Source organism: Phytobacter diazotrophicus (genome assembly GCF_052061655.1).
Classification (GTDB): domain Bacteria; phylum Pseudomonadota; class Gammaproteobacteria; order Enterobacterales; family Enterobacteriaceae; genus Phytobacter; species Phytobacter diazotrophicus.
This window is the reverse complement of record NZ_CM125428.1, coordinates 1,427,182-1,657,867: the sequence shown is the minus strand read 5'-3', so window position 1 is coordinate 1,657,867 and position 230,686 is coordinate 1,427,182. Positions and strand designations below refer to the sequence as shown.

The window sequence follows — 230,686 nt, the reverse complement described above, 5'->3', positions numbered from 1 at the left end:
AGCGCCTGTGTGAAAGCCGCTGGAAAATAACCCAGAGGCTGGTCGATCTCACCCTCGCCAGCGCGAATCCACCGGAAGTATTTATCTCCGGCTCTGCTGTCGGTTATTACGGCGATACGGGAGATGCGGTGATCACGGAAGACGAGACGCCGCATAACGAATTTACCCACGAACTGTGCGCCCGCTGGGAGCAAATCGCCAGCGGTGCGGAAAGTGAACGCACCCGCGTCTGTTTACTGCGCACCGGCGTTGTGATTGCGCGCAAAGGCGGGGCAATTGCCAAATTACTGCCACTCTTTCGCGTCGGGCTTGGCGGCCCGGTCGGTACCGGTCACCAGTACATGTCCTGGATTCATATCGACGATATGGCTAACGGCATCATCTGGCTGCTCAATAACGACCTGCGCGGCCCGTTCAATATGGTTTCGCCCTACCCCGCACGTAACGAACAATTCGCTCACGCGCTGGGACATGCGCTTAATCGCCCGGCGGTTATGCACGCCCCGGCCGCCACCGTGCGCCTGATGATGGGAGAGTCCGCCGTGCTGGTCCTTGGTGGCCAGCGCGCGCTGCCAAAACGACTTGAAGCCTCCGGGTTCGCGTTTCGCTGGTTCGATTTAGAAGAAGCGCTCAAGGATGTGGTGACACCCCCACCATTATAAGGCGTTTACCTGCGCCATTCCGGTGCTAAGCTAAGACGCTTTGCTACCGGAATGGCGAAACCATGATATTGACCACCGAGCGCCTGACGCTCTCTGCGTTTACCGAGGCCGACTGGTCTTTTTTCCTCACTCTACGCCAAAGCCCGGATGTCATGCGCTTTATGGGCGCCATTGCCTGTGAAGACGATATTCGCACCCTGTTTATCTCCCGCCTGAACGATAATCACGCCCGGGTGATTCGCGACAAAAATGGCGAACCACTGGGTGATATTGGGCTGCATGTCAGTACGCGCTATCCGCAGGAAGCCGACATCGGCTATGCCATTGCCCCTTTCGCACAGGGGAAAGGTGTTGCCAGTGAAGCGCTGAAAGCCATGCGGGATTATGCCTTTACCCAGACCCACGTCACCGCGCTGAATGCCTGGGTGCTGGCGGCGAATCAGGGGTCGGTGCGGCTACTGGAGAAACTGGGATTTACGCGTACGCAGGTGCTGGAAAAGGGCTATACGATTAACGGCGTGGATTATGATGACTGGGCTTACCGCCTGGAAAAAACGCGATAAGGCGCAGGGACACTGCGCCTTATGCCTGTTTACACGCTCTGTTCCACCTCTTCCGCTGAACGTCCCTGGCGCACGCGTTTGGGCTGCGGCACTTTGATGATAAAGGTCAGCACACCGGCGAAGATATAGAGCCCGGTGTAGGCCCATACCACGCCTACGATATCGAAAAACGGTAGCAGTGCGGAGGCAATCGCCGGGGCGACAAAGTTGCTCATCCCGGCAGAGAGGTTGTAGATGGAGACCGCCGCGCCTTTGTGATGCGGTTCCAGCGTCGGGAAGACCGCCGTCATCGGCACGAAAGCCGCAACAAAAATCCCCAGCATGATTGCCGGAATCAGCGCCACCGCGAAGTTATGCCCGGCATAGACCGGCAGGTAGTAAAACGTCAGGCTGGAGATGGCCATGCCCAGGCAGCCGAACCAGCGCACCTGGCGGATCCAGCCAATGTATTCCCCGGTGATCCCCCAGAAAATATTGGTGAAAATGGTGACGAAGAAGAACACCGCCCAGATTTGCAGCCATTCAGAGATGCTAAAGCCCAGCCGATCAACAAACAGCAGCGGCATCACAATCGCAAAACCAAACAGCGACAGCGTATTGATGATACGGATCAGGCAGGCATAGAAGATATCGCGGTTAGTAAACAGAATGGTCGCCGCGCGGGAAAGCTCGGTCATTTTGTCGCGCAGCGGCAAATTCACCCGCGAACGGTCCACTGGCACATTGCGCAGGCTAAAGAACGCCACCAGGCCACCACAGCCGACCCAGACGATGGCAAACCACAGCGTCCCCGTTTCGCCAAACATCGGAATGGTCAGGCTTGGCAGGTAACTGCCCACCACGCCAATGCCGATGGAATACATGGCCCAGAACCAGCCTGTCGCCGCCGCCAGATTCGGGCGCGGCAGCACCTGAACCAGCATCAACATAAAAGAGTAGATAAACATCGGATAGGCCAGGCCGCGAATACCATAGAACAGCAGCATCAGCGGGTAGTTACGCATCCCCAGTCCCATCGACATAAACAGGGCATGCATAATGACCCACAGGACACAGCCAATGGTCATAGCGCGTTGCGGGGTGATGAGTTCTGCCACCACGCCGGATGCCCAGGCCGCCAGCGCTGCCGCCAGGCCGTAAATCGTAAAGACGACAGCCGACTGCGCAGGCGAGAAGCCCATATCGGTTATATGTTTTGATAAGAAAGCCATTTCAAAGCCATCGCCAGCCATAAAAATCGCGATAGCCACAAATCCCCAGAGCAGTTTTTTCGGTAAGCCAAACCAGTATTCATTAGATTGCATAACAATCTTCCTTTATAAGCCGGGAGATATGCCCCGGCGAGGGTACAGAGGCCGGGGCTAGAGGTTTAAGGCAGTAACGTGCGGGCGACCTGTTGCTGCTGATAGAGCAGCCGGAACAGCGCCAGCCGTTTCGCCAGCCATTGACCGCGTTCAGGCTGCGGCGTAAAACGGGTGACCACCGGGGGTTTCAGACAGACTTTCGCCTCATCGCCGCCATCTGCCAGCCAGGCCAGACGCGCAGCACCCAGCGCACCGGAAGAACTTGCCGGATGCGTGACCATCGGAATGTTCAGCACATCGGCAATCAGTTGCGCCCACAGCGGGCTTCTCGCCCCACCGCCCGTCAGGCTGCACTGGCAAATCGAGGTGTTACCCAGCACATTCAGTCCATCGGCCAGCCCGAAGGTGACGCCTTCAATCACCGCGTAACCCAACAGCGCGCGGCTGGTTTCATGGCGCAGATTGAAAAAACTCCCTGCCGCCAGCGGATCGTTATGCGGTGTGCGCTCCCCCGACAGATAAGGCAGGAATACCGGCGCGCGTTTCAGTTCCTCTTCCGTCAGTTGGGCAATCTCGTCCATCAACTGGCTTTCGGTGACCGAAAGCAGATTACAGATCCATCGCAGACAACTGGCGGCGCTCAGCATCACGCTCATCTGGTGCCAGCGTCCGGGGAGCGCATGGCAGAAGGCATGTACGCCAGAGTCCGGGTCTGCCTGCAGCGCATCGTTGACCACGAAAATCACCCCGGACGTCCCCAGAGAGATAAACGCGTCGCCCGGCGCCACCGCGCCGACGCCCACGGCAGAGGTGGCGTTATCCCCCCCGCCCCCGGCGACCACCACCGAGGAGCTTAAGCCCCACTCGGTAGCTAGCGCGGCACGCAACGTCCCGCTGGGCGCGCTGCCTTCCACCAGCGACGGCATCTGGCTGCGGTTGAGGTCAGTCATGGCAAGCAGTTCGTCTGACCAGTCGCGTTTTTCCACATCCAGCCACAGGGTGCCTGCAGCGTCGGACGGGTCGCTGACAAACTCACCGGTTAAACGCCAGCGCAGGTAATCTTTTGGCAGCAGTACTTTTGCCACCCGGCTGAACACGTCCGGCTCGTGACGGGCCACCCACACCAGCTTCGGCGCGGTAAACCCCGGCATAATCATGTTGCCGCTGATAGTCATCATTTCCGGATGATGCTCACTCAGCCATGCGCACTCGTCGGCGCTGCGGGTGTCATTCCATAAAATGCAAGGACGCAGCACGTTGCCGTCGTTATCAAGCAGTACCGCACCGTGCATCTGCCCCGACAGACCGATGGCGCGAATAGCCGCCCACTGCTGCGGATGCTGCTGGCGCAGTTCGGTGACCACCCGACCACAGGCCTGCCACCAGGCCTGTGGATCCTGTTCCGCCCAGTGCGGATGCGGACGTTGCACCGTCAGCGCGGCATGCGCCGAGGCGACAATCTCACCGTCGCCGTCAATGAGCAGCGCTTTTAATTCTGAGGTGCCAATATCAATGCCCAGGTACATAGCGCCCCCTTACACTGCCGCCAGTTGTGATTCAGGTTGTTTTATCCACTGCTCCAGCTCCGCGACGGTACGACGCAGCAGGGTTAAGAACTCTGCGGATGTCGCAAGGCCAGCAAACAGCGCGTCGTCCGCCGCCCACACCGCCAGCGGATCAGGCGCGTTGAAAACGGCGCGTACGGCATCGGGTTGCATCACGCCATCCTGATAGGTATAGGGCAAAGAACCGTCGGCCCAGCGTTTCAGGAACAGGAAGAACAGTGCAGGCAGCACAGCGGTCGCAGAGGGGACATCGCCGCGTTTGTAGCATTCGATAAGCGTCGGCGTGACCATTCCAGGAATTTTGGACAGACCGTCGGCGGCGACGCGCTGGTTAGTGTCTTTGATGTAGGGGTTGCTAAAGCGCGCCAGTACCACATCGCGATACTTCGCCAGATCGAGCGGACTTGGCGTCAGTGAGGGAATGACATCGCGTGAGACATACTCCCAGGCCATCTGACGAATGGCGCTCTGGCGGGTGCTGTCATCAATAAAGCTCAGACCAATCAACGTTCCCGCCCACGCGATGCAGCTATGGGTAGCGTTCAGAATGCGGATTTTCGCCTCTTCCCAGGGCAGTACGGATTCCACCAGTTCCACCCCTACCTTTTCGAGCGCCGGGCGGCCATTAATAAAATCATCTTCAATTACCCACTGAATAAAAGATTCGCCCATTACCGGCACCGCGTCTTTAATGCCGGTTGCCGCCAGTACCCGCTCGGCCACATCCGGTGTCGGGCGAGGAGTGATGCGGTCGACCATGGTATTGGGTGACGTGGTGTTGTTCTCTACCCACTGACGTAGTTCGGTTTCGCCCTTCGCCTGCAAGAAGGAGAGAAAGCCGTGGCGAAAGCGCTCGCCGTTATGGCGCAGGTTGTCGCAGTTCAGCAAGGTAACGGGGTTGCCATGTTGCGCAATACGCTGTTTCAGGATACGGGTCAGCGCGCCGTAAAGTGTGCGGATCCCGCCGTTCAGGTCGGCCTGAATGTCGGCCTGCTGCTGATCCAGCTCATGCTCGGGCGTCAGGTAGTAACCGCTTTCGGTAACCGTAAAGGCGATGACGCGCGTTTCGGCATCGGCGCCCTGTTTCACCAGTGCGCTAATTTCGCTATCCCAGGGCAACACTTTGCGAATTGAGGTGATGGTTTCATACTGCCGTTCGCCCTCCGGCGACACGGTTTCCAGCACATATTCACCGTTTTGCGCGGCGAGATGGCCCAGCAGCACACGGGCGTCATCGCGAATATTTCCCAACGCGATACTCCAGCGGTCATCCCCCTGCTCCATCAGTTTGTGCAGATACCACGCCTGATGAGCACGATGAAACGACCCGGCACCAATATGCATCCACACCGCTTTTTTCTCGGACATAATCATCACCTCAATTTTGAGCATTTGACAGTTTTACGGGCTTATGCCCGTTTGTTGTATGTATGTTAGTAGTGAGATGCGAAGGTTTTCTGCGAGGAAACTCACGAAAATAGCTTTTGCTCTTTAAAATAACATTTGCCCATTTTTGTTAAGCTGACCATTGCGCGTACAATGGCGGCAGGAAATTAGGGGAATGTGTGATGAACAAAGAAGAGAAAAAACAGGAACTCGCCGCCCGTGCCGCATGGATGTATTACGTGGCGGGATTAACACAACAGGATATTGCCTCGGCGCTGGGGCTGTCGCGCCAGGTAGCACAACGGCTCATTTCCGGCGCCCGCGAAACCGGGATGGTTACCGTCAATATCAGCCATCCGGTAACCCGTTGTCTGAAACTGGCGCATGACCTGCAAGAAAAATATGCCCTCAACCTGTGTCGCGTAGTGCCATCTGCCGGGCTGGAAGATGATGCCATTCAGCAGATGCTGGCCGTTGAAGGGGCACAGGTGATGGCACAATTTATCTGTGAAGAGAAACCGCAGGTCTTTGGTGTCGGCTCCGGTAAAACGCTGCGCGCCGTGATTGACGCCCTGCCGTCGCTGGAGCGACCGCAGCATCAGTGCGTGTCGATGATCGGTGCCATCGCACGGGATGACTCCGGTACCCGTTACGATGTGCCGCTGAAAATGGCGGAAAAAATGCAGGGTAAGTATTTTTTCATTCCGGCGCCGCTCTATGCCGATAGCCCGGAAGATAAAAACAGTTGGTGCCAGCATCAGATCTACCAGCGCGTGGCGGCAAGAGCGCTTAACGCGGATGTCACTTTCCTTGGCATTGGCGAGGTGAAATTGGGTTGCCCGCTGAACACCGAGGGGTTTATTACCGACGCCCAGGTCAAAGATCTGGAGACGCAGCATGTCGCAGGCGAGATGCTTGGCCATTTCTTTAACCATCAGGGTGTACGCCTTGATTCCGAACTGGATGCAATGCTGACCAGTGTGCCGCTCACCAGCCACACGCAACGAAAAGTGGTCGGGTTTGCCGGAGGGGAACGTAAACTTGCCGCCATTCGCGCAGCCCTGGTCGGTGGCTGGGTCAATGGGCTGGTGACGGACGAAGATACCGCGCTGCAACTGTTGGTGGACTAAGCGGCTACCGGCGAGCGCCGGTAGCCCGATGATTACTTGAGTGAACCTTTGAGGAACTGCTGCAGACGTGGGCTTTTCGGATTGCCAAACAGTTCATCCGGCGCGCCCTCTTCTTCAATTTTGCCCTGATGCAGGAAAATCACATGGGTGGACACATGGCGGGCAAAGCCCATTTCATGCGTCACCACCACCATGGTTTTTCCCTCTTCCGCCAGTTGCTGCATGATGCGCAGCACTTCGCCCACCAGCTCCGGGTCCAGCGCGGAAGTAGGTTCGTCAAACAGCAAGACTTCCGGTTCCATTGCCAGCGCACGGGCAATAGAGACGCGCTGCTGCTGACCGCCAGAGAGATGCACCGGGTATTTCGCCTGCTGAACACCATCAATACCCACTTTTGCCAGGTATTTCACCGCACGCTCGCGGGCCTCCTGTTTGCTCAGCCCCAGCACCTGGATTGGCGCTTCCATGACGTTTTCCAGAACCGTCATGTGGCTCCACAGGTTGAAATGCTGAAACACCATTGTCAGGCGGGTACGCAACAAACGCAGTTGCTGTTTATCCGCCACCCGCAATTGACCGTCTTTATCGCGCACCAGGTTGATGTTCTCGCCATTGACGATGATCGTTCCTTCACTTGGCTTCTCAAGAAAGTTTATGCAGCGCAGAAAGGTACTTTTACCGGAGCCGGACGAACCAATAATGCTGATCACATCCCCGGCGTTAGCCTGCAGCGACACCCCTTTCAACACCTCATGCTCGCCGTAGCGTTTATGTAAATCGATAACGTTTAATTTATTGTCAGACATGATGTTCTCAGTGCGTCGAAGAAGGTTTTATATGCTGCAGCCAGCGTTTTTCCGCCTTGCGGAACAGGCTAATCAGCACATAAGAGATGATCAAATACAGTACTGCCGCCATACCAAACGCGGTGAACGGCTGGTAGGTCGCGGAGTTAATATCACGGGCGATTTTGAGCAGATCCGGCACCGTCGCGGTAAAAGCCAGCGCGGTAGAGTGGAGCATCAAAATCACTTCGTTGCTGTAGGCAGGCAGCGCAATGCGCAGCGCCGACGGCAGGATAATGCAGCGATACATTTTCACCGACGAGAAACCATAGGCGCGGGCGGCTTCAATTTCCCCGGCCGGTACCGAACGGATCGCCCCGGCGAAAATCTCGGTGGTGTAAGCACAGGTATTGAGCGTTAACGCCAGCACCGTACAATTGAGGCCGCTGCGGAAAAACGCGTTGAGCAGTTCCGTTCCCTTCACGATTTCCAGCGTATACATGCCCGAGTAAAACACCAGCAACTGTACATAGAGCGGCGTGCCGCGAAAAATATACGTGAACAGCCAGATGGGAAATTGAATGTATTTGTTGCTGGAGACGCGACCAATGGCCAGAAACACCGCCATGACGCCGCCCATCACCACCGAAGAGATCAACAGCCACAGGGTAATAGCCACCCCGGTGAAGCGGTAACCATCGGTCCACAACAGCGATTTCCAGTACTCCTGAATAATCTCGATCACAGGTCAGCCCTCTTCACACCTACGGAGTAGCGACGTTCGAGAAGAAGCAGTACGCCATTAGAAACGGTGGTAAACACCAGATAAATCAGGCCGCATACGACGGCAAAGTAGAACGGCTCCCAGGTACTTTTCCCGGCGAGCTGCGTGGCTTTCACCACATCTTCCAGCCCCAACAACGACACTAACGCCGTCGCTTTGAGAATAACCTGCCAGTTGTTGCCAATTCCCGGCAATGCGAAGCGCATCATGGCCGGAAACAAAATACGGCGGAAGGTCTGTGAGTTGGTGAAACCAAACGCGGTGGCAGCCTCGATATGCCCTTTCGGCACAGCCATATAAGCGCCACGGAAGGTTTCGGTGAAATAGGCACCATAAATAAACCCCAGGGTGATAATACCCGCCACCATAGGATCAATATCGAGTTGCTCCATACCCATCGCATCGGTCAGCGTGTTGAGGGCTATTTGCAATCCGTAAAAAATCAGCAGCATCAGCACCAGATCGGGCACGCCGCGAATCAATGTGGTGTAGCCTTCAAAAACCAGCGCTAACGGACGGTTTTTAGAGAGTTTTGCGCCCGCACCGGCCAGGCCAATCAGTACCGCCAGCACCACGGAACTGATAGCCAGTTCCAGCGTGACAAGGGCACCATGAAAGATAACTTGAGAAAAACCATACAGCATGCAGCCTGTCCTGTCGTATTCGTGTCTGCCGCGTCTCTTCCCCTTCCGGGCGGAAGGGGTCGCACGTTAAACACGCGTGGAATTAACCACCATAAACATCAAAATCAAAGTACTTTTTCGCCAGTTTTTCGTAAGTTCCGTCTGCACGCATTTCCGCGAAGGCTTTATTCAGCGCTTCACGCAGTTCGTTATCGTCTTTACGAATCCCCATACCGGTGCCGACGCCAAACAGCTTCTCGTCTTTAATAGACGGACCGCCAAATTTGTAGTCTTTACCCATCGCCGTTTTCAGGAAACCTTCGCTGGCGGCCACTTCATCCTGAAACGCAGCATCAATACGGCCTGCGGTCAGGTCAGAGTAGATATTGTCCTGTCCCTGGTAGGAGACGATTTCAATACCCTGCGGCGCCCAGTGAACATTACCGTACGTTTCCTGCGTGGTGCCCTGCAATACGCCAATGCGTTTGCCTTTCAGCTTCGCGAGATCGGGAACGATGTCGGAGTCTTTCGCCACAACCAGACGAGAATCCGCTGCATACAGCTTGTCGGTGAACGAAATTTCCTGTTGGCGTTTTTCAGTAATTGAGAGAGATGACATGATGGCGTCGATTTTTTTCGCTTTAAGCGAAGGAATCAGCGCGTCCAGTGGGTTTTCAATAAAGACACACTGGGTTTTGATACGCGTACACAGCTCTTTCGCCAGATCGATGTCAAAACCAACCAATTCGCCCTGCGAATTCTTTGATTCGAAAGGAGCATAAGTTGGGTCAGTACCGATGCGGAGTTTTTGCGGAATGGCTGCGAATGCGCTTGAAACGCTGGAGATAGCGAGCACCAGAGAAAGTGATAACACCAATTTTTTCATAATTATCCTCAACAGACTGTCTTTCCTAAGGGATTTATTAGAAGAATACGGTGTCGCTATCGTGCCATTATATGGCACGGCAAGGCAAAGCATTCTGCCCGCCTGCCGGCTTTTTTTGCATGGTTTTTGCTTAACTATGCAGCGTTGCGCCATTTCGGTGCATCAGACGCACCAACTTTAAACATCACACGTATTTATGCACCATTCTGGAAAACCAAAATGGCGCATCGTTTATCCCAAAAACAGCTGCTTTACTCGCCGTAGACGTTAAAGTCGAAATATTTCTTCGCGAGCTTATCGTAGGTACCGTCTTTACGAATTTCAGCAAAGGCTTTGTCGAAGGCCGCTTTCAGCTCGGTATCGTCTTTACGCAGACCGATCCCGGTGCCGTCGCCAAAGTATTTTTTATCTTTAACGGACGGACCGGCGAACGCAAAATCTTTACCGGCAGGCTGTTTCAGGAAGCCTTCGCTGGCAGCCACTTCGTCCTGGAATGCAGCATCCAGACGGCCTGCGGCGAGATCAGAGTAGATCAGATCCTGGTTCTGGTAGGCCACCACATCGATACCCTTAGTGCGCCAGTTGTCATTCGCATAACCTTCTTGCGTAGACCCCTGCAGAACCCCTACGTGTTTGCCTTTCAGAGAGTCCAGCGTCGGTACGATCGGCGAGCCTTTTTTGGCGATCAGACGGGAATCAGCAGCATAGAGTTTGTCGGAGAAAGCAATCTCCTGCTGACGTTTTTCGGTAATGGAGAGAGAGGAGATAATCGCATCGATTTTCTTCGCTTTCAGAGACGGGATGAGCGCGTCAAAATCGCTGCCAACCCAGGTACATTTGACCTTGATGCGGGTACACATCTCATTACCGAGATCGATGTCAAAACCGACAAAATTCCCTTTCGCATCTTTGGAAGAGAAAGGTGCGTATGTCGCATCAGTACCGATGCGTACAGTCTGGGGAAGCGCTGCGTAAACACTGGATGCTGCGGACAGGCCCAGCAGTAAAGACAGAGCAATAACCGTCTTCTTCATACATTACCCTCAAGTATTCTGATTTTATTTTGTGCTGCGTTGTGTTGTGTGTTGCTGCGAGTTTACTTGCACGTCTTATGCCAGATTTTTAGCGCTGAAAAACAACAGCGTTAAATTTGTTAATGAAACGTTGCAAATTGACCTTAATGGTGAAAGATAGCAGGTCCGCCGAACGAACCGGAGTGTTAACAGGGGAAAAAAGGAATTAAATGTTGAGGATATGATCGCGATTGCAAAAATGCCCTAAAAAAGGGCATCGGGCAATGATGCGCACTATCTGGAGGCATTTCCCCCCTGCCAGCGGATGAACAGATCTTCCGGCAGAGCGATATCAAATTGATCCAGAACGCGGTTCACGGTCTGGTTAATAATGTCATCCAGCGTTTTCGGCGCATGGTAAAACGCGGGGACCGGCGGCATGATAACAGCCCCCAGTTCTGCGGCCTGCGTCATCAAACGCAGATGGCCTAAATGCAACGGTGTTTCACGCACGCACAGCACCAGCGGGCGACGCTCTTTTAACACCACATCCGCCGCACGCGTCAGCAGGCCGTCTGTATAGCTGTGCACAATGCCAGAGAGCGTTTTTATCGAACAGGGCAATACGACCATGCCTGCGATCTTAAATGAGCCGGAAGAGATGTTAGCAGCGATATCGCGGGCGTCATGCACTACATCCGCCATAGCCTGAACATCACGCAGAGAAAAATCGGTTTCGAGAGAGAGGGTCTGGCGCGCAGCCGGGCTCATCACCAGATGGGTTTCAATGTCCGCCATGTCGCGTAATACCTGCAACAAGCGCACGCCGTAAATCGCGCCGCTGGCCCCTGAGATCCCCACAATGAGTCGTTTCATATCCGTCGCCTTTATCTACACTGAGGCAGACTTTGCCGGATTATGCCAACAGTTGCAACTGATGAGCGCCCCCTCCGGGCGGAGAGGGCGAAAACGGGTCGATTACCCTTCGTTGTGCATCTCTAAGCTTTCGAGATCGTTCTGCATCTGCACGGCTTTCGCATCGTCGTTACGCAGCGAGTCGAGGTAGTCGAGATACCCCTGATCCACGTCTTTGGTGACATAGATGCCATTGAAGACTGAGCACTCGAACTGCTGGATATCCGGGTTTTCCGCGCGTACAGCGTCGATCAGATCGGTCAGATCCTGGAAAATCAGGCCATCAGCGCCGATGATCTGGCGAATCTCATCCACTTCACGACCATGTGCAATCAGTTCGTTCGCGGTCGGCATATCGATACCGTAGACGTTCGGGAAACGAATTTCCGGCGCCGCAGAGGCGAGGTACACTTTCTTCGCCCCGGCTTCACGGGCCATCTCAATAATCTGCTCAGAAGTGGTACCACGTACGATGGAGTCATCTACCAGTAGCACGTTTTTATCGCGGAACTCAGCGCGGTTCGCGTTCAGCTTACGGCGGACGGATTTACGACGCAGTTGCTGACCCGGCATGATAAAGGTACGGCCAACGTAACGGTTTTTCACAAAACCCTGACGGTACGGCTTGCCAAGAATGCGGGCGATTTCCAGCGCGATATCGCAGGAGGTTTCCGGGATGGGAATAACCACGTCGATATCCAGATCTTCCCATTCACGCGCAATCTTCTCGCCAAGCTTGGTGCCCATATTGACACGCGCGCTGTAGACGGAGATTTTGTCGATGAAGGAGTCCGGACGCGCAAAATAGACGTATTCGAACAGGCACGGGTTGCTGACCGGATTATCCGCACACTGGCGGGTAAACAACTGACCTTTTTCGGTGATGTAGACGGCTTCGCCCGGCGCGATATCGCGCAGGAATTCAAAGCCCAGCGTATCGAGCGCCACGCTTTCTGACGCCACCATGTACTCAGTGCGACCGTCACCAATATCGCGTTTACCCAGTACCAGAGGACGAATACCGTTCGGGTCGCGGAAAGCAACCATACCGTGGCCGATGATCATCGCAACACATGCATACGCGCCACGGATCTGGCGGTTGGTCGCGGCGACAGCGGCGAAAATGTTGTCTGCTTCCAGCGGATAATGGCGGAAATTATCCAGCTCGCTGGCGAAAATATTCAGCAGGATTTCTGAATCAGACGTGGTGTTGATGTGGCGGCGTTTTTCTTCAAACAGCTTTTTACGCAGCTCATGGGCATTGGTCAGGTTGCCGTTATGGGCAAGCGTGATGCCGTAAGGGGAGTTAACGTAAAAAGGCTGAGCCTCGGAGGCGCTGGAGCTGCCAGCGGTTGGGTAACGCACATGGCCGATACCCATGTTGCCCTGAAGACGCTGCATATGGCGGGCTTCGAAAACATCGTTGACCAGACCATTTGCTTTGCGCAGACGGAAACAATTATTTGCATCGATCGTGATGATGCCAGCGGCATCCTGACCACGGTGCTGAAGCACCGTTAACGCGTCATAAATCGACTGGTTGACCGGCATAACACCGGCGATACCGACAATACCGCACATACGTCTTTTCCTCGTTAAGCCACATCTCAGAGCGATTACGCTCTGGGCAAGAAACTTGACGAACTTTGCAGATAGTCAAAGAACCATCTGATGATGAAACTGAATTGCGGGATAAGCTGCGACTTCTGCCAGTCTTCGCTTTTTGACAGGCCCGTAAAGGTATCGAGAAAGAACAGAATGGCGGCGACAATTAGCACCCCGCGTAGCGCGCCAAAACAAATCCCCAACACCCTGTCTGTACCCGACAGGCCGGTTTTCTCCACAAGTTGACCTATCACGTAATTGACGATAGCGCCAACAATCAGCGTCGCGATGAACAGGATGGCGATGGATATCCCATTGCGCACCAGTTCGTCTTCAAAGCCCGTAAACCAGACTGACAGGTAAGTGTAGTAATGACTGGCAACAAAGAAAGCACAACCCCATGTCACCAGTGATAACGCTTCACGAACAAAGCCGCGGATGAGGCTAACCAGACAGGAAAAACCAATCACCGCGATGATGGCGTAATCAATCCAGACCATATGTGTCCCACGATTTACGCCCTGTCATCCAGTTCGGGGCGCATTCTAACAGAAAAAGAAAACGTTTGCGTAGGGATTTCCTTCCCGCGCGTAAATAAAAATGGCGCTGAAAAAATATTCAACGCCATCGGATCTTTAGCCTCTTCGGGCGTGTTTTTGAATTCGTATTTACACCCTCACCCCGGCCCTCTCCCTCAAGGGAGAGGGCGCAAACCATCCCCTCGCCCCCTTTGGGGAGAGGGTTAGGGTGAGGGGGAACAAACCGCACGCTAGTTCGCGCTATACCCCATTACCACACCACTCAAGCCTGACAGTTGCTTAAGCTCCTCAAGCGACCCCTTGAGTTTATCTTTTGATGCGTCCGGACCGACCAGGATGCGGGTGATTTTACCTTGTACTGGCGTGGTGGGCGCAGTATAAACGCGATAACCTGCACCGCGCAGTTTACCGACAATTTCATTAACTTTGTCAGCGTTCTTAAGCGCACCCAGTTGTACCACCCAGGCTTTACCCACTGGCGCAGACTTATCCGCCGCGGGCGGCTGATCCGCAGGCGGGGTTGCCGCCACCTGTTCTGCGGGTTTCTGTGGCTGTGGCTTGGGCTTCTCAACCGGTTTTGGCTGTTCGACCTGCTTCGGCGCGACGGGTTGCATCGTGACATCCGGCGTCGTCGCCCCACTGACAGCCCGCCGGGAGGCATCCAGCGACGGCGCTGCCGCCTCGCCAGCCTGCACCTCTTCTGCTGCCCCTTCCGGCGGCTGAGCCGGGAGCGCCTGCGTCGCCGCAGGCATCATATCCGGCTCATCGCGATCGCCGGGTTTGGGTACCAGAGGAATGGCGGCGAACTCATCCTGATAATGCTTTTTTTGCCCGTCCAGCAGCCCGGGCAGAATAATCACCCCGAGCGCAACCAGCACAATGGTTCCCATCAAACGGTTCTGAAACTTACTTGCCACCGGTTCTCCCCGCTTCCATCGCTTCCATGACATGTGCCACCGTATGGAATGAACCACACACCAGCACGGTATCTTCTGCTGTGGCCTCCGCCATCGCTGCCTGCCAGGCCTGCGCAACGTGTTGATACGCCTTCCCTTGCGGTAAATGCGCCATCAACTGTTCTGCCGTCGCACCGCGTGGCCCCTCCAGAGGGGCACAATACCAGCTATCGACCACAGGCTCCAGACAGGCGAGCGTTCCGGCGATGTCTTTATCATGCAACATGCCGATGACCGCCAGCACGCGGCCGCGCTTAGGCTCTGCCGCCAGCCGCCCGGCAAGGTAAGCCGCCGCATGAGGATTATGCGCCACATCCAGAATAAGGCGTGGGTTTTCAGCCACAATCTGAAAACGACCAGGCAAAATTGCGCTAGCGATACCGTCACGAATAGCCTGCTCGCTCACCGCCAGCCTACTGGCCCGCAGTGCTGCAAGCGCCGTTGCGGCATTTGGCTGCGGCACCTGCGGCAGCGGTAAACCGGTCAACTCGCCCTGGCCGTCGCGAAAACGCCACTGGCCCTGCTCAACGTCATACTGCCAGTCTACGCCTCTGCGCATCAGCAGAGCGCCTTTTTCCGCAGCCACCTCGCCGATGGTGTACGGCATATCGCTTTCGCCGACTACCGCCGGTTTACCGCCCCGGAAGACGCCCGCTTTTTCGCGGCCGATACTTTCTCTGTCTGGCCCCAGCCAGTCGGTATGATCAAGCGCAATGCTGGTTACCACGGCGACATCCGCATCGACCATATTGGTGGCGTCAAGACGCCCGCCCAGCCCCACTTCGAGGATAACAACGTCCAGCTTCGCCTGTTTAAACAGCCACAGCGCCGACAACGTACCGTATTCAAAATAGGTTAATGAGGTTTCACCGCGCACCGCTTCAATTTCGGCAAAAGAGCGCGTGTGGTCGAGTTCCGTCAACTCTTCGCCCTGCACGCGAACGCGCTCGGTATAACGGATAAGATGTGGCGAACTGTAGACGCCCACACGATATCCAGCCGCCAGAAGAATGGATTCGAGGGTACGGCAAGTCGTGCCTTTACCATTGGTTCCCGCAACGGTAAAGACAAACGGTGCCGGTCGCAAAACATCAAGACGCGCTGCAACCTGGCTTACGCGCTCAAGTCCCAGGTCAATGGTTTTGCTGTGCAGGTTTTCCAGATAAGAAAGCCACGCGGCCAGGGGCGACGTGGCTTGCAAAATGCGTTTATTTTCCATGATGCCCGTAGGATGTTTGACGATGTAAAAAGCAAAAGGGCAGCGCCGTGATGGCCCTGCCCTTCGGTATTATCAGGCCTCGGCTTCCTGATCGGGCACCGGGGGCACCACCACGCTTTCACGCGGCGCATCCGGGCTCGGTGCTGGCTGATTGGTCAGCTTCGCCAGGATGCTGGCCAGTTTCAGGCGCATTTCCGGACGGCGAACGATCATGTCGATCGCCCCTTTTTCAATCAGGAATTCACTGCGCTGGAATCCCGGCGGCAGTTTTTCACGTACGGTCTGCTCAATAACGCGCGGGCCGGCAAAACCAATGAGCGCTTTCGGCTCGGCAATATTCAGGTCGCCCAGCATCGCGAAACTCGCGGAAACGCCGCCCATGGTTGGGTCAGTCAGTACAGAGATATACGGCAGGCCGCGCTCTTGCATCTTCGCCAGCGCTGCGGAAGTTTTCGCCATCTGCATCAGCGACATCAGCGCTTCCTGCATACGTGCGCCACCCGAGGCGGAGAAACAGATCAACGGACAGTTATCTTCCAGCGCCTGCTCAACGGCGCGAACAAAACGCGCACCCACGACAGAGCCCATTGAGCCGCCCATAAAGGCGAATTCAAACGCTGCCGCGACAACCGGCATACCATGCAGCGTGCCTTTCATTACCACCAGCGCATCTTTTTCGCCGGTCTCTTTCTGTGCCGTCGCCAGACGGTCTTTGTATTTTTTGGAGTCACGGAACTTGAGCACATCTTTCGGCTCGAGTTCGCTACCCAGTTCCACCAGTGAACCTTCATCCAGCAAGGTATGCAGGCGGTTACGCGCAGTCATGCGCATATGGTGGTCACACTTCGGGCAGACCTCAAGGTTACGCTCCAGCTCGGCACGATACAGTACCTGGCCGCAGCTATCGCATTTCGTCCACACGCCCTCAGGGATGCTCGCCTTACGGGTGGGGGTAATATTGCTTTTGATTCGTTCAATCCAGCTCATTGATAACCTTTATACATGAACCTGGTAGCCCATAAATGGGGCACATTAAAACATAACAGTTCGCAACTTGGGATAAAAAAGTGGTCGAACCGCCATAGACATCTTATTTTGCCTGTCGCGCTGCCGCACGACGGTGGCGAATGATCTCAATCACCCCAGGAAGTATAGACACCACGATGATCGCGACAATCAGTAACTTAAGATTTTCCTGCACCATCGGTAGCGTACCGAAGAAGTAGCCAGCATAAGTAAACAGTAGCACCCATAACAGCGCCCCGATCACGTTGAACGCCGCGAAATGACGGTAGGACATATGCCCCATCCCGGCAACGAAAGGCGCGAATGTCCGCACAATAGGGATAAAGCGGGCAAGAATAATGGTTTTGCCACCGTGTTTCTCATAAAACTGATGGGTTTTATCGAGATAGCTGCGACGGAACACTTTCGAGTTCGGGTTGCTAAATAGCTTATCGCCGAACAGGCGCCCTATCGTGTAATTCACCGCATCGCCGAGAATGGCCGCAACAAGCATCAGCATCACCATAACGTGAACGTTGATATCGTTCGTGGGCAGTGAGGCCAGCGCGCCCGCAACGAACAGCAGCGAATCCCCCGGTAAAAACGGCGTGACCACCAGCCCGGTTTCGCAGAACAAAATCAGAAACAGGATGGCGTATACCCAGATACCGTATTGCGCGACCAGCTCCGCCAGATGAACATCAATGTGCAGAATGAAATCAATAAGAAAGCGAATTACGTCCATATTGTCTATGCCTTGGTTGATTGCGACTAGTCCGCGAGAAACAGCGGACCCATTGGCGGGCGGGGCAAGTTGAAACGGTCCGGATAATCCACCGACACCAGATACAACCCTTCTGCTCTCGCCGTTGCTGCCGCCAGCGTTCTGTCCTTAGCCGCCAGTAGCTCTGCTATCCAGCTCTCCGGCTGGTTGTTGGCACCCACTTCCATCAGGCTACCGACAATGTTTCTCACCATATGGTGTACAAAGGCATTCGCTTTGATATCCACCACCACATACGCACCATAACGCTGAACGTTAATGTGCATCATGTTGCGCCACGGCGTGCGCGACTGGCACTGTACCGCGCGAAACGAGGTAAAATCATTTTCACCCAGCAGACATTGCGCCGCACGCTGCATGCGCTCCGCATCAAGGGGCAGGTGATAATGCGTCACTCCCTGGTTCAGTACCGCCGGGCGTAAACGATGATTGTAGATAACGTAGCGATAACGACGCGCTGTCGCGCTAAACCGCGCGTGGAAATCATCGGGCACATCTTTCACCCAACGTACCGCGATGTCTCCAGGTAAATTCGCATTTACGCCCAGGGTCCAGGCCGCGTCTTTACGTACCGCGCGAGTCTCAAAATGGACCACCTGCCCTGTGGCATGCACACCGGCGTCGGTACGCCCGGCACAAAAAACCGTCACCGGCTCATTGGCGACCTGCGACAACGCTTTTTCCAGTTTTTCCTGCACGCTGCGTACTTCTTGCTGACGCTGCCAGCCGTAATACTTACTGCCGTCGTACTCGATACCGAGCGCAATTTTCAACAGCGGTTGATCAACAACGTCTGACATTAGTACAGGTACTCCTGTACCAGTTTCTCAGCGATTTTCACCGCCATCAGCGCCCCACCAAACCGTACGTTATCTGCCACCGACCAGAACTGAATTTGTTCAGGCAGGCCATAATCGTTACGTACGCAACTGACTGAGAGATGTGCGCTACCGGAAGCATCGCCAACCTGGGTCGGGAATTCATTCTCTTCGGACAGCACAATATCTTCACCGCGGGCAAACGCATCACGGGCCTCTTCTGCAGCCAGTGGGCGCAGCGCTTCGAAGCTGACCATCTGCGCGTGGCCATAAAAGACCGGCGCGCGGACACAGTTCGCGGATATCATCAGCCCGTCGTCCTGCAGAATTTTACGCACCTGGTCCACCAGACGACGCTCTTCCAGAACCGCACCTTCACGGTCTGGCAGAATAGGCAGCATGTTGAACGCCAGTTGACGGCCAAAAAAGTCGTCCTCATCGATCGGAATGCCGTTGAGCAATTTCGCACTTTGCCCGGCAAGGGCATCCACCGCCGGTTTGCCCTGCGCCGACACGGAGAGCAGACTGGTCACGCCAATACGTGACAGGCCACCTTCGTCGATCAGCGGTTTCAGCGCGATCAGCAACTGGCTGGTCAGGCTATCCGGCACGGCAATGAGATTACGATTGCGGTAATCGGCCAGTACAAACGGGTTCACCTCTGGCACAACCAGCGGCACATCCGGCTCCAGCGCGAACAGACCGCTGGTGTCAATCACCAGACAACCGGCGTTGGTGGCTTCTTCAATATTCTCAGCCGTCGCCTGGGCACCGGCGACAAAGAACGCCAGTTGCGCCTGCGTCCAGTCAAATTCCGCAACATCCTGAACGCGTACGGTTTTTCCGCCAAAACGCAGCGTCTCACCGGCGCTTTCATTACGCGCCAGCGCATACAAATCGCCCACCGGGAACTCACGCTCCGCAAGCGTTTCGAGTAAGGCTTCTCCGACAGCGCCTGTCGCGCCCAGTACGGCAATATTCCAGCCTTCAGACATGGTGATTTACTCCAGAAAAAAGCGTACCCGCCGGAGTATCCGGCAGGTAGCATTAAGATGACATTAACGAATTGGGTGATGGACAGCGTTGAAACCCAGCTTTTGCAGCAGTGTAGCCGCCAGGTCGTCATCACACTGCACATACAGCGATGACCATTCCCGACGCTCAAGATAATTTTTACGCAGCTTGTCGAACTCACCCGGGATGCCCGCCACTTTTCGCAGCAGTGCATCGTCGCGGCGCACATCATACACCAAATGAATGAGTCTTTTTAGGATCGACTGATCGAGCGGGCCGTGCAGCGTAATGCGACCGAACTCCGGCGCAGGCAGCAGCGTATCCAGCGCAACCTGCTGACGTTTGCCGATAAAATCGCTAAACGCTTCGAACACCTGTGTTGTGCCACGTGCTTTCCCTTCCAGCGTGTAGCCAGCGATATGCGCAGTACCGATATCCACTTTTGCCAGCAGCGCCACGTCGAGATCCGGCTCCGGTTCCCAGACGTCAAGGATAACGCTCAGCGGCTGACCTGCCTCCAGACGACGCAACAGGGCGGCGTTATCCACCACCGGGCCCCGGCAGGCATTAATCAGAATAGCGCCAGGTTTCAGGCGGCTAATTACCTCTTCATCCGCCAGATGCCAGCTTTTGTACGGCCCGTCTTTAAACAGCGGCGTGTGGAAGGTCAGCACATCAGCTTCGCGCACCAGGGCGTCGAGCGGCAGAAAATCACCCTCATCGCCACGGTCGGCACGCGGCGGATCGCACAGTAACGTACGTACCCCCCAGGCTTCCAGGCGCGCCTGCAGACGACCGCCGACATTACCCACTCCGACAATCCCGACGGTGCGGTCGCGCAGATCGAAACCGTCACGTTCGGCCAACAGCATCAGGGATGAAAAAACATATTCCACAACCGCAATGGCATTACACCCCGGAGCGGCAGAAAAACCAATCCCCGCCTGCTGCAACCATTGCTCGTCAACGTGATCGGTACCCGCCGTTGCCGTACCCACGAATTTAATCGGCGTACCACTGAGCAGCGCTTCATTCACCTTCGTCACGGAACGCACCATCAGCGCATCCGCATCCGCCAATTCCGCAGCCGGAATGGGACGACCAGGCACAGCTTTTACCTCACCCAGACGACGGAACAAATCGCCGGCATAGGGCATATTTTCATCAACAAGGATTTTCACGTTACAGTACCGGTTAGAGAACGGGAGTTAAGCTTTTAAGTGTGCCATAATCTCGCTGCCAGGCATACCTGCAATGCCGCTACACGACGTGCGAGACCCAGAGGATTTCCATGATGCAACCCATTCAGGGCACCCCCGCGCGCCCTCCGGGGCAAGACCCTACGCCCCCTACTTTGGCCGCCGGAGAGCAGCCGTTATCGACAATCCAGCGCACTGTGCTGGAGCGGTTGATTATTCGCCTGGTGGCGCTCACGCAACAGCAGAGCGCCGAAGTCTGGGCCGGGGTTAAACATGATTTGGGTTTGAAGAATGACGCGCCGCTGCTGTCACGCCACTTCCCGGCGGCAGAGCAGAATCTCAACCAGCGTCTGGATACCGCCACGCAGAATCACACCACCCGCCAGGTTATCTCGCAACTGACGGAATTGCTCGGTCAGGGTAACAACCGCCAGGCGGTTAGCGATTTCATTCGCCAGCAGTTTGGTCAGACGGCGCTGAGCCAGCTTACGCCAGAGCAGCTTAAAACGGTGCTGACGCTGCTGCAAAACAACCAGATTTCGGTACCTCAGCCCTTGCAACGCCCGGCGACAGACCGCCCGCTGTTGCCCGCTGAGCACAATTCGCTCAACCAGGCGGTGACCAAACTGGCCGCTGCGACGGGTGAATCCGGTAAATTGATTTGGCAATCAATGATGGAATTATCCGGCGTGAAAACCGGAGAGCTCATCCCGGCAAAACATTTTACCCACTTAATGACCTGGCTGCAGGCGCGTCAGACATTAAGCACCCAGACTTCCCCGACACTGCAAAGCGTGCAAACCGCGCTTAAGCAGCCGCTGGATAATGTTGAGTGGCAAACTATCACCGATTATGCCCGCCAGAACTGGCAGGTCACGCCGCAAACAGTACTGACAACGGCGCAAGTGCAGGACATTCTCAATCAGGTTTTTTTACATCGCGCAGAACGAACTTCGGGTGTGCTGGAAGCACGAAATATTCAGCCGATTTACAGCCCGCTTTTCGCGCCGATCATCGAAAGCGTCAAAAACCTCTCAACCCGACCTGGTCTGTTCCTGGTCGCGTTGCTTATTGCCTTCGCCCTTATCTGGCTGGTTATCTAAAAAAATCCCCTCCGCTGGAGGGGATAGTCGTTAAAGGTTTTCGCCGTTACTTTTAATTGTCTGCTGGTACCACCAGAACGATTTCTTACGGCTGCGTTCAAGTGTCCCGTTGCCTTCGTTATCTTTATCGACATAGATAAAGCCGTAGCGTTTTTTCATTTCGCCCGTACCCGCAGAAACCAGGTCAATACAGCCCCACGGGGTGTAACCCATCAGATCCACACCATCTTCCACCACCGCCTTTTTCATTTCGCGCAGGTGGCTTTGCAGGTATTCGATGCGGTACTGATCGTTTACCGAGCCGTCACTTTCTTTCTGATCGATAGCGCCGAAGCCGTTCTCCACGATAAACAGCGGCAGTTGATAAAGATCGTAGAAATAGTTCAGTGAATAACGCAGCCCCACCGGATCGATCTGCCATCCCCAGTCCGATGCTTTCACATACGGGTTTTTCACCAGACTCTTCGTTTCGTCATAGTCCAGTTGCGGGTTATCCGCAGTGGCTTTGGTGGCAAACGACATGTAATAGCTAAAGCCGATATAATCCACACAGCCCCGTTTCAGGATGTGCAAATCTTCGTCAGTAATATCAAGCTTAAAGCCTTTACGGGCGAAGTAATTTAGCAGGTGGCGCGGGTAATAACCGCGAACGTGCACATCGGTAAACCAGTAACGGCGGTGCATCGCCGAGACGGACATCATCATGTCGTCCGGGTTACAGGTGAGCGGATAGACCGGGCACATGGCAATCATGCAGCCAATCTGGAAATCAGGGTTAATCGCATGCCCGGCTTCCACCGCCATCGCACTGGCGACAAGCTCATAGTGTGCCGCCTGGTACATTACCGGCTCACGATCCTCACCTTCTTTGTATTTAAGGCCCGAGTTGGTAAACGGCGCGAAATCTTCGTGGTAATTGGCCTGGTTGTTGATTTCGTTAAACGTCATCCAGTATTTCACTTTGCCTTTGTAGCGGGTAAATACCGTTTTGGCGAAGCGCACAAAGAAATCAATAAGCTTACGGTTACGCCAGCCACCGTATTCAGTGACCAGGTAATAAGGCATTTCGAAATGCGAGAGGGTAATGACCGGTTCAATATTGTATTTCAGACATTCATCGAAGAGATCGTCATAAAACTGCAGGCCGGCTTCATTTGGTTCTAATTCATCACCTTTCGGGAAAATACGCGTCCAGGCAATTGACGTACGGAAACATTTAAACCCCATTTCCGCAAAGAGTTTGATGTCATCTTTATAGCGGTGATAAAAGTCGATGGCATCATGGTTTGGGTAGTTTTTTCCCGGCAAGACGCCATCGGTAATTTCGCGCGGAACGCCGTGCGCCCCGGCGGTCATCACATCAGCGACACTGACGCCTTTACCGCCTTCCTGCCAGCCGCCTTCAAGCTGATGCGCCGCCACCGCGCCACCCCACAGAAAATCTGTTTTAAACCCAGGCATACGTCTCTCCTTTCTCTAAAAAGTAGTAAAAGAATAACTTACGTACGAAGATAGCCCGACTATAGCAGCAATATAACTGCCTGAGAATATTGCATAAAATTATATGAGTGGAACATGTTACACCAATAAAACAATATGTTTTTTCTGTGGTCTGGCGCGTATTTTTAATTATTTTCTGACAATAAAAATAGTATTCACAATTATGAGAGGTCGCGCTTTTATTATTTCCGGCCCTCATCATGAAGGCCGGAAAAGACGATTATTTTCGAAATGAAATCAGCGTCACCACAATGCCAGTTACCGCCGCAATTGCTGCGGCCAGGAATACCGACGGGTAACCCAGCGAGGTCGCCAGCAGGCCGGTAAGTGGCCCGCTGATACCGTTAGCGATGTCCTGAAATGCCGCATACCCGCCCAGTGCAGTACCGCGAACCTGCGGGGCAACGCGTTTCACCACTTCAACACCCAACGCCGGGAAAATCAACGAACAGCCACAGCCGGTCAATGCCGCACCGGCCATCGCCACCCAGGCGTTCGGCGCCTGCCAGAGCAATAACAGGCCCACCGTTTCCACCATCAACGAAACAGTTGCCACCCGCACGCCGCCAAAGCGATCCGGCATCCAGCCAAACAGCAGACGCATCAGAACAAAGGCACCGCCAAATGCCGTCAGCGTAAACCCGGCCATTGCCCAGCCGTTACTGGCAAAGTAGAGCGAAACGAAGGTACCAATAACCGCGAAACCAACACCCTGTAGCGCAAGGCCAAGGCCCGGCTGCCAGATTTGACCGACAACGCCCCACAGGGAGGGACGTTCCCCCGAATGAGCAGGCGTTTTCTGTACGCCGCCATTAAATGCCCACGCCAGCAGCGGTAAAACCATCGTGATCGCCGCCAGGGTGGCAAAACCAAAACGACTGTGAATGAGCAGACCGAGCGGCGCACCAACGGCCAGCGCACCGTAAATTGCCATACCGTTCCAGGACATCACTTTGCCCGAGCGTTTAGGCCCCACCAGCCCCATTCCCCAGGCGAGTGTTCCTGTGAGCAACTGGCTTTCACCAAAGCCCAGAATTAAACGCCCGGCAATCAGCAAGCCGAATTTTGCCAGTGCGCTTACCGGTAGCCAGGCCGCCAGCAACCAGGCGACGCCAGCCAGCCCGCAGGCCAACATCCCCTGCAGCGCCGAGCGCTTTGCGCCAAACTGATCGGCCAGACGCCCGGCATAGCCTCGCGTCAGGACGGTCGCCAGAAACTGGATGCCGACGGCGATGCCCACCATGGTATTGCCGTAACCGAGTTCGTTGTGCACAAAGAGCGGGATGACGGGCAACGGTAACCCGATGGTCATATAGGTCAAAAAAACGGCAATCACCAGCCGCAGCAACGCATTCGTGCCCGTGCCGGATGAGGAAGAAAGTGTTTGAGTCTCTACAGACATGCATTACTCCGTACCGCAGAGTAAGGCGAGGAAAAAAGCCACGCCCCCTCCACCTGATGTTCAGGATTAAGGTGCGTTGGATAACGTTAAACGCTTACGCATTATCAGGGGGATAATGTTGCGGGTGAAGTTTGCCTGCCCATCCAGCGGCTTGTCAATGCATAAAAAACCGCGTAAAAAAGGGAGCTCGTTGGCTCCCTTTTGTAAATTCAGAGACTTACTTGAGCTTACGCATCACCAGCGTGGCGTTAGTACCGCCGAAACCGAAGCTGTTAGACATGACGGTATTCAACGTCGCGTCAGTCGGTTTGGTGACGATGTTCAGGCCAGCAGCCTGCTCATCCATCTCGTCGATATTGATGCTCGGGGCGATAAAGCCGTGCTCCAGCATCAGCAGTGAGTAGATTGCTTCCTGCACGCCAGCCGCACCCAGAGAGTGACCGGTCATGGCTTTGGTCGCAGAGATAGCCGGGCTGTTGTCGCCGAACACTTCGCGAATCGCACCCAGTTCTTTCACATCACCGACCGGTGTAGACGTACCGTGGGAGTTCAGGTAGTCGATCGGGGTATCAACACCGTGCATTGCCATCTTCATGCAGCGCACCGCACCTTCACCTGACGGCGCAACCATGTCAGCGCCATCAGACGTTGCGCCATAGCCCACGATTTCAGCATAGATGTGCGCACCACGTGCCAGCGCATGTTCCAGCTCTTCAACCACAACCATACCGCCGCCGCCTGCGATGATGAAACCATCACGGTGGGCGTCATAGGTACGGGACGCTTTTTCCGGGGTTTCGTTGTATTTGGTCGACAGCGCGCCCATGGCGTCGAACTCACAGGCCATTTCCCAGCCCAGCTCTTCGCCGCCGCCAGCAAAAACGATGTCCTGTTTGCCCAGTTGGATCTGCTCAACCGCGTTACCGATGCAGTGTGCGGAAGTGGCACAGGCGGAGCTGATGGAGTAGTTCACACCGTGAATTTTAAACGGCGTTGCGAGGCACGCGGAAACCGCAGAGCCCATTGCTTTGGTCACGACATACGGTCCCACTGCTTTCAGACCGCGCGGGCTACGCATTGCATCCGCACCGAAGACCTGCGCTTTTGAAGAGCCGCCGGAACCGGCAATCAGGCCAACACGCGGGTTGTTCTGATACACCTCTGCGCTCAGGCCAGCATCCGCAATAGCTTCTTGCATGGAGAGAAAAGCATAGATAGAGGCATCGTTCATGAAACGAACCACTTTACGGTCAATCAAACCGGTTGTATCCAGTTTGACGTTACCCCATACGTGGCTGCGCATTCCGGAATCTTTGAATTCCTGAGAGAAAGTGATCCCTGAGCGTCCTTCACGCAGAGAGGCCAGGACTTCCTGCTGGTTATTACCGATGCTGGAAACGATGCCCAGGCCAGTAATCACTGCACGTTTCATTCAATACCCCTGTAAGTCGCACTAATTTAAGTTTTCGTGTCGCAAGATAGCGTACAGTTGTACGCCGAACAAGTCCGATCAGACAATTAATGGGTAAATTTGCGCCCTGGGGCGCACATCGTTAAGATCATGGCACTGCCTGTCCGACGAGTAACTTACGTGAAACAAACCGCTATACAATCTGCCAACCTCGAATTCAACGCTGAGGGTACACCTGTTTCCCGAGATTTTGATGACGTCTATTTCTCTAACGATAACGGACTCGAAGAGACCCGTTATGTTTTCCTTGGCGGCAACGGTATACCAGAGCGCTTCGTCGGACATCCCCGCCCGCTGTTTGTTGTCGCGGAAAGCGGTTTTGGTACCGGGCTCAACTTCCTGACCCTTTGGCAGGCGTTCGATGCCTTTCGCCGCGCCAGTCCCCAGGCTACCCTGGAAAGATTACATTTCATCAGTTTCGAAAAATTCCCCTTAACGAAAGACGATCTGCGTCTGGCGCATCAGCACTGGCCGGAACTGACTCCCTGGGCAGAGCAGTTACAGCAGCAGTGGCCGCTGCCCTTTGCCGGTTGCCATCGCCTGTTACTGGACGGCGGGCGCGTGACGCTGGATGTCTGGTTTGGCGATATCAATGAACTGACCGAAACCTTAGATGATTCACTACAACAGCAGGTTGATGCCTGGTTTCTCGACGGCTTTGCACCGGCGAAAAACCCGGACATGTGGACACAGGGCCTGTTTAACGCGATGGCGAGACTGGCGCGTCCCGGCGCGACGCTGGCCACGTTCACCTCCGCTGGTTTCGTTCGTCGTGGGTTGCAGGACGCAGGCTTCACTATGCGCAAAAGCAAAGGGTTTGGCCGCAAGCGGGAAATGCTCACCGGGGTAATGGAAAGCGCCACCCTGCCGGTGCTGCGTGCGCCGTGGTTTGCCCGCACTGGCACGGAAAAACGGGCCGTTGCGATTGTCGGCGGCGGTATCGCCAGTGCGCTGCTATCGCTGGCCTTGTTGCGTCGCGGCTGGCAGGTGACGCTCTACTGCGCCGATGGCGAACCGGCACAGGGGGCATCCGGCAATCGGCAAGGCGCGCTGTATCCGCTGCTCAGTGCACATGACCCGGCGCTGGCCCACTTTTTCCCTGCCGCGTTTACCTTCGCCCGTCGACTGTATGACGCCCTGCCCGTCAATTTCGATCATGACTGGTGCGGGGTCACCCAACTGGGGTACGACGAGAAAAGTCAGCAAAAAATTAGCCAGATGCTGACGCTGGACCTGCCGGATGCCATTGCCCATGCGGTCAGCGCCGAAGCGGTCGCGCAAATGGCGGGCGTAGAGACCGGATGCGGCGGTATTCATTATCCGGCTGGCGGCTGGCTGTGTCCGGCACAATTGACGGCGACGGCATTGGCATTAGCACAGCGTCAGGGATTATGCGTGCACTTCGACCACCCGGTGACAAGCCTGATTCAGCAGGATGGCGAATGGCGGCTGGAGTTTGCCGATGGCAGCCAGCGTGCTCACGCCTGTGTCGTGCTGGCGAACGGGCATCACATTAGCCATTTCGCCCAGACCGAAAAACTGCCGGTTTACCCGGTTGGCGGGCAGGTCAGCCATATCCCCACGACGGCGAAACTGGGCAAACTGCGTCAGGTACTCTGCTATGACGGTTATCTGACACCGCAAAACCCGCACAATCAGCATCACTGTATTGGCGCAAGCTACCACCGTGGGCAGGAGGAGACCGCTTATAGCGAGGAGGATCAGCAGCAAAACCGCCAGCGTTTGTTGAACTGCTTCCCACAGGCACAGTGGGCGAAAGACGTTGATGTCGGCGGCGGTGAAGCGCGCTGCGGTGTGCGCTGTGCAACCCGGGATCATTTGCCGTTAGTGGGTAATGTGGCGGATTACGCCGCGACACTGAATGCGTATGCTCATCTTGCAGAAGAGAGAACGGATGCGGTGAGCGCACCGGTTTATGACGGGTTGTTTATGCTTGGCGCGCTCGGTTCACGCGGATTATGCAGTGCGCCGCTGGCGGCGGAGATTCTGGCCTCGCAGATGAGTCAGGAGCCATTGCCGCTGGATGGTGAAACGCTGGCCGCGCTGAATCCTAATCGCCTGTGGGTGAGAAAATTGTTGAAGGGGAAGCAGGTTAAGTGAGTGCAGGCTGATGCACTCACCCCGGTCCTCTCCCTCGGGGAGAGGGAGAAAAACCTGCTAAATCTGTCTGCTCTACCTTGAGGGTTAGGGTAATGGGAAACTCACGCACCCATGCTGCATCGGGAATATTCCCCGCTGGCGCTACGCTTAGCGGGGCTACGAGCGAGTTTGCTTACTGTGCCTGTGCCTTCTGGAACAGCGTGTCCCACATCCCCATCACCAGCGCCTGATCCGGTGGAGACAACTCACCCGCCTGAATGGCTTTTTCCAGGCTCGCCGACACCCGAGCGTGCAGCGCTGCGGATGAATGATCCTCCCCCGCTTCCAGTTCCGCTACCGCCAGCGTCAGATGCCCACGCAGATAACCGCCAGCAAACAGCTCATCGTCACTGGCGTGCTCTACCATGTCATCAATTAACGCCAGAATGCGCGATTCAAATTCTGCGATCATCTTCTTTCCTCAGTTATAAATCTTCCGGCCAGGGGAAGTGTTCCGCCTTTAGCTCAGGCGTGTGGTAGTAATCTTGCAGCGCTTTAATAAAACGCGCCGGACGTTCCGGGATCCCTTTGTCGAGATACTCCATTACCTGCGCATGCACGCGGCGCTGGAATACAACGCGATCCGGTTCAAAATCCCCTTCCAGGTTGTCACAACTGACGTTAAACGGATAACCCGCCGCCACGCAGAACAACCAGTCAAAAGCCTGCGGTTTAACCTCTACGTCTTCAAATTGACACTGGGTCACCGCATCACGCCCATCCGGGCAGTACCAGTAACCAAAATCCACCAGCTCGCGACGGGCTTTCCCGGCGATACACCAGTGGGAGATCTCATGCAACGCGCTGGCATAGAACCCGTGAGCGAAGACGATCCGGTTATAAGGCACTTCTTCATCAGCAGGAAGATAGATCGGTTCGTCGTCGCCTTTAATCAGACGGGTATTAAAATCGTCGGCAAAGCAGCCGTCAAAAAGGGTAATTAATTGTTCGTAGTGATGTGTTGTGGTGTTCATGCACTCACCCCCAGAAACTGGAGGATCTCCTGCCCATGGCTGTCATAAAGTAATTTTGCGCTCATTACTGCCGAGACGATAACAATCATCGGACGAATGAGTTTTTGCCCTTTGCTGAGCACCAGACGTGAGCCCAGACGCGCCCCCAGGAACTGGCCTGCCAGCATCACGAAGCCCGTTGCCCAGATCACCTTGCCGCCAATGATAAACAGCAACAGCCCGCCGATATTAGAGGTGGCATTAAGCACCTTGGCGTGCGCGGTGGATTTGGCGAGGTTAAAACCGGCCAGCGTGACAAACGCCAGCGCATAAAATGACCCGGCACCCGGGCCAAAAAAGCCGTCATAGAAACCCACGCAACCGCCCGCAACCAGCGCGAAAGGCAGGCCATGCAGCCGACGTTGACGGTCCTCTTCACCCAGTTTTGGCATCAACAAAAAGTAGAGACCAATACAGATGATAAGAACCGGCAAAATCTGGCGCAAAATATCAGACTGAACATGCTGAACCAGCAGCGCACCCGACGTTGAACCAATAAAGGTCATCAGAATATTGAGTTTCTGATCGGCCAGACTCACCACTTTACGGCGCAAAAAATAGAGCGTGGAAGAGATGGAGCCACCGCAGGCCTGCAGTTTATTGGTGGCCAGCGCCTGCGCCGGGGTCATCCCGGCGGCCAGTAATGCAGGTACGGTCAGTAAACCGCCGCCGCCAGCTAACGCATCAATGAATCCCGCCAGCGTGGCGACCACAAAAAGCACCACCAGAAGCAGTGGCGACACCATAAATATCTCTTGAAATGCATCCATTACAATACGTGCTCATCCAGTAATGCCTGACAGGAAGCAGGCAGCGGCGGTGGTGTCGTCTTCTCAGGAGTCGTAGAAGGTTTGGCCGGTTTGAACCAGCTTTGCAATTCCGCGCCACAGCCGTCGCCATCCGGCGGCAAAGGCTGATCCTGGCACTCAAGGCTATCTGCCGGGCAGCGCAAACGGACATGCATATGCGCGCGATGCTGGAACCAGGGACGCACTTTCCGCAGCCAGTCGCGGTCTATACCAGCATCCAGACATAACTGCTGCTTAATGGCCGGGTTGACGAAAATGCGCGTGACGTCGTTATCCTTCGCCGCCAGCTTAATCAGGCTGGTAATTTCGGGTTTCCATAATGACGACACCACCTGCTTGCCATCGCTGGAAACCAAATCCAGCGCCTGCGGTTTTAACAATTGCGCGGAGCTCCAGCGTGCTTTCGGCAGTTGCAGGAAAATGTCCACATCCAGCCCCGTCTGGTGGCTGGCGTGACCGCCGTTAAAGCGCCCGCCGGCTGGCATGCCCATATCCCCCACCAGCACCGTTCCCAGCCCCAGGTTATGTACCTGATTACCCAGACGCTGAATAAACAGAATCAGGTCCGGATGACCAAAGTAGCGTCGCTGATCGGTACGCATGACCTGGTAGCTATCGGATTGCAGCGGCAGTTCATGCGCGCCAACAATACAGCCATTCGAGAAAGCACCGATCGATTGCGGTGTGCCCGCAACCGGATGGGTAATTTTCTGCCAGGGCGTTGCCGCCTGGCAGGTCAGCGTTGCGAAAAACGCCAGTAGCGCAATTGCAATTCGTTTCATTGTTTACCAGCGAGGAATAGTGGTCGTCACATCGCCATTCTGCGCGCGCTGACGCATAAAATGGTCCATCAGCACAATGGCCAGCATCGCTTCGGCGATCGGCACCGCACGAATACCGACACACGGGTCGTGACGCCCTTTGGTAATCATCTCTACTTCTTCGCCAAAGCGATTAATCGTACGTCCCGAAACGGTAATGCTTGAGGTCGGTTTCAGCGCGATATGGGTAACGATTTGCTGCCCACTGCTGATACCGCCCAGAATGCCGCCCGCGTGGTTGCTCTGAAAACCGTCTTTCGTAATTTCATCGCGATTCTGGCTGCCGCGCAGGTTGACCACGCCAAAACCGTCGCCAATCTCCACGCCTTTAACCGCGTTGATGCTCATCATCGCATGGGCGATATCGGCATCCAGACGATCAAAGACCGGCTCACCGAGGCCTGCCGGAACGCCGTCCGCCACAACGGTGACTTTCGCCCCGATGGAGTCGCCCTCTTTTTTGAGCCCACGCATCAGTTCGTCCAGCGCGTCGATTTTGTCCGGGTCCGGGCAGAAGAACGGATTTTGTTCAACCTGATCCCAGTCTTTCATCGCCAGCGGAATGTCGCCCATCTGGGTCAGACAGCCACGGATCACGATGCCGAATTTATGGGCGAGGAATTTCTTGGCTATCGCCCCTGCCGCCACACGCATTGCGGTTTCACGCGCCGAGGAACGGCCACCGCCACGATAGTCGCGCAGGCCATATTTCTGCTCGTACGTGTAATCAGCGTGGCCCGGACGGAAGACGTCTTTGATTGCGCTGTAATCCTGAGAGCGCTGATCGGTATTTTCAATCAGCAGGCCGATGCTGGTGCCGGTGGTCACGCCCTCAAACACGCCGGAGAGAATTTTTACCTGATCCGGTTCGCGGCGTTGGGTGGTATAGCGCGAGGTGCCGGGGCGGCGTCGGTCCAGGTCATGCTGGAGGTCGGCTTCGGTCAGTGGAATGCCCGGCGGTACGCCATCGACGATGCAGCCCAGCGCAATGCCGTGCGATTCGCCGAAGGTCGTTACGCGAAAGAGTTGTCCAATAGTGTTTCCTGCCATTACGGCTCCGTTGTCGTCGTTATGTTGTTAGCGTTTTAATCTTTATAGATGCTGAAATGTTCCTGCGCGGCCAGCAACTGCGCTTTGGTCAGCATGAAGACACCGTCACCGCCATTATCAAATTCAAGCCAGGTGAACGGAACATCCGGATATTGTTCCATCAGATGTACCATGCTGTTGCCCACTTCACAAATCAGCACACCATTGTCGGTGAGGTAATCAGGGGCGCAAGCCAGAATGCGACGCGTCAGTTTCAGGCCATCGCTACCAGACGCCAGCCCGAGTTCCGGCTCATGGCGATATTCTGACGGCAGATCAGACATATCCTCTTCATCAACGTACGGCGGGTTGGTCACAATCAGGTCGTACTGCACTTTCGGCAGGTCGCGGAACAGGTCGGAACGAATCGGCGTGACGTGATGAATCAGGCCGTGGTCTTCAATGTTGTGTTCTGTTACCGCCAGCGCATCCGGGGAGATGTCTACCGCGTCCACTTCCGCTTCCGGGAAGGCGTAAGCGCAGGCAATGGCGATACAGCCGCTGCCGGTACACATATCCAGAATGTGCTGCGGCTGTGCGTCGATAAGCCCGGCAAAGTGGTTATTGATCAGCTCACCAATCGGTGAACGCGGCACCAGCACGCGTTCATCAACGTAAAACTCGTGGCCGCAGAACCAGGCTTTATTGGTGAGGTAGGCAACCGGGATACGTTCATTGACGCGACGAATGACTCGCTCAACGATACGGTGACGCTCGCTGGAGGTCAGCCGCGCATTGCGCATCTCTTCCGGGATATCCAGCGGCAGGTAAAGGGTAGGCAACACCAGTTGTACGGCTTCATCCCACGGGTTATCGGTGCCGTGGCCGTACCAGATGTTTGCCGCGCTAAATCGGCTTACCGACCAGCGCAACATGTCCTGAATGGTATGCAGTTCACTTACTGCCTCATCAACGAAAATTTTATCCATCTTATCCTCCAGGACACGCTCGCAAGAAATTCGGCGGCTAGTTTGCCATGAAGACGGCGATAAATCAGCATTGTCGCTTCGCGTCGCGGCCTAAAAATGCATTTTGCTGAACAGCAGGGAGCGAGTCGGGTACACTAAAAGAAATAAAAGATGAGATGCGCAGATGAAAAAGAAACCATCGCTTAGCGAGGAGGAGCAGACGCTGTTCCGACAATTAATGACCGGCACGCGTCAAATAAAGCAGGATACGGTAGTCCACCGCCCGACACGGAAAAAAATCAGTGAAGTCCCGGTGAAGCGCCTGTTGTCGGAGCAGGCTGATAACAGCCACTATTTCTCTGATGAATTTCAGCCATTGCTGAACACCGAAGGGCCGGTGAAGTATGTGCGCGACGATGTCAGCCATTTTGAACTAAAGAAGATCCGCCGCGGTGACTATTCCCCGGATCTGTTTCTCGACCTGCACGGCTTAACGCAGCTACAGGCCAAACAGGAGCTGGGGGCGCTGATCGCCGCCTGCCGACGCGAACACGTTTTTTGTGCCTGCGTCATGCACGGGCACGGTAAACATATTCTCAAGCAGCAGACACCGCTCTGGCTGGCACAACATCCGCATGTTATGGCGTTTCACCAGGCCCCCAAAGAGTACGGTGGAGATGCGGCAATACTGGTGTTGATTGAAGTCGAAGAGTGGCAGCCGCCTGAGCTTCCCTGAACGCAACGGACGCGCAGAAACGTAAAAAGCCGCACAAGTGCGGCTTTTTTTCACGGTCCGGCGAATCAGATTGCTTTTGGCATTCTCAGGTTGCAGGGACTCATTTGCCAGTTGTAAACACCTTTACCGCTCTCATCCAGCGTCACGCTGGCAATCGCGGAAGTAGTGAACATTGGCGGTGTTTCACCCGGGCAAAGCTCGGACACCAGATACCCCACCAACGGCAGGTGAGAAATCACCAGCACAGAGGAAGTACCTTCATTTGCCAGCGCCTGGAGATAGGCGCTGACCAGGCCAACATCACCACAAGGGGTCAGTTCGGGCAGGACATCCACGTTGTCTGGCAGGTTCATGCATCCACCTACCTCGTTTAGCGTCTGTTCAGCACGAAGAAACGGGCTGACCAGAACACGTTCGACATCCACTTTTTGACCTTTCAGCCAGGTTGCCATCTGACGAGATTCATCACAACCACAAGGGGTTAAGGGACGAACTGAGTCGCTGGCTGCATCGAGGGCTGCATCGCCGTGACGCATGATAAAAACTTGCATATTGCACCGCTTTTGTTAACCAGAAGCATTAACACTCCCCGCGTGAACAGTTCCATTACGACAGGAAATATCAATGGCCGGGCATTGTGCCTGATCCATTCGATGAATGAAACGCTGTTTTTTACCTCAATGGCGTAAGTATAGTCAATGACTGTTTACAAAATAACCATTTCCGCTTCATTCAACGCCGGATTTACCCTTTTTTGACCTTAACTTACAAAATCAGTTTCCTGCTTGTCCCAAAACTTTTCGCCCTGCTCAGCCATTTGTAACAAAAGCTGACAAGGTGCAAAACGTTCCCCATAAAGCGAAGCCAGGCGCTGCAGAGTTGCGACAATATCACCCGCGCCAAGGGTATCCATATAGCGGAACGGGCCGCCCAGGAAAGGCGGAAAACCGATGCCAAACACCGCGCCAATATCACCATCGCGCGGGCTGCGAATCACCTTCTCGGCGAAACAGCGTGCGGCCTCGTTAAGCATCATCATGACGCATCGTTCGGCAATCTGTTCTGCCGATAATTTGCCTGTGCCAGATGCCCCCACAAGCGGGTAAATTGCCGGGTCAGGCTGTTTGTTGCTTTTACGCCCTTTCTTACCGTAAAGATAGAAACCGCGCTCATTTTTTCTGCCTTTGCGATCGTCATTCAATATTGCAGAAACGACGCTTGCAGGGGCACTAAAACGATCACCGTAAGCGGCCTCCAGTACAGGGATAATTTTAGTCCCGGTGTCGATGCCCACTTCATCCAAAAGTTGGATTGGGCCGACAGGAAAGCCAAATTTTACCAGCGCCTTATCGATATTCTCGATACGTTCCCCTTCGCTCAGGAGCCGCATCGCTTCGCTCATATAAGGCGCCAGAATGCGGTTCACGTAAAAACCCGCTTTGTCCGCCACGACGATCGGCGTTTTGCCCTGCTTCTTAGCCAGTTTCACCACTGTTGAAATAGTTTGTTCGTCGGTACCGGCATGGGGAATGACTTCCACCAATGGCATCTTCTCAACCGGGCTAAAAAAATGTAATCCGATAATATTCCCAGGACGTGCAGCCCTGGCCGCAATATCACCGATCGGCAATGACGACGTATTGGAGGCAAAAATGGTCTGCGGCGCACACTGCGCTTCAATCTCCGCCACCATCTGTTGCTTAAGAGTCAAATCTTCGAATACGGCCTCTATCACCACATCCCGATGGGAAAAACCGCTGTAGTCCGTCGTACCGGAAATGCGCGCCATTTGCGCATCACGCTCAGCAGATTTGAGATGGCGGCGACGCACCTTTTTATCAAGCTGTTCCCAGCTATATTTCAGCGCGTGGTTAATGCCTTTCGGATTAATATCTTTTATGCGAACCGGGAGATTACCCTTCACTGCCGTCACGTAGGCGATTCCACCGCCCATTAACCCACCGCCGAGAACACCAACGGAGCGCAGCGGACCGGCGGCAACCGGGCTGCCGGGGTCTTTTTTCACCTCAGTGCTGGCAAAGAAAATATGCCGCAGCGCCTGCGATTGCGGGGTCATTGCCAGTTGACCAAACGCGCGTGCCTCAGCGTCATAACCACTGCTACTGCCCTGGCTTAAGCCCGTTTCGATAACATTCAGAATACGGGTCGTCGCGGGGTAGTTACCCTGGGTTTTTTGCTCGGTTTTTTTCGCGACCATGCGGAATAACAGCGCGCGAACCAGCGGCCCGGCCAACAGACGTTCACGTACCGGCAGGCTGCGGCTGGCAGGACGGCCCTGCGCGGCAAGCTCTGTGGCAGCATCCAGCAAAATGGACACCGGCACGACATCATCAACCAGCCCGGCTTTTAACGCCTGGCGCGCGCGCAGTTGCTTACCGGTCAGGATCATATCCAGTGCAGTGCTTACTCCGACCAGACGCGGCAGTCGCTGGGTGCCACCGGAACCAGGCAGCAGACCAAGCTGCACTTCGGGCAGCCCCAGAACCGTCTTCACATCATCTGTACAAATTCGGCGATGGCAGGCTAATGCCAGTTCCAGACCGCCGCCAAGGCATGGGCCATGAATGGCGGCGATCACCGGGATCGACAGTGCGTGGATCTCGGCCATGATCTGCTGCCCCTGGCGCGCCAGATCTTCGGCCTCTTTGGCCGTTTTGCAGCGATCGATCATGTTGATATCCGCCCCGGCGATAAAATTATCCGGTTTTGCGGAAATGAACACCACGCCGCGAATCTGTTTGTTTTCGCGAATTTGTTTAAGGATGGCGCGTACCTGACTGCCAAACTCCGCCTTTAGCGTGTTCATCTTTTCGCCGGGAACATCAATACTGACAACGGCAACATTGTCCGGGCGTACAACGAGGGTAAATGCTGAGGTCATGTCCATTATTCGGCCTCCAGAACCATAGCTGCGCCAAGCCCGCCTGCGGCACAGGCGGTGACCAGACCAAATCCGCCGCCGCGTCTGCGCAGTTCATGCAAGGTTTGGGTGATCATTCGCGCGCCGGTTGCCGCAAACGGATGCCCGTAAGCAATTGAGCCCCCCAGCACGTTGAATTTGCTGTCATCCACCTCACCCGTTGCCTGCGACCGGCCCAACACATCGCGGGCAAAACGCTCGCTGGCCATCAGTTTCAGGTTGGTCAGGGTTTGCGAGGCAAAAGCTTCGTGCATATCCAGTAAGGTTAAATCCGCCATCGTCAGCCCTGCTCTGTCGAGTGCCAGCGGCGTCGCCCAGGCGGGTCCCAGCAGCATGTCCTGCTGCACGTCAATGGCGGTGAATGCATAGCTTCGCAGGTATCCCAGAGGCTGCAAACCCAGCTCTTTCGCCCGCGATTCGGTCATCAGGATCACCGCTGCCGCGCCGTCGGTAAGGGGAGTACTGTTCGCCGCGGTCACAGTGCCGTGTCGACGATCAAAGGCCGGACGCAGTTTGGCGTAATCCGCGAGGCTGGAATTTTGCCGTACATTATTGTCCTGGGTTATCGGATCGCGAAAAGGTGGCGCATAGGCGGTCATCACTTCATCTGCCAGCTTTCCTTCAGCCCAGGCCTGCGCCGCAAACTGGTGAGAACGGTGGGCCAGCGCATCCTGCTCTTGACGCGTGATGCCATAGGTTTTCGCCATCTGCTCTGCGGTATCGCCCATGCGTAAACCGGTAGAATATTCAGCTACCGCAGGCGGCACCGGCAGTAAATCACGCAGCCGTAAACGGGAGAAGAGTTTTAATTTTTGCCCTGTGCTGCGCGCTTTGTTGGCATCAACCAGCACGCGAGCCAGTTTTTTGCTCACGCCGATTGGCAACACTGATGAGGAGTCAGCACCACCCGCGATACCTGCACGAATCGTCCCCGCCATCAGGCTTTCGGCAACGTTTGCCACCGCCTGAAAACTGGTGGCACAGGCGCGGCTGACGCTGTAGGCATCGGTATGCACACTCATGCCCGTTCCCAGCACGATTTCTCGCGCGATATTCGGCGCTTCCGGCATTTGCACCACCTGGCCAAAGACCAGTTGCTCAATGATTTCCGGCGGGATTTCGCTACGGGCAAGGAGTTCGCCCACCACCATTTTGCCGAGATCGATAGCCGGGACACCGTGGAAAACCGTTGCCTGACGGGCAAATGGCGTACGTAATCCACTGACAATGGCGATGCGGTCGCCCTGACGGGTGACAAGCGGTAATGCCTGACTCATAACACTCCCCTGTTAACAGCATGATGCACTAGTGGTCGGACCTGATAACAGTCTTAACTAATTATTTACATTTAGCCAATGGGGGAAAGAAAAAAGTGGGAGGTAAAACACAGAGATGATTGAAAAAACGCTCCCGCAGGTGCAGGAGCGCAGGCAGGAAGATTAACGCAGACCCAACTGGAAAATCAGGGTTTCCGCTTCGCAAGCAAAAACAAAATCGATATCCAGACGCACGCCGCCATCAACCTCAGTGAACGTTGAGGTGATCTGGCAAGGATCTGACTCTACGCCACGTGCGCGCGCCGTCAGCGCAGCCAGCGTCTCTTCTGCATCGGTGCGGTTTGTGAACACACGGCTATACGAGGCGGTGCAATCGGAGTTGTCCATGATGGTACCAACATCCATACAGCAGCAAACCGGGGTTTCATCAGCACTGCATTTACTCATTGTGATTTCCTCTGAATTCGCACCCAAGGTGCCAAATAAACGTTGTGCACATTTTACCCCCCTCAATAACGTGTCTCCAGTTGATAATTTGAGGAAGCGCCCTAAGTGACCGAAATCACACTTAAAAATGATCCAGAACAAAAACCACCCATTATCATTAGCAACGCTGGCCGTAATTTTGCCACGCAGATCCCGTTTCGAAGATCACAATTGAAAAATTTTATATACAAGCTTGCAACATTTACTCTGGTCCGACCTATACTCTCGCCACTGGTCTGATTTCTCTGAAGTACCGCAGACCCTACACTTCGCGCTCCTGTTACACCACGTAACATAGTTTAAATAAAAATAACCGGATGAGGTTTTGGTCATGAGCCATAAAAACCTGTTTACCAAATCTGCACTCGCAGTTGCAGTGGCAATCGTCTCCACCCAGGCCTGGTCCGCAGGCTTCCAGCTCAACGAGTTTTCTTCTTCTGGTCTTGGCCGCGCCTATTCCGGCGAAGGCGCTATTGCAGATGATGCAGGCAACGTCAGCCGCAACCCGGCGCTGATCATGATGTTTGACCGTCCGACGTTCTCCGCTGGTGCTATTTTCGTTGACCCAGGTGTTGATATTTCAGGCACGTCACCGACAGGTGCCAGCCTCGATTCGAAAAATATTGCGCCAACAGCATGGGTTCCTAACATGCACTTCGTCGCGCCAATTAATGATCAGTTTGGCTGGGGCGCGTCGGTTACCTCTAATTACGGTCTGGCAACCGAGTTTAATAACAGTTATGCCGCAGGCGCATACGCGGGCAAAACAGATCTGGAAACCCTGAACCTGAACCTGAGCGGTGCTTATCGTCTGAATAATCACTGGAGTTTCGGTCTGGGCTTTGATGCGGTGTATGCCAAAGCGAAGATCGAGCGCTACGCAGGTGACCTGGGCAAAGTCGTTGCTGGTTCAGGCGCGTTACCACCGATCCCAGGCCTTGCACAGCAGGTTGCAGGTATCCCGGCAAATACTCAGATAGCTTATCTGAAAGGTGATGAGTGGGGCTTCGGCTGGAACGCCGGTATCCTTTATGAACTCGATAAAAACAACCGTTACGGCTTAACCTACCGTTCTGAGGTGAAAGTCGACTTTGATGGCGATTACAAGAGCAGTCTGCCTTCGGCCTATAACCAGATCCTCGGCAACTTCGGCCTGCCAATGGGCACCAATGGCAGCACCACTGGCGGTTCTCTGACCCTCAACCTGCCGGAAATGTGGGAAATCTCAGGCTATAACCGCGTTGCGCCGCAATGGGCTATTCACTACAGCATGGCCTATACCAGTTGGAGCCAGTTCCAGGAGCTGAAAGCGACAAACAGCAACGGTCAGACTCTGTTCTATAAAGACGAAAGCTTTAAAGACTCTTACCGTATCGCGCTGGGTACTACCTACTATATGGACGATAACTGGACCTTCCGTACCGGTATCGCCTTTGATGACAGCCCGGTTCCGGCCGACAAACGTTCTATCTCCATTCCGGACCAGGACCGTTTCTGGCTGAGCGCAGGTACCACTTATGCGTTTAACAAAGATGCGTCTGTGGACGTCGGCGTGTCTTATATGCACGGTCAGAAAGTGAGCTTCCAGGAAGGACCGTACAAATTCACATCAGAAGGTCGTGCGTGGCTGTACGGCGCGAACTTTAACTACGCGTTCTGATTTATTGCAGGCATAAAAAAGGTGAGCTTCGCGCTCACCTTTTTTCGTTTATTCGGAGTCGATATCTTTGAGGTCACCCTGAATCGCCTGGGCGTTCGGGTTTTCCTGCGGTTTGAGCTTACCGCCGTTGGCGATAAAGTCATGACGCTGGAAGTAGGCTTCACGCACCATGATGTAAGGGTCGGAAGACTGACGCAGCAGACCGTCGGAATCGAGCAACTGCGCGCGGGTTTCAATACCTTCCACCGTCCATTTACCAACCGACAGCGGCCAGGTCAGCCAGGACAGCACCGGATAGAGCGTATCCGCCATGTCGCCGCCATCTTCACGAAGCGTAAAGCTGCCGTAGAATGGCAACTGCATGTACGGCCCGTAGCCAACGCCATAATGCCCCAGCGTGCTGCCAAAACGGTGCGGTTCAACGCGCTGCAGTTTCGGGTTCGACATCCCTGCAACATCCATCAGGCCACCCATACCCAGCAAGGTGTTGAGGAAGAAGCGTGTAAAGTGAACCATACCCTGATAGGGATCGCCCTGCAGGAAGTAGTTCACCATGATGGCCGGTTCTTCAAGGTTGCTGGTGAAATTGCTCAGGCCGTTACGCGCGGGCTGCGGCACATAATCACGCCATGCCACCGCAACAGGACGCACAACATACGGGTCCAGGACATTAAAGTTGAAGTTGTACATGGTGCGGTTAAATCCTTCCAGTGGATCTGAACGCCCCTGCGTGTCTCCTGAACTGGCGCAGCCCGCCAACAGTGTGGTTGCCAGCGCAATCGCCGACACACGAAATTTCATAGGTGTCTCCCTGAAGAAAATGGCTTTCGCTCAGTGCCATCCAGAAGGGCACAAACGCAATCTGCCTCGGTTCGCGTCATAAACATGCAAGGCATTGTATCAGCACACCTTGTGTTGTCTACGCAACGCGCGAATCTCATATTGAGCATAGTCGCAGTTTGCCCCCTCGTTTCGTGACAATTTTATCTCATCTTCGCCAAAGTCATATCACCATAGCTGCCATCGCCACCAAATTAGGAGGAAGCCCTCCAGACCTTCTAAAAAAAGCCGCTACGCTTAGACCATGGGCCACAAGTAGACAGAGGCAATATGGACGGCATCAAAGACGAGAAAATCGACAAACACAGCGACGGAATAGACGTGGAAAGCGAAGATAAAATAGGTGGCGAGCAAATTGAAGTAGATGAAGAGCGCCTCCCCTCCCGCGCGATGGCTATCCATGAGCATATCCGTCAGGACGGCGAAAAAGAGCTGGAACGCGATGCCATGGCGCTGTTTTGGTCCGCCATCGCCGCCGGGCTGTCGATGGGTGCCTCGTTGCTGGCAAAGGGGATCTTTCACGTTCAACTGGCAGGTGTACCGGCCGCCTTTATTCTGGAAAACCTCGGCTATACCTTCGGCTTTATTATTGTGATCATGGCCCGCCAGCAGCTTTTTACTGAAAACACCGTTACCGCTGTACTTCCGGTGATGCAAAAGCCTTCATGGGTCAATTTTGGCCTGATGATGCGCCTGTGGAGCGTTGTGCTGCTGGGGAATCTCATTGGTACGGGTATCGCGGCGTGGGCTTTTGAATATATGCCGATTTTTGATGAACCGACGCGCGATGCGTTCGTTAAAATTGGTATGGATGTAATGAAGAATTCGCCGATGGAGATGTTTTCCAACGCCATTATTTCCGGCTGGATTATCGCCACTATGGTCTGGATGTTCCCGTCTGCGGGTGCTGCGAAAATCGTGGTTATTATTCTGATGACCTGGCTTATCGCCCTGGCCGACACTACCCATATCGTGGTGGGCGCGGTAGAGATTTTTTATCTCATCTTTAATGGCAATATCCACTGGAGCGAATTTTTCTGGCCGTTTGCGCTTCCGACGCTTGCCGGAAATATCTGCGGCGGTACGTTTATCTTCGCGCTACTGAGTCACGCGCAAATTCGCAATGACATGATTAACAAGCGCAAAGCCGAGGCAAAAGCCAAAGCAAAACAAGAAACAGCCGAAAACAGGGGCTGACTGGCGACACTTTAACCACTCGGGCGCAGGACACTTAACGCAAAGGCGAAATGACGTTATACTCCTGCCGCCTCGTCCCCTTAGTTAAATGGATATAACGAGCCCCTCCTAAGGGCTAGTTGCAGGTTCGATTCCTGCAGGGGACACCACATACACCACTCCTGACCTCTGGCGAAACCGCTCTTCCCGGCGTATGCCCGTATGCCATGCCACCATTAGTGGGTCAGTTGATCTTCATTTCCAGGTTTACCTTTTAACTACCTAAAGACAAATTTATCTGATATCGGCTAAATCAGTGCTGATAAGCGCTTATTGTCATGATAGCTACGCCGATCTGATTATCATTGCCGGATATCGCCGGGGCAAAGCATTACGATTCAGACCCGCTATGACCTGAGCGGCTAATATGCGTAAGGCGGCAGACATTCTCAGGCATACATCTATGTAACGCCACTCGGATGAGATCAACGTCAATAATTTCTATTTATAGGGACAAGCATCCGCTAAAAACATGCTTTCCCCGAATCATTATTTTTAATCTGACACTCTTACTTAATACAACAACTCCCGGAATAGCCCAAATTGTATGTAAATAACCACCCCCACTTTTTTAATGTAGCAACAGTACAATATTCATAAAGCAATGCTTTAGCGTAAATTATTCGACAAATGGCAATAACAAGCCACACTTTTAATGTTGTTTTCTCGCATCTTTCCAGCTCTGCACATTTCAACATCAATAAGGAGTTAGTTATGGACTGTTATATGGGAACAATTCTTCCTTTTGCTTTTAACTACGCACCAAGCTATTTTGATTTCTGCAATGGACAACAATATAGAGTTTCGCAATATCAGGCGCTTTTCGCTTTGTTGGGCAAATTTTACGGTGGTGATGGCGCAACAACGTTTAACCTGCCGAATCTCCAGGGGCGAATGCCTATTGGTTTCGGTCAGCTACAAACGGTTATTCATAACATGGGCGATACTGGTGGCACTGCCAATGTTCAGTTGTCGACCGCAAATATGCCGGCACACACGCATACCCCCGCTTTACAGGTAAAATTACAGGCCAGCGGCACTGCCAACCCTACAACACCGGCCAGTATTCCCTCAGCACAGGCGCCGTTCATTGGTGCTTCCGGCGGCGGCACGGGGCTGGCAACCATCTGGTCAACCACACTAAAAGATCCTGTAGACGTCGGCGGTACCAGTATTACGGGTCAACTGAACCCTACAGGCGGGAATGTCCCTGTATCTGTCATGAACCCATTTCTGGCGATTAACTTCTGTATCGCAATCACCGGAATATTTCCCATGCGCAATGATTAACATATCCAGAGGATCTTATGCTGGAAGAAATTAACAGCCACTTATTTACATCTTTTATTGGGAAAACATGTACGATGGATGCTGATAATGGTATGGCGTTAACTTTATCAGTGCAGTCCGTCACATTGCTACCAAGAGCACAAATGCCTACGAAGCGGAATATATCCCGTACTCCGTTTATTGTAGAACTGCAGGCCACGGCAAATACACCGTTGGTGAATGTCTATGGCATCTTACGATTATCTGAAACCACTGAGCATCAGGAGTTAAAAATAGAAGGCGTCAATATCAACCGTACTCTGGAAATGGGAAGAGATCCTGCTTACAGTTATTTCCAGCTCATTTTTAATTAACGCCCTGGCGCAGAAAAAATTTCTGCGCCAATATAATTAGCTGTCTGAGGGATACCACACCCATTTATCCGCAACTGCACCTTGTTCCTCACACTGAAATCCCAGCGCCAGATATAACCGTTGGGCATCGTGATTCATTCGCCAGACGGTAGCACTGAGCGGGCAGCCGACTTTACGGGCAGCAACCTGTAGTTGCTGTAATATCAGGCGTCCGTAACCTTGTCCACGCGCTTGCGGCAACATAGCAATGAATATCACCCTTGCCTCATTATGACCAAAATCGACCATCACGGTGCCGACAGTCGAACCTGCGCGCTCCACCATAAAATGCATGGCATTGGGGTGCTGTTCACCGCTGGATTGCTGCATCATAGACCACTGTTGCTGGCGTACGGTCTCTATAAGCGCCTGTTCCCCATCAATCCATTGCAAATCAGGTCGAGCACTCTGATAAATTTGCTCAATCAACGGCATATCCGATGTGCGTGCAGGTCGCAAAGATAATACATCTATAGACTTCGAAACCTCGGGCTTAGACACCATCATGACTCCTTTATGAAAGGTAAATCCTGCCTCCAGACGGATTACAACCCCGCCTCCCGACCCAGACTGACCACCAGCCACTGCCAGGCACGTTGGAAAAAACTACGATGCTCACTCTGTAATACTACTTTTCCGGCCATCTCACGCTCTGGCGAAAGGCGTGTTTCGCAGGCGTCCAGACGAACGCGGAAAATGGTGTTAATGGGTACAAGACGCTCATTGATAATCTGCACCGGAATGCCACCGCCATACACCGATGCCAGCAACGGTTGGTCAAGCGTCGTTTGGTTAAGCCTGTCAACCTGGCCGACTTTACAGCGAATCGCCCTTGTTTCACCGCTGTCCGGCACAAAGAACGCATCATCGCCAGGGCGCAGGGTCGTGACCGTATCTTCATCCACCCAACCTTCACCACGCATACCCTCTCTACCCAGAACTTGCATCAACCGTTCGCCCTGAACCACTACGGTGCCAGGCTTTAACGTATCGCTGGCATCCGCTATGCGTCCGGCGAAAGGGGCGGTTAATGTCAGTCGCGCTTGCTGACGTAATAAACTTTCGATTTGCTGCTGAGCGGCCTGCGCCAACTTTTCCAGTGCCGCACCTTGTTCATCAAGCCCCTTTGAAAAAGGCTGCTGAGCAACCTGCCAGGCCAGATTCGCGGCGATAACCTTAGCCTGCGCTATCTGGTAATCAAGGCTGTCCGACGTCAATACCGCCAGTACCTGCCCTTGTTGCACCCAGTCGCCATCATGCACATTCACCTGCCCGACTAACGCATCCTCCGGCACATAAATAGCCTGAGATTGTGCCGCGTCCATCACGGCGGGTACCGAAACGCCGCGCTGCCATGGTACGGCTAAAAAAAGCACTATCACAGTCAGGAAAAACAACGTGCGCCAGGTTCTGAATCCCCAGCGTAAATCATGGCGCCGCCGCCACCAAACCTGTAATTCATTAACAAAGGGTCGCACCACAAACCACCCCAGTTCCACCATCAGTAATATTATCCCCAGCGTTTTAAAAAAAAGGTGATAAACCAAAAACGCGATGGAGGTGAAGATGACCAGGCGGTACAACCAGGTCAGCCAGGCAAAAATGAGTAAACCACGTCGCCGTGAAGCAGAGAAATGCTCTGGTTCGGGATCATCAAGCCCCAACACTACTCGTCTCAAGTGCCAGCGTGCCAATGCAAAGGACCTGGCGTGTAGATTTGGCATTTGCAGCAGATCCGATAACAGAAAATAGCCGTCGAACCGCATAAAGGGGCTGGCATTAATGGCCAGCGTCGCCAGCCAGGTAGTGCTGGCTAAGAGAAAAATACCGGCGCGAAACGGGCTGTCGGGTAAGAAACACCAGAGTAACGTCGCGCAGGAGGCCAGCGTCAGTTCAGCCATCATTCCGGCGCCGCCAATCAATAATCGTTGCCGACGCGACGGTAATTTCCACGCATCATTGGTATCGGTATAAAGCACCGGGACCATCACCAAAAAAGCGATCCCCATGGCGGGCACCCGGCACCCAAAATGGCGGGCGGTAAATGCATGTCCCAGTTCGTGAACCACTTTAGCGACGCTCAGGGCCACCGCAATCCCTACCGCCGCCATCCAGCCGCCATAACTTGAAAACGTATGCGTGAAGGCATCCCACTGCTGAGACACCATAAACAAGCCGCTCAGGGTTATCAGCGCCATTAGCCACCAGAATCCCGGGCGAAAAACCCAACTGATCCAGGGTAACAAGCGAGCCAGAAGCGCATCCGGGCGAACCAGAGGAATACGGAAAAACAGATAATGGCTGAGCAGCCAGGATAAATAACCGCGATGACGATGCTGATGTAAACGCCACAACTCTTCACTCGACTCTGTTTGCAGTAACTGATTTTCGCGCAGAAATTGCACCAGGTGGTGGATATCGTGCATATCCAGCGTCAATGTGGTTTGCGTATTGACGGCCTTCATCAGGCGCCCGGCATCCCGTGCTCCCCAGCGTGACAGCATCTCAAAACTGGCCCATCCCAGCAGGAAAAAACGGTTTGCCGCCGGGTCGTGCAGCACCCAACCTGGCGAGCCATCCTGCTGATCCGGCCCGGCATGCAGGGTCAGTTCCTGACGCAGTGGAGGAAGCAGGAAATTGTCCATGCTACCACCCAAGCCACTGTCGCGCGGCGGTCAAAGGACGCCGCAGAGCATAGTAGCCCAAAGGAACCCAGTCGCCATAAATACGCGCGGTGCCCATTTGTCCAATCATGGGTGTCTGTTTTGGCGCAAGGAATTTGGCCTGCAGGCGATAGCTCAGCACGTTGCCATCACTGACCTCAGCTTTATACGCTATTCTTACCAGTGTCGCGTCAAAGGCGCTAAAGGGCGATGCGTTTGGGTAAAGAGTGACTTTCGCCCCCGGTTGCAGATGAATTGCATCCGCCGCGGGTAACCAGGCCGCCAGCTCCACATGTTCCGGATCGGCCAGGGTCATCACTTTCTCACCGACGTTAACTGCTTTTCCCTGCCATTCCTCAGCATCGGAAAACACCACCACGCCGCTGCCCGGCGCCGTCACGTTAAGTTTATCCAGCGCCTTTCCGGCATAGTCGGCCGAGATGTCTTTTGCCGCCAGACGAGATTTATCCTCAGCCAGTTCCAGCTTATTCTTGTCGCTGGTCACCGCCATCTGCGCACTGATCCGAAAGCGCTCTTTTGCCGCCAGCGCCTCCTGTTTTGCCAGAGCGAACTGCCCGGCCAGTACCGTTGCGTCCAGGGCGAAAAGCGCCGTTCCCTTCTGCACCACCTGATTCGGCTGTACCAGCACTTTATCGATAACCCCAACTACGGGGGCACGAATCAGTTCGGGATCCGATGGCACCACCTCTGCCCGCGCAAGCACACTCATCCGCACGGGTATACATAACAGGAGCAGCGGCGCAAGAAGCCACCATTTCCGACGCGGCGACGCTTTCAACCAGGTCTGAAATTTCTGACGGCTATTCAGGTGAGGCAGATGCTGAACCAGCGCAAAACGGTAGCCGTGGATCAGTTCCTGGGCCAGATGGAGGGTTTCGTCATCCCAAGGCTCATCGCTGGCAAACAGTAATGCCCCCGCAGACCCCAACGGGAACCAGACGGCATGGGCGGGTAGCCACTGAGACCAGTCCGCAGCCAGAGACTCAGGTAAAGCCGCAGCCGTTAACGCCAAATACGGCGGCAATTCAGGGTGGTGTTGATAAAGAAATCGAAAAACACCGCTCAACCACTGTAAATAGGGTGACGTGGCGTCAGCTTCCGCAAGCCCGGAGACAGAAACAACCTGACGGCGCAGCCCCTCCTGCCAGAACGCCGCCTGGCGATAAACCAACAACTGGCGGGACTCATTCACCATAATGAATCCCAGACGTAGCGGACTTTGCGCTTCTCGCGCCAGATGAAGAAGATGCAGCAGTACCGCCAGCCCGTTATGTTGCGCTTGTTCCATATCAACCTTAATTAAAGTTTGCCCACCCACTCATACCGGGTAACAAATTCTCCGCATTCCCGGTGATAACGCCAATCACCGGAATGGTCTGGCTGACAGGGTCGATTTGCGCACCTGTTCGCTTGATTTTTGCCGGGAAGGTCTGCCCCAACTCATCAATCGTCACATGGAATGTGGCACCGGCGTTTAAGCGCGGTAGCCATTTTGACGGCACCAGCATACGTAACTCCAAATCCTGGGTTGCCACAATATCGAGAACCGGTGCGCCTGGGGTCATATACTGCCAGGCGGCGGCATGTCGCTTTGAAACACGCCCATCAAAAGGTGCTGTGATCGTGCATTTTGAGACCAGCGTTTGCATATAGCTGACATCCGCCGCCGCCTCATCAAGCTTTCCTTTTGCCTGAGTCAACTCCAGGGTGCCGACAGAATTGTATTTCGCCAGTTGATTGTTCACTTTCAGCAACTGACTGGCGGCCTCCTGCACGGCCTGCGCCTTACGCAGTTGCGCACGATAGGTCGCACAATCGAACTCAATCAGCGTCTGCCCCTGCCGAAAACTATCCCCTTCGGAGACTTTCAGCGCGGCGATACGCGCCGCGACTTCGCCGGAGAGCGTTACCGCATGGGGAGAGAGCAGTTCGACACGAATCCCGCCATCACTACTGCCTGACGGCGTGCTCTCCGGCGTCGGCGATGAGCCGGTCGTTGCGCCAGCCGCGCTGGCGCTCAGGACGCCAGCCATCAACCACAGCGCGTATTTTTTCATTGTTTATCGCCTGCCATTTGCTTAGTTACGCGGGCTGTAACGCCTTTAAAGGCTTGATCCAATGAGGCAATATCATATCCCCGCGTATCTTCCGGCAAAGGATCAAGCCCAAGGCTGGCCCCCATTTGTCCGTAGGCGTTTTGTAATGCGCCATAGGACTGATAGAGACGTAATGATGAATAGACCGCGTTAGCATCAGCCAGAATACCCTGCAAACGTGCCGATGCGCCGCTCTCTACCGCATGGCGTGTCTGCTCGTAAATCGTTTGATCAACCGTATTCAACTGGCGTTCCAGTTCAAACTGTTTGGTTTTACCTTCATAATCCAGCCAGGCGATATTCACCTGTGTCAGCACCGCCATGCTCAACGCCAGGCGCTGGGCATCGTTGACTTGTTTTTCCGCCTCGGCCGCTTTGGTAATCGGCCCGGCATTAAACAGGTTGAGCAGATTCCAGCTCACACGTAACCCGGCATATCCCCAGGCATTGTTTGTCAGGAATTTATTGCTGTCATAGCTTTGCCCAACGCTTAACTCAATACCCGGTAATAGTTTGGCGATCGCTTTACGGGTTTCCAGGGCACTGATGCGCTGGCTGTAATTCGCTTCCACCATTTCAGGACGGTTAAGAAGAGCGATATCTTCCATCTTGTCGACGGGGATACCCAACTTAGGTACTGGCATATCATCAGATACCGCGACACTGAAATCGACCCCAGGGGAAATGTTCATTAATGCTGCCAGCCGCGGTTTTGCCTGAGCCAGCGCGCTGCGCACCGCCGTTAGCTGGCGAATAACATCCAATAACTGACGCTGATAATTCAGGGCTTCCAGCGGGGAACGCAGTTTTAAGCTTTCGACCTCCCTGGCATCTTCCAGCGCGGACTGGGCCTGAGCAAGAAGGGTATCGATTCGCCCTTGTAACTGCTGCGCACCTGCTGCCTGCCACCATGCTTCGCGCACTTGCTGAACCAACTGTTGCCCTACCCGGCGTTTACGTTGTTCCAGAATCAAAACGCGATCAGCCTGTTGCTGCGCGGTGTAATAACTCACGCCAAAATCCAGCACGTTCCAGCTCAGGCTTAAATCCGCCATGCGGTCCTGTTTTTCGGTTGAGATAGACGGAGCAAGGGACTGTTCGCCAGTGGCGATATTTTGCGATGAAGAGGCGTTGTCTTTATCCCTGGCGGTATAACCGGCAGAGGCGGCAAGTTTGGGTAACATATCCAGATTCGCCACATCCAACTGACGTTGTCCCATGGCCTCTTCCATGAGTTTGACGCGGTAATCCATATTGTATTTCAGCGCCCGGGCCATGGCATTTTCCAGAGTGACCGGCGCTGTTATTTTTTCCTGGCTGCCAAACAGCGTTTGTTTATCGGCGGCGGCGGTGGCCTGCCGCTCTTGCAGGCTCACAGGATGTGGTTTGACCATACACCCTGACAGCAGCAGAGCGACCGCGACAGGGAGAAGGACAAACCGGCCTGGATGACGTTGTGCGGATAACGTACCTTGCATGCTACCATCCTTAATATATCAATTGATTTTAGTTATAAAAAACAGTGCATTAGATATTTGGTAAACATTACACCTGCTTTTCAGGCGTCATCAGTCGCCCTGCAAAAACGGTCTTTTGAGCAGCGATTTGTTGATCCAGACCGGGCTTGCCCGGTGATGCCTGAATACCCGCCGAGGGGGTGGCTTCCCGCGGCCCGGCGACTTTCAGCTCCAGATGGCTGGTGCCTGAATGCCCTTGTTTATCCACCACCCGGATTTCAATAGAGACGGGTTGCTTCCATCCGGCGGGTGGCTGTCCGGAAAAACGCCCGGTTGCTGGATCGAATTTAATCCATGAAGGCAGCGGCATACCGTTACTTTGGCGCACGGTCACCGATAAGTTCGCCATAGATTCACGGGTTAAAATCGTGCCTGCCGGGAGTGAAACGCTAAAGCTTTGGCCGGATACGACCCCTACACTGCCCACATCCGCCCGCACTTCAAGGGCTGCCGTCGGGCTACTGGTAATAGAGCCAATATAAGAAGGCGATGCCGAACCGCCCGGAACCGCAAACTCACCAAAGACTGGGGTAACGGAGAGGGTTAACGGTAAGGTTGCGTTTCCTGTAGCCAGCAAACCGTCCCCGGTCAAACTTAACGCTGGCGTACTGATGCCGTTGAGCGCTGTTAAAACAATATTGGGCGCGATGGGAGAAGGAGCAGCCTCCTGAAACAGGCCTTTCATTGAACCGCTGAGCGGCGACTGCAGTGCTATCGCCGGCGCCGAATTTCCCGGCACCACTGGCGATACGGTAGACGGTGTTGTCGGCGTCACAGGTGTAACAGCAGGCACGACCTGATACACCGGAACGCTGGCCTGCGAGCCTGACAACGTGTTCCCCGCGATGTCTTTAATAGTGCTATCCACAAAACCCAGGGTGACGGTGCCAGTGCCCTGGACACTTAATACAGCCTGCCATGTCGTGGCGTTGACCTGAGTAACCGAAACGATATTCGCCTGGACATTGCCCGTGACCAGCGCCTGCAACTCACTCGCGGATAAAGTCTGAACAGGTTTCGTGAAGGAGATGTTATACCCGACCTGCCCCTGAGCCCCTGTAAGCGTATTCTGCGCGGTAACTGCCTGCACCTGAGGTGCGGTGGTGTCCACCGTAAAGGTTGCAAACGCCGTCGCGGCACTGACGTTACCGGCGGTATCCGTCGCGGTGGCACTGACCGTATGCGCGCCGTCGGCCAGAGGGGCCGCAACGTTGTACTGCCAGACCCCGCTGCCGTCTGCGGTGGTGGTGCCGACAGCAGAACCATCGATATAGACCGTCACCATGCTGCCCGCGGTGGCTGCCCCCGTGAGGGTCGGCTGATTATTAGCGGTCACCCCGTCACTGGCGCTCGCCCCGGTATCGGTGGCTGCGGTCAGCGCAATGCCTGTCGGTACTGCCGGGGCGGTGGTGTCCACCGTAAAGATCCGGGGCGTTGCCGTGGCACTGACGTTACCCGCGGTATCTGTGGCGGTGGCACTGACCGTATGCGCGCCGTCAGCCAGGGGAGTCGCGACGTTATACTGCCAGACCCCGCTGCCGTCTGCGGTAGTGGTACCGACCGCCGTCCCGTCGATATAGACCGTCACCAGGCTGCCCGCGGTGGCTGCCCCCGTGAGGGTCGGCTGGTTATTAGCGGTCACCCCGTCACTGGCGCTGGCCCCGGTATCGGTGGCTGCGGTCAGCGCAATGCCTGTCGGGACTGCCGGGGCGGCGGTGTCCACCGTAATGCTCCGGGGCGTTGCCGCAGCACTGACGTTACCCGCGGTATCCGTCGCGGTGGCGCTCACCGTATGCGCGCCGTCGGCCAGGGGGGCCGCAACGTTGTACTGCCAGACTCCGCTGGCGTCTGCGGTGGTGGTGCCGACCGCCGTTCCGTCGATATAGACCGTCACCAGGCTGCCCGCGGTGGCTGCCCCCGTGAGGGTCGGCTGATTATTAGCGGTCACTCCGTCACTGGCGCTCACGCCGGTATCGGTGGCTGTGGTCAGCGCAATCCCTGTCGGTACTGCCGGGGCGGCGGTGTCCACCGTAAAGCTCCGGGGCGTTGCCGCGGCACTGACGTTACCGGCGGTATCCGTTGCGGTGGCGCTCACCGTATGCGCGCCATCGGCCAGAGGTGCCGCAACGTTGTACTGCCAGACCCCGCTGCCGTCCGCGGTGGTGGTGCCGACCGCCGTTCCGTCGATATAGACCGTCACCAGGCTGCCCGCGGTGGCTGCCCCCGTGAGGGTCGGCTGGTTATTAGCGGTCACCCCGTCACTGGCGCTCTCGCCGGTATCGGTGGCTGCGCTCAGCGCAATCCCTGTCGGGATCGCCGGGGCGGCGGTGTCCACCGTAAAAGTCCGCGGGGTTGCCGCGGCACTGACGTTACCCGCGGTATCTGTCGCGGTGGCACTGACCGTATGCGCACCGTCGATCAGGGGAGTCGCGACGTTGTACTGCCAGACCCCGCTGCCGTCCGCGGTGGTGGTGCCGACAGCCGTCCCGTCGATATAAACCGTCACCAGGCTGCCCGCGGTGGCTGCCCCCGTGAGGGTCGGCTGGGGATTATTGGTCACCCCGTCACTGGCGCTCACGCCGGTATCGGTGGCTGCGGTCAGCGCAATGCCTGTCGGGATCGCCGGGGCGGCGGTGTCCACCGTAAAGATCCGGGGCGTTGCCGCGGCACTGACGTTACCGGCAGTATCTGTCGCGGTGGCGCTCACCGTATGCGCGCCATCGGCCAGAGGTGCCGCAACGTTGTACTGCCAGACCCCGCTGCCGTCCGCGGTGGTGGTGCCGACCGCCGTTCCGTCGATATAGACCGTCACCAGGCTGCCCGCGGTGGCTGCCCCCGTGAGGGTCGGCTGGGGATTATTGGTCACCCCGTCACTGGCGCTCACGCCGGTATCGGTGGCTGCGGTGAGCGCAATCCCTGTCGGGATCGCCGGGGCGGCGGTGTCCACCGTAAAGCTCCGGGGGGTTGCCGCGGCACTGACGTTACCGGCGGTATCTGTGGCGGTGGCACTGACCGTATGCGCACCGTCGATCAGGGGAGTCGCGACGTTATACTGCCAGACCCCGCTGCCGTCCGCGGTGGTGGTGCCGACAGCCGTCCCGTCGATATAAACCGTCACCAGGCTGCCCGCGGTGGCTGCCCCCGTGAGGGTCGGCTGGGGATTATTGGTCACCCCGTCACTGGCGCTCACGCCGGTATCGGTGGCTGCGGTGAGCGCAATCCCTGTCGGGATCGCCGGGGCGGTGGTGTCAATCACTACCGATGCATTAGCGGAAACCACACTGTTCACGCTACCGAGCGTAGCCATCGCGCTAACCGCATGGCTGCCCTCACTCAACGCACTGGAAGGGGTAAATGACCAGGCGCCACTGCCATCCGCCGTTGTGGTGCCCACTGAAACAGTATCGACATACACAGTCACGGTACTTCCAGCCTGGGCCGTGCCGATAAACGTTGGCTGTGCATTGCGGGTTATGCCATCGGAAGCGCTGCTCCCCGTATCGCTGGCGGCCGTGATCCCAGTGACAGACGGTACGGGAATTGACATAGCGATAGAGCGCGTTACGGTCGCACTGTTTTTGATTCCGTCGTTCACCGTGATACTGATAACCCGGGTTGCTGTATTGGGAGTTGTGGCCCCATCAGCCCAGGTCACCGCCCGTAATGCCGACTGCCACTGGCTAAGGGTCGCGGTAGCGCCAGCAGACGTCAGCGTTAATACTCCGGTGCCGCCATTATAACTGGCAACGATATTGCCAAATGTCGCGCCGCTGGTATTGGTAAAGGCCAATACATCCTCTGCGGAGTGGAAGTTGCCGGTAATGGCGACGGTAGCGCTGGAAAACGTGGCGTTATCCAGGTCTGATAATGTCAGACCGCTGTCCACCGCAATGGGCGTACCAGGCGCTCCCAACGGATACGTGGTACCAGGGCCAGATGTTGTTGCAATAGGGCTTTGATCCGTACTGGCAACCGTCACGTTTCGTGTCGCAGCGGTACTGGTTTTCGTGCCATCGTTGACACTAAAGCTGATGGTTCTTGTCGCGGTATTAGGGGTGATTGCCGTATCTGTCCAGGTCACGGACCGTAACGCAGCCTGCCACTGGCTAAGGGTCGCGGTAGCGCCAGCGGACGTCAGCGTTAATACCCCCGTGCCGCTATTATAACTGGCGACGATATTGCCAAATGTCGTGCCGCTGGTATTGGTAAAGGCCAATACATCCTCTGTGGAGTGGAAGTTGCCGGTAATGGCGACGGTAGCGCTGGCAAGTGTGGTGTTATCGATATCGGAGATCGTGAGAGCGCTGTCGATGACAACGGGCGTCGAGGGGGTGTTATCCCCGGCAGTAAAGGCAACACTGCCGCCACTGGTCGTCAGTATCGGCGTCTGATCTGTCGCAGTAACGGTTATCTGCCGTGTCGCTACAGCGCTGTTTTTCGTCCCGTCATTAACGGTAAAGCCCACCGTCCGGGTCGCCGTGTTCGGTGTCACCGCTAAATCTGTCCAGGTAACCGCCCGTAATGCCGCCTGCCACTGGGCAACTGTTGCCGTCGCCCCGCTTGACGATAAAGTCAATATACCGGTCGCGCTATTATAACTGCCGACAATATTGCCATATATCCCGGCATTATTATTGGTGAATGCGAGTGCATCCTCACCGCTATGGAAATTGCCGGTAATAGCCACGGTTGCCGAAGCGAATGTCGTATTGTCCAGGTCTGCTAAGGTCAGGCCGTTATCAACAACCACTGGCGTCGGCGCGGTATTATCACCAGCGGTAAAGGCTGCGCTGCCGCCGCTGGTGCTCACTATCGGTGTCTGATCGACAGCCGTTACCGTGACCGTCCGGGTGGCGACCGGGCTACTGTTGCTGCTGCCATCAGTGACCTGGAAACTGATAGTACGGGTGGCTGTATTGGGCGTCACGGCGGTATCCGTCCAGGTGACCGCCCGCATCGCCGCCTGCCACTGCGCAATCGTCGCCGTCGCGCCACTGGAGGTCAGTGTTAAAACACCGGTTGCCGCATTATAGGAAGCGACAATATTGCCATAGGTTGTCGTGTTGGTATTGGTGAATGACAGAACGTCTTCGCCACTATGAAAATTCGAGGTAATGGATACCGTGCCGGACGCCAGCGTACTGCTGGCATGATCAACAATACTCAGCCCACTATCGATAACCACTGGTGTTGAAACGCTATTATCCCCGGAGGTAAAAGCGGCACTGCCGCCGCTGGTGGTAACCAGGGCATTATTGTTCATAGCAATGGTGACACTGGATGCACTGCTGGTCTGCCCACGTCCATCATTCACCACCACTTGTATTGTACGGTTTCCCGTTGTCGGCGTGGTGGCGCTATTGTAATAGGTCAGGGCATCAACCAGTGTCGTGACACGGCTGGCTGTCGCATTCGCGTTAAAGGTAATACTCAGATTATCGCCGTTTATCCCATCACCGTTGGTGGCAATACTCCCGATAGCGACGCCGCCAACAGAGATAACACTGCCTGCGGTCGTGCCATTACTGGCGGTCACCGTACCACTGGTATCGATACCCAGAACATCTTCTGCGCTATGGCCGTTAGCGGTGATTTGTACTGTCAGGTTTCCGCCATTGAAACTGGTCGTATCGCTATCGGTGACCGTTGCAGCGGTTCCGCTGTCCAGATGCACTGCCGTCCCGCCTGCATAAAATGTCCCGCTATCGCCATTAAGATTGCTGATAGCAGGCGCGACATCTGCAGCAACGGTGACAATACGCGTTACGGTGCTACTGGTATTACTGGAAGCATCGGTAATGGTGAAAGAGAGTGTTCGGGAACTGGTATTTGGCGACAGAGAGCTGTCCTGATAAGTCACCGCTTTCAGCGCTGCCTGCCACTGCGCTGTCGTAGCCGTGCTGCCAGAAGAGGTTAATGTCAGCAGGCCCGTTGCACTGTTATAAGAACCGATAATATTGCCGTACGTCGTGGTATTAGTATTACTAAAGGCCAGCACATCTTCGCCACTGTGAAAGTTTCCGGTGATGGCAATTGTCGCGCTGGTCAGCGTAGAGGCGGCGGTATCGGTTAGCGTGATACCGCTATCGATGGCGACAGCGTTTCCAGTACCGCTGCTGTATGCTGTGCTACCACCACTTGTCGTTAATACCGGGCCTGGGAAATGGAAGTTAGTGGCGTTAATCGCGCCAATACCAATTAAGCCTGTAATAGTATGGCCATTTGCCGCCGTAACGCGAAAGGAATCAATGTCCTGAAAAGCAGAATTAGATGAGACATTAAATGTGACAAGATTGCCACTGTTGTTTATGTCACTAACATTCAATGTTAACGTTGCACTGCTGACCGCAGAACCATTCAGATAACCGGTTAACGTAACGGTTCCCCCGCTAAAACCGGAATCATAGCCATTAACCACCACGCCAATAGAATTCAGCGTAAACAAAGAACCATCGTTGGGTTTAACCGAAAAGTAGGTGATTTGCTTAGAACCATCGCTCAAAGCATCGACGGTTTCCACTGAACTGGAACCATCTTTTTCCACAAGGATCATTTCGTTCTGACCATCAGATGGTGAATTCATCTGCATGGTAAAGTCCCACCCCATGTAATTAGGCGCCGTTATCGATGACTGGCCATTGGGGATGACCGTTAAAGAGCCATCGAGGGAGTCAAAGAGCGTTGTTCCTGACGTAGGATGGGTAAGGAGGCCATCGTAGCCCACTAAATCCAGGGCCGCGACATGTAACTTATCGGTGCTGTATTCGAGTGTCCAGTTACCGCCCAGTGCTGCGGCACCGGTGGGATCCGTAGAACCCGCGACGGCATGTTGTGTGTCCTTAGCCAAAGCGCCAATCAATGCGGCACCGTCACTGCCCTGCGCAATACTACAGCCATACAATAAAATATCGCCATCGGCGCTCAGCGCCTGGCCGATGGTCGCCAGTTCACTTTCGTAATTCGCTATATTGGCGCTGTTCAGCGCCACCGTTCCCAGCATCAGGTCATTCTTTTCACCATGTGAAAGAATATGCATCGCACTGTAGCCACTATGGGTACTGGCCCAGGCGGCGATTTGCGCCAGACCATCTTTTGAACTGTCCAGCACGACCACTTCATAACCGGACGGTAATTGATTGATCAGAGATTGATAATCCTTCACATCCGACTCCACAAATACGACCTGTGGCCCGCTGGCACTGCTCGTGCCGGATACAACGCTGGCAGCAGAGGTTTTACTGGTGTCCTGTGTTGTTGTGTTGGATGCAGAAGACGTTGAACTGGATGTGACGGCAGTGGTGCCAGATGTGGTTTTGCTGGTTTCGGCTGTTGTGGTCGCCGCCGCTGTGGTGGTGTCCGTATGCGCCACACTCACGGATGCCGTGGTATGCGATGCCGTATCGGTGTGAGTGGCATCAGCGGTCGCGGTAGTTGCGCTGACGGCAACACCATCAAACATCATTCTGGGCTCCAGCGCCTGCAGCAACAAGCGCCGGGGTTCAGGGGCTGCCGTTGAATTTATGATCGTTTTTTTTCCAGAAAAGACTTTCCACCACGACATAATCACTCCCCTTAGGCCCGAAGGTATTTGCCTTAAAAACCCGCAACACGATCCTATCGGCAGCTAAAAAATTTACTTTACTCTTACATTTTTTTACCAATCGGCAGAAAAGCACATAAAAATAGTGGGAATCAGATGGTTAGCTTTCTTAAAAAAAATTAAAAAGAGAGAAATCCGTCACATATTTTTTTCAATGTAATGACGGTGTTGCGAGGGGAATGTCTACAACACGCTAAACGCTGGCCCCGCACCGGGGCCAGCTTCCATCATACTTTTTTAATAAAAGCCGGTAGTCCCTGACGCACGGACGACCCGGTTACCCAGTCAAGCCAGGGGCCGGGCACCTTGCGGGTGGGATCGGCAAAACCCAAATCGTTGAGATTGACGCCGGATGCTATCTGGCTTTTATGCGCCAGCGGTTCACCGTCAAGCCAGTGCTGACGCGCCCCCATCTCCGTATGTCCATACCCATGTTCCATAGCAATCACACCCGGCATCACGCCTGAGAGCAAACTCACCCGCGCCTCCACACTGCCTCCCGGCGTCGTTATCTTTGCCTTGTCGCCATGCTGTAACCCAAAACGTTTGCCATCGTCGGGATGAATAGCCACCAGCCCCATCGGCTTAACGTGATGCAGCCGCTCCACAACTGTCGTGGAGCTACTCATCAGGTTTGATTTAAAAGACATCAGTTTCATCGGCCATGTTGTCTGCGGGAAGACCTCATCCAGCGCCCGCCCATCGGACAACCGCGCGGGATACCAGGTCGGGCAGCCGCTGAATCGCTCGCCGGTCATGGCATATCTGAAGGCCGCCACCTGGGCGTTCCAGATCTGCAGCGGCCTGGCCCATTCACCGCCGACCATCCCCTCTTTACGCCCTGAGGCATCGGGCGCAAAACGCCCTCCCCGGCTGTAGAGAAAGGCAACGAGCAATGCCTCTTCTGATTTCAACGTACGCTTTATTGCCGGAAATATGCGCTCAACGCCGGACAGCGCCACATCCTGCTCGCCAGCCGGCGGCAGCGGTTTCTGCCCGGCAAAAGCAATATTGGCCGCCACGCGCAGGTAGTAATCCTCCGCGCGATTCAGGTCATGCATCACCCCTTGCGCATCCGGTATCGCTTTCTCGCCAAATCCCGGCAACTGCATTCGTTTAGCCACCGCAATACAGAAGGATTCCATGGATACCGGGTCACCCTGTAGCGTTTTGGCGGTCGCGGGAGCGACAACAGGCCAGCGCGCCGTTGCGGTTTTACTCGCCACGCCCCCCCAGGGAGCGCTGAATCCCCAGCTTTCAAAGTTATGGGTATCCGGCACGATATAATCCGCCAGCGCAGTGGTCTCATTCATAAAAGCATCGATGGCGATAAACAGCGGCAGACGTTGCGGATCTTTTAGCCGCTCTTCAATGACCGTGCGCAGACCGGGCACGCCGTACAGCGGATTGGTCATATTTGAAATCCACGCTTTTAATGGATAGGGATAGCCCTCCAGCGCGGAGGGTAAAAGTTCTGTCAGTTGCCCGGCAACAAACGGGTACCACGGCGCATTGGCGGGCCACGGTGACTGACCGACGGCAACTTTTGCCTGATACTCATCGGATTTGGCGTAGTCGGCTTTACTGCGAGCGATATTGAGCCCTTTAGGCGCGATCTTGCCGGGAAATTGTTCGATGTTGTAGCACGGCCCGTTAATCTCGCCGTTGAATTTACCCCCACCAACAAATACGCCGCCACTCAGACTCATATTGCCCAGCAGCACATTGAGCATCATCACCGCCCAGGCATTATAAAAACCGTTGCCGGACATCATCCCGCCATGGGTCACCACCGCTGCCTTACGCCCGTGATCGGTAAACGCTTTCGCCAGCGCATGAATCTGTTTAACCGGCACGCCGCATTCCATGCTGTATTGCTCCAGCGTGAAACGGTGGGCCGATTCAGTCAGGCATTGAAAGCTACTTTTCACCGTAACCGTAGCGCCATCGTGCAGCGTGACCGTCTGCGATACCCGCAACGTCCCGCGATCGCACTGGCTGACGGGTACCAGCTCTCCCGCCTCGTTCACCACCAGCGGTTCATCTGCCTGCCCGTCGCCGCCATTGAGATGGGTTACGCTCAGGTGCTGTCCGCTCAGCGGATGGTGTTCATCGGTAATAACCAGCCAGGTGGCATTGCTCCAGCTTTTTTCTCCGGCGCGCGTCATCGCTTCCCGGCTGGTCAGCATCAGGTACGCGGCCACATAGCGTTCGTTATCAATAATCCAGCGGATCATAGCCATCGCCAGCGCAGAATCGGTCCCCGGTTTTATCGGCAACCAGTGGCCATGGTCATCAGCCAGTACCGTGGTCAGGGGCAGCGCGGGAGACACCACAACGTAGTTAAAGCTTTTACGTAAGCGGGCGCTGGCAAGCTGTCTCGCCTGGCGTTTGAAGGGGTTCCCGGATTGTGCGGGAGATGTCCCCATAAAAAGGGCAAACTCGACGTTTTCCCAATCGGGTTTAACGTGGGGATTTTTATCCAGATCGCCCATCAGCGCACCAGAACCGGCGCGATAAGAGAGTCCACAGTAGGCACCGTGCGCGCCAAAGTTCTTTGAGCCAAAACTGTTCAGCGCAAAACGGCGCAGGAAGCCATCCCTACCTTCATCGCTGGTGTTGGTAACCAGCAACTGGTTGGCCTTCGGGCCATAGTCGGGATGTTTCGCATCAACGGGCGTGTTGAGATCACGAATGGTACGCAGCCCGTCGACGTGGCCTTCGCCAAACAGATTACCGCCCTCCACCACCTCTTTAACCAATTGCTCAAAGCTGATGCGCTGCCACTTGCCTTCCCCGCGCTTTCCGGCGCGTTTCATCGGCGTAAGGATACGCAGCGGGCTGTTCAGGCTCTCCAGCAGAGTGGCGCCGCGCGCGCAGGCGGTAGATCGCGATTCAAGCCCGCTTTCCCCCGCCATCTTTTGCAGCGCTTCGGAAAACGGCATCATGCTGTCAAAAGGCGTCTCGTGTGACAGCGGGTGCCATGGGTTTCCGGCGATGCGTAGGACTTTATTCTCTGCTCTGTTCACACGCACGCGAATGCCGCACAGCGTCCAGCATCCAAAACACTGGGTCATGGAGACCGCCTGATCGGGGTTACTCTGCCAGCCGCTATGTGCGCTACCTTCCGGAACAAGAGCGTTGCCGTGGATCCTGTCCCGCGTCACCTTCCCGGATGTGCCATTGACCAGCCCGTCCACGGCCCGTTTTGCAACCTCACGATAGCTCAAACCGAACGCGGCAAAGCCCCCTACAGCTACCCCAATTTTTAGCCATTGACGGCGTGATAATTCAGACATGACGAAACCTCCTTGAAAGCCAGTTGACGCATTCCCTGATGGTTATCATGAGCGCGAACCACAGCCCGAAGGTGCCAATAATGGCCAGCAGACCGTCGGTCCCAGGGGGAAGGTGGTAGTCGTTAATCAGGGCGTTGTATTTCGGGACCGTTTGCCCGCCAATCAGCAGCGCCCAGCGCAACGTCCAGCACAGTGCCGCCACCAGCAGCGTGCTCGCCAGTGTCAGTGATAACGGAAAGTCGTAGCGGTTCGCAGCGAGCGCCAGTACCACTACGACACCCCACAACGTCATCATCACCAGCATGTAAAAACGGATATCCGTAGCAAGCCGCCACTGCTGGCGGAGGGCCTCGCCCGACAACGTATCCCCCAGCAGCCATACCAGCGCCACGGCCCCGAGCAGCAGTAGCGTTACCACCTGCCCTTTCGCCAGCAATTTGCCGCAATAGCGATGCTTATGCAGGGCCAGGCTGAGGAGTGCCAGCAGCGCACTTATCGCACTTATAAACATCACCAGCGGATACCCATAGCTGAACCATATCGGTCTGGCCTGCACGACCGAAACTTCGCGTCCGGTATAGAGCAGCAAGCCGACCGCCGTCAGCGCCGCGGCGAGAGCAATCCAGCGCATCAACGGTGTAAAGCGTTCCGTGACCACGCGCAGATGGAAAAGCAAAAACCACAGCCCAACAAACACGGTAAACAGCGGCAAAAACAGCGCGCCCCAGGGCATCCATGACCAGGGCGTCGGCCAGGCATAAAAGTGCCAGAAACGGGCGGTCTGATGCAGATCGGCAGTTAACGCCAGCGGCGCGACAATTCCGCAGGTTAAAGCGAGGAACAGGCAAATTCGCTCGAACGCTTCGCGATACCGATGCTGAGACCAGCGTGCCGCGCAGGCCAGCAGCACCGCGCACGAGGCGATACCGATAAAGAAAAAATACTGTACGGCCCAGGGAAGCCAGGTAATGTCCTGCGGCTGAGCCAGTACCTCGTCAATGATCATGGGTGACATATTTCCACCTCCTGCCAGAGTGCGGGCTGCGCACGCCCCTGCAACGGGGAGACAAAGGCGTCATCGAGCCCCAGATAAAAGACATGCGGGTGGGTGTTATTCTCCGGTTTGAGGACTTTTATCTCGTCCCGGTGCGCCGCCAGCAGCGTGCTGATCGTACTGTTGGGATCGTGTAAATCGCCAATAATCCGCGCGCCACCCACGCAGGATTCCACACAGGCAGGGAGCAGCCCAACCTCCAGTCGGTGTGCGCAAAAGGTGCATTTATCCGCCGTCTGGGTCGTGTGATTAATAAAGCGGGCATCATACGGGCAGGCCTGCACACAGTAGGCACATCCCACGCAGCGGGTGTTGTCGATAACCACAATCCCGTCCTTGCGTTGAAAGGTGGCCTGCACCGGGCAAACCGGCACACAGGGCGGATCGTCACAATGGTTACACAGACGCGGCAGCAACACGTTGGTCACCTCGTCGCTGTCGGCGAGCTTCACCTGATACTGGTTCACCGTGGTGCGGAAAGCACCCTGCGGGGTCTGGTTTTCTATGGTACAGCTCACCGTGCAGGACTGGCAGCCAATGCAACGGCGCAAATCAATAAGCATGGCGTAACGCTGCTTGTCGGAGCCTTCGTGCCGTTCAGGCTTTAATGAGAGACTCGCCTGCGCCAGCGGTATCAGTGATGCCCCGGCGGTGACAACACCCAATTGCTGCAAAAAATGTCGCTTACTGATGTCCATAGTGATCTCCAGTCAGTGCGCGGCTAAGGAAAAGATTAGGGATGGAATTACCTAACCAAATGTGATTAGTTACAGTCTAAAAATCCCGCCGGGTCGCCCTCTATTGTGGTTAACCACATAAACGAAGCGGGCTTGATCTACCGCAAACGAAAAGGGGCATTTGTCGCATGGATCGCATCGCAAAAATCCTGTTATGCCTGTTTATCGTCGGGTTTAGCGCCCCTCTTCTCGCCGCTGACTGGACCATCGGCATCCTGGCATTGCGCGGTGAAGCGGCAACTCAACGTCACTGGCAGCCGCTTATTGACTCGCTTAACGACACCGTAGCGGATGCCCATTTTCGGCTGCTCCCCCTTGATCTCAACGCGATGCGCGAGGCGGTAAACGCAGGAAGCGTCCAGTTTGTCATCACCAATCAGGCGCAGTTTGTGCAGCTAAATAGCCACTATCATTTGCGCTGGCTGGCATCGCTACGATCCGGGAAAGGGGCCGCCGGGGAGAGCATGGCCACCGGCAGCGCCATTCTGGTTCGCCGTGATAGCCCCATCACCCACGCGCGGGATCTGGCCGGACAAACCCTGGGCGCAGTCGATTCGCAGGCCTTTGGCGGCTATCTGCTGGGTTACCGTGAACTGCTGGATGCGGGGTTACGCGTGGACGATCAGGTGAAGGTGAGATTTTTGGGCTTTCCGGCCGATGCGCTGCTCTATTTGCTGCGCGAAGATGCCATTCAGGCTGCCATCGTTCCCGTGTGCCTGTTGGAAGACATGGACGCGGAAGGTCTTATTGCGAAAAACACCTTTCGGGTTCTGCTTCAAAAACCGTCCGCATTTCCCTGTCTGACCAGTACCGCACTCTATCCTGACTGGTCGTTCGCTGCCCTGCCCGGCGTGGGTGACCGGGTTGCCGATGCCGTCGCAAAGGCGTTGCTGACGGCACCCCAGAGCGGTACCTGGCGCTGGGGCGCACCCGCCTCAACCAGCGATACCGAAGCCCTGCTTCGCGAACTTAACCGCCACCCGGAGCAGCAGCGGATCGGGCAAACCCTGATCGCCTGGCTGAGCCAGCACAGGCTAATGATTGGGCTGATCCTTGTGCTGGGAGTGCTGTTCGTTGCCAATTATGGTTGGGTGATGGTGCTGGTAAACCGGCGCGGTAAAGCGCTGGAGCAGGCAAACGCCCGGCTGCGCGCCCAACAGCAGACGCTGGAGCAGGCCCGACAGATGAGCGTACTGGGTGAGATGGCCTCCGGTTTTGCACACGAGCTTAACCAGCCGCTATCGGCAATCCGCATGTATGCGCAGGGAGGGCTTAATTATCTCCCGCAGCCGGAAAAGAGAGAGGCCGTAGAAGAGGCGCTACACCACATCGATGCTCAGGCCGAACGTTGTGGACTTATCATCAAACATTTACGGGAATGGGCGAGTCCGCAGCAGCAAAGTGAAAATGCGCCCTGTGATGTCGCAGATACGCTCCGACACGTACTCAGACTTTTGCAGCTTGATAAAGCGTCACCCGACCTGCTCGTTGAGATAAACATCAAGCGCCCTATGCCGCTTTCTCTGCCACCGGTCCTGCTGGAGCAGGTACTGGCAAATATCATTTTGAATGCGGTCCAGGCAGGCGCCACACGCCTTTGGGTAACGGAGGAACGTGTTGGTCAACAGCAGCAGATTACGCTACTGGACAACGCGGGCGGCCTGTCAGTGGAACAGCTCTCGGCGCTGTTTCGCCCTTTTCACTCCACCAAAAAAGGGGGGATGGGGCTGGGACTCGTCATTTGCCAGCGTCTTCTGCGCAGCGTCAATGGTGAGATTAGTGTGAATAATCACAGCGCCCCGGATGGGCGTTATGGTTTACTCGTGGCCCTGACCTTTCCGACAGACCAATAACACAGAAGATTTAAATGATTCATTTAGTGGATGATGACGAAGCGGTGACCCGCTCATGCTCTTTTTTACTGGAAAGCCTGGGATACACCGTTCAGTGCTGGAACCAAAGTGAGCGCTTTCTGCACGAAGCCGCGCTTAAAGATACGGGCGTCGCGCTGTTGGATATGCGGATGCCTGGCATGGACGGGCATCGCCTGTTTCAGGCTATGCGTCACGATAACAGCACCCTTGCCGTTATTTTCCTGACAGGCCATGGCGATATCCCAATGGCGGTAAAAGAGATCCAGTCGGGTGCCGTCGATTTTTTACAAAAACCTGTCGCGCTTGATGCCCTAAAAGAGGCCATCAGTAAAGGCTACGAACACTCTGAGCGTCTGGCGAAAATACAGGAGCTTAAACAGCGTTACGGCCAACTGACACCCAAAGAAAAAGCCGTGGCGCATTACGTAGCCGCAGGCATGATGAATAAGGATATCGCCTCGCAGATGAATATTGCATTGCGCACGGTGGAAGTTCACCGCTCACGAGTTATGGAAAAAATGGACGCCAGAACGATGGCAGAACTGATCATGCAAATGAATAGCATTGATCTGTCAGGTGAGAATTTAGGTAATCAGTAAACTTTTCACACGCTCTCAGGCGGAACGAGTGTTGTATTCATTATCAGATTCACCGGATGCGCCCTGTGACGTTCTCGTCAATACGCTAACCCCGTATTTTTGCTGGCAGACAAATCGCAAACAACCAGCAAATTCTGGGGCTTAGAATCGGAGATGAGGCAGCACGTGAACAGCCGGTTTAGATAAATTTCTGGGCCGCGGTCATAATGTCATCCGATGAAAGCTGTCGGTCAGTAGCGACACGAATCTCCAGATGATCACCAGTGAGTGAGTGAACGCCTGCGTGCATAATATTTAGGGTCGCTTTCTCGCCGTTAGGGTATTCACAATCAACGGTCTTATCGCTGGCATTTCTGTCAACAGCTTTGACTGGCTGAGAGTTGAAAAAAACCAAAACTTTTGATGTCATAAGTCGGTCCTTAATTGATTACGTGAGGCAGGCGAAATATCTATGCGATATGCGATGCTGTGATATTTCTGACAAATGGCACAGGATGCATTGTCGCTAAATTGTAACGTTCATTGGTTACCATTACGGTTTTGCAAAAAATACATTTTGCGCCATATGGATTAGTTTCTGTTACATCAAAATGCGAAACACGATATTGCGAGCCGTGACATTTTGGACAACGAAGATGAATATTAGAAATAGTGAAAGTGTCCTTAAAGTACTACTACATTAACAGCGGAAGGGCCTTTCGGACCGTTTTCGACTGAGAATTCAACTTCTTGATTTTCTTCAAGAGTTTTAAATTCATTGCTTTGAATAGCAGAGAAATGCACGAATACATCTTTGCTACCATCTTTGGGAGTGATAAAACCAAAACCTTTTTCAGGGTTGAACCACTTTACGTTACCTGTCGTTTTTGAAGACATAATTTTTTACCTATATAAATGTAAGCCTTTCGGCATGCAGGGTCCGATTACAGAATAATCGCATAACTTTCAATGAAGACTCAAAAAAGAGATATCTAAGGATACTTAAAATGAGGGCAAAAAACGGAATGCTTTGGACTGGTCTGTGTATCAAACCGACAACTCATTAAGGCATGTCATATCCTATTATGCAAGTTTTATTTTCCTGGTCCATTCTCCCCGTTACGTTCATATGTATTCATTTAATGTTGTCATCCCGGCGGCTCGTTTCTGATGCTGGTGCGCAATCATGTCCTCTAACGTGAAGACATGCGACGCCTTGAGATGAAGGCTTTAACCTTTAACAAAGTGTCGCTGACCAGCGTAGCGAATATCCCCTCTTAGGGGGATCGAAAATGATTATGGGCAATGCGCGCCCGGATAGTGTATGGTTACAGCCCATTTATCAGGAAAGACCCTATGCCACAACGCAAAGATTCAAAAAATAATCGCAACTATCTCGTCAAGTGTACCTGCCCTCACTGCACCAAACAGTCAGAACATAGTTTTACGCGAGTCCAGAAAGGCTTGTCATTGATGTGCCCTCATTGCAGTAAACTTTACAATCAAGACAAAACGGCCTTTGCTTAAGCCCGGTGTATGTCCCGGAAATAAAGCGGGTTCAGAAAAGTTTATAACACTTAAGTATTAACTTCATACGAATCTCTCCCGTCTGGATTTTTTTCACAGACGGGTTCCACCGATGTAATTCCCCCTTCACTCTCAAACTATATTGCTTGCCCAAACACTTTCCAGAGGAATTATCTTAATTTCTTTCGCGTACAAACTGTAACAAAATAAGCTCAACAGTTAACTGGCAAATGCTATAAATATTACCGGGATGGCAAATATAGAGCACAGAAATAAGGAGTAAAGATGAAAGTTAAACTAACAGCCCGATTTATGGCCAGAGTACATTTATTTTTGGCGTTAATTTGGGCAGTGCTGACAATCCCAACATTGTTATGGTGGAAAAACAGTATACTCTGGGTTTCGCTGATGAGTATTTACGCCATCGTCATTTCACACCTTGCAGCCTATAGTGCCGCACACGCCGAAAAAGCCGCCAGTCAGGCACTGAATGAAAGTGGCGAAGCGAATAAAAAAATACATGCGAAAAATACAGAGGCTGCAGAACAATAATCACCCGGAATTCACCTCGCCTGCTTTGCAGGTGAGGACAGATTAACCGGGCGCAGTAATGTAGGCTAAGGTTTAGATTCAATCTGACATAGCATCAAAAAAACGCATCGCAGGAAAGAACGTATATTATATTTCGTCACCCTGTCGGGGTAACGTCATTCTTCTGATAATACCCCACCCGGTCGGCTTCCCAACCAGAATCAGGCGACACACAGTTTTTAGAGATGCATTTACTCAGAAAATCAATGCATTACTCATCCTTTTTTTTGAGCAGAGGTACTCTATTCATACTGATAATGCTGTGAAGGCGGGATGCCATTTTATTTTTCTCTTCTTGCGAAACTTCGGTGCAACACTCCGCCAGTTCCTGCCAGAGGAACAGCGCCCCCTCTGCCATCGTGTACCATGTAGCAGCCACCCGACCATACTCGGGGTCACATTCCCGGATGGCCTTGTCCATCATAAGATTCAACACAATTTCGGTATGATCAGTTATCACATCAAGCCGCATAATTTATCTCTCCACGATACATTATGTATGGGATAGCGTAACGGTATAAGATTGTTAAAATTGTTTATATACTACTGAATAATATATTTTCGGAATAAGCTTAAATTCTGATTTTTGAGACGAAGTGCAAAAGAATACTATACCGCATTTGCTGCCAAATTAACTCAAGCAAAACATAGTGGTGGTGAAGATACTAGGCAAAAGGAGTGTGAGCCTCACTGTGTCGCCAAAAAAAATAAGCCCTTTCATAATTGAAGCAGCGCTGCACAACAGTTAATAAATACTTAAACCGCATCTTTTCGCCAGCACGAAAGCATGAGAGAAAAAAGCTGTTCTAATAACGTCAAAAACACACATGCAGCGAAGAGCAGGAAGAATACATACCTGAAACCTGTGACGCCTCTTATGCATTCACTCTTTACCATCGCCCTCTTATATGAATAACGATTCAGTTTTTCATAATAATAAAGTTGTAAAGATTAGCCAGAAATGTGCCGATAGCACTTATAAGACAACACAGCAAATAAGGAAAATAACGATATGTCATGGATTTATCGTATTTCTATGAGAATGAAGTTATTTATCGCGTTATTCCCTCTGCTACTTGCTCTGGTATGGTTTGCCGGTTCAGGCATGCTCAGCCGTATTGGTACCGAACGACAGATGGACACTATCGGTCAGTTAACAACGCTTGCCCGCAGCACAGGAGACGTTGTTCATCAACTGCAACGTGAACGTGGAATGAGCGCCGGTTTTATCGGTGCGCGTGGGCAGCAGTTCCGCGATGAAATCCTCGTGCAGCGGAAATTAACTGACGACGCATTGGTAAAGTTGAACCAGGCGCTAGCCAGTACGGATACGAATTTAACGAAGGGCAATATTGCCGCCCCGCTAAAGATGTTTAAGGAGAGTATTCAGTCCCTCGACGCCACCCGTAATGCGATAAGCGCGCTGAATATAGAGGCGTCAAAGTCGACGCAGTTCTATACGCAGACCATCTCCGGGCTGCTGAGTTTCGTTGGTGGCATAGGTCAGTTAAGCGCCTCCGGTCCAATGGTGAATGAGCTGGCAGCCTTCTATAGCCTGCTGAATTTAAAGGAGCAGGCCGGCATCGAGCGCGCCCTGCTTACCAATGTCTTCTCTGTTGATCGTTTTAGCGACGGTCAATTTCGTATGCTCAGCGATGTGGTAGGTAAACAAGAAGCCTGGCTGACCGCCACCCGCCGCTTTAGTAGCGAAGCTCAGGCTGCGGAGCTGGATAAAGCCCTTGCGTCGGCCGAAGTCACCCGCGCTCTTGAGCTGAGAGCGATTGCCTTTAATAAGGCGCAGGAAGGCGGGTTTGGCGTTAAACCGACGGACTGGTTTACTGCCCAGACCAAACGCATTGAGATACTTCGCCAGGTAGAAACCCAGGCGGCGGATACCCTGCTCGCGCATTCGGCTGCGCTGGCCCATAACGCACGTGTTGACTGGCAATCCTTTCTGGCGATCAGTCTGGTAGCCCTGCTTATTGCAATCGCCTTTGCCATGATGGTGGTGCGCAGTATTCAACAACAACTAACCAACACACTGAAAACCATCAATGAGATGGACGGCGATTTGACCCGCCGCCTCGATGTGCCGGGTAGCGACGAGCTCTCTGCTCTTAATCGCGCCTACAATCAGGCAATCGAAAACATTCAGCATATCGTGCAGGAAATTAAATCGGGCGCGCTGATACTCAGTAACGCCAGCAGTGATATTACCGACGGTAACCAGGATCTGGCTCAGCGTACCGATGAGCAGGCAGCATCCATCGTTGAAACCGCCGCCAGTATGGAACAGATATCGACGGCCATCTCCCAGACGGCCCATAACGCCAGCGAAGCGGAGCGACTGACCCAGTCGATGGCAAATGATGTCATGGATGCGACCCGCGTTTCCAATGAGGCCAGCCAGAGCATGGCGGCTATCCGTTCGTCCAGCGACAATATTTTCCAGATTGTGGCGTCAATCGATGAGATCTCGTTTCAAACCAACTTACTGGCGCTAAACGCCGCCGTTGAAGCCGCCCGCGCGGGGGAACTGGGCAAAGGTTTCGCCGTTGTGGCGGCAGAGGTGCGTCATCTCTCCCAACGCTGTGCCAGAGAGGCCAGCCTGATTCGGGAGTTGGTTAATCAGAATATGAATAACATTGGCGAAGGGGTGCAACGAGTTTCGACATCCGAGGCGGCACTGAAAGCGGCGGCGGATACGACCGGGCGGATGAAGCAATATGTCAGTGATATCGCCCGCGCAGCCAATGAACAATCGCTTGGCGTAACACAAGTGCATCAGGCACTGAATCAACTGGAGCAGGTCACTCAGCAAAACGCGGCGCTGGTTTCCCAGATGGCAACCGCCAGTCAAATGCTTGACGCACAGTCAAAATCGATGTCCACGCTTGTTGACCGCTTTGTATCCTGAGATAACGGAAAGTAGACATCTGGTCTATCCGGGTGTCTGCCGCCCTCTCAGTACTATCGGTAAAGTCCGCGCAATATCAATACCCTGCCCCGTTTACGCCGTCAGCGCGCGACATTCCGCCATAAGATATTCGCGCTACTGCCGCGGCTCACTAAAACGGCCGCGTCGCGGACGTGCGAATGGAGAAATCCAGAGAAACAGCGTCATCCTGGTCAACGTCTATTACGCTCATCACACGGTCATCCGTGCTGACGTGGCGCGACCTTAACGCCTGTGCTTTTTCCGGTTGCCCTGCCAGTTCGTAGGCCTGTGCCAGATCGCGTCGCCAGTTGGCATTCCATGGGCAGGCCTGGAGTCCCTTTTCCATGTGCCCGATGCCATCGGCCAGGTGCCCCTTACGAACATAAATCAGGCCTACCATGAAATGCGCGGTAGCGTGTTCGGGCAGATGGTGCAGCAGGCGTCTGAAAAGCATCTCGGCTTCATCAAGTTTTCCCTGACGATAGTAGACGATACCCTCGGTCTGCATTCCCGGCACTGGCAGGCTTACCATCTCAACAGGTTCATGCACGATCTTCGCATTGGTTCCCGCGGTAAGCGGCGCCAGAAAGTCCGCATAACGCCGCCAGCGTTCGCGCGCGGTCTGATAGATAGGCTGACGCACCTGCCACACACTGGCAGTCTTGACCGGCCTGTCCAGTTCAGATGTGTCGAGCACCTGCGGCTCCCACTGCACGCCCAAATAAGCGAGCATGCGGCGCGCCTCACGCTCCGGGTCAGAGACGACATCCTCGTAGCGCACCTCAAGAATTTCGCCGGGGAATAGCTGGTTCCAGTGGTGCATCAACAGATTGTGGTCGGCCAGTTGTTCACCAATCCATTGCAAATCATAGGCGAAGCCCATACCGCCATGTTTGGCTGCGTAGTCGGTGAAGTAGTTGGAGATAGCGATATCACGCGGGTCGCGTCGCACTGAGATTATCCGCGCGTTCGGGAACAGCAGCTTGATAAGACCAATGTTCTCGAAATTGTGCGGCAGCTTGTCCACCACATGCCGAACCTCAGAAGCGTTTTCGGGCACGGTTTCCCGCAGTTCCTTGAGCAGGCTGGCGGTGATACCCGCCACGACATCGGCCGACAGATCGTCCACACAGTCCGGATAATGGTGTCCTGACCCCGTATGACGCTCCCAGCGCTCCAGCCTGGCGATCGTGCCGGGAATCACCCCCAGTTCGCCCGCGCCGTGGATTTGGCTGTGCCCCGCCAGAATCTGTTCAATCAGCGTCGTACCGGAACGCGGCATACCCAGTACGAATACCGGTAACGTTGAATCGTTGCCGATATGTCGCCGGTGTTCGTAGAGCGAACGGCTAAATGCGTGGCGAATACGCGCGCAGCTTTGTCAGTGTGCAACCGGATCGTAACGTAGAAGTGCGCGGTGGGCGGCATTGGCTTCGTTGGCCAGGGTGAAGGCTCTGGCGTACTCCTTGCGTTTTTCCCAGGCGGCAGCCAGTTGCAGCAGCAATCCAGGCTGCACCGGGCCGGACAAGCCAGGCCGACGCGCCAGATTTTCCAGGCGAATCAATGTCTCTTCATCTTGCGGAAAACGACGGGCATTGATCAGCGCCGCATGACCGCGTGCCGGATCGATCGCCAAAATTTGTTCGAACAGCGCAACAGCCTCGTCGATGCGCCCCAGTTGCATATATAACTGTCCCAGCCCTTGCAGTGCGGGGAGCAGGTGCGGATGTGCCTGCAGCACGTCGATGTATCGCGCCTCCGCCCCGGCGTACTGCTGTTCCTGCGCGTCTGCACCGGCCAGTGCAACTTGCGCCTGCGCCAGCCAGTGACCGATTTGCGCGGCGTCCATATCGGGTGAAGGCGTCAGCGCCCCGGCCTCCTCAAGAGCCTGTTCAGCCATTGTACGCGCCATCGCCGGATGCCCCTGGGTAGCGACGCTGGCAAGCTTCAGGCGCAGAGGAAGCGTCGTTTTTTGCTGCTGCCCGGCCAGAGTAATGGCGCGGTGCAGCAAGGCAATGGCATGCGGTATGCGCCCCTGCAACTCCGCCAGTTCAGCGTGCTGTAGATACAGGTCCGGATGTTCCGGGTAATGACGCAGGCCATGGCGCAGCGCATCCTCGGCCTGGGCATGGCGTCCTCGCTCGGCCAGACGCTGAACATAACCGGCCAGCAGGCCGCAGTAATCCTCCTCAGCCAGTTCAGCATGGCGTGCGTCCAGCCAGGCATCAGCGCGGGCGAAGTCGCCACGGGCCAGCCACAGCTCCAGACGCAGGCCGCGCAGTTGCTGATCGTGCAGCGCCACCTGCTGTGCGGGCCAGTGCTCCCGCTCGCCTGCCCAGAAGCGGTCTGCGGCGGCCAGCGTCTCTTCAGCCTGATGCAACGCCTCACTTTGCAGGTAGAGACGCAGCAGTTGCTGATAGACGTCGATACGTGGTTGCAGGCGCAGACTGCACTCATACAGGGGGATAGCCTCCTCCTCCCGCTGATGCTGCACATAACAGGCAGCCAGACGCGCCAGCAGGAGCGAGTGGTCTGGTGCCTCGGTGCGGGTGGCTTCCAGCAGCGCCTGCGCCGCGCCGGATTCCCCAAGAAGCAGGTGCACGGCAGCCAGGTCGACACGGGCATCGACCTCCAGTTCAGCCGGGATCAGCACCCCCAGCGTCTGGCGGGCCGCCTCTGGCTGGCCCAAATGGGCCTGAGCCAGGGCCAAAAGCACCTGTTCTGCTGATGAGAGCGCCGGCAGGCTAAAGACAGCCTCCTGCAGCGCCTCGAATTGCCGCATTTCGACCAGACGGCGTAGCAGAATCAGTGAACCTGTCATGGTATCGCCAGCCCTTGCGAGGTGAGGACGCCGGCAGGCATCGCCTGCAGATACGCCTGAGCAAATGAATTATCCGCATTCGGGTTCGCGGCCCAGGTGCCGTTCCAAAGATCCGCGTTATTTCCACCACGAGCGAATTGGCCATTTGCGGCAACGCCGGCGACATTAGAAAGCGTAGAAGAGAACCCCGCCACCCAGTTAACGGAATTGCCGCCGTGATTCATCGCTACTACTGCCTCGCCATGGCTTCCCTTAACATCACTCCCCGTGCCCACCAGCACAATCTTGTCGTCCGTGCCCAGATTCTGCGCGCCCGACCACATTTCGTTGCTATCCAGACCAACCAGCGGGCTGTAAGTGCTGTTGACCTTGATATAGATGGTGTATGCGGTATTGGCGTCAAAGACACGCCCGTTATGCTCGGAACTTTGTCCCGTCGTCAGGTCGAACACCACGATGGAAGGATCCCCGACCGAGGCGGAAGCGGTCGTGAAATTCAACCCCGTTGACGTGCTGATACCTGCATAGTTATTCCCCGCCGCGTCGTGCAGCGCGGTACTGTCGATTTGGACATGGTAGTTTGCGCCAGCCGCCAGATCCGTTGTCGGGTTGACCGTCACCGTGTGACCGCTGATAGAGACCTGCGAACTGTCGGTGATGTCGATGACCTTGTTCAGACTGCTGTTGCCGTCGTTAACGAGGGTGATATGGCCACTGCCGGCCTGCACGTTCTCGCTGAAGGTCAGTGTCAGGTTAGAGCCAGTGGCAACGCTGCCGCCGTTATCTTGCGGCGTGCTGCTGGAGAGCACAGGCGCGGTGCTGTCTACCGTAAGACCGGTGCTGTCCGCCGCAGTGGCCGAGGTGTGGCTCGCCGTGGTGGCCGTAACAGAGACGTTGAGACCATGAACGTTGTTAATGGAACCGGCGGCGATAGTGTATTGGGCCGTATACTTACCATCACCAGCGGTAACATCGCCGTGGGTGCCATCGTCCCAGGCCGTCACCGGCGTGCTGGCGCCAAACTGGCTGAAATCCATGGTGGCGCCGGTCACCGTGCTGGTATTGGCGTCGCCGCTGGCAGAGTTATCCCATACGGCGGTGACGGTGTCGCCGATCTTGTAGGTACTGCCGTCTGCGCCACCTGGCGTGGAGGTGATGGCGATATGGGCATCGGTCACTATCGGTAACGCTGGAGCAGGACCTGCGTTCAGGCCAATCTGATAGATATCGCCGACAGCATAGCCAGCCTTACCGCCATCACTTGTGTCGGTATCAAACAGCACTGAGTAGGTGATGTCATGGCCGCCCGCGCCATCGGAGACGATCCGCACGTTGTACAACTGCCCGCCCTGGGGCACCGTGATACCGGTGTCCGTCACCGCACTGGTCAGCTCGCCGGTGGTTTTGGAGATACTGACCTGGCTCAGGCCACCGTTACCGTCAGGGAACACGAACACCAGATCCGTGCCGTTGTCGTACACCGTGGCTGATGCCGCCAGGTAGCCGGTGGTGCTGTACTGCAGCTCATCATGGGTCGCCCTGTCCATCGGACCAACGTCCACGGCGTGGTAGCTCTGGGTTCCCATGTTATAAACGGTGTTGCTCTGGACATTGGTAGTGATGAGCGTGCCGTTGTTGTTATAGAGCGTGACCTGCCAGGTCGCAGTGCGATATTCCTGACTAAAGACAGCAAAACCTCCATCGAAAGCAATGGCGTTAGTCGGCGAACCCTGCTCGTCATTCCAGTTAACGCGCTGCCAGGTCTTGCCGCTGTCGAAGTTGGCCTGCGAGCCGGTGGCGTCGAGCTTGAAGATGAAGGCGCCGATAGGCGTGCTTGTCGCCGACTGACCAGGCGTGCCTATCCAGTCGTAGACCTCGGACGCCAGCACATAGCTGCCATCGCTCAGTGCCGTCAGCACACCCGGCGTCAACTGGAATTTCATCAACTGGACTGCCGGGCTGGCGACGCCGCCGAAATTGGCGCTCGAGCTGTTGCCGCCAATCAGGGTCTGCGCGCCCTGGGTGAAGTTCAGTCCGCTGCCGTTATAGTGGAAGACAGAAATAGCTTCCTGCTGATCGGTCCCGGGGCCCATCGTCTGGTAGGCGATCGCGAAATCACCGCCATTCGCACTGCTCTGCGCCGCAATGGTGACCCCGGTACCTGGTGCTGCCAGGGTGTTGCTGGATTGCAGATTGCCGCTGTTGTCATAGATCGCATAGTGGACACTGTAATCTGAGTAATTAGCGGTATCCACCTGCGACCAGGCCACGACGAAACCGCCGTTGGCCAGCGCCTTGATCTGTGTATCCATCATGGTGTAGCCATTGGGGATACTGATGTCGACGGTCTTGATGACGTTATTGCCCGCGTCCAGCACCTTAATGACGCCAGCGTAAAGCGGGCCGGTCGGATCCCAGGAAATATTGTCACCGCCGGTCTGTTTCATGTACTCCAGAACCGTGTAGCCGTTACTCAGTTTCTCCAGACCGACGTTGATGGTCATCTCGGTGGATGTGTCGGTGGTACTGCCCGAGACCAACGCGCTGCCATTAAGGCCAGCACTGACGTTAAGGGTGACAGTCTGGCTGCTGTGGTTGCCAGCGGCATCGGTCGCGGTAACGATGAAGTTATAGCTGCCCTCGATAGCGGCGTTGTTCAATGTGACGACGCCGGTGGTGGGGTTGATGGCGAAATTGGCGAGACTGTCCGCGTCCAGGCTATAGGTGATGGCATGGGCGTCCGTGGCGTTGGCGTCGTACACCTGGGTGCCAGCCGCCGTGCCGCCAACAATGGTGGTGCCGGTAGCGGTGGCGCCGCCTGCGATAACGGGCGCGGTGTTGTCCACAATCACGCTGCTGCCGGAAATGATGGAAAGATTGCCTGCAGCATCAACGGCATAAGCGTGGTAAGTGCCTTCGGCCAGGCCGGTCAGCGCCAGCGTGGTGCTGGCGTTCGCGGCGACGGCGACGCTGTTCACCAGGTTGTCCGCAGCGGCGGTGAGGCTGCTCAGATTCGTCACTGTCACACTGTCGCTGATCAGATATACCGTACCGGCCTCGGTGCTCTGCACGGTGACCGTCTGGCTGCTGTTCTCCACGCCATCCGCGTCGCGGGTGAGCGTGACGGCAGGCGGCGTGGTGTCAACGACGTTGTAGGTGACGGTATGCGTGGTCTGGTTGCCAGCGGCATCGGTGGCGGTGACGGTGAATTGCGCACCGGTGGCCTTAGCCGGGCTGGAGAGCAGCGTCACGACGCCAGTGCTGGCGTTGATATGGAAGTGCCCGGTGTCGCTCAGGCTGTAGGTGACGCCGTGCGCATCGGTGGCGGCAGCAGTGTAGACAGTATCGCCAACGGCAGTGCTATCGGTAATATCGGCGGCGGTGGCAGCGCTGGTGAAGACAGGCGCGGTGTTGTCCACAATCACGCTGCTGCCTGAGATAGCGGAGACATTGCCGGACGCGTCCACAGCATAAGCGTGGTAGGTGCCTTCGGCAAGGCCAGTCAGCGCCAGCGTGGTGCCAGCGTTCGCCGCAACGGCGACGCTGTTCACCAGGTTGTCGGCGGCGGCGGTGAGGCTGCTCAGATTCGTCACCGTCACGCTGTCGCTGACCAGGTATACCGTACCAGCCTCGGTGCTCTGAACGGTGACTGTCTGGCTGCTGTTCTCCACACCATCTACGTCGCGGGTGAGCGTGACGGCAGGCGGCGTGGTGTCGACGACGTTGTAGGTGACGGTATGCGTGGTCTGGTTGCCAGCGGCGTCGGTGGCGGTGACGGTGAATTGCGCGCCAGTGGCGCTGGCCGGGCTGGAGAGCAGCGTTACGACGCCGGTACTGGTATTGATGCGGAAGTGCTGGGTGTCGCTCAGGCTGTAGGTGACGCCGTGCGCATCGGTGGCGGCAGCGGTGTAGACAGTATCGCCGACGGCAGTGCTATCGGTAATATCGGCGGCGGTGGCAGCGCTGGTAAAGACGGGTACGGTGTTGTCCACCAACACACTGCGGCCGGAAATAACAGAAAGATTGCCTGCCGCATCGACGGCGTAAGCATGGTAGGTGCCTTCTGCGAGATTTGCGGCAGAGATAGTTGCGCTGGTATTGGCTGTGACAGTCGTGCTGGCCCACTGGTTGCTGGCGGCGCCCGTAATGTCGCTGAGCTGACTGACCACGACATTGTCGTTGACGAGATAGATGGTGCCGCTTTCGGTACTTTGCACGGTGGCATGGCCATCGTGGTTGAGCACGACGAGGTTTTCGTGGATGCTGCCGTCGGCGTTAAATTTCTGCACAAAGAGGTGATAGCCTGAAATGCCGCTGGCATAACCGTACCAGGTCACCATGTATTCGCCGTTTGTACCAACGGCGGTGACTTGTGGATAGAGGTCGGTCGCGCCGCTGGAGGCTTGCAGTTGTACGATACCGCCCACCAGGCCACCACTGGCATCGAATTTCTGCACATTGACGTCCCAGTTCGAACTGCCCAAACTCATCCAGGTAACGACATAGCCGCCATCGCCCAGCGCCGTGATGCGCGGTAATTCGTCGTAGTTATTGCTCGTATTGTTGTGTGATGCGTCCAGTTGCACGGTAGCGCCCACTTTGCTGCCGCCAGCAGAGAACTGTTGAACAAAGACAGTGTAATCGTCGGAGTCGTTTGTGTTGGTATATTCCATCCATGTGATGGCGTAGCCACCGCCGGTCAGCGCTGCAACGTACGGGTAGGTATAGTCGCTACCGAAATTACTGTTACTCGCCCCGTCCAGTGCGACGATGCTGCCAACCCTGGCGCCGTTGGCATCGAACTGCTGCACATAGGTGCTGCTGTTGTAGTTCGAGTTGCTGTAGTTGTAGCCGGACCAGGTAACGACATAGCCGCCGTTAGCCAGCGCCGTGATCTGCGGCACGGTTTCGTAGTTAGTACTGTTTCCCGTCGAGGCGTCCAGCACCACTTGGGTGGATGGGGTGCCGGTAGCGTCGAACTGCTGCACGTAGATGTGGTAGTCGCCGGAGGTTTGGCCCTGCCAGGTCACCACGTAGCTACCGCTGTCCAGCACGGTCACCTGCGGGCTGGCGTTGTTAGAGGAGCCTTGCGCAATCAGTGGCACGGTGTTGCCAACTGCGACACCCGCGTCATCAAAGCGCTGCACGTAGACACCGCCGCCGTTGATGTACCAGGTCACGATATAGCTGCCATCGGTAAGCGTCGCGATCTGCGGGGCGATATCCTGCGCAGAAGCGGCCCCATCAAGTTTCACGGCTGCGGATATTGGGCTACCGTCAGCGTTGAACAACTGCGTATAGATGCTGCTGTCAGTGCTGGCGCTATTCTTGCCGGTCCAGGCAACGGCATACGCCCCTGCGTCGTTAATGGCCGTCACACTGATAACACTGTCCAACGCGTTGGAGTAAGTGTTGGTCGCGCCTGATGCAAGCTGTACGGGATCACCCATCGCCACACCCTGAGCGCTCAGGCGCTGCGCATAGATCCCGTAGCTGCCATTGTTGTTGCCAGCCCATGTCACCAGGAAGCTACCGTCGCCCAGCGCGGTTGTGTCAAAACCGTTGGGGTAAATGTAGCCGGTCGCCGGGCTCAGCATCACGGGCCCCGTAGAACTGCCGTCGAGTGTGACAGTCGGTGCGATTTCGTCCACATCGGTGACATTAACGGTGACGGTCTGCGTGGTCACATGGCCTGCCGCGTCAGTGGCGGCGACGATAAAGGTGTATGCAGGCGCGTGGGTGCCTTCATAGTCAGGGCTGGCTTTGAAAGTGACCGCACCCGTTGCCGCATCGATAGTGAAATACTGGGCGTCTGCGCCATTATCCGCATCGATCAGGCTGTAGGTGACGTGCTCGCCACCATCGGCGGCGTCATTGTCAAAGGCCTGCGCGGTATAGATGGCGGTGCTGGTGGCGGTATTCTCGGCAACGCTCACCGTGGCGGTGGCGAAGCTGTCGCTGCTGTTGCCCGTGGTGAAGCTGGGGGCGACCTCATCGAGGTTATTGATGCCCAGCGTGACCGTGCGGTCGCTGGCGTTACCCGCGGCATCGGTGGCAACAACGGTGAAGCTGTAGCTGGATTTGCTTTCAAAATCCGGGTTGCCGGTCAGTGTGACCGCACCGGTGGTCGGGTTGATGGTCAGACCCGCGTCGCTGCCCGCTTTGAGCGAGAAGGTCACCCCACCGCTGATATCGCCGCTGTCGGTGGCCGTGGCGGTGTAAATCACCTGACCCGCGCCGCTGTTTTCGTTGATCGCCGTGGCCGTCGTGCCGCTGGTGATCGTCGGCGCCACTTCGTCGAGGTTGTTGACCGCCAGGGTGACCGTCCGGTCGCTGGCATTGCCTGCCGCATCGGTGGCAACAACGGTGAAGCTGTAGCTGGATTTGCTTTCAAAATCCGGGTTGCCGGTCAGCGTGACCGCACCGGTGGTCGGGTTGATGGTCAGACCCGCGTCGCTGCCCGCTTTGAGCGAGAAGGTCACCCCACCGCTGATATCGCCGCTGTCGGTGGCCGTGGCGGTGTAAATCACCTGACCCGCGCCGCTGTTTTCGTTGATCGCCGTGGCCGTCGTGCCGCTGGTGATGGTCGGTGCCACTTCGTCGAGATTGTTAACCGCCAGGGTGACCGTGCGGTCGCTGGCATTGCCTGCCGCATCGGTGGCAACAACGGTGAAGCTGTAGCTGGATTTGCTTTCAAAATCCGGGTTGCCGGTCAGTGTGACCGCACCGGTGGTCGGGTTGATGGTCAGACCCGCGTCGCTGCCCGCTTTGAGCGAGAAGGTCACCCCACCGCTGATATCGCCGCTGTCGGTGGCCGTGGCGGTGTAAATCACCTGACCCGCGCCGCTGTTTTCGTTGATCGCCGTGGCCGTCGTGCCACTGGTGATCGTCGGCGCCACTTCGTCGAGGTTGTTAACCGCCAGGGTGACCGTCTGACTGCTGGCATTGCCTGCCGCATCGGTGGCGACGACGGTGAAACTGTAGCTGGCTTTGCTTTCATAATCCGGATTGCCGGTCAGTGTGACCGCGCCGGTAGAGGCATTGATGCTGAACAGCGCGCTGTCACCGGTGGTGCCCAGGCTATAGCTGAATTGACTGGGGTCGGTAGCAATGGCAGTCCAGACCACCTTACCTGCCCCGATGTTCTCATCCACACTGGCCGTCGTGGCGCTGCTAAAGACAGGCGCATGGGTATCAATAATGAGGCTGACGCCGCCGGATGCATCACTGGCGGTCGCCGCGCCTTTAATCAGTAACGACTGCGCGCCATCGGACAGATTGTTAGTGCTGCCGAGTGTAATTCCGGCAGCGACGGTGTCCAGGATGGTCTGGGTGGTCGCACCCGCATTGGCTTCAGCACCGGAGAAGGCTGCCAGCAGGAGGCCATATTTTTCACCGGCACTCAGGCCATCGGCAGCATCAAAACTGCCGCCGTTGGTAGCGGTAACCGTCGTGTTCAGAATATTATCCACGCCAAACAGGTTACTGATGGCCGTTGCCGTGTCGGTCACCTGGGTTGCGCTCAGGGTGGCGGGATTGTCAGGCGTGCCACCGATGGCCTCCTGGGCCTTGGTATAGGCGAGCGTGGTCAACACGTTAACATTGAGCACAAGGGTACTGTTGTTTCCAGAGATAACTCCCATACTCCAAAGCTGAGCCGAGAGGTCTTTACCCGCGCCAGTGGCTTCGTCCAGGTAGTCAGCGGCACTGCCGCTGTTGATGAGTTTCACAATAACGACGCCGGTGTAACTGCCCGCAGACACGGTGACCGAGCCATCGGCCCCCAAAGTCCCCGTGCCAATCAGCGTTTTGCCATCGGCCTGATAAATCTCTACTTTCAAATCGTTACTGCTAAGCGCCGGGCCGCCGACAAAATTAAGCTGAACAGCGTTCTGGACCGGGGTTTCTCCCCCACCGTTATTGTTGTTATCGCCACCCTTATCATGCCCGCCATGGCCACCGCTTGCCGCTGCAACCCCGACCACGCCCCCCAGCCCGAGGGCACCGGCGATATAGCCCGCATAAGAGTGCGATTGAGGAAGGTACGTGACAGGATGGCCAGTCACTACCGAGCCATCATGCAGGCCAGCTAAGATACCTTCCAGCCCGGGGTGGCCTGAGGTCATGCTGGCCAGCGCGTCAGGAGAACCGTGCGCATAAAGAACATGGCTGCCGTCAGACAGGGCTGCCCCTTCGGTGCTCCCCGGCGTAATCACCTGGGTAGAGGTGCCATCGGCAGGCAGGGTTACACTGGTATCGCTTTCGGTATACCAGCCCTGTAGGGTCAGCGTGGTGCCATCGGCATAGTCCAGTTGCAGATCCTGTCCGTGACGTGAAGCCACTACGTCATCAGCCAGCTTTTCCTGGTCATTTTCCCCCTGGCGTTTAAGCACCCGGTAAGATTCACCCGGCGCAGCCTTGTGAATATTGGTCTGCCCGGCCTGCAGGGAGATGCGGGTTTTACCGGTACTGAGCGTATATTGGCGTGGCTTCATCTGGGTCTCGGGTTTCATAATGTGTTATCTCTCTCTGGGGCGGACAGGAAAATCGGGTTGCAACGGTCACCGGCGGTGTCATCGCTCCTGGAATGATTCACTGAGTGTTTTACGCAAAGGTTTAAGTAAGAAATCCATCAGCGTGCGATCACCTGTACGGATGTCGAGCTGGGATGTCATGCCCGGCAGGATGTCAAGCTGACGACCTGTCGTACTGCGCACAAGCTGCCCATCTTCCTGATGGTCTGACAGACCTTCTGCATGGCTTTTCAAACGAACATGGACGCGGTAGTAGATCTCCTCGCCACGCGAGGTGTTTTCTTTAAGGGTATCGGCCGATACGTAAATCACTTCACCCTGCAATGCCCCATAAATGGTGTAATCGAAGGGATCAAGGCGCACAGTGGCTGGTAATCCAACCTGAACGCGGGCAATATCAGCAGGCAGAACCTTGGCCTCTATGATGAGGGCATCATCTGACGGGACAATCTGCATAATCTCATCACCGGCACGTAATACCCCACCCAGCGTGGTGACGCGGACATTTTTAACAATCCCAGGCCCCATGGCCGTAAACACCGTATCGTGTACCTGCTGGCGACGACCGGCCATCTGTTGCAAGGTCTGGCCCAGATCATCTTCTGCCTTGGTGAGATCGGCCCGCGCATCATCCAAAAACTTATTGCGCCGACCAAGCAGGCGGGCACGAGCCTCATTAAGCTCGCGCTGTGCATTAAGCCGCTCACTGGCGCTAACATCGCCAGAGCGTTCCAGCCCGTTCACCAGGCTGAGCTTCTGGTTGGCTAAATTCACGGCGGTTTGCAGCGCTGTTATATCTTCCTGCAGGCTCTGACGGCGTTGCAGAAACAGTGCGCGTTCAATATCGGCCTGCTCGCGTAACGCCGGACCAGGATCGGCGGGGAACTGGGGAGCGGATTGTCCCGTTGATTCTGCGCGAAGTCGGGCAATGCGCGCCCTGAGACCGGCGATGCGCGCGTCCACTTCACCTGCCGCCGCCTCCACGCGAGTTGGATCGAGGCGAGCCAGAATCTGCCCCGCCTTAACATGATCACCCTCTTTGACACGCAGTTCGGAAAGCACGCCACCGTCCACGGTCTGGATGATCTGCACCCGGCTGCTGGCGATAACTTCACCGTGTGCCCGCGCCACTTCATCAATGCGAAAATACATAGCCCATATGACAAAACCCAGCACCAGTACGACGATGCTCCAGATAAGCCCTGCCGGGACTCGGCTACGGTAGTAATTTTCCAGACGATTCACGCGAGCGGCGTCAGCGACCTCGTCGTCAAACAGTTCAACGGCCATGAAGGACTCCTGCTGAATGTGATGCTGCGGGCATGTGTGTTTTCACGTTCATTACCTCAGCGGCGGGACGCGAGCCAGTGGCGCGGGCCATCAGTCCTGGTAACACCTTGTCGGGAGGGCCATCGCGAACGACAGTGCCTTCCTGTACGACAAGCACGCGGGTAGCAAAATTAACGGCCGCCATCGGACGGTGAGTGGCGACGATCAGGATATCTTCCGGCTGCAGCCTGGCTTGTAATGCTTTCCAGACACGCGTCTCCGCTTCGCCATCCAGCGAGGCCGTCGGTTCATCCAGAAGCCAGATACGAGGACGGGACATCAACACACGCGCCAGGCCAACAAGCTGGCGCTGACCGCCAGAGAGACCTGAGCCCCCCTCACTGATAGGCATATCCATACCCAGTGGATTACTGGCCGCCACCTGATCCAGCGCCAGATCGCGGGTGATGTCTGTCAGCGTGGTGTCGCTGACTGCGCCTGCGAGCATCAGATTGCTTCGCAGCGTCCCTTTGAAGAGCTGTACCGCTTGTGGCAAATAGCCAACCTGAGCGCTGACCACCTGGGGATCGATCTCCCACAGATCCACATCGCCCAGGCGGACACGGCCCTCACCGGGGCGATAGAGTCCGGCCAGGATCTTGAGCAACGTTGATTTACCGCCGCCAACAGGGCCCAACAGCAGAACGCGTTCACCAGCGTGAAAGTGGAGTGCGGGAATATTGAGTTGTTGTACCGGAGACTGCGGAAAGGCAAAGCGCAGCTTTTCGACACTAATATGTTCTGGCAGGCGATCGGGCAGCAGCAGGGTCTGTCCGGCGCGGCGCTCTGTAGGTTTGCGCAGCAGGTTGTTCACCATATCCAGCGCCTCCCGGACCTGCTGCCACTGCATCAGATACTGAACGCCCTGGCTCACCGGCCCGATAACACGGCCGCCCAGAATACTGCACGCGACCATCCCCCCGGTGGTCAAATAGCCAGCTTCAACGCCCCATACCCCAACAACAATCCCCATGATATAGGCCAGCGTCGACAGGCTGGCGGTGGTGTTCGTACAGAACTGGCTGAGGGATTTTTGTTGGATACTGTAGCCTGCGATGGAATGACTGAGCGTCTGCCAGTCTTGCGCAAAACGCCAGCCAGCATGGCTGGCGCGCAGGGTTTCGGCACCGCGAATACTGTCGACTAACAGCCCCAGACGCTCATTGCTGCGCAGCATCTGTTGGCGCGTGAGACGGCGTAAGCGCAGACGGGTATACAGACCCAGCGCCAGCGCGATGGGGAGCATGCCCAGGTAAACCCAGCCGACAGGCCCCCCGATCAGGCCAATAATCCCGATAAACAGTAATGCGAACGGCAGATCCACGATTCCGAAGACAAGACCGGCAGAGAAAACTTGTCGAACCGAATCCAGCGCTCCTACCTGCGCGGCCAGCGTGCCCAGGCTACCGGGTTGTTGGTCGAGTTGCAGGTGCAACAGATGTTCATAAACATGCTGGGAAAGGCGTTTATCCACACTACTGGCAACGCTGTCCATGATGTGGGCACGCAATGTTTTGAGCAGCCAGTCCAGTCCTACAACCAGCCCCATCCCCGCCACAAGCGTAGTCAGTGTCGCCCAGGCCAGGGTGGGCACGACACGATCGTAGACCTGCATGGCGAAGAGGGATGTGGGAATAGCCAGAATGTTCACCAGCAGCGTGGCGGCAGCCACCCGGAACACCCAGCGGCGATCGCGCAACAGTTCTCGCCAGACCAGACGCATGGCCGGATTTTCGCTATCAGAGAGGTTCTCTGACTGTACGTGTGAAGCCAGACTGAACCAGAGTACAGCCGTTTCGTCACCCGCCGTCGTCCCCGGCGCGCCGGTCACAATGTCGTCTATCGCCAGCGTTCGGGGTTCGACACCTTCACGGGTCAGCGTAAGGGTATCGGCTCTCCCCTCCTCGTTGTGTCGTTCGGCCAGCCACCATGTCTGTTCGTGCCACATCAGTGCCGGAAGGTGGCGGGGATCAAAACGCCGCCAGGGGAACAGCGCCAGCCGGATATCTTTCATTCCCGCGTCTGACAGTAAACCGCGCACATAATCCTGTGGACGATCGGTTAACGGAGGAACGGCCTGCGCGCGGGCATACGCCTGCGTTAATGCCGCTTTATTCACCGGGGCATGTAGCTTGTCCAGCAAGGCCAGTAATTCAGGAAGAGGAACAGGTATCATCAGGGATGGCTCGCAGACGTGTTAGCAAATTGAGTGCCCGTGGTCAGGGCGCCAGTGGTATCGTCCATACGGCCCGTGCGTGCGGCCAGGCGCAGACAATCGACCCGCCATGCCGATCGCACCGATACCAGCGCTTGTTGTTGTTCGGTTAATTCGCGTACGGCATTGAGGACATCCAGCCAGCTCTTGTAACCCGATTCGTACTGGCGACGGAACGAGGCCAGCGTGCCGCTAAGTTCGACGACAGATTGTTCATAACCGGCAATCAGCGTCTGGTTAGCATCACGCTGATCAAGCAACTGGCGCGTTTGAATGTCTTCGCTGTGGCGTTGTTCGGCCAGATCCTGTCGTGCGGATTCCACGCGTTCCAGCGCCGCGTTCTGGAGGCCACGGGAGACCAGCCCCAGCCCTTCCATCGTGCCGGTCACAACCACATTGACCGTATTATTATTTCTCTGGTTGGGCATACCTGAATATTCGTTGCGCGCGGCTTGCAGGGAGACGGTTGGTCGCGATGAGGTGCGCTGACGTTCCACATCAGCTTCGGCAAGCGTTACCGCCGCTTCACGTGCTCGCACCGTCGCACTCTGCGCAAGGATTTGTTCCTGTATAGAAGTATCAGCAGGCAACTTGAGGATGCTGCCAGGGATCGGCAGTTCGCTTGCGATCGGCACCTGAGTCAAGGATAACAGCGTGGATTCGGCGGTACGCAGGTCCGATTTAGCCTGTTCGAGCGATGAGCGTGCCTGTAACAACCGGGCCTTTGCCAGGCTGACATCGGCTGGAGAAGCCAGCCCTCCCTGCGCGCGGCGCTGGATCTGTTCCTGCAACGCCTGGTGATTGTTTACGTTTGATTCCGCAACGGCAAGGCGCTCGCGAATACCCTGTATATTCGCGTAAGCCACCGCGGTATCTTCCAGCAATTCACGACGGGTAGCCCAGGCCGTGGCTTGCTGAGCAACGGTGTCATTGTCGGCGTAGTCAATAGCACTGTCGATACGCCCAAAAGCCCATAACGGTTGCGAAACACTCAGCGTGGTCGTACGGGAATCACTGTAACCCGAAATTTGCCCCGTCCCGGCACTGGCACCCAGCGTTGGCAAACGTGCCGCGCGGGCGCTGTCGGCGCTGGCCTCTTTGGAACGCACAAGCGCCTGCTGACTGGCCAGACTGGGGTGATGGAGCATCGTGCTACGCAACGCGGCAAACAGACCACCCGGCGAGGTGTCCTCAGAAATACGGTGTGATGACGACGAAAGGGTTGCGGCCTCAGCCTGGGTAACTGAAATGACAAAGGGTAAAAAAAGACTGATTACAGTAAGTATGTAATAACAGTGACGATCTGAACGAATCCCCATTGTCTGATGAGCCCTTTATTAAAGAAAGATAAAAGACTCGTCGATCCTGATGTTGCTCATGTTATCCCGACGTCACCGTTAGTGGATAAATGGCGTGGCCGGTATAACGAGTCATAAATAAGAAAAAGACTATTGCTTCACGTCATAATTACCTATTGATAACATCTGTGTCAAGGTATGTAATCGTGTAATAAAACCTGTAAAACATAGTCAATTATTAAGTTAAGTTTACCTAACGCAAATATTCGCATCGGCAGAAAAATTATTATCGGTGGACTATCTGATAAAGCTGTAAGGAACTGACGGGCTGCAGGATGTGGGGAGCGTAGAATGTCCAGAGCGAGCCTGAGTCCAGCGCGGCGAAACCTTATACAGGGTTTTCACGCCGGTCAGGTTTCTGTACTGGTTAAAAGTGAAGATAACGACGGGAAGAGTATTCGTTGTTAAAAACATATCGCGGCTTCTTGCAGCCGCAGGCCAGTTCGCGGGGAAGGCTGTCGCTGACTTCTCTCACCCGGTCAGTGCAGGTATGGCACCAGCATGGGTAAACGTCGGGTAATACTTGCTTGTTATTTACCTCATATTTACGGCAAATAACAACACATCGTCTTACCCGCCTTATTATGCCGAAGATATACCTGGCGACTAATACTGAATATTTGCCATCGCTTTATACCGTTCAGGCAAAGCGCTATTCAGGGCCAGAATCTTTTCAAGAATATGGAATGAAGAGGTGCCTTTAGCGCGTTCTGCATCGGTAATGGCAGAACGTATCGTCGCCGCCGCGGTTGAGATACGCTGAAAATAGGCTTCGGATTCAGGTGTCTGCGCCTCACCTGAGCCAGCATAACGCACCGCAGGCCAGTGTGTGAAATCCATTACCGGCCAGGCCTCTTCTTCCGTCGGGGTATTAGCAGATAATAATTGTTCTGCTTTTTTCGAGTCTTGTTGTGCAGCAGAGAGCAGTGCTAAGCGATATTTCATTTTTGACAGCGTATCACCACTCTCTTTTTGTTGTGAAAGCGATGCAATAAAAGCTGACAATTCATCATCTGCTGGCTGTTGATGACCATCTGCGTTTTTTTTCATATCAGGTGAGCTCGAAGTATTGTTTAATGCTAATTCAATTAAATAATTCAACATCTCTAATGTCATCTTATGCACCTTTTAAAACTGACAGTCTTCATTTAATACGTAGTGAGGATATTTTATATATTGCTTTTATCTTGTGACTCACCAAAATAAATACTCGCATTCTAAAGATGCTGAAATAACGTATCGCAACATGAAAAAGAGTTTATTTTGAGAGCGTTAAAAATGCCGATAAATGCAAACAACTCTCCACCAGTTAAATAGTGTGTTCGTCAATGCAAAAACCTCTCGGTCTGGTTTACTGTCTCAGTATTGTTGAAAGATTCTCGTTTGCAAAACGATAAAAACTGCAGCTCATTGTGAGTTAAACTCAAGGTAGAAGTGAAAATCAGCGTACAAGAAACAGGAGCAGGAGATGGCATTCGCTTACACAGTTTGCGAATTTAACACCATTAAAAACATGGGGTTATTGAGGCAGGTTTAAGGATATCTGGCAGGTGCAGACCTGGGCTCTTTAACAATTAAAAAGCCTGCTTGTCGCAGGCTTTTTGACTTCAACGCTTAACGCTCGCGGAACGCTTCTGCTTTGGCGCGCAGAATAGGCTTGAGCAAATACGCCAGAATGGTTTTCTTGCCGGTAATGATATCCACCGAGGCCACCATGCCAGGAATAATCAACAGCGGTTTTTCATCCGTGCCGAGGTGGTTTTTATCGGTACGCAGGCGAATAATATAAAAACTCTTCCCATCTTTGTCGGTTACCGTGTCGGGGCTTATTTGTTCTAGTTTGCCCTTAAGGCCACCGTAAATGGTGTAGTCATAGGCGGTGAATTTTACCGTCGCTTCCTGCCCCGGTCGCAAAAAGGCGATATCCTGCGGACGAATTTTGGCCTCGACCAGCAGCGTGTCATCAAGCGGAACAATTTCCACAATGTCATTGCCCGGCTGGATCACCCCACCAATGGTGTTCACCAGCAGTTGCTGGACGATGCCGCGAACCGGTGAAGTCACCAGCGTGCGGTTCACCCGGTCGGTAATTGCTTTACCTGATGCTTCAATTTTACTCAGATCGGTACGGGCCTGGTTCAGTTGTTCCAGCGCTTCGCTGCGATAGCGCCCTCGCGTTTCACTGACCTTGTTTTCAATCTCCTTGATTGCCGCCTGCGCGCGCGGAATAGCAAGAATGACGGAATCCAGTTGCCCCTGCGTCTCAACCCCGGCGCGACGCAGACGCAGCATTTCCACTTTTGAGATAGCGCCTTTTGCCACCAGCGGTTCAGACATGGTGATCTCTTGCTGCTGCAACTCAAGGCTACGGCGGTACTGCGTCAGTTTGCCCTGGAAATCGAGCAGCTCCTGCTTCTTCTGAATCAACTGCTCGTTCAGCCCGGCAAGTTCACTCTGAATACGTTTATTGACGCTGGTGAACAGCGCCATTTCCCCACTGGCGATTTCCGGCGCCTGACTGACTATTTCCGGCGACAGCGTCAGTTCGCTGGCATCATCAAGCTGAGCGGTCAGGCGCTGGATCCGTGCTTCGAGCGCCAGCTTATCGGCCTCGCTTTCTCCGGCGTTAGAGCGAAAACGGGTGTCATCCAGACGCAGCAGCGGCGCACCGGCTTGCACCACTTCGCCTTCATGGGCAAAAACTTCGGCAACGATCCCCCCTTCAAGGTTCTGGACTTTCTGCAGACGGGATGAGGGAATGGCCCGCCCTTCCCCGCGCGTCACTTCATCAATCTCGGCCAGCGAAGCCCAGACGATCATCGCAATAAAGAAGGCGAAAATGGCCCATAAGGTTACCCGCACCACGCGGGGCGCATCATCAAGTAGCGCCTTGTTAACCTCATAGGTGGTAAAGGTTGCTGACGGTTTCTCTCCTGAGAGCCAGTTCATCAGGCGGCTAAGCGCATCAACGATTCGCATGAATTTGTCCCTTTTTCAGTGCGCTCATGACGCTCTCTTTCGGGCCGTCGGCGATGATCTTACCGTTGTCGACGATAATCAGCCGATCAACCAGTGACAGCAGCGACGCACGGTGCGTCACCAGCAATAGCGTCTTGTTGCTGATAACCGGTGCCAGCGCTTTTTTAATCAGATCTTCACTGGTGTTGTCCATTGAACTGGTGGGCTCGTCCATCAGCAGGACCGGCGGGTCGAGCAACAACGCCCGCGCCAGCGTAACCGCCTGACGCTGCCCGCCGGAAAGGCTCATGCCACGTTCGCCAACCTGCATGTTGTAGCCAGAGGGATGACGGCGGGCAAACTCATGCACGCCGGTCAGGTTCGCGACCCGCAGCATGGTCTCGTCGTCAACATAGCTTGCGCCGTAGAGCAGGTTTTCCCGCAGCGTGCCGTTGAACAGGTGGATGTCCTGCGGCGCGTAGCCAATGTTATGCCGCAAATCGTGCACATCAATCTGGCGAAGATCGATACCGTCGATCAACACACTGCCGCTGTCCGGCTGGTAAAAACCGACAAGTAATTTCGCCAGCGAGCTTTTTCCTGAACCGCTACGACCGATTATGCCCACCTTTTCACCGGGCTTAATGACCAGTGAAACGTTACTTAGCGAGGCATACTGGTTGCCCGGATAGCAAAAGGTCACATCACGCAGTTCAATTGCCCCCGAAAGGGTTTCACGCTTAAGCGGTACCTCACCCTCCTGCACTTCCTGCTCCAGCCCCATCATTCTGTCGATGGTCGATTTCGTCATTCGCGCACGCTGGTAACGGGTAATCAGACTGCAAAGCTGGCCGATGGGCATCATCGCACGGCGATGCAACAGGTAGCAGGCAATCAGCCCGCCCATGCTGAGATTGCCGCCGATGATGACATATACCCCGGCGACAATAATTGCCACGCCGCTGGCCTGTTGCAGCCAGGAGGTAAAATTCACCGCCACGTAGGAGAGTGATTTCACCCGCAGCTCCAGTTTGCTCAACTGTCCGGTGAGATGCTCCCATTGGTACTGGCGCTCACTCTGCGCGTTATTGATTTTGATAGCGTCAAGGCCCGTCAGTGTCTCTACCAGCATTGCCTGACGCTCATTGGCCAGTTGATAGGTTTTTTGTACCCGTGACATCAGCGGGCGCTGAATAAGCCAGCTCACCAGCAACGCCAGCGGATAGGAAAGCAGCGGGATCAGCACCAGTGGGCCACCAATAACTCCAATCACCAATAAAATTAACAAGGTGAAGGGGAAATCAATAAAGGCCGTCAGCGTCAGCGACGACAGGAAATCACGAATCGACTGGAACTCCTGGAAGTTCTGCGCAAAGCTGCCCACCCGCTTTGGACGCAGCTTCATCTTCATCCCTAAAAGCCGCTCGAACAGCGCCGAGGAGACCACCAGGTCGGTCTTTTTACCCGCCAGATCGAGGCAAATCCCCCGCAAGATTTTCAGTACAAAATCGAAAACAAACGCAATGCTCACCCCAATGGCCAGTACCCATAGGGTGGCCGTTGCCTGATTAGGCACAACCCGGTCATAAACGTTCATCACAAACAATGGGGCGCACAGCGCCACAAGATTGACCAGAAAGCTGGCGATCACCGCATCGAAGTAGAGGAATTTAGAGAGCTTAAGGGTGTCCTGAAACCAGGCGGTCGTTCGCGGTAACGTGGCCGTCGGCTGGGCGTCAAACTCATGTTCCGGGGAGATAAAAATCGCCCTGCCGCTGTAATTTTCCGCCAACGTTTCCCGTGATAGCGTAATTTCACCGCCTTCCGTTTCGCTGGGAAGCAGACGGGCCTGCTGGTTGTCATCCCAGCCGATTAATACGGCCGCCTGATCGTTTTTCAGCAACAGAATGGCAGGCAGCGACAGCGCGGTAATGTTATCAAGGGGGCGTTGTACCACACGCGCTTTCAGTCCCGCACGCCCCGCAGCACGTGGAAACGCCTCCAGCGTGAGCGAATGGGACTCCAGCGGCAGCCCGGTCGTCAGAACAGTACGACTGGTCGCGATGTTATGCATCTTGCAGATGATCATCAGCGCGTCCAGCAACGGATCATCATGGGTTTGCCGGGGATCGTGCCTGACCGGGGCTTCGGGGGAAATGTCGACGTTCTCAGGCGTGTCAGTAGCAGGCGTCATTCTTTGCCTCAGTGTTCTGCAGACTCAGGCCGCAGGTCATAAATAGCGAGGTGATCGCCGGTTTTATGCCGCCAGTCACCCCACAACTCTTTAGAGCCGTATTAATTCAGTTCCGGCAGTTCCGCCTGCGTACGCTGCGCCTGATCAAGCGGCTGTGAGGCCGATGGCGGCTGAATGTTCAGACTCTTAAGCAGTTCCCCCGTACGGGCACTGATGCGATAGGTCGTAAACATGTCGACAAATTGCAGTTCAACGTAACGGCGTTGTGCCGTGAAGACTTCATTTTCACTGTCGAGCATATCGAGCAGCGTACGGTCGCCCAGGCTGAACTGTTCCTGATAGGCGCTGCGCACCGTCACGCTACGCTCAGCATATTCTTTGGCGATCGGCACCTGTTGTTCAGCGTTGTTCTTCGCATTCCAGGCAAGACGCAACTCCTCGTTTAACTGGCGCAGGGCATTATTTTTCACATCCTGAGCCTCTTTCATTTTGTAGGCGTAAGAGGTGAGTGTCGCCTGGTCGCTGCCACCGTTGTACAGGTTGTAGCGCATACGCACCATTGCCTGCCATTCCTGGTTATGTCCGCGCGTACCGTCAAGGTTGTTGTCCATCGTGCGACCGACTTCGACGTTAACATTCGGGTAAAAACGTGATTTCTGCGCTTCATACTGCTGGCGGGTCGCTTCCACATCGGCATCAGCCTGTTTGAGCAGCGCGTTGTTTTCCAGCATCACTTTGCGGGCGGCCTCCAGTGAGGCGGGAACCGTAATCTTGCCTGGCATCACCAGCGTGTCGGCATCTTTGCCGGTAACGCTTTGATAGTTAGCTCTGGAGTCTTCAAGGTTGGTTTGTTCGGTCAGGAGATTGTTCCGCGCCTGCGCCAGGCGAGCTTCCGCCTGATCGTAATCGGCCTGACGGCCTACCCCCTGGGCAGTGCGCAGGCGAATTTGATCGAACACGCGCTCGTGATTGTGCAGGTTGTCTTCCGCCAGTTTTACCATCTGCTCACGCATCAGCACATCAAGATAACTTTGGATAGCCTGCAGGGCGGTGCTTTCGCTGGTATTCAACACGGTCCAGGCGCGCGAGTTTACCGTTGCTTTCTGGCGCGCGACTTCGCTGGTAGTCGCAAAGCCATTAAAGACGTTTTGCGTAAGGTTAATAGCCGATTCGCTGCGGTTCAGGTTACGCAAATGTTCGCCCGCCGCGCGGGTCGTGGAATTGTCGGTTTGTTCCCAGCCGCTACCGGCAGTGAGATCCAGCGAAGGCAGATAGCCACCTTTGGCGGCGCGAAGATCCTGTTCAGCGGAGTATCGACTGTTTGCCGAGGCGCTAACTTGTGGGTGCCATAACAGGCTATCTTTTACCGCCTGCTCAAGGGTAGTAGCCTGGCTCTGTGTCGCGCACACAGTCAACGCTGCACCCATGAATAACTGGCTACCATATTTCATTCTTGTCTTCCTTTTCGTTATGCCCCTGATTGTGGGGATGACCCACCAGGGAAAATGCCACGGAACCGGGGGAGAAATTGCGTCCTGGCTGTTTTAATCGCTCGTAATCTCTCGCCAGCCCTGAATTCACATTGCGGTGACAGGCCGCTTAGCCACCCAGGGGCGCTAAGCGGCGGCTTATCAGGTTGTTTCTTCCGGTTTAGAGATCAGGTTATCAACCATCGCTTCGTGGCCAGCATCGTAACTATCAGTATTCGCAGTCATGCCGCCTTCGGCCGGGACATGCTCGGCTTCCATCGGGTTATTCGCCGTTTCACTCTGCGGCCCCGCCTGGATCAAACTGCTGAGGTCGTGATGTTCTTCATCATGGATGATGTCGCTAAAGTTCAACTGCTGGTCATTGTCCACTGCGGTGGTCGGGGTGTTTGCCGCCTCCTCCTGCGCATGGGCAGAGAGAGGCGTCATCGCGTTATCCGCCGATGCCGTCGGTGTCTCTGCGTGACCGGATGTGTTATCGGCAGCCAGCGGAGTGAGCATTAAGCTTGTGTCATCAATTAACGATGCGCTGTGGCTACTGTCAGTGAGCAAACCATGATCAGTTTCTGTCGTTTGCGTGTCATCTGCGGCGCTGCTGCTCATCCGTGCCTGACTGTCGGCATCCGACAGCGAGTCACTGTCTGAATGGCTCTCATCGGCGATATGACTCAACGTCATATGTGTCTCGTCAGACGCATCTGCAAAATGATTTACATCTGCGCCATCACCATGGCTGTCGCTGACGTGCTGCCCGCCCTCTTCACCATCAAAGGTGAAATGGTGTTCGAGTTGATCGGACGCGGTGGAGTCAACATCCAGAGTAATATCGCCAAGTGTGCTCTTGCCATCCGGTAATTCAACGCTGACCTGTCCGGAATAGTGTGTCGTGTCGCTGGCAAAGGTCAGAACATAGACCTTGTTGACCGCATCATAAGTGACATCCGTGTAATTGCCGCTAAAGGTCGCGTGTTCAGGGATCCCACCAACCGTGATGGCGTTCAGATGGTCATTGCTGTCGGAGCTTTCGAGGTTAACGTCAAGATTCAACGTGACCGTGTAGCTTGTGGTGGTGCTGCCGCCGTGAGATGACGATGGCCCGTCACCAAAGACCACGCCCTCAATATGGTTCGCGTTTTCAAAAGGATGCTTACCGTTCTCGTCGGTAATCTGCAAATTATCAATATCGTTGTTCTGATGGTTCTGCGGATGAGGAACGCCTGTTACCTTGTAGTCCTCACTGTTACCCTGAACAAAAATATAGTCTTTACCGACATCGCCTTCCGTTACGTTGCCGTTGCCAGTGATCCCTTTGAGGGAGACGAAATTATATTTGCTATTCGGCCAGTCACTCTGCTGGTAATAACCGCCGGTATGGTCACCGACAACGAAGATATCGGTGTGCCCTTTGGCACTATCGTCGGTGTTGGCATTACCGCTGCTGGTGTAATAGTGAATCTGCGACGCGCTGTCGGATTTCGGCACAAAGTCGCCCTTGATGGCGCCATCCGGGCTATCCGGCGTCAGCCAGACATGTACGTTACTGCCAATCGCCACGATCACGCCGTTCTGGATATCATATCCGTTCGGGTTCCCGCTGCCGCCATTGATATGGGTGATCGTATTATCTGACGTATCCGTTGTTTTGCCGCCAGGCGTGATCGTCACGGTCAGCTTCACATCGGCGTCTGCATCGGCGTCTGCATCTGCGTCGGCATCGGCATCGGCATCGGCATCAGCGTCGGCGTCCGCATCGGCATCGGCATCGGCATCGGCATCAGAGTCGGCATCGGAATCAGCGTCCGCATCAGCGTCGGCATCGGCATCTGCATCGGCGTCGGAATCAGCGTCCGCATCGGCGTCTGCATCGGAATCCGCATCGGCGTCTGCATCAGAGTCGGCGTCGGCATCGGCGTCCGCATCGGCGTCCGAATCGGCATCAGAATCCGCATCTGCATCAGAGTCTGCATCGGCGTCGGCGTCGGCATCAGAATCCGCATCGGCGTCGGCATCCGCATCCGCATCCGCATCCGCGTCGGCATCAGCGTCGGCATCGGCGTCTGCGTCGGAATCCGCATCCGCGTCTGCATCGGAATCCGCATCCGCATCGGAATCCGCATCCGCGTCTGCATCGGAATCCGCATCCGCGTCTGCATCGGAATCCGCATCCGCGTCGGCATCCGCGTCGGCATCCGCGTCGGCATCCGCATCGGCGTCTGCATCAGAGTCGGCATCGGCATCGGCGTCCGCATCGGCGTCGGCGTCGGCGTCGGCGTCGGCGTCGGCGTCGGCGTCGGCGTCAGAATCTGCATCAGAATCAGCGTCGGCATCGGCGTCCGCATCCGCATCAGAATCTGCATCAGCGTCTGCATCGGAATCCGCATCAGCATCGGCATCGGAATCCGCATCTGCGTCGGCATCGGCGTCCGCATCCGCATCCGCATCGGCATCGGCATCGGCATCTGCATCAGAATCTGCGTCGGCATCGGCATCCGCGTCTGCGTCGGAATCCGCATCAGAATCTGCATCGGCATCAGCGTCCGCATCAGCGTCGGCATCGGAATCGGCATCGGCGTCGGCGTCGGAATCAGCGTCCGCATCGGCGTCGGCATCCGCATCGGCGTCTGCATCGGCGTCGGCATCCGCGTCGGAATCAGAATCCGCGTCCGCATCAGCGTCTGCATCGGCATCGGCATCGGCATCGGCATCGGCATCAGAATCCGCATCAGCGTCTGCATCGGTATCAGAGTCTGCATCGGCATCAGAGTCTGCATCGGCGTCCGCATCGGCGTCCGCATCCGCATCGGCGTCGGAATCAGCGTCCGCATCCGCATCCGCATCGGAATCTGCATCTGCATCGGCGTCCGCATCGGCGTCGGCGTCAGAGTCAGCATCGGCATCCGCATCCGCATCGGAATCCGCGTCGGCATCAGAATCCGCATCTGCATCAGAATCCGCGTCTGCATCTGCATCAGCGTCGGAATCAGCGTCCGCATCGGCGTCGGAATCGGCGTCGGCATCCGCATCAGAATCTGCATCGGAATCAGCATCGGCGTCGGCGTCGGCGTCGGCGTCGGCATCGGCATCAGAATCCGCATCCGCATCAGCGTCGGCATCGGCGTCGGCATCGGCGTCCGAATCGGCATCAGAATCCGCATCCGCATCAGAATCCGCGTCTGCATCCGCATCCGCATCCGCATCTGCATCAGCGTCGGCATCCGCATCCGCATCTGCATCAGCGTCGGCATCCGCATCCGCATCTGCATCAGCGTCGGCATCGGCATCCGCGTCTGCATCGGCATCCGCATCGGCGTCGGCATCCGCGTCGGAATCAGAATCCGCGTCGGCATCGGCGTCGGCGTCTGCATCGGCATCCGCATCAGAGTCGGCATCCGCGTCGGCATCGGCATCGGCATCTGAGTCAGCATCTGCATCCGCGTCGGAATCTGCATCTGCGTCGGCATCCGCATCGGCGTCTGCATCAGCGTCGGCGTCGGCGTCGGCATCCGCGTCGGAATCAGAATCCGCATCCGCGTCGGCGTCTGCATCGGCGTCGGAATCTGCATCTGCATCTGCATCTGCATCAGCATCGGAATCGGCATCCGCGTCGGCATCGGAATCTGCATCGGCGTCCGCATCGGCGTCGGCATCCGCATCCGCGTCCGCATCGGCATCAGAATCTGCATCGGCATCGGCGTCGGCATCAGAATCCGCATCGGCATCTGCATCTGCATCTGCATCTGCGTCGGAATCAGCATCCGCGTCGGCGTCTGCATCGGCATCAGAATCCGCGTCAGCATCCGCATCCGCATCCGCGTCGGAATCAGAGTCTGCATCCGCGTCTGCATCGGCGTCGGAATCAGCGTCGGCATCGGCATCGGCATCGGCATCGGCGTCCGCATCAGCGTCGGCGTCGGCGTCGGCGTCAGAATCTGCATCCGCGTCCGCATCGGCGTCCGCATCCGCATCCGCATCGGCGTCCGCATCCGCATCCGCATCGGCGTCCGCATCCGCATCCGCATCGGCATCTGCATCAGAGTCTGCATCGGAATCAGCATCGGCGTCGGAATCGGCGTCGGCGTCGGCATCCGCGTCGGCGTCGGCATCCGCATCTGCGTCGGAATCCGCATCGGCGTCGGAATCATCGGGCGGGTTCGGATTCGTATTGGGATCGGCAGGCGTTGATGCAGTGGCAACGCCTGGATCAAGCCGCGTTAATTCCTGAGGGCGTTCGGCATCAGGGAAATCAATGCCAACCGTTGGGTATCCGGCACCAGGGTCCACGATCTGACCGGTTAAATCGAGGACCACATGTGTGTGCGAGCCGCCGCCGCTTCCGCCGGCATCACTGCCGCCAGTGCCCCCAGCCTGGGGACCCGCGGCTGGCGCTTCAAGAGTTTGCGTCGGATCCTGCCCATCTGCGATCGCCTGTTGTATAGCGGCAACATCTTGTTGCTGAGTAGCCGTAGGTTCAGTGGTCACGCTGCCCGTACTGTCCCAGTGACTGTCACGGCCAAGGTCCAGTTGCTTGCCATCCGTCAAAGACAAGGTAATTGCACCAGAAGCCCCTGTCTCGACCTGTTCTCCTTCGAGGACCCTGTCACCTTCAACCAATAAACGCTGGCTGCCATCAGGTGCTACTGCAAACACTTGTCCTATTACCGCTTTGACGATCCCAGAGACGCCGCTCATGTGTAGTTCCCTCAATCCTGTTCTCGCCCAATTCATCCACTGACCAGGCGTAGAATGCTAAAAGAGAATTTAATTAGTATTTGTTATGCAACTTGTAACAAAGGTAATGAAAGCACGTTCCGGCAGAGGATTTATTGATGCCGCTTCGCTTAAGGACCTTATATTAATAGATGAAGTGAATGAATAGTAGTGCGGGCAGGAATTTAGGTTAAAAAAAAGGGACTTTGTCAATAGTCCCTGTGTCGTACATGATATATATTGCGTAAACAAAAATGACGAATTATATAAATCCCTCATCGTCATCATCGGAAATTAATCCTTCCAGACCACTCAACGAACGACGCGCCTGTGCACGGCTGGTCAGCTTTGCCTGAGCGACCGGTGGCAGATCGGTAATGCTAATGATGCCTTTACTCATCAGTACTTCGATCAGGTCCTCCAGGACGCGAACCATCTCAAGATCGCTTTGCCGCAATTGCAGTAGCGATGCCTCACGAATTTCTCTCTGCCGCATCCATTCGTCAATTTCTGCTGTGCTGACTTCACTTTGTTCTGTCATGGCATGAAAAGGGACAAGCTCCACCTGAATAATACGCCCCGCTTCATCGCGTTCTATGTAGTACATTTTCAGCCTCTTTTTAGCCTGACAGGTTAATTTCCACCCAGGGTGCTGGCATCAGCAAAATAGCGCCCCATTGCGCCATACAGGCCGATATTTTCGAGAACCGCCAGTTCGCCCGCTGTTTCCACACGTTCAGCAATCAGTGGCAAATTAATTTGTCGGGTTGCCCAATAAATGGCCTCGATAAACAGTTTTTTATCTTCTTCACTATCAATATTACGAATGTAGCTACCGTCAACTTTGAGCCAGGCAAGCCCCCACTGCGGTAAATTTCCGATGAGATGGAACCGGCCGCCAAAATGTTGGATCCCTAAACGGCAGCCCAGCGCTTTAAGCCGTTTAACCAGCATAGTGACCCGCTCGGCATCGGGTAGCTCGTTTTCATCCAGTTCCAGCGTCAGGCGCGATGCCAGTTGTGGCGCATTCATTAGAGGTTGTAGCAGTGCATGAAGGCTTCGGTCATCAGCCACACTGGCGCCGCTAATACTCAGTGCAAGTGGTCGGTTCGATTTTTCCATCTCACGCAGCGTCTGTTGCAACATCACTATATCCATACGGCGACTGAGATCGAGGCGGTGGATCCACGGCATAAAACGTCCTGCGGGTATCAGTTCGCCTTCCGGCGTTCTGATACGGGCAAGCACTTTATGGTGCAATACAACATGCGCATTGTTGCACTCATAAACCGGCTGCGAGAAAAGCTCGAAAGCACCGTCTGTCAGTACCGCATCCAGACGGGTATACCAGCTATGATGATCCTCTTCGCTATCGCCTGTAACCGTCATATCCGTGCTGGCAAAAAAGCGCATTTCGGTTTCCGCCATCGCCAGCGCCTGGTCTGCCTGCATCAGTATCGTCTGTGGCTTGTCGCCAACATGGAAGGGCACCAGTGCGAAATGGGCAACCGGTATCACATCGCTCATTCCTGTTTCAGATAGCGCCTTAAGCTGGGTACTGAGGGTGTTAGTCAGGTTGTCGAGTTCATTATGCAGGAACTGCGGGGCAAGGATGGCAAACTCCCTGCCGCGCACACGGGCCAGGAAACCTTCATTACGGAAGTAATGTTTTTGCAAGCCATTGAGAATATCTGCCACCGCGATCAGCAGCTTATCGGTTTTCGCGCCGCCAAGACGCTGATTAAGGCCGATAAGATCCTGAACCCGCAAGAGGATCAGGTGGCCCGCGTCATTCTCTTCATCACTCAGACGCGACTGCAATTGCATATCAAAAGCTCGACGGTTGTTCAGGCCCGTCAGGCTGTCGTGGTAAGCCTCCCGGCGCAAGGATTCGGTGCGCTGCGCCTGCTCGCCAAACAACGCCTCAAGTTGCGTCACCATCAGGTTGGTCGCTTCAACGACCCGACGCAGTTCCGGTGTTTTCGGCAGCGCGGGAACATTGAGAAACTCGCGGCGACAGATAGCCATCGCCTGCTCCACAATGTAGTTAAGGGGTCGCAAGAGACGGCGCAGCAGCAGAGTTACACCGAGAATAAATAACAAGCTACAGCCGATAAGCCACAAAAAGCTGGCGACCATATTGTCCCAAAGACGCGCCAGGGCGAACATCGGATGGCTAACGACCTCAACCCTGGCAACCTGCGTCCAGCCATGCGTGACAATGGCGTCGCCCTCCCCTGGACTCAGATTTACCATGCGGACAAACCAGTCCGGCACGCTGGCGCTTTGCGGATTGTCGGTGCGCTCAATGATGGGTTTGTTGGTTTTAATATCCACCACCCGAATACGGTAAAAATAACCGCTGTCAAAAATGGAGTTCACCATCAGTTCCGTCATTGCCGGATCATCAATATGGGTCGTCAATGACAGCCCCAGCGCGGTTGCCGCATCCTGTGCGTGGGCGCTGAGCTGATTCCGGTATTGCTCCCTGGAACCCTCCAGAGAAACAAAAAAGTTGCCGCAGAAAATGACGAGCGTAAATAAACAGATGCCGATCAGTAGCTGCTTATAAAGGGACATAGCCACATCCTATTCATTAATTTCAAATCCTTCTGCACGCATTCTGGTGAGAAGATCCTGCCAGCGGGAGAGTCGTTTACTGTCCCCCACGCGTTTATTCCCGCCGGATTGCGGCAACCACAGCCCTTCCCCATTAAAAGCATAAACCGGGAGCAGATCTGTACGCTGTGTGGCAGGCAAGATGGCGGTTTTCAGGTTATCCAGAACTAATGGGATTGCATCAGGGGTGGCATACCACGTCACCACCATATGCGCCTGATTCAACTGAAGTGCTTTAACGTAAGTAATACGCAACTGGTTGGCGGGAACCCCCATCTCACGCAGCGTAAAATATTTCGCCAGCGCAAAATCTTCGCAATCCCCTGCCCCTTTACGTAAAAATTCTATCGGCGTTGCCCAATAATCCTGCTGATGCCAGACGACAATGTCATCTTTGAACGCCATTCGGGCGTTAAAAAAACGGTTTACCTGATTCAATTTATCCTGAATCGTGCCCTGCGGTGGATTTTTAAGCAAGGCGGCCCATTCATCAATCCGCTGCCTGGCGGCTGGTGTCGCCGGGCCGTAGAGCCGCTCAGTTTGCGTGGAGATGGCGTTAAAATCCCACCCGGCGCCCAGTCCGGGAGAGAAAATAAACAACACCACCAGCGCGAAGGATAACCCGCGTCGCAGCGTTGCACACAACAAATGACGGTGGGGGCGCCGCATACGTCAGCCTGTCCGGGCAACGTTGCTAACGGGCATTGTCAGTTGCATGGCGCGCTCAGGTCGCGTCAGCCAGCGTTTACGGTACGCGACATAGCCGGAAAGGTAATGCTCAACATCGTCAATCCTGACGCGATAGCTGTGGTGACGAATAAAAAAGCTGCCGACAATACGCGGCGGATTTTTAAAAAACATGGCCAGCTCCGGCCAGAAAAAACCATTCGCCAGGTAGCGGGCACGGGTTTCCAGCGCCTGGTTGAACACGGTCATATCGAAGTCCGCTAACAGGTGCTGATATGGCGAAACGGCAAGCCGTTCTATCATCCGCGACGCCGCCATCATCAACTCCAGCAACGTGGGGTAAGTGGTAATACGTTCCTGCACAAAGTCGAGATGACCGCGCACATTATCCAGACCGAACTGATAATAGCGTTCCAGCGGTCGGTAGAGCGTCAGTTCATTAACGCAGTAACTGAGCCAATGGTCATGGGCCTGCCAGTGCTTCTGTTCGATAAAATAGTCCATTGCCCGCTCGACCATCTCCAGCCAACGCGGTGTCTTCGTCAACCCATAGAGACGCATCAGAGCAAAGGCGGCTTCCCCGTCGTAATAGATAATGCGGTGCTCCGCCTTGAGCGATAAATCCCCGGCGTTGAGCACATGTACGAAGCCCCCATTCTGTGCGTTCTGCATAAAACCGATGCCAGCCGCCAGCCGCGCCATCGCACCCAGATAGCGTTCGTCATTGGTCAGTTCTGTATATTTCGCCATCGCCAGGATACAGACCGCGTTACCGCCCAGTTTGATCTCATCCCCCGTATCCACCAGGAAATCGGCTTCGCTACCATCGGGCAAGGAGCAGGTACGAATAAACGTGGTGCACAGGGCATCCAGCGCCCGCTCAATAGCCGCAAAATGGGCGGGGTGTTGCGTCACTTCCCACCCTTCGAGCAAAGCATAGGTCGAGCTGGCATGGCGCAAGGCGTTATAGGTCGGAATGGCGCGATCAAAGCAGGGGAACCAGCCGTAATGATAACGTCCGGAAGGTGTCACCTGGCATGCCAGGTAATCCGTCGCCGAGTCAATCATCGGCTCCAGGGCAGTCTCCTGCCACTCGGGCAACTGGCGATAGCCGCTGTTACGTCCGTCCGATTCGATGGGCAATACCTGCTCGCCGTCGCAAAACAGCGCGCGGGTAGTGAAACGCCACAGCGTCTGGTCAGGATCCTGAGGCCAGTTCAATACCGCCCCAAAGCGACGACGGGAATAATGGGCAAGGTTACTGGCGTTAGGGGTGGCGACGCCGTGACCGCCGTTATAGAGCAGCGCGTTGGCGGCGATCTCTTGCTCCAGCATGGCATAGCAAAATGCCGGATCCAGACTCAACCCGAAGCGAAAATAGTTCCGTTTAGTCTTCGCCAGACGAGCTTGCAGCGTATCCCAACGTAGCGTGTCGACCTTGTCGACCATGTCAACTCGCAGCCAGCAGGCCTTAAGACCGCTCTTTTTACGCCACTGTTGCAGCGCCTGCGTTCCCTCTTGCCAGGCTTTGTCGAATGTCTCGCCACAGCCGCGCACAACGTGGGCACGGCTTTTACTGTCGGACACGCTAAAAAAGATGACCCAGGACGGGCACAGAGACGGTTTCGCCGCTACATCCAGCGTTTCCATCACCGGGCGGGTTTGCGCAAGTAAGTGGCTGAGCGACATTTGACTCCTTAATTGCTCCCGGGCATCCCCAGTGCTGAAAATCCTTGTATCATAATAACATTATGAATGCCTGGTTGTGTATTCTGTACATCTATATCTTTGCCCGTTGAGGCGGTGCTGTGAGGCCCTTTTACGCACTTTTTCTGTTGCTGCTTGTCGGTGTGGTCGCCCATGCCGACACGCCGCTACTGTGGAACCAGCCCGCTAACCCGCAGACCTGTCCGGTTGGCGATGACGCCGTGTGGGTGCAGTATGCGGGCGGCGCGGCCTGTATTCGCTACTTTAGTGCGGGCTCCCTGCACGATGCGCCGCTGGCACTGGTGATGTTTAAAGGCGATCGGGTATCGCTGATTAAGCGCCCGCCAGACCAGATCCCGGCCAATACAGCCGACGCGCAACGCCGCGAGGCGCAGGCCATTTTTCGTCGAAGCGGGCTACCAACATTGATTGTTGCCCGTCCGGGAACCTATGGTTCCAGCGGCAACCACTATCGCCGCCGTCAGGCAGAAGAATTTCTCGCGCTGAATGCCGCCGTAGATGCCATCAAAGCGCGCTACGGTATTGCGCGCTTTATCCTCAGCGGACACAGCGGTGGCGCAACGGCCGCATCGGCGCTGCTCACGTTTGGACGCCGGGATATTGACTGTGCCGTGCTCACCTCCGGCGCCTGGGGGCTACTGGAAAGGGCCGGGCGTATGCGCAAAGAACGTGGCGAGGCATCAGCCCCAGACCTGGACGGTACCGGGCTCGCTAACCCGTGGGATCCCCTCGACCACATAGCGGGTATAGCGAACGATCCCGCACGATTAATCCTGGTGATCGGCAACCGGCAGGATCGTAACACGCCGTTCGATCTGCAAACCCGGTTCGTACAGGCTTTGCGTGAACATGGCCATCAGGTGAAGCAGCTCGAACGCCCCGCCGTCGCGCCGGAATATCATGATTTACAGGGTAATCAGGGAGTTAAGGCGATTGCCCTTTGCCCACACCACGGCACTGCCCTGAATGAGTAAGGATACAACCATGCGCCAGAACCCCCCTCGCCCACGCAACACTGGCACCAACACGCCGGGCTGGACCGCCGCAGATCTTACGCAGTTGTTACCCGGCAGCCTCTGGCACAACAGCCCGGATGCCGCCTGGATTGCGGGCGACATCGCCATTTTGCATGACAACACGCCGTATGACCGCCCTTGTCTGTTCGTTGCCATCGACACCGATACCTGGCTGCAAGGCTCAGGTAATACCGGTATTTACGCGGGCTGGAAGGATACGCACACCCTGCTGCCAGAGCAGGCTTCCCGCTACTGCGGCGCGATTGTCCAGCGCAAACTCGCAGGCCTGCCGCCTGACTTTCCGCAACTGGTGGTTGGTGACAGTTATCAGGCGCTTCACTTACTGGCCGAAGAAGCGCGGCGACGATTTAACGGCAAACTGGTGGCTGTCACAGGTACCGTCGGCAAAACCTCGACCAAAGAGATGCTGGAGGCGATCCTGACCGACAACCTGTCTGTGATAGCCAGCCGCGGCAACCACAACACCCGTACCGGCGCCTCCGTCACCCTGGCGCGTGCAGTATCGAACCCGCAGGCCGTCGTGATGGAAGTGGCCATCTCCGCGCTCTGGATGCGTAATGGAGGCGTCGGGCATCGCATTAAGCCGCACATCGTTATCATTACCGAAATCGGGATGACTCAGGTGGGCAAGAACGTGACCACCCTGAATGACGTGGCACGCTATAAGGCGCGCATCAGTCATGGTCTTATCCCCGGTGGTTACGCCATTTTGCACCGCGATATGGCCGAGTATGCGACTGTCGCGGCAAGCGTTGAACGCGACGGTGCGCGGATTATCAGTTACGGATTCAACCCGGACGCAGATGTGCGTATCACCGGGATAACACCAGACGACAACGGAAGCAGAGTCACGGTCGCTTTTCATCAGCAGGTCGTCAGCTACCGGCTGGCCGTGCCCGGTAACGGTGGCGCGCTCAATTCGGTTGCATCGCTGATTGCCGCCGAGCTGCTGGGCGTGAACCTGTCGCAGATTATCGCAGGCCTTGAGGGTTATCGCAGCGATGGTCAGCATCTGTGCATTACCCCGTTGTCCCTGCCTGGCGGCGGGACAGCCACGCTGATTGATGACAGTTACAACGCCGAATATCTTTCTATGCTCAATGCGTTTGCGGTGGCGGCACAACGTGCCCGTGCTCATGGCGGACGTGTCATTGCCCTGCTGGGACGCATTGTCAATCTCGGCGATCAGAGCCAGGCCATTCACCGTTCTCTGGCGCCGCCATTACTGGAAGCTGGCTGCCAGCACGCCTTTCTGCACGGCGAGGAGATGACGGCATTACATGAGACACTGCCGGAAGCCACGCGGGGTGGTCATTTTCTGACGGCGCAGGCGCTGGTTGACGCCGCCGCCCCGTCGCTGCGCCCCGGCGATATCGTGCTGGTAAAAGGCAGCGTGCGAAACTCGGATTTCAGGCAGGTTGTCACTCTACTGAAAACCCGGCTTGCCGCCCCGCCCGCGCTGCGTAAAGGGCACACCGCGCGCCTGCTGATCAACCTCTCGAGCGGTGAGCAACGCGTCGCGGAACGGGCCGATAGCCCCTTTGCGTCGCACTACCTCAGCCAGTTACTGCTGGCCTGTTGTGTCGCCGATCGCCTGTTAAATAAAAAAACCACCCTGGAGACCGCCATCACCGTGCGGGAGATCGCGGCGGATATCCTGAAAGGTAACCCGGCCCTGACACTCAGGCAGGGTGACAAACTGACCGTGAAGTCCCTGCTACAGGGAATGTTGCTACATAACGCCTGCGATGCGGCCATTAACCTGGCAGAGCATCTGGCAGGCAGCAGTGCAAAAGCGCTGGCCCAGTTGCGGGAACTGAGCGCCACTATCGGCATGCCGCACACGCATATGAATACCGTCTCCGGTCGCGTGCGCCCAGGGCAACGCACGGCACTGTTGGATATCGCCAGGCTTGTGCGCCATTTCTACCAGCGCTATCCGCACCTGTTGCCGTGGTTTTGCGAACAGGAAGCCGTCATCGGCGAGCGCATCTATCGCAAAACTGGCAATCTGCACAGTGACGGCAGCGCGTGGGGGCAATTCAGTGCCGGAAACTGGGGTTTTGCGCTGCAATGGTTTTCAGGCGAACTTTGGCTGGCCTGCGCGGCGGGTGCAAACGATGCTTTCCACCTTGATTATCTTCTGGATGAACTGCTGACGCAGGCCGATACCGCTCATCAACCGGTCGCCTGTGCCCCCAGCGTTCGCCAGATTGACTCACCAACGGCGACGCTGACATTTCTGGGGGATACCTATTTCGGTGAGTGGTACACCGCCCGGCGTAAGGCCCGCGGTATTGATGACGCACTCCAGCGCTACGGCTATGACTATAGTTTTGCGGCTATCGCCCCCCTTCTTCACAACAGCGACATGACGCTTGCCAACTTTGAAGCGGCGCTGACCACCGATCTCAGCGCCAGTCTTGCAGGCCGTAAACCGTTCTGCCTGACAGGCGATCCGGCCGCCTCTGTCGCCGCCCTGCGCAAACAGGGCATCAATGCGGTGGCGCTGGGCAACAATCACGCGATGGACGCCGGGTTACCCGGTCTGCATAGCACGCTGACAGCGTTTCGCGAGGCGGGAATCGCCTGTGTGGGTGCCGGGATAAACGCGCAGCAGGCGCAAGCGCCGCTGATCGTCACCGTGGGCAAGCGGACGTACAAGATTTTCAGCGCCTACTGGTATCGACGTTATATGGAAGAGGAATGCGCCTTTTATGCCCGCCCTCGCCGCGCGGGCGTCGCCTGTATCAGTGGTGGGCTGATTGAACAGCTTCGCAAAGAGAAAGCGAGCGCTCACCCCGCCACGCTGATTGTTCTTGCTCACTGGGGGCTGGACTACCGCTGGACCACCGCCCGGCAGCGCACCCTGGCTAAGCAACTGAGTGATGCCGGTGCCGATCTGATTATTGGCTCCGGGCCGCATATGGCAGGCGAAGCGACGCAGCAGGAGCAAAGCCTGGTGATTTACAGCATCGGTAATGCGGTGTTTAACAGTAATGGTGAATATCAGGAGCGCGGCATGCCAGCTTACGGTTTTATCGTTCGTCTGTTAGTGGGTACCCGGCAGCCGCAAATTCAGTTACTGCCCATCTTTACTGATAATAAAAAGACCTTCTGGCAGCCCCGTCCGGTGAATGAGGTGGAGTTTTCAACGCTGATTACGCATCTGACGCAACAGGGAATGCCTGTTATTCGGGAAGGAGAAACGGGCACGGGCTGGCGTGCGCTGACCGTCGATAATGAATGCAGGCTGGTGATGTCGCTTAGTGAGTGCTTTGGCGAAAGTTAACACCGCTCTGGCATAAAAAACGGCATCTTACACAGTGGATATCCCACTTTTCAGATGCCGTTTACTTATTTTGACCGGATACTTATCGCCTTTTTAACGGGCTATAAGTCCCTAAGGTATTAATTGTGCTGTGATTTCATCGCACTTAGCTTGTAAAAGCTCTCTGTATTTAGGGATCTCTTCAGTCTGGCACTGGAGGACTATGCAATATCCCTCAATCCATACTTTTATATCCTGATTCACAAAGTGGCTTTGAAAAATACGCGCCCATTCGTCACTCGGTACACCTTCAAGTTCGAAATATTTAAGCGCGCCGTTCCCACGTAAACTGCGATGCTCATCCAATCCAATTATTTTCATTTTATTCATCCTTAAGCAAAACCATAGAAATAGTAATGCCTGAAAGATGAACAAATTAAGGAGATTATAAAAAGAATATTAAAATAAAACTTAACTCAAACTATCACATATTAAACCTGAAAATTTCAGTTAATGTCGCGTAATAATATAAGTATCAATAAAGGATAAAGAGATATCACTGACGTGCGCAAAAGAGCAAACGTAGCCAGCCGACGTTTGCTCAAACATAAAGGAGGGTTTTCACATCTGTTCGGTGAACATCGGCAGGCGAATTTACGTCACGCTGCGATACACCGGGACTCGCCGGGTAGTCCCCGTCAGGTTGTCAAAGATATCCACTTCCGCCGTGGCGATCGCCATACCGGTTTTTCGCAATCGTTGCACATCGGCAGCAATACGCTGGATCCCAAACCAGAAAAGCCCGTCAAGCGCTGTAACCGGTAGCCCTCTTTCCAGCGCCAGTTTTAGTCGTTCGCGTGGCGCTTTTACCTCTTTGGCGATTTGCTGATAAGGCGTAGCCACTGACCCGGAGGCATCTACCCGCCGGATACGGGTTGAAAGGCGATACTGGAATGCCTCCGGTATATCGCTTAAATCGGTTTTCAGGGTATAGACGCAGCCGAAACGTTTGCCGTTGAAAATAACGTTTTTCTGACCGATTTGTAGCTCATCACGCAGGCTGGCAATCAACTGCGGCGCGCGAATTAACAATAAGCGAAAAGGAAGCTCAAAGCTGGTCACGTAATCGACGTTGAGCAGCGCAATGCGTAATCGCTCTTCGGCGTTCGCCTGCGTCTGACGGCACTCGTCAAGCGTGTCTGCCCACTGGCGAGCGATACGGGGAGATTCATTCAGTTCGGTGAAGCTATATTTTTCGATTTCATAATCAATCCGATCCACCACTGCGTCTCCCTCATTCCTGCGGATAAGTGTAAGTCTGCCGGGCGGTTATTTTAGCAACGAAGCGGCGTGGTCGAAAGCACTCTTGTTTTAAGATATCCCGACGCCATACCAACAGAAAAACGGGGTATTTGCGAAGATACCCCGCTCAGGGAGGGACGTTATGACGGGACGGTCAGCGCGCCATTAACGCAAATACACCCCAGCCAAGGAACTCACGCGTCCAGCTAACATGGCGTTTTGGCGCTGCCGTAAGCGTCGCACGAATCTCTGGCGCGAAATCATCATCAGGGTTGGCCTCAAGCCAGCGGCGCATCGTCAGCCATTTCGCCGCTTCATATCGGTCCCACCCTTCCTGGTCTGCCAGTACCATCTCGACGACGTCAAAGCCCAACTCATCAAATGATGCGACAAGCTCAGGTAGCGTATGAAAGTCTGCTATCGCGTTGGCAAAACAGGCCTGGGCTACCTCTTCCGTTGGCGGTAGCTGCCGCCAGTAAGGCTCGCCAATAAGGATAATCCCTTCGGGGCGAAGGCTTTTTTGTAACAGCGCGATAGCCCCTGCTACGCCGCCACCAATCCAGGTCGCGCCCACACAGGCTGCCACGTCACATTTTTCATCCGTGACAAAACCTGCCGCATCGCCATGAATAAATGTCACGTTTTCGCTTACGCCAAGTTCTTCGCTACGCTGTTTCGCCTGTTCGCTGAAAAGCTGGCTCATATCAACGCCGACGCCGGTGATGGCATAATCGCGCGCCCAGGTACAGAGCATTTCACCCGAACCGCTGCCAAGATCCAGTATGCGCATGCCGGGTTTCAGGCGTAGTACCGCACCGAGTGTCGCGAGTTTTTCTGGCGTAAAGGGGTTATGAATGCGGTGTTCGCTTTCGGTAATCGTAAAAATGCGGGGGATATCCAATGCAGAAATTCCTTTTACTGTTGATGTAATGACCAATAACCTTAAAGATTGTGGTGATTAAAAATATATCACCTTAACCTAAACGTTATCTCAACAGTACGAAATATCGCCTGCATGTTTCGTGATAATGACCGCATTCATACGCCAAAATGATTAATCTGCCGTGTGAAAAATGCCCGCTCTTTGGAGCGATGTCATGAGATTGTCGCATCCGCCCAGGCGAGAGCTTCCTCCATTGCATCAACAGCCGCCCAGCCTGGAATATTCAGTTTTTTTGCCTGTTGCTGTACCGTTTCCCATTCACAGCGCTCATAATTTTGTACCAGGTTAAGGACGTCATAAAGCGTACCCTGTTTATGCACCAGCGCATTGCGAACAGATGAAGGGAGTGCAATTTGCTCAAAGATTTCTTCAAGCGGGGTTTCCAGCATGGCATCCAGTAATGAAAATAATCCGCATAAAAATGCCTCCTGCGAACACGTTGAATGCGTACGCGCGACAATGATTTCGCAGAATTTTGCTCTGGACAGAGAAAGATGATAAAGCTCGTTAGTGTCTTTATTAGAGAGATTGGCCAGGCAAACCAGCGACACAAAGCGAGTTAATTCACTTCGACCCAAATAGATAGCAATTTTTTTGAGCGTTAAGTTGTCGACACCGTTTATGCCACTAACGCGATGCACAATATTTTTGGCATATTTTAAGATCTTGTAAGTCAACGATAAATCATGTTCGAGTATACGCCCAATTTTATCAAAATCTAACTCTGGCGCGTTAACTTCGCTCATTAACTGGAAGAGGTGTGCAGCTTTGTGTGGCAGGCGTTTGCTCTGAATAATTTCCGGCTTACTGTAAAAATAACCTTGAAACAAATGGAAGCCCTGGTCTTTATATTGTTTAAACTCGTCATATGTTTCGATTTTTTCCGCCAGCAGATTTTTTGTCTTTAACTGCAACGCATGACGTTTCAGAAATCCATTGATTTCCTCAAACGAATTTGCCTTAACGTCAAATTTCAGGATAGTTATATAGGGTAAAAAACGATCCCACGCATCGTCCATCGCAAAATCATCTAACGCCAGCGTATAGCCTGAAGCGAAGAGATAGCGTACGGCCTCGAACAGCGCATCATCAGGGATGGCATCTTCAAGTATTTCAATGACGACGCGTTCGCGAGGTAAGATGTCAGCCATCCCCTGAACAATCATTTGATAGGGGAAATTAATATAAGAGATGTTCTCCCCTACAAAGCGAAAGGTCGGGATACCCAGGAACTGGTCGGAGATCATCTGGCTGGTCGCATAATCGGCCGGTACGTTTGGAAAATAATTATTCATTCCAGAACGAAAAAGGAGCTCGTAGGCTACGGTATGCAAGTCACGATCGAATATCGGCTGTCTGGCAACGAAAGAGTCCATAGCTTTCCCCCTAAGTACCCATTAGATTAAGTGAACCAGAAATTAAATTTAACTTTAATCCGAATGTTCATTTATTTAATTGAGTTGTTTGAAAGATACTTTTTCTCGCGCAGCTATGATCAAGCTAAGCAAATTCCCCAGGCGTTCAGTTTCAGAGAATACAATTAGCCTGCAAATCAAATTCTATGAAAATTATGTAAATTCATTTTAATAGCAAATTATTATCATCTCATTCACTGCCAGTTAAACTTATAAATGATGTTATACGCAGTTTTATGGCAAAAATGAGAGACATCGCAATTTTTGAAGTGATAACAATGAAAGCATAACTCACAGATACAGGTTGGCTGTTCGGTAAAAGCACTCTTTTCAGGTGGGCGCGGTATACCTTTTGGAAAAGACACTCCCACTCACAATGCTGTATCGACTCGCCTTTACATCCGCCGTGCCGGGCACAAAACGTGCGACCGATCACAAAAATAACCTTGTAATTCAACGGTGAAATTACAGGTTTCAGTCCTGTGACAACGCGTCGCTCAATGGGCATTTATTCCGCAAAGAAATTAATCTGTCGCCAAAGCCCGACACTCTGTAAGTTGCGGAAAGTATTTAAAAAAATGCCTCTTGTAAGGCACAAAATTTAGGCGTACATTAGCCCCGTCTGATGCGAGATGCATCAAGAATTCGGAGATGGAGCTGTGGCCGAAAGGGAGAAAATTCCCATTTTCAATTTGGCGTAGTTTCACCTCTCTATACTCAGTCCTGATCTGGTCATGAATGCATACGTATGTATGCGGAGCGATGAAGCGTGAAATATTTCTTTATGGGCATTTCGGTGATGGTCATTGTTTGGGCCGGTACATTTGCCCTGATGATCTGAGCAACGTTCGTAGAACGAAAAGAAGAACAGGAGCCATTTGGCTCCTGTTTTCATTTGTGAAAAGGCCTGTGTGCCCAGGCTTACTGCTCTGTATCTTCCGCCGTGGATTTTGTGGTAGCGGGAAGCAGACCATCGGCGCGGAACATCGCTTTGATGCCCCTTACCGCCTGGCGAATACGATCGCGGTTTTCAATCAAGGCAAAACGCACATGCGTATCGCCATAATCACCAAACCCAATGCCCGGCGACACACAAACTTTGGCATCCTGTAGCAGCTTCTTAGCAAACTCCAGCGAACCCATGGCGGCGTAAGGTTCAGGGATTTTCGCCCAGACGTACATGGATGCCTTTGGCATTTCGACCATCCATCCGGCTTCATGCAGACCTTTTACCAGCACATCGCGGCGGCGCTTATACTGTGCGGCAATATCGTGCACACATTGCTGGTCGCCTTCGAGCGCGGCGATGGCTGCCACCTGCAGCGGCGTAAAGGTACCATAGTCGTGGTAGCTTTTAATACGCGCGAGCGCATTCACCAGCGTTTTATTGCCGACCATAAAGCCGATACGCCATCCCGCCATGTTGTAGCTTTTAGACAGCGTAAAGAACTCAACCGCCACGTCGCGAGCACCGGGAACCTGCATGATTGACGGCGCTTTCCAACCGTCATAGACGATATCCGCATAGGCCAGGTCGTGAACGACCAGCACATCGTAGCGTTTTGCCAGAGCGACCACTTTTTCAAAGAACTCCAGTTCTACGCACTGCGCGGTAGGGTTGGAGGGGAAGCCCAGAATCATCATCTTCGGTTTAGGGTAGCTTTCGCGAATCGCGCGCTCCAGCTCATTGAAGAAATCAACGCCTTCCACCAGCGGCACAGAACGCACCTGGGCGCCGGCAATCACCGCACCGTAAATGTGAATAGGGTAGCTCGGATTGGGCACCAGAACCGTGTCGCCATGGTCCAGGGTTGCCAGCATCAGATGTGCCAGCCCCTCTTTTGAACCGATGGTGACGATCGCTTCGCTTTCCGGATCGATATCGACCTGATAGCGATCCTGATACCAGCGCGAAATGGCACGGCGCAAACGCGGAATGCCGCGCGACGTGGAATAACCGTGCGTGTCCGGGCGCTGGGCAACAGTACAGAGTTTTTCAACGATATGGGCCGGTGTCGCGCCATCAGGGTTACCCATGCTGAAATCGATAATATCTTCGCCGCGCCGACGCGCAGCCATTTTCAGTTCAGCCGTGATATTGAAAACATAAGGGGGGAGACGATCGATACGCGTAAAACGGCGTTCAGGACTGAATTCAGCCATAACTTCCTCAGATTAACGTTAGCGCCCGGACCGTCCGAGCGACGCCGCCACGGTTGTGGCGTTTCCTGAACATAGCCTGAAAAAAAACCTGCTGTCGAGAGGAAACGTGAAAAAATTTTACGTCTAAAAAAGAGGAAGCCGCAAAAAATGCGCAAAACAAAATCCTGGCAGCGAGAGAAAATATACACTCTTAAATTTAACAAGTTGATATCAATGAAGTTACTTTCTAATAAGGCATTTTTTCACATGTGGCGAAACTTCTTCCGACCCGTATCAATCCCCTTTTAAGGAAGGGGGTTTTCCTCATTGCCAAATACGCGCACCTGACTGGTCATTGGCGGCGATGTTTTTTATCATAGCTTTTTCACGCCTTTTACATGAGCATTCCCGTGCACGAAATATTCAACATGCTGCTGGCGGTATTTGATCGCGCGGCGCTGATGCTGATTTGCCTTTTCTTTCTGATCCGTATCCGCCTGTTCCGCGAGTTACTGCATAAAACGGCGCACACGCCAAAAGAGTTGCTCGCTGTCACGGCTATCTTCTCAATGTTTGCGCTGTTTAGTACCTGGTCCGGCGTACCGGTCGAAGGCTCGCTGGTGAATGTGCGCATTATTGCGGTGATGTCCGGCGGCATCTTATTTGGCCCCTGGGTGGGCATTATTACTGGCGTAATCGCCGGGATACACCGCTATCTGATTGATATCGGCGGCGTAACAGCCGTACCTTGCCTTATTACCAGTATTATCGCCGGGGTTCTCTCTGGCTGGATAAATCGCAAAATCCCAAAGCAAAAGCACTGGAGCGTGGGCATCATCGCCGGGATGTTGTGCGAAACCCTGACCATGACGCTGGTTGTACTTTGGGCGCCGTCGACCGCACTGGGCCTGGATATCGTATCGAAAATTGGCGTGCCGATGATTCTGGGCAGCGTCTGTGTGGGCTTTATCGTTTTGCTGGTACAAAGCGTGGAAGGTGAAAAAGAAGCCATTGCCGGACGCCAGGCCAAACTGGCGCTGGATATCGCCAATAAAACCCTGCCGCTGTTTCGCAACGTCAATAGCGAATCCCTGCGCCAGGTATGCGACATCATTCGCCGCGATATTAATGCCGATGCCGTGGCCATCACCAACGCCGACCATGTGCTGGTGTATGTCGGCGTGGGCGAAGACAACTACCGGGACAGTGACGATATCATCAGTCCGACGACACGTCAGGCGATTGATACCGGGGAGATCATCATTAAAAATAATGATGAAGCCCACAGGACGCCGCAGATCCACTCAATGCTGGTGATCCCGCTATGGGAAAAGGGGATCGTTACCGGCACGCTTAAAATCTATTATTGCCATGCGCATCAAATCACCTCCTCGCTGCAGGAAATGGCGGTTGGTCTGTCGCAAATTATCTCTACGCAACTGGAAGTTTCCCGTGCCGAGCAGCTACGTGAGATGGCTAATAAAGCGGAACTGCGCGCATTGCAAAGCAAGATCAACCCGCACTTTCTTTTTAACGCCCTCAATGCGATTTCATCCTCTATCCGCCTTAATCCGGACACCGCCCGCCAGTTGATTTTCAATCTGTCGCGCTATCTGCGCTATAACATTGAATTAAAAGACGATGAGCAGATTGATATTAAAAAAGAGCTCTATCAAATCAAAGACTATATCGCCATTGAACAGGCCCGTTTTGGCGACAAGTTGACGGTCATTTATGACATTGATGAAGAGGTGAGCTGCGTTATTCCCAGCCTGCTGATTCAGCCGCTGGTCGAAAATGCCATCGTTCACGGTATTCAGCCCTGCAAGGGAAAAGGGGTGGTGACTATCAGCGTGGCGGAGTGCGGCAACCGCGTGCGTATTGCCGTACGCGATACGGGAAACGGTATTGCACCCGAGATGATCGCCCGTGTGGAAGCCGACGAAATGCCGGGTAATAAAATCGGTTTGCTCAATGTCCACCAGCGCGTGAAGTTACTGTATGGCGAGGGGCTGCATATCCGCCGCCTGACGCCGGGTACCGAGATTGCGTTTTATGTGCCCTTGCACACCACACCTGTGACCACGCCGGCCACGCTGTTGCCTTAACGGGAGAAGTGAATGAAGGTCATCATTGTTGAAGATGAATTCCTGGCGCAACAGGAGTTGAGCTGGCTTATCAAAACGCACAGCCAGATGGATATAGTGGGTACATTTGAGGACGGTCTCGACGTGCTGAAATATTTACAGCACAACAAAGTGGACGCCATTTTCCTTGATATCAACATCCCGTCCCTGGACGGAGTCCTGCTGGCGCAGAATATCAGTCAGTTCGCCCATAAACCGTTTATCGTGTTCATTACCGCCTGGAAAGAGCATGCGGTAGAAGCATTCGAGCTGGAAGCGTTTGACTATATTCTTAAACCGTATCAGGAATCGCGCATTATTAGCATGTTGCAAAAGCTGGAAACAGCCTGGCAGCAACAAACCGGCACTAGTGCCAGCCCTGCCGCACGCGAGAATGCGACAATCAATCTGGTGAAAGATGAGCGCATCATCGTCACCAGTATTCACGATATCTATTACGCAGAAGCGCATGAAAAGATGACGTTTGTCTACACCAAACGTGAATCCTATGTCATGCCAATGAATATTACGGAGTTTTGCAGCAAGCTCCCGGCGGCGCACTTTTTCCGCTGCCATCGCTCCTACTGCGTCAATCTGGATAAAATTCGCGAAATTGAACCCTGGTTCAATAACACCTATATCGTGCGGCTGAGAGACCTGGATTTCCAGGTGCCCGTCAGCCGCAGTAAGGTAAAAGAATTCAGGCAGTTAATGCATCTTTAGAGATAATACCCCAGCGACTGGCGCAGGTGCGCGCCGGCGCCGAGCAGGCCTGGATTATCGTGTGTGATCAGGAATACCGGGATATCCTGTACGTAGGATTTGAAACGTCCTTTGTCTTCAAAACCACCGCGGAAACCGGAGGCGGTAAAGAAATCCAGGAAGCGCGGCACAATACCGCCTGCGATATAGACGCCGCCAAACGTACCGAGATTCAGCGCCAGGTTGCCGCCGAAACGTCCCATAATGACGCAAAACAGCGACAGCGCGCGGCGACAATCGATACAGCTATCCGCCAGGGCACGTTCGGTGACATCTTTCGGCTGCAGGTTTTCCGGCAGCCGTCCGTCCGATTTCACGATCGCGCGGTATAAATTGACCAGCCCCGGACCGGACAGAACACGCTCAGCAGACACATGGCCGATCTCCGCGCGCAGCTCCTCCAGAATAATGCCCTCTTCTTCGCTGTTCGGCGCAAAATCCACGTGTCCGCCTTCACCCGGCAGGCTGACCCAGCGCTTATCGACATGCACCAGGTGTGATACGCCAAGGCCCGTGCCTGCGCCATAGACCGCGATTGGCTTGCCTTCAACCGGCTCACCGCCGCCGAACTGAGTCAGGTGCTCTTTTTTCAGCATCGGCACCGCCATAGAAACAGCGGTGAAATCGTTAATGATTTCCAGATGTGCGAAGCCAAGGTTTTTTTTCATCTCGGCGATAGAGAAAGCCCAGGTGTGGTTGGTCATCGCCACCCAGTCACCGGTAATAGGGCAAGCGATGGCGATACAGCCATCTTTTACCTCTGCCTTATGCTCATCGAGGTACACGCGTACCACCGCCTCGAGGCTGGGATAATCAAGGCCGGAATAGGTTTTGGCCTGGGAGATGGCTCCGCTACTGAGATCGCAGAGCGCTAATCGTGCGTTCGTGCCACCCACGTCCCCTACTAAAGCATATTTTGTCATTCTTTTACGGCTCCGCTAAAGTCAGAATAAATCTTTGGCACACTGTAAATTCAAGGCGCTATAACGACAACGAACATAGCATGAGTGCCCCGGGATTATCGATCTTCGTCACAAATTAACGTAATGGTTTCAGCAATGTTTGCACCCGCCGGATATTTTCCACAAGCGTGCTGTGACCCTGTGCTCAGTTAAAAGGAAATGAACATGCTCCATCCGCGAGCCAGAACGATGCTGCTGCTGGCGCTTCCCGCGCTGATTATCGGTGTCGCATCCAGTCTGGTGTTATTGCTGGTCATGAAAGTGGCCGCCGTTCTGCAATTGATACTCTGGAATGGGCTGCCTTATCGTCTGGGTTTTACCCCTGACTCCCCTTTCTGGGTGATTATGATCCTGACCCTGACCGGGCTGGCGGTCGGTCTGGTGATTCGTTACAGCGCCGGACATGGCGGCCCGGATCCGGCAACCGAGCCGCTGATTGGCGCACCAGTACATGTCTCTGCCCTACCCGGCCTGCTGGTTGCCCTGGTGCTTGGCCTGGCCGGTGGTGTGAGTCTTGGGCCGGAGCATCCTATTATGGTGCTCAATATTGCCCTGGCCGTGGCATTGGGTGGAAAATTGTTCCCGCGCGTTGCCCCTCTCGACTGGACTATTCTCGCCTCTGCCGGAACCATTGGCGCACTGTTTGGCACCCCCGTGGCAGCCGCGCTGATTTTCTCCCAGACGCTGAATTCAAATACTGACCTGCCGCTATGGGACCGCCTGTTCGCCCCGCTGATGGCCGCCGCCGCAGGCGCTCTGACCACCGGGCTGTTTTTCCATCCCCACTTCGCTCTGCCTGTTGCGCATTATCCGCAGATGCATCTGGTCGATATCATCAGCGGTGCGGTCGTCTGCGCCATCGCGATTGCGCTGGGGATGGTAGCGGTCTGGTGCCTGCCGCGTTTGCACCAGTTGATGCATCGCCTGAAAAGCCCGGTACTGATGCTCGGGATCGGTGGCTTTATTCTGGGCGTGCTCGGCGTTATTGGCGGCAATATCACCCTGTTTAAAGGGCTGGATGAGATGCAGCAAATGGCGTTCGCGCAGACCTTTACCGTAACGGATTATCTGCTATTCGCAGTGATAAAACTGGCGGCGCTGGTGGTTGCGGCGGCCTGTGGTTTTCGCGGCGGGCGCATCTTCCCGGCGGTGTTTGTTGGCGTCGCTCTCGGTCTGATGCTGCATGAACACGTCAATGCCGTCCCGGCAGCAATCACTATCTCGTGTGCCATTCTCGGAATGGTGCTGGTCGTCACCCGCGACGCCTGGTTGAGCCTGTTTATGGCTGCCGCCGTGGTGCCGGATACCAGTCTGCTGCCACTGTTATGCATTGTGATGTTACCCGCCTGGCTGTTGCTGGCAGGAAAGCCGGTGATGATCGCACCACGCAAAAAATAGTGCGTAACGGCAGAATTTAGCAGAGGAAATCAGCGAGAACCGGCAAGCTGGTGTAAGCTCGAAGGCCACATGTGTAAACGTATACACTGACATTAAGGGCATATGTATGGTTTATCTGGCCTCCGGGGATCGCTATCAGAAAATGGAATTTCGCCGCTGCGGTGACAGTGGTCTTAAGCTTCCGGCAATCTCACTTGGACTGTGGCATAACTTTGGCGATGCAACACTCATTGAAAATAGCCGTCAGCTACTCAGACATGCTTTCGATTTGGGGATAACTCATTTCGATATCGCCAATAACTACGGGCCGCCTCCCGGCTCTGCCGAGCGCAATTTTGGTCGTCTGCTACAGGAAGATTTTTTGCCTTATCGGGATGAACTGATCATCTCGACCAAAGCAGGCTATACCATGTGGGATGGCCCCTATGGCGACTGGGGTTCACGCAAATACCTGATTGCCAGCCTCGATCAAAGCCTGCGCCGGATGGGGCTCGATTATGTCGATATCTTCTATCACCACCGTCCGGACCCTGAAACGCCGCTGAAAGAGACCATGCGAGCGCTGGACCACGTTGTCCGCCAGGGCAAGGCGCTGTATGTCGGTCTGTCGAATTACCCGGCCGATTTGGCGCGCCAGGCCATTGAGATACTCAATGATCTGGGCACGCCCTGCCTTATCCATCAGCCCAAATATTCGATGTTCGAGCGTTGGGTGGAAGACGAACTGTTGACTGTGCTGCAACAAGAAGGGGTCGGCAGCATTGCGTTTTCGCCGCTGGCAGGCGGACAACTCACCGACCGTTATCTGAATGGTATTCCGGAAGATTCACGCGCCGCCAGCGGTAGCCGTTTCCTCAATCCCGATCAGATTACGGATGAAAAGCTGGCAAAAGTCCGCAAGTTGAATGATTTGGCGATAGCCCGTGGGCAAAAATTATCGCAAATGGCGCTGGCATGGGTTCTGCGCGGGGACAAGGTGACCTCCGTGCTGATTGGTGCCAGTAAAACCAGCCAGCTTGATGACGCCGTCGGCATGCTGGCTAATCGCCAGTTCAGCGAAGCGGAATGCGCCAACATTGACACGATCCTGAACAGCGCAAAATAACAGCATTTTTAGCAAAAAGTGCTGTCACTACGGATTTAGGAGTTCCTCCGAAGATGCGGGCATAAACGTTACATAATATTGCTGCAACAGACCCGATCGTGAAGGAGAAAACTATGTTCAGGTCACTGATTCTCGCAGCAGTATTAATGGCATGTGCCCCACTGGTCGCTAACTCTGGCGAAATAACACTGCTGCCTTCTGTAAAATTGCAAATTGGCGATCGCGACAATTACGGCAATTATTGGGACGGCGGACGCTGGCGCGATCGCGACTACTGGCATCGTAATTACGAATGGCGTGACCATCGCTGGCGTATGCATGACCGTGGCTACCACCGTGGCTGGGATAAGCGTGATGCTTACGAACGCGGTTACCGTGAAGGCTGGAATGATCGCGATGATCGTCGCGGCCCGGGACGTGGTCATGGCCATGGTCACTGGCGTTAACAAACAGGCTATAAGCAAAAAGGAGCGCATGCGCTCCTTTTTCTTTGGCAATATTTAGCGTTATATCCCTAAAGCGGTTCCCACCAGCAGCCAGCCATTTAGCGCCACCACCAGGATCACAATCAGCCAGCCAACGCGTTTGACCGTCGGCGTATTCACCAGCTCCCCCATTAACGCGCGGTCACTGGTAAAGATCAGCAATGGCACCAGCGCCAGGGCGATGCCGAAACTGAGCAGTACCTGGCTCATCACCAGAATGCGTGTGGGATCAAGCCCCATCAGGATAACGACAAACGATGGCATCATAGTGATGGTCCGGCGTACCCATAATGGAATATGGAAACGCACAAACCCCTGCATCACCACCTGCCCGGCCAGCGTCCCTACCACGGTAGAGGAAAGCCCGGCTGCCACCAGGCTCAGGCCAAACACGGTAGCCGCCGCATGACTGAGCAGCGGTTCAAGCGTTAAATAGGCTTCGTCCAAATCGGCAATGCCGGTATGACCATTGAAGTGAAATGCAGCAGCGGCAGTCGCCATCATCGCCAGATTGACGAAACCGGCGATAGTCATCGCGATACCCACATCCCACTTAGTCGCGGAATACCGCTCGCGGCGCGTTCCCTCATGCAGATACTGGGTCAATGAGGAGTGCAGGTAAATCACGTGCGGCATGATTGTTGCCCCTAACACACCAGCGGCAAGGAATACGGCTTCGGTACCCGGCAGGCTTGGGATCAAGATGCCTTTACTGAGCGGAGCCAGTTCAGGACGTGAGAAAACCAGCTCAACAATATAAGCCGCCGCAACAAACAGCAGCAGCCCGCCAATGACTTTTTCCAGCGGTTTCTGCCCGCGGCGTTGCAGCATCAGAATTAAAAAGGTGGCGATCCCGGTCAGTACCGCACCTTGTAACAGCGACACGCCGAGAATCAGCTTAAAACCGATGGCGGCGCCGATAAACTCGGCAAGGTCCGTGGCCATGGCGATAATTTCCGCCTGTACCCAGTAGAACCAGACCAGCGGACGCGGGTAATGATCGCGAATTTGTTCTGCGAGGTTTCTACCCGTGGCAATCCCTAACTTTGCTGACAGCAGTTGAATCAGCATGGCCATCAGGTTTGCCCAGACAACCACCCACAGCAGTTGGTAACCGAAGCTGGCCCCGGCCTGAATATTAGTGGCGAAGTTACCCGGATCGATATACCCGATCGCCGCAATGAACGCAGGTCCCATTAACGCGAGCTTTAACTTGCGCGCTGCACGTCCACTGCTACTCTCAACGCGACTGTTGTTCATTTCTTGCCCCTAAATATAGCCTTTGCTATGTTTCATGCTACCAAAATGAGAATGATTATCAAGTTCATTTAGAATAGATTCGATTGATTTCTTCGATAGTCAGAAACGATGACGGGCCGGATGTTTTTAAGACGGGAACGATGAGATGCAAATCACACCGTCTTGTTAAGAGTTTAGCATTACAGTGCAACTTTTCATTCTTTTACTTAACATAACAGAAATGTATGGTGGATCACTATTTTTGAGTCTGGTCACAGGTCATTAATATACTGTGTGTTTGATCTCGTTTTCTTTCCGCTTGTTACATAGAATGTGCACGAAATTTCTACCCGTCTCATATTTGGAGCAAATATGTCCCGCGTTCTGCACTTTGTTCTGGCGCTTGCCGTTGTGGCGCTGCTTGCATTACTTGTAAGCAGTGACCGCAAAAAAATCCGCATTCGCTTTGTTGTCCAACTGCTCGTGCTTGAAGTCTTGCTTGCCTGGTTCTTCCTGAACTCTGACGTGGGTCTGGGTTTTGTGAAAGGCTTCTCCGAGATGTTTGAAAAACTGCTCGGATTTGCCAACGAAGGGACAAACTTCGTCTTCGGCAAAATGAACGATCAAGGTCTGGCATTCTTCTTCCTGAAAGTGCTCTGCCCGATTGTCTTCATTTCTGCGCTGATCGGTATCCTGCAACATATCCGCGTACTGCCAATTATTATTCGCGCTATCGGTACCGTCCTGTCCAAAGTCAACGGCATGGGTAAACTGGAATCATTTAACGCAGTCAGCTCCTTGATTCTGGGCCAGTCTGAAAACTTCATCGCTTACAAAGATATCCTCGGAAAAATGTCCCGCAACCGCATGTACACCATGGCGGCTACCGCGATGTCTACCGTTTCGATGTCAATTGTTGGCGCGTACATGACCATGCTGCAGCCAAAATATGTGGTCGCGGCGCTGGTTCTGAACATGTTCAGCACCTTTATCGTGCTGTCCCTGATCAACCCATACCGCGTCGATGAGAGCGAAGAAAACCTGCAGATGTCTAACCTGCATGAAGGACAGAGCTTCTTCGAAATGCTGGGCGAGTATATACTGGCGGGCTTTAAAGTCGCGATTATCGTTGCGGCAATGCTGATCGGCTTTATCGCTCTGATTTCTGGTCTGAACGCCCTGTTCGCTGCCATTCTCGGCATCTCCTTCCAGGGGATTCTGGGCTACATCTTCTACCCGATTGCCTGGGTAATGGGTGTTCCGTCCTCAGAAGCGCTGCAGGTGGGCAGTATCATGGCAACCAAACTGGTTTCCAATGAATTCGTGGCGATGATGGATCTGCAGAAAATCGCATCCAGCCTGTCTCCGCGTGCGGAAGGCATCCTGTCTGTCTTCCTGGTTTCCTTCGCTAACTTCTCTTCTATCGGTATTATCGCCGGTGCGATTAAAGGCCTGAACGAAGAGCAAGGTAACGTGGTTTCCCGCTTCGGTCTGAAACTGGTTTACGGTTCAACGCTGGTGAGCGTCCTGTCCGCCTCTATCGCGGCACTGGTACTGTAATTCAGATAAACCGGGGGCAACCCCGGTTTACGCCTTCCCAGCCGCGACTAATGGCTGCGGTTTCCCCAGTAAGTATCCCTGCAGATAATTCACCCCGGCATTCAACAGCAACGCGCGTTGTTCCTCTGTCTCGACATATTCCGCCACCACCGTCAGTGACTTCGCTTTTGCCAGCTCGCAAATGGATTTCACAATCATCACATCCTGCGGATCGTGGGCAATATCCCGCACAAAGCAGCCATCAATCTTGATGATATCTGCCTCCAGACGCTTTAACCGTTCGAAATTAGCAAACCCCGTACCGAAGTCGTCAATGGCAATTTTAAAACCGGCCTGACGCAATTGCTGAATGTTCTTCACGCTGAATTCAGAATGCGAAAAGGCCTGCTCTTCGGTAATTTCGATAATGACTTCACGACAAGAGATCGCGTAAGCCGCGAAGAGCTTCAGTAATTTTGCGGCAAAATCTTTTTGCATCAGCGTCAGTGGCATCAGGTTTACTGAGAAGCGCTGACGTTGTTTATCGCCAGGTTGCGGATTTGCCTGCATCCATTGCAGCAAGGTTTCAATGACCTGCATGTCGAAGCGGGTGCTGAGATTAAACTGCGCAATCACAGGAATGAAGTGCGCCGGGCTCATCACCTCACCATCACTGACAAGACGCGTGAGGATTTCATGATAACCCTGCCTCTGCGCGTCAAGGATGGGCTGAGCATACAGTTGCAGCGTGCGCTCATCCAGCGCCCGTTTTACCTTATTAAGCAACATTACGCGCTCAGTCGTCTGGCCAGTCACGATGGCCAGGCTGTTGGTCAACGCCAGCGGTTGAGGGGTGGTACAAGCCTGTTCAGAGAGCCAGCTCAACTGCCCTAACGTATGGTGTAGCGTTTCTCCCGCACCGTTCACGTCTCCCCATGAGGCGCCAAACTCGACATCAAGGCTGGTATTTTGCCAGTGAAAGCGCTGGCTATTGAGGAAATCAAGCATGTGCTGCAAGCGATCGGCAGCCTGTGGGCCCTCCAGTACCAACAGTAATTCACAGCCAGGCAACTGGAACAATAATTCCCCTGGCTGTAACAATGGGCGCAATGCATGAGTGACGCTACGCTTAAAATAGACACGCATCATCATTCCGTAATGCCGGCTTAAAAACTCCAGATTTTTCATATGAAAACAGCAGACAATCTGATTCCTATTTTTCTCCAGATGCAATTCCAGCGCACGTAAATTAGGTAAACCAGTCAACGGGTCAGTTAATGCCTGCTCCCGCCAGCGTTTTCTGATCCATACACTACGATGATATACACGGGTCATATATATTAAACATATGGTAAAACAGATCAGTACCGACATAACAAATGCCAGCGAGTATTCCGTGTTAACCCCATGCAGAAAATTGCGGTTATAGGCAGCCAGCACAAAAGCAGATACCGCCCAACTCAGCATAATTAGCGGATAACTTAATTTGCTGATAACTAGCGTAAAGAGAATAAAAATAAGTGGAACAAGATACCCCGCAACAAAATCGGAATGATAAGGCGAACACAAAACAGTGAGGATAGCTATCAGCGAGGCCATCCATAACGAAAGGAATAATCGTTTCTTTTTCGTAAAACAGGGTTTAAAGCTTTTACGCCAAAACAGGTGTGCATAGCGCGGACTGATAATCATCCTTAATGGATAATAAAACATCATCGTGAAAATCAGCGATGCACAGATAAGGCTTTGAATATCAACGATTGAATAGACTACTGACGCAGAACCAAAGTAACCCGACAGATGGTCCGGAAAGACGAAACACTGACCCGCCATATACATGGAGAATTTTATCCCTGCCGGAGCGACAAACCCCATCCAGAAGATCCGCAGCGCCATATTTTTATTCGGGAGGCTGTGACGCCAGCGTATACCTATTTTCCAGCGGACAATGGCACATACGGCAAAAACCGGGAAAGTCTGGCAGAACAGCAATATACCAGCCTGATTAAATGGCAAAGGTAATAACCATTCGTTAGCGATAGCAAAACTGATAATAATTGGCAGGATGGCGTGGCGACCAAATATAAACAGCATTGAAAACATAACGCTCAACGGAAGCCAGGCGAGATAGACGTTACTGGAATCTATAATTGCTCGTGGTGAGATATAACGGGATACTGGCACCGCAATAAGACACATAATCAGAGCAATAATAAATTTTTGGTTATGTATGTATAATTTAGATTTCATTATCGTTAATAAATTGATCTCACCTGCTCATTTTTTGTCAGGCACGGATAATATGTTTATTCGCATCGCGAATCAACATATAAAGCCAACGCATACCGTACTATGCCGATAGCATTAATAAACCCATAATTTCTTACTGAACCTGAAAAGGATTTACATGAGGAGACAAAACGGGGAAATAAAAAACCCCCGCCGTAGCGAGGGTTCAAATTTTGGTGGAGCTAAGCGGGATCGAACCGCTGACCTCTTGCATGCCATGCAAGCGCTCTCCCAGCTGAGCTATAGCCCCACAATGTTGTTTACGCACCAAACCACCTGGGTGGAGGATTTGGTGGAGCTAAGCGGGATCGAACCGCTGACCTCTTGCATGCCATGCAAGCGCTCTCCCAGCTGAGCTATAGCCCCATCGCGTAAAGCGTGTCGTGTTGACGGGCGGCATAATATGAATTCCCTCGCCAGGTGTCAACGGCAAAATTATCTGGTCGCAATCAATCGCTGAAAAAGCATTCAAATGAAAGACATTGCGAAACATCTCGCAGCCAGTAGTTAAACATGTCACATTTTCGCATAAAATGATGCTATAACATTATTCACTAATTATCCCTACAACCACTCTGGAAATAACATGCTCAAGGAACGAATGACCCCGGAAGAGCTCGCGCAGCTTACCGGTTACAGCCGCCAGACCATCAACAAATGGGTGCGTAAAGAAGGCTGGGTCACTTCTCCTAAACCAGGCGTACAGGGTGGAAAAGCCCGGCTGGTGCATGTTAATGAGCAGGTCCGTGAATTTATCCGCAATGCCCAACGCTCAGCCCATGAAATAACGTTCTCTTCTCTTACTGCTAAAGACCCTACTCTGGAAACACTGCTTCTGACACTGGCCAAAGAGATGACAATGCCCGAACAGAAACAGCTTTCCTCATTGTTACTTCGCGACGGCATTACCGGTTTGCTGTCTCGTCTGGGTATTCGTGAACAGAAATAAGATGAAATTACCTGATAAAATGACGACTGAGGAATTGGCGGATTATCTCGGCGTGGCAAAACAGACAGTGAATCGTTGGATCCGCGAACAAAGATGGTCCACCGAGAATTTACCTGGAGTAAAAGGCGGTCGTGCGCGTCTTATCCATATTGATAAGAATGTTCGTCATTTCATTATGAAAACACCCACCATGCGCCAACGCCACTCCCCTGCCTCGCTGGCGGAGCCCTTTCCGCACTATGAGGCTGATAAACAGACCTCGGCGCTTTTGAAAATTAATGGCATGCTGCAAAACATGACGCCGCTTGAACAAGAACGGCTGGTGGTGTTGCTCGTTCGCGAAGGAATTCAGGGTTTTCTACAAAGGCTTGGCATTACAGCGATAGATGCGGAGTAAAAAAAACGGCAGGTAAAACCTGCCGTTTTCGTTTTATGTGCCGTCTTACTGCTGGCTTTCGCGCTCAGTAATAAAATCCAGCGCTTTGTTGATACGCTCAATGCTACGGGATTTACCAATCGCATGTACAGTAACGTCCAGTGCAGGAGACTGCCCTGCCCCCGTTACGGCCACACGCAGAGGCATACCGACTTTCCCCATCCCTACTTCCAGCTCATCAGCCGTTGCCTGGATCGCGTGGTGCACGTTTTCCGCAGTCCAGTCAGCCAGCGCGGCGAGTTTATCGCGCACCACTTCCAGCGGTTGACGTGCGACCGGGCGCAGGTGTTTTTTCGCGGCATCAGCATCAAACTCAGCGAAATCTTCATAGAAGTAACGGCAGCTTGCCGCAATTTCTTTCAGCGTTTTGCAACGCTCACCCAGCAGTTTTACCAGATCCGCCAGTTGCGGGCCGTTGCGGGTATCGATATTTTCCTGCTCAATGTGCCACTGCAGATGGGTCGCCACATACTCAGGCGCCAGGGTGTTGATATAGTGGTGGTTCAGCCACAGCAGTTTATCGGTATTAAACGCACTCGCAGATTTGCTCACCGCGCCAAGTGAGAACAGCTTGATCATCTCTTCACGGGAGAAAATCTCCTGATCGCCGCTCGACCAGCCCAGGCGGACAAGGTAGTTCAGCAACGCTTCCGGCAGGTAGCCGTCGTCACGATACTGCATCACACTGACCGCGCCATGACGTTTGGAGAGCTTTTTACCGTCATCACCGTTAATCATGGATACATGCGCATAAACCGGCACCGGGGCATTCAGTGCTTTCAGGATGTTGATCTGACGCGGTGTGTTGTTGATATGGTCTTCACCACGGATCACATGCGTGATCTGCATGTCCCAGTCGTCGACAACTACGCAGAAGTTATAAGTCGGAGATCCATCTGTACGACGAATAATCAGATCGTCGAGCTCCTGGTTGCTGAATTCGATCGGCCCGCGGATCTGGTCGTCAAATATAACGGAACCGTCCTGCGGGTTAGCAAAACGAACAACGCATGGCTCATCCGCCGCATGATGTTCGTGACCGTGGCGGCAGCGACCGTCATAACGCGGTTTTTCACCTTTCGCCATCTGCTCTTCACGCAACGCTTCAAGACGCTCTTTGGAGCAATAGCATTTATAAGCAGTGCCCGCTTGCAGCATCTCATCAATAACCGCGTTGTAGCGATCAAAACGTTTGGTCTGGAAATACGGACCCTCGTCCCATTCCAGATTCAGCCAGTTCATACCATCCATGATGGCTTCAATAGCTTCTGGCGTTGAGCGCTCAAGATCGGTGTCTTCAATACGCAGCACGAACTCACCATTGTGGTTACGTGCAAAAAGCCAGGAGTAAAGAGCAGTACGCGCACCGCCGACGTGCAGATAGCCAGTCGGGCTTGGCGCGAAGCGAGTTTTGATTTTCATGAAAAGGCCTTACGTTTGATAAATATGCCGACAACCGGCAAATCCTGGAAAATTGAGGTCGCAATATTCTATCACTGTGGGGTGATTCCTCAATGTTGTTGCCGCAATCACGAGCTTCTATATGTATTTTGTATATAAATCATGCGCCCACGCTCGATTCAACAGCGGTTTGTTTAATTTTACGACGAACGAACAATTTCTTTTGAAAATGCGTTGACTCATTTTCAACTCTCCCTATAATGCGACTCCACACAGCGGGGGTGATTAGCTCAGCTGGGAGAGCACCTCCCTTACAAGGAGGGGGTCGGCGGTTCGATCCCGTCATCACCCACCACTACTTAGGTAGTCTCCGCCGTGTAATGTAAGAAATTGAGAAGTGGGTGATTAGCTCAGCTGGGAGAGCACCTCCCTTACAAGGAGGGGGTCGGCGGTTCGATCCCGTCATCACCCACCACTTTCTCGCCAGCTGGATTTCTTACAACAATATGAAGTACCGAAGTGGGTGATTAGCTCAGCTGGGAGAGCACCTCCCTTACAAGGAGGGGGTCGGCGGTTCGATCCCGTCATCACCCACCACTTCGGGTCGTTAGCTCAGTTGGTAGAGCAGTTGACTTTTAATCAATTGGTCGCAGGTTCGAATCCTGCACGACCCACCAATGTAAAAAAGCGCCCTAAAGGCGCTTTTTTGCTATCTGCGATATACCGTTCTTCTTCCGACACTCACTTTGTTCCTTACTCTCTGCCCTGGAACAGGAAAGAATAAAAAACCATCAAACTCGCCCTACCTGGCAAGATAATAAACCCTTTAAAAACACCAAAAGGCAGTCGAAAAAGCCAACTTATCCTATACAGTAAAAACAATAAAACCATTAAGTTATCTGCAGGCAGGTCTGATAACGCTTTGCCATAATTTATGCTTAATATAGAGATATAATACCCTGAGCGCGGCACGGATCCGCACGTGCCAGCGGTACTTTTCCACCGTTAATGGTGTTTTGGGCTAGAGAGGAGAGAAAAATGACAACAATTCAGGCAACCACATCAACTGTGATTTCCAGCAGCATCAGCGGTGGCAAAAGCAGCACCAGTAGCACCGGCGGCTCGTCTTCCTCAAACAGCGATATTGCCTCGCAGATCAGCAACATTATGCAGCAAATCTCGAAATTGAGTCAGCAATTGAAAGATCTCGCGACATCGGGCAGTGCCGATGCTGACAGCCAGAAACAGCGGGAGCTGCTACAGGCTGAGATCAAACAGTTACAAGCGCAACTGGCCCAACTGGAATACAAACAGGCAGAGGAAGCGCAGAAAAAAAATGACGAAAAACAGAGTCAGTCCGCTGTTAAACCAGAAGGTGTTAACACCCCTTCTGACAACAACCAGATCGATATTTACATCTGATGGAATAGCGGGTCTTCTTCACGGGCCTGGTTCAAACACCGGGCCTGTTCACGCACCACATCCCATATCGCCTGCGCGGCTCCCGAAAGCGAACGATTTTTTCGCTGCACCAGCATGATCTTACGTTTAATCTCTGGCTTTAAGCGTTTCACACATAGTTGGCTCCCCTGCGGCAACGGTAACGCCAGCGCGGGCATGATGCTAATCCCAATCCCCGCTTCTACCATTGGAAATAATGTGGCCGGATGCCCTATCTCCTGAACGATAGCGGCTGTGATGCCAAATTGTGCCAGGGCGGCATCAATCAATGGGCGGCTGCCCGAAGCGTAGTCCTGAACCACAAGACGTGAGTCTTGCAGTGCTGACCAGGGTATGGTTTGAGATGTCGCCCAGGCGTGATCGTGACGACAAAGCAAAAAGAACGGCTCTTCCAGGATCTCTTCACACTGCAAATCACTCACCGGACCGGGATCGATAACGATGCCAAAGTCCACTTCACCATGACGAATACTCTCCAGTACCCACTGTTGCGGCCGATCATGCAGCATAAAATCGATCTCCGGATAGAGACGGTTACTCTGCGCAATACATTGCGGAATCAAATGAGCCGAAATCGTCTGACTTGCCGCCACGCGCACTGTACCGGATAGTTGCTGGCCCACACGTCCGGCATCACGCAGGGTGTTATTCAGTTCCTCGAGCAATCTTTCCAGTCTGGCTGCGAGCTGCTGCCCGGCTTCTGTCAGCACCACTTCACGCGTAGTACGATCGAGTAATCGGACACCGGTCTGCAGTTCCAGTTCTTTAACGCTGTGGCTCACTGCCGATTGGCTTAACCCAATAATATCTCCTGCCCGGCTGAAACTTTTGGCATGTGCTACCGTGACAAAGACACGAAGTTGTCGCAACGAATAATTCATCTAATAAATTCATATATTGATTCAATAAATTAATTTTATTTCTCAAAACAAAAAACGCAAACTGTTGGCACCGAATTTCAGGAGTATTTATGAAACTTTTTCGTGTCCTTGACCCTTTTACATTGACGCTGGTGTGTACCGTGCTGCTGGCCACCTTCTTCCCGGCCCGTGGCGGTTTTGTTCCCTTCTTTGAAGGGCTGACCACCGCAGCCATTGCGTTGTTGTTCTTTATGCATGGCGCGAAATTGTCTCGTGAAGCCATTATTGCCGGGGGTAGCCACTGGCGACTGCATCTGTGGGTGATGTGCAGCACATTCATTTTATTTCCCGTTTTAGGGGTACTGTTTGTCTGGTGGTCACCCGTCAATGTGAGCCAGGAGCTCTACACCGGTTTCCTCTATCTGTGTATTCTGCCGGCGACCGTACAATCGGCTATTGCCTTTACCTCACTTGCCGGAGGAAATGTCGCGGCCGCCGTCTGTTCCGCTTCCGCCTCCAGCCTGTTAGGCATCTTCCTCTCCCCGCTGCTGGTTGGCCTGCTAATGAATCTGCATGGCGCTGACGGAAGCCTGGAACAGGTTGGCAAAATTATGCTGCAACTGTTGCTGCCGTTTGTCCTGGGGCATCTGTCACGCCGGTGGACGGGTGCGTGGGTAGCGCGTAATAAGAAGTGGATTTCGAAAACCGATCAGACATCCATTCTGCTGGTCGTCTATTCCGCGTTTAGCGAAGCCGTAGTTAATGGGATCTGGCACAAGGTAGGTGTAGGTTCACTGCTGTTTATCGTGGTGTTCAGCATGGTTCTGCTGGCGATTGTTATCGCGATTAATATCTTCGCAGCCCGTAAACTCGGGTTTAATAAAGCGGATGAAATCACCATCGTATTCTGCGGATCCAAGAAAAGTCTGGCCAACGGTATCCCGATGGCCAACATTCTGTTCCCGACATCAGTGATAGGGATGATGGTGCTGCCACTGATGATTTTCCATCAAATTCAGCTGATGGTCTGTGCAGTGCTGGCACGTCGCTACAAACGCCAGGCAGAAAAACTACAGGCACAGGAAACGGCGAAAGCTTAACGGCGTTTCAGGGGCTGCACCAGATGGGCCAGCCCCTCCGTTTTAATCAGCAAAGCCAGTTGCATAAGTTCGCCCAGATGCCCGGCAGGAAACGAATCCTTACGGGCAAACCACAGCAGGTACTCCTCAGGTAAATCAATCAGCTTCCGCCCCTGATACTTCCCGAATGGCATCTCAGTGTTCGCAATCTCAATAAGCTGTTCTTTTTCCATTTACGCACCCAGCAGCCGTAGCATTTCCGCTTCATCAATCACCGCAATGCCCAACTCCTGTGCTTTCGCCAACTTGGAACCCGCGGCCTCGCCGGCGATAACCAGATCCGTCTTTTTCGACACACTGCCTGCCACTTTCGCGCCAAGCTCAACCAGGCGGGCTTTGGCATCATCGCGCGACATCTGGCTCAGGCTACCAGTCAGCACTACGGTTTTACCGGCAAACGGGCTGTCTATCTCTTCGGCGTTGATGACGACCGGCGCAGGCCAGCGTACGCCCTCTGCCAGCAATTGGCCGATCACATCGCGGTTACTCTCTTCGGCAAAAAAGTTAAAGACATGCGCCGCGACCACTTTGCCCACATCGGGTACTTTTTGCAGTTCCTCAATGGAAGCCGCTTCCAGCGCTTCCAACGTACCGAAGTACGCCGCAAGCCCCGCCGCTGTGGCTTCGCCTACTTCACGGATACCCAGCGCGTACAGGAAACGGGCAAATGTGGTCTCTTTTGCACTTTCTAATGCATTGACTACGTTTTGTGCCGATTTCGGTCCCATACGATCCAGACCCGTCAGCTTACCTGCCGTCAGACGGAACAGATCGGCAGGCGTATGGACGTACTCTTTTTCCACCAGTTGGTCGATAATCTTATCGCCCATCCCGTCAACATCCATTGCCCGGCGGGAGACAAAATGTTTCAGTGCTTCTTTGCGCTGTGCGCCGCAAATCAACCCCCCGGTACAGCGAGTAACCGCTTCGCCTTCCACGCGCTCTACATCCGAACCACATACCGGGCAGTGGGCTGGAAATACAACTTCCCGGGTCCCATCAGGACGCTCAGACTCCACCACATTGACCACCTGGGGAATCACATCGCCTGCACGACGAATCACGACTTTATCGCCAATGCGCAGACCAAGACGGGCGATTTCATCCGCATTATGCAACGTGGCATTACTCACCAACACGCCTGCGACATGTACCGGCTCCAGCCGCGCAACAGGGGTAATTGCCCCCGTACGTCCCACCTGAAATTCGACGTCACGAACAAACGTCATCTGCTCCTGGGCAGGGAATTTGAAAGCCACCGCCCAACGCGGCGCGCGAGCAACGAAACCAAGCTGTTCCTGGAGCGCCAGGGAATTGACCTTAATGACCACGCCATCGATATCAAAGCCCAGCGTCGGGCGGTCCTCTTCTACCTTGTGATAAAAAGCCAGCACTGCCTCCGGCGAGTCGCACAGCGTCACCCTGTCGCTGACCGGTAAACCCCACTCTTTAAAGCGCAACAAGCGTCCGAGGTGGGCATCGGGCAGTTCACCGCCTTCAAGCACGCCCACGCCATAACAGAAGAAAGTAAGTGGTCGCTTCGCCGTAATACGTGGGTCAAGCTGACGCAGAGAGCCAGCCGCCGCATTACGTGGGTTAGCAAACACTTTGCCTCCGGTGCGACGCGCTTCTTCGTTAATTTTTTCAAACCCGGCCTGGGGCAGGAAAACTTCACCACGCACTTCCAGACGCGCCGGAATATTGTCGCCATGCAGTTTCAACGGAATCGCGCGGATCGTGCGTACGTTGGTGGTAATGTCCTCACCGGTCGTCCCATCGCCACGGGTTGCGGCACGTACCAGCACGCCGTTTTCATAGAGGATACTGACAGCCAGGCCATCAAGTTTCAGCTCGCAACAGTAGATGAGCGCATCGGTACTTTTCAGCCGATCCTGAACGCGTTTATTGAAGGCAAGAAAGCTCTGCTCATCGAAGACGTTATCAAGCGACAGCATCGGGATTTCATGGCGTACCTGGCTAAATGAGGCCAGCGGAGCGGCACCTACACGCTGTGTAGGTGAATCCGGCGTGATGAGATCAGGATGCTGCGCCTCAAGCTCGCGGAGTTCACGCAGCAGCCTGTCATATTCCGCATCCGGGATCTCAGGCGTATCCATGACATGATAAAGATATTCGTGATGGCGAAGAGTGGTTCGTAGTTCAGTGAGCTTTTGTTCGATTGATTCCATGTCGCACCATCAATGATAAAAAACCCCCGACGGGCGGGGGTTCTGGGGAAATAACGAAGCAACCGTGGCCGTTACGCGTTTGCGTCCCTGACTTCACGGATTCTGTCCTGATACTCACGCAGCTTCTGCGGCGTCATCATACGACGCTGGTCATCAAGCACCACGCCGCCAACTTCATCAGCGATATACTGCGCGGCTTGCAGCATCAATTTAAAGTTTTGCAGCTCGTCACCGTAAGATGGCACCTGCATAAACATGGTGATACCAGGTGTGGTAAGCTCGCTCATCTGCTCCGGATCGAATGTTCCAGGGTTAACCATATTGGCCAGGCTGAACAGCGTAGGACCGCTACCGTCCGGGCTGAGATGGCGATGGAAAATGCTCATATCGCCAAACTTGAAACCAACCTGCTGAATACTGTTGAGCAATAGCTCACCCTGTAGCGCGCTGCCCTGATGCGCCGCGACGTTCATAATAATGACCGTCTCTTTACGCTGCGGTTTTTCCACAACCGGGGCTTCTTCAATATGCTCAGGTTCAGGCTCAGGTTGCGCGACAGGTTCATGATGTGAAGGCTGTGCCGCCGTAAACGCAGGTTGCTGTGGCTGTGCAGGTGCCACAGGCTGAGCAAATTCGCGCTCACGTGGCTCCTGAACAGGCTGCTGCGGCTCCACCTGCGGCGCACGCTGTACCGGCTGAGCAGACGGCTGCGCCTGGCGCTCTTCATGGCGGGCAGGGGCAGTTGCGCGAGGCTGTGCCGACGCGTAAGGAGGTTGATACTGATGCTGTGGCTGTTGACGCGGAGCCTCAGGTTCACTTCCCGCTTTCGGCGGTGCGTTTACCCGATGAACGCGGACTTCGCCCACGCTGTCGTCATCTTCTTCGACATCCTCGTCGTAGGCGTCATCGTCGTCACGTCGCGACTTCATACGTTTTAACGGTCGATCGCGGAACATTGAGGAACGTTCTTTACGACTGGTCCAGAAACCGTGAACCAGTAAAGCGATTATGGCGATCGCGCCAACAATGATTAATATCAGACGCAAATCCTGCATCATTATATTCTCTGTTGTTCTAACACCTTGCCAACACGGCAAACATTTACTCACTAAGAGTATTTGCCGATTACGTCAAGTGCAAGTGTACACATGCCTTTCACAGCATAAAGATGAACGAAATTGTGCTTTTTGCTGTTTTTTCGAACATTTCCGAACGGGTTTTTTCATCTGCGAACAGATAATATAGGTTTTTGCTTTTCTGGCTGTAATAAAAGGAGTATTGCCCGGCTATGGTTTCATCTTCCCCAACCTCATCACGCAGCGGCGTTTTCTATTTTTCTCAAGGCTGGAAGCTCATCACGCTGCCGGGCATTCGCCGCTTCGTTATTTTGCCGCTTCTCGTCAATATCATATTGATGGGGGGGGCTTTTGCATGGCTATTTACCCGCCTCGACAACTGGATCCCCGCGCTTATGAGCCATGTTCCTGGCTGGCTACAGTGGCTTAGCTATTTGCTCTGGCCAATTGCGGTTGTTTCAATCCTGCTGGTGTTCAGCTATTTCTTCTCCACTATCGCCAACTGGATTGCCGCGCCGTTCAATGGCCTGCTCGCCGAACAGCTTGAGGCTCGCTTAACCGGTGCGACGCCGCCCGATGCCGGCGTGGCCGCCGTCATTAAAGATATCCCGCGTATTATGAAGCGCGAATGGCAGAAACTTGCCTGGTATCTGCCACGCGCGCTCGTTTTATTACTACTCTATTTCATTCCGGGTATCGGTCAAACCGTCGCGCCTGTGCTGTGGTTTTTATTCAGCGCCTGGATGCTGGCCATCCAGTACTGTGATTACCCGTTTGATAACCACAAAGTGCCGTTCAAAGAGATGCGCGTCGCCTTGCGGACACGTAAGGTAACAAACATGCAATTTGGCGCGCTTACCAGCCTGTTCACCTTGATTCCGGTATTGAATCTGGTCGTGATGCCAGTTGCAGTCTGCGGTGCAACCGCAATGTGGGTCGACTATTATCGTGAAAAGAACGCCGCCTGGCGCTAAAGGAATTATTCCGGTTCTTATTCCATACTGGTTACCATTATTTCGGCTCAGCATATAGATATGCGAATTCCTTACTTCCCCAAGGACAGTAAGTGGGTATGCTGGGGTGGTTCCCAAATTTCATACAGTTAAGGACAGGCCATGAGTAAGATTTTTGAAGATAACTCGCTGACTATCGGTCACACGCCGCTGGTTCGACTGAACCGCATCGGTAATGGACGCATCCTGGCAAAGGTAGAATCCCGTAACCCGAGCTTCAGCGTTAAATGCCGTATCGGTGCCAATATGATTTGGGATGCCGAAAAACGCGGCGTGCTGAAACCGGGTATTGAACTGGTTGAACCGACCAGTGGTAACACCGGTATCGCACTGGCATACGTTGCCGCAGCTCGCGGTTACAAACTGACCCTGACAATGCCTGAAACCATGAGCATCGAACGCCGTAAGCTACTCAAGGCGCTGGGCGCGAATCTGGTGCTGACCGAAGGCGCGAAAGGCATGAAAGGCGCGATTCAGAAAGCGGAAGAAATTGTCGCCAGCGATCCCTCTAAATATCTGCTGCTGCAGCAGTTTAGCAATCCGGCCAACCCGGAAATTCATGAGAAAACCACGGGCCCGGAAATCTGGGAAGATACCGACGGTCAGGTGGACGTATTTATCTCTGGCGTGGGTACCGGCGGTACGCTGACCGGCGTGTCTCGCTATATTAAAGGCACAAAAGGCAAATCAGACCTGATCACCGTAGCAGTTGAGCCGACCGATTCCCCGGTTATCTCCCAGGCGCTGGCAGGCGAAGAGCTGAAACCAGGTCCGCACAAAATCCAGGGGATTGGCGCTGGTTTTATTCCGGGCAACCTTGATTTAAAACTGATCGACAAAGTGGTGAAAATTACCAATGAAGAAGCGATCAGTACTGCACGCCGTCTGATGGAAGAAGAAGGTATTCTTGCGGGCATCTCTTCTGGTGCTGCTGTCGCCGCTGCACTGAAACTGCAGGAAGACGAAACCTTTACTAACAAGAATATTGTGGTTATCCTGCCATCCTCTGGTGAGCGTTATTTGAGCACCGCGTTGTTTGCCGATCTGTTTACTGAAAAAGAACTGCAACAGTGATGCCAGATTGTTAAAAAAGCGCAAAAAAGCACCTGAGAAGGTGCTTTTTTGTGGAGCACATCAAAGTTTCACCCCTCCTGGCATTGATTAGACTCCTCGGGTCTGGTATTTAACCATCACATTTATTTTGATGCGCGAAATTAATCGGTTTCTGATTTCACGAAGCTGAATCGATTTTATGATTTGGTTCAATTCTCGCTTTCGCTGCATAATGTTTAATGACGTGCGAAACGTCAAAGGCCAGAAGCGCCAGCACCGGATCGTGTTTTCCACGCTTCTGAGTCGTATACCGTAACGCCGGCGCTAACGATACAGGCTAAAGTCCAGCCGCCAGGCTAGACTTTAGTTCCACAACACTAAACCTATAAGTTGGGGAAATACAATGTTCCAGCAAGAAGTTACCATTACCGCTCCGAACGGTCTGCACACCCGCCCTGCTGCTCAGTTTGTTAAAGAAGCGAAAGGCTTCACTTCTGAGATCACTGTGACTTCCAACGGCAAAAGCGCCAGCGCAAAAAGCCTGTTCAAACTGCAAACTCTGGGCCTGACTCAGGGTACTGTCGTGACGTTGACCGCAGAAGGCGAAGACGAACAAAAAGCAGTTGAACATCTGGTTAAACTGATGGCAGAACTCGAGTAATTTTCCGGGTTCTTTTAAAGATCAGTCACAAGTAAGGTAGGGTTATGATTTCAGGCATTTTAGCATCCCCGGGTATCGCTTTTGGCAAAGCACTTCTGCTGAAAGAAGACGAAATCGTCATTGACCGGAAAAAAATTTCTGCCGATAAGGTTGACCAGGAAGTTGAGCGTTTCCTGAGCGGTCGTGCCAAGGCATCAGCGCAGCTTGAAGCGATCAAAACGAAAGCTGGCGAAACTTTCGGTGAAGAAAAAGAAGCCATCTTCGAAGGCCACATCATGTTGCTCGAAGATGAGGAGCTGGAGCAGGAAATCATAGCCCTGATTAAAGATAAGCACATGACTGCCGACGCGGCGGCTCATGAAGTTATCGAAGGTCAGGCGACTGCCCTTGAAGAGCTGGACGATGAATACCTGAAAGAACGTGCGGCTGACGTACGTGATATCGGTAAGCGTCTGCTGCGCAATATTCTTTGCATGCCTATCATCGACCTGAGCGCCATTCAGGACGAAGTGATTCTGGTTGCCGCTGACCTGACCCCGTCAGAAACCGCACAGTTGAACCTGAACAAGGTCCTCGGTTTCATTACTGACATGGGTGGCCGTACTTCCCACACTTCCATCATGGCGCGTTCTCTGGAACTGCCTGCGATTGTGGGTACCGGCAGCGTAACCTCTCAGGTAAAAAATGACGATTATCTGATTCTCGATGCGGTTAATAACAAAGTATACGTTAACCCGACTGAGCAAGAAGTTGAGACGCTGCGTAGCACGCAGGCTCAGGTAGCCGAAGAGAAAGCCGAACTGGCTAAACTGAAAGACCTGCCAGCCATCACGCTGGACGGCCACCAGGTCGAAGTCTGTGCCAACATCGGTACCGTGCGCGACGTCGCAGGTGCTGAGCGTAACGGCGCGGAAGGTGTAGGTCTCTATCGTACCGAATTCCTGTTCATGGACCGCGAGTCCCTGCCGACTGAAGAAGAACAGTTTGCAGCATACAAAGCGGTTGCCGAAGCCTGTGGTTCTCAGGCCGTTATCGTACGTACCATGGACATTGGCGGCGACAAAGAGCTGCCATATATGAATTTCCCGAAAGAAGAAAACCCGTTCCTGGGCTGGCGTGCAGTGCGTATCGCCATGGATCGCAAAGAGATCCTGCGCGACCAGGTACGTGCGATTCTGCGTGCTTCCGCTTTCGGTAAACTGCGCATCATGTTCCCGATGATCATCTCTGTTGAAGAAGTGCGTGCACTGAAAAAAGAGATCGAAATCTACAAACAGGAACTGCGTGACGAAGGTAAAGCTTTTGACGAAACAATTGAAGTTGGCGTGATGGTCGAAACCCCTGCCGCCGCCACTATTGCTCGTCATTTAGCCAAAGAAGTTGATTTCTTTAGTATCGGTACCAATGATTTAACGCAGTACACTCTGGCAGTTGACCGTGGTAATGATATGATTTCACATCTTTACCAGCCGATGTCGCCGTCTGTACTGACTCTCATCAAGCAAGTTATTGATGCATCTCATGCAGAAGGTAAGTGGACCGGTATGTGTGGTGAGCTTGCAGGCGACGAACGTGCTACACTTCTGTTGCTGGGGATGGGTCTGGATGAATTCAGTATGAGTGCCATTTCTATCCCGCGCATTAAGAAGATTATTCGCAATACTAACTTCGAAGATGCGAAGGTTTTAGCAGAGCAGGCTCTTGCCCAACCGACAACGGACGAGTTAATGACGCTGGTTAACAAGTTCATTGAAGAAAAAACAATCTGCTAATCCACGAGATGCGGCCCAAATTACTGCTTAGGAGAAGATCATGGGTTTGTTCGATAAACTGAAATCTCTGGTTTCTGATGATAAAAAAGACACTGGAACCATTGAGATTGTTGCTCCGCTTTCCGGCGAAATCGTCAACATTGAAGATGTTCCGGATGTTGTATTCGCTGAGAAAATCGTTGGTGATGGCATCGCTATCAAACCAACTGGCAACAAAATGGTAGCGCCTGTTGACGGTACTATCGGCAAAATCTTTGAAACCAACCATGCCTTCTCTATCGAATCCGATAGCGGCATTGAGCTGTTCGTTCACTTCGGTATCGACACCGTTGAACTGAAAGGCGAAGGTTTCAAACGTATCGCAGAAGAAGGTCAGCGCGTGAAAGTCGGCGACCCGGTTATTGAATTCGATCTGCCGCTGCTGGAAGAGAAAGCCAAGTCTACCCTGACTCCGGTTGTTATCTCCAACATGGACGAAATCAAAGAACTGATTAAACTGACCGGTAGCGTTACCGTTGGTGAAACCCCGGTTATTCGTATTAAGAAGTAATTCTTAATGCATATAAGAATGGCACCCTTGCGGTGCCATTTTTGTTTGTTACGCTGGAAGAATCAGCTCGTCGTAGCCTTTCTCCAGCGTATAGCGCATAACGTCAGTCACGCGCGCCCCCGCTCCATTTACCGCCTCGGCCAATGGTTTCCCCTGGACAATATTACTGACCAGCTCAGAGCAGAACAGATCCCCGGTTCCTTTTAAATCCGCCGCAATACGCGGGTGAGAACTTATTTCAACGCTCTCCTTCGTCACCAGAACCACATGGATGCAGTTATCATCAGACGGGACTGGCGCGCTGGTAATGGCAACCCATTGCAAGATGTCAGAGAGCAGTCCTTTCGCTGCCTCTACCGCGCTTTGCATATCACGGCAGTGTTTACCGCTCAGAATTTCGAGCTCGAAAACATTGGGCGTAATCCCCTGCGCCAGCGGCAACAAATGTTGGCAATAGGCTTCGGGAATCTCAGGCTTCACGTACATACCACTGTCGATATCACCGATGACAGGGTCGACGAGCACCGGCAAATGTGGGTGCTTCTCTTTTAGCGTTTTTAACCACTGCGCCAGAAGCGCAATCTGGCTGGCGCTGCCCATATAGCCTGTTGTTACCGCTTTCAGTTCACGCAAGATATCGCGCTCTTCCAACGCCTGCAAATAGCCGCTGAACCATTCGTCAGGAATGATGCCGCCATAAAAGGTATCGTAATGGGGTGTATTACTGAAAAGCACCGTAGGCACTGCCGTCACGCTCAGACGATGCTGACGGATGTTCGGTACCGCGATACTGTTGCCTACGCTGCCATAGACAACTTGCGACTGTACAGCAACGATATCGGTCTGCTGCGCACGGGTTTTGTCCCTGAATAAGATCATTTCCATACTTAGATCCCTGCTCCCTGTGAATAGCTTTCTTCGCCAAATACGCCCGTTGAGAGATAACGATCGCCACGATCACAAATGATAGCAACAATGACTGCTCCCGGATTTGCTTTCGCAATACGCAGTGCGCCAGCAACCGCGCCGCCCGAACTCACGCCACAAAAAATACCTTCCTGTACCGCCAGCGCGCGCATGGTATTCTCCGCATCACGCTGATGAATATCCAGCACTTCATCCACCAGCGAAGCATTGAAAATGCCCGGCATATACTCCGCAGGCCAGCGACGAATACCCGGAATGCTGCTCCCCTCTTCCGGTTGTAAGCCAACAATGGAGACCGCTTTTTCTTGCTCGCGAAGGAAACGTGATACGCCGGTGATAGTCCCGGTCGTCCCCATGCTGGAGACAAAATGGGTGATTCGCCCCGCCGTTTGTTGCCAGATTTCTGGCCCGGTGGTCGTGTAGTGTGCGTAGGGGTTATCAGGATTATTAAATTGATCCAGCAGCTTGCCTTCGCCGCGCTGAGCCATGGATAGCGCCAGGTCACGCGCGCCTTCCATACCCTGCTCTTTGGTGACCAGAATCAGTTCTGCGCCATAGGCGCGCATCGCGGCGCGACGCTCCTGACTCATGTTGTCCGGCATCAGCAACTTCATGCGGTAGCCTTTCAGCGCAGCAATCATTGCCAGAGCAATACCGGTGTTGCCACTGGTCGCTTCGATCAGGACATCGCCCGGTTTGATTTCGCCGCGGTTTTCCGCCTGCACAATCATCGATAACGCGGCTCTGTCTTTGACCGAACCCGCCGGGTTGTTCCCTTCCAGTTTGACCCAGATCTCACTACCGTTATCGGGCCCAAGACGTTGCAATCTGACCAGCGGCGTGTTGCCAATGGTTTGCTCTAATGTATTGTTCACTCACCCTGTCCAATAAAAAAGCCCGGTCGCGCATTCGCTTACCGGGCCTACGGGCAAGTGCGTTCTGATGCACTCACCTCACCCCCCTTCCTGTGGGAGAGGGTGCAAATACTATAAACAACCTGAGGGTTGCTTTGCATTTACCGTGTAGGCCGGGTAAGCGCAGCGCCACCCGGCAACAATTTCTGATGCAATAACCTATCAGGCAGATTCTGCGAGAGCAAGCTCCTCGCGGTTTTCAATCCGCTCATTACCTGCGTAGAGGCGTGCCTTCTGTAAACCGACAAACAGGCGATCGCCGCGCTCTGGCGCGTCATTCCCGGTCAGTACCACGCTCAAGGGTTCGTTATGCCAGCCCAACGGCTGTACCACCAGTTGGGTGTAATGACCTTTAGGGGTAGCTTCGAGTACCTGTACCGGCAGTGGTGAATCCAGGCTGGTGCGGCGGCTGATGTCGACTTCCCACGGACGCAGGAACAGATCAACCTCACCCTGCTGCGACGGTGTATAACCCAGCGGCCAGCGGTGCGCCCCCACATGGAACTGCCCGCCGCTGATAGTGCCTTTCAAACGGTTAACTTCACCCATAAATTCCAGCACGAAACGGGTAGCGGGCTCGCGCCACACCTGATTAGGCGCATCTGCCTGTTCGATATTGCCCTGGCTCATCACCACCACGCGATCCGCGACTTCCATCGCCTCTTCCTGATCGTGAGTCACAAAGACGCTGGTAAATTTCAGCTCTTCGTGGAGCTGACGCAGCCAACGACGCAGTTCTTTACGCACCTGCGCATCCAGCGCGCCGAAAGGCTCATCAAGCAGCAGAATCTGTGGCTCTACCGCCAGCGCACGCGCTAACGCAACGCGCTGTTTCTGCCCGCCAGAAAGCTGGGCCGGAAAACGATCCGCCAGATGGGCCAACTGGACCATTTCCAGCAGACGGGTAACTTTCGCTTTAATGGTTGCGGAATCCGGGCGCTCGCGCTTCGGCAGTACGGTCAGACCGAACGCGATATTGTCGAACACGGTCATATGGCGGAAGAGTGCGTAATGCTGGAACACAAACCCCACTTTGCGCTCGCGCGCGTGAATGCGGCTGACATCGGTACCGTGAAAACGAATACGCCCGCTGGTCTGGTGTTCCAGACCCGCAATAATGCGCAGCAGCGTGGTTTTCCCGGAACCCGACGGCCCCAGCAGCGCGACCATTTGACCCGAAGGGATATCCAGAGAGATATCATTCAGCACCTGGGTGCGACCAAACGACTTCTTAATATTGGCAATCTCAATGCTCATGATTTCCCTCCTGCTGCGCGCGTTTTTCTTGATTGTTCAAACGCCATTGCAGCGCACTCTTTAAAAACAACGTCAAAATAGCCATCAATGTCAGCAGGGCGGCTGCGGTAAATGACCCCACCGCATTGTAATCCTGCTCGAGTAATTCAATTTGCAGCGGCAGCGTGAGCGTCTCGCCGCGGATCGATCCTGACACCACCGATACCGCGCCAAACTCACCAATAGCGCGCGCATTGGTCAGCACCACGCCATAGAGCAGCGCCCAGCGGATGTTTGGCAACGTTACACGCTTAAACATTTGCCAGCCTGATGCGCCTAGCAGAACCGCGGCTTCATCTTCCTGGCTGCCCTGACTCAGCATGACAGGCACCAGTTCGCGCACCACAAACGGACAGGTGACGAAGATAGTCACCAGGACCATACCCGGCCAGGCAAACATGATTTGCAGGTTATGAGCTTCAAGCCACGGCCCCAGCGGACCATTGGAGCCATAAAAAAGCAGATACACAAGACCTGCCACCACCGGTGAAACCGCGAATGGAATATCGAGCAGCGTAAGCAGCAACTGGCGCCCAGGAAAATCAAAGCGTGTCACCAGCCAGGCCAGTAACGTACCGAACACCAGGTTCACCGGAACCGAAATTAACGCAACCAGCACCGTGAGCCAGATGGCGTGCAGCATGTCTGGGTCGGCGAGATTTTGTAATACCGGGAGCAGCCCTTTGCTAAAGGCATGCACAAAAATGTAGACCATCGGCACCACGAGAATGAAGGCAGAGACCACCATCCCGGTGCCAATCAGAAACCATTTCCCCCAGTTGATGCGGGGGCTGTCATAGCGTTTCAATTCAGTAACTTCCGCCATTAGTGACCTACCACACGTCGACCAAAACGACTTTGCAGCGTATTGATGGAAAACAGCAACAGCAGCGAGGCCGCCAGAATCACAGACGCAATCGCACTGGCCGCCGGGTAATCAAACTCCTGCAGGCGCACAAAAATCATCAGCGAGGTCACTTCGGTTTTCCACGCAATGTTCCCGGCGATAAAAATCACCGCGCCAAATTCACCAAGGCTACGGGTAAAAGAGAGCGCCACGCCCGCTAACAGCGCAGGGGAAAGCTCCGGCAACACGACCTTGCTAAAACTCTGCCAACGGGTTGCGCCGAGCGTTTCAGCCGCCTCTTCGTACTCCGGACCCAGCTCTTCCAGAACGGGCTGGACGGTACGCACCACAAAAGGGATGCTGGTGAAAGACATCGCCACCGCGATACCGAGCCAGGTATAGGTCACTTTGATATCGAACTTCGCCAGCCACTCGCCGTAAAAGCCATTGACTGAAAACAGCGAAGCCAGCGTCAGGCCCGCAACGGCCGTGGGCAACGCGAACGGTAAGTCCATCAGCGCATCCAGCAGCGTGCGTCCCGGAAAGCGGTAACGGGTCAAGATCCATGCCATCAGCAAGCCAAACACGCCGTTAAAAAGCGATGCCACGAATGCCGACAGGAGCGTCACTTTGTAGGCGGCCACCACCTGCGGATTAGTGACGACCTCCCAGTACTGCGACCAGCTCATTTGCGCCAGTTGCATCACCAGCGCGCTTAAGGGCAACAGCAAAATCAGACAGACGAACAGCAGGCTGGTCCCGAGACTTAAGGTAAAACCGGGCAGCACACGTCTGGAGGAAACTGCAAACATTACTTACGCCCCGCCGCCAACAGTTTGTCTAACTCACCGCCGCTGGCGAAATGTGTTTTCATCACATCAGGCCAACTGCCAAATTTGTCTTCCACGCGGAATAACTCAGTCTGCGGAAATTTATCTTTAAGTTTGTCCATCACTTGCGGGTTATTCACGCGGTAGTAGAAGTCAGTGATAATGGTCTGTGCCTGCGGACTGTAAAGATAATTGAGATAGGCTTTCGCGGCCTTCTCAGTACCATTCGCTTCGACGTTTTTGTCGACCCATGCCACCGGGAATTCCGCCAGAATGTTGGTCTTCGGAATCACCACCTCAAAGCCCTGACCTTCATATTGCTTACGAATGTTGTTCACTTCCGATTCAAAGCTTATCAGCACATCACCCAGGCCACGTTCGGCAAAGGTGGTGGTCGCGCCACGGCCACCGGTGTCAAACACTTCGACGTTTTTCAGAAACTGGGTCATGAACTGTTCAGTTTTGGCTTTATCGCCGCCGTCCGCCTTGTCCGCCGCACCCCAGGCGCCTAAATAGGTATAGCGGGCGTTACCGGACGTTTTCGGGTTCGGGAAAATCAGCTTCACATCCGGACGCACCAGATCGCTCCAGTCGTGGATGTTTTTCGGGTTGCCCTTGCGCACCAGGAAACCCATGGTGGAGTAAAACGGTGAGCTGTTGTTCGGCAAACGGCTCTGCCAGTCCGCTGGGATCAGGTTGCCTTTATCATGCAGGATCTGCACGTCAGTTACCTGGTTGTAGGTGACAACGTCGGCTTTCAGGCCCTGTAAAATCGCCAGCGCCTGCTTAGAGGAGCCCGCGTGAGATTGTTTAATCGTCAGCGTGTCGCCCGCGTTATCCTTCGCCCATTGCTGTTCAAACGGGGTATTGAGGGCGGCAAACAGCTCGCGAGAGACATCATAGGAACTGTTTAACAACTCCGTTGCCTGCGCCTGGGAGACCAGTAAGGTCATCGCTGCCAGCGTCAGATATCCTTTTTTCAGTAAGTTAACGGCCATTGCGCACCCTTATAAGATGATGACGATACAAGCATCAGTTTATTTATAACGCGTGTGAAACCAGTAACGGTTTTATATACCGTTTGGTGCTTTGGAAGTTGAAAAGGGAATAAGCAATGCGGGGTAGATTGCCCTCCCCCCACGCTACCCGCATTCCGGTGAGCAACAAAGGGAGGGTGAAGAAATTATAACGACAGCAAACGTTCTACAGAAGGGGCGAAGTAGTAGCCGCCGGTGACCGGTTTGGTGAAGCGCAACATCGCATCACGTTTACCGTCAGCATCGCCAAACATACTCAGTAACTGCTGCTCAATGTTATATAAGCGCGCGCAATAGGCACAGAAATAGAGGCCATGCGTTCCGCTGGCAGTGCCGTATGGCAGGCTCTGACGTACAATTTTCAAACTCTTGCCGTCTTCTTTTAAATCGACGCGGGTCAGATGCGAAGTGACCGGACGATCGTCGCCATCAATCTCTTCGTTCTCCTCTTTGGTGCGGCCAATCATCATCTCCTGATCGCCCACGCTCATGCGATTAAGCTGTTTGAGGTTGTGTTCCCAGCGCTGTACCAGCACATAGCTGCCGCCTGCATCCACACCGTCTTTGATGACGGCGACATCGCGACGAATTTCATCACCGGCCGGGTTTTCAGTCCCGTCAACGAAGCCACTCAGATCGCGGTCTTCAACCCAGCGGAAACCGTGAGTCTCTTCTTTCACGTCAAGAGCGTCGCCAAACGCGGCCAGCGCCGCCTGCGCGACGGAGAAATTGACGTCGTGACGCACAGAGAGGATATGGATAAGCACGTCGAACTGTGTGGCAGGCGCCAGACCTTTACCCAGCGGTGTAAAATTCTTCAGCTCTTGCGCGCCTTCGCCGCCGCTCAGCTCACGCCAGGTATCATGCCCAAAGGCAACAACCGCGCCGAGGGCCGCATCGGGGAATTTCGCCTGCAGGGTCGCCAGTTTGTCGATAAACACCCGGCAGCCTTCACGCAGAGCGTTTTTGTCACCCACTACATTCGCTTCAATCCAAATCGCCGCACGGCAATGTTCTGGCAATATGCCGCTCTGAACCTGAGACATCATTCCTCCTGAAAAAAAGATGCCACGCAACCGTGGCATTGATGGGCGTATTGTACCCGTTTTTTGTTCAAGACGCGGCGCGTAGGATCAAATTAGCGGCGCCAGATAATTTTGTGCAATGTCCAGGTCTTGAGCGCATCGTCAGACGGCATTAACCCTTCTGGCCCATTCCAGTTGCCGGTGAAGACATAGCTAATATGCGCACTGCCCGGAGCCTTACATTCAACGCCTTTAGCATCGTCACCCGTTGCAGCAACACAGTTACCAAATGCTTTATCGTAAAGCCCACTAAACGCGGTGCCGGTTTTAACCCCATTAGCCGTTTCAATGCTGCTGTCGAGGACATCCACCTGGCTTACGGTACCGTTCTCGCCGTTCACCACCAGCGCCACTTTGTCATCTTTCAATGCTTCAAAGTAACGGACGATTTTGCCTTTCTCGGTTTTCATCCCGCTGCGCAGGTGATAATTGCCGTTCAGCGCATCATTGATCGCTTTTTCATCAAGCGCAGTCGTCGCTGCGATCCCCCCGACCCCCTGTTCACTCACCTCGATGGATGAGCCAAACCAGTTCCAGGGCAAGGCTGCAGACCAGTTGACCGAAGAGAGCGTTGAACAACCGGACAGTGCCAGTGCCAGCGCGCAGACGCTTATACGCAGGGATTTCATCTTTACATCCTTTCTTGTTAACTTGACGGCTATTGGAGTGCCGGAACCGTAAAAAGTGCCCGTTAATGATGATCAGGGTGAAAACAGGTCTGACAGCGCGGATTACTCAGCAGCCACACCAGCGCTATGATATCAGCCACGACAAGCCCCAGCCCCACGCCAGTGATAGCCTCTCCGCACAGCCATAGCAACGGCTGCCAGAATAATAACGTGGCCTGCGCGAGAATCAGCAACAGGCGCATCAGACGCCACAGACGCGGCAAGAGGTGCCTGCGGCCACTCAGTAAAAACGTGAAAACGGCCGGGACACCGGGCAACAGGCCCAGCCAGAAAGTATCATGATCGGGATAAAACAAGGTCAACAGCGCATCGCCCTGCCCCCGCGACGCTGCGGCAATCACAAATAAAACCCAGGTTCGCGCCTGTAATAACAACACACACCAGAATAAAAACGGCAGCCGCAAACGGCCATGGCTGTCAAAATCAGCAGGCGTTAACTCAATATTCTTCATCTTCTATCAGGCGTTTACCTAAACTCAGCGAGTCTGAATGCTCATAGCCCAGGCGTTCATACATTCCCAAAACCACGTCATTGTCTTCACGTACCATGATGTTGATTTTGGGACAGCCGCGAGCAATCAGCTTTTTCTCCAGGCGGCTTAATAACGCGTTGGCAATACCACGACCACGAAATTCCGGATGAACCCCCAGGTAGTAGGCTGAACCACGGTGTCCGTCATAGCCCCCCATCACGGTGCCGACGACTTCACCGTTGACCTCGGCGACCAGGAACAGGCTGACGTCGTGATTGATCTTACGTTCGATGTCCATTTCCGGGTCGTTCCACGGGCGCAGCAGTTCGCAGCGCTCCCACAGGGTGATCACTTCTTCGAAGTCTTCCTGGCGAAAAACACGTATTTCCATGGTGTTACCTGCCCTTTTTTACGGTCAAAGAGAGATTATCGCGCGACCAGCCGCCGTAGCCAATATGCGGCGAAATCGCAGCAGGAAAATGGCATAATGTCACTCTGTCACGTATTGAAATGAAAAGTAAAACATTTCTTAGTAAGGACTGTCGTAACGGCAAACCCAATACGATATAACTCCAGGGACTACGGATAAAAAGAACAGGCTGTATGAGCACTTTCAAACCCTTAAAAATATTCACCTCGCGTCGTCAGGTTCTGAAAGCCGGCCTTGCCGCTTTAACGCTCTCAGGCATGTCGCGGGCCATCGCAAAAGACGATTCATCCCTTAAAACCAGCAATGGGCATAGCCAGCCGAAAGCAAAGAAAGCCGGTTCGCGGCGTATCGTGATGCTGGATCCAGGCCACGGCGGCATTGATACCGGCGCAATAGGCGGCAACGGTTCGAAAGAGAAACATGTTGTGCTGGCGATTGCCAAAATCGTCCGCACCATTCTGCGTAACCGGGGCATTGACGCGCGCTTAACGCGCACCGGCGATACCTTTATCCCGCTTTACGACCGCGTGGAGATTGCCCATCAGCACGGTGCCGATCTGTTTATGTCCATTCATGCTGACGGTTTTACCAATCCCAGCGCGGCAGGGGCATCGGTCTTTGCGTTGTCTAACCGTGGAGCCAGTAGCGCCATGGCGAAATACCTCTCCGATCGCGAGAACGCCGCCGATGATCTCGCGGGCAAGAAAGCGAAAGATAAAGATCATTTGCTACAGCAGGTGCTGTTTGATCTCGTTCAAACCGATACCATCAAAAATAGCCTGACGCTCGGCTCACATATTCTGCGCCAGATTAAACCGGTGCACCGCCTGCACAGCCGGAACACGGAACAAGCGGCGTTCGTGGTGCTGAAATCGCCGTCCATCCCTTCGGTACTGGTGGAAACGTCGTTTATCACCAACCCGCAGGAAGAGAAGCTGCTTGGCACCACCGCATTTCGCCAAAAGATAGCCAACGCGATTGCTGACGGTATTATCAGTTACTTTAACTGGTTCGATAATCACAAAGCCCATTCGAAGAAACGCTGATGACCATACCGGATACCCACGATGTAAAATCCTTTCTGCTGTCACTGCAGGACGACATTTGCCAACAGCTTTCCGCGCTGGATGGCACCGCGTTCGTTGAAGATAACTGGCAGCGCGATGCCGGCGGCGGTGGCCGTAGCCGGGTCTTGCGTGATGGCGCGATTTTCGAGCAGGCGGGGGTTAACTTTTCTCATGTCACCGGCAGCGCTATGCCCGCTTCGGCAACAGCGCATCGCCCTGAGCTGGCCGGGCGCAGTTTCGAAGCCATGGGGGTTTCACTGGTGGTGCATCCGCGCAACCCGTATGTGCCAACCAGCCATGCCAATGTGCGCTTTTTTATTGCTGAAAAACCCGGCGCCGACCCGGTCTGGTGGTTTGGCGGCGGCTTTGATATGACGCCATTCTACGGTTTTGAGGAAGATGCCATTCACTGGCACCAGACGGCGCATGACCTGTGCCAGCCGTTCGGGGAAGAGGTCTATCCGCGTTATAAAAAGTGGTGCGATGACTATTTCTATCTTAAGCACCGGAACGAGCAGCGCGGGATTGGCGGGCTGTTTTTCGACGATTTGAACACACCTGATTTTGACACCAGCTTCGCTTTTATGCAGGCCGTGGGCAAAGGTTATACCGATGCCTTTCTGCCGATTGTCGAGCGGCGCAAGGGGATGCCATGGGGCGAGCGTGAGCGTGAGTTTCAGCTCTATCGTCGCGGACGTTATGTGGAATTTAATCTGGTGTGGGATCGCGGCACGCTGTTTGGCCTGCAAACTGGCGGGCGTACAGAGTCGATTTTAATGTCGATGCCGCCGCTGGTGCGTTGGGAATACAACTACCAGCCAGAAGAAGGCAGCCCGGAAGCTGCCTTAAGTACGTTTATAAAACCTCGGGACTGGATTACCGCGTAGCCCGGACAAAGCAGCCGCCGTATCCGGGACATCCCCGACAACCAGCTTACAGCGGCTGTGTCTGCGCCTCTACCACCGCAAGCGCCACCATGTTAACGATACGCCTTACGGAGGCGATAGGCGTCAGGACATGCACCGGCTTCGATACGCCCATGAGCACCGGCCCCACCGTCACCCCCTCGGAACTCGATACCCGTAGTAAGTTGTAACTAATACGGGCAGCCTCAACGTTTGGCATAATCAGGATATTCGCCGAGCCTTTCAGCGGACTGTCCGGCATACGTTCATGGCGGATACTCTCCACCAGCGCGGCGTCCCCGTGCATCTCACCGTCAATCATCAGCTCGGGTGCACGCTCGCGCACCAGCTCCAGCGTTTCACGCATTTTCAGCGCAGCCAGCGATTTCGAGGAACCAAACTGCGAATGGGATAACAGCGCCACTCTCGGCTCGATACCAAAACGGCGCACAGTTTCTGCCGCCAGCAAGGTAATCTCCGCCAGTTGTTCAGCGCTGGGGTTCTCATTCACATAGGTATCGGCGATAAAGGTGTTCCCGCTGGGCAGCAACAGCGCGTTCATCGCCCCGGCCGCATGCACGCCTTCGCGGTAGCCGAAGATCTCCTGCACAACGCTAAAGTGTTCATGATAATCACCGATGGTGCCGCAGATCATCGCATCCGCTTCACCGCGGTGAACCATGATCGCGCCAATCACCGTGGTATCGCTGATCACCGCACGCTGCGCCTGTTCCTGAGAGATACCGCGCCGTTTCATGATGCTGTAATACTCGGTCCAGTACTCTTTGAAGCGAGGATCCGATTCATTGTTGACGATCTCAAAGTCAACGTTGGGTCGAATTTGCAGCCCCAGTTTTTGGATACGCATTTCGATCACGCCCGGACGGCCCACCAGAATCGGCTTCGCCAGCCCCAGAGTGATCAGCTCCTGCGTCGCATGCAGCACGCGCGGCTCTTCCCCTTCGGTCAACACAACGCGTTTTGGCTCTTTACGTGCCTGCGAGAAGATAGGCTTCATAAACAGGTTTGTTTTGTAGACAAACTCGGTGAGCTTATCGACATAGGCGTCAAAATCAGCGATTGGACGGGTTGCGACGCCGGAATCCATCGCCGCTTTTGCCACCGCGGGGGCGATCTTCACAATCAAACGCGGATCGAACGGTTTCGGGATCAGATAATCCGGGCCAAAGCTCAGATCCTGATCGCCATAGGCGGAGGCCACCACCTCACTCTGCTCGGCATGCGCCAGCTCGGCAATCGCATGTACCGCCGCCAGCTTCATCTCTTCGTTAATCGCCGTCGCACCCACATCCAGCGCACCACGGAAGATAAACGGGAAGCAGAGTACGTTGTTGACCTGGTTAGGGTAATCGGAACGGCCAGTACAGATGATCGCATCCGGACGAACCTCTTTCGCCAGCGGCGGCAGAATTTCCGGTTCCGGGTTTGCCAGCGCCAGAATCAGCGGCTGACGCGCCATTTTTTTGACCATCTCCGGCGTCAGCACTTTCGGACCGGAACAGCCGAGGAAAATATCCGCGCCGTCAACCACATCTGCCAGCGTGCGTTTACCGTCATCCTCCACGGCATAAGCCGCTTTGGTTTCCGCCATGTTGGCTTCACGGCCTTTGTAGATAACCCCTTTGGAGTCACATACCACAATATTGTGTTTCTGCATGCCCAGCGCCACCAGCAGGTTCATACAGGCGATTGCCGCCGCCCCTGCCCCGGAGACCACCATGCGCACGTCAGAAAGATTTTTCTCTACCACGCGCAGGCCGTTCAGAATGGCTGCGGTACTGATGATGGCCGTCCCGTGCTGGTCATCATGAAAAACGGGAATGTTCATGCGTTCGCGCAGTTTTGCCTCAATATAGAAGCACTCTGGCGCCTTGATATCTTCCAGGTTGATGCCACCGAAGGTCGGCTCCAGCGCCGCCACCACATCGATCAGCTTGTCCGGATCATGCTCGTCGACTTCGATATCAAAAACATCAATGCCGGCGAATTTCTTAAACAGAACGCCCTTGCCTTCCATCACCGGCTTCCCGGCGAGGGCGCCAATGTTACCCAGCCCAAGCACGGCGGTACCGTTTGAGACGACGGCAACCAGGTTGCCACGCGCCGTATACTTGTAAGCTGCCAGCGGATCTTTCTCGATTTCAAGACACGGAGCCGCAACACCCGGCGAGTAAGCCAGCGCCAGATCGCGCTGTGTGGCCAGGGGCTTCGTTGGAGACACCTGAATTTTCCCAGGATGCGGGAACTCGTGGAAATCGAGGGCACTTTGTTTGAGTTGGTCGTCCATTTGCTGTTCCTTAACGCGTATCTTTCAGATAATTGAAGCGTGATAACCGTCCTGATGCGCCGCATAGTATGCCCCCAGCCACGCCCGCAAACTTTGAACACAACCAAACTCTGACCAACCCATAACAAAAATTGCTATCAATTCATAACACCAATGTTACAACCCGTTGAAAGCAAGACACTCCTCGTCTGCTATGCTTTTTTGTTATGCACAACACGATTCCGATAACAACACTCTCGAAATCATTCATATAACACCTTGCTTTTTAAGGAGTATTTTTCTATGAATTATTTAGACGGCATCAAACAGTTCACTACCGTGGTAGCCGATAGCGGCGATATTGAGTCCATTCGACATTATCAACCCGAAGATGCAACCACCAACCCCTCGCTACTACTGAAAGCAGCCGCGCTGGACCACTTTAAACACTTGATTGAAGACGCAATTGTCTATGGCAAAAGCCACGGCAAAACCCAGGAGCAGCAGGTAGCAGAAGCCTGCGACAAGCTGGCGGTAAATTTCGGTCAAGAAATTCTGAAAAGTATCCCCGGACGTGTTTCAACCGAAGTGGATGCCCGCCTCTCCTACGATAAAGAAAAAAGCGTCGCCAAAGCCCGCAAGCTGGTGCAGCTCTATGAGGAGTCAGGCATCGATAAATCACGCATCCTCATCAAACTGGCTTCAACCTGGGAAGGGATCCGCGCGGCGGAAATCCTCGAAAAAGAGGGGATCAAATGCAACCTGACGCTGTTATTCTCCTTCGCCCAGGCGCGTGCCTGTGCCGAAGCCGGGGTATTTTTAATCTCCCCATTTGTTGGACGTATCTACGACTGGTATCAGCAACGTAAACCCATGGACCCGTACGTGGTGGATGAAGACCCCGGCGTGAAATCCGTGCGGAATATCTATGATTATTTTAAACAGCATCGCTACGAGACCATCGTCATGGGCGCAAGCTTCCGTCGTACGGAACAGATCCTGGCGCTGGCAGGCTGCGACAGACTGACTATTTCGCCCGACCTGCTCAAAGCCCTGCACGGCGAGGAAGGCGTTGTTGAACGCAAACTGGTTCCGCCGTCACAAACCTTCCCGCGCCCTGAACCTCTGACCGAAGCGCAGTTCCGCTGGGAACACAACCAGGACGCAATGGCGGTGGAGAAACTGTCGGACGGTATCCGCCAGTTCGCCGTTGACCAGCGCAAACTCGAAGATCTGATCGCCGCCAAATTTTAACCCTTAGCAAGGAGAGAGTTATGTCTCGTAAAGAGCTCGCCAATGCGATTCGCGCCCTGAGTATGGATGCAGTGCAAAAAGCGAATTCCGGCCACCCTGGCGCACCGATGGGGATGGCGGATATTGCCGAAGTCCTGTGGAACGACTTCTTAAAACATAATCCGACAGACCCGACCTGGTACGATCGTGACCGTTTTATTCTGTCTAACGGCCACGCTTCCATGCTGCTCTATAGCCTGCTGCACTTAAGCGGTTATGACCTGTCGCTGGATGAGTTAAAAAACTTCCGCCAGCTACATTCGAAAACCCCGGGTCACCCGGAGATTGGCTATACGCCAGGTGTCGAAACCACTACCGGTCCGCTTGGGCAGGGGCTGGCGAACGCTGTCGGGCTGGCGATTGCCGAACGTACTCTCGCTGCACAGTTCAACCGCCCTGATCATGAGATTGTCGACCACTACACCTATGTGTTTATGGGCGATGGCTGTCTGATGGAGGGGATCTCGCATGAAGTCAGTTCGCTGGCAGGCACAGTGGGGCTCGGCAAACTGATCGGCTTTTACGATCACAACGGCATCTCAATTGATGGCGAAACTGAAGGCTGGTTTACCGACGATACGGCCAAACGTTTCGAGGCCTACCACTGGCATGTGGTACATGAAATCGACGGCCACGATCCCGAGGCGGTGAAAAAGGCCATTCTGGAAGCGCAAAGCGTTAAAGATAAACCGTCACTGATTATCTGTCGCACGGTCATTGGTTTCGGATCTCCCAATAAGGCCGGGAAAGAAGAGTCCCACGGTGCTGCGCTTGGGGAAGAGGAAGTCGCCTTAACCCGTCAGAAACTGGGCTGGAAATACCCTGCCTTTGAGATCCCAAAAGAGATCTATAAAGCATGGGATGCGCGTGAAAGCGGCGAGAAAGCGCAGCAGGCATGGAAGGAGAAATTTGCGGCCTATGAAAAGGCATACCCGGAACTGGCTGCGGAATTTAAACGTCGCCTGAGCGGTGGCCTGCCCGAAAACTGGGAACAAACCACCCAGGCGTATATTGAAAAACTGCAGGCGGAACCGGCAAAAATTGCCACCCGCAAAGCATCACAAAATGCCCTGAATACAATTGGTCCGGTTCTGCCGGAACTGCTCGGTGGTTCCGCCGACCTTGCCCCCAGTAACCTGACGATCTGGTCGGGCTCCCACTCATTAAAAGAAGATCCAGCCGGGAATTACATCCACTACGGCGTGCGTGAATTCGGGATGACCGCCATCGCCAATGGCATCGCCCATCACGGCGGCTTTGTGCCGTACACCGCCACCTTCCTGATGTTTGTGGAGTATGCGCGCAACGCGGCACGTATGGCGGCGCTGATGAAAGCCCGACAAATCATGGTCTATACCCATGACTCTATCGGTCTGGGGGAGGATGGCCCAACTCACCAGGCGGTGGAACAACTGGCCAGCCTGCGCCTGACACCGAATTTCAGTACCTGGCGCCCCTGCGATCAGGTCGAAGCTGCGGTTGGCTGGAAGCTGGCGGTGGAACGCCACACCGGCCCGACGGCCTTAATTCTGTCCCGACAAAACCTGGCGCAAATGGACAGGACACCGGAGCAGGTTAAAGCAATCGCCAAAGGCGGTTATATCCTCAAAGATGCCGATGGTAAGCCGGATATCATCCTGATTGCCACCGGCTCTGAGGTTGAAATCACGGTAAAAGCGGCAGAAAAACTGACTCAGGAGGGGCATAAAGTCCGCGTGGTATCGCTGCCTTCAACCGATATTTTTGATGCTCAGGATGAGCAATACCGCGAGTCGGTCCTGCCTTCAGATGTCAGCGCCCGCGTTGCCGTTGAAGCAGGTATTGCCGACTACTGGTACAAATATGTCGGGCTGAAAGGCGCGATTGTCGGCATGACTGGCTACGGCGAATCCGCGCCTGCGGATAAGCTCTTCCCGTACTTCGGCTTCACCGTCGAGAATATTGTCGAAAAGGCAAAGCGCCTGCTGTAAGCGCCCTGCCCGATTGCGCCGCCTGATACTCTCTCCCATGGGGCTGAGGGTATCAACACTAAAAACGCCAACGTTTGTTGGCGTTTTGCTTTTTTAACGCGTGATCCACAGGGTGGGCCAGGCATCTGGTCCATGCCAGTTATCACATTCAGGCTCTTCGGCGTAACGCGTCAGGCGAAAGCGCTGGCCATCAAAACGCCAGCGTGTCATTACGCCGCAATCGGCTAATCCACGACCTTTGGCAAGCGTCGTCAACTCGCGGGTTTTCTCATCAAACCGGGCGTTCATCAATTCCAGTTCGTTAGTGCCGCGCGAAGGGGTAAATGGCAAGTGTAAACGTAGCGGGCGTGAAGAGAACGGTTTTTCCCGCGAGACCATCCAGGCTAAATCTACCGTGTTGTACGCGCCTGCTTCGCAGTCAATAATCAGCAGGGCTTTATCATCCGTTAACGCCGTGACCCGGACCTCCCGGCGCATGGGGTCAAGCGAGCACTGGCTGTTATTCATCCGCCAGTTACCATAATCCAGTAAATCATTGAGTTCTTGCTGCGTTAACGGTGAGGGGCTGGAGTCAGTCAACGCGACTTCTTTAAGGGCCGGGGCCGGTGGTACACTCAGCGGTGGATCGTCCCCTTTTTTGATCCACGCCGTTTCGCTACCGACGCGTTTTTGCTGAGCATCAATAAACAGCAATGCCGCTTTTAGGCCAACCAGGGAAATCGTCCCCTTCCCGTCTTGCAAAGTGATCGCCTGGGCTTCCTGAATAGTTTGCAAAAAATCCGTAATGGTCTGTGCGTTATCGGTCATTAAATGCCAGGGAGCGATTTGCCAGCGTTGACCGACCAGCCCGAGCGGTTTGTCGTCCAGGCGCAGGCGTGGCGCTATGGGCGCCTCTTTTAAGGGGGGAAGTTCTTTGCCGCCCAGATCGATGCGCAAAGCGGCACTGGTCTGCGCCCCGGCACTGCGCCCCAGGGTCATGACAAGGCCATGGTGCTCACCCGTATTTCGTGCCACGCAGAAATTTTGATTATTACAGGTTACTTGCCAGTCGGAAAAAGCCTGCTGCGCGGGTGCAGCCCACAGGAAGGTCATCGGGCACACACCCAGAATGAAAGCAAGCAAAACGCGGTAACGCATGAATAAAACAGCCCCGGAAGAGAATCGCAACACACAACCCGCGTATCTTCGTGTTCCCGCGCCTGCCGCTCAATCGGATTTGTCGGATAGCTTTATCTAAAATTTATTTTTTAACCCTAGTAAAATCAATCCATTAGACCTGACGATTGCAAATATTGCAGTAAAATCACCGCCTTGCCGTCTCGTATCTCGCCGCTTTTCATCATCTCAAGGGCCTGCGCAAAAGGGAGTTCCAGCACTTCAATGTCTTCATCTTCGACACCGCCGCCATTATTCGTCCGGATGCTGTCGTCATAGCGGGCGATAAAGAAATGGACGATTTCGGTGACGCCACCGGGGGACATATAAAGCTCGAATACCTTACGAACCTCACTCACTGCATATCCCGTCTCTTCAACGGCCTCTTTGCGAATGCACACTTCCGGTTCATCGTCGTCCAGCAGGCCGGCGCAGGTTTCAATCAGGCGACCGTCTTCGTTACCGTTAACCCAGGTCGCGACGCGGAACTGGCGAATCAGAACCACGCTCTTTTTATCCGGGTTATACAGCAGAATAGTGGCGCCATTTCCCCTGTCATAAACCTCGCGTTTATGGCGAATCACATCACCATTTTTGCGGGTCAAATCGTAGGTAATATTGCGAAGAATGAAATAGTTATCTGAAAGGACTTTATCTTTAATGACTTCTATGTTGAACGACATACTGACTCCACAACGTAATACAGTCACTCTCATATTACGCTGCGAAGTCTGTTTTGTCGCGACGGGTAATCAGTGGCTTTTCGGCGCTGTAACGCCCAGCCAGTCCATCATCCCCTGTGCAGCATGACGACCTTCCGCCATGGCTGTCACCACCAAATCTGCACCGCGAACCGCATCGCCACCGGCGAAGATTTTCGGGTTGCTGGTCTGGTAACGGTATGCGCTGTTGACGTTCGCCGCGATACGGCCCCAGTCATCAACCTCCACGCCGTGCGTTTCCAGCCACGGCATGGAGTGCGGATTGAAACCAAAAGCCATGATGACGGCATCTGCTGGCATCACAAACTCGCTGCCCTCTATCGGCACCGGACGGCGACGCCCTTTCGCATCCGCTTCACCCAACTGCGTGCGCAGCAGGCGAACCCCCGTGACACTGCCCGATTCATCCAGCTCCAGGTTGACCGGCTGGACGTTAAACTCGAATTCAGCCCCCTCTTCCTTCGCGTTTTTTACCTCTTTTTTCGAACCCGGCATATTGGCCTCATCGCGACGATAGGCGCAGGTCACTTTGCTGGCCCCGTGACGCAGCGATGTCCGTACACAGTCCATCGCCGTATCACCACCACCCAGCACCACCACATTCAACCCGGCGGTGTTGATAAAGGGTTCTTCCGGCGAATCCGGTAGCCCCATCAGTTGTTTGGTGTTGGCGATGAGGAACGGCAGCGCGTCATAAACACCAGGCGCATCTTCATTCGGTAAATTCGCTTTCATCGACCGGTACGTACCGACGCCGACAAACACGGCATCGTACTCTTCAAGCAATGTGTCCAGGGTAATATCCCGGCCAATTTCGCAATTCAGTTCGAAGCGAATGCCCATCGCGCTGAAAATTTCCCGGCGGCGCGCAAGCAGTGATTTATCCAGTTTGAAGGCCGGAATACCGAAGGTCAGCAGGCCGCCGATTTCGGGGTGACGATCAAACACAGTGGTACTCACGCCGTTGCGCGCCAGCACGTCGGCGCATGCCAGACCGGCAGGCCCCGCGCCAATGATCGCAATGCGTTTATCTACCGCTGTCACATGCTTAAGGTCAGGTCGCCACCCTTTTGCCAGCGCCTGGTCGGAAATGTAACGCTCAATATTGCCGATAGTGACCGAGCCGTAATCGTCGCGAACGGTACACGCCCCCTCGCACAGACGATCCTGCGGACAGACGCGCCCGGTGATTTCCGGTAAGCAGTTCGTCTGATGCGATAACTCAACGGCTGCGGTGATATCCCCGGCTTTTACACGTTCAATCCACTGGGGAATATGGTTGTGCAGCGGGCAGGTCCACTCACAGACGCTGTGCTCACCGCATTTCAGGCAACGCTCCGCTTCCCGCTGAGCCTGATCGGCGCGGAACGGCAGATAGATTTCAGCAAAGCCGGTTTTGCGGGCCGCCAGCGCCAGCTTATCGGGCTCTCCACGCGGCGACGTTTTGAGCATCTGTTTGACCTTGCGATCGTTAAATGCCGGGACCAACGCCGCCATACTGTGCCACGGTTGAGCTTCCTGGCTGGCCGCACGTAAACGGCGCGCCTTCGCCAGGTCTGCCAGATCATCACGGCTCACGACCTGAATAGCGTCTGCCGGGCAGTTTTGCGCACAGGCGGGGCCTTCAGCGCGATCGACACAGAGATCACATTTGTGTGCCGTGGCTTTTACCATGCCATTGCCGACCGGCGTGACAAGGATCTGCATGGTGCCGAAGGGGCACGCCACCGCACAGGATTTACAACCGATGCATTTATCCTGGTTAACTTGCACCGAATCATTTACACGACTAATTGCGCCGTTCGGACAACTGCGGGCACAAGGGGCGGCTTCACAATGGTGACATGTTACCGCGCTGCGCTGGCGTTTATTCTTTACGACCGTAATTCGGGGATGAAAATGTTCGTGACTTAAAACGTGTTGTTCCTGGTTATGTGCCATTACGCAGGTCACTTCACAGGCGCGACACCCTATACATTGTTGGCTGTTAGCCATAATAAAACGATTCATGGCAATCTTCTTTTCTGGTTTAATAAACCTTATTTTTTATATGAACAATGTATTTACCTGGGCTATTCAGTGCAGGCAATGTACATTTGCCCAGAAGCGTTACTTAATTGTCACGCGCATGTTGCAGATCAATTTATCGTGGCATAAATAAAAATTAATCTCATTTGATGAGCCGTCCGGCGATGCCATTTCGTCCGCCACCCTTGGATAGCGGGAATTGCTGTTGTGACTGTAAAACGACCTGTTTCATCCAGCCTTGCCAGAGCCTTTTTTTATATCGTCTTGCTTTCGCTGCTCTCAACGGGCGCGGCGCTAATGACGCTTGCCAGCAGCTTGCGCGATGCGGAAGCCGTTAATATCGCCGGTTCTCTGCGTATGCAAAGCTATCGTCTGGGGTATGACCTGGAACGCGGCTCCGCAGAATTAAATGCACATCGCCAAATCTATCAGCAATCGCTGAACTCACCGGTTTTGCGCACGTTAAACCGCTGGTATGTGCCTGAAATTGTTGGGCAGCGCTATGCCCAGTTACAACAAAGCTGGCAGGAGATGGATGCCCGGCTAAGCACAGCCGACGCGGTCTGGTATCAGCATAATATTCAGCAATATGTCGATAACATCGACCAGTTTGTTCTGGCGCTGCAACACTATTCAGAACGGAAAATGTGGTTGGTGTTGGGTATCTCGCTCATCGGCGCGATGGGGATTTTCCTGCTGGTCTTTTTTACGCTACGGCGCATTCGCCAGCAGGTCGTCAAACCCCTTGCGCAACTGATGGTGGCCAGCCAGGAGATTCAGCAAGGACATTTTACCTATCCGTTACTCAATACCCATCTGGATAACGAATTGGGGCTGCTGGCGTCCACGTTTGACCGAATGTCTGGTGAATTGCACAAACTCTACCGCACACTCGAAGCCCAGGTCGCAGAGAAGACGCATGACCTGCAGGAAGCCCACCGTCGCCTCGAAGTGTTGTATCAATGTTCGCAAGCGCTCAACACCAGCCAGATCGACGTTATGTGTTTTCGTCACATTCTGCAGATAGTCTATGAGCACGAAGCGGCAAGCTATCTGGAGTTAACAATGGGCGATCACTGGTCCATTCATCACGGTGAGGCGCAGGAAGACCTTCCGGTTAACGTGTTACCCGTCAGCATGCAGGAGAGCGTTTTTGGCGAATTACGCTGGCAAAGCGTCAATGCCCAGGCTTCCACGCCATTACTGCAAAGCGTGGCCACGATTATGGGGCGCGGATTCTATTTTAATCAGGCGCAAAAACAGCACCAGCAACTGATTCTGATGGAAGAACGCGCCACCATCGCCATGGAACTTCATGATTCGCTGGCCCAGGTGCTTTCTTATCTGCGTATCCAACTGGCATTGCTCAAGCGAGCAGTGCCCGAGGACAACGCGCCCGCCCAGACCATCATCACCGATTTTTCCCGCGCCCTGAACGATGCCTGGCGTCAGTTGCGGGAATTACTGGCGACCTTCCGTCTGACGGTTTCCCAAAGCGATCTGCCTGCCGTTCTGAATGAAGCAATGGCGCTTCTCCAGCGCCAGACGACCGCGAAGCTCGAGCTGGATTGCCGACTGCCAACACTTATGCTGGATGCACAGCAGCAAGTAAATATCTTGCAGATAGTGCGCGAGGCGGTGATCAACGCAATTAAACATGCCGACGCCAGTACCATCACCGTCAGTTGCGTTACAGACCCGGACGATCACTATTCGGTTTATATTCGCGATAATGGAAAAGGCATCGGCACGACCGATGAACCTCGGGGACATTACGGATTGAATATTATGCGCGAACGAGCAAGCCGTCTTGGCGGTACGCTGAACTTTGCGCGCCCGCCCGGCGGTGGGACACTAGTCGAACTGCGTTTCCCGGCGCCACGCACGCTTAAAAGCCAGCAAACGTAAGGAAAAGAAAAGAATTTCTGAAACGGACGCAGCAAAACAGGGATAAAGGAGACACAGCATAATTGTGCCTTGAAAAAGCATGATAATTTACATTATCTCCTTTTTTTCTCCACGTTTGCTTTATCTGTTCCCGCTACATTGAGCACACATTCATTGATTTCAGCAATGTCAAAATAACAATGCGCAGCAAAACAACGAGGTCTTGTTTCTGATGGCGAATTTTTTTATTGATCGCCCCATTTTTGCGTGGGTACTGGCGATCCTGATCTGTTTAACCGGAACCCTTGCCATTATTTCTCTGCCAGTGGAGCAATACCCTAATCTGGCCCCACCTAATGTCCGTATTACCGCTAACTACCCAGGCGCATCTGCCCAGACGCTGGAAAATACCGTGACGCAGGTTATCGAGCAGAACATGACCGGCCTCGATAATCTGATGTACATGTCATCACAAAGCAGCAGCGCCGGGCAGGCCACGATTACACTCAGTTTCACCGCCGGTACGGACCCCGACGAGGCCGTGCAGCAGGTACAAAACCAGCTACAGTCTGCCCTGCGAAAACTCCCCCAGGCCGTTCAGAACCAGGGGGTAACGGTAAGAAAAACCGGTGACACAAACATCCTGACGCTGGCGTTTGTCTCTACCGACGGCTCGATGGATAAACAAGATATCGCCGACTATGTCGCCAGTAATATTCAGGATCCTATAAGCCGCGTGAATGGTGTTGGCGATATCGACGCCTACGGTTCGCAGTATTCTATGCGTATCTGGCTCGACCCGGCGAAGCTTAACAGCTACCAGATGACCACTGACGATGTGACCAGCGCGATTAAATCCCAAAACGCCCAGGTTGCCGTTGGTCAGCTCGGCGGATCACCTTCGGTAGACCGTCAGGCGCTGAACGCCTCGATTAACTCACAATCGCTACTCCAGACACCGCAGCAGTTTCGTAATATCACCCTGCGGGTTAATCAGGATGGTTCGGAAGTGCGCCTGGGCGATGTCGCCGAGGTTGAACTGGGTGCCGAGAAATATGACTTCCTGAGCCGCTTTAACGGTCTTGCCGCCTCAGGGCTTGGGATTAAGCTGGCCTCCGGTGCGAATGAGATGGCGACCTCGGAATTAGTGCTAAAACGCCTGGATGAGCTGTCGCAATATTTTCCGCATGGTCTGGAATATCGGGTCGCCTACGAGACAACGTCTTTCGTTAAAGAATCCATTATCGATGTGGTGAAAACGCTGCTGGAAGCTATCGCTCTGGTCTTCCTCGTGATGTATCTCTTTTTACAGAATTTCCGCGCAACGCTCATCCCGACGATTGCCGTGCCGGTGGTGTTGATGGGGACCTTCGCCGTTCTCTACGCCTTTGGCTATAGCATCAACACCCTCACCATGTTTGCGATGGTCCTCGCCATCGGCCTTTTGGTGGACGACGCGATTGTGGTGGTGGAAAACGTCGAACGAATCATGAGCGAGGAAGGCCTTTCGCCCAGAGAAGCGACGCGAAAATCGATGGCGCAAATTCAGGGTGCGCTGGTGGGTATCGCGATGGTGCTTTCGGCGGTATTTGTCCCGATGGCCTTTTTTGGTGGTACCACCGGGGCGATTTATCGTCAGTTCTCCATCACTATCGTTTCCGCTATGGTGTTATCCGTGCTGGTGGCGATGATCCTCACACCAGCCCTGTGCGCCACGCTGCTTAAACCTCTGCATAAAGGCGAGCACCACGGGGAAAAAGGTTTCTTCGGCGCGTTTAACCGCATGTTTAACCGCAACGCCGACCGTTACGAGCATGGCGTGGCGAAAATTCTGCACCGCAGCCTGCGCTGGATCCTGCTCTACGTTTTGTTGCTGGGCGGCATGGTGTTTTTATTCCTGCGCCTGCCAACGTCTTTTTTACCGCTTGAAGATCGCGGGATGTTTCTGGCATCGGTACAACTGCCAAGCGGCGCGACGCAGCAGCAGACGCTGAAAGTGGTGCAAAAGGTTGAAGATTACTTCTTCAAAAATGAGAAAAACAATGTCGCGTCCGTCTTCGCCACAGTTGGTTCCGGCCCCGGCGGGAACGGCCAGAACGTCGCACGTATGTTTGTGCGTCTGAAAGACTGGGGCGAACGCGATCCGAAAACCGGCAGTTCCTTTGCCATCATTGAGCGTGCCACCAAAGCGTTTCGCCAAATCAATGAAGCCCGCGTTATTGCCAGCAGTCCGCCGGCAATCAGTGGCCTGGGCAGCTCCGCCGGTTTCGATATGGAATTACAGGATCACGCGGGGGCCGGGCACGATGCGCTGATGGCGGCGCGCGACAAACTGATTCAAATGACCGACAACAATAAAATGCTGACGCGCGTGCGTCACAACGGCCTCGATGACAGCCCGCAATTACAGGTCGATATCGATCAGCGTAAAGCTCAGGCGCTGGGGGTCTCAATTGATGATATCAACGACACGCTGCAAACTGCGTGGGGTTCGAGTTATGTGAATGACTTTATGGATCGCGGCCGCGTGAAGAAAGTCTACGTTCAGTCAGCGGCAAAATACCGCATGCTGCCGAGCGACATTAATCTTTGGTATGTGCGTAACAGCAGCGGCGGCATGGTGCCCTTCTCCGCCTTTGCCACCTCGCACTGGGAAACCGGCTCCCCGCGTCTGGAACGTTATAACGGCTATGCGGCAGTAGAGATTGTCGGTGAAGCGGCACCGGGTATCAGTACCGGTACCGCCATGGATACCATGGAAAAACTGGTTAGCCAGATCCCCGGCGGTTTTGGTCTGGAGTGGACGGCCATGTCCTATCAGGAGCGCTTATCAGGCTCACAGGCACCGGCGCTTTATGCGATTTCTCTGCTGGTGGTATTCCTCTGCCTGGCCGCGCTGTATGAAAGCTGGTCAGTACCGTTCTCGGTGATGCTGGTCGTACCGCTCGGGGTGATTGGCGCGCTGCTCGCCACCTGGATGCGCGGACTGGAAAATGACGTCTACTTTCAGGTGGGTCTGCTGACGGTTATCGGGCTATCGGCGAAGAACGCCATCCTGATTGTCGAGTTCGCCAACGAAATGAACCAGAAGGGTCAGGATCTGCTGTCGGCCACACTGCACGCCTGCCGTCAGCGTCTGCGCCCGATTCTGATGACCTCTCTTGCCTTTGTCTTTGGCGTTTTGCCGATGGCAACCAGTACCGGCGCAGGCTCCGGTAGCCAACATGCGGTGGGTACCGGGGTAATGGGCGGGATGATTTCAGCAACCGTGCTGGCAATCTTTTTTGTTCCTCTGTTCTTTGTGCTGGTCAGACGGCGCTTCCCGCTGAAAGAACGTCAGGAATAATGAGCAAACAAAAAGGCGGCCTGTTAAGGTCGCCTTTTATTGCGTGATTAATTTCACACTTTTATCGTTTTAAGCAATCACTGCTTTTATGATTCTTCTGGAATTATTTACGAAGCATGCCTTCGATAAAGTCTTTCCAGTTCCCCAGTTCATGTTCAATCATAACTACCTCTCTTATTATTGTGCTTATTCTACGAGAATCCGACATCGCTGTGAAGATATTTCAACCAATTACTTTGATTGGTCTCTCATAGTATTTGCATTGACGAAATAACTATGCTCCAGAATTTGGCTATTTAATGTGAGCGATAGCAATATTCGGAAACATTTAGTTCAAACCCTGATGTACCCCGGCCTGTAGCGTCATCAAGGTGTAGTCAGAACGTATCTTTGAAGTAGCTAATAAGATGATTTTTTGCCATCAGGTGAAATTTTTGTTTATTTAACAAGCTGGGCAGGCTCGTAAATGACATCATTTTCACATTATTCATTATCACCCTTAGTATTTCTTTAAACTCGTACATATTGCTGATGGCAAACCCTGGCAGGTAAATTTAATAACAGGAAGTATGATTACCCTGCGAATGAAATGATATTATATGTTTATTCGCCCATTATTATTCTAATTTTTTGGGCAATTAACCAAAGATAAGACAAAAGGATTCACCATGCTTACTCTGTTTGGCATCAAAAACTGCGACACCATCAAAAAAGCCCGCCGCTGGCTGGAAGCCCATCAGGTTGATTATCGTTTTCACGATTACCGCGTAGACGGTCTTGATGCCGATCTGTTGCAGCAATTTATTGCAGAACTGGGGTGGGAAGCGCTGCTCAATACCCGGGGCACCACCTGGCGCAAACTGGATGAATCGCTGCGTGCAACCATTACAAACGCGGATTCCGCAGCCGCGCTGATGTTAGAAATGCCGGCAATTATCAAACGCCCATTGCTCTGCGCGCCCGGTAAGCCTATGCTGCTGGGTTTCAATGAATCCAGTTATGAGACGTTTATCAACGAGGTGTAGTTTATGTCGTGCCCGGTTATTGAGCTGACGCAACAGCTTATTCGTCACCCTTCTCTGAGCCCCGATGATGCAGGGTGTCAGGCGTTAATGATCGAACGTCTTCGCGCCATCGGTTTTACCATTGAGCCGATGAATTTTGGCGACACACAGAATTTCTGGGCATGGCGTGGACAGGGTGAAACATTGGCCTTCGCCGGACACACTGACGTTGTGCCTTCCGGGGATGCTGACCGCTGGATCAACCCGCCGTTTGAACCCACTATCCGCGATGGCATGCTGTTTGGTCGCGGCGCGGCCGACATGAAAGGCTCGCTGGCGGCCATGGTTGTCGCCGCTGAACGTTTTGTTGCCACTCACCCCAGGCACAAAGGCCGTCTGGCGTTTCTGATCACCTCTGACGAAGAGGCCAGCGCCGCCAACGGTACAGTGAAAGTCGTTGAAGCCTTAATGGCGCGCAACGAACGCCTGGACTACTGCCTGGTGGGTGAACCCTCCAGTACCGAAGTGGTGGGCGATGTGGTCAAAAATGGTCGTCGCGGTTCGCTGACCTGCAATTTAACCATTCACGGCGTGCAGGGGCATGTTGCTTATCCGCATCTGGCCGATAACCCGGTACATCGCGCGGCACCCATGCTCAATGAATTGGTGGCGATCGAATGGGATCAGGGTAATGAATATTTCCCACCGACCAGCATGCAGGTGGCAAACATTCAGGCAGGCACCGGCAGTAATAACGTGATCCCAGGCGATCTTTATCTACAGTTCAATTTCCGCTTTAGCACCGAACTTACCGATGGGATGATCAAAGAACGCGTTGCCGCACTGCTGGAGAAACATCAGTTGCGCTACACCATTGACTGGTGGCTCTCTGGTCAGCCGTTCCTGACCGGTCGGGGTAAGCTGGTTGATGCGGTGGTTAATGCCGTTGAGCACTATAATGAGATTAAACCGCAGTTGTTAACCACTGGCGGCACATCAGATGGTCGCTTTATTGCACGTATGGGCGCGCAGGTCGTGGAACTGGGGCCAGTTAACGCCACCATTCATAAAATCAATGAATGTGTGAACGCGGCTGATTTACAGCTGCTCGCCCGCATGTATCAACGCATTATGGAACAACTCATCGCCTGACGGGGAGGAACGCATGGAATGGTTCGCGAAATACTGGTGGATTCTGGTGCTGGTTTTTTTACTCGGCGTACTGCTGAATGTGATCAAAGACCTTAAACGCGTCGATCACAAAAAATTTCTGGCTAACAAACCGGACCTGCCACCGCATCGTGATTTTAACGATAAGTGGGATGATGAGGACGACTGGCCGAAGAAAGACCAGAAGAAGTAATCCCGCCCGATCTGCCCGGCTGCGTCATGAGCCGGGCACGTTTTTGTTAGATCAATTCAATAATGTCATCGTCGTCCGGTTTACCGCCACTCAGCGCTTCATCGAAATAGTGCTTCGGTACGGTATAACGCAGGTGATCGAGGGCGAACTGCAAACTGCGATCATCAATCGCATGCCCTAAATCCTCCACAATATCGAGCGTCACATCGCCACCTGCACGCAGCAACGCTTCCTGCGCCGCAACCGCATGGGCCAAATCAATGACGCGATCTTCACCACCGTGAATCAGGTGAATGGTTGATGCCGTCGAGGCCGTCTGCGGCAGACTGGCGTAACGTCCATTAAAGGCGATCACGCGGGATGCCAAATCGGGCTGCGCTTTCACCCCCTCCAGCGCCATGATGGAGCCTTGCGAAAAACCAATCAGGGCGGTGGCCTGTGCGTTTACGCCGCTTTGCTGCTGCCAGTAGCGAACCGTTTCAATAAATACCGGCATAATGGCATCAATGCGTGCCTGGCGGTTTTCTTCGGTAACACCCTGCACGGAGAACCACTGACGCCCCGTTGGACCGCAGGGTTCCACGCCCCCAATGCTGACAATCATCGCCTCAGGAAACAGCGGTGCGAAGTAGCTGCCGATCTGCCCCATATTCGCCGGGTTATCGCCAACGCCATGAAAGAAAAGCAGTAACTGTTTCGCGGCGCCTGCCGGTTGTTGAACAACAAAATGGTCATGTTTCATGGCGGTCTCCTTAATTCGTTGCCTGCAGTTTACGCCGGGGAGGAATAATCACCATGCCATTTAACTGAATGAGTTAGTTAAAAAAATTGCAGTTGCCGCACCTGCGCTTTCAGCAAAATCGTGCGTTCAGGATCGAGTAAGGAAAGTGCCGATGCGGCCTCCTGGCGCTGTGCGACCAACAGCGCTTTACGGCCCGAAAGCGCCCGTGCGTGGCAAATATCCGCCTCACTGCGCTTCTCTGTGAGCTGCATCCGTAATGCATTCAGGGGTAAATCGACCTGCATCAACAACCTTTGCAACGCACCCGTTGCCGAAGAGAGCGGGCGATGGGCAAAGGCAAACCCGGCCAGTTCCTGCCAGTCATCATTATTAAGGGTAGTCTCTGGACTGACGGTAAGGGGTAACTTTTCCCCTTTCCAGGCATCAAGCCAGGGTAAATCTCGCGCCAGCCTGCGCTGCTCATTGGCGGCAAGCGCCTGTCCTGCCACCGTCAGCGGCAATACTGCCATGGCGGTATAGCAGCCACTGCTCGCCTCCCGGTGGCTGCCAAGCCTGACCAGTTGGAACCCGCATCGCTGCCAGAAATGCCACAGCGAAGCCGTATACCCGAAACTCACCGAGAGGTAATCGCAGCCCGTGACATGCTGGCGGGCATGCGCAATTAACGCCTGTCCAAGCCCTTCCCGCTGACGTGACGGATGGACGGCAATGCGGCTCACGCGTAAACCGCGCAGCGTCGCAGCAAGCGGGCTGCCACCGTGGGCCGCCAGCGACTGCGCCACCAGATTCCCACGAGGACGACGAAATCCCGCCCAGACAGCCTGGCTGAGTCCGGCTGACAATCCCCCCTCCTCCACCAGCCAGAGCGCTGCCAGTAATGCATCCGGCGTTTTCGTGAGCCAGAAATGTTGCCCCGGCGCGTCCATCATACGGCGCAAATCCAGAGGAGAGGTGCGGTAATGGGCGCTGGCAAGCAGCCGATAGAGTGCAGACGGAAGTGAGGGGTGCGTGGACCATGCGGATTGGTCAAGCGAAAGGATTGTCGCCTCGCCCGTCGGTTTCGTCAGTGCCGACGCATCGTCAAACAGCAATACCCTGTTGATAAACGCTTCCAGCGGGCAGCCTTCTGCCCAGCGCAGGGGAGTGTGCAACTGGCGGTGTATGAGATGAGGAAAACCGGCACAGAATTTTAATAAGAAGCCCTGACCGGTTCCTTCGTAACCTTGTACCGTGGTGGTCAACAATACATAACGGAACGCCGAGACGAGCGTCGTCAACAGCGGCCCCGGAATGGCTGCCGCTTCATCGACGACTAACCACTCTGACAGCGGCTCCCCCCGGGCAATGCGTGCGAGTAACGCATCCGGGGCAATAAAAGTCATCTCTCCGGCATAGTGTGCCAGTACATCCGTTGCAGAACGTCCCGGTGCGGTAACAATGGCCGACGTCGCCAGACGCGCAATGTGCATACCCGCCAGGGCTGACTTCCCGCGCCCGCGCGGTGCCGTTACCACCATGACACCCGGCGGCATCGCGGCAAGTTCAGCCAGAATCGCTCGCTGTTCCTCTTCGGGCGCGCCTGTCGCGGCATGCCAGGCGGGGCGCACAGAAAAGTCAGGGGGACGGAATGGATGTGCGTGCGACCAGAGCATCACGTTTTCGTCTTGCCGCAGCGCCCGGTAAAAGTGTTCAACAAAGCGCGGCGTGGCAATCGGCTCGGCGGTGTCACTCCAGCGACAACTGTCGTTATCAGGCCGTTGCGCCCATGCATCAAGCGGCGGCGTAAGGAGGACCAGAAAACTGCCCGGTTTCAGCGTGCCGCTGAGCGCCGCGAGCGCGGCGACATCAAAACCGTAACGGGCATCCAGCACGGCATGGGTGAATTCGCGGCCAAGCAAGGTGGTGAGCGCACGCGGCGCGCAGTGTAGCGGCCAGTCTGTTGATTCACCTACCCACAGCCAGTCGCCGGGTAATGAGACGCGAAGGTGATTGGCCTGTTGCAGGCACACCTCACCTTCACCCGCGATAACCAGCAAACGGCGGATCCCCTGGTCTGCCATTTGGGCACTCAATGCAGTTAATGACATTCAGATGTCCCGGCACCGAACACTAAAGCGTACCGCTAAACGTATTGCACTGGGCCGGGTCGCCACTGTCCATTCCGCGTTTGAACCAGTTATAACGCTGTTCGGAGGTGCCATGGGTAAACGTATCGGGGATAACCAGCCCCTGGCTACGTTTCTGCAATCGATCGTCGCCCATTGCGGTCGCGGCGTTCAGCGCCTCTTCCAGATCGCCTGCATCCAACACACCTTGTTGTTGCATGCTGTGTCCCCAGACCCCGGCATAGCAGTCGGCCTGCAATTCCAGACGTACCGACAGCGCATTGGCTTCGGTTTGTGACGCGTTTTGCTGGAGCTGGCGTACTTTAGCCTCAGTACCGAGTAATTTTTGCACGTGATGTCCGACTTCATGAGCAATGACATACCCCTGAGCGAAATCACCGTTCGCCCCAAGCTTGTGCTTCATGTCGTCATAAAAGGAGAGATCAATATAGACTTTACTGTCCGCCGGGCAATAAAACGGCCCCATAACGGATTGCCCGGTGCCGCAGCCTGTTGTCACCCGGTTACGGTACATCACCAGTTTAGGTTGCTGGTAATGGCGCCCCATTTTTTCGAAAAGTTGCCCCCAGGTGTCTTCGGTCGTGGCGAAGATAACACTGGTGAATTTCGCCGCTTCATCTTCCTGCGGGCTGATGGAGCGCTGCTGAGAACTGTTGTCGACCGGTTCCCCGGTGATAAGGCCCGTTAAATCCACACCGTAGTAACTGGCGAAAATGACCACCACCAGCAGAATGATGCCGCCCTTACCGCCCGGCAGGCGAAATCCTGGCCCCCGAATAACGGGTCCGCCCGATTCATCGCGCCGGTCTTCAATATTGTTGCTTTCACGACGCCCTTGCCAGCGCATAACCACCTCATTATCTAACGTATTAATAATGATCGTAGGCGGTTGCGGGGAGGATTACCATAAGAAAAAAGAGGCAAGGAACCAGAGGATGCGCACATCCCCCGGTTTGCAGCGGATTATCGCTTAGTCCAGCTTAACACCCAGGCGATGGGCAACGGCTTCGTACGCTTCAATCACGCCGCCCAGGCTCTGACGGAAACGGTCTTTGTCCATTTTTGCCAGCGTTTCTTTATCCCACAGACGGCTACCGTCCGGTGAGAATTCATCGCCCAGTACCACTTCACCTTTGAACAGACCGAACTCCAGTTTGAAGTCGACCAGGATCAGGCCTGCGTCATCAAACAGTTTTTTCAGTACATCGTTCGCTTTGTAAGTCAGCTCTTTCATGCGCGCCAGGTTCTCTTTGCTCACCCAGCCAAACGTTTCACAGTAGGAGTCGTTCACCATCGGGTCATGCATGGCATCGTTTTTCAGGAACAGATCGAACAGCGGCGGATTCAGCTCGATGCCTTCTTCAATTCCTAAACGTTTTACCAGTGAACCCGCAGCACGGTTACGCACCACACACTCTACCGGTACCATGTCCAGCTTTTTCACCAGGCATTCGGTATCGGACAACAACGCTTCCATCTGAGTTGGGATGCCCGCTTCTGCCAGTTTGCTCATAATGAAATGGTTGAATTTGTTGTTAACCATACCTTTACGCTCGAACTGCTCAATACGCGCGCCGTCCCCTGCTGACGTATCATTGCGGAATTCGAGCACCAACAGGTCCGGGTTTTCCGTGCTGTATACGGTCTTCGCTTTGCCACGATACAACTCAGCTTGCTTTTGCATCTTTGTCACTCCAGGTGTGATGATTTAACTAAAAAAGCTATTTTACACCGACGCACACGTTTGCGTCAGCCAAATAAAAAAAGGCCGGAGGTATCCGGCCCTTATTCTTACTTGTTAAACGCGGCCTCAAACGCTGCCACCAGGGCGTCGTTTTGCGACTGCGTTAACGTATGACCTTTCGGGTCAATAAACTGGAGGCTACTGCGGTTATCTAAATCACCGACCTGCAGTTTATAGTCGCCAGATGTCAGGCCCGGGTCACGCGCGCCCAGATCGCGCCATGCGCTATCGGACAACGGTTTGTAGGTGACGGCCATGCTACCGGTAGAACGGGTGCTGTCGGTCACTTTCATGCCCACTTTTTCCAGCACTGTCGGCAGGCGCTGCCACACTACGTTGAACGGACCACGCACCACCAGCATCGGCAGACCGGTATCATCCGCGCCGGACTGAACATCAAGCGACTTCACGCTGCGGTTTTCGGCGGCAGCCTGAGCGTCAGTGGATGTTTTATCCAGGCTCTGGGAGATCACGTTCAGCATTTCCGTGCTATAGCGCTGTAACGATGCGCTATCTGCAACCGGCTTACCCGCCTGCTCCAGATTTACGAGTTTAACGGTCACCGCCTGCTGATAACCCTGCGGTTTCACCGAGATTTGATAACGGCCACGATACTGCTGATCTTCATCGAGGCGGTTCCAGTCAACCCAGTCGGTCGTTAACGTCTGACTGGCGTCGTCACGCTTCGCGATGGCGTAGTTTTTCGCCTGGATAATGCTGACAACCTGCGGCCACAGGTTTGTGTTGCGGCCATTTTCAACCAACAGGGTTGCCGTATCGCCAGTAAACTGAGTGCGCGCACCCGTTACCAGTGCCAGCGGCTGCGCCGGCGGACGGATATCCAGCTCTTTACCCACAGCACCACTGCCGTTAGTGGCAGGAATGTTATATTCGCCATTCTGCACCGGCAGGATCATGCCAGCTGGCGCATGAAGTTCCGCAAGCGGCGCGGCATCCAGATAGGACTCGTCACCACTGACCTGACGTTTGTAGCGTGAATCCGAACTGCAGGCAGCGAGTAACATTACAAATGAAACTCCCGCCACCTTCGCCAGGCGCGACTTCTGTACTGAGTAAGCCATCAAATCTCCCTAAACTTTACAGCAATCCGGCATGCTTAAGCGCGGAGCGAACCACTTCACGACCGTGATCGGTGATCGGTGTCATCGGCAGGCGCAGCGTATCGGTTGCCACAAGCCCCAACTCCTTACATGCCCATTTCACCGGGATAGGATTGGGTTCGACAAATAGTTTGTTGTGTAACGGCATCAGGCGCTTGTTGATCACACGCGCTTCGGCGAACTGCCCTTCCGCTGCCAGTTTGCACATGTCGGCCATATCACGTGCCGCCACGTTCGAGGTAACGGAAATAACGCCGTGACCACCGAGTTGCATAAAGTCCATCGCGGTTGCATCGTCGCCGCTGAGCAGCAGAAAGTCATCTGAAACCAGCTCTTTGATCTGATGAACGCGACTTAAGTTCCCGGTCGCTTCTTTAATACCGATAATATTTTTAATTTCCGCCAGACGACCCACGGTTTCCGGCAGCAAATCGCAGCCGGTGCGCGATGGCACATTATACAGAATCTGGGGCAGATCGGTGTGTCCAGCGATGGCTTTGAAATGCTGGAACAGGCCTTCCTGTGTCGGACGGTTGTAATAAGGGGTTACTGTCAGACAGCCCACGATGCCGCTGTCATTGAAACGTTGCGTCAGGCTGATGGCCTCCGCGGTGGCGTTTGCGCCAGTCCCTGCGATAACAGGAATACGCCCGTCTGCCAGTTCCAGCGTCATCATCACCACATCCCCATGTTCTTCATGGCTGAGCGTGGCGGATTCGCCGGTCGTTCCTACAGAAACAATCGCCGATGTTCCACTGGCGACATGGTAATCAATCAGTTTTTTCAGGCTTGGCCGACAGACTTTACCGTTATCATCCATTGGCGTAACAAGCGCGACTATACTTCCCGTGAACATGGGCCATCCTCTGTGCAAACAAGAATCTCAATGGTACGTGTGGTGCTGTAATAAAAGCAAGTGACGTGAGGCGTTCCGGCGGTTGTATGCCGGTTTTTTTTATGCTTTCCTTATGATTATCTCAGGTTTGACAGGAAGCACAGGTTTGACTGCCTCATCACAACATTTTCTGGTTATTACTGCGCTGGGTGCCGACAGGCCGGGTATCGTTAATACCATCACGCGCCACGTCAGCAGTTGCGGTTGCAACATTGAAGACAGTCGTCTGGCTATGCTGGGAGAAGAGTTCACGTTTATTATGCTGCTCTCCGGCTCATGGAACGCTATTACGCTGATTGAATCAACGTTGCCGCTTAAGGGCGCAGAGCTGGATTTATTGATCGTGATGAAGCGTACCGCCGCGCGTCCTCGCCCTGCCATGCCTGCCACCGTCTGGGTTCAGGTTGAAGTCCCTGACTCGCCGCATCTGATTGAGCGTTTTACTGCCTTGTTCGACACCTTTCAGATGAATATCGCTGAGCTGGTCTCCCGCACACAACCGGGCGACGCCACCAGGGCTGCGCAGCTTTTTATTCAGATAACCGCTCACAGTCCTGCCTCGCAGGACGCATCAAATATTGACCAGGCATTCAAAGCCCTATGTACAGAATTGAATGCACAAGGCAGTATAAACGTGGTCAACTATTCACAGCATGATGAACAGGATGGAGTTAAGTAATGAATCCACTGAAAGCCGGTGATATCGCACCGAAATTTAGCTTGCCGGATCAAGACGGAGAACAAGTAAATTTGGCCGACTTCCAGGGACAGCGTGTTCTGGTGTATTTCTACCCGAAAGCGATGACGCCAGGCTGTACCGTCCAGGCATGCGGCCTGCGCGATAACATGGATGATTTGAAGAAAGCGGGCGTTGAAGTGTTGGGTATCAGCACTGACAAACCGGAAAAACTTTCCCGTTTTGCCGAAAAAGAGCTGCTGAACTTCACGCTGCTGTCCGATGAAGATCACCAAATTTGCGAGCAGTTTGGCGTCTGGGGTGAAAAGACCTTTATGGGCAAAACCTACGACGGCATTCACCGCATTAGTTTCCTTGTCGACGCCGATGGCAAAGTCGAGCATGTTTTTGATGATTTCAAAACCAGCAATCATCACGACATCGTGCTCAACTGGCTGAAAGAGAACGCCTAAGCGGGCTCAAATTGCATCCCCCTCTTCCGGGCGTCCCGTCTAAGGCCGCCCTTGTTTTCTGTCTTTGCCTCTCCCGCTAATTATTTGAAGTTGATCACACTTTATCACTCATTTCGACACTAGTGCCGACAATGGCTACTTCTCGTTCGCCCCTGACCATCACTTTTGTTGACTCAACACTGAGCAATCACATAAGCAACTGATAAATAATCATTTTAACATTTGGCATGACTTGTGCTTAAGAAGGCTCAACGATTTTCTCGCTTTCTTCTCAAGGAGCCGACATGAACCGCTTTGTGATTGCAGATCCCGAGTGGTGTATAGGATGCAATACCTGCCTTGCCGCGTGTTCGGATGTTCATAAAATTGAAGGGTTGCAGTACCACCCACGATTAACGCTGGTTAAAACGGACACCAAAACCGCGCCGGTCATGTGCCGACACTGTGACGATGCGCCCTGTAAACAGGTTTGCCCGGTGAACGCGATTTCCTTCAAGGATGACGCGGTCTATCTCAACGAAACGCTCTGTATCGGCTGCAAACTCTGCGGTCTGGTCTGTCCGTTTGGTGCGATTACCCCGTCAGGCAGCCGTCCACTCAACATTCCTGCACGCTACGAAAACTTCGTTCCGGAAGAGCAACTCCGGGATGTTCCCGCCAGCCCGCCAACCATGCAGCCGTTTTTACGCTGGAACGCGGGTGTACAGACTATCGCCGTCAAATGCGACCTCTGTCACTTCCTGCCGGAAGGTCCCGCCTGCATCAGATCCTGTCCGACACATGCGCTGCATCTGGTGCAGGAAGACGCGCTCAATAAACAGTTGAAAGCGCGCCGGCTGCTGGCCGCGCTCAACACGACGGACATGACCTTCAACTCTTCTTCACCCACGCCGGAGCAACGCTAATGGATGCCCTGCAATTATTGATGTGGTCAATCTTGTTATATGTCGCTGGCGGCGTCGCGTCACTGTTACTGGCCCGCCAGGAGGAACTGGCGATCAAGGTCGCCGGTCTGTCGGCGATGGCGGGCGGATTACTCGGTCTGGCGAGCGCCGTCACCGCGTTAACGGGGGCGCAGACGCTGCACTGGCAGGCCGTCGGCCCCTTCGCGTTTGCCCATTTTATCGTGCGGATGGACAGTCTGGCGGCTTTTATGGTGCTGGTGATTTCCCTGCTGGTGACCGTCTGCGGCCTCTATTCGCTCTCCTACGTGCGCGAATATGTCGGCAAAGGTGTCGGCGCGATGGGCTTCTTTATGAACCTGTTCATCGCATCGATGGTCGGTCTGGTAGTGATGGACAACGCGTTCTGGTTCATCGTGCTGTTTGAAATGATGTCGCTGGCCTCGTGGTTTTTGGTCATCACCGATCAGGACGACGAATCCATTCACGCCGGTCTGCTCTACTTCTTTATCGCCCACGCCGGGTCGGTACTGATCATGGTTGCCTTCTTCCTGATGTGGCGCCAGAGCGGCAACCTGGATTTCGCCAGCTTCCGTGAGTTGTCGCTATCACCGGGCGTCGCCTCCTCCGTCTTCCTGCTGGCGTTCTTCGGTTTTGGCGCCAAAGCGGGGATGCTGCCACTGCACAGTTGGCTAACGCGCGCGCACCCGGCCGCGCCGTCACACGCGTCGGCATTAATGTCGGGGGTGATGGTCAAAATTGGTATCTTCGGGATCATCAAGGTCGGTATCGACCTGCTCGGACATAGCGGTATTCCGCTGTGGTGGGGCGTGGTGGTACTGGCCTTCGGCGCGGTGTCGTCGGTGCTTGGCGTGCTCTACGCGCTGGCAGAGCATGACATCAAACGCCTGCTTGCCTGGCATACGGTTGAAAACATCGGCATCATTTTGATGGGCGTCGGCGTCGGCATGGCTGGCATTGCGCTACACCATCCGGTGATCGCCGCCGTCGGTCTGCTCGGCGCGCTTTTCCATCTGCTCAACCACGCGCTGTTTAAAGGGCTGCTGTTCCTCGGCGCCGGGGCGATTATCTTTCGTCTGCACACACGGGATATGGAAAAAATGGGTGCGCTGGCCAAACGGATGCCGTGGACCGCAGGCGCGTTCCTGATTGGCTGTCTGGCCATTTCCGCCATGCCGCCGCTCAACGGCTTTATCAGTGAATGGTATACCTACCAGTCGCTGTTCTCCCTCACCCGCGTGGACGCCATTATTCCCCGGCTGGCAGGCCCCATCGCCATCGTCATGCTGGCCATCACCGGCGCACTGGCCGCGATGTGCTTCGTCAAAGTTTACGGCGTGAGTTTCTGCGGTAACGCGCGCAGCGAAAAAGCCGACCATGCCCGGGAAGTCCCCTGGCCGATGGTGATTGCCATGTGTCTGCTGGCGCTGTTCTGCGTACTGGCAGGCGTCGGGGCAAATCTGGTTGCGCCACACCTGCTGCACATTGCCCAGTCGCTTTCTTCCCAGCAAACGCTGGCCGTGGCGCAAGGCGCAACGCTGATGCCGGGTGACGCACAGCAGGCGGTGCTGACGCCCTCGGTGGTCTTCCTGCTGCTTATCGCGATGCCCATACTGCCGGGCCTCTTCTGGTACATCAACCGTCACACCCGTGGCAACTTCCGGCGAACCGGTGATGCATGGGCATGCGGCTATGCCTGGGAAAAAGGGATGGCCCCGTCTGCCGGCAGTTTTACGCAGCCCCTGCGTGTGGTATTTGGCCCGCTTTATCGCATGCGTAAACAGCTCGATCCTGCCCAGCCGTTACAGCGCAGCCTGGGGGGCGTAACTATTGCCGCCACCTGCACAGAGCCGTTCTGGGACGACAAAATCATCCTGCCGCTGGTCAGGATAACCAAACGCATTGCCCGTGCGGTGCAGTATCTGCAAAGCGGCGATTTCCGTCTCTATTGCCTGTATGTGATCGCCGCGCTGGTGATCCTGCTGCTGACTATCGCCGTCTAAGGAGGGAGAGAAGATGATACAACCAACCCCTGACTGGTCACTGGGTCTGTTTGCCCTCTGCCAGGCGGCGTTTCTGCTGGCATTAACGCCATTATTTACTGGCATCTCCCGGCAGATTCGCGCACGGATGCACTCTCGCCAGGGTCCTGGCGTCTTACAGGACTATCGCGATCTGCAAAAACTGCTTAAGCGCCAGGAGGTGGCTCCGGCCTCGTCCGGCATGATGTTCCGCGTCATGCCCTGGGTGCTGCTGAGCAGCATGCTGGTGGTGGCGATGACATTGCCGCTGTTTGTGCGCACCTCACCTTTCGCCGGTGCGGGCGACTTAATCACCCTGATTTACCTGTTTGCCCTGTTCCGCTTCTTCTTTGCGCTCTCCGGCCTTGATACCGGCAGTCCGTTTTCCGGGATTGGCGCCAGCCGCGAACTGACGCTCGGCATCCTGGTGGAACCGATGCTAATTCTCTCGCTGCTGGTGCTGGCACTGCTGGCCGGGTCGACCAATATCGGCGCGATCAGCACCACGCTGGCGGCCGGTTGGGTCTCCCCTGTTGCTACGCTGCTGGCGATGCTCGCCTGTGGATTCGCCTGTTTTATTGAGATGGGCAAAATCCCCTTCGATGTTGCAGAGGCGGAACAAGAGTTACAGGAAGGGCCGCTGACCGAATACTCCGGGGCAGGACTGGCGCTGGTGAAATGGGGGATCGGCCTGAAACAGGTGGTGATGGCCTCGCTGTTCCTGGCGCTCTTCTTCCCGTTCGGCAATGCCGGCTCGCTGACCGTCGGGGCCATGCTGCTTTCGCTGGTCATCACGCTGGTCAAATTACTGGTGGTGTTTGTCATTGCGTCAGTGGTGGAAAACTCGCTCGCTCGCGGGCGGTTTTTACTGACGCACCACCTTACCTGGCTCGGTTTTAGTCTCGCCGCGCTGTCATATGTTCTTTGGTTAACCGGTCTGTAAGGAGCGCTGAATTACTATGGAAACAATTGCCCTGACGACCCTGCTCCTGCCGTTTATCGGCGCGCTGGTCGTCTCTTTGGCCCCCAGACAGACCGCCCCCATGCTGTCCACCGTGTTCGCACTGCTGGCAACTATCGCCACGGTCGCACTGGCGGCGGGCTTTCATGCCGCAGGCAGCGAGGTTGTAGATATCCCACTGCTTAGCGCCGGACAGATAGCGTTGTTCGGGATGACGGTAGACAAAATCAGTACTCTGATTTTGTTTGTGGTGGTCTTCCTCGGTCTGCTGGTGGCGCTCTACTCCACGGGATATCTGACCCGTGGCAATAAGGAACACCCGCACGATGGCAGCAATCGCTACTACGCATTCTTGCTGATTTTTATCGGTGCGATGTCCGGCCTGGTGCTCTCCTCCACGCTGCTGGGCCAGTTACTGTTTTTTGAAATCACCGGCGGCTGCTCCTGGGCGCTCATCAGCTATTACCAGTCCGAGAAATCCCAACGCTCGGCGATGAAAGCGCTGCTGATCACCCACGTCGGTTCGCTGGGCTTGTATCTGGCGGCGGCCACGCTGTTTCTGCAAACCGGCACCTTCGCGCTGAGCGCCTTAAGCCAGTTAAACGGCAGCGGCGCCTTAATCGTCTACGGTGGGATTTTGTTTGCCGCCTGGGGGAAATCGGCACAACTGCCGTTGCAGGCCTGGCTGCCGGATGCGATGGAAGCGCCGACGCCAGTCAGTGCATACCTGCACGCCGCGTCGATGGTGAAAGTGGGTGTTTACATTTTTGCCCGCGCTATTTCCGAAGGCGGGCAGATCCCGGAAGTCATTGGCTGGGTCGGCGTCACCATGGCGACCATCACCCTGGTGTACGGTTTCCTGATGTACCTGCCGCAAAAAGACATGAAGCGCCTGCTTGCCTGGTCGACCATTTCCCAACTGGCGTGGATTTTCCTCGCCCTGTCGATGTCGATTTTCGGTTCAAAAATGGCCTTCAACGCGGGGATTGTTTACATCTTTAACCACGCCTTCGCCAAGAGCCTGTTCTTCCTGGTCGCCGGGGCACTCAGCTATAGCTGCGGTACGCGTATGCTGCCGCGTCTTCGTGGCGTGATGCGCACGCTCCCCATTGCCGGGATCGGCTTTTGCGTTGCGGCGCTCGCCATTACCGGTGTGCCGCCGTTCAACGGTTTTTTCAGCAAGTTCCCCCTGTTTGCCGCCGGGTTCGCCCTCTCCGATCAGCACCCCATTCTGCTCGCGGTGATGATCCTGGCGCTGGTGGAATCGGTCGCCAGCTTCGGCTGGTTTATCTACTGGTTCGGGCGCGTGGTGCCGGGTGAACCCAGCGAAGAGGTGGCACAGGCGGCACCGCTACCGTATGCCATGAAACTGGTGCTGGGGATTCTGGTGGTGATGTCGCTGTGCTCAAGTCTCATTGCCGCAGCGTGGATTGGATAAAGGGAGTCGAAGATGACGGGAACATTGGTAGTTAACAATCTGGCGGGGCTGATGATGTTCACCTCGTTATTGGTCACTTGCGCCAGACGCTACACCGTCTCCTGCTGGTTGTACGCCCTGCAATCACTGGTGCTGGTGTCGATATTTTTCACCCTCTCACAACTGCTGGATGCAGAACAACTGCGGATGTGGTCCATCAGCGCCTTCTTTACCAAGGTCCTGATGGTGCCGCTCATCATGGGTTATGCGTTTCGCAAAATGGCGCCAGAGGGTCAGGGAGAACGCCTGTTTGGCCCTGCCGCACTGGTGCTGATGGCCGCAGGCATCGTGCTGCTGTGCTGGTTTGTAGTGCGTCCGGTGCAGTTGCCGCTGGTCGCGCAACTTAAACCCGCGCTGGCGGTGGCGCTCGGCCACTTCCTGCTGGGGCTACTGTGCATCGTCAGCCAGCGCAATATCCTGCGCCAGGTGTTTGGCTACTGCCTGATGGAGAACGGCTCGCATCTGGTGCTGGCGCTGCTGGCATGGCGTGCGCCGGAGTTGGTTGAAATCGGCATCGCCACCGACGCCATTTTCGCGGTGATCGTCATGACAATACTGGCGCGAAAAATCTGGCGTACCCACGGCACGCTGGACGTTAATAACCTTACGGCGCTGAAAGGATAACAACATGAGTCACGCATTGATGTTCACCTTGCTGTTGCTCACGCCGCTGGTCATCTCCGCACTCTGCTTCCTGTGCCGTCTGCGAGGAAATGCCGCGCGCGCTCTGGTCACCACCGTGCATTTCGTCGGTATCGTCGTGCTGATGGTCGTGGCACTGTGGACGGTCGCAGAGGCCGTGACTGAGGGCGAGATATTCGCCGCCCATCGCTGGCTACATATTGACAGCTTAAGCGGGTTGTTCTTGTCGCTTCTTGGGATCATCGGTTTTATCACCGGGTTGTACTCCATTGGCTATATGCGCCATGAGGTCGATCACGGGGAAATTACCGTCGGCACCCTGTGCAACTACTACGGTTTCTTCCATCTGTTTCTCTTCACCATGCTGTTGGTGGTCACCAGTAACAACCTGATTGTCATGTGGGCAGCCATTGAGGCCACCACACTAAGCTCAGCGTTTTTGGTGGGGATTTACGGTCAGCGTTCTTCGCTGGAAGCCGCGTGGAAATACATCATTATCTGTACCGTTGGCGTCGCGTTTGGCCTGTTCGGTACGGTACTGGTGTATGCCAATGCCGCCAGCTTTATGGTAGAGCCTGACCATGCGATTTTCTGGACCGAAGTCCTTAAAGAGAGCAGTAAGCTCGACCCCACGCTAATGGTGCTGGCATTTGTCTTCGTGCTGATCGGTTTTGGGACCAAAACCGGGTTGTTCCCGATGCACGCCTGGCTGCCGGATGCCCACAGTGAAGCGCCAAGCCCGGTCAGCGCCCTGCTCTCAGCGGTGCTGCTGAACTGTGCGCTGCTGGTGCTGATTCGCTACTACATCATTATCTGCCATGCCATCGGCAGCACGTTCCCCAATACCTTACTGATGATTTTCGGCCTGCTCTCGGTGGCGGTGGCGGCGTTCTTTATCCTCGTTCAACAGGATATGAAACGCCTGCTCGCCTACTCGAGCGTGGAAAACATGGGGCTGGTGGCGGTGGCGCTCGGTATCGGCGGCCCGCTGGGTATTCTCGCCGCGCTGCTGCACACGCTGAACCATAGCCTGACCAAAACGCTGTTGTTCTGCGGTTCCGGCAACGTGCTGCTGAAATACGGCACCCGCAATCTGGACGTGGTGTGCGGCATGCTGAAAGTCATGCCGTTTACCGCAGTCCTGCTCGGCGGCGGCGCGCTGGCACTGGGCGGCATGCCCCCGTTCAATATTTTCCTCAGCGAGTTTATGACCGTTACCGCCGGGCTGGCGGCCGATCATCTGCTGGTGACTATCGTACTGCTGCTGTTGCTGACGATTGTGCTTGGTGGACTGGTGCGCATGGTCGCCAAAGCGCTATTTGCCGCACCGCCTCAGGAAGTCGCCAGCGGTGAACTGGGCTGGCTCACCACAGTGCCGATGGTCATTTTGCTGGTGATGATGCTGGTGATGGGGACCCATATTCCGCAACCGGTAAGCAAAATGCTGGCAAATGCTTCTGCCATCGTGATGTCCGGTAATGATGAACAATCAACACAATTTAGTTGGCTGTGGGCGTCGTTTGACACCACCGCCGCAACCGCAACACCCGCGCGGGTTCAGGGAGAGTTAAAGTGAGTTATTTAGAGAGTATCAGTCTCGATGCCCCTCGTGGCGGTGCCTGTCTTGCGGCGTTGAACGCGCAATTTCCCGGTGCCATTCTTGAAGAAGAGCGGCAAACCTTTGAGCAGACCACCATTACGGTAAAACTCAATCTGCTGCCGGATATTGTGCATTATCTCTATTACCAGCATGACGGCTGGTTACCGGTGTTATTCGGTAACGATGAACGTACTCTGAATGGTCATTACGCGGTCTACTACGCCCTTTCTATGGAAGGGGCGGAAAAATGCTGGATTGTGGTAAAAGCGCTGGTGGATGCCAACACGCGTGAATTCCCCTCCGTCACTCCGAAGGTGCCCGCCGCCGTCTGGGGCGAGCGTGAAATCCGCGACATGTACGGTCTGATCCCGGTAGGCCTGCCGGATCAGCGCCGTCTGGTGCTACCGGACGACTGGCCGGACGATTTGCATCCGCTGCGTAAAGACACCATGGATTACCGTCTGCGCCCGGAGCCAACCACCGATACGGAAAACTATCCGTTTATCAATGATGGCGATAGCTCGGCGCGTATTGTGCCCATCGGCCCGCTGCACATCACGTCGGACGAACCCGGCCACTTCCGTCTGTTTGTTGATGGCGAGCGCATTGTCGATGCCGATTACCGCCTGTTCTATGTTCACCGCGGTATGGAAAAACTGGCGGAAACCCGCATGGGTTATAACGAAGTGACGTTCCTGTCAGACCGCGTCTGCGGAATATGCGGCTTCGCCCACAGCGTGGCCTACACCACCTCGGTAGAAAACGCCCTGGGCATTGTTGTGCCGCAACGCGCTCATACTATCCGCTCGGTGCTACTGGAAGTGGAACGTCTGCACAGCCATCTGTTAAACATTGGGCTTTCCAGCCACTTCGTCGGCTTCGATACTGGCTTTATGCAATTTTTCCGCATCCGCGAAAAATCGATGACCATGGCAGAACTGCTGACCGGCTCGCGTAAAACGTACGGTCTGAATCTGATTGGCGGCGTGCGGCGCGACATACTGAAAGAGCAGCGCATTAAAACCATCCAACTGGTGAAGGAGATGCGCGCGGAAGTCATCCAACTGGTGGATATGCTGCTCTCAACGCCGAATATGGCACAGCGTACCCAGGGGGTTGGGGTGCTGGACCGTCAGATTGCGCGCGACTACAGCCCGGTCGGCCCGCTGATTCGCGGCAGTGGCTTTAACCGTGATCTGCGCTTTGACCATCCTTATGCCGACTACGGCAATCTGCCAAAAACTTTGTTTAGCTGGCCTGCCGGGGATGTTTTCTCGCGCGTGATGGTGCGTATCAAAGAGACGCTTGATTCCCTCTCGATGATTGAGTTTGCCCTCGACAATATGCCAGACACCGCGCTGTTAACCGAAGGGTTCAGCTACAAGCCGCATAAATTCGCGCTGGGTTATGTGGAAGCACCGCGCGGCGAGGATGTGCACTGGAGCATGCTCGGCGACAACCAGAAGCTGTTCCGCTGGCGCTGCCGTGCGGCGACCTATGCTAACTGGCCGGTGCTGCGCTATATGCTGCGCGGCAATACCGTTTCCGATGCGCCGTTGATTATCGGGAGTCTCGATCCCTGCTATTCCTGTACGGACCGCGTCACGCTGGTGGATGTACGTAAGCGCAAGTCCACCACCGTGCCGTACAAAGAGATCGAGCGTTACAGTATTGAACGTCGCAATTCGCCGCTGAGATAAGGAAGATACGATGCTTAAATTGTGGAAAACCATTATCAGAGCGGGCGAAGTCACGGTGAAATACCCGTTTGCGCCGCTGGAGGTCTGCCCTGGATTTCGCGGCAAACCCGAGCTTAATCCTGAGCAGTGTATCGCCTGCGGCGCCTGCACCACCGCCTGCCCTGCCAACGCGCTGACGATGGAAACCCATCCGGATGACAACGCCCGCATCTGGCAACTGTTTATCGGCCGCTGCATCTACTGTGGCCGCTGCGAAGAGGTGTGCCCAACGCACGCCATTCGCCTGTCAGAGGAGTTTGAGCTGGCAGTGACCCGCAAAGAAGACCTCTATGTGCGCGCGACCTTTCGGCTGCAGCATTGCAGTGAGTGCCACGCCCCCTTTGCGCCGGAAAAATCCGTCGCCCTGGCGGCTGAATTACAGGCACTTCATCAATCGAACCCGGCGCTGGTGGAAACCCTGCGCGCCCAGGCGAATGTCTGCCCGGCATGTAAACGTCGGGCGGCACTGGAGCATCGCGGCAGCACCAACGTTCATTATTATATTGAGGAGCAAGCATGAGCGCCGATTCCCTGACGTTAAAGCAGCATGTCAGTCAGCCCATAACGCTGGATGAACAAGCGCAAAAACTCAAGCAAGTGCTGCTTCGCGATATTCAACGTTCTGCCTATGTTTACCGCGTGGACTGCGGGGGATGTAACGGCTGTGAAATTGAGATCTTCGCCGCGATCACCCCGCTGTTCGATGCCGAACGCTTCGGCATTAAAGTCGTTGCGTCACCGCGTCACGCCGACATTTTACTGTTTACCGGCGCGGTCACCCGCGCCATGCGTATGCCCGCGCTGCGTGCCTGGCATTCCGCGCCTGACCACAAAATCGCGATCTCCTATGGCGCATGCGGCGTCGGCGGCGGTATTTTTCACGATCTCTACAGCGTCTGGGGCGGCAGCGATACCATCGTCCCCATTGATGTATGGATCCCCGGCTGCCCGCCGACCCCGGCGGCAACGGTGCACGGTTTCGCTGTCGCGCTCGGCCTGCTGGAGCAGAAACTGCACGCCGAAGATCATCACCAGGCTGAAAATGAAACGGCGACCGTCCGTTGGCCTGCCGTACCGCTGGCCATGCGCGTTAATATCGAGCGTCTGGCGCGTCGACTGGCAGGCTATCGCCAGGGACGTGAAATTGCCGATCACTTCTTCGCGCTGTTGACCGAAGGCGATCCACGCGAAAGTTCCGCGCGCATTAATGCCTGGTTGCAGCAGGCGGCCGATCCGCGTCTGGACACCATCGTGCAGCAACTGCGCGCCGAGATGGAGGGAAAGCATGTCTGAGAAGGGCAGCAAAGTGATGTTCTGGACGCTGCGGCAGAAATTTGTCGATGACAGCGTCAATGTCGAGGAAAAAAGCCGCCAGGTGATGTACTACTCGCTGGCCATTGGTCACCACGTGGGGGTAATCGACTGCCTCAACGTGGTGCTGGAATGTCCACTTGCCGACTACGAGCGCTGGCTTGCGCTACTGGAAGAGGGCGCACGTAAGAAAATGCAGGGGCTGCTCACGTTTGGCGAAATCATCATTGATGCCAGTCACGTCAATAAACTGGCCCCCGCCTTTGCTAAACTGGCAGAAGAAGCGGATGATCCCTGGCGTAGCTGGAGCCAGCTCATCTTGCAGCAATTGAAAGACATTGCCGGTGAACCGGCGATTTATCTGATGGTGCGGCGACTGGATTAACCATTAGTGATATCAATAAAACGTCAATTCGTATGACAATTAGCTATACGTGAAGCGGGTAACACTACAAAATAAGGGGGTATAGTAGTATACCGGGTGGCCCGCTCTCTTACCGAAGAACAATCACTTGATATGAAAAAACGGATAAGGAAGTCACATTATGTTGATTTATGACTGTTTTTTTCTGCTTTTCTGTACAATTGATTCTGGAAGGATGCAGTATCCATGATTTTACAGCATTTGCTGGAACAGAAAGATAAGGCGTCCGTCCTGCGGGCGTTCATTCCCCTACCACCTCCGTTCAGCCCCATTCAGTTTGTCGAACTTCGCCTCAGTAATTCGCGATTCTACCGCTGTTTTGATGACGGAAGCGTTGAGTTCTGCACCAGTGAATATGCCGGTTCAATCAGCGATAGCTCAAAACAGGTGATTTTACTTGCCGGAGAAACCATGGCTGAGCTGCGCTTTGTGCGCACCGATGGCGGTAAATTTTGCGAAAAAGACAGCACTATGTTTGCCTGGCTGGCACGCCTCGCGGCGCAAGGTTTAGAGGGTGATATTGAGCGCGACAAGCTGGAGCAATCTGTTTCGCTGTTGCGCCAGGAGCTTGACCATGACCGGGTTCTGGTCGATATCACCAACTCAGTACTGTCTCACCTTGATATTGATGAACTGGTGGCGGATGTCTCACGTGAAATCCACCGCTTCTTTGGCGTGGATACGGTCGCAATGGTGCTCCGTGATGCCCTGCGCTCGCGCCAGCTTATGTGGAACTCGACGGATTTCACGGTTCAGCCGCCAACAAGCCAGCAATACCCGCTACGCAGTGATAGCCAGTTGCTGCATACGGCGCTCAATGAAAATCATGCGACCCTGTTGCAAAAAAGGGACGAGCCGCAAATATGGCAAAATGATCCCTTGCTGCAACAGTTGGAGGCGCAAGGTCTGGAGACGGTCTTTATTCTGCCGCTGGCTTTTAGCCATCAGTCTACCGGCGTACTGGTCCTGGCACACCGGGATTTGTCGATTTTTAACGCACAAAACTGTCGATTACTTCGACAGATTGCCGACAGAATTGGCATTGCTGTCGATAATGCCGATGCCTATCGCAAAGTGACGCATCTGAAAGAAAACCTCAAAAACGAGAACAACAAACTTAACGAGCAAATTCTTTCCAGCCAGAGCTTTGGCGACATTATTTATCAGAGCGACGCCATGCGCGATGTGCTCCAGCAGGTCAATATTGTTGCCCTGAGTGACAGTACAGTGCTGATTCTTGGCGAAACCGGTACAGGGAAAGAGATTATTGCCCGTGCTATTCACCAGATGAGTCTGCGCAAAGATAAACCGCTGGTGAAAATCAACTGTGCCGCAATTCCGTCCACCCTGCTAGAAAGCGAACTGTTTGGTCATGATAAAGGGGCGTTTACCGGCGCTATCAACACCCACCGTGGGCGCTTTGAAATGGCGGATGGGGGAACGCTGTTCCTCGATGAAATCGGCGATATGCCGATTGAACTGCAGCCTAAATTATTGCGTGTGCTACAGGAACGGGAGATTGAGCGCATTGGCGGCACCCGCACCATTCCCGTTAACGTTCGGGTCATTGCCGCGACTAATCGCGACCTGAAACAGATGGTCATTGACCGGGAGTTTCGCAACGACCTGTTCTATCGCCTGAATGTGTTCCCGCTGGTGTTGCCGCCGCTGCGCGATCGCCCGGACGATATCCCGTTGCTGGTCAGGTACTTCACACAAAAACTGGCGCGCCGTTTAAACCGCCAAATCGACACCATTCCTGCCGATGCAATGCGCCAGTTGATGCGCTACGAATGGCCTGGCAACGTGCGCGAACTGGAAAATATTCTCGAACGTGCGGTCCTGCTCTCACGCGATAATACGCTGAGCCTGCATTTGAATGCGCAACCCAGCAGCATGGTGCAGCCTGTGGCCCATGATCCTTTTCCTTTCCCCCTGCCCCGCGTGGCGGAAATGATGCACACCGAGCCGCCGGAAAACGATGAAGAGGAACGTCAGCGTATTATTCAGGTGCTGCGAGAAACAAACGGTATTGTTGCCGGGCCGCGCGGTGCGGCGTCAAAATTAGGGATGAAACGTACCACGCTGTTATCACGTATGCAGCGGCTGGGCATTACCGTTAGGGAAGTATTGTAATTGAGTTTCTGAGTTTAAGTGTGAGCGAATTAACGCTTTAGAGGCGATACCGGCTATATAGCTGGTACGCCCTATGCATATAAATGCGGGTGTCGATATTGCTCCCTCATTAATGCATAGACTCAGGAGATTCTGATGGATACCAGCAATGCTTTTGATCTGCGACTTCCCGCAGAAATGGCAAAGGTCGCCGAACAGGCAGGGTTATATAAAGTCAGCAAGAAGAAAGAGCTGTCATTCTTTCTCGCGGTCACGGCTGGTGTATTTATTTCCATTGCATTCGTTTTCTATATTACCGTCACAACCGGGCCTGCCCCTGCAACCGCCCTGGCAAAACTGGCCGGCGGCGTGTGCTTCTCGCTGGGCCTCATCCTGGTGGTGGTCTGTGGCGCAGATTTGTTCACCTCGACAGTATTGACGGTGATGGCAAAAGCCAGCGGGCTAATAAGTTGGCGACAGTTAATTATCAACTGGATAATTGTCTATTTTGGTAACCTTGTCGGCGCCCTGTTTTTTGTCGCGCTGATTTGGTTTGCCGGGCAATATATGAGTGGCAATGGTCTTTGGGGACTAAATGTATTACAAACCGCCGACCATAAAATGCATCATACATTTGTTGAAGCCGTTTGCCTGGGGACGCTTTGTAATTTAATGGTATGTCTGGCTGTGTGGATGAGTTATTCCGGGCATACGCTAACCGATAAAATTATGGCGATGCTGTTGCCTATCGGTATGTTTGTTGCCAGCGGCTTCGAACACAGCATCGCGAATATGTTTTTGATCCCGCTTTCTATTGTTATTCGTTATTTTGCACCCGAAGGATTCTGGACCAGCATTCACGCCAGCCCGGAACATTTTCCGGCATTAACGGTCAGCAATTTTATCACGGCCAATCTGATCCCGGTGACGATAGGTAATATTATCGGCGGCGGGCTGCTGGTGGGGATCACTTACTGGATTATCTATTTGCGTAACCAAAATAACGGGCACTGAACGCGTCCCTGATGGCGCTGCGCTTATCAGGGCTACGATTGGTAGCCCCGCTAAGCACCGCGCCAGCGGGGAAGACATCACGTCAGACGTGATGGTCGTCAACCACCACGGTATCTGGCCATGCGTGAATAACTGCCTGCACCAGCGTTGCCAGCGGGATGGCGAAGAACACCCCCCAGAACCCCCACAGGCCGCCAAAGATAATTACCGACAGGATAATGACCAACGGGTGCAGGTTAACCGCTTCGGAAAACAGTAACGGCACAAGCAGGTTGCCATCCAGCCCCTGGATTATCAGGTAGACGGCAAAACAGCTCCAGAACTCGGTGCCCGCACCAAACTGAAACAGCGCCACGCCAATCACCGGAATGGTGACCACAAACGCGCCGATGTAAGGAATCAGCACCGAGAAGCCCACCAGCACCGCCAGCAGCAATGAATAGTTAAGGCCAAAGAGCTGAAAACCTAACCAGGTGGCAACGCCGACGACAACCATCTCCAGCACTTTGCCGCGAATGTAGTTGGTTATCTGCTGGTTCATCTCTTTCCAGACCTGCCCTGCCAGCCCACGGTTACGCGGTAAGACGCGGCGCACCGCATTGAGCATCTGTTCTTTATCCTTCACCAGGAAGAAGACCATCAGAGGCACCAGAACCAGATAGACCGCCAGCGTCAACAGCCCGACCAGCGATGCAAGGGAATATTTCACCACCGAATCGCCCATGCCCAGCATCCGGGCACGCATGTTTTCCGCCATTGCATCGATGATGCCCGCATCCATTAACATCGGATAACGTCGTGGCAGCGTGGCGGCATAATCGGAAAGTTTATTAAGCATACCCGGCATGTCGCGAATCAGATTCATCCCCTGCTGCCAGGCAACCGGCATCACAACAAATGCCATAATCATCAGGATGCCGACAAACAGTAGCAGCACCATCGTGGCGGCCCAGCGGCGGGAGAAACCGACTCTTTCCAGACGAACGGTTGGCCATTCGAGCAGATAGGCCAGCACGATGGCAACCAGCAGCGGCGCAAGAAGACCGCTAAAAAAGAAGAGAATGACAAAACCTGCCAGCAAAATGACCAGCAGCGCGATCGCTTCCGGGTCGCTAAAGCGACGGCGATACCACTGCATCAACAATTCAAGCATATGTTCCTTCCAGGAGCCGGATTGACCGGTGTGAGTTCAGGAATTGTATCGAAATGTCACAAAAAAGACTTCGCTTTTCGTCGCCTTTACAGGAAACATGATGAACGGGCAAAAAGGTGTTATTCCCCCATCAGGGGGGATAAACTCTCTCTTTTATTTCGCCGGAACGAACCCCGGCTCGTCAGGTCAAATGATTACCCGAAAAATTACAGGATTGAGGTTATGTTCAGGCAGTTGAAAAAAACGCTGGTCGCAACCCTTATCGCCACGCTGACGCTCGGCCAGATGATGCCCGCGTTTGCGGATTCTGCAGACAGTCTGCCCGATATGGGAACCTCCGCAGGAAGCACCCTGTCCATTGGTCAGGAAATGCAGATGGGCGACTATTATGTTCGCCAGCTGCGCGGCAGTGCGCCGCTGATCAACGACCCTTTACTGGTTCAGTACATCAACGGACTGGGCATGCGCCTGGTCTCGCATGCAAACTCGGTAAAGACCCCGTTTCATTTCTACTTAGTCAATAATGACGAAATCAACGCCTTTGCTTTCTTTGGCGGCAACGTGGTGCTGCATTCAGCGCTGTTTCGCTATGCGGATAACGAAAGCCAACTGGCGTCGGTGATGGCGCACGAAATTTCCCACGTGACCCAGCGCCATCTGGCGCGAGCCATGGAAGATCAGAAGCGTAGCGCCCCCCTGACCTGGGCTGGCGCACTGGGCTCCATTCTGTTAGCCATGGCAAGCCCGCAGGCCGGGATGGCGGCGCTCACCGGTACACTGGCCGGTACGCAACAGGGCATGATCACCTTTACGCAGCAGAACGAACAGGAAGCGGACCGCATCGGGATTCAGGTTTTGCAACGCTCCGGTTTTGATCCGCAGGCAATGCCGACCTTCCTGGAAAAGCTGCTTGATCAATCACGTTACGCCTCGCGTCCACCGGAAATTTTGCTGACTCACCCCTTACCGGAAAGCCGTCTTGCCGATGCGCGTAACCGCGCCAACCAGATGCGCCCGGTGGTCGTGCAATCCTCCGAAGAATTTTACCTGGCCAAAGCCAGAGCCCTGGGGATGTATAACTCCGGGCGTAATCAGCTCACCAGCGATATGTTAGATGCCTGGGCAAAAGGCAATGTGCGCGAGCAACATGCCGCGCAATATGGTCGCGCCCTGCAGGCAATGGAGGCGAAGAACTTCGCCGACGCCGCTAAAACGCTGCAACCTCTGCTGAGTGCCAATCCGACAAATGCCTGGTATATCGACCTGGCGACCGACATTGATTTAGGGCAGAACAAAAACAACGAAGCGATTAACCGCCTGAAAAATGCGGCGGAAATTAAAACCAACCCGGTATTGCAGCTCAACCTGGCAAACGCCTATCTGAGCAGCGGTCAGGCTGCCGCGGCAGAGGCGATACTCAATCGTTACACCTTTAACTGGAAGGACGATGTAAACGGCTGGGAGTTGCTGGCGCAAGCGGAAGCCACATTAGGCCATCGCGATGAAGAGCTGGCGGCGCGTGCCGAAGGGTTGGCGCTGACGGGTAAGCTTGATCAGGCCATTACGCTGCTGGGAAGCGCCAGTTCGCAGGTCAAATTGGGCAGCCTGCAGCAGGCCCGTTACGATGCGCGTATCGATCAGCTTCGTCAGTTGCAGAAAACGTTCCGCCCGTATCAGAAGATGTAACAAGGAGAACCGATGACAGACGCGGTGAAGATTTACCACAACCCTCGCTGCTCCAAGAGCCGCGATACCCTCAGCCTGCTGAAAGCCAACGGCATTGATCCGCAGGTTGTTCTGTATCTGGAAACGCCGCCGGATGCCGACACGCTTAAAGCGCTGTTGAAAATGCTGGGGATGACCAGCGCGCGGGAGCTGATGCGCCAGAAAGAAGATCTCTATAAATCACTGGGACTGGGGGATAGCCATCTCTCAGAAGAGGCGCTGTTGCAGGCGCTGCTTGATAATCCCAAGCTAATGGAGCGTCCAATCGTTGTGGCGAACGGTAAGGCGCGCATTGGTCGCCCGCCAGAACAGGTTCTTGAGATCGTCTACTAATGCCACAGGCCCGCAGGTGCAATACTTGTCGGGCCTACAGTTTCAGAATGTCTTTTACGAAGGGGATGGTCAGCTTACGCTGGGCGGTAATAGAGGCACGGTCGAGCTGATCAAGCGTGTCAAAGAGCGTGCGCATTTCGCGATCCAGTCGCTTGAGCAGAAAACGTCCCACATCTTCCGGCAACTCAAACCCGCGCTGCCTTGCACGCAGTTGGAGCGCCTGCAGTTTGTCTTCATCAGAGAGCGGTTGCAGCTTGTAGATTTGCCCCCAGTCCAGGCGCGACGCCAGGTCGGGCAACCCCAGATTCAACTGCCGTGGCGGACGATCGCCGGTGATCAGTAACCGCGTTTTGCCTGATTCCAGAATACGGTTATAGAGATTGAAGATGGCCATCTCCCACGGTTCATCGCCTGCGACACACTCGATATTATCGATACAGACCAGCGAGAGATGCTCCATTCCTTCAAGCACTTCCGGTACAAACCAGGTGCGCTTATCAAGCGGCACATAGCCGACCGCATCACCACGCTGAGAGAGTTCGGCACACGCCGCATGAAGCAGATGGCTACGTCCTGCCCCTTCACGCGACCAGAAATAGATGTATCCGCTATGATCCTGGCGTAGGACATTTTGCAACGCCGCCAGCAAAGAAGGGTTATCGCCCGGCCAGAAACTCGCAAAAGTTTCATCGTCAGGAAGATAGAGTGGCAGGGAAAGCTGCGCCGGTGTGTTCAGACGTACCTCAACAGGGCTTTAAAAAACGCGGTAAGTTTATCATAAAACTTTACCGCGTTTGAACCGGGCATGACACCCGGTTTGCAGAGCAACAATTAATGCTGATTTGCTTCGCTGTCTTCGGCGTCCAGTACCACTTCTTCCGGACGCAGGACACTGATCAATTTGAAGATCAGGCTCAGCGCAACACCCACGATAGTCGCCAGCGCCATCCCTTTCAGTTCAGCCGCGCCAATGTGCACTTTCGCGCCGCTGACGCCGATGATCAGAATGACGGAGGTCAGGATCAAGTTTTGCGCTTTGCTGTAATCCACTTTGGATTCGATCAACACGCGAATACCGGATGCGCCGATTACCCCGTACAGCAGCAGAGAGACACCGCCCATCACCGGTACCGGGATAATCTGAATTGCCGCCGCCAGTTTACCTACGCAGGAGAGCAGAATCGCGATGATAGCCGCGCCACCGATAACCCAGGTACTGTAGACGCGGGTGATCGCCATAACGCCAATATTCTCACCATAGGTGGTATTCGGCGTTGAGCCGAAGAAACCGGAAATAATGGTTGAGAAGCCATTGGCAAACATGGAACGGTGCAGGCCCGGGTCACGGATCAGATCGCGTTTCACGATATTGGCGGTAACGACCAGATGGCCCACATGCTCAGCAATAACCACCAGCGCCGCAGGCAGAATGGTGAAGATAGCAAACCATTCGAAACGCGGCGTGTAGAAGGTTGGCAGCGCGAACCAGTGCGCATTGGCAATCGGCGTGGTATCAACAACACCCATTGCAAACGACAGCGCATAACCGGCCAGCACGCCGATCAGAATCGGGATTATCGCCATAAAACCACGGAACAGTACGGAACCAAACACGGTCACACCCAGCGTTACCAGCGAGATGAGCACGGTTCTGGAATCCGCAGACTGACCATCCGCAGGCAGCAGGCCGGCCATATTGGCCGCAACACCGGCCAGCTCCAGACCGATGACGGCAACGATTGCGCCCATTGCCGCAGGCGGGAACATCACGTCCAGCCAGCCGGTGCCTGCTTTCTTCACGATGAAGGAAACAATGCAGAACAGCACGCCGCACATGATAAAACCACCCAGCGCCACTTCGTAGCCCAGCGGCAGAAGCAGCAGTACCGGCGAAATAAACGCAAAGCTCGATCCCAGATAAGCCGGGATTTTGCCCTTACAGATAAAGAGATAAAGCAGCGTTCCGATACCGTTAAATAACAGTACGGTGGCCGGGTTAATATGAAACAGGATTGGCACCAGCACGGTTGCGCCAAACATAGCGAACAAGTGCTGCAAACTAAGCGGGATTGTCTGTAAAAGCGGCGGTCTTTCACTCACCCCGATAGCACGGCGCGTCATAGTGTTTTCCTCTGAGTGTTGTTGTTTATCCCCGTCACACGTCAAGACGCTGGTGCGTTGGCCATACTCGTCCACCCGAATCACTTATTTACGTAAGATCATCAGGATTCGCTCGCTTGTCCTTGCCGGCAACTCGACGTTGTTAGGGTATATGTTCCGCTCATCACCCATCCCGCAGTGTTGTGGACTGCGTGATGAAATCAGGCGGATTCTGTTCTGGTTTACGCCAAAAAAAAGCCGACTTTCAAAGTCGGCTTTTGATTTTTAAAGCATTTATTTCGTACCAAAGATTTTGTCGCCGGCATCGCCGAGGCCCGGAATAATGTATCCGTGCTCATTGAGGCCCTTGTCGATGGACGCGGTATACAGCTCAACGTCCGGGTGCGCTTTCTCCAGCGCGGCGAGGCCTTCCGGGGCAGCAACCAGCACCAGCACTTTGATGCTGTGGCAGCCTGCATTTTTCAGCAGGTCGATGGTGGCAATCATAGAACCGCCCGTTGCCAGCATCGGGTCAACGACCAGCGCCATACGCTCGTCGATGTTAGAAACCAGTTTCTGGAAATACGGTACCGGCTCCAGGGTCTCTTCATTACGATAGATACCCACCACGCTGATGCGTGCGCTCGGAACGTGTTCCAGCACCCCTTCCATCATGCCCAGGCCGGCACGCAGAATAGGGACTACGGTGATTTTTTTGCCTTTGATTTGTTCGACTTCTACCGGGCCGTTCCAGCCTTCGATAGTCACACGTTCCGTTTCCAGATCGGCAGTCGCTTCATAGGTCAGCAGACTACCGACTTCCGAGGCGAGTTCACGAAAGCGTTTGGTGCTGATGTCATTTTCACGCATCAGGCCCAGCTTGTGTTTGACGAGTGGGTGTTTTACTTCCACGACCTTCATACTCTTCTCCTTCCCCAAAACGGTGGCAGCCACAAAAAAAATCGCCGGATTATACCGCTTTTTCTCCGCCACGCTACAGGTGCGGCGTTGATCCGGATCAAACAGACTGGAAAAGAGTATACCGTAATAATCCCCGGCGGCCTGAAATAATGGACTCGCAAACGTTTGCCTTCACTGTTAGAATTGCGCCGAATTTTATTTCCAAAACCTGATTAGTTCGGGTAACAGCCTGAAATATGACGGGTGAACCGCAAGCAAACGCGTGGGGACTCAAGCAGTGACCGATAAAACCTCTCTTAGCTACAAAGATGCCGGTGTTGATATTGACGCAGGTAATGCTCTGGTTGACCGAATCAAAGGTGTGGTGAAGAAAACTCGTCGTCCGGAAGTGATGGGCGGTCTGGGTGGCTTCGGCGCGCTGTGCGCATTGCCGCAAAAATATCGTGAACCAGTACTGGTTTCCGGCACTGACGGCGTAGGTACCAAACTGCGTCTGGCGATGGATCTGAAACGCCATGACAGCATCGGCATCGACCTGGTCGCCATGTGTGTGAATGACCTGGTTGTACAGGGCGCAGAGCCGCTGTTTTTCCTCGATTATTACGCAACCGGCAAACTGGATGTCGACACCGCAGCCAGTGTGATTAACGGTATCGCGGAAGGCTGCCTGCAGTCTGGCTGTGCGCTGGTTGGCGGCGAAACCGCTGAAATGCCGGGCATGTACCACGGCGAAGACTACGATGTTGCCGGTTTCTGCGTTGGCGTTGTTGAGAAATCCGAGATTATTGACGGTTCCAAAGTGGCCGACGGTGATGTGCTGATTGCACTGGCGTCCAGCGGTCCGCACTCCAACGGCTACTCCCTGGTGCGTAAAGTCATCGAAGTGAGCGGTTGCGATCCTGAGACGACACAGCTTGAAGGGAAATCCCTCGCGGATCACCTGCTGACTCCGACCCGCATCTACGTGAAATCGATCCTCGAGCTGATTGAAAACGTAGACGTGCACGCCATCGCCCACCTGACCGGCGGCGGCTTTTGGGAAAATATCCCGCGCGTGCTGCCAGACAATACCCAGGCGGTGATCGATGAGTCCTCCTGGCAATGGCCGGCCGTCTTCAACTGGCTGCAAACGGCGGGCAATGTCAGCCGTCACGAGATGTATCGCACCTTCAACTGTGGTGTCGGTATGGTTATCGCCCTGCCTGCTGATGAAGCAGATAAGGCCATCGCATTCCTGAATGCCAAAGGTGAAAACGCGTGGAAAATCGGTATTATCAAAGCATCCGATTCCAGTGAACGCGTGGTCATCGAATGAAAAACATTGTGGTGCTCATTTCCGGCAACGGAAGCAACTTGCAGGCAATAATTGATGCCTGCAAGCAGAAGAAAATAAATGGCACCATCCGGGCAGTATTCAGTAACAAGGCCGATGCATTCGGCCTTGAGCGTGCGCGGGAAGCCAATATTCCCGCCCATGCGCTTCTTGCCTCTCAGTTTGCCAGTCGCGAAGCGTTTGACCGTGAACTGATGCAGGAGATTGACGCTTACGCCCCGGATATCGTTGTGCTGGCTGGCTACATGCGTATCCTCAGCCCGGACTTCGTGGCACATTACGCCGGTCGCCTTATCAATATCCACCCTTCCCTGCTACCTAAATATCCCGGTTTACACACCCACCGTCAGGTACTGGAGAACGGTGATGACGTTCACGGCACCACCGTGCATTTTGTTACCGACGAACTGGACGGCGGCCCGGTGATTTTACAGGCACAGGTACCGGTGTTTGAGGGCGATACCGAAGAAGACGTGACCGCCCGCGTCCAGACTCAGGAACATGCGATTTACCCGCTGGTCGTGAGTTGGTTTGTTGATGGCCGTCTGGCTATGCAAGAAAACAGAGCCTGGCTTGATGGCGTTTGTCTGCCAGAACAGGGCTACGCGGCCGAGTAAGCAAATCTTTTCTTTGCCTGCGCGTAACATACCGTTGCGCGCAACACCTTTCTGCGGGTAAAACCGGATTACTGTCATACTTATCTGTCACAGTTGGACATCTAATGGCAAAGCTCGCCATAATATGGGTGTCACTCAAACGAACGCCAACACGTTTACCTGCACACGAGGACACTGCCATAGCGAGAAGGAATTGCCGTGTCCCGAGAGTTAACCGGAGTGTAAGTTGTAATGGGTCAGGAAAAGCTATATCTGGAAAAAGAACTAAGTTGGTTGTGCTTTAACGAGCGCGTTCTGCAGGAAGCGGCGGATAAGAGTAACCCGCTCATTGAACGCATGCGCTTTTTAGGGATTTATTCCAACAACCTTGATGAATTCTATAAAGTTCGCTTCGCAGAACTTAAACGCCGCATCATTATTAGCGAAGAACAAGGACAAGGCACCAACACCCATTCACGCCACCTGCTGGGTAAAATACAGGCCCGCGTACTGAAAGCCGATCAGGAATTTGACGGCCTGTATAACGAACTCCTGCTGGAAATGGCACGTAATCAGATCTTTTTGATTAACGAACGCCAGCTTTCCGCCAATCAGCAAAACTGGCTGCGCCACTACTTCCGACAGTATCTGCGCCAGCACATCACGCCGACACTGATTAATCGCGAAACCAATCTGATTCGCTTCTTAAAAGACGACTACACCTACCTGGCGGTGGAAATCATCCGTGGCGAAGATATCCGCTACGCCCTGCTAGAAATTCCGTCTGATAAAGTGCCGCGTTTTGTAAACCTGCCGCCGGAAGCGCCGCGCCGTCGCAAGCCGATGATCCTGCTGGATAATATCCTGCGTTATTGCCTGGATGATATCTTCAAAGGCTTCTTTGATTACGACGCGCTGAACGCCTACTCGATGAAAATGACCCGTGACGCCGAATACGATCTGGTGCACGAGATGGAATCGAGTCTGATGGAGCTGATGTCTTCAAGCCTGAAACAGCGTCTGACGGCAGAGCCGGTACGCTTTGTGTATCAGCGTGATATGCCGGATGCCATGGTTGAGATGCTTCGCGAGAAGCTGACCATTTCCCGCTACGACTCCATTATTCCGGGCGGTCGCTACCACAACTTTAAAGACTTCATCAACTTCCCGAACGTTGGGAAAGCAAACCTGGTGAACAAACCGTTGCCGCGCCTGCGCCATGTCTGGTTTGATAAGTTCCGCAACGGCTTTGATGCCATTCGCGAGCGCGATGTGCTGCTCTATTATCCGTATCACACCTTTGAGCACGTGCTGGAACTGCTGCGCCAGGCGTCGTTTGACCCAAGCGTGCTGGCAATAAAAATCAATATCTACCGCGTGGCCAAAGACTCGCGCATCATCGACTCCATGATCCACGCCGCCCATAACGGCAAGAAAGTGACCGTGGTGGTTGAGCTGCAGGCGCGTTTCGATGAAGAGGCTAACATCCACTGGGCGAAGCGACTGACCGAAGCCGGTGTGCAGGTTATCTTCTCGGCGCCGGGGCTGAAAATCCACGCCAAGCTGTTCCTGGTGTCGCGTATGGAAAACGATGAAGTGGTGCGTTACGCTCATATCGGTACCGGCAACTTTAACGAAAAGACCGCACGTATCTATACCGACTACTCATTGCTGACCGCCGATGCGCGTATCACCAATGAAGTGCGCCGGGTCTTTAACTTTATTGAGAACCCGTACCGTCCGGTGAATTTCGATTATTTGATGGTTTCGCCGCAAAACTCGCGCGATCTGCTCTACAAAATGATCGATACCGAAATTGCCAATGCGCAGAAAGGCATTCCTTCGGGCATTACGCTAAAAATCAACAACCTGGTGGATAAAGGCCTGGTTGACCGGCTGTATACGGCCTCCAGTTCTGGCGTGCCGGTGAATTTGCTGGTGCGCGGTATGTGCTCGCTTATCCCTGAACTGGAAGGCATCAGCGATAATATTCGCGTAATTAGCATTGTTGACCGTTTCCTTGAACACGATCGCATCTATATTTTTGAGAATGGCGGCGATAAAAAAGTGTATCTGTCGTCTGCTGACTGGATGACGCGAAACATCGATTACCGTATTGAAGTAGCGGCGCCGTTGCTCGATCCGCGCCTTAAACAGCAGGTACTGGATATCATTGATCTTCTGTTCAGTGATACCGTCAAAGCACGCTACGTCGATAAAGAACTCAGTAATCGATATGTGCCGCGCGGCAACCGCCGCAAAGTACGCGCACAGCTCGCGATTCATGAATATCTGACATCACTTGAACAGTCTGACTAATCTATGCCGATAAATGAAAAGACAGCACGACCGCAGGAATTTGCTGCGGTCGACCTGGGTTCGAACAGTTTTCATATGGTGATTGCCCGCGTTGTTGATGGCGCCATGCAGATCATTGGCCGTCTGAAACAACGCGTACATCTGGCGGATGGCCTCGACAGCAATAATATGCTGAGTGAAGAGGCTATGGAGCGCGGTCTCGCGTGTCTGTCGCTGTTTGCAGAACGCCTGCAAGGTTTTGATCCTTCAAGCGTGTGTATTGTAGGGACCCACACGTTGCGCCAGGCGCTCAACGCACCGGAGTTTCTTAAACGGGCAGAAAAGGTTATTCCCTACCCCATCGAAATCATCGCGGGTAATGAAGAAGCGCGCCTGATTTTTATGGGCGTTGAACATACGCAGCCGGAAAAAGGCCGCAAGCTGGTTATTGATATCGGCGGCGGTTCGACCGAACTGGTCATTGGCGAAGATTTTGAACCCAAACTGGTGGAAAGCCGTCGTATGGGCTGCGTCAGCTTCGCGCAGCTTTATTTCGCGGGCGGAACAATCAATGCGGAAAACTTCCAGCGCGCCCGCGTTGCCGCAACGCAGAAACTGGAAACGCTGGCCTGGCAGTTCCGTATTCAGGGCTGGGACGTCGCGCTTGGCGCGTCCGGCAGTATCAAAGCGGCCCATGAAGTGCTACTGGCGTTAGGGGAAAAGGACGGCATCATCACGCCTGAGCGCCTCAAAAAACTGGTCGCCGAAGTTGTGAAGTTCAAAAACTTCGACGAACTGAACTTGCCGGGTCTGTCCGACGAACGTAAAGCGGTCTTCGTTCCAGGTCTGGCAATTCTCTGCGGGGTATTTGACGCGCTGGCAATTAATGAACTTCGCCTCTCAGACGGTGCGCTGCGCGAAGGCGTGCTGTATGAAATGGAAGGCCGTTTCCGCCATCAGGATATTCGCAGCCGTACGGCACAGAGCCTTGCTAATCAATACAATATCGACCGCGAACAGGCGCGTCGCGTGCTGGAAACTACCATGCACATGTACGATCAGTGGCAGGCGCAAAATCCGAAGCTCATTAATCCGCAACTGGCGGCGCTACTGAAATGGGCAGCCATGCTGCATGAAGTCGGTTTAAATATTAACCACAGCGGTATGCATCGTCATTCGGCTTATATCCTGCAAAACAGCGATCTGCCGGGCTATAACCAGGAGCAGCAACTGATGATGGCCACGCTGGTGCGCTATCACCGCAAAGCGATCAAGCTGGATGACTTACCGCGCTTCACGTTGTTCAAGAAAAAGCACTATCTGCCGTTAATTCAGCTTTTACGCCTTGGGGTGTTGCTGAATAACCAGCGCCAGGCGACAACGACGCCACCAACTCTGCGTCTTACGACCGATGATAACCACTGGACGCTGAGCTTCCCGCACGACTGGTTCAGCCAGAATGCACTGGTTCTCTTCGACCTGGAACGGGAACAGGAGTACTGGGAAGCCGTCACCGGCTGGCGACTCAAAGTTGAAGAAGAGCAGTCGCCCGGCGTAGCGGCATAAAATCAGGCCGCCTGAATCTGCCCTGGCAGATTTTCCAGCGGCTCTGGTTTACCAATCAAATATCCCTGCAAATAATCGATACCCAGCGCAACCACTGCGCTGCGTATCTCTTCATTCTCGACATACTCCGCCACGACCTGCATCTTTTTCATTCTCGCCAGATGGCAAATAGAGGCGACAATCTGATAATCCAGACTATTGGATACGATATTGCGGATAAAGCTGCCGTCGATTTTCAGGATATCGGCATTCACATTTTTCAGTCGGGAATAACTGGCGTAACCGGTACCAAAATCGTCAATCGCTACGCTACAGCCCATTTTTTGCAGTTGGCCGAGCGTTTGATTTGCCTGCTCCAGATTAGTTAACGAGTTACTCTCGGTTATCTCAAAGATCAACTGCCACGCCTCGATACCATATTTTTTCAGTAGCCGCCCCACCTCCAGAGAAAACTGTGCCCGACACACAGAGGCGGGCGACAGGTTAATGGCAAAACGCTGCGCGGGTAGCGTTGCGCGATGAGCAGACATAAAACTCAGCACATGTTCCACTACCCAAAGATCGATACGTGATGACAGGCCGAACTCATGGGCAACCGGCAGAAAATCATCCGGATTAATGTACTGGCCGTTCTCTTCATTCATGCGTAGCAGAATTTCGTAGTAGCTGTCACCGCGCATCCCGGCGATAGGCTGCACCAGTAAACTAAAGCGGTTCTCTTCCAGCGCGAGTTGCAGACGGTTCATCATATCCACCTTGTCCTTAAGGCTACGCTGGAGGTTCGCCGCCCCGCTATGCTGCAAGCTTTCCGGATGATTTGTCGCCAGCGACAAGTCTGCAATGGTACTCAGTTCGCCAAGCAGCAAGTAGAGGTGCTGCACCGGTGAGCGCACATAGCAATAGCTCATGCCCACCTGTGGCTGCAGCGGCATATCATCCCAGAAGAAACGAAACGCCTTAATTTGGGCATCCAGCGCTTCAATCCGGTTCTGGTGCGACTGGGTGTTAAGACGAATAGCCAGATCATGGCCTGAGAGATGGTAGACACGTTCGTCTTCATCAAGGCTGTTTTTAAGCCAGTCCGACAGTTTTTGCTTGTACTGAATACGCAGCATCACGCCATAGTTACGCCCCAGCACTTCCAGTTCCGGCACACTTAAATAACAAAGAACAGACCAGGGTGAGCCCGCAAGCGCACGATTGAGGGCGCGCAGATTGGGTATCTGAACGACGGGATCAAGATAGGCAAGACGACGAGCACGGGCATGAACATGCCGTTGTCGTGTTGCCAGTACCGATACACAAAGAATGATAAAAGAGTAAACCAGGTAACTCGACGAGGCGATAGCCAGTTGAATTTCATAAGCCGGATAGACGGGAAGATAACGATAAAAATAGTGTACCGAGACAATCAACAGCAGCGTCCAGAGCACCGATATAAACCGGTATCCATAGCGTAACGCCCCCCATAGCATGACAGGCAATACCAGAGAGAGCGTGTAGTTGGTGCTGAAAATGGAGCTATTTTCATTCAGCGGCATGAGCAACAGTATGACCAATCCGGCCAGGATACTCAGCCAGATAGCCATCTCACAGCGAGTCACTTTCGGGTCGAATTCATGGCGCAGTTGCGATAACCAGCTTCGCAGATAACGCGGATGGCGGATGATACGAATAACCAAATAGCAGAGCGGAATACCGGTCATGGTCCCGACCAGTAACGCCTGATAATCAATCAGTAAATGAATATTTAACGATAATATATCGGTCTTACTAAAATCCGTATCGTACAGCGCCAGCCAGATAACGAACTCGAGAATAATCAAATAAATCGTTGCCGGGCAAAAGACCTGCCAGAAAATTCGCTGGGCAATAAAAGCGGCGTTTCCGTAGGCAATATTTTGCCGACGCGTAACAAAAACGCGATAGCCGCCCCAACTGATGACCACGGGAATAAGCAAATGAAAAATTTGCGCCACAAGCTCAGAGATATCGTGCATGCCGATATTCAGGACCAGTGCGAGAACCATGCCGGGTAGCGCTGCCCAGCCAAAGACCACCATCAGACTGAACATCAGCGCCATTGGCAGGGAGAAAAGGACAACCGTTTCACCCGCGACATGCGTATAGGTATTCGCCAGGTTAAACAGTGGCAGTAAAAGACATGGCAACACGAGCGGTAATGCCCACCATTTGTCTTTGTGCTGATGATATTTTTTTAACGGAGTCATAGATGCTCGACAAAAAACCCAGTTTCCCAATGGGTATTTCAGGCAGGCATCCAACCTGACTGTAAGCGCGTAAATAGCAAATGAGCGTGAATTTTAGTTCTGTAGGGCAATCAGTGATTGATGCACATCAAATAAAACTCGCCGAATTAATCAATTTTTACGCTTTTTAAAAAGAGACGCAGATTAGCATTCATGACTTAAATACTTAATTTATTTTATATAAAACTCATTAATATTTTCCTCCGGTAAAATTTTGCGTGGTTAAGAATTGACCTCACCCGCACTCTGTGCCTTAATGTCAAGGTCGCCCTTTTTATGGGGTAAACCTTAAGGAACCTTTTGTGAGTCAGGCAACCCCTATGCGAAAACGCCATCGATTTGACAGTCGCATGACCCGTATCGTACTGCTAATCAGCTTTATTTTTTTCTTTGGTCGTTTTATCTATTCCTCAATTGGTGCCTGGTATCATCATCAGGATAAGCTCCAGTCTCAGCAAGTAAGCCAACCTATCGATTCTTCCGCACAACGCTAACGCACTGTTTTTATTTGTACACGTCTTTACGTGGGGTTTGTCACATCAACGCATGACGCACCATCGTCAGGATCATCGCCACGCCAAATCCGGCGAGGACAGCTCCGGCTACGCGCTCAATAATATGCACCCAGGCTGTGAGACGTATCTGTATGGCGGATAATCCGATCAATGTCGCGATGGCAAGATTCCATGCCAGCACCGCCAGGCTCATCCATACGCCGGAAAAGATTCGCTGCGCAAATGTGACGTTCGCGCCCAGGATTCCAGGTCATCAGCGCCAGATAAAAAAGCGCATTTTTGGGATTAAGTAACGCGGACCCCAGCCCAAGTAGAAACTGTTTTCGCCACGACGGGCAATCCATCCGGGTGGCGTTGAGCGCCAGCACCTGCTTACGGCTGCGCAACAGATGCCCGCCAATCCAGATTAAATAGAGCGCGCCAGCAATTTCAATCAGACGAAACAGCAGCCCGTAATCCTGTAATAGCCGCCAGCCACACATCGCCACCACAATATAAAACGCGTTTCCCAGCGCGATCCCCGGACCAATTCCGGCGCTGCCCCGCAGGCGATAACGGATGGCGTAACCGGCCAGCAGGAAGAAATCAGGGCCAGGACTGACCAGCGCTACAAAGTGTGAAAGCGCAAGCAGTGGAAACGCGGCGGGAATAAATTCGGGTAACAAAGACATAGCAACCTCATCAGTAAAAGACGAGGTCACTTTATGGCGTTGTCAGACTTAATTATTGTCTGATATTGATCGCCCCTGCGCATACTGGCGGGGCGTGGAAGAGGTAAAACTGACGAACGTGCGGTGAAAATGGCTTTGATCGGCAAAACCGCTTTGATAACCCACATCGGCGATATCACTGCCCGCCCGCAACTGTGCTTTAGCAAATTCCACACGGGCATTATTGACCCAGGCTCCTGGCGTCAGCCCTGTCGCCAGCTTGAACTGGCGAATCAGCGTCTCTTTACGCAGCATGTACCGCTGTGCCAGGCAATCCAGCGACGGGGGCTGCTGAATATCGGCCAGTAGCGTCGTTTGCATATAGTTGCAGAGTTCAGCCGGTTTCGCCGCAGTTTGCAGGCCGGGCAGGCTGACAAGCAGCGCACGTACCGCCTCCTGTAATTCCCCAGTCTGGTTATCTTCCAACAGGGAGATAATGTGCATAAAGGCGGTGAAGAATGAAGGATTGCGTAACACCGTTTGTGCGCAGTGAAGATGCTCCCCTGGCGCGAACCCCAACTGTTGCAGGCACCACGCCTCATCAAGGTACAACATGTGATAGCTACGTGGACGTTCGGCTGCCGGATTGCAACTGTGCGCTTCACGGGGCGCTATCAGCACCATATCGCCCTGAGAGAGGTGATATTCATGACCACTGCAACGCGTAACGGTCTCGCCGTCGATAATCGCGCCAATAGACAACTGAGGGTGCTGGTGCAGTTTATAGGCCTGCGTACTTTGTACGGTAGAACGCCATTCGACCCACGGCACAAGCGGAGAGCGCCAGAAGCGTTGTTCAATGTTCCGCGTTGTCATCTCTCCCTCCTCCTCACATGATTCCAGACTTCGAGCAGCTACTTTTCGGCAACGCGCGTGAGCCACTCAGCATAAGCCGGGCTGGCGTGCGCTGGCATATTTTGCTGCCCGGCGCTGAATTCATCCTGCATGCCAAATATTTTCCAGACCAGGGGGGCAAGCTGTGCCGCCGGGCTGTTTTCCTGCGTGGTGGTGCGCAACAGCTCCAGCGTACGCTTTTTATATTCGCCCAGCACCTCCGATTGATAATCAAAAGCTTTCCCCAGCCCGGAGAAGTACATCAGCTTCGGCACTTCCGCCTGTGGCCACTGCAACGCCATGTTGAGCGGCCACTCCAGCATTGTCCGCTCACCCCATACGGCTGAACGCGGCACCTGCTGGTTAGCCACCAGCGTTAACATAAAGGCCTGGCCCAGTTCACCAAGATAGATATCCATCGCATCAACGGATGGACGCGCATAGAACGCATCCAGCGGCTGAGGGTTCACCGCTCCCACTTTTGCCAGCAGGCGTTGCTCCAGCTCAAGCACCAGCGCTCCCAGCTCAGACTGCGCTACCGTGCTGCTCTCAGTACCGCATTGGGTTCGTTGGGTACAATCCCAAAGGCTGAGCGTGAGCTGCCACTGACGCTGTTCCCCTTCTCCTGAGCAACCTATCTCCCCGGTCACGAAGTATTTCATTTCTGGCGGGACAAGGTCGAACAGCTCGTTGCCATCAAACACATGGGTTGAGACAACCGGCCCGATGCCCGTGGCGACCTGCACGTAACAACGGGCGGCATAATCACTCCAGTAGTGGGTTGCCTCGGCAAGATACAGTGGGATTGCACGGGTAAGGCGCCCCAGGTCATCCTCACGCTGAGATTCGGAAGGTGTCGGGTCATCGTCGATTTTACTCAGCACAAAGAAACCGACCGTGTTTGCCTCTTGCGGTTTCTGCCCGAAAAGCCAGTCGGCATTACACAGCCCGTACTGCCAGACAGGCTGCGTAAGGGCAAGCGTATTGATTTCCACCTCGCCAGGGTCGGTGGGTGTGCCCTGGGCGTACTGCTCGCGCATTTTCTGGAAGGCGCGGGCGGATTCATCCAGATACTGTTTAAGCGGTGGGTAGTCCAGCGCATACATCCGGCTTAACAGCTTTTCCCCTTCGTCGGGGTTACCCAGCTCCTGATAAGCTCGCAGCAGGTTAATACCGGCCATCGGATCGTGGCGCTGCTCGTCATACACGGGAGCAATGAGCTCAACAAGCAGCGCAATCTCGCCGTTTCTGCCCAGATCGCCGGAGATCATCATCAGCGAACTGCCGTCATATCTCCCACCGGCGAGAACTTCGTCATACAGTGCCCGGGCGGCCGCTACATTGTTATGTTCCAGGTGATAGCGCGCCAGCCAGAGTTGCGCGCGCCAGGAGCCGGGCAGCGCCGCAACGGTACGTAGACCCGCGACATATCCCGCTTCCCCTTCACGCTCCTGCTTAATACTCGCCCACCAGAGCAAGCCATTATCCAGATTGGGGTCGGCTTCGATAGCCTGCCAGAGCAGTTCCTCGGCACGGGCATCGTCACCCTTGTGAGAGAAAACTTTTGCCAGATTGGTCAGCAAAATTCCCGTAGCCCCGACTTTCGCTATACCGGCCTGCAGTGTGTTTTCGGCCTCAACCAGTCGTTTATTTTCCATCAGCACAATGCTCTGAATGGTATGACTGCGTTCGGGGTCGTCATCAATCTCCACCAGGCGCGCGGCGGCAGGAATAAGATCGGCGGCAAAACCATCGTTCAGGCCCCCCAGGATCGCATCATAAAGTTCTGCCGCGTTATTCCACTTTTGCTCAAGGCCGGGCAGGAAAACATTGTTTCGCCAGTCTCTGCGGGCGATATGCATTTCTCGCCCGTTGGCGTCGTATGCCACGATCATCTCTTCATTTGGAACCGGGGCGTGTCCTGCCTGCGTATGTTCAGATTCCACAGGGCCTGGGGTCTGTTCTTTTTTGCCACTAAGGGCGCTGAGAAGTTTTTTAAACATAGTGAGCATCGTGGCAAGTGAGAGGGGCCGAAGTCCGTGTTCCGATGATGATTCGCCCTTCGCTCGCATTCCTCGTATCCAATGAGGTCGCAAGCGCAATGAAGATAAAGCGTCGATGAGCAAATCCAGGACATACAAAGAACACTCAGCCAAAAGGTTGGCATAAAATGCCCGCCCCGTCTAATGCCTGGAATGGTGGGGCGAGAAGTCCATTTACTTTGTGTTTAAGCGCCTGTTCAAAATATCGTGCACATATTTTTCAATCACAATGTGGTTCTCCAGGCTTACTTTTGCGATGAAAGCCTCGAGAAAATCGCGCGTTGAATGGAGCGTATCGGCGACAAGACTATCGAATTCGCTTTGGGTAAAACGGGTATTACCGGGAAGCGTTGAGCGCTGGAGTAGCGTGTGTGCAATGACTTCAAGCACCGCACGGCGGTAGTCATCAGAAAGCAGGACATCAAGGTCGGCCTGTCAGATAGTAAATGTGAAGCTAAAACTGACGAATCCGGAGTCGACGGGCAATGAATAGCTCAGTTGCTCTCCCAATTGCGCCACATGAGGTTCATATCCGTCACCCATTAAACATACAGGCTGCATACTATGCGCTCCTTTAAATTTTATGTTAGATATCAAAAAACCTGCGCCAGGTAGCCACTTAGCGACTGCATAGTAAATATCATCAATCTGCTAACCACACATAAAAAAAACACCGGCAGCTTGAGGCTTACTGGTGTCTTCGTAGGTTCGTATTATTGCCGGAAAACGCGCATTCAGGTTTATCAGGCCATTATCAAACGCTTAAACAGTAACTGTTGGATGTCCTGCCGATGTGCCAGGATCGCATGCGCTGTTACTGATGTTCCCTCTACTGCATACAAAACCCTGTAACCGTCAGCGTGGTTAAACTCCCGGTATTTGGCGCAGCCAATTTTCAGCAGTTCAGGGCAAATCTGGCAGCCCAACGGGAACTGACCAACGGTACTCTCAAACTGTGCGAGAATATCTGCGATAACCGGACGCGGCTCGACATCAACACGGCGCAGATAACTCACTATTGTGTCGACACAGAGTCTTACAGTAAGCGTGTACTCGAAGGTAACCTGCGGTTCCATAGAAGTCCCTTAGCGTTGCGTGTTCTGCGTTTAATCCGCAAGACCATCCAGCAACTGGTCTTTTGAGAACACGCGCCCCTCAGCTTTATCTTTCTCTGACAGGGTTAGCAGTTTCAGCAAAGCGATGGCATTTTCTCGTTCCTGCTGCTGGTCATAGGACTCTATCACATAAGCAGGCACACCATTTTGCGTCACCAGAATGGGTTCTGACACATCGAGCGTGGCCGCATTTTTTTTAACGTAGCTAATTGTCTCCACTTTCATTGCATCTTCCCCTCACACTCTACATGACACAGATGGTTTTAATATAGACCATATTCAGACCACCAACAATAAACCTTCTGTTTTGTCTTTTCTGATAAATGATTAGAGAAATAAAAACCCTCTGTAAAAACAGAGGGTTGGTTTAAGGCAGAAGGACGTTATCGCTTATTCCCACTCAATCGTCGCTGGCGGTTTACCGCTGATGTCATACACCACGCGGGAGATGCCATTCACTTCGTTGATGATGCGGTTGGAAACGCGGCCGAGGAAGTCGTACGGCAGGTGTGCCCAGTGCGCGGTCATAAAGTCGATGGTTTCAACGGCACGCAGAGAGACAACCCAGTCGTACTTACGGCCATCGCCCATCACGCCAACAGAGCGGACCGGCAGGAAGACGGTAAAAGCCTGGCTAACTTTGTTGTAAAGGTCAGCTTTACGCAGCTCTTCAATAAAGATGGCATCGGCACGACGCAGCAGGTCGCAGTACTCTTTCTTCACTTCGCCCAGAACGCGAACGCCAAGGCCTGGCCCCGGGAACGGATGGCGGTAAAGCATATCGTACGGCAGACCCAGCTCAAGGCCGATTTTACGTACTTCGTCTTTGAACAGCTCACGCAGCGGTTCAACCAGACCCATCTTCATCTCTTTCGGCAGGCCGCCCACGTTGTGGTGAGACTTAATCACGTGCGCTTTACCGGTCGCCGATGCGGCAGACTCGATCACGTCAGGGTAAATTGTGCCCTGCGCCAGCCATTTCACGTCTTCAAGTTTCAGGGCTTCTTCGTCGAAGATTTCAACGAACACGCGACCAATGATTTTGCGTTTGGCTTCCGGATCGTTCTCGCCCGCCAGTTCACTCAGGAAGCGTGATTCGCCTTCCACGTGAACAATGTTCAGGCCGAAGTGGTCGCCGAACATATCCATTACCTGCTCAGCTTCATTCAGACGCAGCAGACCGTTATCGACGAACACGCAGGTCAGGTTTTTGCCGATTGCACGGTGCAGCAGCATCGCCGTCACGGAGGAGTCAACGCCGCCGGACAGGCCGAGGATCACTTTGTCGTCACCAACCTGCGCGCGGATGCGTTCGATAGCGTCGTCGATGATTTTCGCCGGGTCCACAGGGCTTCACACTGGCAGATATCGATAACGAAACGCTCCAGCATACGCAGGCCCTGACGGGTATGGGTCACTTCCGGGTGGAACTGTACGCCGTAGAAGCGTTTTTCTTCGTTAGCCATAATGGCGAACGGACAGGTTTCGGTGCTGGCAACGGTAACAAAGTCAGACGGGATAGCCGTCACTTTATCGCCATGGCTCATCCACACGTCCAGCAGCGGTTTGCCGTCTGCGGTCAGGGAATCTTCAATACCACGAATCAGGGCGCTGTCGGTCAGAACTTCTACCTGTGCATAGCCGAATTCGCGCTCGCTGGACGCTTCGACATGGCCGCCCAACTGCATCGCCATGGTCTGCATGCCGTAGCACACGCCAAATACCGGCACGCCAGCTTCAAACACATACTGCGGTGCGCGCGGGCTGTTATCCTCAGTGGTACTTTCCGGGCCGCCGGAAAGAATGATACCGCTTGGGTTAAATTCACGAATCTGCGCTTCGGTGACATCCCATGCCCACAGTTCACAGTAAACACCAAGCTCACGCACGCGGCGGGCAACAAGTTGCGTGTACTGAGAACCGAAATCGAGGATAAGGATGCGATGTTTATGAATGTTTTCCGTCATTGACGCTAATTCCGAGGCAAGTGAAACAAAATCGCCCGGCATTTAGCCGGGCGTGGAAAATATCAGGAGCCCATACGGTAGTTCGGGGATTCCTTGGTGATGGTCACATCATGGACGTGGCTTTCCTGGATGCCCGCACCGCTGATACGCACGAATTCCGCTTTAGTGCGCAGCAGGTCGATGGTACCACAGCCGGTCAGACCCATACAGGAACGCAGGCCGCCCATTTGCTGGTGAATGATCTCTTTCAGGCGACCTTTATACGCCACGCGACCTTCGATACCTTCCGGCACCAGTTTGTCAGCGGCATTATCCGTCTGGAAGTAACGGTCAGAGGAGCCTTTGGACATCGCGCCCAGAGAACCCATCCCGCGGTAAGATTTGTAAGAGCGGCCCTGGTAGAGTTCGATTTCGCCCGGGGATTCTTCGGTGCCTGCCAGCATTGAGCCCACCATCACCGCTGCCGCGCCAGCGGCAATCGCTTTGGCGATGTCGCCAGAGAAGCGGATACCACCGTCAGCGATAACCGGAATACCAGTGCCTTCCAGCGCTTCAACCGCGTCGGATACAGCCGTAATCTGCGGAACACCCACGCCGGTCACGATACGGGTGGTACAGATAGAGCCAGGGCCGATACCGACTTTCACTGCGCTGCAACCGGCTTCCGCCAGCGCACGTGCGCCTGCGCCCGTCGCTACGTTACCGCCAATGATTTGCAGATCGGGGTATTTGGCACGGGTTTCACGAATACGCTGCAGAACGCCTTCGGAATGGCCATGAGAGGAGTCAATCAGCAGAACGTCGACGCCCGCCGCAACCAGCGCATCAACACGCTCTTCGTTGCCCGCACCTGCGCCAACCGCCGCACCGACACGCAGACGGCCTTGCTCGTCCTTACAGGCGTTCGGTTTACGTTCCGCTTTCTGGAAGTCTTTCACGGTGATCATGCCGAGCAGACGGAATTTATCGTCGACAACCAGCGCTTTCTCTACGCGTTTTTCGTGCATTTTCGCGAATACAACTTCACGCGCTTCGCCTTCGCGAACGGTGACCAGACGCTCTTTCGGCGTCATGTATACGCTAACAGGCTGGTTCAGGTCGGTGACAAAGCGAACGTCACGACCGGTAATGATCCCCACCAGTGAATTGTCTTCGGCAACCACCGGGTAACCGGCAAAACCGTTACGCTCGGTCAGTTCTTTCACTTCGCGCAGGGTAGTGGTTGGCAAAACGGTCTGAGGGTCTTTAACCACGCCGGACTCGTGTTTTTTAACACGGCGAACTTCTTCAGCCTGGCGTTCGATGGACATGTTTTTATGAATAAAGCCAATGCCGCCTTCCTGTGCCAGGGCAATTGCCAGGCGCGCTTCCGTAACGGTGTCCATTGCTGCGGAGAGCATCGGAATATTCAGACGAATGGTCTTAGTGAGCTGAGTGCTCAAATCGGCAGTATTCGGCAGAACGGTGGAGTGAGCGGGAACGAGGAGGACGTCGTCAAACGTCAGGGCTTCTTTAGCGATACGTAGCATGGGCAATATCTCTGACCTGGGTGGTTAAATATTGCCGTGGCATTATACAGAGCGTAACCGATTGCTTCCACATTTTTTTGCGAAAAATACTTGCACTCATCTCTGAGCGGGTTACTATCGACTGAATAACCTGCTGATTTAGAATTTGATCTAGCTCACATGTCATCTCTTCAAAGCCCCGCAATTTTTACCGTTACTCGCCTGAATCAAACAGTACGTAGCCTGCTGGAACGCGAAATGGGCCAGGTCTGGATAACGGGTGAAATCTCCAATTTCACACAGCCTGCCTCTGGTCACTGGTATTTCACGCTTAAAGACGACACGGCGCAGGTTCGCGGTGCGATGTTCCGTAACAGCAACCGTCGCGTAACGTTCCGCCCGCAGCATGGCCAACAGGTACTGGTTCGCGCCTCCGTCACGCTCTATGACCCGCGCGGCGATTACCAGATAATCGTTGAAAGCATGCAGCCCGCCGGTGAAGGGTTGCTGCAGCAGAAATATGAGCAACTGAAAGCGGCGCTGTCAGCAGAAGGGCTTTTCGATCAGCAGTTCAAACAACCGCTCCCCACACCGGCCCACTGTATTGGCGTTATCACCTCGAAAACCGGCGCTGCGCTGCATGACATTCTTCACGTCCTGAGGCGACGCGATCCTTCTCTGCCGGTGGTCATTTACCCCACGGCGGTACAAGGTGACGATGCGCCGGGGCAGATTGTGCGCGCCATTGAACTGGCGAACGCACGTCAGGAATGTGATGTGCTGATTGTTGGCCGTGGCGGTGGCTCGCTGGAAGATTTATGGAGCTTTAACGACGAACGCGTGGCGCGCGCCATTTTTGCCAGCCGCATTCCGGTGGTCAGCGCCGTCGGCCACGAAACCGATGTGACCATTGCAGATTTTGTGGCGGATTTACGCGCCCCTACCCCCTCTGCCGCCGCGGAAATCGTCAGTCGCAACCAGACGGAACTGCTGCGCCAGATCCAGTCTGCTCAACAACGTCTTGAGATGGCGATGGACTTTTTCATTGCTAACCGTACCCGGCGTTTTACCCAACTTAATCACAGGCTGCAACAGCAGCATCCGCAGTTGCGCCTCGCCCGTCAGCAAACCGTGCTGGAAAAACTCCGCCAGCGGATGCGTGTCGCCCTGGATAGCCAGCTTAAACAGGCTAGCCAGCGACAACGCCGCGTCGCCCAGCGTTTGAATCAGCAAAACCCGCAGCCGCGGATCTGGCGTGCGCAGACGCGTATTCAGCAACTGGAATACCGGCTGGCGGAAAGCCTGCGCGCACAGTTAAGCGTGACGCGAGAGCGTTTCGGCAAGGCGGTGACGCACCTGGAGGCGGTCAGCCCGTTATCGACGCTGGCACGCGGGTATAGCGTCACCACGGCCGCCGATGGCAAGGTGCTGAAACAGGCGAAACAGGTCAAAACGGGCGATACGCTTACTACCCGTCTCGCCGATGGCTGGGTAGAAAGTGAAGTGAAAAGCGTCCAGCCCGTAAAAAAAACGCGGGCGTCTAAACCCCGCAACGCAGGCTAATTCACGGCTTCGTCGGGGTCAGCAACATAACAAAAAGCGCCAGTCCGGCAAAAATGAAAAGCGACCAGGCCGCCCCCAGTAATGCATAGAGTTGCCCAAAAATTATCGCCCCCGCCACCTGCCCCACCGCCAGCATAAAAAAGACGATGCCCACCCCGGCGGCGGGAGCATTTGCCGTTGCGGACGCACCGCAGACCAGCAGCACGCCGGAAAGCGTGATATAACCCACGCCACAGAGGGCCGCCGCCGGAATCAGCCACCCGCTATAACCATGACTTACCGCCAGTAGCACCAGCGGCGCGGCCATAAAAAGCAGCGACAGCCAGTAAACCGGGTTCCAGCCTGTCCGGGCGGCCAGCGCGCCAGTAAAGACGCCAGCAATTCCCGCCCCGCCGCTCACCAGCCACAACATGCTGGTGGTCTCTTTTTCAAGGTGCAGATGTTTTTGCAGAATATCGGGCCCAAAGTTCCACCACGCCGCGCTCGCTATCCCACAGATAAACGCAATCAGCGCCAGCCGCCGCAGTGCCTGGCACTGTAAGACCTGCCGCCAGGATTGCTCCTTTTTAGCCCCCGGCGCCCGGACGGCGGGTAAATAGCGCATCACCGGTAGCAGGCAAAGCAGAGCAAGCACCGCGAAAGCTACGCAGGCTCCACGCCACCCAAAGGGGATAAAAAGCAGTACCGGTACGGAAAGGATAATGCCGCCGCCAGTACCGGCATTGATAAAAGTGTTAGTGGTAGACTGCCGACGCTCTGCCACAGCCTGGCTGACCGCCGCAGCCAGTGACGGCGATGCCAGCCCCGAACTCAGACCGGCGATAAACAGCCCCAGCGCAAGGTGTAGTACACCCGAAGACAACGCCAGGATCAGTAGCCCAAACGCAGCGCAGAGTGCCGAAACGATTGCAGTGGTACGGGCGCCGTAACGCCCGGTTACCGGGGCAGCCCAGAGCGATGAAAAACAGTAGGCGATATAGCTACAGGCGGCGATAACACCGGCCGACCGTGGGCTCAGCGCAATATCCTGCCCTACCGATGGTAGCATCAGCCCCCAGGCAAAACGCGCCATGCCATACGTCACGGCGATGAGCAAAAATCCGGTTAACGCAAGCGGTGAAATCGTTTTAGCCACACCCGACCCTCTTTTTTGATTGAGCAGTTAATGATGGTCGAAACCGACAGTTTTGCCGCGTAAGGGGTAAAAAAGCCGAATGTCACATAAACTTGTAGTCAGCCTTGCCAACAATCAGGAGAGCAGCATGACAGCGACACGACTTCACAGTGTTATCCCGCCCTACATCCTGCGCCGCATTATTGATAACGGCTCCGACGTACAGCAAAAGTGCGCCCGCCAGACCCTAACCCATGTCCAGACGCTCATGGCGCATATGCCGGGTAAACCTGCCGCGCCGCATGTCGCGAAAGCGGGCCAGTTGCAGCGGGACATTTACGATGCGAAACAGACTCAGGAGTTGCCTGGCACGCAGGTGCGCTTTGAGGGGCAGTCATCAAATGGCGATATCGCCGTGGATGAAGCATGGGAATATCTGGGTGTGACGCACGATTTTTTCTGGAAAATTTTTCATCGCGATTCACTGGATAATAAGGGCCTGACGCTTATCGGTACCGTTCACTATGGACGTGATTACCAGAATGCGTTCTGGAACGGTCAGCAGATGGTATTTGGCGATGGTGACGGCGAGATCTTTAACCGTTTCACTATCGCGCCGGATATTGTCGCCCACGAACTTAGCCATGGCGTAACGGAGACCGAAGCCGGGCTGATTTATTTCGAACAGTCCGGGGCGCTTAATGAATCGTTATCCGATGTCTTCGGCTCGCTGGTGAAACAATATCTGCATAAACAGACCGCACAAGAAGCGGACTGGCTTATTGGCGAAGGGCTGTTGGCCGCAGGCATCAACGGTAAGGGGTTGCGTTCCATGGCAGAACCTGGCACCGCCTATGACGACCCGCTGCTCGGCAAAGACCCTCAGCCCGCGCATATGAAGGACTTTATAAAAACCCGCGAAGATAACGGCGGCGTGCATCTTAACTCCGGCATCCCTAACCGTGCGTTCTATCTCGCCGCCACCGCGCTCGGCGGCCACGCCTGGGAGAAAGCAGGCTACGCATGGTATGACACCGTCTGCGATCGGGCGCTGGCGCAGAACGCGGATTTTGCGGCGTTCGCCCGTCTGACCGTCGCCCACGGCGAAAAACGGTCGGGAAAAGAGACCGCGGAAGCCATTAAACAGGCCTGGATTGAGACAGGGGTACTGTGATGAATATTCCCGAGCTCACTGAAGACGCGGTCATTGAGCTTGCCCGCGAAGGGGGGGTGGCGTTTATCCCACAGTTGAGCGGCCTGCGCAGGATCGCCCTTTCCGCTCTCACACCAGAGCAGCGAGCGCGGGTGATTGATGTGTTACAGCAAGCGCTGCCTCGTGGCTTTCCGCCGGGGCAGACGGACTCTCCGGGGCGCGGCGACCAGCGTTATTTTCGCATTCAGATAATCTGGACCCACCACAACCAGGCGCACTATACCGATATCATCTTGCTGGTGCCGGAACAGGAGGCGCCGCCCTCGCTGGTGGATTTGTGGAAAAAGGGCGAAAGCGGCGTCTGTGATTAAGCGTCCTGCAGGGCGAAGACCACCCGCTTTTTGGAGATCAGGCCGTGGCCCTGCTGGCAGAAATAGTCAACCGCTCCGCAGGCTTTGAGCACGTCCAGCGGCTGCTGGCACTCCGGACATAGCGCACTGAGTGCGTAATCTTTATCACAGCCATGACAGTGACCATGCGTGCCAATCAATTCCAGCGGGTTGTGGCAGGTTGGGCATTTAAGATCCATAAATATCCTCCCAGAATGTCAACCGGTGGCGATAATGCCACCGGTATTTCCGACCTTACTTACTTTTCTTGATATGCTTAATCAAGCGCTTACGTTTACGCATCTGGTTTGGCGTCAGCGTATTGCGTTTATCTGCATACGGGTTTTCCCCTTCCTTAAACTGAATACGGATAGGTGTGCCCATCACATCCAGCGATTTACGGAAGTAGTTCATCAGATAACGCTTGTAGGAGTCCGGCAGGTCTTTTACCTGGTTGCCGTGAATCACCACAATCGGCGGGTTATAACCACCGGCATGCGCGTATTTCAGCTTCACGCGACGACCACGAACCAACGGCGGCTGGTGATCTTCAGACGCCATATTCATGATACGGGTCAGCATCGCGGTGCTCTGGCGACGGGTCGAGCTGTCATAGGCTTCACGCACGGATTCAAACAGGTTACCTACGCCGCTGCCATGCAGTGCGGAGATGAAGTGTACGCGAGCAAAGTCGATAAAGCCCAGACGGAAGTCCAGTGTCTCTTTGACCTGCTCTTTCACTTCCTGGCTGAGGCCATCCCATTTGTTGACCACGATAACCAGTGAGCGCCCACTATTGAGGATGAAGCCAAGCAGTGAGAGGTCCTGGTCAGAGATACCTTCACGGGCATCAATAACCAGCATCACGACGTTAGCGTCTTCAATCGCCTGCAGCGTTTTGATTACCGAGAATTTTTCCACCGCATCGGTGATTTTGCCGCGTTTACGCACGCCCGCGGTGTCGATCAGAACGTACTCGCGTCCATCACGCTCCATCGGGATATAAATACTGTCACGCGTGGTGCCCGGCATGTCATAAACCACAACACGCTCTTCCCCGAGGATACGGTTAGTCAGTGTGGACTTACCGACATTAGGACGCCCGACGATCGCCAGCTTGATAGGCAGGTCCTGCGGGTTGAAGTCGTCTTCCGGTTCTTCTTCGCCGTCTTCATCTTTACCGTCGTCGAACTGCGCCCAGTAGGCAGCGTCTTCATCCAGCTCTTCCGGCGGATCGATTTCATCCATCCACGGCAGCAGAACGTGTTCCAGCAGGCTGACAACACCACGGCCATGCGAGGCGGCAATCGGGTGAATCTCACCCAGGCCAAGCGCGTAGAAGTCGACAACCGCCTGATCCGGGTCCAGACCGTCCGTTTTGTTCGCGACGAGGAATGTCGGTTTTTCTCGCGAACGCAGGTGTTTGGCAATGGCTTCGTCAGCCGGCATCAGCCCGGCGCGCGCATCCACCATAAACAGCACCACATCGGCTTCTTCAATCGCCAGCAGCGACTGCTCCGCCATACGGGTTTCTACGCCGTCTTCCGTACCATCAATACCGCCCGTATCGATACAGATAAATTCACGACCTTCGACTTCAGCACGACCGTACTTACGGTCACGGGTCAGCCCCGGAAAATCCGCTACCAGCGCATCACGGGTGCGTGTTAAACGGTTAAAAAGCGTGGATTTTCCAACGTTAGGGCGCCCGACCAGCGCGACCACAGGTATCATGTTTAAAGCCTCATTACTAAGAATTCAAAATCAAAACGTCGCAACGCTGGCGACGTTTTAAAAACAGTAAAACGGCCCCTGCAACAGGAGCCGTCTTCTCACGAACGACCACCTTCGCGCGATTAACGCGTGATGGCGTACAGCGTACCGTCTTTAGCCTGGATAAGCAGTTTGCCTTCCGCAGCAACAGGATCGGTCAGGAAACCGGAGCCGTCCACTTTCTGCTGCGCGACAAAACGCCCGTCTTCGACGTTAATCCAGTGCATATAGCCTTCGCTGTCACCGGTCACGATGTAACCATTATACAACGCCGGAGCGGTAAGGTTACGGTGCAGGAGATTGCTTTGTGTCCACAGCGTCACACCACCGTCGGTGGTCAGCGCCAGAACGCGGTCATTCTGGTCAATCATGTAGATGCGGTTACCATCGACAATGAAATTGCTCACTGAACCCAGTTCACGTTTCCACATGATCTGGCCGCTACGCAAATCCAGCGCCGTCAGGTTACCGTTGTAAGCCAGCGCATAAACCACGCCGTTTACAATCACCGGCGTTGTATCGACATCGCTCAGACGGTCGATTTCAGTCGGACCCGTTGCCTGAGAAATACGCTGCTGCCAAATCATCTGGCCCTGCTGCATCAACACGGCGCTTACGCGACCGTTGTCGCCGCCCACAATGGCTGCGCCGTAGGCGGTAGCCGGTGCGGATTCGCCACGCAGGGACAGCGACGGCATATCAAGGTTAACCGTCCATTTCACCGCACCGTCGCTCTCATTAAGCGCCTGCAACTGGCCGTTACTGGTATGAATCAGCACCAGGCCGTCGCTGACAACAGGGCGGGATAACGCTTCACCGGCAACGTTGGTTTTCCATGCCTGGGAACCGTCGTTCGTATTCAGCGCATAGACCTTCGCTTTTTCGCTGCCCACGTAGACATGGCCGCCTGCGACGGTCACACCACCGGACAACAGCGCCGGGCTGCTGGAGAACCAGCCAGATTTTTCTGCCAGGTTAACGGACCAGACTTCTTTGCCGTCGCTCGCACTAACCGCTTTTACCGTACCGCGACGGTCAGCAGCGTAGACCACGCCACTATCCAGCGCCGGATGCAAATTAGAGTGAAAATCGCCAATACCGCTACCCACGGAAGTACTCCACGCGGTAGACGGGTTAAACTGGTTAGTCACCGTCGGCAGAGGGGACATTTTGACAACGTCTTCTTCGCTGTTAAACAGGGAACAACCGCTCAGTAAGGTGACGGACAGCAGTCCAGGCAGAAGTAATTTACGCAATTGCATCGGGTCCCTCTTAGATGGACAAATTGTTGATTTTCATCTGCATCATTTCACTCAGCGCCGGGGATGCGTTGTTTTTAACGCCATTTTCCCAGGCGGTGCGTGCACCTTGTTTGTCGCCTTTGCTGAGCAGCGCTTCGCCACGCAGGTCGGCAACAATGGCCGCCCAGCCGTCGCCTTTCACGTTATCAAGCGTTTTCAGCGCAGCATCTTGCTGCTTGAGCTGCACCTGGATACGGGCGAGACGAATGTTAATCATACCCTTAAGGTTTTCATCGCTGGTGGCGGCAAGACCTTGTTGCAGTTGCGCGGAAGCCTTTTCCAGCTCATCGCGTTGAACATACTGCTGTGCCAGCTCCAGTGATGCCAGCGCGCCATAGGTATTCTTATTCTCAGCCGCGAATTTCTCCGCCGCTGTCAGCGTTTCAGGTTTATCAGCACGAATCGCGGTAATGGCGTTTTCATAGCCTTGTGAAGCAGATCTCGCTGTTTCGGTTTGGTGACTTGTCCAGTAGCGCCAGCCAACTAACGCACCAATACCTAAAATGACACCAACAGCCAGCGCTTTGCCGTTCTCAGCAAAAAAGCGTTTGAGCGCGTCTACCTGTTCGTTGTCGTTCTCGTAAATTTCCACGCAGTCCTTCTCCTTAACGATAATTCACCGGGGAGATTAGCCCAGTAGTGTGCGCAAATGCGCCGCAACGCTGTCCTGCGTTACCGTATTTTGCTCACCAGAGCGTAAATCCTTCACTACAACGTTACCGTCAGCGATTTCAGACTCACCCAGCACCAGTGCGAGCTTAGCGCCCCACTTATCGGCACGGGCAAATTGCTTTTTGAAATTACCGCCGCCGTGGTTCGTCATGAGCTTAACGTCAGGTAACGCATCGCGTACCTGTTCAGCCAGTTGCATTGCAGCGGACTGTACGTTTTCGCCTGACGCTACCAGGTATATATCGACAACGGATTCTGCTTTAAATTCCGGATTAACTGCCTGAACCAACAAAACAAGTCGCTCAAGGCCCATCGCGAAGCCAACCGCCGGCGTTGCGCGCCCGCCAAGCTGCTCGACCAGACCATCGTAACGGCCACCTGCGCAGACCGTTCCCTGGGAACCCAGGCTGGTGGTCACCCACTCGAAAACGGTGCGGTTGTAATAATCAAGACCGCGCACCAGACGCTGGTTGACCGTGTAGGCAATACCCGCAGCTTCCAGCAGTTTGCACAGGCCCGCGAAGTGTTCGCGAGACTCTTCATCCAGATAATCGCCAAGGGCTGGCGCCGCGTTCAGAAGCGCCTGAATGTCTGGGTTTTTGGAATCCAGTACGCGCAGCGGGTTGCTGTACATACGGCGTTTGCAATCTTCGTCCAGTTGCTCTTTATGCTGCTCAAGAAACGCCACCAGCGCATCGCGATAGTTCGCACGTGCTTCCAGCGAGCCAATAGAGTTCAGTTCGAGGCTAACGTGATCGAAGATACCCAGCGCACGCCACCAGCGCGCAGTAAGCATAATCAGTTCGGCATCAATGTCCGGGCCCTGCAGACCAAACACTTCGACACCCAACTGATGGAACTGGCGGTAGCGACCTTTTTGCGGGCGCTCATAGCGGAACATCGGACCGACATACCACAGGCGCTGTTCCTGATTGTACAGAAGACCATGCTCGATGCCGGCGCGTACACAGCCCGCTGTACCTTCTGGACGCAGCGTCAGGCTATCGCCGTTGCGATCGTCAAAGGTGTACATCTCTTTTTCAACCACGTCGGTAACTTCACCGATCGCGCGTTTGAATAACGGGGTCTGCTCTACAATCGGCAAACGGATTTCATTGTAACCGTAGCTGCCGAGCACGTTTTTGAGTGTGCCTTCAATGCGCTGCCAGATGGCGGTTTCGCCAGGCAGATAATCGTTCATGCCGCGAATGGCTTGAATATTCTTTGCCACGTTTATTCTCTTTTTGAATACAAAAAATGAACCCTCAGGGCTTGCGCCTTGCGGGTTCATCATACACGGGAAGCCAGCCGCTTCCCATCACGTTATTTTTCTACCTGTTGCACAGCAATACGATTAGCTTCATCCAGGATTGATGCTTTCGCACGGATGCGGGCTTCAAGCTGGGTAATCATATCGTCGTTATCCAGTCTGTCCTTGCGTACGCCATCTTCGTAAAGGCCGCTTTTCTTGTTGCCACCGGTCACGCCAAGCGTAGAAACCAGCGCTTCGCCAGGACCGTTCACCACGCAACCGATGATCGAAACATCCATCGGCGTGATGATATCTTCCAGGCGCTGTTCAAGGGCATTTACGGTGCCGATCACGTCAAACTCCTGACGTGAGCAGGTAGGACAGGCGATAAAGTTGATGCCACGCGAACGGATGCGCAGTGATTTCAGGATATCGAAGCCAACTTTGATCTCTTCAACCGGATCCGCCGCCAGCGAGACACGCAGCGTATCGCCGATCCCTTCCGACAGCAGTAAGCCCAGGCCGATCGCTGACTTGACCGCGCCACTGCGCGCCCCACCCGCTTCGGTGATCCCAAGGTGTAACGGTTGATTCATTTGTTTTGCCAGCAGAACGGTATGACTCCACCGCCAGGAATACATCGGAGGCTTTCACGCTGACTTTGAATTGATCGAAATTGAGTCTGTCGAGGTGATCGACATGGCGCATGGCGGATTCCAGCAGCGCCTGAGGCGTGGGCTCACCATATTTTTCCTGCAGATCCTTTTCCAGCGATCCGGCGTTAACGCCAATACGGATAGGGATATTTTTGTCGCGCGCACAATCAACAACCATGCGAATACGTTCTTCATTACCGATATTGCCTGGGTTGATACGCAGACAATCGACGCCGTATTCCGCGACTTTCAGCGCAATGCGGTAGTCAAAGTGAATATCCGCGACCAGCGGTACACTCACCTGTTGCTTAATCAGTTTGAAGGCTTCTGCCGCGTCCATGGTAGGAACGGAAACACGAACTATGTCAGCGCCAACGCGCTCAAGCGCTTTAATCTGCGCAACCGTCGCGTCCACGTCTGTGGTGCGGGTGTTTGTCATTGACTGCACGGCGATGGGGGCGCCATCGCCAATCGGCACATTACCAACGTAAATCCGTTTCGATTTCCGACGTTGAATCGGAGCCTGGTTATGCATGAAAAATCTCCCGCGTTGCCCGTCTGTTACTGTACTGCTGATTGTTCGGCATTGAGGGTCAGGCGTGCAACCTGGTTAGTTCTGATAAAGCGGCTCAGATCGACAGGTTTACCCTGATATTGAATCTGTACCGCAGCAGGTGCACCGATTTTGAGCTTGTAAGGCGCCTGGCCGGTCAAATTCAGCGTCGCGTCTTTACGCTGGATGCCGCTGAATAATTTTTTACCGCTTGCATCGCTCACTTCTAACCAGCAGTCGGCGTTGAAGTTCATGACCAGCGCATGTGCGGCGTCCGGGGAGGCGATACCCGCCTGGTCAGTCGGCAGTGGCGCGTTATTCGCGCTAGCCGATGGCTGAGCGGCAGGGGACTGAGTAACAGGTGCCTGAGAAGGCGAGACAACGGCGTTGGAATGCGCGGCTGTTGCAGGCGCTGCTGTTGTCGGCGCCGTTGGCTCAACTGGCGTAGTCGCAGCCGTAGTATTTGGGGTTTCTGTCGGAGCGCCGACTGCATCGTTATTCAGCGGAACGTTCTGCCCTTCGCTGCTACCACTGGCGTTCAGTTCTGCAGATGACTGATCGGCCATTGTGGTGATCTCTTGCTGCTGCGCTTTGTGGTTTTGCCACCACCATGCGCCCGTCAGGCCAACAACCACAAACAGTACCAGCCAGGTAAAGCTCATTAACCAGCCGTCACGTTTTTTACGACGTTTACCCAGAGAAAAGGTCTGCATCGGCGCGACTTTCGCCGCCCGAATCGGGGCCTGTTTCTCAATCATCGGCAGCAATTCTTCTTCCGGGATATGCACCAAACGCGCATACGAGCGGATGTAACCACGCAGGAATGTTGAAGCCAATTCGGCAGGAGCCTTATCGTCCTCAATATCGCGTACCGTGGAAACTTTGAGACAGAGGCGCTCAGCTACCGCCTGCTGGCTAAGTCCGAGTTGTTCACGGGCATTGCGCAGACGAACGCCCGTGGTTTGTGCTTCGTTTTGGTCGTGAGTGGCTTCAGTATTCATTCGCTACAACTGCTGGTACGTGAAAATTTAAGATTCAGGCGCGTAGTAAGCATTGCCTGGGCGCGCCGCGAAATGTCAGGGTCAGTTAAATTTAGACCGACAGTATAAGACTGTCAGGCCGGTCATAACAGAACAGCTTTTCGTACTTTTGCTAAGCTGTTGTTCCATCGCTACATACTGCCTTAAAGTCGAGAGAAACGCACAGTAATTATTGATTGCACAACTATAATCAGGCGATTAAATCAGCATATTTATGCGTCGCGACACAGAAGCCTGCCGCGACGCCAGAACACTAAACCGCCTTAATCGAAATCGGCTCACCCTGCATACGTTTACGCATCGTCCGTTTCGTACGGTCAATAACGTCACCAGCCAGCTGACCACATGCCGCGTCAATGTCATCACCGCGTGTTTTACGCACGATAGTGGTGAAGCCATAGCTCATCAGCACCTTACAGAAACGGTCGATACGGCTGTTCGAGCTGCGGCCATACGGCGCGCCCGGGAACGGGTTCCACGGAATCAGGTTGATCTTGCACGGCGTGTCTTTCAGCAAGGCCGCCAGCTCATGCGCATGCTCAGTGCCATCGTTCACATGGTCGAGCATGACGTATTCAATGGTCACGCGCCCCTGGTTAGCATTGGACTTCGAAATGTAGCCGCGAACCGATTCGAGGAAAGTCGCAATATTGTACTTTTTGTTGATCGGTACAATTTCGTCACGAATGGTATCATTCGGTGCATGCAGCGAAATCGCCAGCGCAACATCAATCATGTCACCCAGCTTATCCAGCGCAGGAACCACGCCAGAAGTCGACAGCGTAACGCGACGTTTGGACAAGCCGAAACCAAAGTCATCCAGCATGATTTCCATTGCCGGCACTACGTTAGTCAGGTTCAGCAACGGTTCGCCCATGCCCATCATTACCACGTTAGTGATAGGACGTACGCCGGTCGTTTTAACCGCACCGATAATTTTCGCCGCGCGCCAGACCTGGCCAATAATTTCTGACACTTTCAGGTTACGGTTGAAGCCCTGTTGCGCCGTGGAGCAGAATTTACACTCCAGCGCACAGCCAACCTGTGAGGAAACGCACAGCGTGGCGCGATCGTCTTCCGGAATGTATACCGTTTCAACGCGCTGATCGCCTACGGCAATCGCCCATTTGATGGTGCCATCGGAGGAACGTTGCTCTTCCACGACTTCAGGAGCGCGGATTACCGCGACCTCTTTGAGCTTATTACGCAGCACTTTATTGATGTCGGTCATCTCATCAAAATCGTCGCTGCAATAGTGGTACATCCACTTCATCACCTGATCGGCGCGGAAGGGTTTTTCGCCTAAGTTTTTGAAAAACTCGCGCATCTGCTGACGATTCAGATCCAGCAGGTTGATTTTTGCATCTTTATTGGGAACCGTCAGTGCGACGTTCTCAGGCGTGACAATCTGTTCAGACATAGTTGTGTATTCCGGCCTCGTTATTACACGTTATGGCCCCTGGAGGGTTGAAAAGAAGCGCCCCGGGAATGCGTTTTGCAATTCACGGGGCGCTGCATTGTACAAATTCTGCTGTGCAGATGCCACGACTGCGCGCGGCATTGGCAAAATAAAGTGTAAATCTGCTTACAATTTCCGATGGGCTTCGCACAACAGGGTGCGTAAGGCCGTGGAAATTAGCGAGTGCGTGGGCATACTTCGCCTTCGCCGAAGAAATAGGCGATTTCGCGCGCCGCAGATTCCAGAGAATCGGAACCGTGGGTGCCGTTCTCGGTGAAACTGTCAGCATAATCAGCGCGCAGAGTACCTGCCAGCGCGTTAGCCGGGTTGGTAGCGCCCAGCAGGTCACGGTGACGCTGCACCGCGTTTTCGCTTTCCAGCACGGAGACCACGATCGGGCCGGAGGTCATGAACTCAACCAGGCCGTCGAAGAACGGTTTGCCTTCGTGCTCAGCGTAGAAACCACGAGCCTGCTCAACGGACAGATGCAGCATTTTCGTGCCAACAATCTTGAAACCAGCAGATTCAAAACGCGCGAAAATACTACCAATAACGTTTTTTGCCACCGCGTTCGGCTTGATGATGGAAAAAGTACGTTCAATAGCCATGTTAACCCCTGTAAGTTGTTCTGTTGTCGTACATACATACGTATGACCTGGCGCGGATTATAAAGAGCAACGCGGGCATTGCCTATGGATAAAGGTAACATTTTTTTAAAATAAGACGAGTTTCAGCAACACCATTCACCAAAACGTCTCTTCACCACATTATTCAGGTTACATCAAGGCGGCAAGCGCAGGCATCCCCGGTACTTACATAAATCAGTCACCGGGGTGTACACGTGCAACCAACACAAAGGCAGCGTGAAAAAGATGCGTATATGTGTTGCGTTATTGCACCGCGAACTCTACCGCCGCGACCTGCCCGGCGTCATCCATCACCAGTAACTGGTACTGACCGCTTTTATCAAGGTTAAGGCTTAATAGTTGATCATGACCGTCCAGCGGCTCTCCGTTTAAAAACCACCAGCGTCGCCCTTCGCCACCGGTGGCCTGTAGCGGCAATGTTGCCTGCGAACGCCCCGGTAACCGTTTGATCACCTGCGCCATCGCGGATCCCCGAGAGCAACAGCGGCGGCGGTGCGTTCTCATCACGCGGAGGACAGGTTTTCGAGCGCGGAGGTAATCTTGCCGCCCGGCGCTCGCCATCAGGTAACCAGGGTTCCAGCGGCAAAGGCCAGACGATGATTGTGCGTTGTTGCGCATCGGGGCAATCTGCTGCGACCCGTTGTCCCTGCGCGTTAACCCACACCGGGAAACGAATGCCGCGCGCCCCTTCTTGTTCCGCCATCAGCATCGTGGGTGGCTGACTATTATCCAGAAGCCAGGTCGCCAGACGGCGGCGACAATTGCTGTCACCTTCCGGTAAGCTCTGCCCGCCAGGCCAGCAGATGACATCGCGGCTGACCGATTCCGGGCGCGGATCCTGCGGTAAACGCGCCAGCTCCAGCGCGGAACGGGGCTGCAGCATATTGTTCACCTGATTGAGCAATGGCACTGCGCTGGCGAAACCAAACTGGCCCGCAACCGGCGTGCCGTCCGGCCTGCCCGTCCAGATGCCAATCACATAGCGACTATTGAGCCCAATGGCCCAGGCGTCACGATAACCGTAGCTGGTGCCGGTTTTCCAGGCCAGCGGCACCACTTGCGGGAGCGCGCTGTCCGGTAACGGCTGCGCTTCTCCGGCAAGAATGCGGCGAATAATCCACGCCGCGCCCGGCGACATCAGCGTTCTTTCCATCAACGGATCGTCTGGCTGAAAGCGTAACTGTCCGGCCTTGCCGTGGCGCGCAAAGGCACTATACGCTGCGGTGATATCCGCCAGACGGGCGCCTGCCCCCCCCAGAATAAGTGACAGGTTCGGCTCCGCGCCTTCCGGCAATTTAAGCGGCAACCCGGCATTGCGCAGCGTAGCGGCAAATTTCTTCGGCCCGTAGGCCTCCAGAACCTGTACCGCCGGAAGGTTAAGTGAGCGAACCAGCGCCTCGTTCATGCTGACCGGCCCGTGAAAACCGCTGTCAAAATTACCGGGACGATAGTCCCCCGTTCGCCGTGGCACATCCTGTAGTAATGAGGCGGGATGAATCAGACCATCATCCATCGCCAGGCCATAAATGAAGGGTTTTAACACCGATCCCGGGGAGCGGGTGGCGCTGACCATATCGACATGGCCAAAACGGCTATCGTCATTAATGTCCACCGACCCCACCCAGCCCCGCACTTTCATGTCCGTATGGTCGACAACGATGATCGCCAGCGAGCTACGCTGGGGCAGACGAGATTTCACGCCAGCGGCCAGGTCTTCAAGCTGACGCTGGAGGCTGGCATCAAGTGTGGTGGTAATTTTGAGACCCGGGTCTTTGCTTAACATATAACGGGAGAAAAGGGGCGCGAGTTGCGGCATCTGACGCGGTGCCAGCCAGACCGGCTCTTCACGCGACTCCGCAACCTGTTTTTGGCTCCACACGCCCTGCGAGACCATGCGATCCAGGTACTTTATCCCGCGCCGCCTGGGCACGCTCCGACCAGCGGTCAGGGCGCAGGCGACTCGGTGCTTGTGGTAAGACAGCGAGCAGTGCCGCCTCTGCATAGCTGAGCTGCGCGGGGGATTTGCCCAGATAAACCCAGCTTGCCGCCCCAACGCCCTGCAACGTACCGCCAAACGGGGCACGGTTGAGATAGAGCGTCAGAATGTCGCGCTTGGAGAGATGCCACTCGAGTTGCAACGCCCGCCATAGCTGGCGGACTTTACCGCCAAAGGTACGCGGATGGGGATCGAGCAGACGCGCAACCTGCATAGTGAGCGTACTGCCGCCAGAAATAACTCTGCCAGCCAGCAGATCCTGCCATGCAGCACGGGCGACCGAAAGCGGGTTTACGCCAGGGTGTTTCCAGAACCAGCGGTCCTCGTATTCGATAAGCGCCTGTAAATAACGCGGAGAGACATCTTCTATCGCCACCGGATAGCGCCAGATCCCCTCGGCATCAGCGAAGCGCCAGAGCGGCGTGCCATCCTCCGCCACAACGACGCGCGCCGGGTTGACCTCTTTTAGAGGCAGCGGCCAGAGTTTGTCGGCGATAAAAAGAACCAACGGAATAAGAAGAAACGCTCCCGCAAGCCAAAGCCCGCGGGAGCGCCAGGTGCGCCCTTTATTCATGCTATGGGCGAACGATCAACGGACCGCTTGCGGCCCCTGTTGCCCGCCACTGCGGCACATACATAGACTCCACCTGCGGCATCGGCAGTTGATAGGTTCCCGGCGTTACCGCACGCGCAAGGTAAACCAGCGTGACTGGCTGCCCTTCGCTAACGGAGACGGCGGCGACAAAGCGATCATCGCGGAATTCCATATGGGCAATATCTGCCTGCTGCATACGGTTAAGGAGTTCCTGCACTTCGCTGCCGCTATCCTGCAGGCTCGCGCTGCTGCTGGCCAGATTCTGGTTTTCCAGTTCCAGTCCGGCTGGCAGAAGGTCAACTACCAGCGCATCTGGCACGTTGTGGCTGGCGCGGACTTCAAGCCAGACCAGCACCAGTTCGCCGCTTTTCAGCGAGGCCAGTGATTTTGTCTGCCCATCGGTACCAAGGATTTGACGTTCGATATTCAGGACATTGCTGGCCGGTGCCGGGGTGTACTCCGGATACCCTGTACTGTCGAGACGCAGCCACATCGGGCTTTCACCGGTGTTTGTCACCGTCAGCGCCGTCATCTGGTCCGCGTTGAGTTCACGGGTTTGCGGTTTGTCGCCTTTCAGCTCTTCACTGGTCAGGGAGGTCTGTGCCTGCCATGTCCCCGGCAAGTTCTGCAAATGACGCCCCGCCAGATAAAGCGCATTGCTTTCCTGCGTGGAGAGCCAGCGTTGGCCATAGGCCTGTTCAGACAAGGTGGTCAGCAACTTGTTCTGCGCATCCGGCAACAGTGAGTTTTCTTCCAGCAGCGACAGCATCAGCGCATTATCACGCAGTTCGCTGCCGTAATCCGCCATCCAGCGCTGCGCTTTCGCACGCGGTGTCGTTAACGCCAGCGCCAGTGCCTGTTCACTGCGCGGAGCATCGCCCATCAGCTTGAGTGCCACCCCCAGTTGCAGCAGCGGCAGACCCGCTTTCGCCTGCGCATGACGCTGCCACAGTTCGCGCAGCGCGCCGAGTGGGGCTTTCTGCTGACGTGCAAGCACCAGCGCCGCATAGCTTTGCGCCGCAAATTTTGTCGCCTGGACATCGTCGCTGTAACGCACAGCCATCACCGCCGGGTCCTGCAAGTAACGCAGCAGACGGCTATTGGCGTTATTCAGCGCCTCCACAGGCACGCTGTAACCCTGCTCTGAGGCGCGTACCAGGAAGTCAGTCACATAGGCGGACAACCAGTACTCTTCCGGCCCGTTTTTATCCCATAACGAGAAACCACCGTCATCACGCTGCATTTGCAGCAAGCGGGCGATACCGATCTCCACTGCCGCACGGCGCTGTTCATCGCTGTCACCCTTGATACCCATCGACTTAAGCTGAGCCGCATTGGTATACAACGACGGGAACAGCCCGCTCGCCGTCTGCTCAAGGCATCCGTACGGGTAGGCTTTCAGCTCCTGAATGTAACGGGCGATGTTGAGCGAAGGACGTCCGCTCAGCAACAACTGCCCCTGCAGGGCCACTGGCGAAATACGTTTTGTATGCTCAGCCGGTGCATTCCAGCTCTCATGCGGATAGAGCATGACATCGCTGCTGATGGTCTGCGCCGGGTAAGCCGGGCGCACACCGATCTTCCACGATTTAGTCTGCGTCGCGAAGGTTTCCCCCGGCAATGTCAGGCCTGAAATGGCAGCCGTCACTTCGCCATCGCCATAACCGTCCAGCGCACGTACCGGAATAAAGAGTGTCATCCGCGCCCCTGGCGCTACGTTCACCGGCTTCGGTTGCTCGCTTTCCAGAGCCAGTAAGCCTTTTGCCGCCAGTGCAATGTTCAGCGTCTGCGGCTTATCGGTGAGGTTAGTAATATCGAGCGTCAGGCGGCTGGTATCGCCACCGGCCAGGAAGCGAGGCGTGTTGAGCTCGGTAATCACCGGTGCTGCGACAATCACTTTGCTTTCGCTGTTACCGAAGTCTTCCGCGGTCCAGGCCTGCGCCATCACGCGCAGTTCACCGTTAAAGTCGCCAATAGGCAGCGTAACCGTTCCTTCACCCTTGTCATCCAGCGTAACCGGCTGCGCCTGTTGGGCAATGATGGTGACATGGTTAACCGGTGGCTTGCCGCCACGGTTGAGCTCGTCACCATCACCACCAAAACGTAACGCGGCAAGACGCCCCTGCCCTTCAATCACCTGACCATAGATGTCATAGATATCGGCGCCATAGCGTTTTTGCCCAAAGAAGGCTTCCCACGGGTCTGGCGTAACATAATCCGTGATATTCAGCACCCCGCTATCCACTGCGGAGACCAGCACGTTGACCTGTTTTGGCACGGTGCCGTTTTTCAGGCTGGCCTTCACCTTGACCGTCAGCGGCTGGTTCGGGCGCATTTTTTGCGGACTTTCCAGGGCCACGGAGAGGCGGCGGTTTTCGTCCC

At 54.4% G+C, this 230,686-nt stretch carries 178 protein-coding genes, 7 tRNA genes and 7 pseudogenes (2 of these 192 running past the window's edge); 71 read left to right on the top strand and 121 right to left on the bottom strand.

From position 1 onward, the window contains the following. Window positions 1-662: the 3' portion of a TIGR01777 family oxidoreductase gene (locus tag ACS0RQ_RS08005; protein WP_039079863.1), read on the top strand. The gene continues 244 nt to the left of window position 1, outside the view; 662 of the gene's 906 nt are visible here — the last part of the coding sequence; the start codon falls outside the window, past its left edge; its stop codon occupies window positions 660-662. A 62-nt stretch (window positions 663-724) separates the two neighbouring features. Further along, complete coding sequence (locus ACS0RQ_RS08000) at window positions 725-1,225, top strand: GNAT family N-acetyltransferase (RefSeq protein ID WP_271850112.1); 501 nt, start codon at window positions 725-727, stop codon at window positions 1,223-1,225. Between the two features lie 29 nt (window positions 1,226-1,254). On the opposite strand, the gene ACS0RQ_RS07995 is transcribed toward ACS0RQ_RS08000, so the two are convergent. The 3 genes from ACS0RQ_RS07995 to dalD all read right to left on the bottom strand — a co-directional run bounded on the left by ACS0RQ_RS07995 (window position 1,255) and on the right by dalD (window position 5,462). Then, window positions 1,255-2,529, bottom strand: coding sequence for an MFS transporter (locus ACS0RQ_RS07995; protein WP_039079861.1), 1,275 nt, complete (start codon window positions 2,527-2,529; stop codon window positions 1,255-1,257). A 65-nt stretch (window positions 2,530-2,594) separates the two neighbouring features. Further along, window positions 2,595-4,055: a xylulokinase gene (gene xylB / locus ACS0RQ_RS07990; protein WP_271850110.1), complete on the bottom strand. Its 1,461-nt coding sequence runs from the start codon at window positions 4,053-4,055 to the stop codon at window positions 2,595-2,597. 9 nt (window positions 4,056-4,064) lie between these two features. Next, entirely contained in the window at window positions 4,065-5,462 is a 1,398-nt protein-coding gene (dalD, locus tag ACS0RQ_RS07985; protein ID WP_079496538.1) for a D-arabinitol 4-dehydrogenase, read from the bottom strand. Between the two features lie 200 nt (window positions 5,463-5,662). Here dalD and ACS0RQ_RS07980 point away from each other — a divergent pair, with 200 nt between their 5' ends. Next, the gene (locus tag ACS0RQ_RS07980; protein WP_125124141.1) at window positions 5,663-6,610 is read left to right on the top strand and encodes a sugar-binding transcriptional regulator; all 948 of its coding nucleotides are present in this window, start codon (window positions 5,663-5,665) and stop codon (window positions 6,608-6,610) included. A gap of 32 nt (window positions 6,611-6,642) precedes the next feature. On the opposite strand, the gene hisP is transcribed toward ACS0RQ_RS07980, so the two are convergent. The 15 genes from hisP to pdxB form a co-directional block, all read right to left on the bottom strand. After that, the gene (gene hisP / locus ACS0RQ_RS07975; RefSeq protein ID WP_039079858.1) at window positions 6,643-7,416 is read right to left on the bottom strand and encodes a histidine ABC transporter ATP-binding protein HisP; all 774 of its coding nucleotides are present in this window, start codon (window positions 7,414-7,416) and stop codon (window positions 6,643-6,645) included. A 7-nt stretch (window positions 7,417-7,423) separates the two neighbouring features. After that, a complete protein-coding gene (locus ACS0RQ_RS07970) occupies window positions 7,424-8,140 on the bottom strand; it encodes an ABC transporter permease (RefSeq protein WP_039079857.1) in 717 nt (238 codons plus the stop codon). After that, window positions 8,137-8,823, bottom strand: a complete 687-nt coding sequence (locus ACS0RQ_RS07965) for a histidine ABC transporter permease HisQ (RefSeq protein WP_039079856.1) — start codon at window positions 8,821-8,823, stop codon at window positions 8,137-8,139. Before ACS0RQ_RS07965 ends, ACS0RQ_RS07970 begins: the two co-directional genes overlap by 4 nt. Window positions 8,824-8,905: 82 nt before the next feature. Then, on the bottom strand, window positions 8,906-9,688 hold the full coding sequence (hisJ, locus tag ACS0RQ_RS07960; RefSeq protein WP_039079855.1) for a histidine ABC transporter substrate-binding protein HisJ: 783 nt from the start codon (window positions 9,686-9,688) through the stop codon (window positions 8,906-8,908). A gap of 251 nt (window positions 9,689-9,939) precedes the next feature. Then, window positions 9,940-10,722 carry a lysine/arginine/ornithine ABC transporter substrate-binding protein ArgT gene (gene argT / locus ACS0RQ_RS07955; protein ID WP_039079854.1) on the bottom strand — a complete coding sequence of 261 codons (783 nt, stop codon included), beginning with the start codon at window positions 10,720-10,722 and terminating at the stop codon, window positions 9,940-9,942. 273 nt (window positions 10,723-10,995) lie between these two features. Further along, window positions 10,996-11,577: a UbiX family flavin prenyltransferase gene (locus ACS0RQ_RS07950; RefSeq protein ID WP_271850109.1), complete on the bottom strand. Its 582-nt coding sequence runs from the start codon at window positions 11,575-11,577 to the stop codon at window positions 10,996-10,998. A 102-nt stretch (window positions 11,578-11,679) separates the two neighbouring features. Then, a complete protein-coding gene (purF, locus tag ACS0RQ_RS07945) occupies window positions 11,680-13,197 on the bottom strand; it encodes an amidophosphoribosyltransferase (protein WP_039079852.1) in 1,518 nt (505 codons plus the stop codon). Window positions 13,198-13,232: 35 nt separating this feature from the next. After that, window positions 13,233-13,721: a colicin V production protein gene (gene cvpA / locus ACS0RQ_RS07940; RefSeq protein WP_039079851.1), complete on the bottom strand. Its 489-nt coding sequence runs from the start codon at window positions 13,719-13,721 to the stop codon at window positions 13,233-13,235. Window positions 13,722-13,990: 269 nt separating this feature from the next. Then, window positions 13,991-14,677, bottom strand: a complete 687-nt coding sequence (dedD, locus tag ACS0RQ_RS07935; protein ID WP_271850108.1) for a cell division protein DedD — start codon at window positions 14,675-14,677, stop codon at window positions 13,991-13,993. Further along, window positions 14,667-15,935, bottom strand: a complete 1,269-nt coding sequence (gene folC / locus ACS0RQ_RS07930) for a bifunctional tetrahydrofolate synthase/dihydrofolate synthase (RefSeq protein WP_271850107.1) — start codon at window positions 15,933-15,935, stop codon at window positions 14,667-14,669. Before folC ends, dedD begins: the two co-directional genes overlap by 11 nt. A 72-nt stretch (window positions 15,936-16,007) precedes the next feature. Then, window positions 16,008-16,922, bottom strand: coding sequence for an acetyl-CoA carboxylase, carboxyltransferase subunit beta (gene accD / locus ACS0RQ_RS07925; protein ID WP_039079848.1), 915 nt, complete (start codon window positions 16,920-16,922; stop codon window positions 16,008-16,010). 103 nt (window positions 16,923-17,025) lie between these two features. Continuing rightward, on the bottom strand, window positions 17,026-17,685 hold the full coding sequence (locus ACS0RQ_RS07920) for a DedA family protein (protein ID WP_039079847.1): 660 nt from the start codon (window positions 17,683-17,685) through the stop codon (window positions 17,026-17,028). A 26-nt stretch (window positions 17,686-17,711) separates the two neighbouring features. After that, entirely contained in the window at window positions 17,712-18,524 is an 813-nt protein-coding gene (gene truA / locus ACS0RQ_RS07915) for a tRNA pseudouridine(38-40) synthase TruA (protein WP_271850106.1), read from the bottom strand. Further along, the gene (locus ACS0RQ_RS07910) at window positions 18,524-19,537 is read right to left on the bottom strand and encodes an aspartate-semialdehyde dehydrogenase (RefSeq protein WP_071196201.1); all 1,014 of its coding nucleotides are present in this window, start codon (window positions 19,535-19,537) and stop codon (window positions 18,524-18,526) included. The genes truA and ACS0RQ_RS07910 overlap by 1 nt, the downstream gene beginning before the upstream one ends. 63 nt (window positions 19,538-19,600) lie before the next feature. Then, window positions 19,601-20,737, bottom strand: coding sequence for a 4-phosphoerythronate dehydrogenase PdxB (gene pdxB, locus ACS0RQ_RS07905; RefSeq protein ID WP_271850105.1), 1,137 nt, complete (start codon window positions 20,735-20,737; stop codon window positions 19,601-19,603). Between the two features lie 113 nt (window positions 20,738-20,850). Here pdxB and flk point away from each other — a divergent pair, with 113 nt between their 5' ends. Then, complete coding sequence (gene flk / locus ACS0RQ_RS07900) at window positions 20,851-21,858, top strand: flagella biosynthesis regulator Flk (protein ID WP_271850155.1); 1,008 nt, start codon at window positions 20,851-20,853, stop codon at window positions 21,856-21,858. A gap of 30 nt (window positions 21,859-21,888) precedes the next feature. Here the strand turns inward: flk and ACS0RQ_RS07895 are convergent, their stop codons facing one another. From ACS0RQ_RS07895 to fabB, 3 genes are all read right to left on the bottom strand, one after another. After that, a complete protein-coding gene (locus tag ACS0RQ_RS07895; RefSeq protein ID WP_271850104.1) occupies window positions 21,889-23,319 on the bottom strand; it encodes a 6-phospho-beta-glucosidase in 1,431 nt (476 codons plus the stop codon). Window positions 23,320-23,578: 259 nt separating this feature from the next. Beyond that, a complete protein-coding gene (locus tag ACS0RQ_RS07890) occupies window positions 23,579-24,760 on the bottom strand; it encodes an MFS transporter (protein ID WP_271850103.1) in 1,182 nt (393 codons plus the stop codon). Between the two features lie 217 nt (window positions 24,761-24,977). Then, window positions 24,978-26,192 carry a beta-ketoacyl-ACP synthase I gene (gene fabB, locus ACS0RQ_RS07885; protein WP_039079840.1) on the bottom strand — a complete coding sequence of 405 codons (1,215 nt, stop codon included), beginning with the start codon at window positions 26,190-26,192 and terminating at the stop codon, window positions 24,978-24,980. A 159-nt stretch (window positions 26,193-26,351) separates the two neighbouring features. Here fabB and mnmC point away from each other — a divergent pair, with 159 nt between their 5' ends. Then, window positions 26,352-28,352: a bifunctional tRNA (5-methylaminomethyl-2-thiouridine)(34)-methyltransferase MnmC2/FAD-dependent 5-carboxymethylaminomethyl-2-thiouridine(34) oxidoreductase MnmC1 gene (gene mnmC / locus ACS0RQ_RS07880; RefSeq protein ID WP_271850102.1), complete on the top strand. Its 2,001-nt coding sequence runs from the start codon at window positions 26,352-26,354 to the stop codon at window positions 28,350-28,352. 172 nt (window positions 28,353-28,524) lie between these two features. Here mnmC and ACS0RQ_RS07875 read toward each other — a convergent pair whose 3' ends face one another. From ACS0RQ_RS07875 to prmB, 6 genes are read right to left on the bottom strand one after another with little or no spacing between them, the layout of a single operon-like run. After that, window positions 28,525-28,803 (bottom strand): YfcL family protein, encoded by a 279-nt coding sequence (locus ACS0RQ_RS07875; RefSeq protein WP_039079838.1) that lies wholly within the window; start codon window positions 28,801-28,803, stop codon window positions 28,525-28,527. Window positions 28,804-28,816: 13 nt separating this feature from the next. After that, on the bottom strand, window positions 28,817-29,365 hold the full coding sequence (locus ACS0RQ_RS07870; protein WP_271850101.1) for an elongation factor P hydroxylase: 549 nt from the start codon (window positions 29,363-29,365) through the stop codon (window positions 28,817-28,819). Then, a complete protein-coding gene (locus ACS0RQ_RS07865) occupies window positions 29,362-30,174 on the bottom strand; it encodes a sulfite exporter TauE/SafE family protein (RefSeq protein WP_271850100.1) in 813 nt (270 codons plus the stop codon). Before ACS0RQ_RS07865 ends, ACS0RQ_RS07870 begins: the two co-directional genes overlap by 4 nt. Continuing rightward, window positions 30,174-30,995, bottom strand: a complete 822-nt coding sequence (gene mepA / locus ACS0RQ_RS07860; RefSeq protein ID WP_271850099.1) for a penicillin-insensitive murein endopeptidase — start codon at window positions 30,993-30,995, stop codon at window positions 30,174-30,176. The genes ACS0RQ_RS07865 and mepA overlap by 1 nt, the downstream gene beginning before the upstream one ends. A gap of 3 nt (window positions 30,996-30,998) precedes the next feature. Continuing rightward, complete coding sequence (gene aroC / locus ACS0RQ_RS07855) at window positions 30,999-32,084, bottom strand: chorismate synthase (RefSeq protein WP_271850098.1); 1,086 nt, start codon at window positions 32,082-32,084, stop codon at window positions 30,999-31,001. A gap of 35 nt (window positions 32,085-32,119) precedes the next feature. Further along, window positions 32,120-33,052, bottom strand: a complete 933-nt coding sequence (gene prmB, locus ACS0RQ_RS07850; RefSeq protein ID WP_039079833.1) for a 50S ribosomal protein L3 N(5)-glutamine methyltransferase — start codon at window positions 33,050-33,052, stop codon at window positions 32,120-32,122. A gap of 163 nt (window positions 33,053-33,215) precedes the next feature. On the opposite strand from prmB, the gene smrB reads away from it, so the two are divergent. Then, entirely contained in the window at window positions 33,216-33,767 is a 552-nt protein-coding gene (gene smrB / locus ACS0RQ_RS07845) for an endonuclease SmrB (RefSeq protein ID WP_039079832.1), read from the top strand. Window positions 33,768-33,832: 65 nt separating this feature from the next. Here smrB and sixA read toward each other — a convergent pair whose 3' ends face one another. From sixA to ACS0RQ_RS07825, 4 genes are all read right to left on the bottom strand, one after another. Beyond that, window positions 33,833-34,318, bottom strand: a complete 486-nt coding sequence (sixA, locus tag ACS0RQ_RS07840) for a phosphohistidine phosphatase SixA (RefSeq protein ID WP_271850097.1) — start codon at window positions 34,316-34,318, stop codon at window positions 33,833-33,835. Between the two features lie 209 nt (window positions 34,319-34,527). Next, the gene (gene fadJ / locus ACS0RQ_RS07835; RefSeq protein ID WP_039079830.1) at window positions 34,528-36,675 is read right to left on the bottom strand and encodes a fatty acid oxidation complex subunit alpha FadJ; all 2,148 of its coding nucleotides are present in this window, start codon (window positions 36,673-36,675) and stop codon (window positions 34,528-34,530) included. Further along, entirely contained in the window at window positions 36,675-37,985 is a 1,311-nt protein-coding gene (fadI, locus tag ACS0RQ_RS07830; protein ID WP_071196191.1) for an acetyl-CoA C-acyltransferase FadI, read from the bottom strand. Before fadI ends, fadJ begins: the two co-directional genes overlap by 1 nt. A gap of 162 nt (window positions 37,986-38,147) precedes the next feature. After that, the gene (locus ACS0RQ_RS07825) at window positions 38,148-38,432 is read right to left on the bottom strand and encodes a YfcZ/YiiS family protein (protein ID WP_039079828.1); all 285 of its coding nucleotides are present in this window, start codon (window positions 38,430-38,432) and stop codon (window positions 38,148-38,150) included. A gap of 370 nt (window positions 38,433-38,802) precedes the next feature. Between ACS0RQ_RS07825 and fadL the strand changes: the two genes are divergently transcribed. After that, window positions 38,803-40,131 (top strand): long-chain fatty acid transporter FadL, encoded by a 1,329-nt coding sequence (gene fadL, locus ACS0RQ_RS07820; RefSeq protein WP_271850096.1) that lies wholly within the window; start codon window positions 38,803-38,805, stop codon window positions 40,129-40,131. A gap of 48 nt (window positions 40,132-40,179) precedes the next feature. Here the strand turns inward: fadL and mlaA are convergent, their stop codons facing one another. Further along, on the bottom strand, window positions 40,180-40,932 hold the full coding sequence (gene mlaA / locus ACS0RQ_RS07815; protein ID WP_039079826.1) for a phospholipid-binding lipoprotein MlaA: 753 nt from the start codon (window positions 40,930-40,932) through the stop codon (window positions 40,180-40,182). Between the two features lie 309 nt (window positions 40,933-41,241). Between mlaA and ACS0RQ_RS07810 the strand changes: the two genes are divergently transcribed. The 4 genes from ACS0RQ_RS07810 (at window position 41,242) to ACS0RQ_RS07795 (ending at window position 43,850) form a co-directional block, all read left to right on the top strand. Continuing rightward, the gene (locus ACS0RQ_RS07810; RefSeq protein WP_271850095.1) at window positions 41,242-42,168 is read left to right on the top strand and encodes a formate/nitrite transporter family protein; all 927 of its coding nucleotides are present in this window, start codon (window positions 41,242-41,244) and stop codon (window positions 42,166-42,168) included. Between the two features lie 74 nt (window positions 42,169-42,242). Then, a tRNA-Arg gene (locus ACS0RQ_RS07805) sits at window positions 42,243-42,317 on the top strand. A 604-nt stretch (window positions 42,318-42,921) separates the two neighbouring features. Further along, window positions 42,922-43,497, top strand: coding sequence for a phage tail protein (locus tag ACS0RQ_RS07800; RefSeq protein WP_271850094.1), 576 nt, complete (start codon window positions 42,922-42,924; stop codon window positions 43,495-43,497). Between the two features lie 17 nt (window positions 43,498-43,514). Further along, window positions 43,515-43,850, top strand: a complete 336-nt coding sequence (locus ACS0RQ_RS07795) for a hypothetical protein (RefSeq protein ID WP_271850093.1) — start codon at window positions 43,515-43,517, stop codon at window positions 43,848-43,850. Between the two features lie 36 nt (window positions 43,851-43,886). Here the strand turns inward: ACS0RQ_RS07795 and ACS0RQ_RS07790 are convergent, their stop codons facing one another. The 9 genes from ACS0RQ_RS07790 to ttrB form a co-directional block, all read right to left on the bottom strand. Next, window positions 43,887-44,396 (bottom strand): GNAT family N-acetyltransferase, encoded by a 510-nt coding sequence (locus tag ACS0RQ_RS07790; protein ID WP_271850092.1) that lies wholly within the window; start codon window positions 44,394-44,396, stop codon window positions 43,887-43,889. Window positions 44,397-44,434: 38 nt separating this feature from the next. Beyond that, on the bottom strand, window positions 44,435-46,534 hold the full coding sequence (locus ACS0RQ_RS07785; RefSeq protein ID WP_271850091.1) for a site-2 protease family protein: 2,100 nt from the start codon (window positions 46,532-46,534) through the stop codon (window positions 44,435-44,437). 1 nt (window position 46,535) lies between these two features. Then, complete coding sequence (locus ACS0RQ_RS07780) at window positions 46,536-47,861, bottom strand: efflux RND transporter periplasmic adaptor subunit (RefSeq protein ID WP_271850090.1); 1,326 nt, start codon at window positions 47,859-47,861, stop codon at window positions 46,536-46,538. A 7-nt stretch (window positions 47,862-47,868) separates the two neighbouring features. Continuing rightward, complete coding sequence (locus ACS0RQ_RS07775; RefSeq protein WP_334632444.1) at window positions 47,869-48,630, bottom strand: efflux RND transporter periplasmic adaptor subunit; 762 nt, start codon at window positions 48,628-48,630, stop codon at window positions 47,869-47,871. After that, a complete protein-coding gene (locus tag ACS0RQ_RS07770; protein ID WP_271850088.1) occupies window positions 48,627-50,147 on the bottom strand; it encodes a TolC family protein in 1,521 nt (506 codons plus the stop codon). The genes ACS0RQ_RS07775 and ACS0RQ_RS07770 overlap by 4 nt, the downstream gene beginning before the upstream one ends. 67 nt (window positions 50,148-50,214) lie before the next feature. Continuing rightward, window positions 50,215-57,648, bottom strand: a complete 7,434-nt coding sequence (locus ACS0RQ_RS07765) for an Ig-like domain-containing protein (RefSeq protein ID WP_334632445.1) — start codon at window positions 57,646-57,648, stop codon at window positions 50,215-50,217. A 365-nt stretch (window positions 57,649-58,013) separates the two neighbouring features. Then, window positions 58,014-61,085 (bottom strand): tetrathionate reductase subunit TtrA, encoded by a 3,072-nt coding sequence (gene ttrA / locus ACS0RQ_RS07760; RefSeq protein WP_334632446.1) that lies wholly within the window; start codon window positions 61,083-61,085, stop codon window positions 58,014-58,016. Further along, complete coding sequence (gene ttrC / locus ACS0RQ_RS07755) at window positions 61,078-62,091, bottom strand: tetrathionate reductase subunit TtrC (RefSeq protein ID WP_420372499.1); 1,014 nt, start codon at window positions 62,089-62,091, stop codon at window positions 61,078-61,080. The genes ttrA and ttrC overlap by 8 nt, the downstream gene beginning before the upstream one ends. After that, window positions 62,088-62,837: a tetrathionate reductase subunit TtrB gene (gene ttrB, locus ACS0RQ_RS07750; RefSeq protein ID WP_132439030.1), complete on the bottom strand. Its 750-nt coding sequence runs from the start codon at window positions 62,835-62,837 to the stop codon at window positions 62,088-62,090. The genes ttrC and ttrB overlap by 4 nt, the downstream gene beginning before the upstream one ends. A 167-nt stretch (window positions 62,838-63,004) precedes the next feature. Between ttrB and ttrS the strand changes: the two genes are divergently transcribed. Together ttrS and ttrR are read left to right on the top strand one after the other, a co-directional pair. Beyond that, window positions 63,005-64,729, top strand: a complete 1,725-nt coding sequence (ttrS, locus tag ACS0RQ_RS07745; protein WP_271850084.1) for a tetrathionate respiration histidine kinase TtrS — start codon at window positions 63,005-63,007, stop codon at window positions 64,727-64,729. A gap of 14 nt (window positions 64,730-64,743) precedes the next feature. Further along, a complete protein-coding gene (gene ttrR / locus ACS0RQ_RS07740) occupies window positions 64,744-65,349 on the top strand; it encodes a tetrathionate respiration response regulator TtrR (protein WP_271850083.1) in 606 nt (201 codons plus the stop codon). Between the two features lie 178 nt (window positions 65,350-65,527). Here ttrR and ACS0RQ_RS07735 read toward each other — a convergent pair whose 3' ends face one another. The 3 genes from ACS0RQ_RS07735 to cspE are packed head-to-tail and all read right to left on the bottom strand — an operon-like array spanning window position 65,528 to window position 66,225. Then, the gene (locus ACS0RQ_RS07735; RefSeq protein ID WP_039079816.1) at window positions 65,528-65,758 is read right to left on the bottom strand and encodes a hypothetical protein; all 231 of its coding nucleotides are present in this window, start codon (window positions 65,756-65,758) and stop codon (window positions 65,528-65,530) included. A 40-nt stretch (window positions 65,759-65,798) separates the two neighbouring features. Then, a complete protein-coding gene (gene ymcF / locus ACS0RQ_RS07730; RefSeq protein WP_075203676.1) occupies window positions 65,799-65,999 on the bottom strand; it encodes a cold shock small protein YmcF in 201 nt (66 codons plus the stop codon). 13 nt (window positions 66,000-66,012) lie between these two features. Further along, the gene (gene cspE / locus ACS0RQ_RS07725; RefSeq protein ID WP_039079815.1) at window positions 66,013-66,225 is read right to left on the bottom strand and encodes a transcription antiterminator/RNA stability regulator CspE; all 213 of its coding nucleotides are present in this window, start codon (window positions 66,223-66,225) and stop codon (window positions 66,013-66,015) included. Between the two features lie 408 nt (window positions 66,226-66,633). Between cspE and ACS0RQ_RS07720 the strand changes: the two genes are divergently transcribed. Then, window positions 66,634-66,855, top strand: coding sequence for a YnfU family zinc-binding protein (locus ACS0RQ_RS07720; protein WP_334312459.1), 222 nt, complete (start codon window positions 66,634-66,636; stop codon window positions 66,853-66,855). 285 nt (window positions 66,856-67,140) lie between these two features. Next, complete coding sequence (locus ACS0RQ_RS07715) at window positions 67,141-67,407, top strand: monooxygenase (RefSeq protein ID WP_271850082.1); 267 nt, start codon at window positions 67,141-67,143, stop codon at window positions 67,405-67,407. A 250-nt stretch (window positions 67,408-67,657) separates the two neighbouring features. Here ACS0RQ_RS07715 and ACS0RQ_RS07710 read toward each other — a convergent pair whose 3' ends face one another. Next, complete coding sequence (locus ACS0RQ_RS07710; protein WP_271850081.1) at window positions 67,658-67,918, bottom strand: hypothetical protein; 261 nt, start codon at window positions 67,916-67,918, stop codon at window positions 67,658-67,660. Between the two features lie 540 nt (window positions 67,919-68,458). Between ACS0RQ_RS07710 and ACS0RQ_RS07705 the strand changes: the two genes are divergently transcribed. Next, window positions 68,459-70,363, top strand: a complete 1,905-nt coding sequence (locus tag ACS0RQ_RS07705) for a methyl-accepting chemotaxis protein (protein WP_271850080.1) — start codon at window positions 68,459-68,461, stop codon at window positions 70,361-70,363. Window positions 70,364-70,514: 151 nt separating this feature from the next. On the opposite strand, the gene ACS0RQ_RS07700 is transcribed toward ACS0RQ_RS07705, so the two are convergent. The 15 genes from ACS0RQ_RS07700 to ACS0RQ_RS07630 form a co-directional block, all read right to left on the bottom strand. Beyond that, the gene (locus ACS0RQ_RS07700) at window positions 70,515-71,666 is read right to left on the bottom strand and encodes a sulfotransferase (protein ID WP_499079298.1); all 1,152 of its coding nucleotides are present in this window, start codon (window positions 71,664-71,666) and stop codon (window positions 70,515-70,517) included. Between the two features lie 99 nt (window positions 71,667-71,765). Then, window positions 71,766-73,205, bottom strand: a complete 1,440-nt coding sequence (locus ACS0RQ_RS07695) for a tetratricopeptide repeat protein (protein ID WP_334632449.1) — start codon at window positions 73,203-73,205, stop codon at window positions 71,766-71,768. Further along, window positions 73,202-81,700: a beta strand repeat-containing protein gene (locus ACS0RQ_RS07690; RefSeq protein ID WP_499079297.1), complete on the bottom strand. Its 8,499-nt coding sequence runs from the start codon at window positions 81,698-81,700 to the stop codon at window positions 73,202-73,204. The genes ACS0RQ_RS07695 and ACS0RQ_RS07690 overlap by 4 nt, the downstream gene beginning before the upstream one ends. Window positions 81,701-81,778: 78 nt before the next feature. Further along, a complete protein-coding gene (locus tag ACS0RQ_RS07685; protein ID WP_079496207.1) occupies window positions 81,779-83,029 on the bottom strand; it encodes a beta-barrel domain-containing protein in 1,251 nt (416 codons plus the stop codon). Continuing rightward, complete coding sequence (locus ACS0RQ_RS07680) at window positions 83,019-85,244, bottom strand: ATP-binding cassette domain-containing protein (RefSeq protein WP_271849658.1); 2,226 nt, start codon at window positions 85,242-85,244, stop codon at window positions 83,019-83,021. The genes ACS0RQ_RS07685 and ACS0RQ_RS07680 overlap by 11 nt, the downstream gene beginning before the upstream one ends. Continuing rightward, window positions 85,244-86,602 carry a TolC family protein gene (locus ACS0RQ_RS07675; RefSeq protein WP_271849657.1) on the bottom strand — a complete coding sequence of 453 codons (1,359 nt, stop codon included), beginning with the start codon at window positions 86,600-86,602 and terminating at the stop codon, window positions 85,244-85,246. Before ACS0RQ_RS07675 ends, ACS0RQ_RS07680 begins: the two co-directional genes overlap by 1 nt. Window positions 86,603-87,247: 645 nt before the next feature. After that, entirely contained in the window at window positions 87,248-87,757 is a 510-nt protein-coding gene (locus tag ACS0RQ_RS07670) for a hypothetical protein (protein WP_271849656.1), read from the bottom strand. A 498-nt stretch (window positions 87,758-88,255) separates the two neighbouring features. Beyond that, a complete protein-coding gene (locus ACS0RQ_RS07665; RefSeq protein ID WP_420488903.1) occupies window positions 88,256-89,620 on the bottom strand; it encodes an HlyD family type I secretion periplasmic adaptor subunit in 1,365 nt (454 codons plus the stop codon). After that, a complete protein-coding gene (locus ACS0RQ_RS07660) occupies window positions 89,607-91,793 on the bottom strand; it encodes a type I secretion system permease/ATPase (RefSeq protein WP_271849654.1) in 2,187 nt (728 codons plus the stop codon). The genes ACS0RQ_RS07665 and ACS0RQ_RS07660 overlap by 14 nt, the downstream gene beginning before the upstream one ends. Before the next feature lie 101 nt (window positions 91,794-91,894). After that, entirely contained in the window at window positions 91,895-93,244 is a 1,350-nt protein-coding gene (locus ACS0RQ_RS07655) for a TolC family outer membrane protein (protein ID WP_420372479.1), read from the bottom strand. A 180-nt stretch (window positions 93,245-93,424) separates the two neighbouring features. Next, the gene (locus tag ACS0RQ_RS07650; protein ID WP_499079296.1) at window positions 93,425-97,969 is read right to left on the bottom strand and encodes a retention module-containing protein; all 4,545 of its coding nucleotides are present in this window, start codon (window positions 97,967-97,969) and stop codon (window positions 93,425-93,427) included. A gap of 280 nt (window positions 97,970-98,249) precedes the next feature. Beyond that, window positions 98,250-98,594, bottom strand: coding sequence for a tryptophan synthase subunit beta (locus tag ACS0RQ_RS07645; protein WP_271849652.1), 345 nt, complete (start codon window positions 98,592-98,594; stop codon window positions 98,250-98,252). 26 nt (window positions 98,595-98,620) lie between these two features. After that, entirely contained in the window at window positions 98,621-100,567 is a 1,947-nt protein-coding gene (gene lapD / locus ACS0RQ_RS07640; RefSeq protein ID WP_271849651.1) for a cyclic di-GMP receptor LapD, read from the bottom strand. A gap of 9 nt (window positions 100,568-100,576) precedes the next feature. After that, window positions 100,577-101,275 carry a cysteine protease LapG gene (lapG, locus tag ACS0RQ_RS07635; protein ID WP_271849650.1) on the bottom strand — a complete coding sequence of 233 codons (699 nt, stop codon included), beginning with the start codon at window positions 101,273-101,275 and terminating at the stop codon, window positions 100,577-100,579. 3 nt (window positions 101,276-101,278) lie between these two features. Further along, window positions 101,279-102,982, bottom strand: coding sequence for a condensation domain-containing protein (locus ACS0RQ_RS07630; RefSeq protein WP_271849649.1), 1,704 nt, complete (start codon window positions 102,980-102,982; stop codon window positions 101,279-101,281). Window positions 102,983-103,101: 119 nt separating this feature from the next. Here ACS0RQ_RS07630 and ACS0RQ_RS07625 point away from each other — a divergent pair, with 119 nt between their 5' ends. Both ACS0RQ_RS07625 and ACS0RQ_RS07620 read left to right on the top strand, forming a co-directional pair. Beyond that, the gene (locus ACS0RQ_RS07625) at window positions 103,102-103,995 is read left to right on the top strand and encodes an alpha/beta hydrolase family protein (RefSeq protein WP_271849648.1); all 894 of its coding nucleotides are present in this window, start codon (window positions 103,102-103,104) and stop codon (window positions 103,993-103,995) included. A gap of 10 nt (window positions 103,996-104,005) precedes the next feature. Further along, window positions 104,006-107,350, top strand: a complete 3,345-nt coding sequence (locus ACS0RQ_RS07620; protein WP_271849647.1) for a CapA family protein — start codon at window positions 104,006-104,008, stop codon at window positions 107,348-107,350. A gap of 111 nt (window positions 107,351-107,461) precedes the next feature. Here ACS0RQ_RS07620 and ACS0RQ_RS07615 read toward each other — a convergent pair whose 3' ends face one another. From ACS0RQ_RS07615 to ACS0RQ_RS07600, 4 genes and pseudogenes are all read right to left on the bottom strand, one after another. Then, a complete protein-coding gene (locus ACS0RQ_RS07615; RefSeq protein WP_039079762.1) occupies window positions 107,462-107,710 on the bottom strand; it encodes a hypothetical protein in 249 nt (82 codons plus the stop codon). Window positions 107,711-107,983: 273 nt separating this feature from the next. Beyond that, on the bottom strand, window positions 107,984-108,613 hold the full coding sequence (locus tag ACS0RQ_RS07610) for an ECs1377 family protein (RefSeq protein WP_271849646.1): 630 nt from the start codon (window positions 108,611-108,613) through the stop codon (window positions 107,984-107,986). Window positions 108,614-108,785: 172 nt separating this feature from the next. Next, a pseudogene (locus ACS0RQ_RS07605) lies at window positions 108,786-109,556 on the bottom strand (SAM-dependent methyltransferase); the annotation flags it as partial. Window positions 109,557-109,726: 170 nt separating this feature from the next. After that, on the bottom strand, window positions 109,727-110,950 hold the full coding sequence (locus ACS0RQ_RS07600; protein ID WP_271849645.1) for an EAL and HDOD domain-containing protein: 1,224 nt from the start codon (window positions 110,948-110,950) through the stop codon (window positions 109,727-109,729). An 808-nt stretch (window positions 110,951-111,758) separates the two neighbouring features. Between ACS0RQ_RS07600 and ypdK the strand changes: the two genes are divergently transcribed. Further along, window positions 111,759-111,830: a membrane protein YpdK gene (gene ypdK, locus ACS0RQ_RS07595; protein ID WP_099458783.1), complete on the top strand. Its 72-nt coding sequence runs from the start codon at window positions 111,759-111,761 to the stop codon at window positions 111,828-111,830. Window positions 111,831-111,910: 80 nt separating this feature from the next. On the opposite strand, the gene alaC is transcribed toward ypdK, so the two are convergent. Continuing rightward, window positions 111,911-113,152 (bottom strand): alanine transaminase, encoded by a 1,242-nt coding sequence (gene alaC, locus ACS0RQ_RS07590; protein WP_271849644.1) that lies wholly within the window; start codon window positions 113,150-113,152, stop codon window positions 111,911-111,913. Between the two features lie 389 nt (window positions 113,153-113,541). Between alaC and ACS0RQ_RS07585 the strand changes: the two genes are divergently transcribed. Continuing rightward, on the top strand, window positions 113,542-115,239 hold the full coding sequence (locus tag ACS0RQ_RS07585; protein WP_039079757.1) for a sensor histidine kinase: 1,698 nt from the start codon (window positions 113,542-113,544) through the stop codon (window positions 115,237-115,239). A gap of 12 nt (window positions 115,240-115,251) precedes the next feature. Further along, window positions 115,252-115,980 carry a LytR/AlgR family response regulator transcription factor gene (locus tag ACS0RQ_RS07580; RefSeq protein ID WP_271849643.1) on the top strand — a complete coding sequence of 243 codons (729 nt, stop codon included), beginning with the start codon at window positions 115,252-115,254 and terminating at the stop codon, window positions 115,978-115,980. Here ACS0RQ_RS07580 and glk read toward each other — a convergent pair. Further along, window positions 115,977-116,942 (bottom strand): glucokinase, encoded by a 966-nt coding sequence (gene glk, locus ACS0RQ_RS07575; RefSeq protein WP_271849642.1) that lies wholly within the window; start codon window positions 116,940-116,942, stop codon window positions 115,977-115,979. The genes ACS0RQ_RS07580 and glk overlap by 4 nt on opposite strands. 204 nt (window positions 116,943-117,146) lie before the next feature. Between glk and ACS0RQ_RS07570 the strand changes: the two genes are divergently transcribed. From ACS0RQ_RS07570 to ypeC, 3 genes are all read left to right on the top strand, one after another. After that, window positions 117,147-118,379, top strand: a complete 1,233-nt coding sequence (locus tag ACS0RQ_RS07570) for an ion channel protein (RefSeq protein WP_271849641.1) — start codon at window positions 117,147-117,149, stop codon at window positions 118,377-118,379. A gap of 106 nt (window positions 118,380-118,485) precedes the next feature. Further along, the gene (mgrA, locus tag ACS0RQ_RS07565; protein WP_271849640.1) at window positions 118,486-119,484 is read left to right on the top strand and encodes an L-glyceraldehyde 3-phosphate reductase; all 999 of its coding nucleotides are present in this window, start codon (window positions 118,486-118,488) and stop codon (window positions 119,482-119,484) included. Window positions 119,485-119,597: 113 nt separating this feature from the next. Continuing rightward, window positions 119,598-119,930: a DUF2502 domain-containing protein YpeC gene (gene ypeC, locus ACS0RQ_RS07560; RefSeq protein ID WP_271849639.1), complete on the top strand. Its 333-nt coding sequence runs from the start codon at window positions 119,598-119,600 to the stop codon at window positions 119,928-119,930. A 60-nt stretch (window positions 119,931-119,990) separates the two neighbouring features. Here ypeC and ACS0RQ_RS07555 read toward each other — a convergent pair whose 3' ends face one another. Further along, the gene (locus ACS0RQ_RS07555; RefSeq protein ID WP_271849638.1) at window positions 119,991-121,229 is read right to left on the bottom strand and encodes an Nramp family divalent metal transporter; all 1,239 of its coding nucleotides are present in this window, start codon (window positions 121,227-121,229) and stop codon (window positions 119,991-119,993) included. 351 nt (window positions 121,230-121,580) lie between these two features. Between ACS0RQ_RS07555 and ACS0RQ_RS07550 the strand changes: the two genes are divergently transcribed. Beyond that, window positions 121,581-122,768 carry a NupC/NupG family nucleoside CNT transporter gene (locus tag ACS0RQ_RS07550; RefSeq protein ID WP_271849637.1) on the top strand — a complete coding sequence of 396 codons (1,188 nt, stop codon included), beginning with the start codon at window positions 121,581-121,583 and terminating at the stop codon, window positions 122,766-122,768. 27 nt (window positions 122,769-122,795) lie between these two features. Here ACS0RQ_RS07550 and ACS0RQ_RS07545 read toward each other — a convergent pair whose 3' ends face one another. The 3 genes from ACS0RQ_RS07545 to ACS0RQ_RS07535 form a co-directional block, all read right to left on the bottom strand. After that, window positions 122,796-124,997, bottom strand: a complete 2,202-nt coding sequence (locus ACS0RQ_RS07545; protein WP_271849636.1) for a sensor domain-containing phosphodiesterase — start codon at window positions 124,995-124,997, stop codon at window positions 122,796-122,798. A gap of 213 nt (window positions 124,998-125,210) precedes the next feature. After that, window positions 125,211-125,286 (bottom strand) — tRNA-Ala (locus ACS0RQ_RS07540). 40 nt (window positions 125,287-125,326) lie between these two features. Further along, window positions 125,327-125,402: transfer RNA gene (locus tag ACS0RQ_RS07535), tRNA-Ala, on the bottom strand. A gap of 220 nt (window positions 125,403-125,622) precedes the next feature. Here ACS0RQ_RS07535 and ACS0RQ_RS07530 point away from each other — a divergent pair. Both ACS0RQ_RS07530 and ACS0RQ_RS07525 read left to right on the top strand, forming a co-directional pair. After that, window positions 125,623-125,985, top strand: a complete 363-nt coding sequence (locus ACS0RQ_RS07530) for a YfeC-like transcriptional regulator (protein ID WP_271849635.1) — start codon at window positions 125,623-125,625, stop codon at window positions 125,983-125,985. Window position 125,986: 1 nt separating this feature from the next. Next, window positions 125,987-126,382 carry a YfeC-like transcriptional regulator gene (locus ACS0RQ_RS07525; protein WP_271849634.1) on the top strand — a complete coding sequence of 132 codons (396 nt, stop codon included), beginning with the start codon at window positions 125,987-125,989 and terminating at the stop codon, window positions 126,380-126,382. Between the two features lie 45 nt (window positions 126,383-126,427). On the opposite strand, the gene gltX is transcribed toward ACS0RQ_RS07525, so the two are convergent. Continuing rightward, window positions 126,428-127,843 carry a glutamate--tRNA ligase gene (gene gltX / locus ACS0RQ_RS07520; protein ID WP_271849633.1) on the bottom strand — a complete coding sequence of 472 codons (1,416 nt, stop codon included), beginning with the start codon at window positions 127,841-127,843 and terminating at the stop codon, window positions 126,428-126,430. Between the two features lie 258 nt (window positions 127,844-128,101). On the opposite strand from gltX, the gene ACS0RQ_RS07515 reads away from it, so the two are divergent. The 5 genes from ACS0RQ_RS07515 to ACS0RQ_RS07495 all read left to right on the top strand — a co-directional run bounded on the left by ACS0RQ_RS07515 (window position 128,102) and on the right by ACS0RQ_RS07495 (window position 129,244). Then, window positions 128,102-128,177 (top strand) — tRNA-Val (locus tag ACS0RQ_RS07515). A 44-nt stretch (window positions 128,178-128,221) separates the two neighbouring features. Next, window positions 128,222-128,297 (top strand) — tRNA-Val (locus ACS0RQ_RS07510). A 46-nt stretch (window positions 128,298-128,343) separates the two neighbouring features. Then, window positions 128,344-128,419 (top strand) — tRNA-Val (locus tag ACS0RQ_RS07505). A 4-nt stretch (window positions 128,420-128,423) separates the two neighbouring features. After that, a tRNA-Lys gene (locus ACS0RQ_RS07500) sits at window positions 128,424-128,499 on the top strand. A gap of 361 nt (window positions 128,500-128,860) precedes the next feature. Then, window positions 128,861-129,244 carry a FlxA-like family protein gene (locus ACS0RQ_RS07495; RefSeq protein WP_107223183.1) on the top strand — a complete coding sequence of 128 codons (384 nt, stop codon included), beginning with the start codon at window positions 128,861-128,863 and terminating at the stop codon, window positions 129,242-129,244. Here the strand turns inward: ACS0RQ_RS07495 and ACS0RQ_RS07490 are convergent. Continuing rightward, window positions 129,235-130,164 carry a LysR family transcriptional regulator gene (locus tag ACS0RQ_RS07490; protein ID WP_271849632.1) on the bottom strand — a complete coding sequence of 310 codons (930 nt, stop codon included), beginning with the start codon at window positions 130,162-130,164 and terminating at the stop codon, window positions 129,235-129,237. The genes ACS0RQ_RS07495 and ACS0RQ_RS07490 overlap by 10 nt on opposite strands. Window positions 130,165-130,253: 89 nt before the next feature. Between ACS0RQ_RS07490 and ACS0RQ_RS07485 the strand changes: the two genes are divergently transcribed. After that, a complete protein-coding gene (locus ACS0RQ_RS07485) occupies window positions 130,254-131,243 on the top strand; it encodes a bile acid:sodium symporter family protein (protein ID WP_271849631.1) in 990 nt (329 codons plus the stop codon). On the opposite strand, the gene ACS0RQ_RS07480 is transcribed toward ACS0RQ_RS07485, so the two are convergent. From ACS0RQ_RS07480 to zipA, 3 genes are all read right to left on the bottom strand, one after another. Continuing rightward, window positions 131,240-131,455, bottom strand: a complete 216-nt coding sequence (locus ACS0RQ_RS07480; protein WP_039079743.1) for a DUF3820 family protein — start codon at window positions 131,453-131,455, stop codon at window positions 131,240-131,242. The genes ACS0RQ_RS07485 and ACS0RQ_RS07480 overlap by 4 nt on opposite strands. Further along, window positions 131,456-133,471: an NAD-dependent DNA ligase LigA gene (ligA, locus tag ACS0RQ_RS07475; protein WP_271849630.1), complete on the bottom strand. Its 2,016-nt coding sequence runs from the start codon at window positions 133,469-133,471 to the stop codon at window positions 131,456-131,458. It abuts the gene before it with no gap. Between the two features lie 71 nt (window positions 133,472-133,542). Continuing rightward, window positions 133,543-134,529, bottom strand: a complete 987-nt coding sequence (gene zipA / locus ACS0RQ_RS07470) for a cell division protein ZipA (RefSeq protein ID WP_271849629.1) — start codon at window positions 134,527-134,529, stop codon at window positions 133,543-133,545. 230 nt (window positions 134,530-134,759) lie between these two features. On the opposite strand from zipA, the gene cysZ reads away from it, so the two are divergent. The 5 genes from cysZ to crr all read left to right on the top strand — a co-directional run bounded on the left by cysZ (window position 134,760) and on the right by crr (window position 139,596). Then, entirely contained in the window at window positions 134,760-135,521 is a 762-nt protein-coding gene (cysZ, locus tag ACS0RQ_RS07465) for a sulfate transporter CysZ (protein ID WP_271849628.1), read from the top strand. 141 nt (window positions 135,522-135,662) lie between these two features. Then, window positions 135,663-136,634, top strand: coding sequence for a cysteine synthase A (gene cysK / locus ACS0RQ_RS07460; protein WP_039079739.1), 972 nt, complete (start codon window positions 135,663-135,665; stop codon window positions 136,632-136,634). Window positions 136,635-137,016: 382 nt separating this feature from the next. Continuing rightward, complete coding sequence (gene ptsH / locus ACS0RQ_RS07455; protein ID WP_039079738.1) at window positions 137,017-137,274, top strand: phosphocarrier protein Hpr; 258 nt, start codon at window positions 137,017-137,019, stop codon at window positions 137,272-137,274. A gap of 44 nt (window positions 137,275-137,318) precedes the next feature. Next, window positions 137,319-139,046, top strand: coding sequence for a phosphoenolpyruvate-protein phosphotransferase PtsI (ptsI, locus tag ACS0RQ_RS07450; protein WP_271849627.1), 1,728 nt, complete (start codon window positions 137,319-137,321; stop codon window positions 139,044-139,046). Between the two features lie 40 nt (window positions 139,047-139,086). After that, window positions 139,087-139,596 carry a PTS glucose transporter subunit IIA gene (gene crr, locus ACS0RQ_RS07445; protein ID WP_039079736.1) on the top strand — a complete coding sequence of 170 codons (510 nt, stop codon included), beginning with the start codon at window positions 139,087-139,089 and terminating at the stop codon, window positions 139,594-139,596. Between the two features lie 48 nt (window positions 139,597-139,644). On the opposite strand, the gene pdxK is transcribed toward crr, so the two are convergent. The 10 genes from pdxK to ACS0RQ_RS07395 form a co-directional block, all read right to left on the bottom strand. Further along, complete coding sequence (gene pdxK / locus ACS0RQ_RS07440; protein ID WP_271849626.1) at window positions 139,645-140,481, bottom strand: pyridoxine/pyridoxal/pyridoxamine kinase; 837 nt, start codon at window positions 140,479-140,481, stop codon at window positions 139,645-139,647. A gap of 2 nt (window positions 140,482-140,483) precedes the next feature. Further along, complete coding sequence (gene cysM, locus ACS0RQ_RS07435) at window positions 140,484-141,398, bottom strand: cysteine synthase CysM (RefSeq protein ID WP_271849625.1); 915 nt, start codon at window positions 141,396-141,398, stop codon at window positions 140,484-140,486. Between the two features lie 201 nt (window positions 141,399-141,599). Next, window positions 141,600-142,694: a sulfate/thiosulfate ABC transporter ATP-binding protein CysA gene (gene cysA, locus ACS0RQ_RS07430; RefSeq protein ID WP_193794051.1), complete on the bottom strand. Its 1,095-nt coding sequence runs from the start codon at window positions 142,692-142,694 to the stop codon at window positions 141,600-141,602. Further along, the gene (gene cysW / locus ACS0RQ_RS07425; protein WP_039079732.1) at window positions 142,684-143,559 is read right to left on the bottom strand and encodes a sulfate/thiosulfate ABC transporter permease CysW; all 876 of its coding nucleotides are present in this window, start codon (window positions 143,557-143,559) and stop codon (window positions 142,684-142,686) included. Before cysW ends, cysA begins: the two co-directional genes overlap by 11 nt. Then, entirely contained in the window at window positions 143,559-144,392 is an 834-nt protein-coding gene (gene cysT / locus ACS0RQ_RS07420) for a sulfate/thiosulfate ABC transporter permease CysT (RefSeq protein WP_079496187.1), read from the bottom strand. Before cysT ends, cysW begins: the two co-directional genes overlap by 1 nt. Next, window positions 144,392-145,408, bottom strand: a complete 1,017-nt coding sequence (locus ACS0RQ_RS07415) for a sulfate ABC transporter substrate-binding protein (RefSeq protein ID WP_271849624.1) — start codon at window positions 145,406-145,408, stop codon at window positions 144,392-144,394. Before ACS0RQ_RS07415 ends, cysT begins: the two co-directional genes overlap by 1 nt. A 185-nt stretch (window positions 145,409-145,593) precedes the next feature. Then, window positions 145,594-146,493, bottom strand: coding sequence for a Dyp-type peroxidase (locus ACS0RQ_RS07410; RefSeq protein WP_271849664.1), 900 nt, complete (start codon window positions 146,491-146,493; stop codon window positions 145,594-145,596). A gap of 92 nt (window positions 146,494-146,585) precedes the next feature. Beyond that, the gene (locus tag ACS0RQ_RS07405) at window positions 146,586-147,161 is read right to left on the bottom strand and encodes an RpoE-regulated lipoprotein (RefSeq protein WP_271849623.1); all 576 of its coding nucleotides are present in this window, start codon (window positions 147,159-147,161) and stop codon (window positions 146,586-146,588) included. Window positions 147,162-147,223: 62 nt separating this feature from the next. Beyond that, window positions 147,224-147,673 carry a DUF2919 domain-containing protein gene (locus tag ACS0RQ_RS07400; protein ID WP_271849622.1) on the bottom strand — a complete coding sequence of 150 codons (450 nt, stop codon included), beginning with the start codon at window positions 147,671-147,673 and terminating at the stop codon, window positions 147,224-147,226. After that, a complete protein-coding gene (locus ACS0RQ_RS07395; RefSeq protein ID WP_039079726.1) occupies window positions 147,660-148,085 on the bottom strand; it encodes a GNAT family acetyltransferase in 426 nt (141 codons plus the stop codon). Before ACS0RQ_RS07395 ends, ACS0RQ_RS07400 begins: the two co-directional genes overlap by 14 nt. A gap of 212 nt (window positions 148,086-148,297) precedes the next feature. Here ACS0RQ_RS07395 and amiA point away from each other — a divergent pair, with 212 nt between their 5' ends. Beyond that, window positions 148,298-149,170 carry an N-acetylmuramoyl-L-alanine amidase AmiA gene (gene amiA, locus ACS0RQ_RS07390; RefSeq protein WP_039079725.1) on the top strand — a complete coding sequence of 291 codons (873 nt, stop codon included), beginning with the start codon at window positions 148,298-148,300 and terminating at the stop codon, window positions 149,168-149,170. Continuing rightward, on the top strand, window positions 149,170-150,078 hold the full coding sequence (hemF, locus tag ACS0RQ_RS07385) for an oxygen-dependent coproporphyrinogen oxidase (protein WP_271849621.1): 909 nt from the start codon (window positions 149,170-149,172) through the stop codon (window positions 150,076-150,078). Before amiA ends, hemF begins: the two co-directional genes overlap by 1 nt. Before the next feature lie 46 nt (window positions 150,079-150,124). Here the strand turns inward: hemF and maeB are convergent, their stop codons facing one another. Continuing rightward, window positions 150,125-152,404: an NADP-dependent oxaloacetate-decarboxylating malate dehydrogenase gene (maeB, locus tag ACS0RQ_RS07380; RefSeq protein ID WP_071193722.1), complete on the bottom strand. Its 2,280-nt coding sequence runs from the start codon at window positions 152,402-152,404 to the stop codon at window positions 150,125-150,127. 282 nt (window positions 152,405-152,686) lie between these two features. Between maeB and tal the strand changes: the two genes are divergently transcribed. Together tal and tkt are read left to right on the top strand one after the other, a co-directional pair. Further along, window positions 152,687-153,637 (top strand): transaldolase, encoded by a 951-nt coding sequence (tal, locus tag ACS0RQ_RS07375; RefSeq protein ID WP_334632453.1) that lies wholly within the window; start codon window positions 152,687-152,689, stop codon window positions 153,635-153,637. A gap of 20 nt (window positions 153,638-153,657) precedes the next feature. Further along, window positions 153,658-155,646, top strand: a complete 1,989-nt coding sequence (gene tkt / locus ACS0RQ_RS07370; RefSeq protein WP_271849619.1) for a transketolase — start codon at window positions 153,658-153,660, stop codon at window positions 155,644-155,646. A 93-nt stretch (window positions 155,647-155,739) separates the two neighbouring features. Here tkt and ACS0RQ_RS07365 read toward each other — a convergent pair whose 3' ends face one another. From ACS0RQ_RS07365 to aegA, 3 genes are all read right to left on the bottom strand, one after another. Further along, the gene (locus ACS0RQ_RS07365; RefSeq protein WP_334632455.1) at window positions 155,740-156,783 is read right to left on the bottom strand and encodes a DUF1176 domain-containing protein; all 1,044 of its coding nucleotides are present in this window, start codon (window positions 156,781-156,783) and stop codon (window positions 155,740-155,742) included. A 125-nt stretch (window positions 156,784-156,908) separates the two neighbouring features. After that, window positions 156,909-157,484 (bottom strand): GDP-mannose pyrophosphatase NudK, encoded by a 576-nt coding sequence (nudK, locus tag ACS0RQ_RS07360; protein WP_071193725.1) that lies wholly within the window; start codon window positions 157,482-157,484, stop codon window positions 156,909-156,911. A gap of 69 nt (window positions 157,485-157,553) precedes the next feature. Then, window positions 157,554-159,533, bottom strand: coding sequence for a formate-dependent uric acid utilization protein AegA (aegA, locus tag ACS0RQ_RS07355; protein ID WP_334632456.1), 1,980 nt, complete (start codon window positions 159,531-159,533; stop codon window positions 157,554-157,556). Window positions 159,534-159,758: 225 nt separating this feature from the next. Here aegA and narQ point away from each other — a divergent pair, with 225 nt between their 5' ends. Together narQ and acrD are read left to right on the top strand one after the other, a co-directional pair. Continuing rightward, a complete protein-coding gene (gene narQ / locus ACS0RQ_RS07350; RefSeq protein WP_334632457.1) occupies window positions 159,759-161,459 on the top strand; it encodes a nitrate/nitrite two-component system sensor histidine kinase NarQ in 1,701 nt (566 codons plus the stop codon). Between the two features lie 211 nt (window positions 161,460-161,670). Then, on the top strand, window positions 161,671-164,784 hold the full coding sequence (gene acrD / locus ACS0RQ_RS07345; RefSeq protein WP_271849616.1) for a multidrug efflux RND transporter permease AcrD: 3,114 nt from the start codon (window positions 161,671-161,673) through the stop codon (window positions 164,782-164,784). Between the two features lie 103 nt (window positions 164,785-164,887). Here acrD and ypfM read toward each other — a convergent pair whose 3' ends face one another. Next, window positions 164,888-164,947, bottom strand: a complete 60-nt coding sequence (gene ypfM / locus ACS0RQ_RS07340) for a protein YpfM (RefSeq protein WP_100181659.1) — start codon at window positions 164,945-164,947, stop codon at window positions 164,888-164,890. 505 nt (window positions 164,948-165,452) lie between these two features. Between ypfM and ACS0RQ_RS07335 the strand changes: the two genes are divergently transcribed. The 3 genes from ACS0RQ_RS07335 to ACS0RQ_RS07325 are packed head-to-tail and all read left to right on the top strand — an operon-like array spanning window position 165,453 to window position 167,151. Beyond that, entirely contained in the window at window positions 165,453-165,809 is a 357-nt protein-coding gene (locus ACS0RQ_RS07335) for an ArsC family reductase (RefSeq protein ID WP_039079715.1), read from the top strand. 3 nt (window positions 165,810-165,812) lie between these two features. Further along, window positions 165,813-166,940, top strand: a complete 1,128-nt coding sequence (dapE, locus tag ACS0RQ_RS07330; RefSeq protein WP_271849615.1) for a succinyl-diaminopimelate desuccinylase — start codon at window positions 165,813-165,815, stop codon at window positions 166,938-166,940. Between the two features lie 13 nt (window positions 166,941-166,953). Beyond that, entirely contained in the window at window positions 166,954-167,151 is a 198-nt protein-coding gene (locus tag ACS0RQ_RS07325; RefSeq protein ID WP_039079713.1) for a YpfN family protein, read from the top strand. Window positions 167,152-167,197: 46 nt separating this feature from the next. Here ACS0RQ_RS07325 and ypfH read toward each other — a convergent pair whose 3' ends face one another. The 6 genes from ypfH to dapA all read right to left on the bottom strand — a co-directional run bounded on the left by ypfH (window position 167,198) and on the right by dapA (window position 173,740). Then, window positions 167,198-167,893: an esterase gene (gene ypfH / locus ACS0RQ_RS07320; protein ID WP_107223197.1), complete on the bottom strand. Its 696-nt coding sequence runs from the start codon at window positions 167,891-167,893 to the stop codon at window positions 167,198-167,200. A gap of 77 nt (window positions 167,894-167,970) precedes the next feature. Continuing rightward, window positions 167,971-169,980, bottom strand: a complete 2,010-nt coding sequence (locus ACS0RQ_RS07315) for a tRNA(Met) cytidine acetyltransferase TmcA (RefSeq protein ID WP_334632458.1) — start codon at window positions 169,978-169,980, stop codon at window positions 167,971-167,973. Window positions 169,981-170,002: 22 nt separating this feature from the next. Further along, on the bottom strand, window positions 170,003-170,866 hold the full coding sequence (gene ypfJ, locus ACS0RQ_RS07310; protein ID WP_103245368.1) for a KPN_02809 family neutral zinc metallopeptidase: 864 nt from the start codon (window positions 170,864-170,866) through the stop codon (window positions 170,003-170,005). Between the two features lie 123 nt (window positions 170,867-170,989). Further along, complete coding sequence (gene purC, locus ACS0RQ_RS07305; protein WP_039079709.1) at window positions 170,990-171,703, bottom strand: phosphoribosylaminoimidazolesuccinocarboxamide synthase; 714 nt, start codon at window positions 171,701-171,703, stop codon at window positions 170,990-170,992. Between the two features lie 107 nt (window positions 171,704-171,810). After that, window positions 171,811-172,845: an outer membrane protein assembly factor BamC gene (bamC, locus tag ACS0RQ_RS07300; RefSeq protein WP_271849613.1), complete on the bottom strand. Its 1,035-nt coding sequence runs from the start codon at window positions 172,843-172,845 to the stop codon at window positions 171,811-171,813. Between the two features lie 16 nt (window positions 172,846-172,861). Then, the gene (dapA, locus tag ACS0RQ_RS07295) at window positions 172,862-173,740 is read right to left on the bottom strand and encodes a 4-hydroxy-tetrahydrodipicolinate synthase (RefSeq protein WP_071193403.1); all 879 of its coding nucleotides are present in this window, start codon (window positions 173,738-173,740) and stop codon (window positions 172,862-172,864) included. 145 nt (window positions 173,741-173,885) lie between these two features. On the opposite strand from dapA, the gene ACS0RQ_RS07290 reads away from it, so the two are divergent. From ACS0RQ_RS07290 to focA, 14 genes are all read left to right on the top strand, one after another. After that, on the top strand, window positions 173,886-174,458 hold the full coding sequence (locus ACS0RQ_RS07290; protein WP_197687997.1) for a glycine cleavage system transcriptional repressor: 573 nt from the start codon (window positions 173,886-173,888) through the stop codon (window positions 174,456-174,458). Further along, window positions 174,458-174,928, top strand: coding sequence for a thioredoxin-dependent thiol peroxidase (gene bcp, locus ACS0RQ_RS07285; protein WP_039079706.1), 471 nt, complete (start codon window positions 174,458-174,460; stop codon window positions 174,926-174,928). Before ACS0RQ_RS07290 ends, bcp begins: the two co-directional genes overlap by 1 nt. 284 nt (window positions 174,929-175,212) lie before the next feature. Then, entirely contained in the window at window positions 175,213-175,833 is a 621-nt protein-coding gene (locus tag ACS0RQ_RS07280) for a 4Fe-4S dicluster domain-containing protein (protein ID WP_271849612.1), read from the top strand. Beyond that, window positions 175,833-177,854, top strand: a complete 2,022-nt coding sequence (gene hyfB, locus ACS0RQ_RS07275) for a hydrogenase 4 subunit B (protein WP_271849611.1) — start codon at window positions 175,833-175,835, stop codon at window positions 177,852-177,854. Before ACS0RQ_RS07280 ends, hyfB begins: the two co-directional genes overlap by 1 nt. Before the next feature lie 13 nt (window positions 177,855-177,867). Further along, entirely contained in the window at window positions 177,868-178,815 is a 948-nt protein-coding gene (locus ACS0RQ_RS07270) for a respiratory chain complex I subunit 1 family protein (protein WP_039079703.1), read from the top strand. A gap of 16 nt (window positions 178,816-178,831) precedes the next feature. Continuing rightward, the gene (locus ACS0RQ_RS07265) at window positions 178,832-180,271 is read left to right on the top strand and encodes a hydrogenase 4 subunit D (protein WP_039079702.1); all 1,440 of its coding nucleotides are present in this window, start codon (window positions 178,832-178,834) and stop codon (window positions 180,269-180,271) included. Window positions 180,272-180,283: 12 nt separating this feature from the next. Further along, entirely contained in the window at window positions 180,284-180,934 is a 651-nt protein-coding gene (gene hyfE, locus ACS0RQ_RS07260) for a hydrogenase 4 membrane subunit (RefSeq protein ID WP_039079701.1), read from the top strand. Between the two features lie 4 nt (window positions 180,935-180,938). Further along, a complete protein-coding gene (locus ACS0RQ_RS07255) occupies window positions 180,939-182,528 on the top strand; it encodes a hydrogenase 4 subunit F (RefSeq protein WP_271849610.1) in 1,590 nt (529 codons plus the stop codon). Between the two features lie 14 nt (window positions 182,529-182,542). Then, window positions 182,543-184,252, top strand: a complete 1,710-nt coding sequence (locus tag ACS0RQ_RS07250) for a hydrogenase large subunit (RefSeq protein WP_420372480.1) — start codon at window positions 182,543-182,545, stop codon at window positions 184,250-184,252. A gap of 10 nt (window positions 184,253-184,262) precedes the next feature. Further along, the gene (gene hyfH, locus ACS0RQ_RS07245; protein ID WP_271849608.1) at window positions 184,263-184,811 is read left to right on the top strand and encodes a hydrogenase 4 subunit H; all 549 of its coding nucleotides are present in this window, start codon (window positions 184,263-184,265) and stop codon (window positions 184,809-184,811) included. Next, window positions 184,808-185,584, top strand: a complete 777-nt coding sequence (locus ACS0RQ_RS07240) for an NADH-quinone oxidoreductase subunit B family protein (protein ID WP_071193407.1) — start codon at window positions 184,808-184,810, stop codon at window positions 185,582-185,584. Before hyfH ends, ACS0RQ_RS07240 begins: the two co-directional genes overlap by 4 nt. Beyond that, the gene (locus ACS0RQ_RS07235; protein ID WP_193794073.1) at window positions 185,577-185,987 is read left to right on the top strand and encodes a formate hydrogenlyase maturation HycH family protein; all 411 of its coding nucleotides are present in this window, start codon (window positions 185,577-185,579) and stop codon (window positions 185,985-185,987) included. Before ACS0RQ_RS07240 ends, ACS0RQ_RS07235 begins: the two co-directional genes overlap by 8 nt. Window positions 185,988-186,212: 225 nt before the next feature. Further along, the gene (locus tag ACS0RQ_RS07230) at window positions 186,213-188,162 is read left to right on the top strand and encodes a sigma 54-interacting transcriptional regulator (RefSeq protein WP_271849607.1); all 1,950 of its coding nucleotides are present in this window, start codon (window positions 186,213-186,215) and stop codon (window positions 188,160-188,162) included. A gap of 135 nt (window positions 188,163-188,297) precedes the next feature. Continuing rightward, complete coding sequence (gene focA, locus ACS0RQ_RS07225; protein ID WP_271849606.1) at window positions 188,298-189,155, top strand: formate transporter FocA; 858 nt, start codon at window positions 188,298-188,300, stop codon at window positions 189,153-189,155. A gap of 82 nt (window positions 189,156-189,237) precedes the next feature. On the opposite strand, the gene ACS0RQ_RS07220 is transcribed toward focA, so the two are convergent. Then, window positions 189,238-190,308, bottom strand: coding sequence for an AI-2E family transporter (locus ACS0RQ_RS07220; RefSeq protein WP_108700846.1), 1,071 nt, complete (start codon window positions 190,306-190,308; stop codon window positions 189,238-189,240). Between the two features lie 222 nt (window positions 190,309-190,530). Between ACS0RQ_RS07220 and bepA the strand changes: the two genes are divergently transcribed. Further along, window positions 190,531-191,994: a beta-barrel assembly-enhancing protease gene (gene bepA, locus ACS0RQ_RS07215; RefSeq protein WP_039079692.1), complete on the top strand. Its 1,464-nt coding sequence runs from the start codon at window positions 190,531-190,533 to the stop codon at window positions 191,992-191,994. Between the two features lie 12 nt (window positions 191,995-192,006). Next, on the top strand, window positions 192,007-192,366 hold the full coding sequence (gene arsC, locus ACS0RQ_RS07210) for an arsenate reductase (glutaredoxin) (protein WP_039079691.1): 360 nt from the start codon (window positions 192,007-192,009) through the stop codon (window positions 192,364-192,366). Between the two features lie 34 nt (window positions 192,367-192,400). Here the strand turns inward: arsC and ACS0RQ_RS07205 are convergent, their stop codons facing one another. The 3 genes from ACS0RQ_RS07205 to upp all read right to left on the bottom strand — a co-directional run bounded on the left by ACS0RQ_RS07205 (window position 192,401) and on the right by upp (window position 195,387). Continuing rightward, window positions 192,401-193,102 (bottom strand): DnaA inactivator Hda, encoded by a 702-nt coding sequence (locus ACS0RQ_RS07205; RefSeq protein WP_271849663.1) that lies wholly within the window; start codon window positions 193,100-193,102, stop codon window positions 192,401-192,403. A gap of 95 nt (window positions 193,103-193,197) precedes the next feature. Beyond that, window positions 193,198-194,487, bottom strand: coding sequence for a uracil permease (uraA, locus tag ACS0RQ_RS07200; RefSeq protein ID WP_039079689.1), 1,290 nt, complete (start codon window positions 194,485-194,487; stop codon window positions 193,198-193,200). A gap of 273 nt (window positions 194,488-194,760) precedes the next feature. Beyond that, the gene (gene upp / locus ACS0RQ_RS07195) at window positions 194,761-195,387 is read right to left on the bottom strand and encodes a uracil phosphoribosyltransferase (RefSeq protein WP_039079688.1); all 627 of its coding nucleotides are present in this window, start codon (window positions 195,385-195,387) and stop codon (window positions 194,761-194,763) included. Window positions 195,388-195,664: 277 nt separating this feature from the next. On the opposite strand from upp, the gene purM reads away from it, so the two are divergent. From purM to ppx, 4 genes are all read left to right on the top strand, one after another. Beyond that, window positions 195,665-196,702: a phosphoribosylformylglycinamidine cyclo-ligase gene (gene purM, locus ACS0RQ_RS07190; protein WP_039079687.1), complete on the top strand. Its 1,038-nt coding sequence runs from the start codon at window positions 195,665-195,667 to the stop codon at window positions 196,700-196,702. After that, the gene (gene purN, locus ACS0RQ_RS07185; protein WP_271849605.1) at window positions 196,699-197,337 is read left to right on the top strand and encodes a phosphoribosylglycinamide formyltransferase; all 639 of its coding nucleotides are present in this window, start codon (window positions 196,699-196,701) and stop codon (window positions 197,335-197,337) included. The genes purM and purN overlap by 4 nt, the downstream gene beginning before the upstream one ends. Window positions 197,338-197,568: 231 nt before the next feature. Continuing rightward, on the top strand, window positions 197,569-199,635 hold the full coding sequence (gene ppk1 / locus ACS0RQ_RS07180) for a polyphosphate kinase 1 (protein ID WP_271849604.1): 2,067 nt from the start codon (window positions 197,569-197,571) through the stop codon (window positions 199,633-199,635). 3 nt (window positions 199,636-199,638) lie between these two features. After that, entirely contained in the window at window positions 199,639-201,180 is a 1,542-nt protein-coding gene (gene ppx, locus ACS0RQ_RS07175; protein ID WP_271849603.1) for an exopolyphosphatase, read from the top strand. 2 nt (window positions 201,181-201,182) lie between these two features. Here ppx and ACS0RQ_RS07170 read toward each other — a convergent pair whose 3' ends face one another. Then, on the bottom strand, window positions 201,183-203,411 hold the full coding sequence (locus tag ACS0RQ_RS07170) for a sensor domain-containing phosphodiesterase (protein WP_271849602.1): 2,229 nt from the start codon (window positions 203,409-203,411) through the stop codon (window positions 201,183-201,185). Window positions 203,412-203,752: 341 nt separating this feature from the next. Between ACS0RQ_RS07170 and ACS0RQ_RS07165 the strand changes: the two genes are divergently transcribed. Then, on the top strand, window positions 203,753-203,944 hold the full coding sequence (locus tag ACS0RQ_RS07165; RefSeq protein WP_064572410.1) for a YfgG family protein: 192 nt from the start codon (window positions 203,753-203,755) through the stop codon (window positions 203,942-203,944). Between the two features lie 40 nt (window positions 203,945-203,984). On the opposite strand, the pseudogene ACS0RQ_RS07160 reads toward ACS0RQ_RS07165, so the two are convergent. The 8 genes and pseudogenes from ACS0RQ_RS07160 to guaB all read right to left on the bottom strand — a co-directional run bounded on the left by ACS0RQ_RS07160 (window position 203,985) and on the right by guaB (window position 212,162). Further along, a pseudogene (locus ACS0RQ_RS07160) lies at window positions 203,985-204,636 on the bottom strand (LysE family translocator). A 48-nt stretch (window positions 204,637-204,684) separates the two neighbouring features. Then, complete coding sequence (locus ACS0RQ_RS07155) at window positions 204,685-205,491, bottom strand: AraC family transcriptional regulator (protein ID WP_271849600.1); 807 nt, start codon at window positions 205,489-205,491, stop codon at window positions 204,685-204,687. 38 nt (window positions 205,492-205,529) lie between these two features. Beyond that, the gene (locus ACS0RQ_RS07150; RefSeq protein WP_271849599.1) at window positions 205,530-207,512 is read right to left on the bottom strand and encodes a tetratricopeptide repeat protein; all 1,983 of its coding nucleotides are present in this window, start codon (window positions 207,510-207,512) and stop codon (window positions 205,530-205,532) included. A 213-nt stretch (window positions 207,513-207,725) separates the two neighbouring features. Next, window positions 207,726-208,112, bottom strand: a pseudogene (locus ACS0RQ_RS07145) (hypothetical protein). Window positions 208,113-208,294: 182 nt separating this feature from the next. Next, window positions 208,295-208,627: a type II toxin-antitoxin system RelE/ParE family toxin gene (locus ACS0RQ_RS07140; RefSeq protein WP_271849597.1), complete on the bottom strand. Its 333-nt coding sequence runs from the start codon at window positions 208,625-208,627 to the stop codon at window positions 208,295-208,297. Window positions 208,628-208,657: 30 nt separating this feature from the next. Next, complete coding sequence (locus tag ACS0RQ_RS07135) at window positions 208,658-208,891, bottom strand: type II toxin-antitoxin system Phd/YefM family antitoxin (protein ID WP_039079677.1); 234 nt, start codon at window positions 208,889-208,891, stop codon at window positions 208,658-208,660. 165 nt (window positions 208,892-209,056) lie between these two features. Then, a pseudogene (gene guaA, locus ACS0RQ_RS07130) lies at window positions 209,057-210,633 on the bottom strand (glutamine-hydrolyzing GMP synthase). Window positions 210,634-210,695: 62 nt separating this feature from the next. Beyond that, window positions 210,696-212,162: an IMP dehydrogenase gene (gene guaB / locus ACS0RQ_RS07125; RefSeq protein WP_039079791.1), complete on the bottom strand. Its 1,467-nt coding sequence runs from the start codon at window positions 212,160-212,162 to the stop codon at window positions 210,696-210,698. 159 nt (window positions 212,163-212,321) lie between these two features. Here guaB and xseA point away from each other — a divergent pair, with 159 nt between their 5' ends. Further along, window positions 212,322-213,704, top strand: coding sequence for an exodeoxyribonuclease VII large subunit (gene xseA / locus ACS0RQ_RS07120; protein WP_039079676.1), 1,383 nt, complete (start codon window positions 212,322-212,324; stop codon window positions 213,702-213,704). 1 nt (window position 213,705) lies between these two features. Here xseA and ACS0RQ_RS07115 read toward each other — a convergent pair whose 3' ends face one another. Next, window positions 213,706-214,839: an MFS transporter gene (locus ACS0RQ_RS07115; protein WP_271849596.1), complete on the bottom strand. Its 1,134-nt coding sequence runs from the start codon at window positions 214,837-214,839 to the stop codon at window positions 213,706-213,708. 127 nt (window positions 214,840-214,966) lie between these two features. On the opposite strand from ACS0RQ_RS07115, the gene ACS0RQ_RS07110 reads away from it, so the two are divergent. Both ACS0RQ_RS07110 and ACS0RQ_RS07105 read left to right on the top strand, forming a co-directional pair. After that, on the top strand, window positions 214,967-215,992 hold the full coding sequence (locus tag ACS0RQ_RS07110; RefSeq protein WP_271849595.1) for a M4 family metallopeptidase: 1,026 nt from the start codon (window positions 214,967-214,969) through the stop codon (window positions 215,990-215,992). Continuing rightward, complete coding sequence (locus ACS0RQ_RS07105) at window positions 215,992-216,342, top strand: protealysin inhibitor emfourin (RefSeq protein WP_039079673.1); 351 nt, start codon at window positions 215,992-215,994, stop codon at window positions 216,340-216,342. Before ACS0RQ_RS07110 ends, ACS0RQ_RS07105 begins: the two co-directional genes overlap by 1 nt. On the opposite strand, the gene ACS0RQ_RS07100 is transcribed toward ACS0RQ_RS07105, so the two are convergent. From ACS0RQ_RS07100 to ACS0RQ_RS07050, 11 genes and pseudogenes are all read right to left on the bottom strand, one after another. Then, window positions 216,339-216,560, bottom strand: coding sequence for a zinc ribbon domain-containing protein (locus ACS0RQ_RS07100; protein ID WP_271849594.1), 222 nt, complete (start codon window positions 216,558-216,560; stop codon window positions 216,339-216,341). The genes ACS0RQ_RS07105 and ACS0RQ_RS07100 overlap by 4 nt on opposite strands. A gap of 55 nt (window positions 216,561-216,615) precedes the next feature. Then, window positions 216,616-218,094: a ribosome biogenesis GTPase Der gene (gene der, locus ACS0RQ_RS07095; RefSeq protein WP_334632464.1), complete on the bottom strand. Its 1,479-nt coding sequence runs from the start codon at window positions 218,092-218,094 to the stop codon at window positions 216,616-216,618. 122 nt (window positions 218,095-218,216) lie between these two features. Continuing rightward, a complete protein-coding gene (bamB, locus tag ACS0RQ_RS07090; RefSeq protein ID WP_499079294.1) occupies window positions 218,217-219,395 on the bottom strand; it encodes an outer membrane protein assembly factor BamB in 1,179 nt (392 codons plus the stop codon). Window positions 219,396-219,405: 10 nt separating this feature from the next. Continuing rightward, window positions 219,406-220,026: a YfgM family protein gene (locus ACS0RQ_RS07085; protein ID WP_271849592.1), complete on the bottom strand. Its 621-nt coding sequence runs from the start codon at window positions 220,024-220,026 to the stop codon at window positions 219,406-219,408. 36 nt (window positions 220,027-220,062) lie between these two features. After that, on the bottom strand, window positions 220,063-221,337 hold the full coding sequence (hisS, locus tag ACS0RQ_RS07080) for a histidine--tRNA ligase (protein ID WP_039079790.1): 1,275 nt from the start codon (window positions 221,335-221,337) through the stop codon (window positions 220,063-220,065). 92 nt (window positions 221,338-221,429) lie between these two features. Next, window positions 221,430-222,549: pseudogene (gene ispG / locus ACS0RQ_RS07075) on the bottom strand (flavodoxin-dependent (E)-4-hydroxy-3-methylbut-2-enyl-diphosphate synthase). Window positions 222,550-222,575: 26 nt separating this feature from the next. Continuing rightward, complete coding sequence (gene rodZ, locus ACS0RQ_RS07070) at window positions 222,576-223,568, bottom strand: cytoskeleton protein RodZ (protein WP_499079292.1); 993 nt, start codon at window positions 223,566-223,568, stop codon at window positions 222,576-222,578. Between the two features lie 292 nt (window positions 223,569-223,860). Next, window positions 223,861-225,027 carry a dual-specificity RNA methyltransferase RlmN gene (gene rlmN, locus ACS0RQ_RS07065; RefSeq protein WP_039079666.1) on the bottom strand — a complete coding sequence of 389 codons (1,167 nt, stop codon included), beginning with the start codon at window positions 225,025-225,027 and terminating at the stop codon, window positions 223,861-223,863. A 215-nt stretch (window positions 225,028-225,242) separates the two neighbouring features. After that, entirely contained in the window at window positions 225,243-225,674 is a 432-nt protein-coding gene (ndk, locus tag ACS0RQ_RS07060) for a nucleoside-diphosphate kinase (RefSeq protein WP_039079665.1), read from the bottom strand. Window positions 225,675-225,956: 282 nt separating this feature from the next. Next, window positions 225,957-228,283, bottom strand: a pseudogene (gene pbpC, locus ACS0RQ_RS07055) (peptidoglycan glycosyltransferase PbpC). A gap of 1 nt (window position 228,284) precedes the next feature. Continuing rightward, a pseudogene (locus tag ACS0RQ_RS07050) lies at window positions 228,285-230,686 on the bottom strand (alpha-2-macroglobulin family protein); it runs 2,560 nt beyond the window's last position.

Excerpts from the sequence above, each read along its gene's own strand:
- ACS0RQ_RS08000 (WP_271850112.1), top strand. The coding sequence starts at position 725 with ATGATATTGACCACCGAGCGCCTGACGCTCTCTGCGTTTACCGAGGCC.
- ACS0RQ_RS07995 (WP_039079861.1), bottom strand. The coding sequence starts at position 2,529 with ATGCAATCTAATGAATACTGGTTTGGCTTACCGAAAAAACTGCTCTGG.
- xylB (WP_271850110.1), bottom strand. The coding sequence starts at position 4,055 with ATGTACCTGGGCATTGATATTGGCACCTCAGAATTAAAAGCGCTGCTC.
- dalD (WP_079496538.1), bottom strand. The coding sequence starts at position 5,462 with ATGTCCGAGAAAAAAGCGGTGTGGATGCATATTGGTGCCGGGTCGTTT.
- ACS0RQ_RS07980 (WP_125124141.1), top strand. The coding sequence starts at position 5,663 with ATGAACAAAGAAGAGAAAAAACAGGAACTCGCCGCCCGTGCCGCATGG.
- hisP (WP_039079858.1), bottom strand. The coding sequence starts at position 7,416 with ATGTCTGACAATAAATTAAACGTTATCGATTTACATAAACGCTACGGC.
- ACS0RQ_RS07965 (WP_039079856.1), bottom strand. The coding sequence starts at position 8,823 with ATGCTGTATGGTTTTTCTCAAGTTATCTTTCATGGTGCCCTTGTCACG.
- hisJ (WP_039079855.1), bottom strand. The coding sequence starts at position 9,688 with ATGAAAAAATTGGTGTTATCACTTTCTCTGGTGCTCGCTATCTCCAGC.
- argT (WP_039079854.1), bottom strand. The coding sequence starts at position 10,722 with ATGAAGAAGACGGTTATTGCTCTGTCTTTACTGCTGGGCCTGTCCGCA.
- ACS0RQ_RS07950 (WP_271850109.1), bottom strand. The coding sequence starts at position 11,577 with ATGAAACGACTCATTGTGGGGATCTCAGGGGCCAGCGGCGCGATTTAC.
- purF (WP_039079852.1), bottom strand. The coding sequence starts at position 13,197 with ATGTGCGGTATTGTCGGTATCGCCGGTGTTATGCCGGTCAACCAGTCG.
- cvpA (WP_039079851.1), bottom strand. The coding sequence starts at position 13,721 with ATGGTCTGGATTGATTACGCCATCATCGCGGTGATTGGTTTTTCCTGT.
- folC (WP_271850107.1), bottom strand. The coding sequence starts at position 15,935 with ATGGAAAATAAACGCATTTTGCAAGCCACGTCGCCCCTGGCCGCGTGG.
- accD (WP_039079848.1), bottom strand. The coding sequence starts at position 16,922 with ATGAGCTGGATTGAACGAATCAAAAGCAATATTACCCCCACCCGTAAG.
- ACS0RQ_RS07920 (WP_039079847.1), bottom strand. The coding sequence starts at position 17,685 with ATGGACGTAATTCGCTTTCTTATTGATTTCATTCTGCACATTGATGTT.
- truA (WP_271850106.1), bottom strand. The coding sequence starts at position 18,524 with ATGTCAGACGTTGTTGATCAACCGCTGTTGAAAATTGCGCTCGGTATC.
- ACS0RQ_RS07910 (WP_071196201.1), bottom strand. The coding sequence starts at position 19,537 with ATGTCTGAAGGCTGGAATATTGCCGTACTGGGCGCGACAGGCGCTGTC.
- flk (WP_271850155.1), top strand. The coding sequence starts at position 20,851 with ATGCAACCCATTCAGGGCACCCCCGCGCGCCCTCCGGGGCAAGACCCT.
- ACS0RQ_RS07895 (WP_271850104.1), bottom strand. The coding sequence starts at position 23,319 with ATGCCTGGGTTTAAAACAGATTTTCTGTGGGGTGGCGCGGTGGCGGCG.
- ACS0RQ_RS07890 (WP_271850103.1), bottom strand. The coding sequence starts at position 24,760 with ATGTCTGTAGAGACTCAAACACTTTCTTCCTCATCCGGCACGGGCACG.
- fabB (WP_039079840.1), bottom strand. The coding sequence starts at position 26,192 with ATGAAACGTGCAGTGATTACTGGCCTGGGCATCGTTTCCAGCATCGGT.
- ACS0RQ_RS07875 (WP_039079838.1), bottom strand. The coding sequence starts at position 28,803 with ATGATCGCAGAATTTGAATCGCGCATTCTGGCGTTAATTGATGACATG.
- ACS0RQ_RS07870 (WP_271850101.1), bottom strand. The coding sequence starts at position 29,365 with ATGAACACCACAACACATCACTACGAACAATTAATTACCCTTTTTGAC.
- ACS0RQ_RS07865 (WP_271850100.1), bottom strand. The coding sequence starts at position 30,174 with ATGGATGCATTTCAAGAGATATTTATGGTGTCGCCACTGCTTCTGGTG.
- mepA (WP_271850099.1), bottom strand. The coding sequence starts at position 30,995 with ATGAAACGAATTGCAATTGCGCTACTGGCGTTTTTCGCAACGCTGACC.
- aroC (WP_271850098.1), bottom strand. The coding sequence starts at position 32,084 with ATGGCAGGAAACACTATTGGACAACTCTTTCGCGTAACGACCTTCGGC.
- prmB (WP_039079833.1), bottom strand. The coding sequence starts at position 33,052 with ATGGATAAAATTTTCGTTGATGAGGCAGTAAGTGAACTGCATACCATT.
- smrB (WP_039079832.1), top strand. The coding sequence starts at position 33,216 with ATGAAAAAGAAACCATCGCTTAGCGAGGAGGAGCAGACGCTGTTCCGA.
- sixA (WP_271850097.1), bottom strand. The coding sequence starts at position 34,318 with ATGCAAGTTTTTATCATGCGTCACGGCGATGCAGCCCTCGATGCAGCC.
- fadJ (WP_039079830.1), bottom strand. The coding sequence starts at position 36,675 with ATGGACATGACCTCAGCATTTACCCTCGTTGTACGCCCGGACAATGTT.
- fadI (WP_071196191.1), bottom strand. The coding sequence starts at position 37,985 with ATGAGTCAGGCATTACCGCTTGTCACCCGTCAGGGCGACCGCATCGCC.
- ACS0RQ_RS07825 (WP_039079828.1), bottom strand. The coding sequence starts at position 38,432 with ATGAGTAAATGCAGTGCTGATGAAACCCCGGTTTGCTGCTGTATGGAT.
- fadL (WP_271850096.1), top strand. The coding sequence starts at position 38,803 with ATGAGCCATAAAAACCTGTTTACCAAATCTGCACTCGCAGTTGCAGTG.
- mlaA (WP_039079826.1), bottom strand. The coding sequence starts at position 40,932 with ATGAAATTTCGTGTGTCGGCGATTGCGCTGGCAACCACACTGTTGGCG.
- ACS0RQ_RS07810 (WP_271850095.1), top strand. The coding sequence starts at position 41,242 with ATGGACGGCATCAAAGACGAGAAAATCGACAAACACAGCGACGGAATA.
- ACS0RQ_RS07800 (WP_271850094.1), top strand. The coding sequence starts at position 42,922 with ATGGACTGTTATATGGGAACAATTCTTCCTTTTGCTTTTAACTACGCA.
- ACS0RQ_RS07795 (WP_271850093.1), top strand. The coding sequence starts at position 43,515 with ATGCTGGAAGAAATTAACAGCCACTTATTTACATCTTTTATTGGGAAA.
- ACS0RQ_RS07790 (WP_271850092.1), bottom strand. The coding sequence starts at position 44,396 with ATGATGGTGTCTAAGCCCGAGGTTTCGAAGTCTATAGATGTATTATCT.
- ACS0RQ_RS07785 (WP_271850091.1), bottom strand. The coding sequence starts at position 46,534 with ATGGACAATTTCCTGCTTCCTCCACTGCGTCAGGAACTGACCCTGCAT.
- ACS0RQ_RS07780 (WP_271850090.1), bottom strand. The coding sequence starts at position 47,861 with ATGGAACAAGCGCAACATAACGGGCTGGCGGTACTGCTGCATCTTCTT.
- ACS0RQ_RS07775 (WP_334632444.1), bottom strand. The coding sequence starts at position 48,630 with ATGAAAAAATACGCGCTGTGGTTGATGGCTGGCGTCCTGAGCGCCAGC.
- ACS0RQ_RS07770 (WP_271850088.1), bottom strand. The coding sequence starts at position 50,147 with ATGCAAGGTACGTTATCCGCACAACGTCATCCAGGCCGGTTTGTCCTT.
- ACS0RQ_RS07765 (WP_334632445.1), bottom strand. The coding sequence starts at position 57,648 with ATGATGTTTGATGGTGTTGCCGTCAGCGCAACTACCGCGACCGCTGAT.
- ttrA (WP_334632446.1), bottom strand. The coding sequence starts at position 61,085 with ATGTCTGAATTATCACGCCGTCAATGGCTAAAAATTGGGGTAGCTGTA.
- ttrC (WP_420372499.1), bottom strand. The coding sequence starts at position 62,091 with ATGATCATTGACGAGGTACTGGCTCAGCCGCAGGACATTACCTGGCTT.
- ttrB (WP_132439030.1), bottom strand. The coding sequence starts at position 62,837 with ATGGACATCAGTAAGCGACATTTTTTGCAGCAATTGGGTGTTGTCACC.
- ttrS (WP_271850084.1), top strand. The coding sequence starts at position 63,005 with ATGGATCGCATCGCAAAAATCCTGTTATGCCTGTTTATCGTCGGGTTT.
- ttrR (WP_271850083.1), top strand. The coding sequence starts at position 64,744 with ATGATTCATTTAGTGGATGATGACGAAGCGGTGACCCGCTCATGCTCT.
- ACS0RQ_RS07735 (WP_039079816.1), bottom strand. The coding sequence starts at position 65,758 with ATGACATCAAAAGTTTTGGTTTTTTTCAACTCTCAGCCAGTCAAAGCT.
- cspE (WP_039079815.1), bottom strand. The coding sequence starts at position 66,225 with ATGTCTTCAAAAACGACAGGTAACGTAAAGTGGTTCAACCCTGAAAAA.
- ACS0RQ_RS07720 (WP_334312459.1), top strand. The coding sequence starts at position 66,634 with ATGCGCGCCCGGATAGTGTATGGTTACAGCCCATTTATCAGGAAAGAC.
- ACS0RQ_RS07715 (WP_271850082.1), top strand. The coding sequence starts at position 67,141 with ATGAAAGTTAAACTAACAGCCCGATTTATGGCCAGAGTACATTTATTT.
- ACS0RQ_RS07710 (WP_271850081.1), bottom strand. The coding sequence starts at position 67,918 with ATGCGGCTTGATGTGATAACTGATCATACCGAAATTGTGTTGAATCTT.
- ACS0RQ_RS07705 (WP_271850080.1), top strand. The coding sequence starts at position 68,459 with ATGTCATGGATTTATCGTATTTCTATGAGAATGAAGTTATTTATCGCG.
- ACS0RQ_RS07700 (WP_499079298.1), bottom strand. The coding sequence starts at position 71,666 with ATGCCGCGTTCCGGTACGACGCTGATTGAACAGATTCTGGCGGGGCAC.
- ACS0RQ_RS07695 (WP_334632449.1), bottom strand. The coding sequence starts at position 73,205 with ATGACAGGTTCACTGATTCTGCTACGCCGTCTGGTCGAAATGCGGCAA.
- ACS0RQ_RS07690 (WP_499079297.1), bottom strand. The coding sequence starts at position 81,700 with ATGAAGCCACGCCAATATACGCTCAGTACCGGTAAAACCCGCATCTCC.
- ACS0RQ_RS07685 (WP_079496207.1), bottom strand. The coding sequence starts at position 83,029 with ATGGCCGTTGAACTGTTTGACGACGAGGTCGCTGACGCCGCTCGCGTG.
- ACS0RQ_RS07680 (WP_271849658.1), bottom strand. The coding sequence starts at position 85,244 with ATGATACCTGTTCCTCTTCCTGAATTACTGGCCTTGCTGGACAAGCTA.
- ACS0RQ_RS07675 (WP_271849657.1), bottom strand. The coding sequence starts at position 86,602 with ATGGGGATTCGTTCAGATCGTCACTGTTATTACATACTTACTGTAATC.
- ACS0RQ_RS07670 (WP_271849656.1), bottom strand. The coding sequence starts at position 87,757 with ATGACATTAGAGATGTTGAATTATTTAATTGAATTAGCATTAAACAAT.
- ACS0RQ_RS07665 (WP_420488903.1), bottom strand. The coding sequence starts at position 89,620 with ATGCGAATCGTTGATGCGCTTAGCCGCCTGATGAACTGGCTCTCAGGA.
- ACS0RQ_RS07660 (WP_271849654.1), bottom strand. The coding sequence starts at position 91,793 with ATGACGCCTGCTACTGACACGCCTGAGAACGTCGACATTTCCCCCGAA.
- ACS0RQ_RS07655 (WP_420372479.1), bottom strand. The coding sequence starts at position 93,244 with ATGAAATATGGTAGCCAGTTATTCATGGGTGCAGCGTTGACTGTGTGC.
- ACS0RQ_RS07650 (WP_499079296.1), bottom strand. The coding sequence starts at position 97,969 with ATGAGCGGCGTCTCTGGGATCGTCAAAGCGGTAATAGGACAAGTGTTT.
- ACS0RQ_RS07645 (WP_271849652.1), bottom strand. The coding sequence starts at position 98,594 with ATGTACTACATAGAACGCGATGAAGCGGGGCGTATTATTCAGGTGGAG.
- lapD (WP_271849651.1), bottom strand. The coding sequence starts at position 100,567 with ATGTCCCTTTATAAGCAGCTACTGATCGGCATCTGTTTATTTACGCTC.
- lapG (WP_271849650.1), bottom strand. The coding sequence starts at position 101,275 with ATGCGGCGCCCCCACCGTCATTTGTTGTGTGCAACGCTGCGACGCGGG.
- ACS0RQ_RS07630 (WP_271849649.1), bottom strand. The coding sequence starts at position 102,982 with ATGTCGCTCAGCCACTTACTTGCGCAAACCCGCCCGGTGATGGAAACG.
- ACS0RQ_RS07620 (WP_271849647.1), top strand. The coding sequence starts at position 104,006 with ATGCGCCAGAACCCCCCTCGCCCACGCAACACTGGCACCAACACGCCG.
- ACS0RQ_RS07615 (WP_039079762.1), bottom strand. The coding sequence starts at position 107,710 with ATGAAAATAATTGGATTGGATGAGCATCGCAGTTTACGTGGGAACGGC.
- ACS0RQ_RS07600 (WP_271849645.1), bottom strand. The coding sequence starts at position 110,950 with ATGGACTCTTTCGTTGCCAGACAGCCGATATTCGATCGTGACTTGCAT.
- alaC (WP_271849644.1), bottom strand. The coding sequence starts at position 113,152 with ATGGCTGAATTCAGTCCTGAACGCCGTTTTACGCGTATCGATCGTCTC.
- ACS0RQ_RS07580 (WP_271849643.1), top strand. The coding sequence starts at position 115,252 with ATGAAGGTCATCATTGTTGAAGATGAATTCCTGGCGCAACAGGAGTTG.
- glk (WP_271849642.1), bottom strand. The coding sequence starts at position 116,942 with ATGACAAAATATGCTTTAGTAGGGGACGTGGGTGGCACGAACGCACGA.
- ACS0RQ_RS07570 (WP_271849641.1), top strand. The coding sequence starts at position 117,147 with ATGCTCCATCCGCGAGCCAGAACGATGCTGCTGCTGGCGCTTCCCGCG.
- mgrA (WP_271849640.1), top strand. The coding sequence starts at position 118,486 with ATGGTTTATCTGGCCTCCGGGGATCGCTATCAGAAAATGGAATTTCGC.
- ypeC (WP_271849639.1), top strand. The coding sequence starts at position 119,598 with ATGTTCAGGTCACTGATTCTCGCAGCAGTATTAATGGCATGTGCCCCA.
- ACS0RQ_RS07555 (WP_271849638.1), bottom strand. The coding sequence starts at position 121,229 with ATGAACAACAGTCGCGTTGAGAGTAGCAGTGGACGTGCAGCGCGCAAG.
- ACS0RQ_RS07550 (WP_271849637.1), top strand. The coding sequence starts at position 121,581 with ATGTCCCGCGTTCTGCACTTTGTTCTGGCGCTTGCCGTTGTGGCGCTG.
- ACS0RQ_RS07545 (WP_271849636.1), bottom strand. The coding sequence starts at position 124,997 with ATGAAATCTAAATTATACATACATAACCAAAAATTTATTATTGCTCTG.
- ACS0RQ_RS07530 (WP_271849635.1), top strand. The coding sequence starts at position 125,623 with ATGCTCAAGGAACGAATGACCCCGGAAGAGCTCGCGCAGCTTACCGGT.
- ACS0RQ_RS07525 (WP_271849634.1), top strand. The coding sequence starts at position 125,987 with ATGAAATTACCTGATAAAATGACGACTGAGGAATTGGCGGATTATCTC.
- gltX (WP_271849633.1), bottom strand. The coding sequence starts at position 127,843 with ATGAAAATCAAAACTCGCTTCGCGCCAAGCCCGACTGGCTATCTGCAC.
- ACS0RQ_RS07495 (WP_107223183.1), top strand. The coding sequence starts at position 128,861 with ATGACAACAATTCAGGCAACCACATCAACTGTGATTTCCAGCAGCATC.
- ACS0RQ_RS07490 (WP_271849632.1), bottom strand. The coding sequence starts at position 130,164 with ATGAATTATTCGTTGCGACAACTTCGTGTCTTTGTCACGGTAGCACAT.
- ACS0RQ_RS07485 (WP_271849631.1), top strand. The coding sequence starts at position 130,254 with ATGAAACTTTTTCGTGTCCTTGACCCTTTTACATTGACGCTGGTGTGT.
- ACS0RQ_RS07480 (WP_039079743.1), bottom strand. The coding sequence starts at position 131,455 with ATGGAAAAAGAACAGCTTATTGAGATTGCGAACACTGAGATGCCATTC.
- ligA (WP_271849630.1), bottom strand. The coding sequence starts at position 133,471 with ATGGAATCAATCGAACAAAAGCTCACTGAACTACGAACCACTCTTCGC.
- zipA (WP_271849629.1), bottom strand. The coding sequence starts at position 134,529 with ATGATGCAGGATTTGCGTCTGATATTAATCATTGTTGGCGCGATCGCC.
- cysZ (WP_271849628.1), top strand. The coding sequence starts at position 134,760 with ATGGTTTCATCTTCCCCAACCTCATCACGCAGCGGCGTTTTCTATTTT.
- cysK (WP_039079739.1), top strand. The coding sequence starts at position 135,663 with ATGAGTAAGATTTTTGAAGATAACTCGCTGACTATCGGTCACACGCCG.
- ptsH (WP_039079738.1), top strand. The coding sequence starts at position 137,017 with ATGTTCCAGCAAGAAGTTACCATTACCGCTCCGAACGGTCTGCACACC.
- ptsI (WP_271849627.1), top strand. The coding sequence starts at position 137,319 with ATGATTTCAGGCATTTTAGCATCCCCGGGTATCGCTTTTGGCAAAGCA.
- crr (WP_039079736.1), top strand. The coding sequence starts at position 139,087 with ATGGGTTTGTTCGATAAACTGAAATCTCTGGTTTCTGATGATAAAAAA.
- pdxK (WP_271849626.1), bottom strand. The coding sequence starts at position 140,481 with ATGGAAATGATCTTATTCAGGGACAAAACCCGTGCGCAGCAGACCGAT.
- cysA (WP_193794051.1), bottom strand. The coding sequence starts at position 142,694 with ATGAGCATTGAGATTGCCAATATTAAGAAGTCGTTTGGTCGCACCCAG.
- cysW (WP_039079732.1), bottom strand. The coding sequence starts at position 143,559 with ATGGCGGAAGTTACTGAATTGAAACGCTATGACAGCCCCCGCATCAAC.
- cysT (WP_079496187.1), bottom strand. The coding sequence starts at position 144,392 with ATGTTTGCAGTTTCCTCCAGACGTGTGCTGCCCGGTTTTACCTTAAGT.
- ACS0RQ_RS07415 (WP_271849624.1), bottom strand. The coding sequence starts at position 145,408 with ATGGCCGTTAACTTACTGAAAAAAGGATATCTGACGCTGGCAGCGATG.
- ACS0RQ_RS07410 (WP_271849664.1), bottom strand. The coding sequence starts at position 146,493 with ATGTCTCAGGTTCAGAGCGGCATATTGCCAGAACATTGCCGTGCGGCG.
- ACS0RQ_RS07405 (WP_271849623.1), bottom strand. The coding sequence starts at position 147,161 with ATGAAATCCCTGCGTATAAGCGTCTGCGCGCTGGCACTGGCACTGTCC.
- ACS0RQ_RS07400 (WP_271849622.1), bottom strand. The coding sequence starts at position 147,673 with ATGAAGAATATTGAGTTAACGCCTGCTGATTTTGACAGCCATGGCCGT.
- ACS0RQ_RS07395 (WP_039079726.1), bottom strand. The coding sequence starts at position 148,085 with ATGGAAATACGTGTTTTTCGCCAGGAAGACTTCGAAGAAGTGATCACC.
- amiA (WP_039079725.1), top strand. The coding sequence starts at position 148,298 with ATGAGCACTTTCAAACCCTTAAAAATATTCACCTCGCGTCGTCAGGTT.
- hemF (WP_271849621.1), top strand. The coding sequence starts at position 149,170 with ATGACCATACCGGATACCCACGATGTAAAATCCTTTCTGCTGTCACTG.
- maeB (WP_071193722.1), bottom strand. The coding sequence starts at position 152,404 with ATGGACGACCAACTCAAACAAAGTGCCCTCGATTTCCACGAGTTCCCG.
- tal (WP_334632453.1), top strand. The coding sequence starts at position 152,687 with ATGAATTATTTAGACGGCATCAAACAGTTCACTACCGTGGTAGCCGAT.
- tkt (WP_271849619.1), top strand. The coding sequence starts at position 153,658 with ATGTCTCGTAAAGAGCTCGCCAATGCGATTCGCGCCCTGAGTATGGAT.
- ACS0RQ_RS07365 (WP_334632455.1), bottom strand. The coding sequence starts at position 156,783 with ATGCGTTACCGCGTTTTGCTTGCTTTCATTCTGGGTGTGTGCCCGATG.
- nudK (WP_071193725.1), bottom strand. The coding sequence starts at position 157,484 with ATGTCGTTCAACATAGAAGTCATTAAAGATAAAGTCCTTTCAGATAAC.
- aegA (WP_334632456.1), bottom strand. The coding sequence starts at position 159,533 with ATGAATCGTTTTATTATGGCTAACAGCCAACAATGTATAGGGTGTCGC.
- acrD (WP_271849616.1), top strand. The coding sequence starts at position 161,671 with ATGGCGAATTTTTTTATTGATCGCCCCATTTTTGCGTGGGTACTGGCG.
- ACS0RQ_RS07335 (WP_039079715.1), top strand. The coding sequence starts at position 165,453 with ATGCTTACTCTGTTTGGCATCAAAAACTGCGACACCATCAAAAAAGCC.
- dapE (WP_271849615.1), top strand. The coding sequence starts at position 165,813 with ATGTCGTGCCCGGTTATTGAGCTGACGCAACAGCTTATTCGTCACCCT.
- ACS0RQ_RS07325 (WP_039079713.1), top strand. The coding sequence starts at position 166,954 with ATGGAATGGTTCGCGAAATACTGGTGGATTCTGGTGCTGGTTTTTTTA.
- ypfH (WP_107223197.1), bottom strand. The coding sequence starts at position 167,893 with ATGAAACATGACCATTTTGTTGTTCAACAACCGGCAGGCGCCGCGAAA.
- ACS0RQ_RS07315 (WP_334632458.1), bottom strand. The coding sequence starts at position 169,980 with ATGTCATTAACTGCATTGAGTGCCCAAATGGCAGACCAGGGGATCCGC.
- ypfJ (WP_103245368.1), bottom strand. The coding sequence starts at position 170,866 with ATGCGCTGGCAAGGGCGTCGTGAAAGCAACAATATTGAAGACCGGCGC.
- purC (WP_039079709.1), bottom strand. The coding sequence starts at position 171,703 with ATGCAAAAGCAAGCTGAGTTGTATCGTGGCAAAGCGAAGACCGTATAC.
- bamC (WP_271849613.1), bottom strand. The coding sequence starts at position 172,845 with ATGGCTTACTCAGTACAGAAGTCGCGCCTGGCGAAGGTGGCGGGAGTT.
- dapA (WP_071193403.1), bottom strand. The coding sequence starts at position 173,740 with ATGTTCACGGGAAGTATAGTCGCGCTTGTTACGCCAATGGATGATAAC.
- bcp (WP_039079706.1), top strand. The coding sequence starts at position 174,458 with ATGAATCCACTGAAAGCCGGTGATATCGCACCGAAATTTAGCTTGCCG.
- ACS0RQ_RS07280 (WP_271849612.1), top strand. The coding sequence starts at position 175,213 with ATGAACCGCTTTGTGATTGCAGATCCCGAGTGGTGTATAGGATGCAAT.
- hyfB (WP_271849611.1), top strand. The coding sequence starts at position 175,833 with ATGGATGCCCTGCAATTATTGATGTGGTCAATCTTGTTATATGTCGCT.
- ACS0RQ_RS07270 (WP_039079703.1), top strand. The coding sequence starts at position 177,868 with ATGATACAACCAACCCCTGACTGGTCACTGGGTCTGTTTGCCCTCTGC.
- ACS0RQ_RS07265 (WP_039079702.1), top strand. The coding sequence starts at position 178,832 with ATGGAAACAATTGCCCTGACGACCCTGCTCCTGCCGTTTATCGGCGCG.
- hyfE (WP_039079701.1), top strand. The coding sequence starts at position 180,284 with ATGACGGGAACATTGGTAGTTAACAATCTGGCGGGGCTGATGATGTTC.
- ACS0RQ_RS07255 (WP_271849610.1), top strand. The coding sequence starts at position 180,939 with ATGAGTCACGCATTGATGTTCACCTTGCTGTTGCTCACGCCGCTGGTC.
- hyfH (WP_271849608.1), top strand. The coding sequence starts at position 184,263 with ATGCTTAAATTGTGGAAAACCATTATCAGAGCGGGCGAAGTCACGGTG.
- ACS0RQ_RS07240 (WP_071193407.1), top strand. The coding sequence starts at position 184,808 with ATGAGCGCCGATTCCCTGACGTTAAAGCAGCATGTCAGTCAGCCCATA.
- ACS0RQ_RS07235 (WP_193794073.1), top strand. The coding sequence starts at position 185,577 with ATGTCTGAGAAGGGCAGCAAAGTGATGTTCTGGACGCTGCGGCAGAAA.
- ACS0RQ_RS07230 (WP_271849607.1), top strand. The coding sequence starts at position 186,213 with ATGATTTTACAGCATTTGCTGGAACAGAAAGATAAGGCGTCCGTCCTG.
- focA (WP_271849606.1), top strand. The coding sequence starts at position 188,298 with ATGGATACCAGCAATGCTTTTGATCTGCGACTTCCCGCAGAAATGGCA.
- ACS0RQ_RS07220 (WP_108700846.1), bottom strand. The coding sequence starts at position 190,308 with ATGCTTGAATTGTTGATGCAGTGGTATCGCCGTCGCTTTAGCGACCCG.
- bepA (WP_039079692.1), top strand. The coding sequence starts at position 190,531 with ATGTTCAGGCAGTTGAAAAAAACGCTGGTCGCAACCCTTATCGCCACG.
- arsC (WP_039079691.1), top strand. The coding sequence starts at position 192,007 with ATGACAGACGCGGTGAAGATTTACCACAACCCTCGCTGCTCCAAGAGC.
- uraA (WP_039079689.1), bottom strand. The coding sequence starts at position 194,487 with ATGACGCGCCGTGCTATCGGGGTGAGTGAAAGACCGCCGCTTTTACAG.
- upp (WP_039079688.1), bottom strand. The coding sequence starts at position 195,387 with ATGAAGGTCGTGGAAGTAAAACACCCACTCGTCAAACACAAGCTGGGC.
- purN (WP_271849605.1), top strand. The coding sequence starts at position 196,699 with ATGAAAAACATTGTGGTGCTCATTTCCGGCAACGGAAGCAACTTGCAG.
- ppk1 (WP_271849604.1), top strand. The coding sequence starts at position 197,569 with ATGGGTCAGGAAAAGCTATATCTGGAAAAAGAACTAAGTTGGTTGTGC.
- ppx (WP_271849603.1), top strand. The coding sequence starts at position 199,639 with ATGCCGATAAATGAAAAGACAGCACGACCGCAGGAATTTGCTGCGGTC.
- ACS0RQ_RS07170 (WP_271849602.1), bottom strand. The coding sequence starts at position 203,411 with ATGACTCCGTTAAAAAAATATCATCAGCACAAAGACAAATGGTGGGCA.
- ACS0RQ_RS07155 (WP_271849600.1), bottom strand. The coding sequence starts at position 205,491 with ATGACAACGCGGAACATTGAACAACGCTTCTGGCGCTCTCCGCTTGTG.
- ACS0RQ_RS07150 (WP_271849599.1), bottom strand. The coding sequence starts at position 207,512 with ATGTTTAAAAAACTTCTCAGCGCCCTTAGTGGCAAAAAAGAACAGACC.
- ACS0RQ_RS07140 (WP_271849597.1), bottom strand. The coding sequence starts at position 208,627 with ATGGAACCGCAGGTTACCTTCGAGTACACGCTTACTGTAAGACTCTGT.
- ACS0RQ_RS07135 (WP_039079677.1), bottom strand. The coding sequence starts at position 208,891 with ATGAAAGTGGAGACAATTAGCTACGTTAAAAAAAATGCGGCCACGCTC.
- guaB (WP_039079791.1), bottom strand. The coding sequence starts at position 212,162 with ATGCTACGTATCGCTAAAGAAGCCCTGACGTTTGACGACGTCCTCCTC.
- xseA (WP_039079676.1), top strand. The coding sequence starts at position 212,322 with ATGTCATCTCTTCAAAGCCCCGCAATTTTTACCGTTACTCGCCTGAAT.
- ACS0RQ_RS07110 (WP_271849595.1), top strand. The coding sequence starts at position 214,967 with ATGACAGCGACACGACTTCACAGTGTTATCCCGCCCTACATCCTGCGC.
- ACS0RQ_RS07105 (WP_039079673.1), top strand. The coding sequence starts at position 215,992 with ATGAATATTCCCGAGCTCACTGAAGACGCGGTCATTGAGCTTGCCCGC.
- ACS0RQ_RS07100 (WP_271849594.1), bottom strand. The coding sequence starts at position 216,560 with ATGGATCTTAAATGCCCAACCTGCCACAACCCGCTGGAATTGATTGGC.
- der (WP_334632464.1), bottom strand. The coding sequence starts at position 218,094 with ATGATACCTGTGGTCGCGCTGGTCGGGCGCCCTAACGTTGGAAAATCC.
- bamB (WP_499079294.1), bottom strand. The coding sequence starts at position 219,395 with ATGCAATTGCGTAAATTACTTCTGCCTGGACTGCTGTCCGTCACCTTA.
- rodZ (WP_499079292.1), bottom strand. The coding sequence starts at position 223,568 with ATGAATACTGAAGCCACTCACGACCAAAACGAAGCACAAACCACGGGC.
- rlmN (WP_039079666.1), bottom strand. The coding sequence starts at position 225,027 with ATGTCTGAACAGATTGTCACGCCTGAGAACGTCGCACTGACGGTTCCC.
- ndk (WP_039079665.1), bottom strand. The coding sequence starts at position 225,674 with ATGGCTATTGAACGTACTTTTTCCATCATCAAGCCGAACGCGGTGGCA.